The sequence below is a fragment of the Brachybacterium halotolerans subsp. kimchii genome (genome assembly GCF_020792675.1).
GTDB classification, from domain to species: Bacteria; Actinomycetota; Actinomycetes; order Actinomycetales; family Dermabacteraceae; genus Brachybacterium; species Brachybacterium halotolerans.
The window spans coordinates 3,286,629-3,515,334 of sequence record NZ_CP086254.1; the positions used below are offsets into that span (position 1 = coordinate 3,286,629).

The 228,706-nt window shown below is 72.1% G+C and carries 196 protein-coding genes, 3 tRNA genes and 2 pseudogenes (2 of these 201 only partly in view); 116 read left to right on the forward strand and 85 right to left on the reverse strand.

The genetic code is table 11. The features are described from left to right. Positions 1-709 carry the 5' portion of an FHA domain-containing protein gene (locus tag Bra3105_RS14690; protein WP_228357458.1) on the reverse strand. 8 nt of this gene lie to the left of the window's left edge, so only the first 709 of its 717 coding nucleotides appear in the window; the start codon lies at positions 707-709; its stop codon lies off the left edge, out of view. 171 nt (positions 710-880) lie between these two features. Continuing rightward, entirely contained in the window at positions 881-1,588 is a 708-nt protein-coding gene (locus Bra3105_RS14695; RefSeq protein ID WP_200502633.1) for a L,D-transpeptidase family protein, read from the reverse strand. Between the two features lie 196 nt (positions 1,589-1,784). On the opposite strand from Bra3105_RS14695, the gene Bra3105_RS14700 reads away from it, so the two are divergent. The 6 genes from Bra3105_RS14700 to Bra3105_RS14725 all read left to right on the forward strand — a co-directional run bounded on the left by Bra3105_RS14700 (position 1,785) and on the right by Bra3105_RS14725 (position 9,561). Continuing rightward, entirely contained in the window at positions 1,785-2,651 is an 867-nt protein-coding gene (locus Bra3105_RS14700; protein WP_228357460.1) for a serine hydrolase domain-containing protein, read from the forward strand. Further along, a complete protein-coding gene (locus Bra3105_RS14705; protein ID WP_228357462.1) occupies positions 2,648-3,502 on the forward strand; it encodes a serine hydrolase domain-containing protein in 855 nt (284 codons plus the stop codon). The genes Bra3105_RS14700 and Bra3105_RS14705 overlap by 4 nt, the downstream gene beginning before the upstream one ends. Positions 3,503-3,583: 81 nt before the next feature. Continuing rightward, positions 3,584-6,799 (forward strand): alpha-mannosidase, encoded by a 3,216-nt coding sequence (locus Bra3105_RS14710; RefSeq protein WP_228357464.1) that lies wholly within the window; start codon positions 3,584-3,586, stop codon positions 6,797-6,799. After that, positions 6,796-7,257, forward strand: a complete 462-nt coding sequence (locus tag Bra3105_RS14715; RefSeq protein WP_228357465.1) for a DUF3817 domain-containing protein — start codon at positions 6,796-6,798, stop codon at positions 7,255-7,257. The genes Bra3105_RS14710 and Bra3105_RS14715 overlap by 4 nt, the downstream gene beginning before the upstream one ends. A 17-nt stretch (positions 7,258-7,274) precedes the next feature. Then, positions 7,275-8,423 carry an NAD-dependent epimerase/dehydratase family protein gene (locus Bra3105_RS14720; RefSeq protein WP_228357467.1) on the forward strand — a complete coding sequence of 383 codons (1,149 nt, stop codon included), beginning with the start codon at positions 7,275-7,277 and terminating at the stop codon, positions 8,421-8,423. 10 nt (positions 8,424-8,433) lie between these two features. Next, positions 8,434-9,561, forward strand: coding sequence for a glycosyltransferase (locus Bra3105_RS14725; RefSeq protein WP_228357469.1), 1,128 nt, complete (start codon positions 8,434-8,436; stop codon positions 9,559-9,561). Positions 9,562-9,646: 85 nt separating this feature from the next. Here Bra3105_RS14725 and Bra3105_RS14730 read toward each other — a convergent pair whose 3' ends face one another. Beyond that, positions 9,647-10,264, reverse strand: a complete 618-nt coding sequence (locus Bra3105_RS14730) for a C40 family peptidase (protein ID WP_228357471.1) — start codon at positions 10,262-10,264, stop codon at positions 9,647-9,649. A 370-nt stretch (positions 10,265-10,634) separates the two neighbouring features. Between Bra3105_RS14730 and Bra3105_RS14735 the strand changes: the two genes are divergently transcribed. From Bra3105_RS14735 to Bra3105_RS14775, 9 genes are all read left to right on the forward strand, one after another. After that, entirely contained in the window at positions 10,635-11,537 is a 903-nt protein-coding gene (locus Bra3105_RS14735; RefSeq protein ID WP_228357472.1) for an ABC transporter ATP-binding protein, read from the forward strand. Then, positions 11,534-12,574 carry an aliphatic sulfonate ABC transporter substrate-binding protein gene (locus Bra3105_RS14740; RefSeq protein ID WP_228357474.1) on the forward strand — a complete coding sequence of 347 codons (1,041 nt, stop codon included), beginning with the start codon at positions 11,534-11,536 and terminating at the stop codon, positions 12,572-12,574. The genes Bra3105_RS14735 and Bra3105_RS14740 overlap by 4 nt, the downstream gene beginning before the upstream one ends. Further along, on the forward strand, positions 12,571-13,392 hold the full coding sequence (locus Bra3105_RS14745) for an ABC transporter permease (RefSeq protein ID WP_407650883.1): 822 nt from the start codon (positions 12,571-12,573) through the stop codon (positions 13,390-13,392). The genes Bra3105_RS14740 and Bra3105_RS14745 overlap by 4 nt, the downstream gene beginning before the upstream one ends. Further along, the gene (gene acs / locus Bra3105_RS14750; RefSeq protein ID WP_228357476.1) at positions 13,389-15,530 is read left to right on the forward strand and encodes an acetate--CoA ligase; all 2,142 of its coding nucleotides are present in this window, start codon (positions 13,389-13,391) and stop codon (positions 15,528-15,530) included. The genes Bra3105_RS14745 and acs overlap by 4 nt, the downstream gene beginning before the upstream one ends. 91 nt (positions 15,531-15,621) lie before the next feature. After that, a complete protein-coding gene (gene sfnG / locus Bra3105_RS14755; protein ID WP_228357477.1) occupies positions 15,622-16,869 on the forward strand; it encodes a dimethylsulfone monooxygenase SfnG in 1,248 nt (415 codons plus the stop codon). Continuing rightward, entirely contained in the window at positions 16,866-18,203 is a 1,338-nt protein-coding gene (locus Bra3105_RS14760; protein WP_228357479.1) for an O-acetylhomoserine aminocarboxypropyltransferase/cysteine synthase family protein, read from the forward strand. Before sfnG ends, Bra3105_RS14760 begins: the two co-directional genes overlap by 4 nt. Then, the gene (locus Bra3105_RS14765) at positions 18,200-18,721 is read left to right on the forward strand and encodes a CoA-binding protein (protein WP_228357481.1); all 522 of its coding nucleotides are present in this window, start codon (positions 18,200-18,202) and stop codon (positions 18,719-18,721) included. Before Bra3105_RS14760 ends, Bra3105_RS14765 begins: the two co-directional genes overlap by 4 nt. 511 nt (positions 18,722-19,232) lie before the next feature. Beyond that, entirely contained in the window at positions 19,233-20,528 is a 1,296-nt protein-coding gene (locus Bra3105_RS18510) for an HNH endonuclease signature motif containing protein (protein ID WP_267061811.1), read from the forward strand. 35 nt (positions 20,529-20,563) lie between these two features. Next, a protein-coding gene (locus Bra3105_RS14775; RefSeq protein ID WP_407650884.1) for an IS3 family transposase occupies positions 20,564-21,828 on the forward strand; the annotation gives its coding sequence in 2 pieces (ribosomal slippage) (positions 20,564-20,906 and positions 20,906-21,828; 1,266 coding nt in all). 36 nt (positions 21,829-21,864) lie between these two features. Here Bra3105_RS14775 and Bra3105_RS14780 read toward each other — a convergent pair. Together Bra3105_RS14780 and Bra3105_RS14785 are read right to left on the reverse strand one after the other, a co-directional pair. After that, positions 21,865-23,058, reverse strand: a pseudogene (locus Bra3105_RS14780) (IS256 family transposase); the annotation flags it as partial. Between the two features lie 218 nt (positions 23,059-23,276). After that, positions 23,277-24,541 (reverse strand): IS3 family transposase gene (locus Bra3105_RS14785; RefSeq protein WP_407650884.1). Its coding sequence is split into 2 segments (ribosomal slippage): positions 23,277-24,199 and positions 24,199-24,541, totalling 1,266 coding nucleotides; the frame shifts between segments, so codons are not numbered across the junction. Between the two features lie 65 nt (positions 24,542-24,606). On the opposite strand from Bra3105_RS14785, the pseudogene Bra3105_RS14790 reads away from it, so the two are divergent. The 5 genes and pseudogenes from Bra3105_RS14790 to Bra3105_RS14810 form a co-directional block, all read left to right on the forward strand. Then, positions 24,607-24,768: pseudogene (locus Bra3105_RS14790) on the forward strand (IS256 family transposase); the annotation flags it as partial. Positions 24,769-24,791: 23 nt separating this feature from the next. Further along, entirely contained in the window at positions 24,792-24,956 is a 165-nt protein-coding gene (locus Bra3105_RS14795) for a hypothetical protein (RefSeq protein WP_228357485.1), read from the forward strand. A 152-nt stretch (positions 24,957-25,108) separates the two neighbouring features. After that, the gene (locus Bra3105_RS14800; RefSeq protein WP_228357487.1) at positions 25,109-27,256 is read left to right on the forward strand and encodes a serine/threonine-protein kinase; all 2,148 of its coding nucleotides are present in this window, start codon (positions 25,109-25,111) and stop codon (positions 27,254-27,256) included. Positions 27,257-27,416: 160 nt separating this feature from the next. Then, positions 27,417-28,190 carry a DsbA family protein gene (locus Bra3105_RS14805; RefSeq protein ID WP_228357492.1) on the forward strand — a complete coding sequence of 258 codons (774 nt, stop codon included), beginning with the start codon at positions 27,417-27,419 and terminating at the stop codon, positions 28,188-28,190. Between the two features lie 84 nt (positions 28,191-28,274). Next, positions 28,275-28,346: transfer RNA gene (locus Bra3105_RS14810), tRNA-Thr, on the forward strand. Between the two features lie 87 nt (positions 28,347-28,433). On the opposite strand, the gene Bra3105_RS14815 is transcribed toward Bra3105_RS14810, so the two are convergent. Then, complete coding sequence (locus Bra3105_RS14815) at positions 28,434-29,972, reverse strand: glyceraldehyde-3-phosphate dehydrogenase (RefSeq protein WP_228357494.1); 1,539 nt, start codon at positions 29,970-29,972, stop codon at positions 28,434-28,436. Positions 29,973-30,113: 141 nt separating this feature from the next. Then, complete coding sequence (locus tag Bra3105_RS14820; RefSeq protein WP_228357497.1) at positions 30,114-31,559, reverse strand: XRE family transcriptional regulator; 1,446 nt, start codon at positions 31,557-31,559, stop codon at positions 30,114-30,116. 147 nt (positions 31,560-31,706) lie between these two features. Here Bra3105_RS14820 and ppsA point away from each other — a divergent pair, with 147 nt between their 5' ends. Next, a complete protein-coding gene (gene ppsA / locus Bra3105_RS14825; protein WP_228357500.1) occupies positions 31,707-34,154 on the forward strand; it encodes a phosphoenolpyruvate synthase in 2,448 nt (815 codons plus the stop codon). Here ppsA and Bra3105_RS14830 read toward each other — a convergent pair. Further along, positions 34,139-35,572, reverse strand: coding sequence for a variant leucine-rich repeat-containing protein (locus Bra3105_RS14830; RefSeq protein ID WP_228357505.1), 1,434 nt, complete (start codon positions 35,570-35,572; stop codon positions 34,139-34,141). The genes ppsA and Bra3105_RS14830 overlap by 16 nt on opposite strands. A 241-nt stretch (positions 35,573-35,813) precedes the next feature. Between Bra3105_RS14830 and Bra3105_RS14835 the strand changes: the two genes are divergently transcribed. Beyond that, positions 35,814-36,800, forward strand: a complete 987-nt coding sequence (locus tag Bra3105_RS14835; RefSeq protein WP_228357506.1) for a siderophore-interacting protein — start codon at positions 35,814-35,816, stop codon at positions 36,798-36,800. Between the two features lie 22 nt (positions 36,801-36,822). On the opposite strand, the gene treS is transcribed toward Bra3105_RS14835, so the two are convergent. Together treS and Bra3105_RS14845 are read right to left on the reverse strand one after the other, a co-directional pair. Beyond that, positions 36,823-38,601 (reverse strand): maltose alpha-D-glucosyltransferase, encoded by a 1,779-nt coding sequence (gene treS / locus Bra3105_RS14840; protein WP_200503421.1) that lies wholly within the window; start codon positions 38,599-38,601, stop codon positions 36,823-36,825. 81 nt (positions 38,602-38,682) lie between these two features. Further along, positions 38,683-39,363 carry a uracil-DNA glycosylase gene (locus Bra3105_RS14845; protein ID WP_228357507.1) on the reverse strand — a complete coding sequence of 227 codons (681 nt, stop codon included), beginning with the start codon at positions 39,361-39,363 and terminating at the stop codon, positions 38,683-38,685. Between the two features lie 99 nt (positions 39,364-39,462). Between Bra3105_RS14845 and Bra3105_RS14850 the strand changes: the two genes are divergently transcribed. The 3 genes from Bra3105_RS14850 (at position 39,463) to groL (Bra3105_RS14860) (ending at position 42,402) form a co-directional block, all read left to right on the forward strand. After that, the gene (locus tag Bra3105_RS14850) at positions 39,463-39,777 is read left to right on the forward strand and encodes a DUF3263 domain-containing protein (RefSeq protein WP_228357508.1); all 315 of its coding nucleotides are present in this window, start codon (positions 39,463-39,465) and stop codon (positions 39,775-39,777) included. 80 nt (positions 39,778-39,857) lie between these two features. After that, on the forward strand, positions 39,858-40,424 hold the full coding sequence (locus tag Bra3105_RS14855; protein ID WP_228357509.1) for a LytR C-terminal domain-containing protein: 567 nt from the start codon (positions 39,858-39,860) through the stop codon (positions 40,422-40,424). Positions 40,425-40,764: 340 nt separating this feature from the next. Further along, positions 40,765-42,402, forward strand: a complete 1,638-nt coding sequence (gene groL / locus Bra3105_RS14860) for a chaperonin GroEL (RefSeq protein ID WP_228357510.1) — start codon at positions 40,765-40,767, stop codon at positions 42,400-42,402. Between the two features lie 153 nt (positions 42,403-42,555). On the opposite strand, the gene Bra3105_RS14865 is transcribed toward groL (Bra3105_RS14860), so the two are convergent. Beyond that, entirely contained in the window at positions 42,556-43,074 is a 519-nt protein-coding gene (locus tag Bra3105_RS14865; protein WP_228357511.1) for a GNAT family N-acetyltransferase, read from the reverse strand. 180 nt (positions 43,075-43,254) lie between these two features. Between Bra3105_RS14865 and Bra3105_RS14870 the strand changes: the two genes are divergently transcribed. Then, complete coding sequence (locus Bra3105_RS14870) at positions 43,255-44,070, forward strand: hypothetical protein (protein ID WP_228357512.1); 816 nt, start codon at positions 43,255-43,257, stop codon at positions 44,068-44,070. 16 nt (positions 44,071-44,086) lie between these two features. On the opposite strand, the gene Bra3105_RS14875 is transcribed toward Bra3105_RS14870, so the two are convergent. From Bra3105_RS14875 to Bra3105_RS14890, 4 genes are read right to left on the reverse strand one after another with little or no spacing between them, the layout of a single operon-like run. Beyond that, the gene (locus tag Bra3105_RS14875; protein ID WP_228357513.1) at positions 44,087-44,920 is read right to left on the reverse strand and encodes an energy-coupling factor transporter transmembrane component T family protein; all 834 of its coding nucleotides are present in this window, start codon (positions 44,918-44,920) and stop codon (positions 44,087-44,089) included. Then, the gene (locus tag Bra3105_RS14880; protein WP_228357514.1) at positions 44,917-46,749 is read right to left on the reverse strand and encodes an ABC transporter ATP-binding protein; all 1,833 of its coding nucleotides are present in this window, start codon (positions 46,747-46,749) and stop codon (positions 44,917-44,919) included. The genes Bra3105_RS14875 and Bra3105_RS14880 overlap by 4 nt, the downstream gene beginning before the upstream one ends. Then, positions 46,746-47,300, reverse strand: coding sequence for an ECF-type riboflavin transporter substrate-binding protein (locus Bra3105_RS14885; RefSeq protein WP_228357515.1), 555 nt, complete (start codon positions 47,298-47,300; stop codon positions 46,746-46,748). The genes Bra3105_RS14880 and Bra3105_RS14885 overlap by 4 nt, the downstream gene beginning before the upstream one ends. Further along, a complete protein-coding gene (locus tag Bra3105_RS14890) occupies positions 47,297-48,166 on the reverse strand; it encodes an SAM hydrolase/SAM-dependent halogenase family protein (protein ID WP_228357516.1) in 870 nt (289 codons plus the stop codon). Before Bra3105_RS14890 ends, Bra3105_RS14885 begins: the two co-directional genes overlap by 4 nt. Before the next feature lie 179 nt (positions 48,167-48,345). On the opposite strand from Bra3105_RS14890, the gene Bra3105_RS14895 reads away from it, so the two are divergent. Then, a complete protein-coding gene (locus tag Bra3105_RS14895) occupies positions 48,346-49,314 on the forward strand; it encodes an MsnO8 family LLM class oxidoreductase (protein WP_228357517.1) in 969 nt (322 codons plus the stop codon). A 58-nt stretch (positions 49,315-49,372) separates the two neighbouring features. Here Bra3105_RS14895 and Bra3105_RS14900 read toward each other — a convergent pair whose 3' ends face one another. From Bra3105_RS14900 to Bra3105_RS14930, 7 genes are read right to left on the reverse strand one after another with little or no spacing between them, the layout of a single operon-like run. Continuing rightward, the gene (locus Bra3105_RS14900) at positions 49,373-49,876 is read right to left on the reverse strand and encodes a GNAT family N-acetyltransferase (protein WP_228357518.1); all 504 of its coding nucleotides are present in this window, start codon (positions 49,874-49,876) and stop codon (positions 49,373-49,375) included. Further along, a complete protein-coding gene (locus Bra3105_RS14905; protein ID WP_228357519.1) occupies positions 49,873-51,663 on the reverse strand; it encodes a dipeptide ABC transporter ATP-binding protein in 1,791 nt (596 codons plus the stop codon). The genes Bra3105_RS14900 and Bra3105_RS14905 overlap by 4 nt, the downstream gene beginning before the upstream one ends. Continuing rightward, on the reverse strand, positions 51,660-52,556 hold the full coding sequence (locus Bra3105_RS14910) for an ABC transporter permease (protein ID WP_228357520.1): 897 nt from the start codon (positions 52,554-52,556) through the stop codon (positions 51,660-51,662). The genes Bra3105_RS14905 and Bra3105_RS14910 overlap by 4 nt, the downstream gene beginning before the upstream one ends. Next, a complete protein-coding gene (locus Bra3105_RS14915; RefSeq protein ID WP_200503436.1) occupies positions 52,553-53,488 on the reverse strand; it encodes an ABC transporter permease in 936 nt (311 codons plus the stop codon). The genes Bra3105_RS14910 and Bra3105_RS14915 overlap by 4 nt, the downstream gene beginning before the upstream one ends. Then, positions 53,485-55,263 carry an ABC transporter substrate-binding protein gene (locus Bra3105_RS14920; protein WP_228357521.1) on the reverse strand — a complete coding sequence of 593 codons (1,779 nt, stop codon included), beginning with the start codon at positions 55,261-55,263 and terminating at the stop codon, positions 53,485-53,487. Before Bra3105_RS14920 ends, Bra3105_RS14915 begins: the two co-directional genes overlap by 4 nt. After that, a complete protein-coding gene (locus Bra3105_RS14925) occupies positions 55,260-56,591 on the reverse strand; it encodes an aminotransferase-like domain-containing protein (RefSeq protein ID WP_228357522.1) in 1,332 nt (443 codons plus the stop codon). Before Bra3105_RS14925 ends, Bra3105_RS14920 begins: the two co-directional genes overlap by 4 nt. Before the next feature lie 5 nt (positions 56,592-56,596). Further along, the gene (locus tag Bra3105_RS14930) at positions 56,597-58,120 is read right to left on the reverse strand and encodes an FAD-binding oxidoreductase (RefSeq protein WP_228357523.1); all 1,524 of its coding nucleotides are present in this window, start codon (positions 58,118-58,120) and stop codon (positions 56,597-56,599) included. Positions 58,121-58,451: 331 nt separating this feature from the next. On the opposite strand from Bra3105_RS14930, the gene Bra3105_RS14935 reads away from it, so the two are divergent. Further along, positions 58,452-59,606: a hypothetical protein gene (locus Bra3105_RS14935; RefSeq protein ID WP_228357524.1), complete on the forward strand. Its 1,155-nt coding sequence runs from the start codon at positions 58,452-58,454 to the stop codon at positions 59,604-59,606. Positions 59,607-59,916: 310 nt separating this feature from the next. Here the strand turns inward: Bra3105_RS14935 and Bra3105_RS14940 are convergent, their stop codons facing one another. From Bra3105_RS14940 to Bra3105_RS14955, 4 genes are all read right to left on the reverse strand, one after another. Further along, positions 59,917-60,975 carry an LLM class flavin-dependent oxidoreductase gene (locus tag Bra3105_RS14940; RefSeq protein ID WP_228357525.1) on the reverse strand — a complete coding sequence of 353 codons (1,059 nt, stop codon included), beginning with the start codon at positions 60,973-60,975 and terminating at the stop codon, positions 59,917-59,919. 102 nt (positions 60,976-61,077) lie between these two features. Next, positions 61,078-61,650 carry a hypothetical protein gene (locus Bra3105_RS14945; protein ID WP_228357526.1) on the reverse strand — a complete coding sequence of 191 codons (573 nt, stop codon included), beginning with the start codon at positions 61,648-61,650 and terminating at the stop codon, positions 61,078-61,080. Positions 61,651-61,711: 61 nt separating this feature from the next. After that, positions 61,712-62,113 (reverse strand): rhodanese-like domain-containing protein, encoded by a 402-nt coding sequence (locus Bra3105_RS14950; RefSeq protein ID WP_228357527.1) that lies wholly within the window; start codon positions 62,111-62,113, stop codon positions 61,712-61,714. Positions 62,114-62,162: 49 nt separating this feature from the next. Then, positions 62,163-63,749 (reverse strand): DEAD/DEAH box helicase, encoded by a 1,587-nt coding sequence (locus tag Bra3105_RS14955; RefSeq protein ID WP_228357528.1) that lies wholly within the window; start codon positions 63,747-63,749, stop codon positions 62,163-62,165. Positions 63,750-64,105: 356 nt separating this feature from the next. Between Bra3105_RS14955 and Bra3105_RS14960 the strand changes: the two genes are divergently transcribed. The 6 genes from Bra3105_RS14960 to Bra3105_RS14985 all read left to right on the forward strand — a co-directional run bounded on the left by Bra3105_RS14960 (position 64,106) and on the right by Bra3105_RS14985 (position 70,719). Beyond that, positions 64,106-65,146, forward strand: coding sequence for a LacI family DNA-binding transcriptional regulator (locus Bra3105_RS14960; RefSeq protein ID WP_193636160.1), 1,041 nt, complete (start codon positions 64,106-64,108; stop codon positions 65,144-65,146). A gap of 99 nt (positions 65,147-65,245) precedes the next feature. After that, entirely contained in the window at positions 65,246-67,234 is a 1,989-nt protein-coding gene (locus Bra3105_RS14965; protein ID WP_407650885.1) for a glycoside hydrolase family 2 protein, read from the forward strand. Positions 67,235-67,322: 88 nt separating this feature from the next. Beyond that, positions 67,323-68,372 carry an alcohol dehydrogenase catalytic domain-containing protein gene (locus Bra3105_RS14970; protein WP_228357529.1) on the forward strand — a complete coding sequence of 350 codons (1,050 nt, stop codon included), beginning with the start codon at positions 67,323-67,325 and terminating at the stop codon, positions 68,370-68,372. Between the two features lie 96 nt (positions 68,373-68,468). Beyond that, positions 68,469-68,846, forward strand: coding sequence for a GntR family transcriptional regulator (locus Bra3105_RS14975; protein WP_228357530.1), 378 nt, complete (start codon positions 68,469-68,471; stop codon positions 68,844-68,846). 155 nt (positions 68,847-69,001) lie between these two features. Then, on the forward strand, positions 69,002-69,892 hold the full coding sequence (locus Bra3105_RS14980) for an AAA family ATPase (protein ID WP_228357531.1): 891 nt from the start codon (positions 69,002-69,004) through the stop codon (positions 69,890-69,892). Further along, positions 69,889-70,719, forward strand: coding sequence for a hypothetical protein (locus tag Bra3105_RS14985; protein WP_228357532.1), 831 nt, complete (start codon positions 69,889-69,891; stop codon positions 70,717-70,719). Before Bra3105_RS14980 ends, Bra3105_RS14985 begins: the two co-directional genes overlap by 4 nt. Before the next feature lie 44 nt (positions 70,720-70,763). Here Bra3105_RS14985 and Bra3105_RS14990 read toward each other — a convergent pair whose 3' ends face one another. After that, positions 70,764-72,749 (reverse strand): OPT family oligopeptide transporter, encoded by a 1,986-nt coding sequence (locus Bra3105_RS14990; protein WP_228357533.1) that lies wholly within the window; start codon positions 72,747-72,749, stop codon positions 70,764-70,766. Positions 72,750-72,904: 155 nt separating this feature from the next. Between Bra3105_RS14990 and Bra3105_RS14995 the strand changes: the two genes are divergently transcribed. Together Bra3105_RS14995 and Bra3105_RS15000 are read left to right on the forward strand one after the other, a co-directional pair. After that, entirely contained in the window at positions 72,905-74,047 is a 1,143-nt protein-coding gene (locus tag Bra3105_RS14995; RefSeq protein ID WP_228357534.1) for a ribonuclease HI family protein, read from the forward strand. Positions 74,048-74,054: 7 nt separating this feature from the next. Next, positions 74,055-74,630: a DUF4031 domain-containing protein gene (locus tag Bra3105_RS15000; RefSeq protein ID WP_228357535.1), complete on the forward strand. Its 576-nt coding sequence runs from the start codon at positions 74,055-74,057 to the stop codon at positions 74,628-74,630. Positions 74,631-74,639: 9 nt separating this feature from the next. Here the strand turns inward: Bra3105_RS15000 and Bra3105_RS15005 are convergent, their stop codons facing one another. The 6 genes from Bra3105_RS15005 to Bra3105_RS15030 all read right to left on the reverse strand — a co-directional run bounded on the left by Bra3105_RS15005 (position 74,640) and on the right by Bra3105_RS15030 (position 81,338). Then, entirely contained in the window at positions 74,640-76,250 is a 1,611-nt protein-coding gene (locus tag Bra3105_RS15005; RefSeq protein ID WP_228357536.1) for a sensor histidine kinase, read from the reverse strand. Between the two features lie 10 nt (positions 76,251-76,260). Further along, positions 76,261-76,980, reverse strand: a complete 720-nt coding sequence (locus Bra3105_RS15010; protein WP_200503455.1) for a response regulator transcription factor — start codon at positions 76,978-76,980, stop codon at positions 76,261-76,263. Between the two features lie 199 nt (positions 76,981-77,179). Further along, positions 77,180-77,686 (reverse strand): LapA family protein, encoded by a 507-nt coding sequence (locus Bra3105_RS15015; RefSeq protein WP_228357537.1) that lies wholly within the window; start codon positions 77,684-77,686, stop codon positions 77,180-77,182. A gap of 139 nt (positions 77,687-77,825) precedes the next feature. Then, complete coding sequence (locus tag Bra3105_RS15020; RefSeq protein ID WP_228357538.1) at positions 77,826-79,469, reverse strand: DNA repair helicase XPB; 1,644 nt, start codon at positions 79,467-79,469, stop codon at positions 77,826-77,828. A gap of 145 nt (positions 79,470-79,614) precedes the next feature. Beyond that, entirely contained in the window at positions 79,615-80,385 is a 771-nt protein-coding gene (locus Bra3105_RS15025; protein WP_200503458.1) for a hypothetical protein, read from the reverse strand. Then, a complete protein-coding gene (locus Bra3105_RS15030; RefSeq protein ID WP_228357539.1) occupies positions 80,382-81,338 on the reverse strand; it encodes a hypothetical protein in 957 nt (318 codons plus the stop codon). Before Bra3105_RS15030 ends, Bra3105_RS15025 begins: the two co-directional genes overlap by 4 nt. A gap of 374 nt (positions 81,339-81,712) precedes the next feature. Here Bra3105_RS15030 and gndA point away from each other — a divergent pair, with 374 nt between their 5' ends. Further along, a complete protein-coding gene (gndA, locus tag Bra3105_RS15035; protein ID WP_228357540.1) occupies positions 81,713-83,176 on the forward strand; it encodes an NADP-dependent phosphogluconate dehydrogenase in 1,464 nt (487 codons plus the stop codon). Between the two features lie 94 nt (positions 83,177-83,270). Here the strand turns inward: gndA and Bra3105_RS15040 are convergent, their stop codons facing one another. Beyond that, positions 83,271-83,603 carry a hypothetical protein gene (locus tag Bra3105_RS15040; protein ID WP_200503461.1) on the reverse strand — a complete coding sequence of 111 codons (333 nt, stop codon included), beginning with the start codon at positions 83,601-83,603 and terminating at the stop codon, positions 83,271-83,273. Positions 83,604-83,801: 198 nt separating this feature from the next. Continuing rightward, a complete protein-coding gene (locus tag Bra3105_RS15045; protein WP_228357541.1) occupies positions 83,802-86,000 on the reverse strand; it encodes a helicase-associated domain-containing protein in 2,199 nt (732 codons plus the stop codon). A gap of 31 nt (positions 86,001-86,031) precedes the next feature. Here Bra3105_RS15045 and Bra3105_RS15050 point away from each other — a divergent pair. Both Bra3105_RS15050 and Bra3105_RS15055 read left to right on the forward strand, forming a co-directional pair. Continuing rightward, positions 86,032-86,105: transfer RNA gene (locus Bra3105_RS15050), tRNA-Leu, on the forward strand. Positions 86,106-86,331: 226 nt separating this feature from the next. After that, positions 86,332-87,027 (forward strand): hypothetical protein, encoded by a 696-nt coding sequence (locus Bra3105_RS15055; RefSeq protein ID WP_228357542.1) that lies wholly within the window; start codon positions 86,332-86,334, stop codon positions 87,025-87,027. Positions 87,028-87,669: 642 nt separating this feature from the next. Here Bra3105_RS15055 and Bra3105_RS15060 read toward each other — a convergent pair. Then, on the reverse strand, positions 87,670-89,136 hold the full coding sequence (locus Bra3105_RS15060) for an MFS transporter (RefSeq protein ID WP_228357543.1): 1,467 nt from the start codon (positions 89,134-89,136) through the stop codon (positions 87,670-87,672). Between the two features lie 96 nt (positions 89,137-89,232). On the opposite strand from Bra3105_RS15060, the gene Bra3105_RS15065 reads away from it, so the two are divergent. Next, positions 89,233-90,237: a helix-turn-helix transcriptional regulator gene (locus Bra3105_RS15065; RefSeq protein ID WP_228357544.1), complete on the forward strand. Its 1,005-nt coding sequence runs from the start codon at positions 89,233-89,235 to the stop codon at positions 90,235-90,237. Continuing rightward, complete coding sequence (locus Bra3105_RS15070) at positions 90,234-90,998, forward strand: YggS family pyridoxal phosphate-dependent enzyme (protein ID WP_228357545.1); 765 nt, start codon at positions 90,234-90,236, stop codon at positions 90,996-90,998. The genes Bra3105_RS15065 and Bra3105_RS15070 overlap by 4 nt, the downstream gene beginning before the upstream one ends. A gap of 60 nt (positions 90,999-91,058) precedes the next feature. Here Bra3105_RS15070 and Bra3105_RS15075 read toward each other — a convergent pair whose 3' ends face one another. After that, on the reverse strand, positions 91,059-92,150 hold the full coding sequence (locus tag Bra3105_RS15075; RefSeq protein WP_200503466.1) for an ROK family transcriptional regulator: 1,092 nt from the start codon (positions 92,148-92,150) through the stop codon (positions 91,059-91,061). Between the two features lie 209 nt (positions 92,151-92,359). Here Bra3105_RS15075 and Bra3105_RS15080 point away from each other — a divergent pair, with 209 nt between their 5' ends. From Bra3105_RS15080 to Bra3105_RS15100, 5 genes are all read left to right on the forward strand, one after another. Beyond that, entirely contained in the window at positions 92,360-93,760 is a 1,401-nt protein-coding gene (locus Bra3105_RS15080) for an MFS transporter (RefSeq protein WP_228357546.1), read from the forward strand. A 406-nt stretch (positions 93,761-94,166) separates the two neighbouring features. Continuing rightward, on the forward strand, positions 94,167-95,306 hold the full coding sequence (locus Bra3105_RS15085) for a trans-sulfuration enzyme family protein (RefSeq protein ID WP_228359673.1): 1,140 nt from the start codon (positions 94,167-94,169) through the stop codon (positions 95,304-95,306). Between the two features lie 70 nt (positions 95,307-95,376). Next, complete coding sequence (locus tag Bra3105_RS15090; protein WP_228357547.1) at positions 95,377-96,261, forward strand: transporter substrate-binding domain-containing protein; 885 nt, start codon at positions 95,377-95,379, stop codon at positions 96,259-96,261. Between the two features lie 10 nt (positions 96,262-96,271). After that, positions 96,272-96,937, forward strand: coding sequence for an amino acid ABC transporter permease (locus Bra3105_RS15095; protein ID WP_228357548.1), 666 nt, complete (start codon positions 96,272-96,274; stop codon positions 96,935-96,937). Then, positions 96,921-97,718, forward strand: coding sequence for an amino acid ABC transporter ATP-binding protein (locus Bra3105_RS15100; RefSeq protein ID WP_228357549.1), 798 nt, complete (start codon positions 96,921-96,923; stop codon positions 97,716-97,718). The genes Bra3105_RS15095 and Bra3105_RS15100 overlap by 17 nt, the downstream gene beginning before the upstream one ends. A 44-nt stretch (positions 97,719-97,762) precedes the next feature. On the opposite strand, the gene Bra3105_RS15105 is transcribed toward Bra3105_RS15100, so the two are convergent. Beyond that, a complete protein-coding gene (locus Bra3105_RS15105) occupies positions 97,763-98,236 on the reverse strand; it encodes a GNAT family N-acetyltransferase (RefSeq protein WP_228357550.1) in 474 nt (157 codons plus the stop codon). 40 nt (positions 98,237-98,276) lie between these two features. Then, positions 98,277-98,831, reverse strand: coding sequence for a hypothetical protein (locus tag Bra3105_RS15110; RefSeq protein ID WP_228357551.1), 555 nt, complete (start codon positions 98,829-98,831; stop codon positions 98,277-98,279). A gap of 235 nt (positions 98,832-99,066) precedes the next feature. Between Bra3105_RS15110 and Bra3105_RS15115 the strand changes: the two genes are divergently transcribed. From Bra3105_RS15115 to Bra3105_RS15160, 10 genes are all read left to right on the forward strand, one after another. Further along, on the forward strand, positions 99,067-99,960 hold the full coding sequence (locus Bra3105_RS15115) for a Bax inhibitor-1/YccA family protein (protein WP_228357552.1): 894 nt from the start codon (positions 99,067-99,069) through the stop codon (positions 99,958-99,960). Positions 99,961-100,040: 80 nt separating this feature from the next. Continuing rightward, on the forward strand, positions 100,041-101,525 hold the full coding sequence (cls, locus tag Bra3105_RS15120) for a cardiolipin synthase (RefSeq protein ID WP_228357553.1): 1,485 nt from the start codon (positions 100,041-100,043) through the stop codon (positions 101,523-101,525). A gap of 240 nt (positions 101,526-101,765) precedes the next feature. Next, entirely contained in the window at positions 101,766-104,417 is a 2,652-nt protein-coding gene (locus Bra3105_RS15125; RefSeq protein WP_228357554.1) for a hypothetical protein, read from the forward strand. Between the two features lie 112 nt (positions 104,418-104,529). Beyond that, positions 104,530-104,826, forward strand: a complete 297-nt coding sequence (locus Bra3105_RS15130; RefSeq protein WP_152351646.1) for a WXG100 family type VII secretion target — start codon at positions 104,530-104,532, stop codon at positions 104,824-104,826. 237 nt (positions 104,827-105,063) lie between these two features. Next, entirely contained in the window at positions 105,064-106,665 is a 1,602-nt protein-coding gene (locus tag Bra3105_RS15135) for a hypothetical protein (protein WP_228357555.1), read from the forward strand. Next, positions 106,665-108,464 (forward strand): AAA family ATPase, encoded by a 1,800-nt coding sequence (locus Bra3105_RS15140; protein ID WP_228357556.1) that lies wholly within the window; start codon positions 106,665-106,667, stop codon positions 108,462-108,464. Before Bra3105_RS15135 ends, Bra3105_RS15140 begins: the two co-directional genes overlap by 1 nt. A gap of 65 nt (positions 108,465-108,529) precedes the next feature. Then, complete coding sequence (locus Bra3105_RS15145; RefSeq protein WP_228357557.1) at positions 108,530-109,039, forward strand: hypothetical protein; 510 nt, start codon at positions 108,530-108,532, stop codon at positions 109,037-109,039. Positions 109,040-109,047: 8 nt separating this feature from the next. Then, positions 109,048-109,776: a hypothetical protein gene (locus Bra3105_RS15150; RefSeq protein ID WP_228357558.1), complete on the forward strand. Its 729-nt coding sequence runs from the start codon at positions 109,048-109,050 to the stop codon at positions 109,774-109,776. A gap of 2 nt (positions 109,777-109,778) precedes the next feature. Continuing rightward, entirely contained in the window at positions 109,779-110,675 is an 897-nt protein-coding gene (locus Bra3105_RS15155) for a hypothetical protein (protein WP_228357559.1), read from the forward strand. After that, positions 110,672-115,111, forward strand: a complete 4,440-nt coding sequence (locus Bra3105_RS15160; protein WP_228357560.1) for an FtsK/SpoIIIE domain-containing protein — start codon at positions 110,672-110,674, stop codon at positions 115,109-115,111. Before Bra3105_RS15155 ends, Bra3105_RS15160 begins: the two co-directional genes overlap by 4 nt. A 16-nt stretch (positions 115,112-115,127) precedes the next feature. On the opposite strand, the gene Bra3105_RS15165 is transcribed toward Bra3105_RS15160, so the two are convergent. The 4 genes from Bra3105_RS15165 to Bra3105_RS15180 form a co-directional block, all read right to left on the reverse strand. After that, a complete protein-coding gene (locus Bra3105_RS15165; RefSeq protein ID WP_228357561.1) occupies positions 115,128-115,979 on the reverse strand; it encodes a hypothetical protein in 852 nt (283 codons plus the stop codon). Positions 115,980-116,052: 73 nt separating this feature from the next. Further along, on the reverse strand, positions 116,053-116,811 hold the full coding sequence (locus tag Bra3105_RS15170) for a hypothetical protein (RefSeq protein ID WP_228357562.1): 759 nt from the start codon (positions 116,809-116,811) through the stop codon (positions 116,053-116,055). Positions 116,812-116,827: 16 nt separating this feature from the next. Beyond that, a complete protein-coding gene (locus Bra3105_RS15175; protein WP_228357563.1) occupies positions 116,828-117,757 on the reverse strand; it encodes a hypothetical protein in 930 nt (309 codons plus the stop codon). Between the two features lie 83 nt (positions 117,758-117,840). Next, positions 117,841-119,091: a glycoside hydrolase family 3 N-terminal domain-containing protein gene (locus Bra3105_RS15180; protein ID WP_228357564.1), complete on the reverse strand. Its 1,251-nt coding sequence runs from the start codon at positions 119,089-119,091 to the stop codon at positions 117,841-117,843. 57 nt (positions 119,092-119,148) lie between these two features. Here Bra3105_RS15180 and Bra3105_RS15185 point away from each other — a divergent pair, with 57 nt between their 5' ends. From Bra3105_RS15185 to Bra3105_RS15200, 4 genes are all read left to right on the forward strand, one after another. After that, positions 119,149-119,736, forward strand: a complete 588-nt coding sequence (locus tag Bra3105_RS15185; RefSeq protein ID WP_228357565.1) for a hypothetical protein — start codon at positions 119,149-119,151, stop codon at positions 119,734-119,736. After that, on the forward strand, positions 119,733-122,018 hold the full coding sequence (locus tag Bra3105_RS15190; RefSeq protein ID WP_228357566.1) for a prolyl oligopeptidase family serine peptidase: 2,286 nt from the start codon (positions 119,733-119,735) through the stop codon (positions 122,016-122,018). The genes Bra3105_RS15185 and Bra3105_RS15190 overlap by 4 nt, the downstream gene beginning before the upstream one ends. Then, on the forward strand, positions 122,018-123,385 hold the full coding sequence (locus tag Bra3105_RS15195) for an alpha/beta fold hydrolase (RefSeq protein WP_228357567.1): 1,368 nt from the start codon (positions 122,018-122,020) through the stop codon (positions 123,383-123,385). The genes Bra3105_RS15190 and Bra3105_RS15195 overlap by 1 nt, the downstream gene beginning before the upstream one ends. Before the next feature lie 738 nt (positions 123,386-124,123). After that, positions 124,124-125,623, forward strand: a complete 1,500-nt coding sequence (locus Bra3105_RS15200; protein WP_228357568.1) for an HNH endonuclease signature motif containing protein — start codon at positions 124,124-124,126, stop codon at positions 125,621-125,623. An 87-nt stretch (positions 125,624-125,710) separates the two neighbouring features. Here Bra3105_RS15200 and Bra3105_RS15205 read toward each other — a convergent pair whose 3' ends face one another. After that, positions 125,711-127,183 carry a DUF2079 domain-containing protein gene (locus tag Bra3105_RS15205; protein WP_228357569.1) on the reverse strand — a complete coding sequence of 491 codons (1,473 nt, stop codon included), beginning with the start codon at positions 127,181-127,183 and terminating at the stop codon, positions 125,711-125,713. Positions 127,184-127,337: 154 nt separating this feature from the next. Here Bra3105_RS15205 and Bra3105_RS15210 point away from each other — a divergent pair, with 154 nt between their 5' ends. Beyond that, on the forward strand, positions 127,338-128,189 hold the full coding sequence (locus tag Bra3105_RS15210) for an ABC transporter ATP-binding protein (RefSeq protein ID WP_228357570.1): 852 nt from the start codon (positions 127,338-127,340) through the stop codon (positions 128,187-128,189). Positions 128,190-128,237: 48 nt separating this feature from the next. On the opposite strand, the gene Bra3105_RS15215 is transcribed toward Bra3105_RS15210, so the two are convergent. Beyond that, positions 128,238-128,816, reverse strand: coding sequence for an LURP-one-related/scramblase family protein (locus tag Bra3105_RS15215; protein ID WP_228357571.1), 579 nt, complete (start codon positions 128,814-128,816; stop codon positions 128,238-128,240). Between the two features lie 41 nt (positions 128,817-128,857). Between Bra3105_RS15215 and Bra3105_RS15220 the strand changes: the two genes are divergently transcribed. Next, positions 128,858-129,367, forward strand: coding sequence for an arsenic metallochaperone ArsD family protein (locus tag Bra3105_RS15220; RefSeq protein ID WP_228357572.1), 510 nt, complete (start codon positions 128,858-128,860; stop codon positions 129,365-129,367). Here the strand turns inward: Bra3105_RS15220 and msrA are convergent, their stop codons facing one another. The 9 genes from msrA to Bra3105_RS15265 are packed head-to-tail and all read right to left on the reverse strand — an operon-like array spanning position 129,368 to position 136,815. Beyond that, positions 129,368-130,051: a peptide-methionine (S)-S-oxide reductase MsrA gene (gene msrA / locus Bra3105_RS15225; protein WP_228357573.1), complete on the reverse strand. Its 684-nt coding sequence runs from the start codon at positions 130,049-130,051 to the stop codon at positions 129,368-129,370. A 20-nt stretch (positions 130,052-130,071) separates the two neighbouring features. Then, positions 130,072-130,632, reverse strand: coding sequence for a hypothetical protein (locus Bra3105_RS15230; protein WP_228357574.1), 561 nt, complete (start codon positions 130,630-130,632; stop codon positions 130,072-130,074). Continuing rightward, a complete protein-coding gene (locus tag Bra3105_RS15235; RefSeq protein WP_228357575.1) occupies positions 130,632-131,978 on the reverse strand; it encodes a DUF58 domain-containing protein in 1,347 nt (448 codons plus the stop codon). Before Bra3105_RS15235 ends, Bra3105_RS15230 begins: the two co-directional genes overlap by 1 nt. Next, positions 131,975-133,006 (reverse strand): AAA family ATPase, encoded by a 1,032-nt coding sequence (locus Bra3105_RS15240; protein WP_228357576.1) that lies wholly within the window; start codon positions 133,004-133,006, stop codon positions 131,975-131,977. The genes Bra3105_RS15235 and Bra3105_RS15240 overlap by 4 nt, the downstream gene beginning before the upstream one ends. Then, positions 133,003-133,515 carry a hypothetical protein gene (locus tag Bra3105_RS15245; protein ID WP_228357577.1) on the reverse strand — a complete coding sequence of 171 codons (513 nt, stop codon included), beginning with the start codon at positions 133,513-133,515 and terminating at the stop codon, positions 133,003-133,005. Before Bra3105_RS15245 ends, Bra3105_RS15240 begins: the two co-directional genes overlap by 4 nt. Next, positions 133,512-134,228 (reverse strand): DUF4129 domain-containing protein, encoded by a 717-nt coding sequence (locus tag Bra3105_RS15250; RefSeq protein ID WP_200503684.1) that lies wholly within the window; start codon positions 134,226-134,228, stop codon positions 133,512-133,514. Before Bra3105_RS15250 ends, Bra3105_RS15245 begins: the two co-directional genes overlap by 4 nt. A gap of 5 nt (positions 134,229-134,233) precedes the next feature. After that, complete coding sequence (locus tag Bra3105_RS15255; RefSeq protein ID WP_228357578.1) at positions 134,234-135,508, reverse strand: THUMP-like domain-containing protein; 1,275 nt, start codon at positions 135,506-135,508, stop codon at positions 134,234-134,236. Next, positions 135,505-136,485 (reverse strand): quinone oxidoreductase family protein, encoded by a 981-nt coding sequence (locus Bra3105_RS15260; RefSeq protein ID WP_228357579.1) that lies wholly within the window; start codon positions 136,483-136,485, stop codon positions 135,505-135,507. Before Bra3105_RS15260 ends, Bra3105_RS15255 begins: the two co-directional genes overlap by 4 nt. A 15-nt stretch (positions 136,486-136,500) precedes the next feature. Beyond that, the gene (locus Bra3105_RS15265) at positions 136,501-136,815 is read right to left on the reverse strand and encodes a hypothetical protein (protein ID WP_228357580.1); all 315 of its coding nucleotides are present in this window, start codon (positions 136,813-136,815) and stop codon (positions 136,501-136,503) included. A 247-nt stretch (positions 136,816-137,062) separates the two neighbouring features. Here Bra3105_RS15265 and Bra3105_RS15270 point away from each other — a divergent pair, with 247 nt between their 5' ends. The 12 genes from Bra3105_RS15270 (at position 137,063) to guaB (ending at position 150,980) form a co-directional block, all read left to right on the forward strand. Further along, the gene (locus Bra3105_RS15270) at positions 137,063-138,049 is read left to right on the forward strand and encodes an ABC transporter permease (RefSeq protein WP_228357581.1); all 987 of its coding nucleotides are present in this window, start codon (positions 137,063-137,065) and stop codon (positions 138,047-138,049) included. Between the two features lie 7 nt (positions 138,050-138,056). Then, complete coding sequence (locus tag Bra3105_RS15275; RefSeq protein WP_228357582.1) at positions 138,057-139,061, forward strand: ABC transporter permease; 1,005 nt, start codon at positions 138,057-138,059, stop codon at positions 139,059-139,061. Positions 139,062-139,075: 14 nt separating this feature from the next. Beyond that, positions 139,076-140,842 (forward strand): ABC transporter ATP-binding protein, encoded by a 1,767-nt coding sequence (locus tag Bra3105_RS15280; protein ID WP_228357583.1) that lies wholly within the window; start codon positions 139,076-139,078, stop codon positions 140,840-140,842. A gap of 211 nt (positions 140,843-141,053) precedes the next feature. Continuing rightward, the gene (locus Bra3105_RS15285) at positions 141,054-142,772 is read left to right on the forward strand and encodes an ABC transporter family substrate-binding protein (RefSeq protein WP_228357584.1); all 1,719 of its coding nucleotides are present in this window, start codon (positions 141,054-141,056) and stop codon (positions 142,770-142,772) included. A 105-nt stretch (positions 142,773-142,877) separates the two neighbouring features. Then, positions 142,878-143,561: a GAP family protein gene (locus tag Bra3105_RS15290; RefSeq protein ID WP_228357585.1), complete on the forward strand. Its 684-nt coding sequence runs from the start codon at positions 142,878-142,880 to the stop codon at positions 143,559-143,561. Positions 143,562-143,607: 46 nt separating this feature from the next. Next, a complete protein-coding gene (locus Bra3105_RS15295) occupies positions 143,608-144,501 on the forward strand; it encodes a metallophosphoesterase family protein (RefSeq protein WP_228357586.1) in 894 nt (297 codons plus the stop codon). A gap of 250 nt (positions 144,502-144,751) precedes the next feature. Next, complete coding sequence (gene groES / locus Bra3105_RS15300; protein ID WP_152351674.1) at positions 144,752-145,048, forward strand: co-chaperone GroES; 297 nt, start codon at positions 144,752-144,754, stop codon at positions 145,046-145,048. Positions 145,049-145,051: 3 nt separating this feature from the next. Beyond that, the gene (gene groL / locus Bra3105_RS15305) at positions 145,052-146,641 is read left to right on the forward strand and encodes a chaperonin GroEL (protein ID WP_228357587.1); all 1,590 of its coding nucleotides are present in this window, start codon (positions 145,052-145,054) and stop codon (positions 146,639-146,641) included. Between the two features lie 258 nt (positions 146,642-146,899). Further along, positions 146,900-147,586, forward strand: coding sequence for a hypothetical protein (locus tag Bra3105_RS15310; RefSeq protein WP_228357588.1), 687 nt, complete (start codon positions 146,900-146,902; stop codon positions 147,584-147,586). After that, the gene (locus Bra3105_RS15315; protein WP_267061842.1) at positions 147,586-148,584 is read left to right on the forward strand and encodes a pseudouridine synthase; all 999 of its coding nucleotides are present in this window, start codon (positions 147,586-147,588) and stop codon (positions 148,582-148,584) included. Before Bra3105_RS15310 ends, Bra3105_RS15315 begins: the two co-directional genes overlap by 1 nt. Then, positions 148,581-149,378 carry a hypothetical protein gene (locus Bra3105_RS15320; protein WP_267061843.1) on the forward strand — a complete coding sequence of 266 codons (798 nt, stop codon included), beginning with the start codon at positions 148,581-148,583 and terminating at the stop codon, positions 149,376-149,378. The genes Bra3105_RS15315 and Bra3105_RS15320 overlap by 4 nt, the downstream gene beginning before the upstream one ends. Positions 149,379-149,480: 102 nt before the next feature. After that, positions 149,481-150,980 carry an IMP dehydrogenase gene (gene guaB, locus Bra3105_RS15325; RefSeq protein ID WP_228357589.1) on the forward strand — a complete coding sequence of 500 codons (1,500 nt, stop codon included), beginning with the start codon at positions 149,481-149,483 and terminating at the stop codon, positions 150,978-150,980. Positions 150,981-150,996: 16 nt separating this feature from the next. On the opposite strand, the gene Bra3105_RS15330 is transcribed toward guaB, so the two are convergent. Continuing rightward, on the reverse strand, positions 150,997-151,422 hold the full coding sequence (locus Bra3105_RS15330; protein ID WP_200503667.1) for a VOC family protein: 426 nt from the start codon (positions 151,420-151,422) through the stop codon (positions 150,997-150,999). Positions 151,423-151,572: 150 nt separating this feature from the next. On the opposite strand from Bra3105_RS15330, the gene Bra3105_RS15335 reads away from it, so the two are divergent. From Bra3105_RS15335 to Bra3105_RS15345, 3 genes are all read left to right on the forward strand, one after another. After that, on the forward strand, positions 151,573-152,280 hold the full coding sequence (locus tag Bra3105_RS15335) for an exonuclease domain-containing protein (RefSeq protein WP_200503666.1): 708 nt from the start codon (positions 151,573-151,575) through the stop codon (positions 152,278-152,280). A 25-nt stretch (positions 152,281-152,305) separates the two neighbouring features. Next, positions 152,306-153,415 carry a GuaB3 family IMP dehydrogenase-related protein gene (locus Bra3105_RS15340; protein WP_228357590.1) on the forward strand — a complete coding sequence of 370 codons (1,110 nt, stop codon included), beginning with the start codon at positions 152,306-152,308 and terminating at the stop codon, positions 153,413-153,415. Positions 153,416-153,597: 182 nt separating this feature from the next. After that, entirely contained in the window at positions 153,598-154,251 is a 654-nt protein-coding gene (locus tag Bra3105_RS15345) for a biliverdin-producing heme oxygenase (protein ID WP_228357591.1), read from the forward strand. A 36-nt stretch (positions 154,252-154,287) separates the two neighbouring features. Here Bra3105_RS15345 and Bra3105_RS15350 read toward each other — a convergent pair whose 3' ends face one another. The 3 genes from Bra3105_RS15350 to pta form a co-directional block, all read right to left on the reverse strand. Further along, positions 154,288-154,932: a hypothetical protein gene (locus tag Bra3105_RS15350; RefSeq protein WP_228357592.1), complete on the reverse strand. Its 645-nt coding sequence runs from the start codon at positions 154,930-154,932 to the stop codon at positions 154,288-154,290. 69 nt (positions 154,933-155,001) lie between these two features. Further along, entirely contained in the window at positions 155,002-156,279 is a 1,278-nt protein-coding gene (locus Bra3105_RS15355) for an acetate kinase (RefSeq protein WP_228357593.1), read from the reverse strand. Next, entirely contained in the window at positions 156,276-158,435 is a 2,160-nt protein-coding gene (pta, locus tag Bra3105_RS15360) for a phosphate acetyltransferase (RefSeq protein ID WP_228357594.1), read from the reverse strand. Before pta ends, Bra3105_RS15355 begins: the two co-directional genes overlap by 4 nt. A gap of 118 nt (positions 158,436-158,553) precedes the next feature. On the opposite strand from pta, the gene Bra3105_RS15365 reads away from it, so the two are divergent. Genes Bra3105_RS15365 through guaA form a run of 3 tightly spaced genes read left to right on the forward strand, consistent with a single transcriptional unit; the run spans position 158,554 to position 161,533 of the window. Then, entirely contained in the window at positions 158,554-159,480 is a 927-nt protein-coding gene (locus Bra3105_RS15365; RefSeq protein WP_228357595.1) for an SURF1 family protein, read from the forward strand. A 1-nt stretch (position 159,481) separates the two neighbouring features. Further along, positions 159,482-159,931 carry a DUF3817 domain-containing protein gene (locus Bra3105_RS15370; RefSeq protein ID WP_228357596.1) on the forward strand — a complete coding sequence of 150 codons (450 nt, stop codon included), beginning with the start codon at positions 159,482-159,484 and terminating at the stop codon, positions 159,929-159,931. A gap of 9 nt (positions 159,932-159,940) precedes the next feature. After that, positions 159,941-161,533 carry a glutamine-hydrolyzing GMP synthase gene (guaA, locus tag Bra3105_RS15375; protein WP_228357597.1) on the forward strand — a complete coding sequence of 531 codons (1,593 nt, stop codon included), beginning with the start codon at positions 159,941-159,943 and terminating at the stop codon, positions 161,531-161,533. Between the two features lie 297 nt (positions 161,534-161,830). On the opposite strand, the gene Bra3105_RS15380 is transcribed toward guaA, so the two are convergent. Together Bra3105_RS15380 and Bra3105_RS15385 are read right to left on the reverse strand one after the other, a co-directional pair. Next, complete coding sequence (locus Bra3105_RS15380; protein ID WP_228357598.1) at positions 161,831-162,958, reverse strand: GNAT family N-acetyltransferase; 1,128 nt, start codon at positions 162,956-162,958, stop codon at positions 161,831-161,833. A gap of 134 nt (positions 162,959-163,092) precedes the next feature. Beyond that, positions 163,093-164,958 (reverse strand): MDR family MFS transporter, encoded by a 1,866-nt coding sequence (locus tag Bra3105_RS15385; protein WP_267061848.1) that lies wholly within the window; start codon positions 164,956-164,958, stop codon positions 163,093-163,095. A gap of 172 nt (positions 164,959-165,130) precedes the next feature. Between Bra3105_RS15385 and Bra3105_RS15390 the strand changes: the two genes are divergently transcribed. Then, entirely contained in the window at positions 165,131-165,877 is a 747-nt protein-coding gene (locus Bra3105_RS15390; RefSeq protein ID WP_228357599.1) for a TetR/AcrR family transcriptional regulator, read from the forward strand. Between the two features lie 12 nt (positions 165,878-165,889). On the opposite strand, the gene Bra3105_RS15395 is transcribed toward Bra3105_RS15390, so the two are convergent. Next, entirely contained in the window at positions 165,890-166,927 is a 1,038-nt protein-coding gene (locus Bra3105_RS15395; RefSeq protein WP_228357600.1) for an acyltransferase domain-containing protein, read from the reverse strand. 62 nt (positions 166,928-166,989) lie between these two features. Between Bra3105_RS15395 and Bra3105_RS15400 the strand changes: the two genes are divergently transcribed. Next, the gene (locus Bra3105_RS15400) at positions 166,990-168,660 is read left to right on the forward strand and encodes a helicase HerA-like domain-containing protein (protein WP_228357601.1); all 1,671 of its coding nucleotides are present in this window, start codon (positions 166,990-166,992) and stop codon (positions 168,658-168,660) included. 33 nt (positions 168,661-168,693) lie between these two features. Here Bra3105_RS15400 and Bra3105_RS15405 read toward each other — a convergent pair whose 3' ends face one another. Together Bra3105_RS15405 and Bra3105_RS15410 are read right to left on the reverse strand one after the other, a co-directional pair. After that, a complete protein-coding gene (locus Bra3105_RS15405) occupies positions 168,694-169,308 on the reverse strand; it encodes a C39 family peptidase (RefSeq protein WP_228357602.1) in 615 nt (204 codons plus the stop codon). Positions 169,309-169,472: 164 nt separating this feature from the next. Next, positions 169,473-170,219 (reverse strand): phosphoglyceromutase, encoded by a 747-nt coding sequence (locus tag Bra3105_RS15410; protein WP_228357603.1) that lies wholly within the window; start codon positions 170,217-170,219, stop codon positions 169,473-169,475. A gap of 411 nt (positions 170,220-170,630) precedes the next feature. Between Bra3105_RS15410 and betT the strand changes: the two genes are divergently transcribed. Further along, entirely contained in the window at positions 170,631-172,868 is a 2,238-nt protein-coding gene (betT, locus tag Bra3105_RS15415) for a choline BCCT transporter BetT (protein ID WP_228357604.1), read from the forward strand. Positions 172,869-172,892: 24 nt separating this feature from the next. On the opposite strand, the gene dtd is transcribed toward betT, so the two are convergent. Both dtd and Bra3105_RS15425 read right to left on the reverse strand, forming a co-directional pair. After that, on the reverse strand, positions 172,893-173,330 hold the full coding sequence (gene dtd, locus Bra3105_RS15420) for a D-aminoacyl-tRNA deacylase (protein WP_228357605.1): 438 nt from the start codon (positions 173,328-173,330) through the stop codon (positions 172,893-172,895). A gap of 29 nt (positions 173,331-173,359) precedes the next feature. Next, on the reverse strand, positions 173,360-174,925 hold the full coding sequence (locus Bra3105_RS15425; RefSeq protein ID WP_228357606.1) for a phosphotransferase: 1,566 nt from the start codon (positions 174,923-174,925) through the stop codon (positions 173,360-173,362). A gap of 146 nt (positions 174,926-175,071) precedes the next feature. Between Bra3105_RS15425 and Bra3105_RS15430 the strand changes: the two genes are divergently transcribed. The 7 genes from Bra3105_RS15430 to purM all read left to right on the forward strand — a co-directional run bounded on the left by Bra3105_RS15430 (position 175,072) and on the right by purM (position 181,408). Beyond that, a complete protein-coding gene (locus Bra3105_RS15430; RefSeq protein ID WP_228357607.1) occupies positions 175,072-175,500 on the forward strand; it encodes a DUF3151 domain-containing protein in 429 nt (142 codons plus the stop codon). A 164-nt stretch (positions 175,501-175,664) separates the two neighbouring features. Next, positions 175,665-176,957: an adenylosuccinate synthase gene (locus Bra3105_RS15435; protein ID WP_228357608.1), complete on the forward strand. Its 1,293-nt coding sequence runs from the start codon at positions 175,665-175,667 to the stop codon at positions 176,955-176,957. 25 nt (positions 176,958-176,982) lie between these two features. Further along, entirely contained in the window at positions 176,983-177,453 is a 471-nt protein-coding gene (locus tag Bra3105_RS15440) for a sterol carrier family protein (protein WP_228357609.1), read from the forward strand. Then, a complete protein-coding gene (locus Bra3105_RS15445) occupies positions 177,450-178,229 on the forward strand; it encodes a copper homeostasis protein CutC (protein ID WP_228357610.1) in 780 nt (259 codons plus the stop codon). Before Bra3105_RS15440 ends, Bra3105_RS15445 begins: the two co-directional genes overlap by 4 nt. Next, a complete protein-coding gene (locus Bra3105_RS15450) occupies positions 178,226-178,588 on the forward strand; it encodes a hypothetical protein (protein WP_228357611.1) in 363 nt (120 codons plus the stop codon). The genes Bra3105_RS15445 and Bra3105_RS15450 overlap by 4 nt, the downstream gene beginning before the upstream one ends. Positions 178,589-178,664: 76 nt before the next feature. Next, on the forward strand, positions 178,665-180,272 hold the full coding sequence (purF, locus tag Bra3105_RS15455) for an amidophosphoribosyltransferase (protein ID WP_228357612.1): 1,608 nt from the start codon (positions 178,665-178,667) through the stop codon (positions 180,270-180,272). Then, positions 180,269-181,408, forward strand: a complete 1,140-nt coding sequence (purM, locus tag Bra3105_RS15460) for a phosphoribosylformylglycinamidine cyclo-ligase (RefSeq protein ID WP_200503640.1) — start codon at positions 180,269-180,271, stop codon at positions 181,406-181,408. The genes purF and purM overlap by 4 nt, the downstream gene beginning before the upstream one ends. A 113-nt stretch (positions 181,409-181,521) precedes the next feature. On the opposite strand, the gene Bra3105_RS15465 is transcribed toward purM, so the two are convergent. Next, entirely contained in the window at positions 181,522-181,728 is a 207-nt protein-coding gene (locus tag Bra3105_RS15465) for a DUF3073 domain-containing protein (RefSeq protein WP_152351705.1), read from the reverse strand. 532 nt (positions 181,729-182,260) lie between these two features. Here Bra3105_RS15465 and Bra3105_RS15470 point away from each other — a divergent pair. After that, positions 182,261-182,461, forward strand: a complete 201-nt coding sequence (locus tag Bra3105_RS15470; protein WP_152352009.1) for a BldC family transcriptional regulator — start codon at positions 182,261-182,263, stop codon at positions 182,459-182,461. 84 nt (positions 182,462-182,545) lie between these two features. Here the strand turns inward: Bra3105_RS15470 and Bra3105_RS15475 are convergent, their stop codons facing one another. Beyond that, positions 182,546-183,733: a lysylphosphatidylglycerol synthase domain-containing protein gene (locus Bra3105_RS15475; RefSeq protein ID WP_228357613.1), complete on the reverse strand. Its 1,188-nt coding sequence runs from the start codon at positions 183,731-183,733 to the stop codon at positions 182,546-182,548. Positions 183,734-183,830: 97 nt separating this feature from the next. On the opposite strand from Bra3105_RS15475, the gene Bra3105_RS15480 reads away from it, so the two are divergent. Beyond that, the gene (locus Bra3105_RS15480) at positions 183,831-186,557 is read left to right on the forward strand and encodes a UvrD-helicase domain-containing protein (protein WP_228357614.1); all 2,727 of its coding nucleotides are present in this window, start codon (positions 183,831-183,833) and stop codon (positions 186,555-186,557) included. On the opposite strand, the gene Bra3105_RS15485 is transcribed toward Bra3105_RS15480, so the two are convergent. Next, positions 186,544-187,098: a hypothetical protein gene (locus tag Bra3105_RS15485; RefSeq protein ID WP_228357615.1), complete on the reverse strand. Its 555-nt coding sequence runs from the start codon at positions 187,096-187,098 to the stop codon at positions 186,544-186,546. The two genes, Bra3105_RS15480 and Bra3105_RS15485, sit on opposite strands and share 14 nt — an antisense overlap. A gap of 40 nt (positions 187,099-187,138) precedes the next feature. Between Bra3105_RS15485 and Bra3105_RS15490 the strand changes: the two genes are divergently transcribed. Further along, positions 187,139-187,735 (forward strand): TetR/AcrR family transcriptional regulator, encoded by a 597-nt coding sequence (locus Bra3105_RS15490; protein WP_228357616.1) that lies wholly within the window; start codon positions 187,139-187,141, stop codon positions 187,733-187,735. A gap of 75 nt (positions 187,736-187,810) precedes the next feature. Here the strand turns inward: Bra3105_RS15490 and Bra3105_RS15495 are convergent, their stop codons facing one another. From Bra3105_RS15495 to Bra3105_RS15505, 3 genes are all read right to left on the reverse strand, one after another. Next, positions 187,811-189,076, reverse strand: coding sequence for a YncE family protein (locus tag Bra3105_RS15495; protein WP_228357617.1), 1,266 nt, complete (start codon positions 189,074-189,076; stop codon positions 187,811-187,813). Beyond that, on the reverse strand, positions 189,073-189,696 hold the full coding sequence (locus Bra3105_RS15500; RefSeq protein WP_228357618.1) for a hypothetical protein: 624 nt from the start codon (positions 189,694-189,696) through the stop codon (positions 189,073-189,075). The genes Bra3105_RS15495 and Bra3105_RS15500 overlap by 4 nt, the downstream gene beginning before the upstream one ends. 100 nt (positions 189,697-189,796) lie before the next feature. Next, a complete protein-coding gene (locus Bra3105_RS15505) occupies positions 189,797-190,144 on the reverse strand; it encodes a hypothetical protein (protein WP_228357619.1) in 348 nt (115 codons plus the stop codon). A gap of 126 nt (positions 190,145-190,270) precedes the next feature. On the opposite strand from Bra3105_RS15505, the gene sucC reads away from it, so the two are divergent. The 5 genes from sucC (at position 190,271) to Bra3105_RS15530 (ending at position 195,466) form a co-directional block, all read left to right on the forward strand. Then, on the forward strand, positions 190,271-191,437 hold the full coding sequence (gene sucC / locus Bra3105_RS15510; RefSeq protein ID WP_228357620.1) for an ADP-forming succinate--CoA ligase subunit beta: 1,167 nt from the start codon (positions 190,271-190,273) through the stop codon (positions 191,435-191,437). A gap of 9 nt (positions 191,438-191,446) precedes the next feature. Further along, positions 191,447-192,337 (forward strand): succinate--CoA ligase subunit alpha, encoded by an 891-nt coding sequence (gene sucD / locus Bra3105_RS15515; protein ID WP_228357621.1) that lies wholly within the window; start codon positions 191,447-191,449, stop codon positions 192,335-192,337. A 243-nt stretch (positions 192,338-192,580) separates the two neighbouring features. Then, positions 192,581-193,309 carry a metal-dependent transcriptional regulator gene (locus Bra3105_RS15520; RefSeq protein ID WP_228357622.1) on the forward strand — a complete coding sequence of 243 codons (729 nt, stop codon included), beginning with the start codon at positions 192,581-192,583 and terminating at the stop codon, positions 193,307-193,309. A gap of 193 nt (positions 193,310-193,502) precedes the next feature. Beyond that, complete coding sequence (locus Bra3105_RS15525) at positions 193,503-194,459, forward strand: C40 family peptidase (RefSeq protein ID WP_228357623.1); 957 nt, start codon at positions 193,503-193,505, stop codon at positions 194,457-194,459. A gap of 167 nt (positions 194,460-194,626) precedes the next feature. Next, positions 194,627-195,466, forward strand: coding sequence for a hypothetical protein (locus Bra3105_RS15530; RefSeq protein WP_228357624.1), 840 nt, complete (start codon positions 194,627-194,629; stop codon positions 195,464-195,466). 65 nt (positions 195,467-195,531) lie between these two features. Here the strand turns inward: Bra3105_RS15530 and Bra3105_RS15535 are convergent, their stop codons facing one another. Beyond that, complete coding sequence (locus Bra3105_RS15535; protein ID WP_228357625.1) at positions 195,532-195,795, reverse strand: hypothetical protein; 264 nt, start codon at positions 195,793-195,795, stop codon at positions 195,532-195,534. A 186-nt stretch (positions 195,796-195,981) separates the two neighbouring features. Continuing rightward, a tRNA-Arg gene (locus tag Bra3105_RS15540) sits at positions 195,982-196,057 on the reverse strand. A gap of 69 nt (positions 196,058-196,126) precedes the next feature. Here Bra3105_RS15540 and Bra3105_RS15545 point away from each other — a divergent pair. Then, on the forward strand, positions 196,127-196,933 hold the full coding sequence (locus Bra3105_RS15545) for a nitrilase-related carbon-nitrogen hydrolase (protein ID WP_228357626.1): 807 nt from the start codon (positions 196,127-196,129) through the stop codon (positions 196,931-196,933). Between the two features lie 146 nt (positions 196,934-197,079). Here Bra3105_RS15545 and Bra3105_RS15550 read toward each other — a convergent pair whose 3' ends face one another. Continuing rightward, entirely contained in the window at positions 197,080-197,256 is a 177-nt protein-coding gene (locus tag Bra3105_RS15550) for an Rv0909 family putative TA system antitoxin (RefSeq protein WP_228357627.1), read from the reverse strand. Between the two features lie 162 nt (positions 197,257-197,418). Here Bra3105_RS15550 and Bra3105_RS15555 point away from each other — a divergent pair, with 162 nt between their 5' ends. The 3 genes from Bra3105_RS15555 (at position 197,419) to Bra3105_RS15565 (ending at position 203,442) form a co-directional block, all read left to right on the forward strand. Beyond that, positions 197,419-198,255, forward strand: a complete 837-nt coding sequence (locus tag Bra3105_RS15555; RefSeq protein WP_228357628.1) for a DeoR/GlpR family DNA-binding transcription regulator — start codon at positions 197,419-197,421, stop codon at positions 198,253-198,255. A gap of 142 nt (positions 198,256-198,397) precedes the next feature. Continuing rightward, positions 198,398-203,185, forward strand: a complete 4,788-nt coding sequence (locus Bra3105_RS15560) for a hypothetical protein (RefSeq protein ID WP_228357629.1) — start codon at positions 198,398-198,400, stop codon at positions 203,183-203,185. Beyond that, entirely contained in the window at positions 203,182-203,442 is a 261-nt protein-coding gene (locus tag Bra3105_RS15565) for a hypothetical protein (protein ID WP_200501920.1), read from the forward strand. The genes Bra3105_RS15560 and Bra3105_RS15565 overlap by 4 nt, the downstream gene beginning before the upstream one ends. Positions 203,443-203,478: 36 nt before the next feature. Here Bra3105_RS15565 and Bra3105_RS15570 read toward each other — a convergent pair whose 3' ends face one another. Then, complete coding sequence (locus Bra3105_RS15570; RefSeq protein WP_200501919.1) at positions 203,479-204,003, reverse strand: NUDIX hydrolase; 525 nt, start codon at positions 204,001-204,003, stop codon at positions 203,479-203,481. Positions 204,004-204,104: 101 nt separating this feature from the next. Here Bra3105_RS15570 and proC point away from each other — a divergent pair, with 101 nt between their 5' ends. After that, positions 204,105-204,977, forward strand: a complete 873-nt coding sequence (proC, locus tag Bra3105_RS15575; protein ID WP_228357630.1) for a pyrroline-5-carboxylate reductase — start codon at positions 204,105-204,107, stop codon at positions 204,975-204,977. Positions 204,978-205,058: 81 nt separating this feature from the next. Here proC and Bra3105_RS15580 read toward each other — a convergent pair whose 3' ends face one another. Then, complete coding sequence (locus tag Bra3105_RS15580) at positions 205,059-205,724, reverse strand: potassium channel family protein (protein WP_152351722.1); 666 nt, start codon at positions 205,722-205,724, stop codon at positions 205,059-205,061. Positions 205,725-205,875: 151 nt separating this feature from the next. Further along, positions 205,876-207,294, reverse strand: a complete 1,419-nt coding sequence (locus Bra3105_RS15585) for a TrkH family potassium uptake protein (RefSeq protein WP_200501917.1) — start codon at positions 207,292-207,294, stop codon at positions 205,876-205,878. A gap of 182 nt (positions 207,295-207,476) precedes the next feature. On the opposite strand from Bra3105_RS15585, the gene Bra3105_RS15590 reads away from it, so the two are divergent. The 4 genes from Bra3105_RS15590 (at position 207,477) to Bra3105_RS15605 (ending at position 212,670) form a co-directional block, all read left to right on the forward strand. Further along, positions 207,477-208,721 carry an acetoin utilization protein AcuC gene (locus tag Bra3105_RS15590; RefSeq protein ID WP_228357631.1) on the forward strand — a complete coding sequence of 415 codons (1,245 nt, stop codon included), beginning with the start codon at positions 207,477-207,479 and terminating at the stop codon, positions 208,719-208,721. 36 nt (positions 208,722-208,757) lie between these two features. After that, positions 208,758-210,647, forward strand: a complete 1,890-nt coding sequence (locus Bra3105_RS15595; RefSeq protein ID WP_228357632.1) for a dynamin family protein — start codon at positions 208,758-208,760, stop codon at positions 210,645-210,647. Then, on the forward strand, positions 210,644-212,410 hold the full coding sequence (locus Bra3105_RS15600) for a GTPase (RefSeq protein WP_228357633.1): 1,767 nt from the start codon (positions 210,644-210,646) through the stop codon (positions 212,408-212,410). Before Bra3105_RS15595 ends, Bra3105_RS15600 begins: the two co-directional genes overlap by 4 nt. Before the next feature lie 161 nt (positions 212,411-212,571). Further along, positions 212,572-212,670: a 30S ribosomal protein bS22 gene (locus Bra3105_RS15605; protein ID WP_109274628.1), complete on the forward strand. Its 99-nt coding sequence runs from the start codon at positions 212,572-212,574 to the stop codon at positions 212,668-212,670. A 156-nt stretch (positions 212,671-212,826) separates the two neighbouring features. Here the strand turns inward: Bra3105_RS15605 and Bra3105_RS15610 are convergent, their stop codons facing one another. Together Bra3105_RS15610 and Bra3105_RS15615 are read right to left on the reverse strand one after the other, a co-directional pair. Further along, complete coding sequence (locus tag Bra3105_RS15610) at positions 212,827-213,141, reverse strand: glutaredoxin family protein (RefSeq protein ID WP_228359676.1); 315 nt, start codon at positions 213,139-213,141, stop codon at positions 212,827-212,829. A gap of 240 nt (positions 213,142-213,381) precedes the next feature. Continuing rightward, positions 213,382-213,924 (reverse strand): YceI family protein, encoded by a 543-nt coding sequence (locus Bra3105_RS15615; RefSeq protein WP_228357634.1) that lies wholly within the window; start codon positions 213,922-213,924, stop codon positions 213,382-213,384. 106 nt (positions 213,925-214,030) lie between these two features. Here Bra3105_RS15615 and Bra3105_RS15620 point away from each other — a divergent pair, with 106 nt between their 5' ends. From Bra3105_RS15620 to ccsB, 6 genes are all read left to right on the forward strand, one after another. Then, a complete protein-coding gene (locus tag Bra3105_RS15620; RefSeq protein ID WP_228357635.1) occupies positions 214,031-214,672 on the forward strand; it encodes a MarR family winged helix-turn-helix transcriptional regulator in 642 nt (213 codons plus the stop codon). 118 nt (positions 214,673-214,790) lie between these two features. Further along, positions 214,791-215,438: a histidine phosphatase family protein gene (locus Bra3105_RS15625; protein ID WP_228357636.1), complete on the forward strand. Its 648-nt coding sequence runs from the start codon at positions 214,791-214,793 to the stop codon at positions 215,436-215,438. After that, entirely contained in the window at positions 215,435-216,052 is a 618-nt protein-coding gene (locus Bra3105_RS15630; protein WP_228357637.1) for a TlpA family protein disulfide reductase, read from the forward strand. The genes Bra3105_RS15625 and Bra3105_RS15630 overlap by 4 nt, the downstream gene beginning before the upstream one ends. After that, positions 216,049-216,858 carry a cytochrome c biogenesis CcdA family protein gene (locus Bra3105_RS15635; RefSeq protein WP_228357638.1) on the forward strand — a complete coding sequence of 270 codons (810 nt, stop codon included), beginning with the start codon at positions 216,049-216,051 and terminating at the stop codon, positions 216,856-216,858. Before Bra3105_RS15630 ends, Bra3105_RS15635 begins: the two co-directional genes overlap by 4 nt. Then, positions 216,858-218,747 (forward strand): cytochrome c biogenesis protein ResB, encoded by a 1,890-nt coding sequence (gene resB, locus Bra3105_RS15640; protein WP_228357639.1) that lies wholly within the window; start codon positions 216,858-216,860, stop codon positions 218,745-218,747. Before Bra3105_RS15635 ends, resB begins: the two co-directional genes overlap by 1 nt. Next, positions 218,744-219,865 carry a c-type cytochrome biogenesis protein CcsB gene (gene ccsB, locus Bra3105_RS15645; protein ID WP_228357640.1) on the forward strand — a complete coding sequence of 374 codons (1,122 nt, stop codon included), beginning with the start codon at positions 218,744-218,746 and terminating at the stop codon, positions 219,863-219,865. The genes resB and ccsB overlap by 4 nt, the downstream gene beginning before the upstream one ends. A gap of 163 nt (positions 219,866-220,028) precedes the next feature. Here ccsB and Bra3105_RS15650 read toward each other — a convergent pair whose 3' ends face one another. Next, entirely contained in the window at positions 220,029-220,526 is a 498-nt protein-coding gene (locus Bra3105_RS15650) for a PLD nuclease N-terminal domain-containing protein (RefSeq protein ID WP_228357641.1), read from the reverse strand. Between the two features lie 57 nt (positions 220,527-220,583). Beyond that, positions 220,584-221,315 (reverse strand): GTP pyrophosphokinase, encoded by a 732-nt coding sequence (locus Bra3105_RS15655; protein WP_228357642.1) that lies wholly within the window; start codon positions 221,313-221,315, stop codon positions 220,584-220,586. Positions 221,316-221,441: 126 nt separating this feature from the next. Here Bra3105_RS15655 and Bra3105_RS15660 point away from each other — a divergent pair, with 126 nt between their 5' ends. Beyond that, positions 221,442-221,720 (forward strand): DUF4229 domain-containing protein, encoded by a 279-nt coding sequence (locus Bra3105_RS15660; RefSeq protein WP_200501905.1) that lies wholly within the window; start codon positions 221,442-221,444, stop codon positions 221,718-221,720. A gap of 32 nt (positions 221,721-221,752) precedes the next feature. Here Bra3105_RS15660 and Bra3105_RS15665 read toward each other — a convergent pair whose 3' ends face one another. The 4 genes from Bra3105_RS15665 to Bra3105_RS15680 form a co-directional block, all read right to left on the reverse strand. Continuing rightward, positions 221,753-222,634 (reverse strand): 1,4-dihydroxy-2-naphthoate polyprenyltransferase, encoded by an 882-nt coding sequence (locus tag Bra3105_RS15665; protein WP_228357643.1) that lies wholly within the window; start codon positions 222,632-222,634, stop codon positions 221,753-221,755. Positions 222,635-222,788: 154 nt separating this feature from the next. Beyond that, positions 222,789-224,141, reverse strand: a complete 1,353-nt coding sequence (locus Bra3105_RS15670; RefSeq protein WP_228357644.1) for an AMP-binding protein — start codon at positions 224,139-224,141, stop codon at positions 222,789-222,791. A 5-nt stretch (positions 224,142-224,146) separates the two neighbouring features. Then, on the reverse strand, positions 224,147-225,115 hold the full coding sequence (locus Bra3105_RS15675) for a 1,4-dihydroxy-2-naphthoyl-CoA synthase (protein ID WP_228357645.1): 969 nt from the start codon (positions 225,113-225,115) through the stop codon (positions 224,147-224,149). Positions 225,116-225,205: 90 nt separating this feature from the next. Beyond that, on the reverse strand, positions 225,206-225,832 hold the full coding sequence (locus Bra3105_RS15680; RefSeq protein WP_228357646.1) for a GNAT family N-acetyltransferase: 627 nt from the start codon (positions 225,830-225,832) through the stop codon (positions 225,206-225,208). A gap of 564 nt (positions 225,833-226,396) precedes the next feature. Between Bra3105_RS15680 and Bra3105_RS15685 the strand changes: the two genes are divergently transcribed. Together Bra3105_RS15685 and Bra3105_RS15690 are read left to right on the forward strand one after the other, a co-directional pair. Next, on the forward strand, positions 226,397-227,269 hold the full coding sequence (locus tag Bra3105_RS15685) for a DUF4352 domain-containing protein (protein ID WP_228357647.1): 873 nt from the start codon (positions 226,397-226,399) through the stop codon (positions 227,267-227,269). A gap of 147 nt (positions 227,270-227,416) precedes the next feature. Further along, positions 227,417-228,706, forward strand: partial view of an amino acid permease gene (locus Bra3105_RS15690; RefSeq protein ID WP_228357648.1) — the 5' portion only. 234 nt of this gene lie beyond the right edge of the window; 1,290 of the gene's 1,524 nt are visible here — the first part of the coding sequence; the start codon lies at positions 227,417-227,419; its stop codon lies off the right edge, out of view.

Genomic DNA, 228,706 nt, shown 5'->3' on the forward strand with positions numbered 1-228,706 from the left:
TCGCCGACGTCGGCGCGGGCGAGGGCAGGATCACGGTGAGCCGGGTGCGGCCGATCCGGATCGACGAGCGGTCCTGCAGGGTCACGGGCGTGCGGATGCGCTCGCCGTCGACGAAGGTGCCGTTGGTCGACCCCAGGTCGGTGGCCATGAGGGAGGCGCCGTCGGCCCGCAGCTCGAGGTGGTGGCGGGAGACGCCGGTGTCGTCGAGGATGATGTCCGCGTCGCCGCCGCGACCGATCACGGTGACGGGGCCGGTCAGCAGGTACTGCTGGTCGTCGATCTCCACGATCGGGTGGCCGGGGCCGGCGGCCTGCTCGGCGCCCGTGGCGGGCGCGACCGTGCCGCGCTCGGTGCGCGACTCGGTCTCGAAGCGGCCGGGGCGCACCTCGTCGTCCTCCTCGAGGGAGACGCTCACGCCGCCCACGAACACGTAGCGGTTCTTCTCCGCGTGCTCGAGGATCACGCGCTCCATCTCCTCGAGCAGCGTCTCCTCCCACGAGGAGAAGCGCTCATGATCCGCCGAGTTCAGGTAGATCGTGAAGACGTTCGGGGCGATGGTGCGCGTGCGGTCGAGGACCTGGATCTGGTCGTCGCACTCGCGCTTGAGCCCCTGGGCGAGGTCGAGCGGCTTGAGCTGCCCGCGGCCGGACGTGAAGACGCTCGTGACGCCGCGGTCCAGTCCGCGCTCGATCCGATCCAAGATCCCCACGGTCGATCCTCCGCTGTCGAGACGGTGTGGTGCTGGTCGATCGTATCGTGCCATCACCGTGCGACTGCGGTCAGGCGGAGGGGAGGTCGGGGACGAGGTGTGCAGGTCGTGTGGAGGCGCACCTCGTCCCCGCCCTCCGCCCCCGTTCTCCGAGGGGCGGCCGGGGGCGTCTCAGTGCACGAGCACCCGGCGCCCCTTCTTCATCCAGCCGCCCTTCCAGAGCATGTCGGTCGCGGCCACCGAGAGGCGGCTGCAGCCGTGGGAGGCGGGGTAGGGCGGGATCGAGGTGGCGCCGTGGATGGCCCAGCCGCGGTCGTAGTAGCCCGGCCGGTACAGCCTGCCCAGCGGGGCCGTCTGCCAGCCGCTCGTGGGGAAGCTGTACATCGTGAAGTCCCCGCTCGGCGTGGTCGCGGTCTTCCAGCGCCCGCCCGAGTAGTACTTCTTCCCCGAGGCGGTCGAGGTGTTGAGGATGTACTTCAGCCTGCCGCCGCTGATGCAGTAGAGCAGCTGCTTCTTCTTGTCGACCTCGAAGGCGGTGCCCGAGGTGATGCGCGGCGTCGGGCGGGTGCCCTTCTTCAGCGCGGCGCGGGACTTCGCCCCGAAGACGCCGTCCTTGGCGAGGCCCGCGGCCTTCTGCAGCGCGTACACCGCCTGGGTGGTGGTGGCGCCGAAGCTGCCGTCGGCGCTGCCGCACCAGTAGCCGCGTGCGGCGAGGTCCTTCTGCATGGTCTTCACGGCGCTCCCGCGATCGCCCGGATGCAGCACCGGGTCCTTCGCAGAGGCGGGGGACGTGCCCAGGGCCAGGGAGCCGGCGAGCACGGGCGCGCCGACGAGCAGGGCCCGTCGGGTGGGCGCGGGAGGGGTGGCGAGGCGGGTCATCTGTCTCTCTCCTTGTAAGAGACGGCGCGGGGGGGCACCGTGGGTGCGATGTCGCGATTTGCGCGACATGTCCGATGGGCGGACGCGCCACAGCCTGCCATAGGTCAAGAGAAAGTAAAAGAGGCGTCAAGAAAGTGGTGTCCGACGTGGGAGGGAGTGCATGGGGGAGCGGGTACGCGTGTGGGAACCTGGGGCCGTGGACGACCTCCTCGCACCTTTCTCCTTCCCCTGCGCCCTGGGCGTCGCGGGCACCGGCGGCACTCTCCTGACCGCGGGCGACGCCGCGAGCGTGCACCCGCTCGCGAGCGTCTCGAAGCCGATCGCCGCGCTCGGCGCGCTGATCGCCGTCGACCGCTCCCTGCTCGACCTCGAGGCCCCCGTCGGCCCCGAGGAGACGCGGGGAGCGCTGGCGGGCGGAGCGGACGCCGAGGTCCCCGAGGGCGCCACGGTCCGCCACCTGCTCGCCCACACCGCCGGCTTCGCCTTCGACACCGGCGCCCTGCTCGCCGCGCCCGGCTCCCGCCGCATCTACTCCAACACCGGCTTCGAGGTGCTCGGCCGGGCCCTCGAGCAGGCGACCGGCACGGACCTCGAGACCTGGCTCGAGGACGAGGTCTGCGGACCGCTCGGCCTGCGCGACCTCGAGGCCTCGGGATCGCCGGCCGCGGGCTTCCGCGCGAGCGTCCAGGACCTCCTGCTCATCGGACGCGAGATGCTCGCCCCCACCCTCGTCGACCCCGCGCTCTGGCGCGAGGCGACGAGCGTGCAGTTCCCCGGCCTGCCCGGGGTGCTGCCCGGGTACGGGCGCCAGAAGCACAACGACTGGGGGCTCGGCCTCGAGATCCGCGACGGCAAGAGCCCGCACTGGACGGGGGAGCGCAGCGGGCCCGCGAGCTTCGGCCACTTCGGCCAGTCCGGCTCCTTCCTGCTCCTGGACCCCGACCGCGGCCTCGCCCTCGCCTTCCTCGGCGACGAGCCCTTCGGCCCCTCCCACGTCGAGCACTGGCCCGGCCTGATCGACGCCGTGCTCGCGCGGCACGACGCAGGGGAGCCTGGCGCGTGAGCGCAGGGCCCGCGTCCGGGCGGCCCCCGGGGGCCGACGGCCTTGGCGCGCTCGACGCGTTCGGCTTCGAGGCCGCCGCGATCGTGCTCGGCCCCGAGGGTGTGCGCGCGAGCGCGGGCGACCTCGAGAAGGTGCGCCCCCTGCGTTCGGTGAGCAAGACGCTCACCGGGTTCGCGTGCGCGATCGCCCTCGAGCGCGGCGCGGTCGCGCTGACGGACCCCGTCGGCCCCGAGGGGGCGACCCTGCGGCATCTGCTCTGCCACGCCTCCGGCCTCTTCTACGAGTCCGATCGCGTGCTGCAGGAGCCGGGGAAGCGGCGCCACTACTCCAATCGCGGGATCGACGTGGCCGCGCTGCACGTCGCGCGCGCCGTCGGCCGGGACTTCGAGGACTGGGTCGCGGGCGAGGTCGCCGAGCCGCTCGGCATGGAGCGCCTGAGCTGGGACGGTCCGCCGTCCGTGGGCGCCTTCGCCCCGCTCGTCGACCTCTCCCTCCTCGCCCTCGAGCTGCTGCGGCCGACGCTCCTGGGCCCCGAGGTGTTCGCGCAGATGACCACGCCGCAGCTTCCCGAGCTGGTCGGCATCATGCCCGGCTTCGGCAAGCAGGACCCCAACCCCTTCGGGCTGGGGTTCGAGGTGCGCGGCACGAAGAGCCCCCACTGGACCGGGACGACGAGCAGCCCCGAGACCTTCGGGCACTTCGGCATGCTCGGCACCGCCGTGTGGGTCGACCCGGTCGCCGATCTCGCCGCCGTCATCGGCACCGACCACGAGTTCTGCGACAGCCATCGCGAGCTGCTCCCGCGCCTGAGCGACGACATCCTCGCGCGCTGGTCCCCGCCCGCCCGCTGACACCGCCTTCCGGATAGTCTCGGAGGGACCCTCGTCCTCCGACCGCCGCGACGTCCGCGCCCCGTGAAGGAGTCCTCGCACATGCACGACGACACCCGCCTCACCGAGGAGCGGATCCGCCGCTTCGTCCGCGACCACCTCGAGGGCGGAGGCCGACGCGAGCAGGTGCCGGTCAGCATCCGCGCCCACGCGCTGCCGGGGGAGCCGGTCCCTCCCGCCGAGGCGATCGCGGCGCTGCCCGAGTACGTCCCGATCGAGGTGGGCCAGAGCTGGGGGCGCGCCTGGTCGACCCTCTGGCTGCACGTCACCGGCTCCGTGCCCGGGGAGTGGGACCGGCCCGAGGACGTGTGCGAGCTCGTCGTCGACCTCGACTTCACCGGCGGCCCCGGCTTCCAGTCCGAGGCGCTCGTCTTCACCCCGCAGGCCGAGCCCGTCAAGGCCATCAACCCGCTGAACGCGTTCATGACCCTCGCGACCGGCCAGCGCCTCGACCACTACCTCGAGTGCGCGGCGAATCCCGACGTCGCGGGCGGCTGGACCTTCGCGCCCACCGACCTCGGCGATCCCGCGACCCTCCCCGAGCGCGACCTCTACACGATCCGCGCCCTCCACGTGCAGCGCAGCGACCGGCGCATCCGCGCGCTCGCCGAGGACGTGCGCGCGCTCGACGGCCTCATGCACGAGCTGCCGGCGACCAGCCCCCGTCGGGCCGAGATCCTGCGCGCCCTCGAAGCGGCGCTCGACGCCGCCGACCCCGACGACCTGCCGGGCACGGCCGACGCCGCGCGCGAGGCGCTGCGCCCCGCCCTCGAGCGGCCCGCGCACTCCTCGGCGCTCACCGTGATGGCCACCGGCCACGCCCACATCGACTCGGCCTGGCTGTGGCCCGTGCGCGAGACCATCCGCAAGTGCGCCCGCACCTTCTCCAACGCGATCGCGCTCATGGACGCCGAGCCGGACTTCACCTTCTCCGTCTCCTCCGCCCAGCAGTACCTGTGGATGAAGGAGCACTACCCGAGCCTGTTCGAGCGGATCCGCGAGAAGGTCGCCGAGGGCCGCTTCGTGCCCGTGGGCGGCATGTGGGTCGAGTCCGACACCAATATGCCCGGGAGCGAGGCGATGGCCCGGCAGTTCGTGGCCGGCAAGCGATTCTTCCTCGAGGAGTTCGGCGTCGAGACGACGCAGACCTGGCTGCCCGACTCCTTCGGCTACTCGGCGGCGCTCCCGCAGATCGCCGCGCTCGCCGGGCAGCGGGACTTCCTCACCCAGAAGGTCTCCTGGAACCAGACGAACACCTTCCCGCACCACACCTTCCTGTGGGAGGCCCTGGACGGGACGAGCGTCTTCACGCACTTCCCCCCGGCCGACACCTACAACGGGACCCTCGAGCCCTCCGAGCTCGCGTTCGTCGAGCGCAACTTCAAGGAGAAGGGCCGCTCCGACGTCGCGATCGACCTCTTCGGCTTCGGCGACGGGGGCGGCGGGCCCTCGCGGGAGATGATCGAGGCCGGGCGCCGTGCGGCCGACCTCGAGGGCTCCCCGAAGGTCGAGTTCGCGAGCCCCGAGGAGTTCTTCTCCCGTGCCCGCGAGAGCTACCCGAGCCCGCCGGTCTGGGCCGGGGAGCTCTACCTCGAGCTGCATCGCGGGACGTACAGCGCGCAGCTGGCCACCAAGCAGGGCAACCGGCGCACCGAGGCGGCCCTGCACCAGGCCGAGCACCTCGCGACACTCGCCGCCGTGCGCGCGGGAGCCCCCTATCCGCACGACGCGCTCGAGGGCATGTGGCACAACGCCCTGCTGCTGCAGTTCCATGACATCCTGCCCGGCTCCGCGATCGCCTGGGTGCACCGCGACGCCGAGCGCAATCACGCCTCGATCCAAGCCCGCGCCGAGCAGGTGGTCCTCGATGCGCTCGCGGCGCTCGCCGGGGCCGACGGGACGATCGGCACCGACAGCACCGCCGGCACCGACGGCGCCGACGGGACGGGCGAGGGGCGCGCAGGGGACGAGATCCTGCTGAACACGGCTCCCGTCACCTCCCGCCGCGGCATCGCGCCCTACTCCGCGGGCCGCCCGGTGCAGGAGACCGAGGGCGTGGCCCTCGTGCGCCGTGGCGAGCGGATCGCCCTGGACAACGGCCTGGTCCGGGCCATCCTCGACGAGCGCGGGGAGATCGTCTCCCTCATCGACAGCGCGAGCGGCCGCGAGGCCATCGCCCCGGGCGACTCCGGCGCCCGCCTGCAGCTGCACCGCGACACCCCCAACGCGTGGGACGCCTGGGACATCGACGCCTTCTACCGGCACGTGGTGCGGGACCTCGACCGGCCCCTGGCCGTCGAGGTCGACGAGATCGCCGGGGGCGCCCGCGTCACCTACCGGTACACGACCACCGCGCCCGAGGGCGCGTCGGGAGGCGTGACCGGCGAGGGCAGCGAGATCGTCAAGATCTTCGAGCTGCGCCCCGGCGACCGCGCCCTGCACCTCACGATCGACCTGGACTGGCGCGAGCACCGCAAGGCGCTCAAGCTCGGCTTCGGCCTGGACCTGCGCGCCCCGGTGATGAGCAGCGAGATCCAGTTCGGGCACGTGGACCGCCCGATCCCCGTGAACACCTCCTGGGACTCCGCGCGCTTCGAGACCTGCGCCCACCGCTTCGTGCACGTCGCCGAGGGCGCGCGCGGCGTCGCGCTGGCCAACGACTCGACCTACGGGCACGACGTGCTGCGCACCGTCCGCGAGGCCGACGGCGGCACCACCACGACCGTGCGGGCCACCCTGGTGCGCTCCCCGCAGTTCCCCGATCCCGGCGCCGACCACGGCGCCTACTCCCTGCGCTTCGCCCTGCGCCCCGGCGCCGACATGGTCGACGCGATCACGGAGGGCTACCGCGCGAACCTCCCCGAGCGCTGGGTCCCCGCGGCGGTCGCCCGGGCCGCCGCGCCGCTCGCCCGCATCGAGGGCGCGCCCGGCGTGCTCATCGAGACCGTGAAGCTCGCCGAGGACCGCTCCGGCGACCTCGTGCTGCGCGTCTACGAATCCCTCGGCGAGCGGGCACGGGCCGCTCTCGTGCTCGATGTCCCCGGAGCAGGCGGAACAGCGGGGTCGAGCGCAGCAGGGACGAGGAGGGCGGACGTCACCGCCGTCGACCTCCTCGAACGGCCCTTCGGGGCCGACGCCCCCGCGCACCTCGCCCCGCTCGTCCGCGACTCCTCGGACGAGGATCCCGAGCCCGGCGCGGGCATCCCCCTCGACCTGCGCCCCTTCGAGATCCGCACCCTCCGGGTGGCCCGCGCATGACCGGCACCCCAGCTCCCGCCGCGCTCGCCCGCCCCGCCGCGCCCGCCCGCCCCGCCGCGCCCGCGCGCCCCGCCGTCGCGCCCGTCGGCCGGATCTTCGCGATCGTCGCGTTCGCCGAGGCCGTCAGCTGGGCGGGGCTGCTGCTGGGCATGGCCCTGAAGTACGGGCCCGTGGGCACCGAGGCAGGGGTCTGGCTCTTCGGCCGGCTGCACGGCGGCGTGTTCGTCGCCTACGTGGTGATGGTCGTCGTCGCCGCGGTGGTGCTGCGCTGGAGGTGGTGGGCCGCCCTGCTGGCCCTGGCCTGCTCGATTCCGCCGCTGGTGACGGTGCCGCTGGAGATCTGGCTGCGCCGCACCGGACGCCTCGCCGGACGCGGCATGTTCACCTCCGCGTCACCGGAAGAGCCCCTCTCCCAGGATGACACCGATACGCTGGTAGACGTCGATCACGCACCCTGACCAGGAGGTTCCCTGCCATGAAGATCGTCGTCGCCGGCGGAGACGGATTCTGCGGCTGGCCCACGGCCCTGTACCTCTCGCAGAAGGGCCATGAGGTCACGATCCTGGACTCCCTGGTGCGCCGCGAGATCGACACCGAGCTGGGGTCGAACTCGATGACGCCGATCCTCCCGCTCACCGAGCGCGTCGCCGCCTGGAAGGAGGTCTCCGGGAAGGACATCGACGTGGTGATCGGGGACCTCACCGACTACGACGACGTCACCCGGGTCGTCACCGAGAAGCAGCCCGAGGCGTTCGTGCACTTCGCCGAGCACCGCAGCGCGCCCTACTCGATGATCGACCGCGAGCACGCGATCGAGAACCACCGCAACAACGTCACCGGCACGCTCAACGTGCTGTGGGCGATCAAGGACCTCGCGCCCGACTGCCACCTCGTCAAGCTCGGCACCATGGGCGAGTACGGCCAGCCCAACATCGACATCGAGGAGGGCTGGATCGAGATCGAGCACAAGGGCCGCAAGGACCGCCTGCCGTTCCCCAAGGCCCCGGGCTCCTTCTACCACCTCACCAAGGTGCACGACAGCGACAACATCATGTTCGCCTGCCGCATCTGGGGCGTGCGCGCGACCGACCTCAACCAGGGCGTCGTCTACGGCCTCGACACCGACGAGACCCGCCTCGACCCGCGCCTGGCCAATCGCTTCGACTACGACGCGGTGTTCGGCACGGCCCTGAACCGCTTCCTCATCCAGGCCGCGATCGGCCACGACCTCACGGTCTACGGCGGCGGCTCGCAGACCCGCGGCTACCTCAACATCGCCGACACCGTGCGCTGCATCGAGATCGCGTGCGAGAACCCCGCCGAGCGCGGCGAGTTCCGCGTCTTCAACCAGTTCACCGAGTCCTTCAGCGTCCAGGACCTCGCCGAGAAGGTGCAGCGCGTGGCCCGCGAGCAGGGCATCGAGGTGGGCATCGACCACCTCGAGAACCCGCGCGTGGAGAAGTACGACCACTACTACAACGCGGTCAACACGAATCTGCTCTCCCTGGGCCTGGAGCCCCACCTGCTGACCGACGAGGTCCTCGCCGAGATCCTCTCCGTCGCCCGCGCGAACACCGACCGGGTGAAGGACGAGCTGGTCCTGCCCACCGTCACCTGGAAGTGACCACGACGGCGTGAGGATCGCGATCGTCACCGAGACGTTCCTGCCCTCGGTCGACGGCGTGGTGACCCGGCTGCGCCACGCCGTCGAGCGCTTCGTCGACCTCGGCCACGAGGTGCTCGTCATCGCCCCCGACCTGGGGGTCACCGAGCACCACGGGGCCCGCGTCGTCGGCATGAGGCCGGTGACGCTGCCGTTCTACAAGCACCGCCGCTTCACCCTGCCCAACCCCACCGTCGACGGCGTGATCCGCGGGTTCCACCCGGACGTCGTCCACGCGGCCCAGCCGCTGCTGCTGGCCTCCTCGGGCGCCTACGCCGCCCACCGCCAGCGGATCCCGCTGGTCGCGAGCTACCACACGCACATCCCCCGCTACCTGGACCTCTACAGGGCCTGGAAGTGGTCGAAGCCGCTGATCTGGTGGCAGATCCGGCGCAACCACGCGCTCGCCGACATCAACATCGCGACCTCGCAGACCATGCGCGACGAGCTCGCCGGGCAGGGCCTGGCGAACCTCCACGTGCTGCGCCGCGGCGTGGACACCGCGCAGTTCCATCCCCGCTTCGCCTCGCAGGAGGTGCGCGAGCGCCTCACGGACGGGCACCCGGAGAAGAAGCTGCTGGTGTTCGTCGGCCGCCTCGCCGCGGAGAAGGAGATCCACCGTCTGCGGGCGATGATGGACCGGCGGGACGACGTGGCCCTCGCGATCGTGGGCGACGGACCGTTCCGCGGCGAGCTCGAGCAGATCTTCGCGGGCACCCCCACCCTGTTCCCCGGCTTCCTCGAGGGGGAGGACCTGGCCGCGGCCTTCGCGAGCGCCGACGCCTTCGTCTTCCCCTCGGTCACCGAGACCCTGGGGCTCGTGATCCTCGAGGGCATGGCCTCGGGTCTGCCCGTGGTCGCCGCCCGTTCGGGGCCGACGATGGAGCAGGTCACCGACGGGGTCGACGGGCTGCTCTTCGACGCGGGGGACGAGGCGAGCCTCGATCGCGCGCTCGACCGCCTCGCCGATCCGGAGCAGGCGGCCTCGATCCGACGGGCCGCGCGCGCCGAGGCCGAGGAGTACTCGTGGGAGAACGCCTCGGACGACCTGCTGCGCCTCTACGAGCTCGCGATCGCGGAGCACGGCTCGCGTCCCTGAGCATGCGAACGGCCCGGCCCCGCAGCTGCGGGACCGGGCCGATCGGTGACCGGGCGCCGTCGGCCGAGGGCCGACGGACGCGGGATCAGCGGAAGGTGACGAACCCGGTGGGGTTGCCCCAGATCGCGCGCTCGACGACCTTCTGCTGGGAGCCGGAGGCGTCGATGATCTGGCCGTTGCCGGCGTAGATCGCGACGTGGCCCGGGTAGGTGACGATGTCGCCGGGCTGGGCCTCCGACTGCGAGATCGACTTCCCCTGGGCGGCGATCTCGCCGCTCGTGCGGGGGATGTCGATGCCGGCCTTGTTGTACGCGTAGTTCACGAGGCCCGAGCAGTCCATGCCGCTGAGCGAGGAGCCGCCCCAGGAGTACGGGGTGCCGAGCGCGGAGCGGGCGGCGCTGACGATCTCGTTGTCGCTGCTCGAGCTCGCGCTCGCCGGGACCGACGTGGAGCCCGCGGAGGAGCCGTAGGACGGCAGCTCGCCGGACTGGCTCGAGGTGGTCGAGGACTGGCTGGTGGTGCCGACCTCGTCGCTGCCGGCCAGGTCCAGGTCGTTCGCGTTGGCGGCGCCGCCGGTGAAGGCGGTGCCGGCCAGGACGGTGCCCAGCAGGGCGGCCCCGCCGAGGGTGCGCGCGGCGCGGCTGGTGCTGGTCAGGGGGGTGACGGCGCGGCCGGTGGCGCGGTGCGTGTTCTTCAGTGCCATGGTCTCGGTGCGTTCCTTCCGACCTCGGGTGCGAGGATCGTGATGCTGTGCGGGGGTCGTGCGAGGAGGACCGGGAGCGGGGCTCCGATCGCTGCCTGCGATGTGCCACCACCGTAGGAACGGGCCGAGGGCGATCTGAAGGCGTTTGGACGAGGCACCGACGAGGGTTGACGGGGCTTTGACGCGCGCCCGGGCGGAGGTGACCGGGAGGTGACGCGCATTGACGCTCTCGCGGGGTCTGCGCCACATCGCCGGGAGCCGCCTGCACGGATGCAGGGGATGCGCCGGAAGGCGTCGCAGGGGCCCCGAATGTGTCCGCTTATGACATCGAGGTGGCATGCGCAGGTCGCGGATGCCCATGATGCCGGACATGACCACCACTGTGTCCGCCGACGCCCGTGCGCGCCGCGCCGCGAGCCCGCACGGCGGGAGCCCGACGAACGCGGACCCGATCGCCGAGCGGGGCGCGCTGCGCCTGGCGGGCGTCGGCCGCGCCTTCGGCCCCGCCGAGGTCCTGCGCGCCCTCGACCTCGAGGTCCGCGCCGGGGAGATCCTCGCCGTCATCGGCCCCTCCGGCTGTGGCAAGTCGACCCTGCTGCGCCTGGTCGCGGGCCTGGATGCGCCGAGCGCCGGGGGGATCCGCCTGGGCGGGAGCGTGATCCGCGGCGTCGACGAGTCCACGGCCGTCGCCTTCCAGGAGCCGCGCCTGCTGCCCTGGCGCACCCTCGAGGCGAACGTCGCCCTGGGCCTCCCGCGCGGCACCGCGCGGGCCGAGGGGCGCGAGCGCGTGCGCCACCTGCTGCAGCTCGTCGGCCTCGAGCACGCTGCGGGCCAGCGCCCGCGCGAGATCTCCGGCGGCATGGCCCAGCGCGCCTCCCTCGCCCGGGCCCTCGCCCGCGGACCCGAGGTGCTCCTGCTCGACGAGCCCTTCGGGGCGCTCGACGCCCTCACCCGCCTGCGCATGCAGGACCTCCTGCTCGAGATCCACGCCGCCGAGCCCACCACCGTCCTCGTCGTCACCCACGACGTCGAGGAGGCACTGTTCCTCGCCGACCGCGTCGTCCAGCTGCGCACCCTGCGCCGCGCCGCGCCCGAGGAGGGCTCGATCGCCCGCGTGATCGATGTGCCCAGCCCGCGACCGCGCGACCGCGCCGACGCCGCCCTCGCCGCCCTGCGCAGCGAGCTGCTCGACGGGCTCGGCGTCCCCAGCCACCACGGCACGCCCGCCCACGGCACGACCACCCGCCCCACGACCCCCGAGGACCACGCATGACCCGCACCGCACGCACCCTCAGCCGCCGCGGCGCCCTCGCGCTCGGCGCCGCCGCCCCGCTCGCCCTCGCCGGCTGCGTGGCGGGGGAGAACGCCCAGAAGGACAGCGCGGGAGGGGGCGGCTCGGGCGACTGGTCGCTCTCCGAGCTCACCATCGACTTCGCGACCTACAACCCCCTCAGCCTCGTCATCAAGGACCAGGGCATCCTCGAGGACGCCCTCGGCGACGGCGTGAAGGTCACCTGGGTGCAGTCGGCCGGCTCCAACAAGGCCAACGAGTTCCTGCGCTCGGGCTCCGCCCACGTCGCCTCGACGGCCGGATCCGCCGCGCTGCTCGCCCGCGCGAACGGCTCGCCCATCAAGGTCATCGACATCTTCTCCCAGCCCGAGTGGTCGGCCCTCGTCGGCCCGAAGGGCACCGACCTGAAGGACCCCGCGGACCTCGAGGGACGATCGGTCGCCGCCACCAAGGGCACCGACCCCTACTTCTTCCTCGTCCAGGCGCTCGAGACCGCGGGCCTCACGGTCAAGGACGTCGAGATCCAGGCCCTCCAGCATGCCGACGGCCGCTCCGCCCTCGACGGCGGCTCCGTGGACGCCTGGTCCGGGCTCGACCCGATCATGGCCGCCGCCGAGGCCGAGAGCGGCGACGTCCTCTTCTACCGCAACGTCGACTTCAACACCTATGGGTTCCTCAACGCCACCGAGGACTTCATCGACGACCACGCCGATGTCGCCCAGGCCGTCGTCGACGCCTACGAGAAGGCCCGCAGCTGGGCGCTCGAGAACCTCGAGGGCACCGCGAAGCTGCTGGCCGAGGTCGCCGGCATCGACGAGAAGATCGCGAGCACCGTCATCACCGAGCGCTCGAACCTCGACGTCAGCGGCGTGCCCGGCAAGGACCAGACCGCCGTCCTCGAGAAGATCGCCCCCGTGCTCGGCGCCTCGGGCGACGTGCAGGGCGGGGAGGACGCCGTGACGAAGGCGCTGGAGAGCATCGTCCACGACGCCTTCGCGACGAAGGCCACGAGCAAGTGAGCAGCGCGACCGCCGTCAGCGAGCTCGGCATCTCGCACGTCGAGAGCACCGCAGGGCCCCGCCGCGGCGGGTGGCCGCGCCGCCTCGCCCTCGGCGCCCTGGTGCCGCTGCTGATCCTCGTCGTCTGGGAGGTCGTCACCGCGACCGGCCTCGTGCCCGCCTACCGCCTGCCCGGGCCCCTCGCCGTGCTGCGCGCCGCCGGGGAGCTGCAGGCCGCCGGCGAGCTCTGGCTGCACGTCGCGATCTCGGTGCAGCGCGTGCTCATCGGCTTCGCGATCGGCTCCGCCGCGGGGCTCGCCGTCGCGGCCCTCGTCGGCCTCAGCCGCACGGCCGACGCCCTGCTGGGCCCGCTGCTCGCCGCGCTGCGCGCCGTCCCCTCGCTCGCCTGGGTGCCGCTGCTCATCCTCTGGATGCAGATCGGCGAGACCTCGAAGATCACGCTGATCGCGATCGGCGCCTTCTTCCCCGTCCTCACCACGGTCTCCTCCGCGCTGCGGCACACGGATCCGCAGCTCGTGGAGGCGGGGCGCGCCTTCGGCCTGCGCGGCCTCTCCCTGCTGCGCACCGTGCAGCTGCCCGCCGCCGTGCCCGCCGTGATCTCCGGCCTCCGCCTCGCCCTCGCGCAGTCCTGGCTGTTCCTCGTCGCAGCCGAGCTCATCGCCTCCTCGATGGGGCTGGGCTTCCTGCTGAACGACTCCCAGCAGAACGGCCGCGTGGACCGGATCCTGCTGACCATCGTGCTGCTCGCCCTGCTGGGCACCGCGACCAACGCCCTGCTCGGGCTCGTCGAGAAGAAGCTCCTGAGGAGGTGGGCATGACGACCGCCCCGACCACCACCACGACCGCCCCGACCAGGACCGCCCCGACCGGGCCCGAGGCCCGACTGGTCGAGAACCGCAGCTTCCCCCCGCCCGCCGCCTTCGCGGCCCGGGCGAACGTCGGCCCCGAGGAGTACGCGCGCGCCGAGGCCGACCCCATCGGCTTCTGGGAGGAGGCCGCGCGCGGCCTCGAGTGGCGCACCCCCTGGCACACCGCTCTCCGCTGGGAGCCGCCGACGCCCGATCCCGCGACCGGCGAGCTCAGTGTGCCCTCCGCCCGCTGGTTCGAGGGCGGCACCCTCAACGTCGCTGAGAACTGCGTGGACCGCCACGTGCGCGCCGGACGCGGCGAGAAGGTCGCGCTGCACGTCGAGGGGGAGCGCGGCGACCGCCTGGCCGTCACCTACGCGGACCTCCAGGAGCGCGTCTCCCGCGCCGCCAACGCCCTCGAGTCACTCGGCGTCGGCCCCGGCGACCGCGTCGTCGTCTACCTTCCCGTGATCCTCGAGACCGTCGTCGTCACCCTCGCCTGCGCCCGCATCGGCGCCGTGCACTCCCTGGTCTTCGGAGGCTTCAGCGCCGAGGCCGTGCGCTTCCGCCTCCAGGACACCGGTGCGAAGCTGCTGGTCACCTCCGACGGCCAGTTCCGTCGCGGGAAGGCCGTCGAGGTCAAGTCCGCGGCCGACGAGGCCGCCGCCGACCTCCCCGATCTCGAGCACGTGCTCGTGGTGCGCCGCACCGGCCAGGAGATCGCCTGGACCAGCGGCCGCGACCACTGGTGGGACGAGATCGTGGACCCCGCGAGCCCCGTCCACGAGCCCCGCGCCTTCGACGCCGAGCACCCGCTGTTCATCATCTACACGTCCGGCACGACGGGGAAGCCCAAGGGCCTCGTCCACACCGGCGGCGGCTACCTCGCCCACGCCGCATGGGCCCACTGGGCGCACTTCGACGCCAAGGAGGACGACGTCCACTGGTGCACCGCGGACCTCGCCTGGGTCACGGCCCACACCTACGAGATCTACGGTCCGCTCGCCAACGGCCTCACCCAGGTCATCTACGAGGGCACCCCGGACACCCCGCACCGCGAGCGCCACCTCGAGATCATCGAGCGCTACGGCGTCACCGTCTACTACACGGCCCCGACCCTCATCCGCACCTTCATGTCCTGGTTCGGCGAGCAGCTGCCCGCCGGCCACGACCTGAGCTCGCTGCGTCTGCTGGGCACCGTGGGGGAGTCCATCAACCCCGAGGCCTGGGTGTGGCTGCGCCGCACCTTCGGCCGCGACGAGCTGCCCATCGTGGACACCTGGTGGCAGTCCGAGACGGGAGCCGCCATGGTCGCCCCGCTGCCCGGAGCGACCACGCTGAAGCCCGGCTCGGCGACCCGCGCCCTGCCCGGCATCGACGTCGCCGTCGTCGACGAGGCGGGCGAGGAGGTCGAGCCCGGCCGCGCCGGCGCGCTCGTCGTCCGTCGGCCCTGGCCCGGCATGGCCCGCACGGTCTGGGGCGACCCCGAGCGCTACCGCGACTCCTACTGGCGCGCCCACGCGGGCCGCGGCGAGCACGGCGGCTTCTACCTCGCCGGGGACAGCGCGAGCATCGACGCCGACGGCTGCCTGTGGGTGCTGGGCCGGCTCGACGACGTCGTCAACGTCTCCGGGCACCGCCTCTCCACGATCGAGATCGAGTCCGCGCTGGTCGCCGACCCCGCCGTCGCCGAGGCCGGAGTCGCGGGTGTCGCCGACCCCGTCACCGGCCAGGCCGTCGCCGCCTTCGTGACGGCGAGCGAGGGCGGATCGACGGCCGACGGGGCAGGGGCCGACACGTCAGCGGCCGAGGGGACGGGGGCCGACGGGATCGACGCCGCCCGGCTGCGCGCCCTCGCCGCCCGCGAGATCGGCCCCATCGCCAAGCCCCGCCACGTGCTCGAGGTCGCCGACCTGCCCAAGACCCGCTCCGGCAAGATCATGCGGCGCCTGCTCGCGGACCTCGTGCACGCCGAGCGGGACCGACGGGCGGGCCGGACGGCCGCGCCCCTGGGCGACGTCACCTCGCTCCAGAACCCCGGTGCGGTCGACGCCGTCGGCCGCACCCTGGAAGGCCTGCCTGCGGATCATCCGCTCCTGGCAGGCTGACCCGGGCCGCCCGACCCGCGCCGCCCGACCCGACCCACCCGGCCTGACCGCCCGACACGACCGCCCGCACCGATCACCACAGGAGGTCACCATGACCACGACCGTCCCCGCGTCCACCTTCGAGACGCCGCTGAAGTTCGCCTACTGGGTGCCCAACGTCTCCGGCGGCCTCGTCGTCTCCACGATCGAGCAGCGCACCGACTGGCAGCTGCCCTACAACTCCGCCCTCGCGAAGACCGCCGAGGACTCGGGCTTCGAGTACGCCCTCACCCAGACCCGCTACGCGGCGAGCTACGGCGCCGCGCAGCAGCACGAGGCCTCCGCCTTCAGCCTCGCCCTGCTCGGCGCGACCGAGCGCCTGCGCGTCATCGCCGCCTTCCACCCCGGCATGTGGCACCCGGGCGTGCTCGCCAAGTGGCTCATCACCGCCGACCACCTCTCGGGCGGCCGCGCCGCCGTCAACATCGTCTCCGGCTGGCTGAAGGACGAGTTCACCGGCTTCGGCCTGCCCTGGCTCGACCACGACGAGCGCTACGTGCGCACCGAGGAGTTCATCAGCGCCCTGCGCGGCCTGCTCACCGAGGAGGGCTACTCGCAGGACGGGAAGTACTACTCGATCGACGACTTCACCCTCTCCCCGAAGCCCGTCGACGTGCCCGGCCGCCCCCACCCCGAGATCTTCTTCGGCGGCAACTCGACGGCCGCGCAGAAGGCCGCCGGCCACGTCGCCGACTGGTACTTCTCCAACGGTCGCGACCTCGAGGGCTACCAGGGCAACGTCGAGGGCGTGCTCGCCTCCGCGGCCGAGGTGGGCCGCAGCCCCCGCTTCGGCCTCAACGGCTTCGTGATCGCCCGCGACTCCCGGAAGGAGGCCGAGGAGACCCTCCGCGAGATCGTCGCCAAGGCCCACCGCCCGGCCGTCGAGGGCTTCGCCCAGTCCGTCAAGGAGGCCGGGCAGTCCACGGCCGACGGCAAGGGCATGTGGGCCGACTCCTCCTTCGAGGACCTCGTGCAGTACAACGACGGCTTCAAGACCCGCCTCATCGGCACCCCCGAGGAGATCGCCGAGCGCATCGTCTCCTACAAGGAGATCGGGGTGAACCTGCTGCTGACCTGCTACCTCCACTTCACCGAGGAGGTCGCCGCCTTCGGCCGCGACGTGATGCCGATCGTCCGCGAGCTCGAGAAGGACCTCGCCCGCAGGCACGGCACCGAGCTCGACGCCTCGCAGATCCCCGACGTCCCCGGCGTGAGCGCCGAGGCCGCCACCGCCGCGGCCGACGCGACCCTCCTGTCGGCCCCGTCGGCCCCCTCGACGGATGAGGAGCAGGCCGCGTGAGCGACGAGCGCACCTTCGGGTTCCGCACCCGCGCCCTGCACGCCGGCGGCACGCCGGACGCCGTGCACGGCGCTCGCGCGGTTCCGATCTACCAGAGCACCTCGTTCGTCTTCGACGACGCGACCGACGCCGCGACCCTGTTCGCCCTGCAGAAGTACGGCAACATCTACTCCCGCATCGGCAATCCCACGGTCGCGGCCTTCGAGGAGCGCGTCGCCTCGCTCGAGGGCGGCATCGGCGCGGTCGCCACCGCGTCCGGGATGAGCGCCGAGTTCATCACCTTCGCGGCGCTCGCCGGCGCGGGCGACCACATCGTCGCCTCCGCCCAGCTCTACGGCGGCACCGTCACCCAGCTCGACGTCACCCTGCGCCGCTTCGGCGTGGAGACCACATTCGTCGCCTCCTCCGACGCCGCGGACTACGCGGCGGCGATCCGGCCGGAGACCAGGGCCGTGTACGTCGAGATCATCGGCAACCCGTCCGGGGAGATCGCCGACCTCGAGGCACTCGCCGAGGTCGCCCACGCCGCGGACGTGCCGCTCGTGGTCGACGCGACGCTCGCGACCCCGTACCTCGTGCGGCCCCTCGAGCACGGCGCCGACATCGTCATCCACTCCGCCACGAAGTTCTTGGGCGGACACGGCACGACGCTGGGCGGCGTGGTCGTCGAGTCCGGCCGCTTCGAATGGGGCAACGGCAAGTTCCCCGCGATGACCGAGCCCGTCGCGAGCTACGGCGGCCTCAGCTGGTGGGGCAACTTCGGCGAGTACGGATTCCTCACCAAGCTGCGCTCCGAGCAGCTGCGCGACATCGGCCCCTCGCTCAGCGCGCAGTCCGCCTTCCAGCTGCTCCAGGGCGTCGAGACGCTCCCGCAGCGCATCGACGCCCACCTCGCGAACGCCCGTGCGGTCGCGACCTGGCTGGACGAGGACCCGCGCGTCGCGTACGTGACCTGGGCTGGGCTCCCGGATCACCCGCACCACGAGCGCGCGGAGAAGTACCTGCCGCTCGGTCCCGGCTCGGTCTTCGCCTTCGGCGTGAAGCCGACGGGCGACTTCGCGAGCGACGAGGAGCGCGCCGCCGCGGCCCGCGCCACCGGCGAGGCGGTGATCGGGAACCTGCAGCTCGCCTCGCACCTCGCGAACATCGGCGACGCCCGCACGCTCGTGATCCACCCGGCCTCGACCACCCACCAGCAGCTCAGCCCCGAGCAGCTGCTCGCGGGAGGCGTGGCACCGGACCTGATCCGGATCTCGGTCGGGCTCGAGGACCCCGAGGACATCCTCTGGGACCTCGACCAGGCCATCACGACGGCGACGGGGGTGGAGCGATGAGCGCGGAGAAGAACGGCGCGGAGCAGCAGGCGGGACGGACCTGGGCCGGACCCTCGGCCCCGCAGCGACTCGGGATCCTGCGGCGCACACGGTCGGTCGCGATCGTCGGCGCCTCGACGAACCCATCCCGGGCCAGCTACTTCGTGGCGATCTACCTGCTCTCGAGCTCGCCGTACGACGTGTATTTCGTGAACCCCCGTGCGACGGAGATCCTCGGGCAGCCGGCCTACGCCTCGCTCGCCGACCTCCCCGTGGTGCCCGACGTGGTCGACGTGTTCCGCCGCCACGACGACCTCCCCGACGTGGCCCGGGAGGCCGTCGAGGTGGGCGCGAAGACACTCTGGCTGCAGCTGGGCTCCTGGAACGAGGAGGCCGCCGCGATCGCCGAGCAGGCAGGGCTCGACGTGGTCATGGACCGCTGCCTGAAGATCGAGCACGCCCGCTTCCACGGCGGTCTGCACCTCGCCGGCTTCGACACAGGGGAGATCACCTCGAAGAAGCAGCGCCTCGCGCGGTAGGCGCGGGCGCGGCGCCGGAAGGCGCCCCGAAGCGCGGTGCCGGAAGGCGCGGTCCCGGAGGGCGCCCGCGTCGCGCCGGACGCAATGGACGACGGCCGGTTCCCCGGATGGGGGACCGGCCGTCGTCGTGCGTCGGGGGAGTGGTCGAAGGAGCCAGACGGTGCGGCGGCCCGCGGAACGGGCGCGTGGCATGGCGAACAGTTGGAGAGGCGAGGGCCCCGGGAGGCTCTGGCATGGGGGTGGGGCATTCGGGGTTTGGGGTGTGGGTGAGTGTGTTGTGTGGTGGGTAGGTTTGTGGGTAAGTGGGGGTTGTGGAGGAACGGATAAAGTTGTCCACAGATTCTTTGCGGCCTGTTGTGGTGTCCGTTTCGTCAGGTATTCTTGGGGGTATAGAACGTCAGGTCCGGTGGAGGGGAGGGGAATCGTGCTCGCGAATGGTGATGCGTTCAGTTGTGGCGATGATTCCCTCGCGCCCGGACGTGGAGATTGCGAATCGGATTCGTCTGACGCCGTGAATTCCTCGCCTGCTCAGGGTGTGTCGTCGGGGTCGGGTCGTCTTCCGCGGGTGGCGCGGGGTCCGCGTCCGCGTCGGCCGTTGTCGCGGGAGACTCTGGCCGAGCGGGCGTTCGCGGTGGAGGGCCCGGATCTCTCGGAGGAGTTGCAGGGGATTTGGGATCTTGCGGTCCGGGAGTCGCAGCTGGCGGCGGAGTTGATGCGGCGTCTGGCGCCGTTGTGGGTGGGACGGGACGCCGAGGGGGCGGGGGCGCATGAGGGGGATGTGGAGGATGCGCAGGCGGCGGTGGCGCTGCGCACCACCACGACGGTGTCTTATGGGCAGATCCGTGACGCCCACGAGGCGCTGACGCTGTTCCCTCTGTTGTTCGCGCGGGTGGAAGCGGGTGAGTTGCCGGTCGAGTGGTTGCGGCGGGTGATCCACCGGTCCCGGGACCTGCCGGAGGAGGACCGGCAGGGTTTGGATCGGGTGATGGGTGGCTGGGAGTTCGGGGTGACTCCGGAGACGTTCCGCAGCCTGCTGGGCGAGCTGATCACCTGGTTCACCTCACTCCTGGACCTCTCACCGGTGGAGCGCGCCCAGCGCCGTCGTCATATCGGTGTTCCGGTGGTGGGTGTGGATGGGACGGCGTCGTTGACGGTGACGGGTCCGGTCCCGGAGATCCTAGCGTTCGCCCAGTCCCTCGATGCCGCGGCGGAGACGCTGCAGGCCGCCCAGCGCCACGCCCTCGACGAAGGGCCCGATGGCGAGGTGCCGTTCGATGAGGACGGTGCCGTGCGCGGGTCGGGGAAGACGATGACCCGCGGGCGCCTGCGGTATGAGGCGCTACTGCGCGGGGAGGTGAACACGGACGGGCACGAGGTGCCCTCGGCCCGGTTCGCGATCCTGGTGACCATCCCGTTTTTGACCCTGCTCGGTCGGAGTGAGGCGCCGGCCCTGCTCGAGGGGAAGTATCCGATCCCCGCGGACATGGCGCGCGAGCTCGCGGGGGAGTGCCCGGAGTGGATGCGGATCCTGACCGATCCCGTCACGGGTGCGTTTTTGCCGTTGCCGCCGGAGCGGTATCGACCGAGTGCGCAGATGGTGACGCATGTGCGGTTGCGGGGTCCGGAGTGTGCTGTTCCGGGGTGTGGGCGGGCGAGTTGTCGTGGTGTGGAGGTGGATCATATTGAGGAATTCGATCATGACCATCCCGGGGAAGGTGGGGTGACGGAGATCGAGAATCTTCATGTGTTGTGCTGGTCGCATCATCAGGTGAAAACGGGGCCTGACCCTTGTTCGTGGACACGCTGATTCCAGCATTTGCTGGGGAAGCGAGATCATGAACTATGGCTAGGAAGCACTACTCCGAGGAGTTCCGCCAGCAGGCGGTTGACCTGTATGAGTCGACCCCGGGAGCGACGGTCCGCGGTATCGCGGAGGATCTCGGGATCGTCCGGGGCACGCTGCGGCAGTGGCTGGAGACCCACGGGTCCGGGAAGAAGACCGCGGCTGACGGCACGCTGACCGACAGTCCGTTGCGATCCGCGCCGATCGCTGCAACGCCGGATCCCGATGAGCCGCTCGAGCAGCGCGTGGCCCGGTTGGAAGCGGAGAACGCCCAGCTCAGAGCGGAGACGACAAAGCTCACCACGGAGCGGGAGATCCTCCAGAAGGCGGCTAAGTATTTCGCCGGGGAGACGCGCTGGTGAGTCGCTTCCAGTTCGTCGCCGAGAACTCCACCACCTACCCGGTGAAGCGACTGTGCGAGCTCGTCGAGATCGAGCGCTCCTCCTACTACGCCTGGCAGACAGGTGCCGCGGGAAGAGCCGCGAGAGCGGAGTCCGATGCTGGTCTGCTGGAGCGGATCCGCGTCATCCACGCCAAGGACGATGCTCAAGGCGTCCCGCGGATCACGGTCGAGCTCAACGACGCGGTCTCGCCCGAGGACCGGGTCAACCACAAGCGAGTCGCCCGCGTGATGCGCGAGGCCGGACTCAGTGGCTTCGTCAAGAAGCGCAAGCACCGCACGACGGTGCCGGAGCCAGCCGACCAGGTCGTCCCCGACCTGCTGGGTCGGGACTTCACCGCCGAGGCGCCGAACCAGCGCTACGTCGGAGACATCACCTACCTGCCGCTGTCCGAGGCTGGCGGGGGCGGGAACCTCTATCTCGCCACCGTGATCGACTGCTACAGCCGCCGCCTGGTGGGCTGGGCTCTGGCCGATCACATGCGCACCGACCTTGTCGCCGACGCGCTCAAGGCCGCCGCCGCGACCCGCGGATCATTGGCCGGGGCGATCTTCCACAGCGACCACGGGTCGGTCTATACCTCCAAGGCATACGCCGAGCTCTGCCAGCGGCTCGGCGTGGTCCAGTCGATGGGGGCTGTCGGTTCCAGCGCCGACAACGCGATGGCCGAATCGTTCAACGCGACCGCGAAGCGCGAGGTCCTCCGCGACGCCGCGTGCTTCACCGACGAGCTCACCGCCCACCGCAAGATGTTCCGGTGGCTGACCCGCTACAACACCAAGCGCCGCCATTCCTGGTGCCGCTACCTGTCCCCCAACGCCTACGAGAGCGCCTACACCGCTAAGCTAGCGCTCGCAGCGTAAACGACCCCCGCGTCCACGAACCGGGGGTAGGCCCCCCTCGATGTTGCAGATCGCCAGCCAGAGCAGCTTGACCGCGGCCTCGGTCGAGGGGAAGTGACCGCGGTTCTTGGTGACCTTGCGCAGCTGGAAGTTCAGCGACTCGATGCTGTTGGTGGTGTAGATGACTCGGCGCAGCATCGGAGGGAACGCGAGGAACGGGACGAACCGGTCCCACGCGTTGTTCCAGGTCATCACCGCGGACGGGTACTTCTGGCCCCACCCAGAGGCCGTGAAGTCGTCCAGGGCCTTGCGGGCAGCGTCCTCGCTCGGGGCGGTATAGATCGGCTTCAGCGCGGCGGCGACCTTCTTGCGGTCGGTGTAGCTGACGAACCGCATCGCGGCGCGGATCAGGTGGACCACGCAGGTCTGGACCATCGAGTCCGGCCAGGTCGCCTCGATCGCCTCGGGCAGGCCCTTGAGCCCGTCGCAGCAGACGATCAGCACGTCCTTCACGCCGCGATTGGCGAGGTCCGCGCACACGTGCGCCCAGAACGCGGAGCCCTCGGTGTCCTGGACCCAGATGCCCAGCACGTGCTTGACGCCCTCGAGGTCCACGCCCACGGCGAGATACGCGCAGCGGCCGATGACCTGGTGATCCTCGCGGACCTTGATCCGGATCGCATCGAGGTAGATCACCGGGTAGAACTCTTCCAGCGGCCGCTGCTGCCACTCGAGGACCTCCTCGGCGACCGCGTCCGTGATGTTCGAGATCGTCTCGTGGGAGAGGTCCGTGCCGATCGTGGAGGCCAGGTGGTGCTGGATCTCCCGGATCGTCATCCCGCCCGCATACAGGCTGATGATGATCTCGTCCAGGCCACCCAGGCGGCGCTGGCCCTTCGGGAGCAGGCGCGGGGCGAACGTGCCGATCCGGTCACGAGGAACGTCGAGATCGATCGCTCCGACCTCGGACTGGACCGTTTTCGGCGTGGTCCCGTTGCGGGAGTTGCCCGTCCCTCGCCCTTTCGCGTCGTGCTTGTCGTATCCCAGATGGTCGGTCAGCTCGGCCTGCAGGCCGCGTTCGAGAGCGGCTTTGACCAGCGCGGGAATGAACCCGCCGTCGCCGGTCAGCTCGATCTTTCCCGCGTCGATCTGCGCGAACAGGCCATCGAGCTCGCCAGCAGCCTGAAGCTGCTTGACGAGGTCCGCACCCGTGGGAGCATCGCCCTCGTTCTCATCGGTCATGGTCGTCATTGTCTCGGTCCCTTCAGTCAGGACTTACACAGACCATCTGACACGCCCCTTCAGTCAGGACTTACACAGACCATCTGACACGCCCGACTCCCGCCATGCCGGTCCCGCATTCCTCGTTCCACTCCCCCGCCAAAATCACTGCCGTCGTCGCGGAGTCTGACGGGGTCGATATCGCGGGCGGTTGGGGCCTACCCCCGGTTCGTGGACGCGGGGGTCGTTTACGCTGCGAGCGCTAGCTTAGCGGTGTAGGCGCTCTCGTAGGCGTTGGGGGACAGGTAGCGGCACCAGGAATGGCGGCGCTTGGTGTTGTAGCGGGTCAGCCACCGGAACATCTTGCGGTGGGCGGTGAGCTCGTCGGTGAAGCACGCGGCGTCGCGGAGGACCTCGCGCTTCGCGGTCGCGTTGAACGATTCGGCCATCGCGTTGTCGGCGCTGGAGCCGACAGCCCCCATCGACTGGACCACGCCGAGCCGCTGGCAGAGCTCGGCGTATGCCTTGGAGGTATAGACCGACCCGTGGTCGCTGTGGAAGATCGCCCCGGCCAATGATCCGCGGGTCGCGGCGGCGGCCTTGAGCGCGTCGGCGACAAGGTCGGTGCGCATGTGATCGGCCAGAGCCCAGCCCACCAGGCGGCGGCTGTAGCAGTCGATCACGGTGGCGAGATAGAGGTTCCCGCCCCCGCCAGCCTCGGACAGCGGCAGGTAGGTGATGTCTCCGACGTAGCGCTGGTTCGGCGCCTCGGCGGTGAAGTCCCGACCCAGCAGGTCGGGGACGACCTGGTCGGCTGGCTCCGGCACCGTCGTGCGGTGCTTGCGCTTCTTGACGAAGCCACTGAGTCCGGCCTCGCGCATCACGCGGGCGACTCGCTTGTGGTTGACCCGGTCCTCGGGCGAGACCGCGTCGTTGAGCTCGACCGTGATCCGCGGGACGCCTTGAGCATCGTCCTTGGCGTGGATGACGCGGATCCGCTCCAGCAGACCAGCATCGGACTCCGCTCTCGCGGCTCTTCCCGCGGCACCTGTCTGCCAGGCGTAGTAGGAGGAGCGCTCGATCTCGACGAGCTCGCACAGTCGCTTCACCGGGTAGGTGGTGGAGTTCTCGGCGACGAACTGGAAGCGACTCACCAGCGCGTCTCCCCGGCGAAATACTTAGCCGCCTTCTGGAGGATCTCCCGCTCCGTGGTGAGCTTTGTCGTCTCCGCTCTGAGCTGGGCGTTCTCCGCTTCCAACCGGGCCACGCGCTGCTCGAGCGGCTCATCGGGATCCGGCGTTGCAGCGATCGGCGCGGATCGCAACGGACTGTCGGTCAGCGTGCCGTCAGCCGCGGTCTTCTTCCCGGACCCGTGGGTCTCCAGCCACTGCCGCAGCGTGCCCCGGACGATCCCGAGATCCTCCGCGATACCGCGGACCGTCGCTCCCGGGGTCGACTCATACAGGTCAACCGCCTGCTGGCGGAACTCCTCGGAGTAGTGCTTCCTAGCCATAGTTCATGATCTCGCTTCCCCAGCAAATGCTGGAATCAGCGTGTCCACGAACAAGGGTCAGGCCCCAGGACAAACGCGCCCTCGACCGAGCACGGGAGAAGGGAAAGCCCGCCAGCGAGCGCAAGGCCTCCGGTCGCCTCGTCGAGGGCCAGGTCACCACGAACTGGAAACAAGCCCTCGCCCAACTCGCCGCCGCCTACCCCGACCGCATCAACCCCTACCTCTGAACACCACCACTTACACAGACAGATTGACAGGCTCCGGGAGTCCGTCGAGCCCCGTGGGCCCGGGCATCCCTGTGTCCCGCACCCTGGGTCGCACGCACTGGTCGCTGGGAGACGCGGCCGAACTGACCGTGCAGGACCAGGGTGACCTGATGACCCCGCTGATCGTCCGCGAGCTCGAGACCGCCTGACACCAACACCTCGCCACCACCGCACCCACGCCCGATCTCCCGGTCGATGCAGACCCGCCCCGACGGTCGGCCCCGACCCCGAGGGCGACCTGCGACCCGCCCTTCTGACGAGGTCGACGGGCTGGCAGGTCCGCATGACTAGCATGGCGACCATGTCGGACGAGCAGCACACCGCCCCTTACGCGCGGCGCGACCCTCGCCTGGTGACGCTGGAGGAGGACTCCGGATACCAGGTGCACGAACGCATCGGCGCAGGTGGCATGGGCATCGTCTACCGCGCGCACGATGCCGACGGCAACGAGGTCGCCATCAAGCTCCTGCGCCACGACATTGCCGATGACCCGCGCGCCCGCGAGCGCCTCGCCCGCGAGGTCAGTGCCCAGCGCCTGGTCCACAACGACAACATCGTGCGCATCCTCGATGCCGAGCTCGAGTCGCCCGACGCGTTCGTCGTCACCGAGTTCGTCCCCGGCCCGACCCTCGAGGACGCCGTGCGGAGCAACGGCGGTCTGCACCCCGAGCTCGTCCGCGAGCTGGGCATCGTCCTGTCCGAATCCCTCGACGACATCCACGCCGCCGGCGTTGTCCACCGGGATCTCAAGCCCTCCAACGTGCTGCTGCGCGGTGCCCGGACGGAGGACCTCCTCGGCTACGACCCCGACGGCTACGGCCTCGACCCCGTCATCATCGACTTCGGCATCGCCGTCGCCGCCGAGGAATCCCGCCTCACCTCGACGGGCCTGGTCATGGGCACCGCCGCGTACCTCGACCCCGAGGTCATGCGCAGCAACCGCACGGGCGAGTCCGGCGACTGGTGGGCCCTCGCCGCGATGCTCGCCTTCGCCGCCACCGGCCGCGAGCCCTATGGCAGCGGACGCGCCGACCTCGTGCTCCTGCGCGCCGAGCGCGGCGACATCGACGTCGACGGCGTCCCCGTCGAGCTCGCCCAGTGGTTCCGCGACGCCCTCCGCTCCGACCCCGCCGACCGCCCCAGCCCCCGCGAGTTGCGCGAACGCCTCGACGCCCTCGACCTCGACCGCTACGAGGACGCCGGTGCCACCGAGGCGATCACTGCCGGGGGAGCGACAGGTGCTGTGGCCGCGGGCACGTCGGCGCACGGCGCGGAGGACGACGTCGAGGGCGCATCCGGAGAACCGTCCGACGAACGGGCCGACGGAGCGGGAGAGCCGGCGACCGAGATGCTGTCCGCAGCCTCCCCGTCGGACCCCGATGCCACCGAGGCCTTCGCCGCCGGACCCGCCGGCTCCTCATCGGCCGGCGACCCGGACCGCACCGAGGCGCTCTCCGCGGCATCGACCCCGGCCGGAGCGGACCCCGCGACCGAGGTCATCCCCGTCGTCCAGAACCCCACCCGTGCATTCCCCGTCGTGCCCGAGGAAGAGCCGACGAGTCACGACTCGGCCCAGCCCACCGAGGCCATCCCGGCTGGAAGCGATGCAGGGTACGAGAGCGTCCGCGGGCCCGTGCGCCGCGAGCCGCCGACGGAGCGCATGGCACCCGTGGCCGATTCGCCGCCGCGTCCCGTTCCGCAGCAGCAGGTGCAGCAGCAGCCCTCGATGCAGCCCTGGGAACCGGCCGCCCAGCAGCCGCAGCACCCGCAGCAGGCCCAGCAGTTCCCCCCGCAGCAGATGCCGCAGCAGCCCGGCGACGCCCTCGCCGACCCGTACGGCGCGTGGCAGCAGCCGCCGCCCCCGCGGCGCCGCATCATCGTGTGGGTCGGGAACCTGATCCTCGTGGCCCTCGCCGCGATCGCGCCCTACGTCTCCCTCGCGCTCCTGCTGCTGTTCGGTGCGCTCGCCCGCACCTGGGAGCAGTCGCACCGCACCGTCCTCTCCCGGCGCTCGCGGGGATCGGCGAACGGGGCGGCGCGGACCGCCGCCGGATTCGCCGCGCCCTTCCGCTTCGTCCTCGGGATCGTCGTCACCGCCCTGCAGGCCGTGTTTCCACTGATCCTGGGGCTCCTCGTCGGTATGGCGGTCGACGCGGGGTTCGTGCTCCTGCGCGGGGTCCAGCCGCCCGACGCCGTCGCCTTCGCCGTCGCCATGGCGATCACGGTGCTGCTGGTCTGGGTCGGGATCGGTGCGCGCACCACCCGCGACGGCGCCCACCGCGTCGTCGAGGCCGCGACGCCGGACACCGTGTGGAGCCTCGTCGTGGGCGTGCTGCTCGTGCTTCTGCTCGGCGCGATCGTCTCCGTGGCCGTCGCCCGCGGAGGGTCCATCGACTACCTGCCCTTCTACAACCTGCCGACGCTGGATCGGATCGCCTTCTGGCGCTGAGCGCAGCGGCCGGCCGACGGGGCGACGGTGATCGCCGCCACGACCCTCCAGGCACGGTCAGGACCCGTCGGTAGACTGCGCGGCGCGTCCGGGATGAGACCCGGTGCACCCGACCGACACCCGTCGCCCGTGCGGCGGCGAGAAGGATCCGAGGAGGATCATGGCCGCATCGAACGCCCAGGATCGCCGCGAGGCCCAGCGCGAGGCGATCCGCCAGCAGCGCCAGGCGGAGCTCAAGCGTCAGCGCAACGTCCGCACCGCCGTGATCGCCGCGGTCGTCGTGGTCGTGCTCCTCATCGCCGGCGGCGTCGGCTACCTGGTCTGGAACGCGACCCGCCCCGAGGGCCCCGTCGCGACGCCTCAGGGGATCCCGGAGGGGCAGCCGTACTACTCGCTCGGCGCGCCCGAGGACTCGGGCAAGCCCGTCGTCGAGCTCCACGTGGACTTCATGTGCCCGATCTGCGGCCAGTTCGAGGAGACCAACGGCAAGGACCTGCGCACCATCATCGACAAGAAGGAGGCGACGGTGCACCTCTACACCCGTCGCTTCCTCGACGGGAACTCGACCACGGGTGACTACTCGACGCGCGCCGCGAATGCCGCGGCCTGCGTCTACAACGACGATCCCGACAACTTCATGGACTTCCAGACCGCGCTGTTCGACAACCAGCCCGCCGAGGGCAGCGCCGGCCTGAGCGACGACCAGCTCGCGGAGTACGCGAAGAAGGCCGGGGCGAGCGACTCGGTCTCCAGCTGCATCGACAAGAGCACGTACAAGTCGTGGGTGCGGAACGTGGTCGAGCCGGCGGCGAAGAAGGATGCCGACGGCGGCGGCACGCCGTACGTGAAGGTCGACGACACGGTCCTCGACTCCACCCAGTGGAGCCAGGAGGGCGTGTTCCTCAAGACTGTCGAGGACGCGGCCAAGGGCTGACCGCCCTCGGGCCTCCTCGATCGCGCTCGACGCCTGCGGTCCGGTACCCTTTCGGGGTGCCGGACCGCAGTCGTCCGCGCACCCGCTGGAGTGGCGCAACGGTAGCGCACCTGTCTTGTAAACAGGCGGTTGCGAGTTCGAATCTCGTCTCCAGCTCAGCGAAACAGCCCCTCGCCCGAACGGGCACCGCGCGCGGTGGCCAGGGGTGAGGGGCTGTTCTGGTGCGGGCCCGCCGCCGTCGTCTCAGATCCCCGCGACCTGCTCCGCGGGCCGGCGTGCCTCGCGCACGCGGTCCCGGGCGCGGTCGACGGCACCGCGGGGGACGCTCGGGAGACGCACGCCGCCCATCGACTCGAGCACCCGCACCACCTGGCGGCAGTAGCCGTGCTCGTTGTCGTACCAGACGTAGAGCACGGCGTCGCCCGAGCCGTCGGCGATGGTCGCGAGGCCGTCGACGATCCCCGCCTTGCGGGAGCCGAGCGCGTCGCTCGAGGCGAACTCGGGGGACTCGATGAAGTCCACCTGCCGGCGCAGCGGCGAGGCGAGCGAGGTCTCGCGCAGGAAGGCGTTGAGCTCCTCGCGCCCCATGCCCGCGGCGCCCTCTCCGAGGCGCAGGTTCAGCACGGCCAGCGACACGTTCGGGACGGGGACCCGGATCGCGCTGCCGGTGAGCCGGCCCTCGAGCGCCGGGTAGGCGGCGCCGACGGCGCGGGCTGCCCCGGTCTCGGCGATGACCATGTTGAGCGTCGCCGCCCTGCCGCGCCGGTCGGCGCGGTGGAAGTTGTCGGTGAGGTTCTGGTCGTTGGTGAAGGAGTGCACGGTCTCCACGTGCCCCTTCTCGACGCCGCAGCGCTCGTGGAGCGCCTTCAGCACCGGGGCGACCGCGTTCGTGGTGCAGGAGGCCGCGGCGAGGATGCGGTGATCCCCGATCTGGTCCTCGTTCACGCCGTGCACGATATTGGGCACGTCGCCCTTGCCCGGGGCGGTGAGGAGCACGCGCTCCGCGCCGGGGGAGCGCAGGTGCTGGGCGAGGCCCTCGCGGTCGCGCCAGCGCCCGGTGGTGTCCACGACGATCGCCTCGTCGATCCCGTGGGCGCGGTAGTCGACCCGGTCCGGGGCGTCCGATTCGATCACCTGGATCTCGACCTCGTTCGCGATCAGCATCCGCCGCTCCTCGTCGACCACGATGGTGCCGTCGAAGGGCCCGTGCACGCTGTCGCGGCGCAGCAGGCTCGCGCGCTTCTGGAGGTCGCCGGGGGCGCCGGGCCGCACCACGACCGCGCGCAGGCGCAGCCCGCCCGCACCCGCGGAGCGCGCGAGCAGGATGCGGGCCAGCAGGCGGCCGATGCGCCCGAAGCCGTAGAGGACGACGTCCCGCTGCGGGAGCACCTCGCCCGGGCCGACCTGTGCGATCTCCTCGCGCAGGAGGTCCTCGAGGACCGGCCGCGATCCGGGGCCGTCCGCGTCGTCCCCGTCGTCCGCGACGTCGATCTGCTCGCGCGCGAGGCTGAGGAGGGAGGCGAGGTCGACCGCACAGGGCGGGGGAGCCGTCGCGGCGAGCATCTGCAGCAGGGGGAAGGTCTGCGCGGGATCGAGCTCGCGGCCGTCGATGTGGCGGGCGAAGCGGTGGGCCTTGAGGATCTGGCGGGCGGAGAGGTCCACGAGCCGCCGCCCGTGGATCGTCACCACCACGTGGCGGCTGCGGTGCAGGGAGCCGATGATCGGGATCATCGACTCCGCGAGGGACAGGCGATCCTCGGGGTCGGCGGGGGCGTGAAGCACGGATGTCCTCCTCGGGACGAGCGGGCGTGGTCCCTCAAGACTCGCCCGCGACCAGGCCCGATGGAGGCTACTCGGGGCATGAAGATCGGGTCTTCTTGCGCCGCGGGAAAAACGGCGGGGCCCGGCGGGGGACGGCGCGTCTCAGTCCATCGCCGCGTGGCGCTCGAGGAACTCGAAGACCTCCGTGTCGTCGACGCCGGGGAAGCGGCCCGAGGGCAGGGCGGCGAGCACCTGCGTGTGCATGCGCGCGCTCGGCCAGGCGGCCTCGGCCCAGCGATCCGCGAGGCCGGCAGGGGGACGGGTGCAGCACGACTCGTCGGGGCAGGTGGACACCTGGCGCTGGCGCGTCGCGCGCCCGCGGAACCACTTGGCGTCGTCGAAGCCCACGCCGAAGGTGATCGAGAAGGCGCCGTGGGGGCCGGAGCCGGTCTGGGTGGACGACCAGAACGTGCCGCCCACGGTGTCGGTGTACTGGTGGTTCTCGGTGGTGCGGTTGCCGCGGTGCCCCGCGCGGCGCGCGACCCACTTGCGGCACACGATCTGGCCCTCGACCGCGCCGGTGACGTCGGTGGGGATCGGCAGGTCATCGTTCTCGTAGGCCTTGTGGATCTCGCCGTCGGCCCCGACCCGCAGGAAGTGGACCCGCACGCCGTGATGGGCGGTCAGCAGGTTCGTCATCCGCAGGGCGGCCTGCTCGTGGGTGACGCCGAAGGCGTCGCGGAAGTCCTCGACGGCGAGGTCGCGCCGCTGCTTGGCGTCGGTGAGGAAGTCCGTCGCCTGCCGCTCGGGCATCAGGCAGCAGGCCGCGAAGTAGGCGATCTCGAGCCGCTGGCGCAGGAACTCCTCGTAGGAGGAGGGCGGGGTGTGGTCGAGCACGCGGTGCGCCATGGCCTGCAGCGCCATCGAGCGCAGGCCGTTGCCGCCGGGGATCGAGGACGGCGGCAGGTAGATGCGACCCTGCTCGAGGTCGGTGATGGTGCGGGTGGAGCGCGGCAGATCGTCCACGTGCAGCAGGCGGAAGCCCAGGTGCTCGGCCATCAGCGCGACCTCGCGGTGCGTGAGCGCCCCGACCTCGTGGCCCGCGACGGCGACGATCTCCTCGGCCGCCGCCTCAATCACCGGGAGGTGGTTGTCCTGCTCCCGCATCCAGCGCCGCAGCTCGGTGTTCGCGCGGCGCGCCTCCTCGGGCGTGGCCGTCGCCTCGAGGGCCTTGCGGTCCAGCTCCTGCAGGGTCCGCACGAGCGCCGCGAGGGCGTCGTGGGGGAGCGTGCGCGAGATCCTCACCGCCGGCACGCCGAGCGCGCCGAACTGCGGGCCGGACTGCAGACGGGCGAGCTCGAGCTCGAGGGCGGAGCGCGCGTCGGGCGGCTCCTCGGAGAGCAGGTCGACGACGTCGACGCCGAGGGCCGCGGCGATCCCGGGCATCTCCGGCGCGCGCACCGCGCGCTTGCCGTTCTCGACGAGGGACAGGGTGCTCGCGGTGGTGCCCAGCTGCGCGGCGAGATCCGCAAGCGTCAGTCCCGCCCGGGAGCGGAAGTGCCGGATCCGGGCGCCCATCACCCGCGTGCGGTCGTCGTCGACTCTCATGTTTTGAGCATACGTGAAGAATCACGGATCTTCGATCGAATCTCCGGTGTTCTGCGCTCGACGGGGACCTCAGAGTGGTTCCACGGCCGACGGATGCCCCGTCGGCCCGATCGGGAGATCCTCCCGGTCCGCCCCACGAAAGGCACGATGATGACGCAGCTGACGACGCGCCCCGCCACCGCCACCGCTCCCGCCCTCGGGAGCGACGCCCCGGGAGACCTGGTGCTCCCGCTCGAATCGGTGGGCCTGGACGACCTCGCCCGCGTGGGCGGCAAGAACGCCTCGCTCGGCGAGATGCTCGGCGCGCTCGCGGACCTGGACGTGCGGGTGCCCGGCGGCATCGCGACGACGGCCGACGCCTTCCGTCTGCACATGGCCGCGACCGGTCTCACCGACGAGATCAGCGCGCAGCTGGCGCAGCTCGACGTCGAGGACACCACCGCCCTCGCCCGCGTCGGCGCCCGCATCCGCGAGCGCGTCGAGAGCGCGCCGCTCGCGCCCGAGCTCGAGGACGCCGTGCGCACGGCCTTCGCGCGCCTCGAGCTGGACGGACCCGCGGGGGCGGACGCCGCCTCCTTCGCGGTCCGCTCGAGCGCGACCGCCGAGGACCTGCCCGACGCCTCCTTCGCCGGGCAGCAGGACACCTACCTCAACGTGCGCGGGATCGACGCCGTGCTCGACGCGGTGCGGAAGGTCTTCGCCTCGCTGTTCACCGACCGCGCGATCGCCTACCGCGTCCACCACGGCTTCCTCCACGACGAGGTCGCGATCTCCGTGGGCATCCAGCGCATGGTGCGCTCCGACCTCGCCTCCGCCGGCGTCATGTTCACCCTGGACACCGAGTCCGGCTTCGAGGACGCCGTGTTCATCACGAGCGCCCACGGCCTGGGGGAGGGCGTGGTCCAGGGTGCCGTCGACCCCGACGAGTTCACCGTCCACAAGCCCGGCCTGCGCGCGGGACGCCCCGCGATCCTGCGCCGCCACCTGGGCGGCAAGGACCGGAAGATGGTGTTCACGGACGATGCGCGCGTCGGCCGCACCACGGCCTTCGAGCCCACCGAGCCCGAGGAGCGCGGGCGCTTCTCGCTGAGCGACCGGGAGGTCGCCGAGCTCGCCCGGATCGCCCTGGTCATCGAGGAGCACTACGGGCGCCCGATGGACATCGAGTGGGGCAAGGACGGCGCCGACGGCACCCTGCACATCCTCCAGGCGCGCCCCGAGACCGTGGTCTCGCGCCGCGCCGCCGGCACCATCGAGCGCCACCGCCGGGTGGGCGAGGCGCCCGTGCTCGTCGAGGGCCGCGCGATCGGCCAGAGGATCGGCAAGGGCGCCGTGCGCCGCCTCGAGGATCCCAGCCAGATGCACGACTTCCGCCCCGGCGACGTGCTCGTGGCCTCGATGACCGACCCCGACTGGGAGCCGATCATGAAGCGCGCGGCCGCGATCGTCACCGACCGCGGCGGCCGCACCTGCCACGCCGCGATCATCGCCCGCGAGCTCGGCATCCCCGCCGTGGTCGGGACGAGCGACGCGACGCGTCTGCTGGAGGACGGCCAGGAGGTCACCGTCTCCTGCGCCGACGGCGAGACCGGACTCGTGCTCGAGGGGCTGCTGGAGACGGACGTCGAGACGATCGAGGTGGGGGACCTGCCCGAGATCGACGTCGACCTCATGCTGAACCTCGCCAACCCCGATCTCGCGCTCTCCGTGGCCGCCCTGCCCAGCGCCGGCGTGGGCCTCGCTCGGATGGAGTTCGTCATCAACCGCCAGATCGGGATCCACCCGCTCGCCCTCCTGGACCCCGAGCACCAGAGCACCGGGGTGCAGGAGCAGATCGAGCGCGCGACCAGCGCCGACGCCTCCCCGCGGGAGTTCTTCGTACGGCGCCTCGCCGAGGGCGTCGCGACCATCGCCGCCGCCTTCGCGCCGCGCCCGGTGATCGTGCGGCTGAGCGACTTCAAGTCCAACGAGTACGCCGGACTCGTGGGCGGCGAGGTCTTCGAGCCCGACGAGGAGAACCCGATGATCGGGTTCCGCGGGGCCTCCCGCTACCTCTCCGAGCAGTTCGCCGAGGCCTTCGCCCTCGAGTGCGAGGCGCTGCGCCGGGTGCGCGAGGACATGGGACTGGAGAACCTGCGGATCATGATCCCGTTCGTGCGCACGCCCGACGAGGCTCGGGGCGTCGTCGAGGCACTGGCCTCCCACGGCCTAGAGCGCGGCAAGGACGGGCTCCAGGTCGTGATGATGTGCGAGATCCCCGCCAACGCGCTGAACGCCCCGGCGTTCCTCGAGCACGTGGACGGCTTCTCGATCGGCTCGAACGACCTCACCCAGCTGACCCTGGGCATCGACCGCGATTCAGCGCTCGTCGCGGACTCCTTCGACGAGCGCGATCCCGCGGTGCTGCAGCTCATCGACGTCGCGATCAGCGCGTGCCGTGAGCGCGGGAAGTACGTCGGGATCTGCGGTCAGGCCCCGAGCGACCATCCCGAGCTCGCCGAGCACCTGCGGAGCGCCGGCATCGGATCGATCTCTCTGAACCCCGACACCGTCGTGGACACCTGGATGCGGATCGCGGGTCAGAAGGTCTCGTAAGCCGACTTCGCGACGGTGAATCCGTGGCCCGTCTTCACGTTCCAGCAGGTCATGCCGTCCGACTCGCTCCGGCAGGCGGTGTCGCCCTGGGTGGCGCTCTCGTCGTAGGCGAGCGTCGTCGGGGAGTCCCCGCCGAAGGTCGTGCCGCACTTCAGGTCCGCCTTCCCGTCGGCGATGCCGATCGAGAACGGACCCGAGGAGCAGTCCTCGCTGTCGCCGCCGAAGGAGCGGTCGTCCAGCGAGCAGCCCACCGAGTCGTCGTCCAGGCTGCAGGTGATGTTGCCGGTGGGGGAGACGACGCGGCTGAGGTCCTTCGCGCCGTCGGGCGCCGGGGACTTGTCCTCGGCCTCGGTCGACTTCTCGGACGTGGACTCGCTGGGCTTCTCCGAGGGCTCCTTCGAGGCCGACGAGCTCGCGCCGGTCTGCTGCGCGGACTCGTCGTCCCCGCCGGAGAAGAAGGAGCGCAGGCCGAAGATCGCGACCAGGGCGACGATCAGGGCGAGCAGCAGACAGCCACCGCACGCCCACCAGGTGGCGCGGCTGCGGCCCGAGTCCTCGTCGCCGCCGTCGTCGTGGCCGTCCTGCTCGTCGTACTCGGCGGGCCCGGCGTAGGCGGCGCCGGCCTGCACGGGCTCCTCGAAGTTCGCGGTCGGGGCCGGAGCCGGGTAGCCGTAGCCCTGGTCCGGCGCGGACGCCGACTGCGCGGGCGAGGGCATCGACGGGGCCGAGGCGGCGGGCCCGAGCGGGACGACCCCGCCGTCGGGCTTCACGTGGCGCACCGTGCCGCTCGAGGTCGAGATCGAGGCTGCGGGGGCGGCTGCCGGATGCTCCTGAGGCGCCTTGATCGGGGGCAGGGCAGGGGCGGTCGCGGGGGCGTCCGCGACCGGCGGCAGCCCCCATGCGGACTGCGCGTCGGGATCGCCTCCGGGGGCGGTCGGCGGCTCCTGGCCCTGCTGGTCGGCCGCGGCGGGATGCGGCGGCTCGCTGCGCAGCGGGGCGGGGGCGTCGGAGGGCGCCATGGCCTGGGTGGGCGGGCCGTCATCGCCCTCGGGGGCCGAGGAGGCGGGGGCGGGGTCCGTGGAGTCGGTGCGCTGGAGCTGCCGGGTCGCGAGCACGTCCCCGGTGTCCTCGAGGTCGCCGTCCGCGGCGGGAGCGGGCTGCTGGCGCTCCTCCTGCTGCTGGTCGGGCCGCTGCTCCTGATCGGGCTGCTGTGCAGGGCCGGGCTGCTGCGCTACCTGCTTCGCGCGCACGCGCGGGTTGGTCGCGAGGATCCACTGCCGCGCCACGTCCGGGCAGGAGGGGTTCTCGACCAGGAGTCCGTGCAGCTGGGGGTGCCGCTCGGTGAGCTCCATCAGCCTCTCGGGCGAGGTGCTCGGATCCTGGGCCTCCTCGGCGGGTGACCGGGGGGTCTCGTTCACATCGTTCTCCTGTCGGTGGGCGCCCTGCGCGCGGCCCGTCTCCGGGCGCGCGGCGAGGGCGGCGCTGTGCGCAGTCACCGAGGATGCCACACGCCCCGGTCGGCGGGTCGAGCCGGATGTGATCTGGCGGACCCTCCGCCGCCCTTCAGTGAGGACAGCCTTGCCTGGCACAATGGTCGAGCGCCCCGCTGTTCCGCCCCGCAGCCCCGCGCTGCCCGCCCGCACATCCGAAGGAGCTGCTGTGACGCGTCCGTCCACCACCGCCCATCTCGCCGAGGTCCTCCGCGTCGAGGACATGACCCCCGCCTTCCGCCGCGTGGTGCTGGGCGGTGAGGGCATGGCGGAGTTCGGCATCGACCACCACCCGCTCGACCAGCGCTTCAAGCTCATCATCCCGCCGGGCGGGGGAGATCCGGCCTTCGATCTCGTGGACTTCCTCGAGAGCCACCAGAGCGATGACCTCTCCTGGTACCAGGCCTGGTTGCAGGTCGACGAGGACGTGCGCGGCGCCATGCGCACGTACACGATCCGCGACTGGGACGAGGCCGCCCGCGAGCTCGTCGTCGACATGGTCCTGCACACGGACGAGCACGGCGTTGGCGGGCCCGCCGGCAGCTGGGCGCAGGCCGTGCGCCCCGGAGGGCGCCTGCACCTCATCGGCCCCCGCCGCGGAGGGGAGCAGTCCCGCAGCGGCATCGAGTTCGAGCCCGGCGGTGCGAAGGACCTGCTGCTCGTCGGCGATGAGACCGCGGTGCCCGCGATCGCCTCGATCCTCGAGTCCCTGCGCGGGTCCGACGTGCGCGGCCGGGCCCTCCTCGAGGTGCCGACGGCCGCCGACCGCCTGGATCTCGAGGGGCCGGCCGGCGTCGAGGTCGTGTGGCTGGCCCGCGACGGCGCCGAGCACGGCTCCCTGCTCGAGCCCGCGGTCCGCGAGGCCGTCGCGGCCGACGCGGATCTGCCCGCCGACCCGTCGGCCGGCGAGCGGGTCGAGCTCGAGGACGTCGACATCGACTCCACGATTCTCTGGGAGGTGCCCCAGCAGCTCACCCACGCCGCCCACGGCAGCACCTCCGAGGTCCACCCCGACGAGCGCCCCTTCTACGCGTGGATCGCGGGCGAGGCGGGCGTGGTCAAGCGCCTGCGCCGCTACCTCGTGCGCGAGATCGGCGTGGACCGCAAGCAGGTCGCCTTCATGGGGTACTGGCGGATCGGCAAGGCCGAGGGCTGACTGCGGGGCCGGTCGCTCCGGGTCACTCCGGGTCGATCACCGGGATCGCCGTGGTCCGGGTGATCGGCTCGCCCTGCTCGCCGAGGGGGCGCACCTTCAGCCAGTAGAAGCCGTGGCCGGGGAGCATGACGTCCAGGGTTCCGTCCTCGCCGAGCGAGGGGAACTCGGCGCCGCCGAAGAGGTCGCGCACGGTGCGTCGGCCCGGCCCCTCGAGCGCGACGCGCGCGGTCACCGGCTGCGGGGCGAGGTTGAAGACGCACAGCAGGGTCTCGGCGTGCTGGGCGGCCTCCTCCCCGTGGTCCGCGCCGTCGTAGGTCCGGGTGAAGGCGAGGACGCGCTCGTTGTCCGCCTCGACGTGCCGGTAGGCGCCCATGCCGAAGGCGTCGTGCTCGCGGCGCACCGCGAGCATCCAGCGCACGAAGTGCAGCAGCGATCCCGAGTGCGCCATCTGCGCCTCGACGTTCGTGGTCGCGTAGTGGTAGACGAGCGACTGGATCACCGGCAGGTAGAGCTTGCCGGGATCGGTGATGTCGCTGAAGCCCGCATTGCGGTCCGGCGTCCACTGCATCGGGGTGCGCACGGCATCGCGGTCGGTCAGCCAGATGTTGTCGCCCATGCCGATCTCGTCCCCGTAGTAGAGGAACGGGGAGCCGGGCAGCGAGAGCAGCAGGGCGTGGATCAGCTCGATCTCCGAGCGGGAGTTGTCCAGCAGCGGGGCCAGGCGCCGGCGGATGCCGACGTTCGCGCGCATGCGCGCGTCGGGCGCGTACCACCCGAGCATCGCCGAGCGGTCCTGGCCCGAGACCATCTCGAGGGTGAGCTCGTCGTGGTTGCGCAGGAACGTGCCCCACTGGGCGCCCTGCGGGATCTCCGGGGTCTGCGCCATGATCTCGACGATCTGACGTGCGCTGCCCTCCCGCAGCGCGTAGAACAGGCGCGGCATCACCGGGAAGTGGAAGCACATGTGGCACTCGGGGTCCTCGGGGGTGCCGAAGTACTCCACGACGTCCTCGGGCCACTGGTTGGCCTCGGCGATGATCACGCGGCCCGGCCAGCTCTCGTCCACGAAGCGGCGCAGGTCGGCGAGGAAGGCGTGGGTCGCCGGGAGGTTCTCGCCGTCGGTCCCCTCCTCCTCGAAGAGGTAGGGGATGGCGTCGGCCCGGAAGCCGTCCACGCCCTTGTCCAGCCAGAAGCGCACCACGTCGAACATCGCCTCGCGCACCGCGGGGTTCTCGAAGTTCAGGTCCGGCTGGTGGGAGAAGAAGCGGTGCCAGAAGAACTGGCGGCGCACCGGGTCGAAGGTCCAGTTCGACTCCTCCGTGTCCACGAAGATGATGCGCGCCTCGCGGTACTTCTCATCCGTGTCCGACCAGACGTAGAAGTCGCCGTACGGGCCCTCCGGGTCCGCGCGGGACTCGAGGAACCACGGGTGCTTGTCCGAGGTGTGGTTCATCGGCAGGTCGATGATCACGCGGATCCCCCGGCGGTGGGCCTCGGAGACCAGGCGCTCGAAGTCCGTGATGGAGCCGAAGTCCGGCAGCACCGCGCCGTAGTCGGAGATGTCGTACCCGCCGTCGCGCAGGGGGGAGGCGAAGAAGGGAGGCAGCCACAGGCAGTCGATGCCCAGCCACTGCAGGTAGTCCAGGCGCTCGATGAGCCCCGTGAAGTCGCCGGTGCCGTCGCCGTTGCCGTCGGCGAAGCCGCGCACGAGCACCTCGTAGAACACGGCCTTGCGGTACCAGTGGGGGTCGTAGTCGACCCCGGGGCCCTGTGGTGTGAACTGGGCGGGGTTCAGTGCCATCGCGCGATCCTCCGGAGTGACGCCGAGCGGGTCGTCCCACAGTAGGCGGGCCGGTGCCCCGGCGCCATGCCTCCGGGCGCGTCAGTCCCGCACGACCCGCCAGTCGATCGGCTGCGCCCCCTGCTGCTCCAGCAGGGCGTTCGCGCGGGAGAAGGGGCGGGACCCGAAGAACCCGCGCGAGGCCGAGAGCGGGCTCGGGTGCGGGGAGGTGATGCAGGGCGTCGGCGACAGCATCGGCTGCAGGCTCTGCGCGTCACGGCCCCACAGGATCGCCACCAGCGGTCCGCCGCGCGCGGCCAGGGCGCGGATCGCCGCCTCCGTGACCGCCTCCCAGCCCTTCCCGCGATGCGAGGCGGGGGAGCCCGGCTGCACCGTGAGCACCCTGTTCAGAAGGAGAACGCCCTGGTCCTGCCAGGCGCTGAGGTCGCCGTGGGGCGCAGGGGCGATCTCCAGGTCCTCCTGCATCTCCTTGAAGATGTTCTGCAGGCTGCGGGGGATCGGGCGCACGTGCTCCTCGACCGCGAAGGACAGCCCGATCGGGTGGCCGGGCGTCGGATACGGGTCCTGGCCCACGATGAGCACGCGCACGTCGGCGAGCGGCCGGGTGAAGGCGCGCAGCACGTTCTGTCCCGTCGGCAGGTATCCGCGGCCGGACTCCGCCTCGGTGCGCAGGAAGTCGCCCATCTGATGGATCGCCGGTTCGACGGGGGAGAGGGCCTCGGCCCAGTCGGGGGCGATGGTCTCGGCGAGGGGGCGCGGCATGGGGCAAGTCTGGCATGCGGCGCGACGGGGCCGGGGCGGTCCGACAGGCCCTCGGCGCGCCGGGACGGACGGCCCGGCCCACGGCCGTAGGGTGGATCCATGCCCGCCTCCGCCGACCTCCCCGCCCAGGATCCCGACGACCTCTCCGGGGTCGCCGAGCGCTCTGGGGACGACGGGAGCACGGGGCTCACGGCGCAGGAGCGCGCGATCCTCGCCATGGAGGAGCGGACGTTCCGGTACGTCGGGGCGAAGGAGCGGCGGATCCGCGAGGAGCTCGCTCTCACCCCGACCGCCTATTACGTGCGGCTGAACGCGCTGCTCGACCGCCCCGAGGCGCTGCGCGCCGCGCCCGCCCTGGTGCACCGACTGCGCGCCCGGCGCGTGAGCGCGAGCGACGCCGGCCACGCCGCCTGAGCCGGGACACAGCGCAGACGTCGCCCGCGCATCGCGTGTGGCTCCCCGCTCCGTCGGCTCGGAGCTGGTTCAATGGGTCCGTGGCAGATTCCGAGTACCCCTACCCTCCGGACCAGTTCGACGAGGAGGCGACCGAGGTCGCCTACCACGGCGCGCATCGCGCCGAGGAGTCGTTCTGGCGCCAGAACCTCGTCTACCTGATCATCATCGCCGTCGCGGTGGTGGTCCTGCTCGTGCTGCTGTTCACCATCGGCGGGCTCGGGAAGTCGGGGGACGACCGCGCCGAGGCGCCCACCACGGCCGCGAGCTCGCAGGACGACTCGTCGAAGAGCGATGACGCCTCCGACGGCGGCGGCGAGGACCAGTCCGAGCCGGACAAGTCCACCCCCGTGCTCGTGATGAACGCCGGCGGGATCTCCGGCATGGCCGGCGCCTGGGAGAAGTCGCTGACCGACGCCGGGTGGACGAAGGTCGGCATCGGCACCGCGGACAACGTCCAGCAGGAGAGCGTCGTCTTCTACCGCGACGACAAGGACAAGGCCTCCGCGCAGGCCCTGGCCGACGAGGTCGGCGCGGGCGACGCCCGCCAGAGCGACGAGTACGACAACCGCATCACCTTCGTCGCCGTCGAGCAGCCCGAGGGCTGAGAAGCTCGGCGCAGTCACGCGCGCAGGCGCCGCGCAGGGGCCGGTCACCGGGGACGGTGGCCGGCCCCTCGTGCGTGCCGGGGGCCGCACATGCGAGGGATGCGCCGACGGCGGAATCCGTGGGAGGGGTTAGCACTCCGAGGGGGAGAGTGCTTATGATGATCTGGCACTCGACGCCGACGAGTGACAGCGTCCGGAAGGGCGCGATCGTCGGCGGAGAGCCAGGAGCATTCCGGCCCCGTGAGGGACCCGGCGCCGCGTGACGTGAACACGGCGCCTGGTGCCGTCCGTCGCGGGCACAGGGTCGGGTGGACACCACGGATACGGGAGAGATTCCACAATGGCCAAGCTCATCGCATACGACGAGGAGGCCCGGCGCGGTCTCGAGCGCGGGATGAACCAGCTCGCCGACGCCGTCAAGGTCACCCTCGGCCCCAAGGGTCGCAACGTCGTCCTCGAGAAGTCGTGGGGCGCGCCGACCATCACCAACGACGGCGTCTCCATCGCCAAGGAGATCGAGCTCGACGACCCGTACGAGAAGATCGGCGCGGAGCTCGTCAAGGAGGTCGCCAAGAAGACCGACGACATCGCGGGCGACGGCACCACCACCGCCACCGTCCTCGCCCAGGCCCTCGTCAAGGAGGGCCTGCGCAACGTCGCCGCGGGCGCCAACCCCATCGCTCTCAAGCGCGGCATCGACAAGGCCGTCGCCGCGGTCTCCGAGACCCTGCTCTCGCAGGCCAAGGAGATCGAGACCAAGGAGCAGATCGCCCACACCGCCGGCATCTCGGCGGCCGACCCGGCCATCGGCGAGCTCATCGCCGAGGCCCTCGACAAGGTCGGCAAGGAGGGCGTGATCACGGTCGAGGAGTCCAACACCATGGGCCTCGAGCTGGAGCTCACCGAGGGCATGCGCTTCGACAAGGGCTACCTCTCGCCCTACTTCGTCACCGACGCAGAGCGCCAGGAGGCGGTCCTCGAGGACCCGTACATCCTCCTGATGAACTCGAAGATCTCGAACGTCAAGGACCTGCTGCCGCTGCTGGAGAAGGTCATCCAGGCCGGCAAGCCGCTCGCGATCCTCTCCGAGGACGTCGAGGGCGAGGCCCTCGCGGTCCTCGTCGTCAACAAGCTCAAGGGCTCCTTCAAGTCCGTCGCGGTCAAGGCCCCCGGCTTCGGCGACCGCCGCAAGGCGATGCTCGAGGACATGGCGATCCTCACCGGCGGCCAGGTCATCTCCGAGGAGGTCGGCCTCAAGCTCGAGACCGCGGGCCTCGAGCTGCTCGGCCAGGCGCGCAAGGTCGTCGTGACCAAGGACGAGACCACCATCGTCGAGGGCGCGGGCGAGGCCGACCGGATCGCCGGTCGCGTCAAGCAGATCCGCACCGAGATCGAGAACTCCGACTCGGACTACGACCGCGAGAAGCTCCAGGAGCGCCTCGCGAAGCTGGCCGGCGGCGTGGCCGTCATCAAGGCCGGCGCCGCGACCGAGGTCGAGCTCAAGGAGCGCAAGCACCGCATCGAGGACGCCGTGCGCAACGCGAAGGCGGCCGTCGAGGAGGGCGTCGTCGCCGGTGGCGGCGTCGCGCTGCTGCAGGCGGGCAAGGACACCTTCGCCAACCTCTCGCTCGAGGGCGACGAATCGACCGGCGCGGGCATCGTGTCCGTCGGCATCGAGGCCCCGCTCAAGCAGATCGCCGTGAACGCCGGCCTCGAGGGCGGCGTCGTCGCGGAGAAGGTCAAGAACCTGCCGATCGGCCAGGGCCTGAACGCCGCGACCGGCCAGTACGAGGACCTGCTCTCCGCGGGCATCATCGACCCGGTCAAGGTCACCCGTTCGGCGCTGCAGAACGCGGCCTCGATCGCCGGCCTGTTCCTCACCACCGAGGCCGTCGTGGCCGACAAGCCGGAGCCCGAGGCCCCGGCCGCCGGCGGCGGCGACATGGGCGGCATGGGAGGCATGGGCGGCATGATGTGATCCGCCACCGGGCATCTGCCCGGCGGTGATCGCACCAGCGATCGCGAACGCTTCACCACACGGCGCGGCCGCGTGACCTGCATGGTCACGCGGCCGCGTTGCTGCGTGCGCGGGTGCCGTCTGCTCGTGCGCACGAGACTGCCGCGCCTTTCGTCAGAACGAGCCGCGAGGCCCATGGGCACGCACCATCACGCTTCCGTTCGGCGTGGTGCGGACTGTCTCGAAGCCTCGAGACCTGTAGAGCGCAGTCGCAACCGAATTCTCGGCGTCGACGTGGAGGCTGAGTGCGAGGAAGCCCATGTCATGCGCGAGTTCCAGCAGCCGGTCGAGGAGTCTGCCACCGACCCCGACGCCCCGGAAGCGCTCGTCGACGGCCAGCACCAGTTCAGGAATCGTGTCCTTCACGAATCCTGCCCGTGCGCTCTGGTGCGTGAAGAGTCGGAACCATGCCGCCCCGCACATCTCCTCGTCGGTCGAGTCGGGGACGGCCACCACTCCTGCGTCGCCTGCGCGGGTCCCGAAGCCATCCACGTAGGAGTCGGGTGCCCCAGCGGCAGCGTGGATCCGGTACGCGGAGTCGTCCCACGGTTCGCGCCAGCGCCACGCTGCGTAGACCGCGCGCCGCATCGCCTCCTCGTCGTCGGGCACTGCGCGCCGCATCGTGAAGCCCATGTAGTGGACCGTAGCAGCAGGAGATCTCGACCCGGCTCCGCGGCGATGGCGCACCTTCCTGCTGTGGTCTTGTGGAAGCATGGCCGGTCCACAACGGCACAGCCGCCTGGATGGGGTGAGAGGATCGTGGCGTCCGGAGTCGGGAGAGCCGTCGCGCCGAGAGTCCGAAGGGCCATGCTCATGAGCACCGCATCCACCTGCGCACGTCCCACGATCATGCTCACGCCATGGTGCCGCCGCCTGATGCTGAGCGATGAGGATGTGCCGCGAGCGGCGGCGGACGGGTCGACTGCTCCGACTCCGATCCTCGACCATCGCTCCGCGGCGGTGACGACGCTCGTCGGCCGGTCCCGCGACGCGGCCGTGTCGACCGATCCGAGAACGGTCCTGCAGGCCGCCCACCGGATCATCGCGACCGAGATCTCCCCGGTCTACGCGCTCGACGAGACCGTGCCGGCCTCTCGGATCATCGCGCGCGGCACGGGATCGTGCAGCCAGCGGCTCGCGGTGCTCGAGAGCGTCGCGCGGGCGATCGGCGTGCGCACACGGGTGCGGGCGCTGCTCATCGACGCCTCCTTCTGGTACGACCGCTTCGGTCCCGCGCGGTGGGTGCTGCCCGACGCGATGCTGCTGGTCTGGCCCGAGCTGGAGCTCGCATCGCAGCGGTATGCGGACACGACCGCTGGCAACGGGGCCGACGCCGGCGGGTCCGGTGCCGGTTGGACGAGCGCCGCGGAGCTGTTCGGGCCGATCGGCTGCCGCGGAGGCGCAGCGTTCACGAACACCGGCTCGGAGACGCTCTTCGAAGCCGCCGGACGCTGCGCGATCGACTGGGACGGGCGGACCGACGAACCCGACTTCGACCTCTCCGACTTCGTGCGCCACGACTACGGTCGCTTCACGGATCGCGACGAGGCGTTCGCCCTGCTGGGGCAGACGCTGTGCGCGCCGAGCCGCCGCATCGCCGACCCGGTGATGCGGCGGGTCTCGGCCTGATCGCGGTCGGGAGCTCTCAGGCCCCGAACGGGTTCCAGTAGCGGCCGCCGTCGACGACGACCAGGACGATCGCGGCGGCGACCACCGCGGCCGCGCCCAGGATCGTGGCCCAGTCCCTCGTGCGCATCGGCTTCACGTCGTACCAGGTGCGCCCGCGGCCGCGGCCGAAGCCGCGCAGCTCCATGGCGCTGGAGACCGTCTCGATGCGGTCCAGGGAGCCCAGCAGCAGGGGCATGAGGGTCGACACCACGTTGCGCACGCGCGTGACCAGCCCGACCTTCCGTGAGATGTCGAGACCCCGGGCCTGCTGCGCCTGGGAGATCGTGCGCATCTCGCGCTGGATGTCCGGGATGAAGCGCAGGGCGAGGGAGACGGCGAAGGCCACCTTGTACGGGACGCCGATGCGGTGCAGGGACGAGGCGAACTCGGGCGGGCGCGTGGTCGCGACGAACAGCAGCACCGCCGGCAGCATCGCGAAGTACTTGAGGGTGACCGCGAGCTGATAGAACAGCTGCTCCTGCGTGAGGTCCCAGCGCCCGGGGCCGTCGACGATCACGTGCCGGGCGCCCAGCAGCTCGCTGCCGTAGCCCGGCGCGAACACGAAGATCAGCAGGTTGTTCAGCACCATGAAGGTGAGGATGATCCACAGCACCGTCGCCAGATCGCGCAGCCGGACCCTCGAGAGCGCCCAGCCGATCATCGACAGCACCCCGAGCGTCGCCAGGAAGCGCACGTCGAAGCTGATCATCGCCGCGAGCACCATCGCGATCGTGAGCACGAGCTTCGCGGTGCCCGTGAGGGTGTGCAGCAGTCCGGGCCGCTCGACGTACCCGAGGAGGGGAGCGGTCATCGCGCATCCTCCCCGGGGTCCGCGTGGAGGGCCCGCTCGGCGCGGTCCGCGGCCACGAAGCGATGGACGAGCGCGATCGGGTCGCTGATCCCGCAGCGCCGGGCGAGGGTGAACAGGCCCGTGACCACGAGGTCCGCGCGCTCGGCGAGGGCCTCGTCGGTGAGCACGGCGGCGGGGTCCGTGTCGGCGAGGAGCTCTCCATCGGAGATCACGAGCACCCGGTCGGTGTACTCGAGCGCGAGGTGCATGTCGTGCGTGACCAGCAGGATCGTGGTGCCCTCCGCGTTGATCCGCGCGAGGAAGTCCATGAACTCGCTGTAGTGGGCGAAGTCCTGACCGGCCGTCGGCTCGTCGAGGATCAGGATCTCCGGCTCGAGCGCGAGCACGCAGGCGATGCTCAGCCGCTTCCTCTGCCCGTGGCTGAGGGCCGAGATCGGCCAGGAGCGCATCGGCCGCAGGTCCGTCACCTCGAGCACCCGCGCCGTGCGTCGCTCGATCTCCTCAGCGTCGAGGCCGCGTGCCCGGAGGCCGAGGCGGATCTCCTCCTCGAGCAGGGGCTGGGAGAGCATCTGACCGGGCTCCTGGAGGACGAAGCCCACGTGCGCGCCGTGCTCGGCCAGCGGCCAGGAGGCGGCGTCGGCCCCTGCGATCCGCACGACTCCCTCGGTGGCCTTCTCGAAGCCGCTGATCACGCGCGCGAGCGTCGACTTCCCCGCACCGTTGGAGCCGATCACGCCGAGCATCTCGCCGCGGCGGATCCGGGCCGTGATGCCCCGGAGCGCGCGGACGTCGGCCGAGGCGCCGGGGCGGCGCAGGATCGCGCCGACGCGCTCGAGGTCCAGGGCTGGGACCTCGACGTCGGACGGGGGCCGGGCAGCGGTCGCGGACTTCCGGGACGGATCGGCCGGCGCGTGCTCGACCCAGGTGCGCACGGCCTCTCTCTGCGCGGACGAGAGCTCCATGCGGGGAAGGTCCGCCGGATGTTGGCCGGCGGTGACCGGGGCGCCCGCGAAACGCAGCGCCTCGACATGCAGGGGAGGGCGGATGCCGTGCTCGCGCAGGAGCGGTGAGGCGAGGAGCGCGTCGGGCGGGAGGTCGGCGATGATGCGGCCCTCGTCCATGAGGACGATCCGGTCCAGCGGTCGGTGCAGGAGGTCCTCGAGCCGGTGCTCGACGACGATGATCGTGCGCCCCTGCTCGCGGTGCAGGTCGTCGATGAGCTCGACGGCCGCGCGGCCGGCCGCGGGGTCGAGCATCGCGAGCGGCTCGTCGAACAGGAGCATCTCGACGTCGTCCACGAGCACGCCGGCGATCGCGACCCGCTGCTTCTGCCCGCCGGAGAGCTGCTGCGGGGAGGCGTCGAGGTGGTCGGCGATGCCGGCGGCGCGCGCGGCCTCGGCCACGCGGCCGGGCATCTGCGCGTGCGGGACCTGCTGGTTCTCGAGGCTGAAGGCCACGTCCTCGGCGACGGTCAGCCCCACGAACTGGCCGGAGGAGTCCTGCAGCACCGTGCCCACGCGCCGCGAGGTCTCGATGATCGGCGCGGCGCCGGGATCGGTCCCGAAGACCTCGATGCTCCCGCTCGCCTCGCCCGCGTGCACATGGGGGACGAGGCCGTTGAGCGCCGCGAGGAGCGTCGACTTGCCGCATCCCGAGGGGCCGACGACGGCGATCTTCTCCCCGCGGCGCACCGTGAGGTCGATGCCGCGCAGCGTGGGCTCCGACTGGGCGCGATAGCGGAAGGAGAAGTCGCGGAGGCGGACGGGCACCTCTGCGTCGGGCCTGTCGGAGGTGGCGGACCCGCCCGACCTGGGGTTCTCGACGCTCACCTGTCGAGCGTCAGGGAGCCGGTCCGGGTGCGCGAGCGGGCGTAGATCCCGAGGATGATCCCGCCCAGGACGGCAGCGGTCACCGAGTTCGCGACGAAGGCGAGGACCCCCTGCGTGAAGACCTTCGAGGCCGGCTCGCCCATGATCAGCACGTCGCCGATCGGCGCCCACAGCACCCAGGTGACGGCGTTCGCGATCGCGACGGCCAGGACGAACCGCACCAGGGTGCGGCGCGGGAACTCTCCCTCGCGCACATGGTTGTGGAGCATCACCAGGCCCACGATCAGGGCGAACACGGCGCTCCCGGTCTCCCAGGTGGGCCAGATGCCATATCCCGTCGCGTCGACGAGCACGTGACCGATGAGCCCTGCGAGCACGCCCACGAGCGGTCCGTAGAGCACTGCGAACACGGCCAGCACGGCGTACTGGAGGTTGATCGTGGTGTTCGGGATGGGCGTGGGGATCGCGAGGAAGCGACCGAGCACGAAGAACAGCGCCGCGCCGATGCCGATCGCGACGACGCGGGTGACGGGGGAGATGCGCGGGCTCATGGACGGCTCCGATCCTCGGACGGTGCGGGGCGGACGGGCTCGAGGTCGACCTCCCACGAGGAGCCCGTGCCCAGGTCGAACGCGCGGGCGTAGGAGCCGCGATTGATCGCGACCGCCATCCGGTCCAGCGAGTTCACGTAGATGAGGGACTCGCCGAGCTCGACCGCGGCGAAGCTCGGGGCGAAGGTCATCTGCGCGGAGTGGACCACGCGCCCCTGGTGCCGCACGCGCAGCTGGACCCGTTCGCCGTGGCGGACGCCGAGCCGTGCGAACAGCGTGCGCGGGATCGAGGTCCACAGGGACCCGTAGCGCACGTCGAGGACGTCGATGGATCCGTGGACGGCGCCCTCGCGCAGCTCGGGCTCGAGCAGGGGGAGGGCGACCATGCGCTCGAGCGGGACCTCGGGGCCGACGTTCTCGAAGGCGATCGCCCCGGAGGCCAGACGGGCGCCCGTGAACGCGTAGATGTCCCTGCCGTGGAACGTGTACGACTCCTCGGAGCCGGCCCGACGGTTCACGGTCTCGTCGATCTGGCGCAGGTCGGTGACGCCGAAGATCGCGTGGAGGTGCGTGAGGGTGCCGTTGTCCGGCGTGACGACGAGGTGGCCCGTGGCGGTGCGCGCGACGACCGAGAGCCGGTCCGAGCCGACGCCGGGGTCGACGACGGAGACGAACACCGTCCCCTCCGGCCAGTACGAGACCACCTGGGCGAGACGGTACGAGCCCTCCCAGATGTCGTAGGGCGGGATGTTGTGGGTCAGGTCGTGGATGCGCAGCTGAGGATCGACGCCGACCGCGACGCCCTGCATCGCGCTGACGGCGCCGTCGTCGAGACCGAAATCGGATTGCAGGACGAGTGGATTCACACGGGAAGTATCGCAGGCGGAAGGCCGGCGGGCACGGCCGTCCCGACGTCCGGTTCATCCGGGTTCATCCTGCTGTGGACGCGGGTCTCCGAGCTGTGTGGGGGACGGGGGTCCGCACCGGTCCGGACCAGCCCGCACAGACCGGGAAGGTCTCGGGAGGTCCGCGCGTTGGGAGGGGCGTGAGGTACTCCCTGCTGGACCGCTCCCGCACGCGCGAGGGGCGCCCCGAGGCCGCCGCCCTGCGCGACAGCGTGGAGCGGGCCGTCGCGGCCGAGCCCCTGGGCTACCACCGCTTCTGGGTGGCCGAGCACCATGGCGTGCCGGGCATCGCGAGCGGCTCCCCGCCGGTGCTGCTCGCGGCGATCGGGCAGCGCACGGAGCGGATCCGGCTCGGCTCCGGCGGGGTGATGCTCCCCAACCACCGCCCGCTCGTCGTCGCCGAGCAGTTCCTCATGCTCGAGGCGCTGGCGCCCGGTCGCGTGGACCTCGGCATCGGTCGCTCGCTCGGCTTCACGGCGCCTGTGCGCGAGGCGCTCGGCCGCGCCCGGATCACCGCCGACGAGTTCGCCGAGGAGGTCGCCCGCGTGCGCGCGCACCTCGAGGGCGAGGCGCCGGTCACCGCCCGACCGGCGGGAGGGCCCCCGCCGCCGATCCATCTGCTCGCCACCGGCTCCGGGCTGCGCACCGCGGCCGGCCTGGGGCTCGCCGTGGTGATCGGAGGGCCCGTGCTGCTCGGCGAGGACATCGGGGAGCGGATCGCCGCCTACCGGCGGGAGTTCCGCCCGCATGCGGGCAGCGTCCCGCACGTGATGCTCTCGATGGACCTGCTGGTCGCCGACACCGACGCCGAGGCCCGCGAGCTCGCTCTGCCCGAGGTCTGGGCGATGGTCCGCTCCCGCGAGACCGGTGCCTTCCCGCCGCTGGAGAGCCCCGCGAGGATCCGGGAGCGCGCGCTCGGATCACGCGAGCGCGACCGGCTCGAGGCAGGGCTCGACGCCTCGTGGGCGGGCAGCGCGTCGACACTGCGCCCCCGCCTCGAGCGCCTCGTGGAGACCACGGGGGCCGACGAGATCCTCGCCTCCGGGGCGACCTTCGACCGGTCGGCGCTCGCCGACTCCGACGCCCGCGTCGCCGCGCTGCTGGGGTGAGGATCCGGCCCGGAGTGCGGGACCGGCCCGATGGCCGCGGTGGACGCGAGCCGGCCGCTCAGCCCTCGGCCGGCGGCGCCAGGTCCTTGCGGAAGCAGACGCTGATGCCGTCGCTCGGCTCGTAGGGCGCGAACACCTCCACGTGCTCCCAGCCCTCCCGCTCGTACAGGGCGATCGCGTCGGGCTGGCGGTTCCCCGTCTGCAGGAACAGCTCGACGGCGCCCCGCGCACGGGCGGCGTTCTCGAGGTGGGCGAGGATCGCCCGCGCGAGGCCCAAGCGGCGGAACGCGGGGCCGACGAACAGCCGCTTGACCTCGAGCCGCTCGGGGAGGCGGCGCAGCGTGCCGGTGGCCGCGGCCTCGCCGTCGACGAGCGCGAGCACGACCGTCTCCACGTCGTCGCCCGTCGGCCGTCCCGGAGGGGTCGAGGCGCCGCGGATCGGCATGTAGCGCGGGCCGACCTCGGCGTCCATCGCGTCGCGCAGCGCGGCCGCGCGCGAATCCTCCCAGGACACCTCCTCCCAGGTGATGGAGGGGGCGGGCGTGGTGCGGGTGTCGGTCATGCGGTGGCCTCCAGGATCTCGTCGCCGGGCGTGCTCCCCGTGCTCACTGTGCTCTGTGTGCGAGTCGTCCTCTCCGCGCCCGCGACGTGCGCGGGGATCGAGGCGAGCAGACGCTGCGTGTACTCGTGCTGCGGGTCGGCGAAGACGCGCCCGGCCTCGCCCTCCTCGACGACCTCGCCGCGACGCAGCACGGTGAGGGTATCGGCGACCTGCCGGACCACGCCCAGGTCGTGGGAGATGAACAGGTAGGTCAGGCCCAGGTCCTTCTGCAGACGCACGAGCACCTCGAGGATCCCGGCCTGCACCGTGACGTCCAGGGCGCTCGTCGGCTCGTCGAGGACCAGCACCTCGGGGCGCAGCACCAGGGCGCGGGCGATCGCGACGCGCTGGCGCTGCCCGCCCGAGAGGGCCGTCGGCCGCCTGCCCAGGATCTCCTCGTCGAGGCGCACCGCGGTGAGCGCCCAGCGCACGCGCTCCTCGCGCGCGGCGGCATCGCCCACGCGGTACATGTCGAGGGGCTCGCGGACGATCCGGCCCACGGTGAAGCGCGGGTCGAGCGAGGTGAAGGGGTTCTGGTGGACCAGCTGCAGGTCGCGCCGCAGGGCGCGCAGCGCGCGGGGGTCGGACGGGTCGACCGTCCGGCCGTCGACCTCGAGGGCCCCGGCGTCCAGGCGCTCGAGCCCGAGCAGGGCCCGGGCCGCCGTGGTCTTCCCCGAGCCGGACTCGCCGACGAGCGCGTGGGTGGTCCCGCGCGCGATCGAGAAGGACACCCCGTGAAGCGCCCGGACCTCGTGGCCGCCGGTGCTGCGGAACGTCCGGGTGATGTCGCGGGCGGTGACACGGGGCGCCGTGGCGGGCGAGGCTCCGCCGCCCTCCCCGAGGTCCCGGGCGGCGCGCAGGTCGGCGAATCGATCGGGGTGCAGGCCGGGGACGTCGGCCTGCAGACGCCGGGTGTACTCCGAGCGCGGGCGGGCGAAGACCTCGGCGGTGGGGCCCGCCTCCTGGATGGTGCCGCCCGAGAGGACGACGACCTGCTGGGAGCGCTCGGCCGCGAGGGCGAGGTCATGGGTGATCAGCAGCAGGCCGATGCCGAGCTCGTCCTGGAGGGACGTCAGCAGGTCCAGGATCTGCTTCTGGACGGTGACGTCGAGGGCGCTCGTGGGCTCGTCGGCCACGAGCAGGGCGGGGCCCGGGATGATCGCCAGCGCGATGAGCACGCGCTGCAGCTGTCCGCCGGAGAGCTGGTGCGGGTAGGAGGCGGCGATCCGCTCCGGGTCCGTGAGGCCCGCCCGTTCGAGCCCCTCGCGCACGAGCGCCTCGCGTGCGGCCCGGCTGCGGGCCTCCGGGACCAGCGCCGCAGCCTCGAGGGCCTGGGAGCCGATGGTGCGCACGGGGTTCAGGGCGCTGCCGGGGTCCTGCGGGACGAAGCCCAGCACCCGTCCGCGCAGGGGACGCAGGGCGTGCTCGCGCAGGCGGGAGATCTCCCGGCCGCGCAGGCGGACGCTGCCCTCGACGCGGGCGCCGCGGCGCTCGAGCAGGCGGAGGACGGCCCGGGCGATCGTCGACTTGCCCGAGCCGGACTCGCCGATCAGGGCGAGGGTCGAGCCCGCGGGGACGGAGAAGGACACGTCGCGGACGACCTCGCGGGCCGCGGCGCGCTCGCCGTAGGTGACGCGCAGGTGCTCGACGGTCAGCAGGGGAGCGGTGCCGTGCTCGGTGTCGCCCGCGGTGGTGCTCCCTGCGTCGGGGCGGGTGTCGGTGTCGGCGGAGGTGTCGGCGGAGGTCATCGGTTCCTCTCGGTGTCGATGAAGCGGCTGAGACGGCTCACGGAGAGCACGACGATCGCGATCACGAGGCCGGGAGCGATCACCAGCCAGGGCGCGTGCAGGAGATGCTCGCGTCCGTCGGCCACCAGCAGCCCCCAGTCGGAGGCCGGCGGCGGATCGCCGTAGCCCAGGAACGCGAGGCCCGCGATGGTGAGGATCGCGAGGCCGAACTGGAGGACGGCGAGGGACAGCACGGGACGCACGGCGTTCGGCAGCACGTGGCGGATCAGGATGTACGCGTCCGAGCCGCCGTTCAGGCGGGCGGCCTCTATGAACACGCTCGTGCGCACGCGCAGGACCTCCGCGCGCATGAGCCGGGCGAACACCGCCACCGCGGAGACGCCGGTCGCGATCGCGGCGTTGCGGGTGTCGTACCCGAGCGCCGTGACCACGACCACGGCGAGCAGGAAGCTCGGGATCGCCAGCAGCACGTCGACCAGGCGCCCCAGGACCGCGTCGGCCCAGCCGCCCGCGTACCCGGCGACGAGGCCGATCGCCCCTCCCACGAGCACGCCGATCGCGACCGCGATCAGGGCGCTGGTCATCGAGGAGGCCGAGCCGTGGATGATGCGCGAGAGCAGGTCCCGGCCCAGGTGGTCGGTGCCCAGCAGGTACTGCCACCCGGGCGGCGTGAACTTCCGGTCGGGCACGCCGACGGCCGGGTCCGCGCTCGTGAACAGTCCCGGTGCGAGCGAGAACGCGAGCACGAGGAGGAGCACGGCGAGGGACAGCCACACGGTCAGCGGCAGGCGCCGCAGACCGCGCAGCCGTGACCCTGCCTGCGCGGGGGCGCCGGCAGGCGCGTGCTCGGGCGAGCCCGAGGGGTCGCCGGTGGTGAGGACCGCTGCGGTCATGACGCCTCCCGGGGTGCGCGCAGCCGCGGGTCCAGCAGCGGCAGCACGAGGTCGATGACGAGGTTGACGCCCACGAACACGGCCGCGGAGAGCACCACGGCGGCCTGCAGCACGGGCACGTCCTGGCTGGTCACGGCCTTCTGGACGACGGTGCCGATGCCGGCGCGCCCGAAGATCGTCTCGGTGATGAGCGAGCCGCCCAGCAGCTCGCCGACCACGAGCCCGCATACGGTGACCGTGGGCAGCAGGGAGGGCCGCAGCAGGTGGCGCGCGAACACCCGCACCGGGGCGAGCCCGCGGGAGAGCGCGACCTCCGTGTGGTCGAGCGCAGTGGTCGTGTCCAGGGCGGTGATGAACACCTGGGCGATCTGCGCGGACACGGGGATCGCGAGGGTCAGGGCCGCGAAGGCCGTGGATCCGGCGGTCTCGGGGTCGATGATGGAGAAGGCGCCCAGCTGCACCGCGAACACCTGGATCAGCACCAGGCCGATGAGGAAGTTCGGGGTGGACAGGAACACCGTGGGCAGTGAGCGCACCAGGCCGCCCAGCCGGCCCTCGCCGAGGCTCTGCGAGGCAAAGCCCAGGATCAGGGCGATCAGCAGCGCGAACACCAGGGCGGTCGCGGCGAGGGCGAGGGTCGAGGGGATCGCCTCACCGATCGTCGAGGAGACCGGCGCCGAGGTCGAGAGCGAGATCCCGAGGTCGCCGCGCAGGGCGTTGCCGATCGAGATCAGCAGCTGCACGAGCACGGGCTTGTCGAGGCCGTAGAACGAGCGGATCTGCGCCTTCTCGGCCTCGGAGTAGCCGGCCTGCGGGTTCTCGAGCTGCGCGCTCACCGGGTCGCCGGGGATCGCGGCGAGCACCAGGAACACGAGCACGTAGGCGAGGGCGATGACGAGGACGGCCTGGCCGACGCGCTTCAGGGCGATCATGCGTCCGCCCCGTTCCCGTCGGACGTCCTTCCGTCGGCGCCCTTCCCGTCGGCCCCTGATCCCGTCTTCGTCGCCGCGTGGTACGAGGGGATGGCGACGGCGTTCACCGTGATCCCGGAGAGCTCGGGGGTCTGGACGTAGATGCGCTGGACGTTCTGCTCGAGCGGGATGAAGTAGGCCTGCTCGAGGACATGCTGCGAGAGCTCGTCGATCACCCCGGCGCGCTCCGTGCGGTCGGCGGTGCCGGCCACCCGGCCCGCGAGATCCGCGAGGCGCTCGTCGGAGTCCCCGAGGGCGAACCAGTCCTCGCCGTCGGCGGTGATCACTCCCGCCACGGTGCCGGCGTCCACGAAGCTGCGGGTGACCTCGGCGAGCCCCTGGTCGGGGTTGTCCTCGACCTTCCCGGAGTAGGCCGCGACGTCGATCTTCTGGGTCGCGACGCGGATGCCCAGGCGGCCCAGCTGCTGGGAGATCAGCTCGGCCTCGGGCACGGAGCCGGTGAGGTACGGGGTGGGGTAGAGGGTGAACGCGAGCTCCGTGCCGCCCTTCGTGCGGTAGCCGTCGTCGGAGCGCCCGGTCCATCCGGCGTCGTCGAGCAGCCGCGCGGCCGAGTCCGGGTCATAGGGGAAGAGGTCCGAGTGGTCCTCGGCCTCGGGGACGCTCGACTGCAGCCAGCTCGTCGCGCTCTCCCAGTCCTTCGTGAACACGGTGCGCAGGATCTCGTCGCGGTCGATGCCGCGGGTGATCGCGCGGCGCACGCGCACGTCGTCGAAGGGCGCCACGTTCGTGCGCACCCGGAAGCCGTGGGTGAAGCCGATATAGCGCGGCACCTCGATCGTGAACCCGGCCTCCGTGAACGAGTCCAGGACCTGCGGGTTCACGTTGTAGGACACGTCGCTCTGGTGGGCGCGGGCGGCGGAGGCGCGCAGGGTGTCGTCGGGCAGCACCTTGAAGGTGAGCTTTCGCAGCGCGGCGGCGCCGCTGCGCCCGAGCACGGGCGGAGCCCAGTCGTAGTCCTCGCGGCGCACCAGGGTGACGTGGTCGCTCGCGGCCCAGGAGTCCAGCACGAAGGGCCCGCTGCCGATCTGGTGGGCGAGGTCCGACTGCTCGCCCAGGGAGCGGGTCACGGACTCGGGGCTCAGCAGCAGGCAGCCGTGGTAGCCGAGGGTCGGCAGGAAGGAGAGGGACGGGGCGGTGAAGCGCACGCGCACGGTGCGCTCGTCGAGCGCCTCGGCCCCGTCGTAGGTCGAGCCGGGGAACAGGCCCACCTTCGCGATGCCCGCGTCGGGCCGGCCCTTCGCCCAGACGTCGAGGTTCGCGACCACCGCGTCGGCGTCCAGCGCAGTGCCGTCGGAGAAGGTGACGCCGTCCTTCAGGTGCAGCGTGAACTCGGTCGAGTCGCTCGCGACGTCCCAGCTCTCGGCGATCCAGGGGGTGATGGTCCCCTTCTCGTCCGTGTGCACGAGCTTGTCGGTGAGCTGCTGCCAGACGTTCGCCTCGTAGCTCGAGATCGCGCTCTTGGAGGGCACCCATCCGCCGTCGAGGTTCGAGATGAGGAAGGTCAGCTCGTCCTCGGGCGTCTCGGAGCTGCCCGCCGCGTGGGCGGCCTCGAGCGCGCAGCCCGCCAGGGGCAGCGCGGCGAGCCCCAGCGCGCCCGCGCCGAGACCGCGCAGGAGGCGTCGGCGGGTGACATCGGGGCCGACGGGGGTCGGGTCGGCCGGGGGCGGATCGACGGGGGATGGGCCGACGGGAGCGGGGCCGACGGGCCGGGTCACCCTCGGGCCTCCGTATCGGACAGGGCCGCGGCGAGGCGCTCGGCCCCCTCGCGCAGGCGCTCCGGCGGCAGATGGCTGATCCCCACGCGCAGCGCGCCGCGATCGTCGGCCGGGTTCGCGCCGGAGCCCCCGTCCGCGCCCTCCCAGAAGAAGTACCGGCCCAGCACGGCGTCGGTCCCGGTGCGCTCGCGGGCCACGCGCTGGGCCGCGGCGAGATCGATGCGCTCGTCGCGCACCCGCACCCAGGCGAAGATGCCGCCCGTGCGGTGGACGACCTCGATGCCGCCGGGCACCTGCTCCTCCAGGATCGAGGTCACGAGGTCGAAGCGCTCGGCGTAGGCGGTGCGGGCGCGAGCGGCGATGGCGTCGAAGCCGCGCGGGGCGAGCGGACCGTCGCCCGGCGCGGGGTGCGCGGCCGATCCGGCCCCCAGCACCCGCTCGACGATCGCCTGCACGAGCACCGAGGAGTGCTGGTCCTGGTTCGCGCGCAGCCGCGTCACGGGGCCGACGAGCCACGTCGGCAGTGCGAGCCAGCCCAGCCGCAGGCCGGGCCCGAGCACCTTGGAGAAGGTGCGCACGTGGACCACGCGGTCCGAGCCCAGCGGGTAGTCCGGCAGTGAGGGGCCGTCGAAGCCCAGCGAGTGGTACGCGTTGTCGGAGACGATCACGAAGCCGAAGCGCTCGGCGAGCTCGACCAGCCGCGCGCGTTCGGCCGGCGTGGTGACGTACCCGGTGGGGTTGTGGTGATCGGGCACCGTGTACAGCAGCTTCGGGCGCTCGCCCGCGACCAGCCGCGCCTCGAGCGCGTCGATGTCGAAGCCGCTCTCCGTGAGGCGCAGCGGGACGAGCCGGGGGCGCTTGTGCTGCAGGTCGCGGAAGATCAGCGGGTAGGTGGGATCCTCGACGATCACCGCGTCGCCCTCGTCGAGCAGGGCGTCGAACAGCAGCGAGAGCCCGTGGAAGGCGCCGTTGGTGACGACGATCCGCGCGGGCTCCGCGCCCTCGCGTCGGCCGATCCAGTCGCGCAGGCCCGCCAGGCCCGGGCTCTGGGAGTACTGGAGCGCCGCGGCGAGGGCCGACGGATCGGCGGTGAGGTCCTCGGCGGCGTGGCGGATCTGCGCGAGCGGCAGCAGGTCCTCGCTCGGGGCGCCGCCGAGCAGCGGGATCGAGTCGGCGGGCAGCGAGGAGGCCTTCCCGAAGCCCCGCGCGCGGTCCTCGCGCGAGCCCAGATCCGAGAGCAGCGCGGAGGGGGAGAGCGCAGGGGCGGGATCGGCGCCGGCCGCTGTCGTCGTTGTGGTCGCTGTGTCCGAAGTGGTCGCAGTGTTCATCGGGGTCAGAGGGCCTTCCCGGGATTGAGCAGGTGCTGGGGGTCGAAGGCGTCCTTCAGTCGGCGCTGGAGCGCGCGGGACGCGTCGGAGAGCTCGAGGTCGAGCCAGGAGTGCTTGGCGGTGCCGATGCCGTGCTCGCCGCTGATGGTGCCGCCGAGGGCCAGGGCCTCGCGGACCAGGTCGTCGGCCGCTTCGTGCAGGACGGGCGGAAGCGGCGCCGAGGGATCGGGGTTGTCCTCGGGGCGGGGGAGCGAGAGCGAGGGGTGGAGGTTGCCGTCGCCCGCATGGGCGACCGCCGAGGTGCGGATGCCGTGCTCGCGGCCGTTCCGCTCGATGACCGCGAAGGCATCGGCGAGGCGCGACTTCGGGATCGCGACGTCCTCGCCGAGGCGGAAGTGCCCGGCGCCGGAGCCGCGGCCCGAACGGCGCAGCTCCCACCAGTGCTCCGCCTCCGCCTCGTCCTCGAGGACGCGGATCTCGACGTCCGACGGGCCGGCGTCCCCGCCGTCCCCGCCGTCGTCCGCCGGGCCGCCCGCGCCACCGAGCGCGGCGATCAGGTCGCGGGTCTGCTCCGCGATGCCGTAGCCGTCGAGCTCGACGAGCAGCACCGCGCTCTCGCCCTCGGCGACGCCCGCTCCCGTGTTCTCGTCGATGTCCTCGAGGGAGCGCGCGTCCAGCAGCTCGCAGGCCGCCGGCCGCACGGGGCTGCGCGAGATCGCGTTCACTCCCGCCGCGGCACCCGCGACGGTGGGGAAGCGTGCGAGCACGGTGCGTCGGGCGACGGGCAGTGGGCGGATCCGCACGGTCGCCGCGACGACGATCGCGAGCGTGCCCTCGGAGCCGATGAGCAGCTGCGTGAGGTCGAGCCCGGTGACGCCCTTGATCGAGCGGTGGCCGGTGCGCAGCAGGGTGCCGTCGGCAAGGACCACCTCGAGTCCGAGGACGGATTCCCTGGTCACGCCGTACTTCGCGCAGTGCAGCCCTCCCGCGTTGGTCGCGATGTTCCCGCCGATGCTGGAGAGCCGCGCGCTCGCCGGGTCCGGCGCATAGAAGAAGCCGTGCGGCGCGAGCGCCTCGGAGAGGTCCGCGGTGATCACGCCCGCCTCCACCACGGCGACCTCGTCGAGCACGTCGATCTCGCGGATGCGCGTGAGGCGCTCGAGGCCCAGCACGATCGACCCGTCGACCGGGGTGGCGCCCCCGGACAGCCCCGAGCCCGCACCGCGCGGGACGACGGGCGTGCCGGTCTCGTGGGCCAGGCGGAGGGTGGTCTGCACGCCCTCGACGTCGCGGGGGAGGACCAGCAGGAAGCTCGTGCCGGGAGCGGAGGGAACCGCGTGGTCGCCCGCGTACACCGGATCGGGATCGGTGTGCACGACGCCCTCCCCGAGGAGGCCGCGCAGGTGCTCGGCGAGGCCGCGCAGACGCGGCGAGAGGGTCGATGCGTCGGCAGAAGAGGGCGCAGAAGGCGCAGGCGGAGGGGCGGCCGACGCGCCGGCTGAGGTCGAGGCAGAGATCGAGGTCGTCACGCGGGCTCCACGGGTCGGTGGCAGGACCATCCCATCGTGGAGGTCGACGAGTATTAGCGCAACTGATGCTTCACATAAGGAGACACACAGAGGTGCACTCGCCTCACGAGTGGGGCGCAGGTCACATGAGGGTTCACCTCCGGGCGGCACGTCACCATCGGTCGGCCTCTCTGCCGCCCAGTGCTCTCGGGGGACCCGCCCTCCCCGTGCGGGTGTCTCTTCCCTGTGGGCGTCGCTTCCCCGCGATCACTTCTCGTGTCGCGTCGAATCCTCTGACCTGCGGATTGGGGACAGAGCCCGGACACCTGGCGAAGACGGGACACTTCACGACATGCCCCATGCCCCGGCAGACCTCCCGGACGCCCTGCCCCGTCCCGTTTTCACGACGCATGACGCCCGCGTCGCAGGCGTGGAGCCGCAGCGCCTCCGCCGCCGGGACGTCATCCGGCTCCGGCGGGGCCTCTACGCGCGCACCGACGCGCTCCGCGCCGGCAGGGTCACGCGCTGGGACGTCGCCGATGCGATGCTGCGCCTGCACCCCGAGGCCGCCCTGGTCGGTCTGACCGCGGCCCGGGCCTGGGGGCTTCCCTGTCCGGGCGACGCCGACATGACCGGGCGCGAACCGGTGGACGCGCGCTGGGGGATCCCCACGGTGCACCTCGGCACCCCGAACGCTGCGCATCGCGCGTCCGACGACGTCGTGCAGTGGAGCCGGGTGCCACTTCAGCCCTGGCAGATCGAGACGGTCGACGAGGTGCGCATCGCGACATTGGTGCGCACATGGACGGATCTCGCCTCGGTGCTCGACGACGTCTCGCTGGTCGTCGTGACCGACCGGCTGCGCGCGCGGATCACCCAGGACAGGTTCATGGAACCGACCGAACCGATGGTCCCCGACGGTGCCCTAATCTGGGCCTCCGGCAGCGGTGTGCACGGTGCACCGAAGGCCGCGACCGCCCTGATGAGCTCGGGCACCGACAGGCCGAGCGTGCTGCATTCCCGCCTGATGCGCTCGGGCCCCGCGTGGGGACGGGTGCGGCTGAACATCCCGCTGACGGGCGGGGATCCAGACCCGTCGTCCCCTCACTACGTCCGGGTGCTGCTGCGACGTGCGCATGCGATCTGGTGGGCGGACCGGGTCTATGCGGTGTTCCGCAAGGAGCCCGTGTGCGCGCCGCGCTGTGGGGACTGCGCTCGCTGCACTCTGCCCTTCGTGCCGCGTCTGCTGCCCGTGCGCATCGCCCACGCCCCGGGTCTGCCCGGATGGCTGGAGGTGCGCATTCCCGAGCAGGTGCTCGTCCATGACCTCGGTCAGGTGCGGTTCGCCGTGCGCAATGCCGTGTTGGACCAGCGGCGCGCGCACCGGGCGCGGATGGAGCAGGCCGAATCGCACATCCGGTCGCACACCCGGCGCAGGATTCTCGGATCTCCTGGGGCCGCAGAGGAGCTCGGGTGGCAGCCGGAGAGCGAAGGCGGTAAGGCCTGACCCGGGTGACCCCGGAGGCTGAGGGCCCGGGTGACGTCGGGGGCTCCCACCTCACCACCTCACGCCGTGCCCTGCCTCGGCGCCGGTGTGCCTGCTGGCGCGTTACGAATTGCGGTGGATTTTCGACGCTTCGCACGTCCGTCCAAAACCCACCGCAACTCGTAACGCTCGCGCACACGGGGGCGCCGCGACGACCCGCCCTCGGCCTCGCGCCGCGTAACCCCTGCGAAGGAGCATGTGGTGGAGAGCGTGCTCCGGTAGCGATATGCCTGGGCGCCTCGTCGACTCAGCGCCGCGTCGACCCAGCGCCTCAGAGCCCCCATGCCTGTGCGAGCAGCTCGTGGGAGCGGTCGCGATGCGCGGGGTCGAAGACCTGGCCGGTGACGATGAGCTCGTCGGCCCCGGTCGCGCGGACGATGGATTCGAGCTGCGCGACGACGGTCTCGGGAGAGCCCACGGCCCGGACCGAGAGCGTCTGGTCGACCTTGTCCAGCAGCACAGGATCGGCGAGGCCCTCGAGATCGCGAGGAGGGCGCACCTTGGTGCGCTCTCCTCGCAGGATCCCCAGGAAGCCCTGCTGGGCTGAGGTGAAGAGGTGCTGCGCCTCCTCGTCGGTGGGTGCCACCAGCACGTTCACGCCGACCATCGCGTGCGGGGCGGTGATCTGCGCGGAGTCTGCGTCGGCGTCGAAGGTGCGCCGGTAGGTGTCCAGCGCCTGCTCGAACCCGAAGGGCGAGAAGTGCGAGGCGACCGAGAAGGGCATTCCGAGGCGGCCCGCCAGATGGGCGCCGTTCGCGGTCGAGCCGAGGATCCACATCGGCACCTCGGTGCCCTCGGCGACGGGCGCCGCGATCCGCAGTCCCGTGGGCTGCTGGGTCCGGGACCAGTCGCGCATCTGCTCGACGGCGGCGATGAACGCCTCGGGATCGGCAGACGTTCGGGCCAGCAGCTGCGCGGTCAGCGGGTCCGTCCCCGGTGCGCGCCCGAGCCCCAGGTCGATGCGGTCGCCGTGCATCTGCACGAGCGTGCCGAACTGCTCGATCACCGAGAGCGGGGAGTGGTTCGGGAGCATGATCCCGCCCGACCCCACGCGGATCCGTTCGGTGAGCTGCGCCGCCTGGCCGATGAGCAGGGACGTCGCGTTCGAGGCGAGGGAGATCGTGTTGTGGTGCTCGGCGAACCAGTAGCGGGTGAAGCCCAGACGGTCGGCGAGCTGCGCGGAGCTCATCGCGTGGCCGATGGCCTCGCGGGCGTCCATCCCCTCGGAGATCGGGACGAGGTCGAGGATCGAGAGCGGGACGTGCGGGGTGCGCGACGCGGAGGATGCGGACGGGCCGCTGGGCCCAGGGCCGGGGGCGGGAGTGCTCATGGAGCCGAGGCTACGCCGCGCCCGGCGCGGGGTGCTGGGCGCTGTGAGCACTTGAGCTTCGCCCCGGGGAATAGCGAGGTCAGCACCGCTTTCCTGCAGCGGTCACCAGGTCGGATGCTGGTGGCGCGCCGCCATCTGCGCGTACTGAGCCTGCACCCGCTGGTTGTGGTTCGAGGCCGCCGTGCAGCCCCAGATGATGCTCGCGATCCACGCGCCCACGCCGATCAGCGGGACCAGTCCGAACAGCACGGCCCCGATCCCCATCGTCAGCACCGAGAGGATGCCGAACACGATCGTCGAGAGCACCAGCAGGCCCACGGTGATGCCGATCAGGACGAGTGCCCCGGTCACGCTCGAGTAGAACACCCCGAAGACGCCGAAGAAGAAGGTGAGGACGAAGGCCACGCCCACGCTCTTGAGCGGCATCACGGCCACCGGCACGGGCATCACGCCGGGCATCGGAGCAGCACCGGCACCGGGGTTCCCCGTCGGCGCGCCGTAGGGCTGGAGGGCGGATCCGGGCGGCGGTCCGCCGGGGACATGCTGTCCGTCCGCCGCGTACGGGTCGAAGCTCCGCTGCGCCGCGTCAGGGGCGTGATGGTGCACGACCTCGCCCGGGATCACGGGATGGGGTCCGCGGTGCGGATCCGGTCGGTCCCAGGGTGACTGGCTCATGAGTGCCCCTCGCTCGTCGTGCGCATGTGCTTGCGTCGCACCCTACGCGGATGCGCGGGGTTCAGGTCACGTATCGCGTCGGCTCGGCCTGCACGGGCAGGCCCGCCGCGGCCCAGGCGCGGAAGCCGCCCTCGAGGTCCGTGGCTCGGGAGAAGCCGAGCTCGCGCAGGTCGCGCGCGGCGAGCGAGGAGGAGAAGCCCTCGTTGCACACGACGATGACGTCGTCGTCGTAGCTCGGCCCGTCGGCCATGCGGCTCGGGCTGAGAGGGTCCAGCCGCCACAGCATGACGGTGCGCTCGACCACGATCGCTCCGGGGATGTGGCCTTCGGCGTCGCGCGTCCAGGGCGTGCGCACGTCGATCACCCGGGCCCCGTCGCGCAGTCGCCCGGGCAGGTCGCTCGGCGCCACGCGCGCCGTGCCGCGCCGGGCCTCGACGAGGATCTCCGCGATGCTGCGAGCCATGATGCGCCCCGGGGCGCCCGGACCCGAGACGGGCCGGGCGCGTCCGGCGTCAGCCGCGACGGCCCGAGGAGAAGGCCGCGAGCCCGCCGGAGCGGCGCGACGAGCCCTCGCCGGAGCTCGAGGTCGAGTAGGAGGTCACCGAGCCGGAGCCCGAGCGGCCGCCGCGGCCGCGACCGCGCGAGCCCTGGCCCGAGCGCGATCCCTGCCCCGAACGCGACCCCTGACCCGAGCGACCGTCCTGGCCGGAGCGCGAGCCGTCGCCGGAGCGGCCGTCCTGGGAGCCCTGTCCGCGGCCGCCCTGGCCGCCGCGACCGCGGCCCCCGGAGGAGCGGCCGCCGCCGCTGCCGCGACCGCCCTGACCACGACCGCCGCCCTGACCGCGTCCGCCGCCCTGACCACGACCGCCCTGGCCGCGTCCGCCGCCCTGCTGGGGCTGCTGCGCCGGGGCCGGTGCGGGTTCGGTGAAGACGCGCTCACCGGGGGCGAGCTCGCTCAGCACGGGGCTCGTGACGACCACGCCCTCGTGCTGGGCCGGCGTGATGCGGGCCTTGCGCATGAGGTCGTGCACGTCCTTCTTCTGATCGGGCGTGCGCACGGTGATCACGGTGCCGGAGCCGCCGGCGCGCGCGGTGCGGCCCGAGCGGTGCAGGTACGCCTTGTGCTCGACCGGCGGGTCCGCGTGCACGACCAGGGCGACGTCGTCCACGTGGATGCCGCGGGCGGCGATGTCGGTGGAGACCAGCGTGCTCGCGGTCCCCGAGCCGAAGGCCTCGAGGTTGCGGGTGCGGGCGCCCTGGGAGAGGTTGCCGTGCAGCTCCACGGCGGCCACGCCCGAGCGGCTCAGCTTCTGGGCGAGCTTCTTCGCACCGTGCTTGGTGCGGGTGAAGAGGATGGTGCGTCCGGGCGCCGCGGCGAGGTCGCGCAGGACGTCGAACTTCGCATCCGCGCCGACCTCGAGCACGTGGTGCTCCATGGTCGAGACCGGGCTGGTCTCCGGATCGGCCGAGTGGGTGACGGGGGAGTGCAGGAACTCCTTGACGAGCTTCTGGACGCCCTGGTCCAGGGTCGCGGAGAACAGCATGCGCTGGCCCTTCGCGGGGGTCTTGGCGAGGATCCGGCGGACCATCGGCAGGAAGCCCATGTCGGCCATGTGGTCGGCCTCGTCGAGCACGGTGATCTCGACGGCGCCGAGGTCCACGTGGCCCTGGCCCATGAGGTCCAGCAGACGGCCGGGGCAGGCGACGAGCACGTCGACGCCGCGGGCGATCGCATCGACCTGGGGCTTCTGGCCGACGCCGCCGAAGACGACGGTGCTGCGCAGGTTCGCTGCGCGCAGCAGCGGTGTCAGGGACTGGTCGATCTGGGCGGCGAGCTCGCGGGTCGGGGCCAGCACAAGGGCGCGCGGGAAGCGGGCGCGGCGCTTGCGCGCGTCCTGCTCGAGGCGGGCGACGAGCGGCAGGCCGAAGGCATAGGTCTTGCCGGAGCCGGTGCGGCCGCGGCCCAGCACGTCGCGGCCGGCGAGGGAGTCGCCGAGGGTCGCGGACTGGATGGGGGTGGGGGTGGTGATGCCCTGCGGGGCGAGGGCGTCGATGAGGTGCGAGGGCACGCCGAGGCGCGCGAAGTCAGTGGAGGTCACGGATTTCCGTTCTAGAGGACGCGGTCCCGCCCTGCGCGCTGCGGTCCGCTGGTCCGACGGGGGAGACCCGGTCGGCGTCCGACGGGCAGGGCCCGGGGACGTGCCCGACGGGGAGGCTCCCCGGGGCTGCGCGCGGACGGCGCGCCGCCGTCGTCGCGCAGTGCACGGCGAGGCGCGGTGCCATGGCAGGTGGGACGGCACACGAAGCCACCAGCCTACGGCCGTCCGCGCCGTTCACCCCCATCTGCGGGTCCCGATGTGAGCAACGCACCTGGAGGGAGCGCGCGGCCGGTATCCTCGGCGGATCACCGGGGCCGGGGCGGACGGCCTCCGGAACAGCAGGAAGGCGGTGCGCGATGGCCAGGCGCGTGAGCATCAAGGACGTGGCGAAGGCCGCCGGGGTCTCGTGGAAGACGGTCTCCAACGTCGTCAACGACCGGCCCGTCGTGCGGCCCGAGACCCGTGAGCGGGTCGAACGGGCCATCAGCGAGCTCGGCTACGTGCCGAACACGATCGGCCGGGAGCTGCGCGGCGGCCCGACGCACACCATCGCCCTCGTGCTGCCCGAGCTCTCCAACCCCTACTTCGCCCAGCTCGCACAGATGCTGCACGTCGCGGCCAAGGAGCGCGGGTACACCGTGAGCGTCGAGCTGTCGCTGGGCCGGGGCGAGGTCGAGCGCGCCCACGTGCGCGGACGCATCAGCCGTCCGGTCGACGCGGTCGTGATCTCCCCGGAGGCGCTGGACCCCGTCGAGATCCGGGACCGCGGGGACGGCCCGCCGCTCGTGCTGCTCGGCGAGCACCTGCTGAGCGCCGAGGGCGTCACCCACGTCGCCGTCGACAACGTCGAGGCCTCGGCCGACGTGGTCCGCCACCTGGTCGAGCGCGGCTATCGCCGACCCGTCTTCCTGGGCGGGGAGTCCGAGCAGCGCTCCGCCGGCACCGACCGCCTCGCGGGCTTCCGCGCCGCCTGCCGGGCGAGCGGCATCGCGAGCGACCCGGAGCGGATCGCGCACGTGGGCGCCTGGGACATGGCCGAGGGGCGGCGCGCAGTGCTCGACCTCGTCCAGCGCGGCGTCGCGTTCGACGCGATCTCCGCGGCCAACGACCAGCTCGCGATCGGTGCCCTCGCGGGCCTGCGAGAGTCCGGCCTCGACGTCCCCGGGGACGTCGGGGTGGTGGGCTGGGACGACACCCCCGGAGCGCGGCACGCCCACCCCGCGCTGAGCTCGATCGCCCCGGACCTCGACGACCTCATCGCCGCGACCCTCGACGCCGCGATCGGCCCGGGAGGATCGGACCCCGGTGGGCCAGGAGAAGGGGAGCCCGACGGGGGAGAGCACGTCGTCCCCTATCGCCTGGTGGCGCGCGAGAGCTCCGCAGGGCCGCGTCGCTGACCATCCGTGTTTCCCACGTTGCAATCCGGAGCGCGGCGGTGTTGACTTGAGGTGCCGGCGCCGTCCGGCCCGCCGATCAGCGCCGATGGAAGGACCACCGTGACCGCACCCGAGCAGAGCCCCGCGAGCGACCAGCACGCCGTGCCCGAGCTGCCCTCGCACCTGACCGACCTCTTCGCCCGCGCCGACGAGCTCGCCGCCGCGCTGGACGCCCCGTCGTCGGACGGATCCGGCGACGTCCCGACCGGCGACGTCCCGCGCCCTGAGCACCCGCGCCCGCAGCTGCAGCGCGAGGCCTGGCTGAACCTCAACGGCACCTGGCAGTTCGAGATCGACCGCGGCGACACAGGCCGCGAGCGCGGACTGCTCGAGCGCGAGCTCGCCACCGAGATCCTCGTGCCCTTCCCGCCGGAGTCGCCGGCCTCCGGCATCGGCGACCGCGACTTCATGGAGGCCGTCTGGTACCGCCGCACGGTCAGCGTGCCCGCGAGCTGGGAGGGGCTGCGGCCGGTGCTGCACTTCGGCGCCGTCGACCACGACGCGACCGTCTGGGCCGACGGGGTCGAGGTCGCCCGCCACCGCGGCGGCTTCACGCCCTTCGACGCGGACCTCTCGGGCGTCGTGTCCGCCGGGGGCAGCGTCGAGATCGTCGTGCGCGCTCGCGACTCCCGCCACGACCTGCAGGCGCGCGGCAAGCAGTCGGTCTTCTACGAGGCGAGCCACGCGACCTACCACCGGGTCACCGGCATCTGGCAGACGGTCTGGCTCGAGGGCGTCCCCGAGGACGCGATCCGCTCGCTGCGCGTGGTGCCCTCGCTCGCCTCCCACTCCTTCGCGATCGACGTCCCGCTCTCGCGCAGCACCCCCGGCACCCGTCTGGAGGCCGTGCTCGGCGAGGTCGGCGGCGGCGCCGTCGCGAGCGCGGAGGTCCGCGCGGACCTCGACCTCGCCCCGCACCTCGAGATCACGGTCCCCGAGGACCAGGTGCGCGTCTGGGGCCCGGGCGACCCGCAGCTCTACTCCCTCGAGCTGCGCCTCGTGGCCGACGGCGGCGCCGTCCTGGACACGGTCCGCTCCTACACCGGCCTGCGCTCGACCTCGCTGCGCGACCACGAGTTCCGCATCAACGGCGAGAAGGTCTTCCAGCGCCTGGTCCTGGACCAGGGCTGGTGGGAGGACACCTTCATGACCGCCCCGTCGGAGGAGGCGATCAAGGGCGATGTGCGCCTCTCCCTCGAGGCCGGCTTCAACGGCGCGCGCCTGCACCAGAAGGTCTTCGAGGAGCGCATGCTCTTCTGGGCCGACGTCCACGGCTACCTGGTCTGGGGCGAGTTCGGCGACTGGGGCGTCTCCGGGCGCGGGCCGACGGGCGACAACCAGCAGCCCACTGCGGCGTTCATCGGCCAGTGGGTCGAGGCGGTGCGCCGGGACATCAACCACCCCGCGATCGTGGGCTGGTGCCCCCTGAACGAGACCCACCAGGTGCGCCACGATCGCATCACCCAGCTCGACGACGTCACCCAGGCGATGTACGACGCGACGAAGCTCGCCGACCCCACCCGCCCGGTGCTCGACACCTCCGGCTACTCGCACCGCGTGCGCGGGGCCGACGTCTTCGACTCCCACTCCTACGAGCAGGATCCCGAGCGCTTCCGCACGGAGCAGTCCGGCCTCGCCGAGGGGCGTCCCTTCGCCAACCGCCGCGATCTCGGCGACGGCGAGCTGCCCTTCGCGGACGGCTCCTTCTCCCTGGACTACGAGGGGCAGCCCTACTTCGTCTCCGAGTACGGCGGCATCTGGTGGAACGCCGAGGAGGCGGCGCGCGCCGCCCGCGAGGCCGGCAACAACGCCTCCCAGTCGTGGGGCTACGGGCAGCGGATCTCGAGCGAGGAGGAGCTCTACGAGCGCTTCGAGGGCCTCACGGACGTGCTGCTGGGCGACCCGCTCATGTTCGCCTACTGCTACACGCAGCTCACCGACGTGTTCCAGGAGAAGAACGGCGTCGTGGACTTCCAGCGCGGCCGCAAGCTCGACCTCGCCCGCCTGCGCGCGGTGCAGGAGAAGAGGGCCGCGTACGAGGAGGAGTGACGGGCGCGCGTCTCGTCGGGCGTCGGCCCCGCCCGGCCCCGGCGAGACGGCGGAATGTGCCGCGGCCCCTGTGCGGCACGATGGCTCCATGAGAGCCGTGCGCTACGACGCCTTCCGCACCCCGCCCCGCGTCGAGCAGGTGGAGGACCCCGCGTGCCCGCCGCGCGGGGCGGTGATCGAGGTCCGCGCGACGGGCGTGTGCCGCAGCGACTGGCACGCCTGGCAGGGGCACGACGACTCCGTCTCGCTTCCGCACACCCCCGGGCACGAGTTCGCCGGCGTGGTCCGCGAGGTCGCCCCCGAGGTCACCCGGTTCCAGGTGGGCGACCGTGTGACCGCGCCGTTCATCCTGTCCTGCGGCCGCTGTGCGCAGTGCCGCGCGGGAGCCACCCAGGTGTGCCCCGACCAGCACCAGCCCGGCTTCGACCTGCCCGGCTCGTACGCCGAGCAGGTCGTCGTGATCGAGGCGGACCACAACCTCGTCGCCCTGCCCGACGGCATCGACATGCTCGCCGCCGCGGGGCTCGGCTGCCGCTTCGGCACCGCGTTCCACGCCGTGCGCACCCAGGCCCGCGTGCGCGACGGGGAGAGCGTGGTGGTGCTCGGGTGCGGCGGCGTCGGGCTCTCCGTCATCCAGATCGCGGTGGCGGTGGGTGCGCGCGTGCTCGCCGTGGACGTCTCGCCCGGAGCCCTCGAGGCGGCCCGGGCGCTCGGCGCCGAGCCCGTGCCGACCGCTCCCGACGAGGAGGTCGATGACCTCGTCGAGCGGCTGCTCGCGGCGAGCGGCGGCGGCGCCGATGTCGCGATCGACGCGCTCGGATCCGCGCGCACCGCGGCCGCGGGCATCCGCTCCCTGCGCCCCCGCGGACGTCACGTGCAGGTGGGGCTGCTGCTGGGCGAGGACGCGGACCCCGCGCTGCCGATGGGTCGCGTGCTCGGCCTCGAGCTGCAGGTGATGGGCAGCCACGGCCTGGCGGCGGGGGAGTACCGGGCGCTGCTCGAGGAGATCGCCGGCGGCCGCCTGGATCCCGCCGCGCACCTGGGGTCGATCATCGGTCTGGAGGACCTGCCGGAGGCCCTCGTCGGGCTCGGCGGAGCGCCGACGTCGACCGGGATGACCGTCGCCCGGATCCCCTGACCCCTTGACGCGACCGAAGACCGTGCTTACTGTCTATAGCGCATATAGACAGTAAGCACACGCGGCACCGCCGGAGCAGGGGAGGGGGCGAGCAGGATGCAGCTGCACATCGATCCGGGATCCTCCGATCCGATCTACGAGCAGATCCGCGCCGCGCTCGCCGCCGCGATCCTCAGCGGCGAGCTCGCGAGCGGCGAGGCCCTGCCCTCGATCCGCACGCTCGCTCGCGACCTGCGGGTCAGCGTCATCACCACCACCCGCGCCTACAACGAGCTCGTGGCCGACGGCCTCGCCGACTCGGTCCGCGGCAAGGGCGTGTTCGTACGCGCCCAGGACCCCGACGAGCTGCGCGCACGCGCACTGGACCGCATCGAGCGGTCGCTCGGCGAGGCGGTCGACGCGGCGCGCTCGGGCGGGATCGACGACGCGATGCTGCGCACGATGCTCGGCCGACGTATCGAGGAGGAACGATGAGCCCGAGGCGCCCAGGACCGAGCCGCACAGGATCGGGCCTCACAGGACCGGGCCGCACGCCGTCCGTGCCCGCTGATTCGGACCGCACGGAGACGCAGGTCGGCGCGGAAGACGAGGGGGCATCGGCCCCCGCCGTCGCCGTCCGCGGTCTCGGCGTGAGCATCCCCAGCCCGGAGAAGTCGTACGGCGATCCCATCCGCGCGCTGCGCGGGCTGACGTTCACGGCTCCCGCCGGCCAGGTCACGGGCCTGGTCGGGGCGAACGGAGCGGGCAAGACCACGGCACTTCGGGCGATCGAGGGCGCCATCCGTGCGACCTCCGGTCGGATCGAGGTGCTCGGGATCGAGCAGGGCGCGGCGCGGACGGCCCCGCCCGAGGGGCTCGCGTCGGTGCCTGATCCGCACGGCTACCCGGAGCACTGGACCGCCCACCACGTGGCGCGCCTGCGCCGGGCGGCGATCCCCGGCTTCTCGGTGCGGGACTTCGGCCGCCGGCTGCGGTCCTTCGGCGTCCCGATGGACCGCCGTCTGCAGGACCTGTCCGACGGGCAGGCGGCGCTCTTCGGCGTGAGCGCGGCCCTCGCGCAGGATCCTCGGCTGCTGATCCTCGACGAGCCGCTCGCGCGTCTGGATCCCCTCGCGAGGGAGCGCCTGGTGGACATCCTGCGCGACCTCCTGGCGCGGGAGCGGCGCTCCCTGCTGCTGAGCACGCACGACCTGGACGGCATGGACCGCTTCATCGACCACCTCGTGGTCATGGCCGACGGCGTCGCAGTGCTCGAAGGATCCGTCGAGGACCTGAAGGACGACTTCCTGGTGCTGGGAGCTCCCGCGCCCACGACCCAGGGGAGCGACATGCCCGGGCTCATCGGCCCGGAGGAGATCAGCGGGACCACCTGGGCGCTGATCGCCGCCGAGGAGGCCGTCGGGCTCGACACCGAGACCCAGCTGCATCGGCCCGAGCTGAGCGACCTGGTCACGTATCCGCTGCGGGCGGCGGCGTCGAGAGCACGCACGCACCGCACGACGAAGGAGGGGACGGCATGACCGCACACGAGGCAGCACCCGCACACGGTGCGCGACCTTCTCGACCCGTGCAGGGCGACGGTCCGGCCCGCACCTCCGCATGGCGCCGCGCCCTGGCGGCGGACATGCGACTGAACTCCGAGACCTTCGCCGGCACGGTGATCCTGTCCGTGATCGCGCTCGTCCTGGCGGTGACCGTCACCGATGCAATGGCGAGCATCGCGCCCGTGTGGGGAGTGCTGGCCTGGTACCGCTACGGCCGCCAGGACACGGCTTCCCGCACCGAGCTGTGGGCGAGCCTGGGGATGTCCCGCGCCGACCGCGTCCACGGCCGCGTCGCGCTCGTCGCCCTCGAATCCGCCCTGATGGTGTTCGTCTCCGCCGCGGGGACCGCGCTCACGGTCCTGAGCGGGCACACGCCGATGATGGATGACGCCGTCCCGACGGGCTGGAGCCTCGTGGGCTCACTGGTCGCGAGCATCGCTGGATCCTGCGCGATACTCGTGCTCGCGGCGATCGTTCTGGGACGGGAGTGCACGACGCGCAGGCCGGGCATCTCGATGTTCGTGCTCAGCATCCTCACCTACATCGGAGCGGCCATGATCATCTCGCTCATCTCGATGGTCGTCGTGCTCCCGCTGAGCCTCGCCGTCGCATCGGCGCCCGTCGCCGCAGCCGCGGCGACCTGGATCGGAGTGATCGTCTCCTGCGTGATCGCACTGATCGGGGCGTTCGTGCTCCGCCGCGGCGTGCGCCAGTGGATCCGTGAACCGGATTCGCAGGACGGGGGCTCAGCGCCCTCGCGCCCGCGGAAGCGCCGCGTCGACGCTGGAGAACGCACCGCCTGATCCCGTCGGCCCAACCCATGCGGCCGGCCCGACCGGGCCCGCCCTCACTTCTCGACGATCTCCCGTCCGGCGCTGCGGCCCACGGTGCGGTAGAGCGCCGCGGTGGCGATCACGAACACGATGACGCCGAGGATCATCGCCGGGGTCGCGAAGCCGTCGCCGACGATCGCGAGCGGGGCATCCTTCCCCGTCGCGGCGACGATGCCCGCGAAGACCACGCCGAACAGGCTCTCGCCCACGATCATGCCGGTCGCGAGCAGGGTGCCCAGACGCCCGGCGAGCTCGGGACGCTTCGAGCGCTTGGCCCAGCGCCCGTAGAACAGGCCGATCACGGCGCCGACCACGATGAGCAGGGTCGTGCTCATCGGCAGGTACATCCCCATGCCGACGCCCAGCGGCGGCAGCGCGAGGCGCGAGCTGCGGGCCCTGAGGATCTCGTCGATGATGATCGCGACCAGGCCTATGAGAGCGCCCATGCCGATCAGACCCCAGTCGAGGTCCCCGCCGAAGATGCCCTTGACCAGCGACGCGATGAGCGTGGCCTGCGGAGCGGCCAGGGCGTCGGGGCCCGCGCCGGGCGCGCCCTGGAAGCCGAAGGCCGTGGACATGAGCCCCAGCACCGGCGGGATGATCAGCGAGCCGAAGCCCACGCCGATCACGAGCGCGACCTGCTGCTTCCAGGGGGTGGAGCCGACGAGCTGGCCGGTCTTGAGGTCCTGGAGGTTGTCGTTCGAGATCGTCGCGATGCCGAACACGATCGCGGTCGTGAACAGGGTGAAGGCGACCAGTGCCGCGGTCTGCGAGGGGTCGGAGCCGTGCACGAGCTTGATGACGAGCGCCGCGGTGATCGCGACCAGGATGCCCACGCCGGAGATCGGCGAGTTCGAGGATCCGATGAGTCCGGCCATGTATCCGCACACGGAGGCGACGAGCAGGCCGGCGATCAGCACGTAGAGGATGCAGACGGCGATCAGGCCGCCGGCGCTGTGCACGAGCGCGGTGTCCTTCACGAACAGCCACAGCATGATCCCGATCGGGATCATCGAGACCACCGTGATCACGGCGACCAGGGTGAAGGGCAGGTCGCGCTCTGTCTTCTCGACGCTGCCGCCGCCGCGGCGGGTGATCGTCGAGGCGAGCGAGCCGCGGATCCCGCCCATGATGGGGCGCGCGATCCGCACGAGCGTCCAGATTGCGGCGATCGCGATCGCGCCGGCGCCCACGAAGCGCACGTCGCCCGAGAAGACGGTGTCCACGGCGTCGGCGATCGCGCCGGTGGCGGGCAGCTGGCCGCTCGACATGATGGGCAGCAGCACGCCGTAGGAGACGACGAGGCCCACGAGCATGGCGATGCCGACGGTAATGCCGACGAGGTGGCCGACGCCGACGAGCGCGAAGGACAGGCTCGTGCCGATCATGGTGCCGCCCGCACCGATGCGGAAGGCCGCCGTGACCGAGTTGCTGATCGCCTGGAGCGCAGCGACCAGGGCGAATGCGGCCGACGTGATGCCGCCCAGCAGGATCGCGCGCAGGCCGCGCCGGTTCTCCTCGGCGCCGCCCTCGGCATCGCCGACCTTGAGCACCTCGGCGCCGGCGACGCCCTCGGGGTAGGGGAGGTCGGACCCGGTCACCAGGGCGCGGCGCAGCGGGATCGAGTACATGACGCCCAGCAGGCCGCCCACGGCGCACAGCGCGACGGTGGTCCAGTACGGGAAGCCGCTCCACCAGCCGATGACCACGAGGCCCGGCAGCACGAAGATGATCGCCGAGAGCGTGCCCGCGGAGGACGCGATGGTCTGCACGATGTTGTTCTCGACGACGCTGTGGCGTCGGAAGAACCGCAGCACGGCCATGGAGATCACCGCGGCGGGGATCGAGGTCGCGAACGTCAGTCCGGACTTCAGGCCCAGGTAGACGTTCGCCGCGGTGAAGACGAGGGTGATGATCCCGCCGAGGATCACGCCGCGCAGCGTGAGCTCGCGGACCGAGGGCGCGGCCGTCGCGCGCGTCGACTCAGAGGTCGAGGACATGGATGCTCCTTGTTCGCGGAGCATGGACGCGCCCCGACGACCGGTCACCGTACTCTTCCCGGGCGCCCGCGGGGTAACCGAGAACACCCCCGCGTGACCAACTCTCCGCGTCGATCGGGGATCGGCCCTGCTCCGGGCTGTGGAACGATTGGGCCATGACGATCACCGCTGCGGCCGACGGGTCTGCGCTCGGAAACCCAGGCCCGGCGGGCTGGGCCTGGTACATCGACGATCAGACCTGGCGGGCCGGCGGGTGGCCGCACGGGACGAACAACATGGGGGAGCTCAAGGCCGTCCTCGATCTGCTCGAGGCGACCGCGGTGGACGCCGACCAGCACCTTCACGTGCTGTGCGACAGCCAGTACGTCATCAACTCTGTGACGAAGTGGATGCCCGGCTGGAAGCGCAAGGGCTGGCGCAAGAAGGACGGCAAGCCCGTCATGAACGTGGATCTCCTCAAGGCGATCGACCGGGCGCTCGCCGGCCGCAGCGTCGAGTTCGAGTGGGTCAAGGGCCATGCCGGCCACCGCATGAACGAGGCCGCGGACCGCCGCGCGAACGGCGCCGCGGTCGCCTTCTCCAAGAAGCAGGACCCCGAGGTCGGCCCCGGCTACCGCGCCTCCGGGGGATCCGGCGATGGAGGACGTGCGACGGGGTCTTCAGGGGCCACAGGATCCACGGGATCTGCGCCCGCTCCGCGACTGTGCCTGACCCCGGACAGCTCGGCACCTGCGGATCCCGGTGCCGACTCCGCGTCGGCCGCCTCTGCGGGCGCCGCTCCGGCCGCCTCTCCGGCCGACGATCTGTTCAGTCTCTTCGACGCCGACAGCGCCGGCCCCGAGCGCTCCGCTGCGGGGGCCGACGACGCACAGGGCAGTGATGGCCCGTCGGCCCGGTCCTCCGCCGATCCGGATTCGGCCCCCTTCGAGGAGATCGTCGCCCGCGAGCAGGTGCTGCTCAGCGATCTCCTGCGCAAGAACCCCGAGCGCGCGGCCGAGCTGCTGCACCCCGATTTCACGGAGATCGGCACCTCGGGCCGCGCCTACGATCGCGAGCAGGTGCTGGCCGTCCTCGCCCCGGTGCCGGGTCTGCGCGCGCGCGAGTTCATCGCCGAGGTGGTCTCCGACGGCGTCGTGCTGCTGCGCTTCGTCACCTCCGACGCCCGCGGCACCCAGCGGCGCTCCTCGCTGTGGGTGCGGGTCGACGGGACCTGGCTGCTGCGCCACCACCAGAGCACGCCGACGCGGCCCGAACCCGTGACGGACGCACCCGCCCAGGGCATGTCCTCCTCGCGGTGATGTCGCGATGACCGTCCTCGCCGACACCCCGCGCTGGGAGCGCCACGGCACGCTCTGGGGCCACCTGGTCTCCGACGCCTCGCTCACCGAGCTGCACGAGACGGCGGCCCGCTCCGGCCTGCACCCGCGGTCCTTCGACCTCGACCACTACGACTGGCCCGAGCAGGCCCGGCCCGGGCTCGAGGCCGCGGGGGTCGAGTTCGTGGGCAACAAGGAGCTCACGCGCCGTCTGCTCGCGAGCGGTCTGCGGGTGCCCGGTGCCCGGCGCGCGCAGGCGCGGCGAGAGCGCACGGCCCGCGCCGCCGCGGCGCTGGGGCTCGGGCCCGACGAGGTCCCGCACGATCTGGTGCTGGGCCTCGAGGGGCACGTGGACCCGCTGCCTCCTGTCGGCGAGGCGCCCGAGGGCGCCTTCCGGCTCGGCAGCGACGACGCCTGCGGTCAGGTGCGCGTCGAGGCGCACGACGAGCTCGGACGCGTCGCGGCCCGCGAGTTCCTCGCCCGCGCGAACGTGCTCTCGCAGCAGCTGACCGGGCACACCTTCGTGGGGCAGGTGCTCGATGCACCCGAATGGCCGGGCGCCTGAGAGGGCCGGTCAGCCCCGCCCGTCGGCCCCCGCGGGCCCGTCACCGGTGATCGTGCTGGTCTGATCGGGCTCGACCACCTGGTCGGCCGTGAGGTCCGCGGCCTGCAGCTCGACCCGGAAGGTGGCGCCGCCGCCGGGGGTCTCGAGCACGCGGATCGAGCCGTGGTGCTGCTGGACGATCGTCGCGGCGATCGATAGGCCCAGCCCCGCGCCGCCGCCCTGCGCCGCCGAGCGCTGGCGGGAGACGTCCGTGCGGTAGAAGCGCTCGAAGACCTTCTCGCGCTGGTCCTCGGAGATGCCCTCGCCGTGGTCGCGCACCTCGATCGCGACGGTGCCACCGTCCTCGCGGCCCACGGCGATCTCCACGGGAGACCCCTTGGGCGTGTGGCGGTTGGTGTTGCCCACGAGGTTCAGCAGCACCTGGCGCAGCGAGGGCTCGTCGCCCTGCACGCCCACGGGGATGTGCGGGCTCACCGACAGCGGTGTGCCGGAGAGCGAGACCACCATGACCTGGCGGGTCGGGTCCAGGGCCCGCAGGTCCTGGGCGACGTCGAAGACCGCGTCGGTGACGTCCAGCGGCTCGAGGTCCATCTCGGGGTTCTCGTCCAGCCGGGCCAGGCGCAGCAGGTTCTCCACGAGGGAGCCCATGCGGCGGGCCTCGTCCTCGATGCGGCGCATCGCCGAGGCCACGTTCTCCTCGCCGCTGAGCGCCCCCATCCGGTAGAGCTCGCCGAAGCCGCGGATCGCGGCCAGCGGCGTGCGCAGCTCATGGGAGGCGTCGCCCACGAAGCGCCGCATGCGGGCCTCGGACGCCGTCGCCTTCTCCTCGCTGTCGGCCTGCGCGATGAACGACTGCTCGAGGCGCACGAGCATCTCGTTGAGGGAGACCGCGAGGGCGTTGACCTCCTGGCTGGTGTCCGTCACCGGCACGCGGCGCGAGAGGTCGCCGGCGACGATCTGGGAGGCGACCTCCTCGACATCGCGCAGCGGCTCGAGCGCGCGGTGTGCCATGTACCCGCCGGCGCCCATGCCCACGAGCACCACGAACGTTCCCACCAGCACGATGACCAGCGCCATCTCCCGCATCGTGCGGTCCACGCTGTCCAGGGGCAGGGCCACGAAGACGCTGCCGCCGCCCGTGTCGCCGTCGACCATCGCCCGGACCCGCCAGCGGTTGCCGTCGGTGTCGATCATGGTGAACGGCTGCCCGCCCTGCTGCTTCACCTGCGCGACGGTCCAGGCGGGGAAGGTGAGGTCCACGGAGCTGTCGTCGTGGTAGTTGTCGTTGCGGTAGATCTGCTTGCCGTCGTCGTCGTGGACGGCGACCACGAAGTCCACCGGGGCGTACGAGGCGTGGTGGTCCTCGGTGTCGGAGCCGTCGGAGTCCCCGGTCCCGTCGGACTCGCTGGAGTCGTCGAGACCCGCAGCGGCGACGCTCACGATGCCCTGCATGCCCGTGCGCAGCTCGCTGTCCTTGGACTGCATGAGGGTGCGGTGCAGCAGCGTGAGCGACAGCGCGCCCGTCAGCAGCGTGCCCAGCACCAGCACGAGCGAGATCAGCGTGACCAGCCGTGTCCACAGGGACACGGGCCGCTGGGCGTTCAGGGTCGGGAAGGACACGGGGAGCGGATCAGCGGCCCTCGGCAGAGCGCAGCACGTAGCCGATGCCGCGCTTGGTGTGGATCATCGGCTCGCCGATCACGTCGATCTTGCGGCGCAGGTAGGAGATGTAGGACTCGACGATGCCGACCTCGCCGGACCAGTCGTAGTCCCACACGTGGTCGAGGATCTGCGTCTTGGAGACGACTCGGCCGGCGTTGAGCATGAGGTAGCGCAGCAGCTTGAACTCGGTGGGGGAGAGGTCGATGGCGATGTCGCCGCGGTAGACCTCGTGCGAGTCCTCGTCGAGGCTCAGATCGCCCACGACCAGCGCGCTCTCGACGGTGTCCTCGGCGCCGCCGTGCGTGCGGCGCAGCACGGCGCGGATCCGCGCGACGACCTCCTCGAGGCTGAAGGGCTTGGTGACGTAGTCGTCGCCGCCCACCGTGAGGCCCTGCACCTTGTCCTTGGTGTCGTCCTTCGCGGTGAGGAAGAGGATCGGGTACTGCTCCCCGCGGTCGCGCAGGCGCCGGGTGACGGTGAAGCCGTCCATGTCGGGGAGCATGACGTCCAGCACCACCAGGTCCGGCTGGTGCTCGGTGGCCTCGCGGATGGCCTCGTTGCCGGTCGAGGCGGTGAAGACCTCGAAGCCCGCGAAGCGCAGCGAGGTGGCGAGCAGGTCGCGGATGTTCGGCTCGTCGTCCACGACGAGGAGACGGGCCTCGAAGTTCTGATCCTGGTCTGTGGTCATGGCACCACCGTGAACCGCACGGGTGGGAGTTCCCTGGACGTGCGCTGTGCACAGCGCACGTCCAGGTCGGTTTCCCAGGAGATCCCGGACACGATCCCGGCTGCGTTCCCGGTATCCGGGCCGACGGTCGGGTCGACGGCCGGGCTGACTCCCGGGCTGACTGCCGGGCCGACTCCAGGGCCGACGACGTGCGGTCGGCTCAGCGGTCCAGCATGCTCTGGATCTTGCCCTGCTGCTTGCGGAGCTTCTTGATGGTGCGGCTCTGCTGGAACATGCGCACGGAGCCGACCAGCGCCATCACCAGGGCGCCGGCGATCGCCGCGAGCAGCATGGCGACGCCCAGCGGCAACGAGAAGTCGGCGGTGAAGTAGTGGAAGTTCGCCGGGTGGTTGTTCTGCAGGATGAACACGAGCAGCAGGATCAGCACGATGGCGCCCAGCACGAGGGCGATCCAGACGCCCGCCGTGCGCTTGCCGGACGCCGGGACGTCCGCGACCTGCTCGCGGGGCGTCGTGCCGGTGCGTCCGGAGGCGGCGCCCTTCCCGCCCGGGGCCTTCCCGTCGGCCTCGCGAGTGGTCTCCGGCGTGGTGGGGGCGTCGAGGCCGCCGGTCGTGCGGCCGGTCGTGCCGCCGACGGGGCTCTCGGGGGCCTCGCTGGGGCGCGGGTCGCGCGGGGTGGTGGGGGTGGAGTCGTCGGGGGAGGTCATCGCGGGCTCCTCGGGGAAGACGGGGACGAGCGCGGCACGGGGCCGCACGGGACAGCTTCCACTGTAGTCACCGCGTCCCTTCCGGCCTCGGACCCGCGTGGCGCAGCGCGAGGTGTCACGCGGAGTGTCCCGCGCGGTGTCAGCCGACGGGAAGGTCCTCGGCGTCCAGGATCGAGTACGCGTAGCCCTGTTCGGCGAGGAAGCGCTGGCGGTGCGCGGCGAACTCCTGGTCCTGGGTGTCGCGCGTGACCACGGTGTAGAAGTGCGCCTCCCGCCCGTCGGCCTTGGGGCGCAGCAGACGCCCGAGCCGCTGGGCCTCCTCCTGGCGGGAGCCGAAGGCGCCGGAGACCTGGACCGCGACGCTCGCCTCGGGGAGGTCGATGGAGAAGTTCGCGACCTTAGAGACCACGAGCCGGTCGATCCGGCCCTCGCGGAAGGCGTCGAAGAGCTCCTGGCGCTTGCTCACGGGCGTCTTCCCGGTGATGAGATCGCAGTCCAGGCGCTCGGCGATCTCCTCGAGCTGGTCGAGGTACTGGCCGATCACGAGCAGCCCCTCGCCGGCGTGGCGGGCGGCGAGGCGCTCGACGACGTCGAGCTTGCCGGGATGGGCGGCGGCGAGGCGGTGGCGGTCGTCGGCCTCGGCCCCCGCATGCAGCATGCGCTCCTCGCGGGTCATGCTCACACGCACCTCGGTGCACACGGCCGGGGCGATGTAGCCCTGGGCCTCGATGTCCTTCCAGGGGGCGTCGTAGCGCTTGGGGCCGATGAGGGAGAACACCTCGCCCTCGCGGCCGTCCTCCCGCACCAGCGTCGCCGTCAGGCCCAGACGCCGACGGGCCTGGAGATCGGCGGTCATCCGGAACACGGGCGCGGGCAGCAGGTGCACCTCGTCGTACACGATGAGGCCCCAGTCGCGGGCGCTCACCAGCTCGAGGTGCGGGTGCACCCCCTTCCGCTTCATCGTGAGCACCTGGTATGTGGCGATGGTGACGGGGCGGATCTCCTTGGAGGCGCCCGAGTACTCGCCGATCTCCTCCTCGGTGAGCGAGGTGCGCCGCAGCAGCTCGGCCTTCCACTGACGGGCGGAGACGGTCGAGGTCACCAGGATCAGGGTGGTGCGGCCCATCGCGGCCATCGCCCCGGCGCCGACGAGGGTCTTGCCGGCGCCGCAGGGGAGCACCGCGACCCCGCTGCCGCCCTCGACGAAGGCGTCGACGGCCTCGCGCTGGTAGGGGCGCAGGGTCCAGCCGTCCTCGACCAGCGAGATCGGATGGGACTCGCCGTCGACGTACCCGGCGAGGTCCTCGGCGGGCCAGCCCAGTCGCAGCAGCGCCTGCTTGAGCGCGCCGCGCTCGGACGGGTGGACGGCGATCGTGTCCTCGTCGATGCGGGCGCCGAGCATCCCCGCGACCCGCTTCGAGCGGGAGACCTCGGTGAGCACGGCGCGGTCCAGGGCGCGCAGCACCAGGCCGTGCGCGGGATCGACCTGCAGCTGCAGCCGGCCGTAGCGGTCCATGGTGTCCGCGACGTCCACGAGCAGCGCATGCGGGACGGGGTAGCGGGAATGGTCCACGAGCGCGGCGACCACGGTCTCCGCGTCGTACCCGGCGGCGCGCGCGTTCCACAGGCCCAGGTCGGTGATCCGGTAGGTGTGGATGTGCTCGGGTGCGCGCTCGAGCTCCGCGAAGGGCGCGATCGCCGCGCGGGCGAGCGCCGCGGAGGGATGGTCGACCTCCAGCAGGAGGGACTTGTCGCTCTGGACGATGAGAGGGCCGTCGGTCACCCGAGCGAGGGTACGCCGGGTGCGCGGTCGCCGAGCGGGTGCCGTCGGACGTCTCACGTGCTCGAGCGGCGGGCCGAGCAGCCGGGATCTCGCCCTTCGCCCCTGGCCCTTCGCCCCTCGCCGCCGGGCCGACGGCTCGGATGTCTCAGCGCGGGAGCGCGCGTCCCTGGATCCGCTCGAACAGGCCCAGCAGGAACAGCGAGGTGAACGGCGTGATCACGATGTCCAGCACGTTCAGCCAGGTGCCGAGCGAGGACGCGACAATGACCAGGAGGCACGCGAGGATCGTGGTGCCCAGGCGTGCGCTCGCGGCGCGGGAGCCGTCGCCGATCGCGACCTCGGTGCCCCGCGCAGTGGCGGCCGGCGCGAACAGGAGCAGGACCATGGCGACCAGCCCCGGGATCACGCACAGCACGAAGCCGACGGCGGTGAGCACGCCGCAGATGATGATCGTGAGGATGACGCGGCCGTCGCCCGCGAAGTAGCGCGCGGGCTCCTGGCGATCCCCGCGCAGCACGTCGACGCCGAAGCGCAGGGTCCCCGCGGTCCACAGGAGCTGGATCACGAGATATGCGACGGCCAGCAGCAGCTGTGCGGGAGCGAGCGCGATCGGGATCCAGTCGGGGACCACGTCGGCGACGCCCTGGAGCCCGAGCAGCCCCGTGGAGTCGTCGTCGCCCGCGAGGGCGGAGAGGATGTCCAACGCCAGCGCGATCGCTCCGTAGATCACGGCGGGGAGCACCAGCGAGCGCCAGTTCCGCACGACGCCGGTGCCCATGAACGTCAGCGCCGCGCCGAGGTCGGCGCCGAGGTCGCCGCGCGGCGCCGACCCGCCCGGTGTCTGCGGGTGCTGCGGGAACTGCGGGTCCGGACCCTGCGGGCTCGGATCCTGCGGGGGAGGGGGCTGGGCCGTCATGCCCGCACCGGCTCCGTGAGCCGACGGCCGTTCACGCGCTCGTAGAGGCCGAACTGGAAGAGCACGAGCAGCGGGAGCAGGAGGATTGAGCCGATGACGATCGAGCCGGCGATGCTCGAGGCCGCCATCGTGATCACGTAGGCGAGCACGGTCAGCCCGAAGTTGTTCTTCACCAGCGAGAAGCTCTCCTTGATCGCCTGCACGGGGCTCGCGCCGCGCGCGGCCGCCGGGAGCGCGTAGAAGCTGAACACGCCGAGGACCAGGCCGGGGATCACCAGGATGAGCGTGCCGATCCCGACCATGATCCCGACCAGCAGTGCAGTGAGGATGACGCGGCCGGGGCCGACGAAGGACCTGCCGAGGACGGGCCTGCCTCCGGTGCGGACGGTCTCCGCCGCCCGGACGGCGCCCGACTGCCAGAGCAGCGCGATGATCCACGCGAAGGGAACGGACGCGAGGGTGATGCCGTACAGGGCGACCATCGCCCCCACCGGCACCTCGTCGGAGGAGGTCGGGGCGTCCTGCATCATCCCGAACATCACGATGATCGCGATCGTCACCGCAACGCCGACGATGACAAACACCGCCACGGACCAGATGATCGCCGGCACGAGGAAAGCGGCGACGTTGCGCGCGAACGCCGACCACATCCAGCTGACCGAGGATCCGAGATCAGACCCCAGGTCGGTGCCCGGGGCGGGGTCGGACGCGGCGGCGGGCTGCGTCTGCGGGCCCGCCGGGAACTGCTGACCGGGCTGGTCCTGCGTGCCGGGCTGACCCGGCTGACCCTGCGGGTCCTGCTGACCGGGCTGGCCGTAGGGCGAGGCCTGGCCGTACTGCGCGGGGGAGCCCTGCGCCTGCTGCGGGGCGCTCCAGGCGCTCGGGTTCGCGCTGCTGCCGTCCTCGGGGCGGCCGGCGCTGTCGCTGCCGGGGTACGGGGGGATGCTGCTCATGGCGGTGCTTCTCCTCGGTGCTGCGGGGCCGACCGGTGGCCGATCGCTCTCCGCGACATGGGGGTCGGGGGTCGTCGTCCAGGGTCGTCCGGGGTCGTCCGGTCTCGTCGTGCAGGCACGACGCTACCGGGTAGCCGCGTGATCGTCGCCCCTCGTTCGTCGGTCGGAGGGGCAGACGGAGGTCGGCACGGCGCGTGCCGCCGGTCACGGCAAGCCCTGGCACGGCACCGCAGCGGACGCGAGGCGTCCTTACAATGGGCGCGACGGCAGGCGCAGGTGCCCTCGGGTCATGCCCGGGGACCGTTTCGCGCCGCCCCCGGACGCGCGGTCCTGCCGCACGCCGGCAGCCCGCACTCGATGCAAGGAGCACATCCATGGCCAGCTTCGAACCTTCGCCCGCGAACGTCGCCGACATCGGCGTGACCGGCATGGCGGTGATGGGGTCCAACCTCGCCCGCAACCTCGCGCGCAACGGCTTCAAGGTCGCGATCCACAACCGCTCGGTCGCCAAGACCGAGACCGTGTACGACAACTACAAGGACGAGGGCGAGTTCTTCCCCTCCGAGTCCACCGAGGACTTCGTCAACTCCCTGCAGAAGCCGCGCGTGGCGATCATCATGGTGAAGGCCGGCGGCCCCACCGACGCCGTCATCGACGAGCTCTCCCAGTACATGGACGAGGGCGACATCATCGTGGACTGCGGCAACGCGCTGTTCACCGACACCCGTCGTCGGGAGCACGCGCTGCGCGAGAAGGGTCTGCACTTCGTGGGCGCGGGCGTCTCCGGCGGCGAGGAGGGCGCGCTCAACGGCCCGTCGATCATGCCCGGCGGCACCGTCGAGTCCTACGACCGACTCGGCCCGATGTTCGAGAAGATCTCCGCGCACGTCGACGGCGTCCCGTGCTGCACGCACGTCGGCGCGGACGGCGCCGGCCACTTCGTGAAGATGGTCCACAACGGCATCGAGTACGCCGACATGCAGGTCATCTCCGAGGCCTACGACCTCATGAAGCGCGCGCTGGGCATGGACGCCGACGCCATCGGCGACGTCTTCGCCGAGTGGAACAAGGGCGACCTCGAGTCCTTCCTCATCGAGATCACCGCGATCGTCCTCAAGCACAAGGACTCGCGCACCGGCCAGGCTTTCGTGGACGTCATCCTCGACCAGGCCGCCCAGAAGGGCACGGGCGCCTGGACCGTGCAGACCGCCCTCGACCTGGGCGTCCCGGTCACCGGCATCGCCGAGGCCACCTTCGCGCGCTCCATCTCCGGCGACGCCGCCGAGCGCGAGGCCGCCCGCGCGACCCTCAAGGGCGAGACCCTCGACGAGGAGATCGCCGACAAGGCCCAGTTCATCGACGACCTGCAGAAGGCGCTCTACGCCTCCAAGCTCGTCGCCTACTCGCAGGGCTTCGAGGAGATCGCCAAGGGCGCCGAGACCTACGACTGGGACATCAAGCTCGGCGACATGGCGAAGATCTGGCGCGGCGGCTGCATCATCCGCGCCAAGTTCCTCAACCGCATCACCGAGGCGTACGACCGCGAGCGCAGCCTGAAGCTGCTGCTGGCGGACCCGTACTTCACCGAGGAGATCACCAAGTGCGTGCCCGCGTGGCGCCGCGTGGTCGCCTATGCCGCCGCCAACGGCTTCCCGGCCCCGGTGTTCGCCTCCTCGCTCGCGTACTACGACGCGGTGCGCGCCGAGCGCCTGCCCGCCGCCCTGGTGCAGGCGCAGCGCGACTACTTCGGCGCCCACACCTACAAGCGCGTGGACGACGAGGGCACCTACCACGTCGAGTGGTCGGGCGACCTCACGGAGACCCGCCAGGACGGCTGACACCGTCACCGCATGAAGGAGGCCCGGACCGTACGGTCCGGGCCTCCTTCATGCGGTGCCCGTGAGCCGACGCTCACGGGGCGCGACGAGAACTTCAGTACGACGTGGACGAGCTGTCCAGGATGGCGCCCAGCGCGCCCGTCGCGATGAGGATGACCCAGACGATGATCGCGATGACCCAGATGATCGCGTAGACGATCCAGGTCACCTTGTAGAGCTTGTTCGCGCTCTCGACGTCCGACCCCGCCTTCACGAGGCCGACGATCGCGATGATCGTGGAGACGAGCTGCAGCGGACTGCACAGCACGGTGGTGACGGCGCAGACGACCAGCTGGACGATCCACTTGGTCTTGCTCACCGGCGCCCCGGGAACGAATCCCTGCCCACCGGGGACGGGAGCACTGAAGTTGGGGTTCGGGCTGGTCATGGTCGGGTCCCTTCGTCGGTCCGGCGAGGAGGTGCCGGGTCGTCGTTGCTGTCGCGGCGATCCACGATCTGCGGCGCCGTAGGGAAGCATAGGCAATCGAAGACGTGTTCGACCATGGGGATAAGTCCCCATGAACCGGCGTGACGTGCGTGCGCAGGGCAGCGGAGCGGCCCGCCGACCCATGCCGCGCGTGCCGTCTCAGTCCAGCGTCACCCTCTGCACCAGCACCGTGAACTCCTCGCCGTCGGACGCCGCGCGCGCTCGGAGCCGGCCGTCCTCCACGCCCAGCGGCACGGCGTCGACGCGCTCGATGCCGCCGCGTCCGTCCACGATCCCCAGGCTCATGATCCTTCCGGCGGCCGATGCCTCCAGCAGCAGGTCCACCGTGCTCGGCGCGCCCTCCCCGGACTCCGCGCGCCGCAGCCGCGCGACGGCCTCCGCCGGCTCGAGGAGGGCCGACGGGCCGGGCGTCGCGGGCGCGCGCACCAGCTGCTCGACGGCCTCGCCGCCGCTCCGGCGCGCAGCCGCCCCGTCGGCCGGGCCCCGCGCGCCCAGTCGCAGAGCCTGCGCGCCCGCGTCCCCGTCGGCCAGAGGGGAGAGGCCCGCGGCCGCCGCCAGGCGCAGCAGCATGCGCGGCTCGCACGCCGCGATCGCGACCCTCGGCGCGAGGCGCTGCAGTCCCGCGCTCGCGGCGCCGGGCTGGGCGAGCAGCAGGGCGATCGCGTCCTCCTCGCCGGTCACGTAGGCGCGGGCGGGGCCGACGTGCACCTGTCCCAGCCGTCGCTGCTCGTCGTGCACCAGGTACTCGAGGGCCTGCGGGATCGGCGTGCGCGAGGCCTCGCGCAGGAACCCCAGCAGCTCTTCGGCGTCCCGTCCCTCCTGGAGGGCGCCGCGCACGGACGCGGGCGTCGCGCGCAGGGTCAGCGCACCGCCGCGGGAGACAACCTCGGTCCACGTCTCGAGGGCGGCGAGCCGTGGGCTCGGTCGTCCGGGCACGACGATCGTGAGGTCCGCGCCCAGCAGCACCTCGTCGACCGGTGCGGGGGCGAAGCCCACGAGCGCCTCGGTGAGTCGGGCGTCGGCCGTGGGCAGATCGGCCCCGAGCACCTCGACGAGCGTCTCGCCGAGCACGGTGAGCGCGCCGCCGTCCAGGAGCCCGAGGGCTGCTCCCTCGTCCAGCACGGCCCTCACGTCCCGCGCGAGCGTGCGCGCGGGCACCAGCGGATGCCACCAGGCGAGCGCCGCGTGCAGACCCTGCTCGGGAAGGTCGCGGCCGGGGTGCGCGGCGAGGATCCGCAGCAGGCGCGCACGGCGCGCGGCGCCCTGGTCGATGCGCGTGGCCTCGGAGAGCAGCGCGCGCGGGGTGCCGGTCGCATCGGCCTCGCCGGCCGCGACCGCGAGGTGGTCGCCGTGCGCCCAGGCCAGAGCCAGCTCCGCCCAGCGGTGCTCAGGGCCGTGCTGCCACAGCTCGGCCCAGTCGGCCGTGGGCGCCCAGGTCTCGCCGTCGTGCCCGAGGAGCCCGGCGAGCCAGCCCGACTGCAGGATCGTCGCCGCTGTGACCTCCTGGATGCCCGCGTCCGCGGCGAGTCGTCGCAGGTCGCGCTGGGGGAGGCCGCCGCGGCGCAGCACTCCGGGCGCGGTCTCGTCGTCCCAGCCGAGCACGCTGTCCAGGACGCGCACGGCGTCCAGGGCGCGCTCGACCGCGCCCGCTGTGCGCGTCCCCGGGATGCGCTCGCGGATCTCGGCCCCGCCGGGGTCCGGGGGATCCTGCGGGAAGGATGCGAGGAGGCGTCCGCCGCGCAGCGCGAGGTGCACGCTGCGCGGGATGCGCAGGGCGGAGCCGTCCGCGACGGCGATGCCCGCCGCGAGCAGCCGGTCCGCCAGGTCCCCGGTGCCGACCTCGAGGCGTCCGGGGGCCCAGCGCAGACGGTCCAGCGCTGGCCCGAGCTCTGCAGGGGCGCGATCGAGGAGGGCGCGGGCCTCGTCGGCCGACGGGTCCTCGGCGTGCACGGGCGCGAGCCCTGCGGGGGACCGCAGACCTTCGCGCACGGCCCGCACCAGGCGCAGCTCGTCCTCGCCCCACAGCAGGGCGATGGTGCGCAGGTGCTCCAGGTGCGCCGCCAGCGGTGTGTTCGGCGCGTCGAGCAGCGCAGCGATCTGCGGCGGGGAGGCGCCGTCGCCCAGGACCGCGAGGGCATCGACGACGGCGAGCTCGGCGGCGGTGAGGGTGCCGAGGGCCCGACGGGCCGACAGCGAGCCGGTGGCGCGCGCCGCGAGGGCGCCGAGACCGTGGGGGAGCGGATGCAGCAGATCCGGGCGGGCGCTCAGCAGGCGCTCGAGGCGCTGGTCGTCGAAGCGGCGCAGGGAGTCCGCGAGGGAACGGAGGGAGTCGGCCATGGCACGTCCAGCATAGGCTTGTCACCAGCACGCCCCCATAGCCCAATCGGCAGAGGCAGCCGCCTTAAAAGCGGCTCAGTGCGGGTTCGAGTCCCGCTGGGGGCACGTGGACGGCTCCCGCCCAGGTGCGGTGGCTCCCGGGTGACTGGGGAAGACTGCTGTGGCCGCGTTGAGTTCGTACGAGAGAAGAGGATCGATGGAAAGGGTCCTCGGTGTCTTATTGACTCTTGGGATTGTCGCAGTGCGTCTATGGGTTCGTGCTGGGCACCGATGCAGGGCCTTCCTGAGCCCGCGCAAGCCGGCGGTCGTCGATTCGGAGACACTCACCTGGGTGGTCCGTCTTCGCGGTTGGCTCTCCTGGGTGCTTGCGCTGTGGGCGGGAAGTCGTTGGTTCGATGACTACGACGACTGGTCCGGCTGGTTCGAGGGCATGCTGGCCTCAGCTGTCGAGACTGCCGTCGTGATACCGGTCCTCCTGCTGCTTGGATTCGTCGTACTTCCTTTGATCGCAGTTCGAGGTGAGCGGCGCGCGATCTACCGCGCAATGTTGGAGCCCGGGCGCACCCTCGTGATCTCGGCGATATTGGTCGTAGGAATTATCTTCGCCGCAGACCTGTCTCCGCGCCTCGCTGTCGCGCCCTCTTCTTCTGTGCAGTCGACAGGAGACGCAGTAGGTCTACTCCTCGGAATTGTGATGTTGACGCTGCTGCTTGCGGTCATGTGGTTCATGAGCGCCTGGACTGTCTGGGGTATTCCGGCGGTCCTTCGTCACATGTTTCGAGTTCACGACGCCCACCCTGCATATCCGGCCGTTCTGACACTCGCTCTTTGCATCTACTCGCTCGGCATCGGCTTGGTCCGCGACATCAGTGGCGGCTGGGAGTCGCCCTTTCCCTTCTGGGCGCAGATTCTTTTTCTCATCGGAGGACCGTGCGGCATCGCAGCGACCAGCGTGGCGGAACTGATCGTCCTGCGGAAAAGGCACGATGTGAGCTTGCGTCGCGCGTACTGGAGCCAGGAAAAATGAGGGCGTTCACCGCGTTGTGCGTGAGACGCCTCGTCTGAATGATGTCATCTTCCGCGAAGCGTCGGGGGTCGACCCGCAGGATCCTCTGATGGGTATTCTCTGAGTCCTCTGGGGTGGTCTCGTGGCTTGTCCTGGACGCGGTTTCTCCGCGGACGGCGCGGTCGCCGACGGGTGATCTCCTGCGGATCGCTTCAGCCTCACGTGTTCCGCGAATGCGGTCTCGATCGCGAACGGGGCATGCTTCACGGGTCTTCTGCTGCCTCGAGGGAGTCTCATGCAATGGCGTCTTGGTTCCGAGGTGACGGCCACACGTATCTGTCTGCGCCATCCTTGACGCGGTTCTTTCTTGATCTCGCTCAATATGAGACAGGCATCGAGCGGGTCGGGCTTCGAGACCGGATGGGTAACGTCACTCTTGTGTACGCGACAGCGGACAGCTCTGATGCGGGGGCCAATTCTCTCTTCGTCCGGAAGTGCACATAGTGCCGCCGGCAGGCAGTCGTCTTCCGTCAACGCCTTGATGGTCGTACACGCTCTGGACTCGCTATCGGGTCGCTCGAGAACAGCAGCGGCCGTCGTCGATCAAGGCCACCTGACCGCGCCGTGCCCGAGGCTTGCCCTGGGGGGGGGGGAACGCGACGCTCATCGCTCGATCCGCTGCGTCGACGCCGTCAGCGAGGAGCCCCGATTCGTCGCCCGCCCGAGCGCGGTGACGAGGACCGCGAACACGGCGGCGAAGAGGATCTGCACCCCGATGCAGGCGGCGACGGCGAGCGCCGGGTAGGTCGGCAGCGTGCCCAGCACCAGGCCGAAGACGGGTACGCCGAGGGCGATGCCCACCTGCTGGAGCGTCGAGAACAGGCCGCTCGCGAGGCCCGCGAGGTCGTGGCTGACCGCGCCCATGACGCTGCCGATCAGCGGCCCGTACATCGCGGCCTGCGCGACGCCGAGCACCACGAGCACGAGGCACAGCAGCACGAGCGGCGGGTGCCCGTCGCTTCCCACGACGATCGCCGCGGTCGCCGCGAGCATGACGGCCTGGCCCGCGACGCCCGCGAGCATCACGTGCCGGGGCGTCCAGCGGGCGACGAACGCGGGCAGCATCGCGCTGGTGACGACGAACCCGGCGGCGAAGACGGTGAGCACGATCGCCGTGGTCAGCGCGCCCAGGTGCAGTCCCGTCTGCAGCGTGGTGGAGAAGTAGTAGACGAAGCCGCCGTAGCTCGCGAAGAACACGAGCGTCAGGGCCAGTCCGAGCTGCAGGGGGCGCACCCGCAGTGCCGAGAGCGGCACCAGGGCGTGGGCGTCCGTGCGGTGACGCTGCCACAGGGCGAAGGCGGCGAGCAGCACGGCCGAGAGCACCAGGAGCGAGACCACGGCCGACGTCGCCAGCAGCGAGCCCGCGCCGAGCGGCAGCACGATCGCCGCGATGGCGGCGCCCAGCAGCAGCGCGCCGAGCGGGTCGAGCCGGCTCACTCGGCTCGAGGAGGTCTCGGGGATCGCACGCGCGGCGAACAGGGCCAGAGCAGCGACGAAGGCCACGAAGCCGAAGGCGAGGCGCCACCCCGCGCCCCACGGGTCCGCGGCGACGAGGGCACCGGCGCCGATCTGGCCGATCGCGGTGCCGCCGCCGATCACGGAGGCGTACGCGCCCGTCCAGCGCGCCCGGGAGCGGCCGACGGTCGTGTGCTGGATCGTCGAGAGCACCTGCGGGAGCGCGAGGCCGCTCGCGACGCCCTGCAGCACCCGGCCCACGAGCAGCACGCCCGCGCCAGGCGCGAGCGCGACCAGCAGGGACGCGGGGACCAGTGCCGCCAGGGCGATCTGCAGCATCCGGCGCCTGCCCCAGGCATCGCCAAGGCGCCCGCCGAGGACGAGCGAGGAGGCGAAGCCCACGGAGAACAGGGCGACCACGAGCGTGCCGGTCGAGGCGGTCAGCCCCAGACCGTCCTCGAGGGCGGGGAGGGCCAGGGTCGACGAGCCGAAGATCAGATTGCCGGTGATGGCGGCGGCGAGCAGCACGACGCCGCCCGCGCCGAGCGGCGGGCTCGTCGGCTCCGTCGGCTCCGGCGGTACCGGAACATCCGGGGCGGCGGGGGAGTCCGCCACGGCGGCGGCGTGCGATGCGGAAGCGGTGCTGCATGACATGGGTCCATCTGACACCCCCTCTATCCAGGTATCCAGATGCCCTTTATCCTGGTATTCATGGTGCTCGCCTCCCGTTCAGCCTCCGCCCCGTCGACCGCCCGATCGACCGTCGCGTCGTCCGGCTCCGGTGCCTCCGCCTCCGCGTCCGCGCGCGCCGAGCTCGCGGGCTTCCTGCGCAGTCGCCGTGAGCGCCTGACACCGGACCGAGTGGGCCTGCCTCCGGGCGGGCGCCGCCGCACGCCCGGACTGCGCCGCGAAGAGGTCGCCATGCTCTCGGGCATCGGCGTGACCTGGTACACCTGGCTCGAGCAGGGGCGCGACATCACCCCGTCCACCCAGGTCCTCGACGCCCTCGCCCGGGCCCTGCTGCTGGATCCCGACGAGCGCGCGCACCTGCACCTGCTCGCCACCGGCTCCCGGCCGGACGACGCCGGCGACCCCGCCGGATGCAGCGTCGTCACCGCCGACCACGTGGAGCTGCTCGCTCGCTTCGAGGGCGTCCCCGCCTGCATCCAGACCGCGAAGTTCGACATCCTCGCCGCGAACGCGACCTACCGGTTCCTCATCACCGACATCGACGAGGGGCCGCTGGAGGACCGCAGCTGCATGGTCCGCGCGTTCCTCGACCCCGTCTGGCGCTCCGCCTACGACGACTGGGAGGCGACCACCGCGCGCATGGTCGCGCGCCTGCGTGCGGCCATGCCCTCCCACCTCGACGACCCGAGCTGGACGGGCCTCGTGGAGCGCATGCGCACGAGCTCCGAGCGCTTCGACGAGCTCTGGCAGCGTCACGACCTCACCCGGGACGGCGTCCGCGACCAGGTCTTCCACCTCCCGCGCGCGGGCGACGTGACGGTCCGCTTCACGCGGCTGTACCTCGACGAGGCGGCGAGCGTGCACCTCAACGTCCTGCAGCCCGTGGGCGAGGAGGACGCCCGGCGGCTCGCCGCCCTCGCCCCGGCCTCCGTCCCCCGGGTGACCATGCGTCCCACTCTCGCCGAGCGCCTGGGGGATGAGCTCAGCGCGAGAGACGGCGGGAGGCTGGGAGAATACGCGGCATGACCTCCCCGCACTCCCCGTCCGCGGCTCATCCCGACCAGCGCCTCGATCAGCAGCTCGACGCACGCCTCGACGCCGTCCTCGCACGCCTGGACGCCGCCGCCGAGCGCGCGGGCCGCGACCCCCGCGAGATCCTCGTGCTGCTGGCCACCAAGACCCGCTCCGCCCCCGAGATCGCGGGTGCCGTCCGTGCCCTCCACGGCCGCGGTCGCCGCGTCGCGGTGGGGGAGAACCGCGCCCAGGAGATCGCCACCCACGAGGATCCCGCGCTCGCCGCCCTCGAGTCCGAGCTCGCGGTGCCGCATCACTTCATCGGCCGCCTGCAGCGCAACAAGGCCCGCGACGTCGTCGCCTTCGCCTCCCTGATCCACAGCGTCGACCGGCCCGAGATCATCGACGCCCTCGCCCGCCGCGCCGAGCTCGCCGATGTCGAGCGCGATGTGCTCGTCCAGGTCAACACCTCGGGGGAGGAGTCGAAGGGCGGCTTCGCCCCGGATGCCGACACCATCGCCGGGGCCGTCGGCCGGATCCGCGCCACGGGCGCCCTGCGCCCCGTCGGCCTGATGACGATCGGCGCGCACACGCGCGAGGAGACCGCAGTGCGCTCCTCCCTCCGCCGGCTGCGCACCCTGCGCGAGGAGCTCGCCGACCCCGCCCTCGTCGAGCTCTCGATGGGCATGAGCGCGGACCTCGAGATCGCCGTCGAGGAGGGCTCTACCATCGTGCGCCTCGGCTCGGCCGTGTTCGGCCCGCGTGAGGTCTGAGAGCAGGCGGTCCGACGGTCTGGCGGTCCGACGGGGGTCGGACAGGCGGTCCCGCTCGGCTCACTCGGGGCCGACGAGCGCCGTCGGCAGGCCGTACTCGTGCTCGAGCACCTCGCAGGCCGCGCCCACGGCGATGAGGTCCGTGCCGCGCGTGGAGAGCATGACCTCCACGTGCACCCACGGCTCCTCGCGCAGACCCTCCTCGAGGGCGCCGCGGATCGCCTCCATCATCGGCTCGTGGTGCGTGTACACGGTGCGGCCGCCGAGCACGACCCGGTCCACGTCCACCAGGCGCACCAGGTCCAGCACGATCGTGGCGAGAACGCGTGCCGCGTCGGCGACGTCGCCCCGCTCGAGGGACGCCATGAACTCGGCCTGCGCACAGCCCCGCCTCCCGCACTCGCAGGCCACGCCGTCCATCCGCACCACCGTGTGCCCCACCTCGCCCGAGTGCGAGTGGGCGCCGCGCACGATCGTCCCGTCGAGGCTCAGGCTCGCCCCGAGCCCGTCCTCGACGAGCACCAGGGCGGCGTTGCGTAGCAGCCCGGGCTGGGACCAGGTCTCGCCCACGATCGCCGCGCGCGAGTCGTGGTCCAGCAGCACGGGCATGCCGAGCGCCTCGACGAGCATCCGGCGGATCTCCGCGCCGCGCCACGGATCGGGGGCCGACGTCCCCCGGTAGACGCCGCTCGCGACGTCGACGGGCCCGGGCATGCCGACGCCCACGCCCAGCAGCAGGCCCTCCCCGAGGCCGGACAGCTCCCGGGCCTGCGCGGCGAGGGTCTCGATGAGCTCGGGGACGGGCTGGCGGTGCCCGATCTCGATCTCGCGGTGGGCGACGACCTCGCCGGTGAGGTCCGCGACCACGCCCCGCACGCGCGTGCGGGTGAGGTGCAGGCCGATCGCCCGGCGGGACGAGGGCACGATCCGGTAGAGGGTGGTCGGCTTGCCCGGGCCGGAGATGATCGAGCCGGCGCCCGCCATCAGCCCGCGCTCCATGAGTCGACCCAGGATCTTGGAGATGGCCTGCGGCGTGACCCCGAGGGCCTCGGCGAGATCGGCGCGGGAGACCGGCTCGCCGCGGCGGGCGACCGCGAGCACCGCGGCGTCGTGCGCGCCCGCGACGCGGTCCAGAGGGGTGCTCGGTCTCACCCTTCCATCCTCCCACGCGGGGTGTGATGCGGATCAGGGCACCGGATCCGGCCCGACCCCTTGACGTAACGCAACAGCGTTTGCTTATTCTTGTGCACCGGGTGATGGAGCCCGTCCGCAACCGCCCCATCGACCAGCGGCCACAGCCCTCACCGGCCCCCGCTGCCAGCGATCACCGCTCCACCCGCACGCACTTCGAGGTACTCCCCATGACCACTGTCACCACCGCCCCCACGGCGTCCGACCAGATCAGCCCGGCTCGCCGTCGGCTCGCCCTGTTCGCCCTGGCGCTGGGCGGCTTCGGGATCGGCGGCTCCGAGTTCGTCTCCATGGGCCTGCTCCCCGGGATCGCCCACGGCCTGCTGCCCGACCTCATGGCCTCCGACCCCGAGACCGGCATCGCCCGGGCCGGGATCGCGATCTCCGCCTACGCGCTCGGCGTCGTCGTCGGCGCCCCGATCCTCGCGCTGCTCTCGGTGCGCTGGAGCCGCTCGTCGATGATCGTCGCGCTCGCCGGCGCGCTCGCCCTGGGCACCCTGCTCTCTGCGGCCATGCCCACCTTCGAGCTGACCGTCGCCGCCCGCTTCCTCGCGGGTATCCCGCACGGCGCCTACTTCGGCGTCGCCTCGCTGCTCGCCGCCTCCCTGATGGGCCCCGGCAGCCAGGGCAAGGGCGTCGCGCTCGCGCTCTCCGGCCTGACGGTCGCGAACCTGCTGGGCGTCCCCGTGCTCACCGCCATCGGCCAGGCCGCCGGCTGGCGCGCCGTCTACCTTGTGCTGACCGGCGTCTTCATCGCCACCGTGCTCGCGCTGCGGGCCACCATCCCCGCCCACGAGAAGCCCATCGGCCGCCGCATGGTCGACGAGCTCGTCGCGCTGCGCCGGGTGCAGCTGTGGATCGTCATGGGCATCGCCGCGGTCGGCTTCGCCGGCTCCTTCGCCGTGTTCAGCTACGTCTCCGACATCACCACCCAGGTGACCGGCGCCCCCGAGAGCGCCGTGCCGTGGGTCCTCGTGGCCGCGGGCCTCGGCATGACGATCGGCAACGTCGTGGGCGGCGCGGGCGCCGACCGCTCCCTGCAGCGCACGCTCATGGTCGGCTTCCCCGGCTTCATCCTCGCGCTCGTGCTGCTGTTCGCCGTCGCCCACACCAACCTGGTCGCCCTGATGGTCGCGTTCTTCCTGGTGAACCTCGCCAACGCGTCCCTGAACCCGGCCATGCAGACCTGGCTCATCGGCATCGCGCGGCGCTCCGAGGTGCTCGGCGCCTCGCTCAACCACGCCGCCTTCAACGTCGCCAACGCGCTCGGCGCGGGCCTGGGCGGCGCCGTGATCGCCGCGGGCTTCGGCTACCGCTCCACCATGGTCGTCGCGCTCGCGCTCGCGATCACGGGCTTCGCGATGGTCACCGCGACCCTCGTGGCCCTGCGGGTGCGCGCCCGTCGCCGCCTGGAGATGCTGCGCGGCACCGAGTTCACCACCACCGGCGCCATCGAGGCGATCGACGAGGAGGCCGGGCTCGAGGCCGAGGCTGATGTCGCGGCCGGGGCCGAGACGGAGGACGGGGTCCCGGCGCGGTCGCGCGCTGCGCGACCCGTCGCCGTCGGCTGATCCTCGCGGGTCGATCGCCGGAGGCCGACGGAGGGGTTCCGCCCGGCCGACGGTGTCACCGAGCGGCATATAGCGGCGCTCTCTGCCATATATGGCAGAGAGCGCCGCTATATGCCGGTGCGTGACATCGGTCCGCCGACTCGTCCCTCGCCCCGCCCCCGCCCCCGCCCCCGCCCCCGAATCCGGTGCCTTGCGGCGGTGCCTTGCGGCGGTGCTGCGCGGCGATGTCGTGCGGCGATGCCGCGCGGCGATGCCGCGCGGGCGACTTCCTGACCTGGGCCCGGGCCGGGCGACGTAATCCCCCTAACTCCCGTTATGACGGTCAAAACCCACGGCTCTAGGATGGGCAGTGCGTCGCCCCGCCGCCCCGGCGGAGCGCCCTCGCCCGACCCAGGAGGTATTCGTGGTGCACATCCAGACCGTCGCCGTCCAGGCGCTGCGCGAGAACGAGCAGGAGCACGGGGCCGTCGTCCCGCCCGTCCACTTCGCGTCGACCTTCGAGCTGGACCCGGCGACGTCCGACGGCACCTTCTCCTATCAGCGCGGCGGGAACCCCACGCGCGCCCAGCTCGAGCAGGTGCTCTCCGCGATCGAGGGCGGCGGCCGCGCCTTCGCCTTCGCGACCGGCATGGCGGCGACCTCCGCGGCCTTCTCCCTGCTCGGCGCGGGTGACGAGGTCATCCTCTCGGCGAGCGTCTACGGCGGCACGTACCGCCTGGTCACCGAGTACTTCCCGCAGCAGGGCCTCGGCCACCGCTTCGTGGACGACCTCGGAGAGCTCGATGACGACTCCTTCTCCGAGAGCACCCGCATGGTGTTCATCGAGACCCCCGCGAACCCGACCCTGCGCGTGACTGACCTGCGCCGCATCGTCGAGCTCGCCCATGCCCACGGCGCCCTCGTGGTCGTCGACAACACGTTCATGACCCCGGTCCTGCAGCGTCCCCTGGACCTGGGAGCCGATCTCGTCGTGCAGTCGGCCACGAAGTACCTCGCCGGGCACTCCGACCTCCTCGCCGGCGTGGTCACCACGCGCGACGACGCCCTGGCCGACCGGATCGGCCTGGCCCAGAAGGCCTACGGCGCCGTGCTCTCTCCCTTCGACTCCTACCGCCTCATCCAGGACGTGAAGACGCTTCCGCTGCGCCTCGAGCGCCAGCAGGCCAGCGCCGTCGCGATCGCCGAGCACCTGCGCGGCCACGACGCGATCGCCGCCGTCCTCACGCCCGGTTCCCGCAGCGAGGAGGAGGCCGCCATCCAGGCCTCGCAGGCCACGGGCCCGGGCGCGGTGCTCTCCTTCGAGCTCGATCCCGCCGTGGATCGCGTGCGATTCCTGACGGCGCTGCAGATCCCCGCCTTCGCGGTGAGCCTCGGCGGCGTCGAGTCCCTCATCTGCCACCCCGCCTCGATGACCCATGAGGCCATGACCCCGGAGGCCCGCGAGGTCGCCGGCATCAGCGACGAGCTGCTGCGTCTGTCCGTCGGCATCGAGGACGTCCGGGACCTCATCGCCGATCTCGACCAGGCCCTCGCCGCCGCCCGCTGAGCGTCGGGATCCCGCACGCCCCATCCATCCGCCCCATCGCATCTTCCCCGCGCCGACCAGGAGGTCCGCCATGAACCGTCCGCTCCCGCCCCGAGCCCTCCGCTCGTCCCTCACCACGCGCCGCACCCTGCTCACCGCAGGCGGCGGCCTGGGCCTGGCCGCTCTGCTCGCCGCCTGCGGCCCCTCGCAGACCCGCGGCGAGGACGGCTCGGTCTCCTCCGACGGCGGCGGGAAGGCGGCCGACGAGGACCTTCTCGAGCGCATCCAGTCCGGCAAGAGCATCCGCATCGGCCTCGAGGGCACCTACCGCCCCTACGCGTACCACGACGACAAGGGCGACCTGGTCGGCTTCGAGAAGGACATTGCGGACGCAATCGCGAAGGGCCTCGGGGCGACGCCGAAGTACGTCGAGACCGAGTGGGACTCGCTCATCGCCGGCCTGGACGTCGACAAGTTCGACATCGTCGTGAACAACGTGGGCATCACGCCCGAGCGCGAGAAGTCGTACCTGTTCTCCGAGCCCTACGCCCGCTCCATCGGCCGCGTCGCGGTGCCCGAGGACTCGAAGATCGAGTCCTTCGACGATCTGAAGGGCAAGCGCGCCGCGCAGTCCGCGACGAGCAACTGGGCCACCCAGATGGAGAAGCTCGGCGCCGAGATCGTGCCCGTCCAGGGCTTCGCCGAGGCCATCGAGCTGCTCACCCAGGGCCGCGTCGATGCGACCGGCAACGACCTGGTCTCCTTCCAGACGTACCAGAAGGAGAACCCCGACAAGAAGTTCCGCCTCCTGGACGACGAGCTTCCGGACGACACCGAGGTCGGGGTCATCATGCCCAAGGGCCAGGAGCCGCTGCAGAAGAAGATCGACGAGATCCTCGACGGCATGAAGTCCGACGGGTCCCTGAAGAAGATCTTCGAGAAGTGGGTGGGCCAGGACCTCACCCCGAAGGGCTGATCGGGGCACCATGGACACGCTCCAGATGTGGGCGGACAACCTCCCGCGGCTGCTGCTCGCGGCCCTCGAGGTCACCGTCCCGCTCTCGCTCATCTCCTTCGCGATCGCCATGGTGCTCGCGGTGATCACGGCGCTGGGCAGGCTGTACCTCCCCGGCCCGCTGAAGGTGATCCCGTGGCTGTACGTGTGGATCTTCCGCGGCACGCCGATGGTCGTGCAGCTGTTCATCGTCTTCTTCGGGCTGCCGAACCTCGGCATCGTGCTGCCTGCGATGACCGCCGCCGTGGTCACGCTCGCGCTCAACACGGGCGCCTACGCCTCGGAGGCCGTGCGCGCCTCGATCCTCTCGATCCCGCGCGGCCAGTTCGAGGCGGCGCAGACGCTGAACCTCTCGCGTCGCACCACGTTCTCCAAGGTGGTCGCGCCGCAGGCGTTCCGCATCGCCCTGCCGCCGCTCATGAACGACTTCATCGACCTGGTGAAGGGCACGAGCCTCGTCTTCGCGATCACGATCACCGACCTCTTCCAGGTGGGCCGCCAGATCGCCGCCGCGAACTTCCAGCCGATGGCGATGTACACCTTGGTCGCGCTCATCTACCTGGTGATCGTCTCTGTGCTGAGCCTGCTCCAGATGGCCCTCGAGAAGAAGGTGTCCGCCCATGTCCGCACCAGCTGAGAACGAGTCGGCGGGGGCGCGAGGCCCCTCGCTGCTGGAGTCGCTGCGTCTGCGCGGAGTCCGCAAGACCTTCGGCTCCCTCACCGCGCTCGACGACGTGGACCTCGACATCCCGCGCCGCGGCACCACGGTGCTGCTGGGCCCCTCGGGGTCGGGCAAGTCGACCCTGCTGCGCTGCATCAATCTGCTCGAGCGGCCCGACGCGGGTTCGATCGACTTCGGCGACGGACCGATCCGCCTGGGCGGGCGCCTGGGCGCGCGCACCGTGCGTTCGGTCCGCTCCCGCTCGACCATGGTGTTCCAGCAGTTCAACCTGTTCCCGCACCTCACGGCCCTGGGCAACGTGACCCTCGCGCCGATCCACACGGAGGGCGTGCCGAAGGCGAAGGCCGAGGCCCGGGGCCGGGAGCTGCTGGAGAAGGTGGGACTCGGCGCCAAGGCCGACGCCTACCCGGACCGTCTCTCGGGCGGACAGCAGCAGCGCGTCGCGATCGCGCGTGCGCTCGCCATGGAGCCCGACGTGCTCCTCTTCGACGAGCCCACCTCGGCGCTCGATCCGGAGCTCGCGGCGGAGGTCGTCGCGGTCCTCGCCGACCTCGCCCGCGAGGACCGCACGCTCGTGGTCGTCACCCACTCGCTCGCCTTCGCCCAGCGCGTGGCCGACAAGGTCGTGTTCCTCGAGGACGGGAAGGTGCTGCTCGACGGCCCGCCGAAGGACTTCTTCGAGAGCGAGGACGCCCGGCTGCGGCGCTTCCGGGAGATGGTCAGCTCGGCGGTGTGAGCCGCGGGCCCGTCGCCCTCATCGCCGTCGTCGTCGCGGTCCCCTCACAGCTCGAGCTTGTATCCCTCGTGGCTCGCGCGGTAGCCGAGACGGTCGTAGAACCGATGCGCGTCGACGCGGCTCTTGTCGGTGGTGAGCTGCGCGAGGGCCGCACCGTGGTGACGGCCGTACTCGTGGGCCCAGGCGAAGAGGGCCGTCCCGAGACCGCGCCCCCTGGTTGCGCCGGCCAGTCGCACGGACTCGATCAGCAGGCGGGTGGAGCCGCGTCGGGACAGGCACGGGACCAGGGTGAGCTGGAGTGTCCCGCAGACACCGCCGGAGGCGTCCTCCACCACGGCGAGGAACTGTCGCGGGTCGGCGTCGATCTCCGCGAACGCCGCGAGATACGGGGCGAGGTCCTCCTGCTCGCGTCCGGAGCCGATCATGTCGTCGGCCAGCAACGCGACGAGCGCCGGCACGTCCTCGGCGCGCGCCCGGCGCACGGTGAAGGTCTCTCCTGCGGCATCGATCGTGTCCATGCGCACAGCGTGCCAGACCCTCGACCGGCCGCGCCCCGGGTCAGCCGCGGATGCGACCCTCCCGGCTCCTCGCCCTCTCGATGCGCCGACGATGGGCGCGGCGCCGACGCGCGCCGCCCACGACCCGCACGAGCATGCGCCGCGCACCGGTGAGGGAGTCCGCGACGAGGGCGACGCCCGTCGTCGAGACCAGAGAGATGAGGAAGACGCCGCCCGCCGTGCCGAGCAGGCCCAGGTGGGCGGCGAGGGTCCACGCGCCCGCCGCCGTGCCCGCGCCGGTGACGAGCTCGCGCAGCGAGAGCGAGCGCACGGCGTGCTCGGTGCGCTCGGATCGATACGCGGCGCGCTCCGGCCGTCGGGCGACGTCCGTTCCCGGCCCGGGGGAGGGGTCCCCGCCCTGCATCTGCGGCCCCAGGTCCAGTGCCCTGGTGTCGATCGCGCGCAGGCGGGAGGTCGCCGTCGCGGTCCGACGGGGGCGGTGGCGGGCAGGCACTGCGGGCTGCGCCGTGGAAGCCGTGGAGGGAGACGCCGCGGAAGGAGCCGTGGACGCGGAGGTGCGCGCGGGCAGCGGGGTCTCGAGGGTGGCGGTCGACATGGGATCCACCCTCGCGTGCGCGCGGCGGGCGCGGGCGGAGGAGCGGTGGATCGTTCGTGAAGGAATCGCAACACCGGCGCGATCGCCTCGTGGACGCATCCCGTCGGCGCGGAGCGAACACTCATCCCGCGCCCAGACGCGCGCCCCCGCCGCCCGGTAGGCTGGGCGGAAGCGTCCCCGGGCCTCCTCGCCTGCGTCGGACGTCCCGGCCATCACGCACTATCGGAGGAGCGCCATGGCACACCACAACATCGTCTTCGGCAAGGACAAGGCCCTCGCGCAGGGCCAGGGCCAGTACGCCGCCTCGCCGGACTTCAGGAGCGACTTCCCCGCGACGGGGCAGGGGACGCAGCAGACCCAGCAGGCCCCGGGCCAGCAGGCCCCGGACCTCGAGTCCCTCTACGCGCGCCCCGCCGCGACCGGCCACGACACCGGCCGCATGACCATGCGGGACGCCCTCAACGCGATCACCGCGACGCTCGGCGTCACGATCGTGTTCGGCGTCGTCTTCTGCCTGCTGCCCGTCGCCCTCGGCGTCGTCGGCGGCACCGAGGGCGAGAAGCTCGGCTACGGGATCGCGATCGGAGCGATGGTCGTCGGCTTCCTCGGCGGCTTCGTCCTCGCGATGGTGAACTCCTTCAAGAAGCGGCCCTCGGCGGTCCTCGTGCTCGCCTATGCCGCGCTCGAGGGCGCGGCCCTGGGCGGATTCAGCGCCATGATGGAGCGGGTGTACCCGGGCATCGCCCTGCAGGCCGTGCTCGGCACCCTCGCGGTCGCCACCACGGTGCTCGTGCTGTTCCGCATCGGCGTGCTGCGCACCTCTCCGGTGCTCACCAAGATCTTCGCGGTCGCGATGGTCGCCTACCTGCTGTTCTGCCTGGTCAACATCGGCCTCATGCTGGTCACGGGCACCGACCTGCGCAGCGGCCTGCTCGGTCTCGTGATCGGCGCGCTCGCCGTCGTCATGGCGGCCTACTCCCTGGTCATGGACTTCGAGGACGTCCAGCGCGGCGTGCGCGCCGGGGTGGATCGCAGCTACGCCTGGCGCTGCGCCTTCGGCATCACCGTGACGCTCGTGTGGATGTACATCGAGATCCTGCGGATCCTCTCGATCCTGCGCAACAACTGACGATCTGAGCGGCCGACGGGTCGGGCCCTTCGGCCCGGCCCGGCCCGCCGACCCGGCCCGTCGGCCCACGAGGAGGGTGTGTGGAGACCTGGACCTGGGTCGTCGATCACGTCGTGCTCGTCGCGCCGTACGTCGCCTTCGCCCTCGACATCATCCTGCGCGTCACCGCGGTGCTCGTGGTGCCGCGCAACCGCCGCCCCGCGAGCGCCTTCGCGTGGCTGCTGGCGATCATGGTCTTCCCGCTCGTCGGCTTCCCGCTGTTCCTGCTGCTGGGCAACACGCAGCTGCCGCGCAAGCGGCGCCGGAAGCAGGTCGTGGTCAACCGCCTCATGAAGGTGCGCGCGCACGACATCCCCGACAGCGACCTCGACGAGGACAGCCCGAGCTGGCTGCAGTCCGCCGTGGCCCTGAACCGCGAGCTCGGCGCGTACCCGCTGACGGGCAACAACTCCGCGGACCTCGAGATCGAGTACGAGGCCTCGATCCGGCGCATGGCCGAGGACATCCGCACGGCGCGCGAGACCGTCCACGTGCTCTTCTACATCGCCGGGCTCGACGAGACCACGCGCCCCTTCTTCGACGCCGTCGCCGAGGCCGCCGACCGCGGCGTGAAGGTGCGCTTCCTCTACGACCACTACGGCTCCATGAAGTACTGGAGCGTCTACCGGCCGATGCGGCGCCTGCTGGACGCCCACGGCATCGAGCACTACCCGATGATGCCGATCAAGCCGCTGCGCGACGGCGCCCTGCAGCGACCCGACCTGCGCAACCATCGCAAGCTGCTGATCGTCGACGGCGAGGTCGGCTGGATGGGCAGCCAGAACCTCATCGACTCGGCCTACGCGAGCGCGAAGGGCGCGCGCGAGGGCGTGCGCTGGCAGGAGACGATGATCCGCCTGCGCGGCCCGATCGTCTCCGAGGTCAACCTGCTGTTCGCGACCGACTGGTACCTCGAGTCCGAGGAGTCGATCCCCGAGGGTGAGGTGGTCCGCCCCTCCCCGGACACCTCCGGCACCTACGAGTGCCAGATCGTGCCCAGCGGCCCCGGCTTCGTGCTCGAGAACAACCTGCTGCTGTTCAACCAGCTGTTCTACAGCGCCGAGAAGCGCATCACGGCCGTCAGCCCCTACTTCGTGCCCGACGAGTCGATGCTCTACGCCCTGGTCACGGCCGCCAAGCGCGGCGTCGAGGTCGAGCTGTTCGTCTCGGAGAAGGGCGACCAGTTCCTCGTGGACCACGCCCAGTGCTCGTACTACACGGCGCTGCTCGAGGCCGGCGTGCGCATCCAGCGCTACGAGGCGCCGAAGATCCTCCACGCCAAGCACGTCACGGTCGACGACTCGGTGACGGTGCTGGGCTCCTCGAACATGGACATCCGCTCGTTCCTGCTGGACATGGAGAGCTCGCTCATGGTGGGCGGCACGGATTTCATGGAGAAGATGCACGAGGTCGAGGACGTCTACCGCTCTCGCAGCCGCGAGCTGACCCTCGAGGAGTGGCGCACCCGCCCCTTCTGGAAGCAGATCCTGGACAACACCTGCCGCCTGGCCTCCGCGATCGTCTGACGGACCCGGGGGGCATGGTCTGCCTTCGGCAGAGCAATCGCCGACGAGTATCTCGTCATCTGTTGCTCAGGACGACACCCGGCTGTAAGGTCACGTTAGTGATCCCTGCCTAATATCGCATTCGACTTCGAAATGCGGCCTTCGAATGATCGCCCTGCTGTGCAGGACGGGCCATGGGCCCTTGCGGTTTCCCCTGACCGTTGTGTACGCGATTCTGTGCGCAAAGCGCAAAGGAGCTTCATGTCCCCCCGACGTATTCCTCGTGCCCTCCTGCCCGCGAGCGCCTGCTCGGCCCTCGTCGTACTCCTCGGAGGGTCGCCGGCGCTGGCCGACGGTGTCCAGCCGGAGCAGCAGCCCCAGGGGGTGGAGATCCGTCAGGTTTACGAGCAGGGCACGCTTGACCAGGACGTCAGCGTCCATGGGTTCGTGACTGCCGACTATTCGGACCGGGGCATCGGAGGGTTCTACGTCCAGGCCCCCAACACCGGCGGGCAGCCGGATCCCGGCGTGATGATGCCTCAGGCGGTGCATGTCACGGGTGCCGGCGATGTCCATGTCGGTGATTATGTCCAGATCACCGGGACTGTGCGACAAACGAATTCTGGGCGAATTCTTGAGACCAGTGCCGCTAAAGTCGTGGGACAGGATGCGCCAGAGGGGGACGGGGCGCCGAAGCCGATTACCTCTCTGGCGTCCATCAAGGGATCCTGGAACGATGCGGCGACCCTCGACCGCATTTCGGGCATGTTGGTCATGCCGGATTCCGGATTCCGTGTCAGCGGGCTCGACCAGTATGCGCTCCGGGGCGAGGCCGCGGTGACGGAGGGCGCTCAGTTCGATGCGGCTCGGAAGGACCCGTCGGCGAGCGGAGCGCAGGGTGAGAAGCTCATCCTGGATGACGGCGCGGCGGACGAGTACACGGCGAACGAGGAGACGCAGAATCGCGTGCTGCCCCGCTGGGCAGGCGATCGCGCACCGCGGATCGGCGACGATGCCGAGTTCACCGGCCCGAGCATCCTGGAGCACGTCGCAGCGACCCCGGGGCTCACGGACGGATGGCACGTCCAGCCCACGTCTCCGGTCACCGATCCCGGCACACCCCTGCCTGCGCGGGTGAAGGGCACGGCCCCCTCGGCGGAGATCACCGCGCCCTCGGGCGACCTGTCGGTGGCCCAGGTAGATCTGGGCAACTACTTCTCGGTGACCGCGGACGGAGCGGACACGAGCGGTGCCGACTGCTCCACGTCGCAGACGGCCGACGGCACCGCGCTGGCCGTCCTCGGCGGCGGTGGCTGCCCGATCCTGGGCGCAGCCGACGGCGAGTCCTTCGCGCGCCAGAACTCGAAGGTCGAAGCGCTTCTGTCGGGCATGAAGGGCGTCGACGTCATCTCCGTCCAGGGTCTGCAGAACGATGCGCAGATCGGGAAGGAGGGGCCCTCGACCGCGGAGGACCTGGCAGGGCTGCTGAACGAGTCCGGCGACGGCGAGTGGAAAGCCGTGGCGGCTCCGCAGGGGGCCGTCGGTCCCCGCAGCAACGGCTTCCTCTACCGGGCCGACGCCGTCGAGCCGACGGGCGAGACCCGTATCTCCACGGACAAGGACTTCTACTCCGCCTCGAGCCCCGTCGCGCAGACCTTCCGCGAGCGAGGGGGCACGAAGGCGGAGGCCACGATCGTCTCGACTCGATTCTCCGGGCAGTCCACCTCTGATTACGACGGCGATCTGGGGCAGGACCGGCTGGCGGGCCAGAACGCCGAGCAGCGCAGCGCCCAGGCCGGTGCCCTGACCTCGTGGCTGGACGGCCTCGGCGAGGAGTCGCTGGTCGTCACGGGCAATCTCGGTTCGCTCGACGGTGACGCTCCCGTGACGACGATCGCTCGCGCGGGCTTCACGGATCTGGTGGCCGGCGCCGGTGCGCCCACCAGCCAGGGGACCAGCGCGAGCGGGAACCAGACCCACGTGTTCATGTCCTCGAAGCTCGCGAAGGAGGGGAAGGCCGCTGCCAAGGTCTGGAACGTCTCGGCCCAGAGCGCTCCTGCCGCGGGCTACGCGGACTTCGGCCTGAACGGCTCCGACCTCGTGGACCTGGACTCACCTGAGCGCGCGACCGCCGAGAACCCCGTGGTGTTCTCCGTGGACCTCCCTCGGGCGACTTCCGACGACAAGGGATCCAGCCCTCGCGCGTCGGTCCGGTCAGCACCCGACTCCGAGGCCGATACCTCGACGACGAAGTCCCCTACGGACGACACGGAGCAGGTCGACGAGAAGTCGACGGAGAAGACCGAGGCGAAGCAGGCCGACGCGAAGAAGGCGACCGAGACCGAGAAGACAGAGACCGAGAAGACCGAGGCCGAGAAGCCCGAGGCGAAGAAGAGCGACGCGAAGCAGACCGCGGCGGCGGACTCCGACGCGGCCTCCGCGCCCAGTGATGCATCGACGTCGCAGACCTCGGGCGGGAGCGGCGCCGGCGGCGCCGCACCGGCATCGGGCGGATCCGGCGCGGCCTCGAAGGCACAGGTCTCCAGCAGCACGGGCAGCGGCGACAGCGCCCCGTCCTCCTCGGGAACCGGCGCGTCGTCGGCCTCCTCGGGCACGAAGGCGTCGGCGAAGAGCGACGCGAAGAAGACCTCGACGCCCCCGGCGTCCGACGGCTCGCAGGCTGGCTCGACGGCGGATGCGAAGGGATCGGGGACGCCCACCGGCAGCGAGAAGGTCGATCCGGCGCACGCGATCCAGCTGGGTCAGGGCGGCCAGCTCGACAGCGAGGGCGCCCGGGCGTCCGTCGCTCCGGCGGACAGCGCCGTCGTGCGCGCCGGGCTGGTGATCCTGGCGATCGCGCTGGCGGTCGGCGCGGCTGTCGCCATCGCAGTCCGTCGCCGGCGCAGCTCATGAGTCCCGGGGTCGCCGACCCCCTTCAGTTTTCGTGCCGCCCGGCATGGAATCCCGGCCGCTCGCGGTCGGGGCAGCGGTAAGCAGTGAACACACCACCATTGGAGGATTTGTCATGCCGAACCTCAACGTGACCTACTCGGACATGCGAGACGCATCCAGCCGTCTACGTTCGGGACAGTCCGAGCTGGAGTCGAAGCTCCAGGAGCTCAAGTCCATGATCGACAACCTGGTCTCCTCCGGGTACGTCACGGACAAGTCATCCGTCGCCTTCCAGAGCGCCTACACCGAGTTCAACGACGGCGCGAGCAAGACCATCCAGGGTCTCGAGGGCATCTCCGCATACCTCGACAAGGCCGCCGAGGCCCTCGAGAGCACCGACTCCGAGCTGGCCAGCGCGATCGGCAAGTAAGCCCGGCAGGGGGCGCGCCCGTCCAGCGTCCAGCCGGCGTGCCCGTCGGTGCAGGTCCGCAGCGATCCGCACCCTTCGCGCTGTCGCCCCTTCGGGGGCGACAGCGCGCGACGCAGAGATGCGTGAGCACCCACAGTTCGAGCGAGCGAGGTCAACATGGCGCACGGCGCAGAGCCGCAGGAGTCCGGCACCGAGGAGACGGTGCGGAGCCGTGAGAGAGCAGTCGGCCGGAGACCGGTGACGACCTCGCGAAGCGGTTCCGCGATCCCCACGTCGGCCGGTCTCATGCTGGGCGCGGCGGGCGGCATCGGCCTCGGCGTCGCGGCGAACTCCCCGGACCAGGTCCAGGGGATGAGGCACGATCAGGTCCTCCCGGCCGACCAGGGCGAGGTCATCGACACGGGTGGCGGCGGCTTCGGTGCCGAGGGTTCTCCCTCGGGCTCGTTCGGCGGGAACAGCGGCGTGCTCCTGCAGCAGAAGCATCCCGTCCAGCCCCGCGACACGCTGCTGCGCGCCGAGCAGCCCGGCGATTCCGACCAGGGCGGCGGCGAGGATGGCCAGGGCTGGGCCGATTCCTCACAGTACGAGGCCACAGGGGATGACGCGGGGGGTTGGATGCCCGCGCAGGACGCGCTGTCCGACGACGGCGGGGGCTTCACGCCCGGCGCTGAGCAGCTGCTGGACTACGACCAGTTCGCCGCGCAGTACGGGTACGGCGACGAGCGCCTCCTGCAGGACCTACAGGACGCTCCGGAGAGCGACGAGGGCGTGCAGGACGAGCCCCAGGAGACCGAGCCGGCGCACGAGGCCGAGGATGCGGGCTCCGACCCGTCGGATCAGTCGGACGACAGCGAGCTCGACGAGGTCTCCCAGCACAAGGACGAGCTGGACCAGGAGATCCTCTCCCACGAAGGCCAGGTCGACGAGGGCAAGCAGATCGCCGACGACTCCCTGGCCGAGCGCGACGCCGACGACAGCGGCGGCGACGGCGGGCAGAGCTCGGCGAGCGGCTCCGGTCGCGACGTGCTGCGCATTGACGGCTCCACGTTGGAGACGCTGCGCACCACGGCGCGGAAGGTCGCGGACAACTTCGACAGCGAGGGGATCAGCGCCGCGAAGAACCGGGACCGTGAGGCCGTGCGCGGCTACCCCGATCTCGCGGGCGCCATCAAGTCCTTCTACGACAACTGGTCCGCGAAGCGCAAGGGCATCGTCAAGAGCGTGCAGACGTATGCCGACTGGATGGACAACATCTCGGAGGGGTTCGAGGACAGCGATCGCGACCTCGCAGCCAGCCTCGCCGAGGCGGGGGCCTTCGAGCAGGATCTCTACGGCAAGATCCGAGAGGGCAGGGACTCGACGGGCGGGGACGGCGAGAAGCCCGACGACGCACCCGAGCAGCAGCCCGGCGGGGACAGCGAACAGCTGGTGGCCAGCCGGCAGTCCTCACCAGCGGCGCAGTACACCGCGCCGGCGCATTCGACCACGGACGTGCTGCGGACGATCGAGCGGATCGACGGCACGGCGGCCTACGCGGGATACGTCGCGGACTTCCTGCTCAACTCCTCCGGGTTCGCCACAGCGGGCGGCTACATCGGGGGGAACCTCGGCGAGGACGCGGTCCTGGCCGAGGGGATCACCGCGCTGACCGAGCTCATCATGTACGCGGAACGGACAGGCCAGCTGCCTCAGGAGCTGGGCTTCCTGAGCTTCTCCGGGGTCATGGGCGACGGCGGGGCATCTGACGCCGACCAGAGCGACCAGAGCGACCAGAGCGACCAGAGCGACCAGGATGGAGCGACGTCGGAGACGGCGCAGAACGACGTGGAGGTGGCCTGATGAGTGCACCGGCAGAAGGATGGACCCGGCTCGAGCACCCTGAGGGCAACCCGATCGACGCCGATCCCGACGGCGTCAAGGCCATGGGCGACGACTGGCGTGCGATCTCCGAGGCCATCGGGCGGCTGCACGACACCGCACAGCGCACCCAGGACTCCCAGGACATGCAGTCCGACGCCTTCGACGAGACGAAGAAGAAGGGCGCCGAGCTCGCGGAGAAGCTCGCGGACTACGAGACCCGGTACGACCTGGCATCCCAGGCCGCGCGCACCTTCTCCACGCAGCTGGATACGGAGATCGACAAGGCGGAGGCGGCTGCGCGCAAGGCGGCGCAGCTCGACAAGCTCGACGAGACGAAGACCGAGAAGGGCTCGGACGAGGCCGTCCCGACGTCGGACGCAGAGGACCAGAAGGCCCAGCTCGAGCAGTACAAGCGCGAACTCGAGGAGGCGGTCGAGGACGCGCAGTCCGCGGCCGACTCCATGGAGAGCTCCATCAACGAGGCCAAGAAGAGCGGCAAGGACTCGTGCATGGACAAGTTCAAAGCCTTCCTCAAGAAGCTGCTGAAGGTCCTCATGATCATCGGCATGATCCTGAGCGTGATCGGCCTGCTGATCCCGGGTCTGAACGTCATCATGATCATGGGGCTTATCGTCGACGTCGTGACGATGGTGTTCACGACCATCAGCTTCGCCCTCGGCCAGTCCACCGTGCTGGACCTGGTGCTCGGCATCGTGGGCGTCGGACTCGGCGCGTTCAGCGCCTTCCGCTCGCTCAAGGGCCTGAAGGTCGACGCGGAGCGCGAGGGATACGTGAAGGGGCTCAACGTCCGCAACGGGTCCAAGCCGGGGACCGGGGGCCACCTGCGGCGCCCCATCGAGATGCCGTCGTGGAGCAGGGACCCCAAGGCGGCCCGGCGTGATGCCGCGGACTCGGCATGGGGCCAGCGCTCGAGGAGCCACGACGACCTGACCCGTCTCCGGGCCACCCGCGACCGTCTGAACCGCAGGATGGATGAGCTGCGGAATGAGCCGCTTCCCAGCGTCTCCGACCCGAGGGCCGTGGACAGGATGGCCCGGAACGAGCGGGCGAAGGGACACGTGGACGCACAGCGCGATCGCGTCTACGACGAGATCGGCACGGCCCAGTCCAAGATGCGAGGCGCGGACGAGTTCTTGGACAGCCTGCGCAGCAGTTCCTCGAGCAGCAACGCGGCGAAGTACTTCTTCACCAAGGACTGGATGAGGCTCGACCATTTCGCCGGCAGGACCGGCTGGGTCCTGGGCGTCGGGCGCAAGCCGGGTGAGGAGATCATGTCCCAGGTGGGAGGCGTCGCGAAGAAGTACCCGACGAGTTTCAAGGACACGCTCTGGCATGGCTTCCTCGACCGCATGTCCTTCCGCGAGTCCCGCGGCTTCCTCAGGGACTCGGAGAAGTTCAGGGATCCGATCGGCAATGCGCCCCTGCGGATCTCGGACGATATCGGCGACCTGAACTTCAAGAGCGACGGGCGCATCCTGCGAGAGCCCCTGAGCACCGTGGACGGCGGGAGCAAGGGCACGCTCCTGGGCGGCCACACGGACAGGGTGGGGTGGTCGTTCGGCAATCACGACTACCTGATGGGCCTCAACGGGCTGGACTCCATCCGCAAGACCTGGGGCTACATCGACAAGTTCGGTCAGATGTGGGAGTACGGCGACGCGAGCAACTACTTCGATCCCGCGGGTGAGAAGACGCGTCTGACGCCGTGGAGCGACTGGAAGGGCCAGCACCCCGGCAATCCGAACTATTCCGCATGATCACTTCCCGTACACAGCACCCGACCGCCGAGCGGGGAGCTCCGCCGTTCGTGATGGCGCCGCCCATGGTTCTGCGCACCCCGAGCACGCGCTCGCCGCTGCCCGCAGCAGGGGAGTGGGACGAGCTGATGGCCGATCTCGCTCAGATGCACGACGTGCGGGTGCCGAGCTCGGCAGAGCTCGCGGACATCGACGAGGGGGCGCCGGACTGGGGCGTCCTCGCGGTGCTGATCCCCGGCGCCGTCGTGCTGCTGTGCCTCTTCTCGAGCACCACGGCCCCGGACGGAGGCCCCGCCGAGGGCGCCGAGGTCGTGCACGGGCTGCTGACGGCCGACATCGACGCGCCCTCCGTGGTGCACACCCTCAGCGGCTCGGGCGAGAGGATCACCCTGGGCTCCGCGCTCCAGCTCGATCCCCGCGGCACCGTGCTCACCTCGTGCGCGATGGCGCTCGAGCGCTCGCACGACACACTCGTCCTGATCAGCACGACCGACGTGCCGGGGATCGGGGACCTGCTGCCGCGGATCCTGCTGACCCTCGCCGAATCCCCTGACCCAGCTACCCGGAACGACTGAGACCGCGCATGGCATTTCTGCACACGACGACCGCGCCCCACACGCTGATGGTGCCCGAGGGCTGGCACCGACTGGGGCTCGAACAGGGCAATCAGACGCTGGTGCAGGAGGCGAAGCGGCTCGCCGCCGCCTCGGTCTCGCAGGAGATACCGCGGGACAGGCGTCCGCTGGCGATCGAGCAGGTGCGTCGCTATGTCGGCGACGCCCTGCTGGATGCCAAGGCGCAGGGGATGCTCGGGGTGACCCTCCCGGTGGGCGCCTATGCGCAGGGCAGGACGATGCCGCTGTCCGTGACCGACTTCGAGTACGACGCGAGCGACGACCGCGAGGGCGGGCTGACCCTGTCGATGCTGCGCGCGGGGATGCTCCGTGGAGGCAGGGACTCCCAGGTCATCCAGGTGACCGAGGGGCTGAGGGCTGTGCGCACCCTGGCCGTGGACCATGCACCGGAGATCGAGGGCGACGTCCTGCAGGCGAGGTCGACGACCCTCCTGTTCGCGTTCCCGCTCCCCTCCCACCCCGAGCGATGGAAGGGCATCATGTTCTCGTTCACCGTCCCCGCCCACGCGGAGGAGAGCGTGGACCGGGCGTACATCGCGATCGCGGACGTGATGATCCGGTCGTTCCGGTTCGTCGACGACGGCGGAGAGGGGCCGTCGCGACTTGAGGAGCGCATCGCCGAGCTCCTCGAACAGGGACGCGCGGCGGGGCCCCGGTCGCGGACGGAGGTTCCCTGAGCATGGACGACTCGCTGTCCGGAATCGTGTTCCTGGCCGTCATCGTGTGCGCGGTCCTGCTGGCCGTGACCGTCGCCGTCGGCGTGATGGAGTTCTTCCGCCGTCGGACCTGGTCCCGACGCTTCTGGCTCGAAGCCCAGCCGTCCTCGCGGCTGGGGCTGCGCACCGGCCATCGGGTCCTCCAGAGCCTCACCCTCGCCTGCCGGGCCGAGCAGCTGACGATGCCCGCCGTCACGGCCGTGGCGGTGGACGAGCAGCGCGCGCAGGTCTTCCTCGCCGTGCCGAGTGAGCGCGCCCCCGCGCCCTGGCGTGCCAGCGACGACGGTGTGCGCTGGACGGCACTGCTCGAGGGCGCCGAGGCGCTCCCCGCCGGCGACGGCGGGCCCGCAGCGGATCCCGACACGGCGCCGACCCCCGAGCTCCTCGTCACGGCCGGTCAGACGGTCGGCGCCACCCTCTTCCTCAACCTCGCGGCCGCCCCGGGGCCGATCTCGCTCAGCGGCCCTCATCGGGTGCGGCGCCAGATCGTGCGGCGCTGGGTCGCTGAGCTCACCGAGCCCGCGTGGCGACTGGACGTGAACGCACTGGTGGTCGGCGACCCCACGCTGCTGTCCGGCCGGGCCACCGATGCCTCCGGGACGCTCAGGGTCGATTCCGCCCGGGACTTCCCGGGCGGGCTGCTGCTCGTGGGCCGGGCCGCGGAGGCGGAGCGTCTGGCGTCCGTGCACGAGCGCAGCGTCGTCGACGGCATGAAGAAGGTCGCGGTGGTCGTCGACGGCCCGTGGAGCCGCGCGGTGTGGAACCTGCGGGCGTCCGACAACGGCACGCTGACCTCGTCGATCTTCCCCGAGGTGGATTGGCGGGAGACTCCCGAGCTCGCGATCAGGGGGATGGCGTGAAAGCGATCGTCACCGTCCGCAGCGGCCAGTGGCGGCCCCGCGACGTCTTCGTCGACGCGGACCCCGAGGTCCCTGCGAGGGAGATCGTCGACGAGCTGTCCCATCTGGTCGCCGCGGAGCCCGGGAGCGTGGCGACCATCGACTCGGTCCGCGGCCGTTTCGCCCTGGGCGGGGCCGCCGACGTCGAGGACGACCCCGCTTCCCGCGCGCCCTTCGACGCCGGGATCGCCGACGGATCCACACTGGTCTTCGGAGCGCCCCCGGCGGGCAGCGCCCCCGAGACGGGCGCGGTGGAACTGGTGACCGTGAGCGGCCCCAGCACGGGCGCGGTGCAGGTCCTGAAGGTGGGCGAGACCACGCTCGGCGTCGGCCCGGACGGCAGGATCGTCACGGGCGGCGCCGTGCACTCGCCCCTGGCCGCGCTCACCGTCGCCTATGACGGGACCACGGCCGTGCGCCTCTCCGAGTCGGTGGACGGGTCGCGCTACCTCGTGGTCGCGATCGAGGAGGACGCCGTCACCCACGAGTCGACCACGTGGGACTTCGGCAGCTATCTGCACGTGGGCTCGACGATCCTGCGGCTGCGGCGCAGCCCCGTCGGAGCGGGGCAGCTGCGGCCCGACAACGGCACGGCCACCCTCATGTTCAACCGGCCGCCCCGGCTGACGCCGCCGCCGGTGCAGAAGCGGTTCACGATCCCCGCCCCGCCGAAGCCGCCCAACCGGGGCGTGATGCCGTGGATCATGGCCCTCGGCCCGCTCGTGATCAGCGTGATCCTGGCGCTCGCGCTGCGCCATCCCTTCTACCTGGTGTTCGGTCTGGTCTCCCCGGTGATGATGCTGGGCTCGTGGTTCTCCAACCGCAAGAACGGCATCCGCACGCACCGCCAGATGCTCGCCGATCACAAGGCCGACGTCGAGGAGATCCGGGAGGCCATCGCCGCGTCGGTGCGTGCGGAGACGGCGATGCGTCGCGAGGCCTATCCCGATCCCTCCGACCTCTGGCGCGCGGCGACGATGCCCACCCGGCGTCTCTGGGAGCGCCGACGCAGCGCCGAGGACTTCCTGCGCGTGCGCGTGGGCGTCGGCAGCCTCGCGAGCGGGATCGAGGTGACCGACAACAGCGAGCTGGAGTACAAGCGGCGGGCGTTCGACACCCTGCACCACGTGCCTGTCACCGTCGACCTCGACGCCGCGGGCGTGGTGGGCGTCGCGGGGCCCGGCGACTTCTCGGCGTTGCTGGGCCGCTGGATGGTGGGGCAGGTGGCGGCGCTGCACCTGCCCCGCGACGTGCGGCTGTTCGTCCTCAGCCCGGGGCCTCGGTTCCTGCGCTGGGAATGGACGCGGTGGCTCCCGCACGTGCTCACGGGCTCCGACGGCGATCAGCCGGTGGCGACGGTGGGCCATTCGGCCGAGTCGGTCATGGCCCGGATCGGGGAGCTCACGCAGATCCTGGCCGAGCGCGTGCGCACGGCCGGCGAAGACGATCGGGAGTTCACCGCCCCCGACGTGATCATCACGGTCCTCGACGGTGCGCGGAACCTGCGGTCGCTGCCCGGGGTGCTGGGCCTGCTGCGCGACGGACCCCGCATGGGCATGTACACGATCTGCCTCGACGAAACCTCGGCGCAGCTCCCGGAGGAGTGCGCGGTGGAGGTCGTCTCGAGCGCCGAGGGGCGGCTACGCGTCTCCCAGCACCATGCGGATGCGGTCGAGGACGTCGCCGTGGACACTGTCGACCCCGCGTGGTTCGAGCGGGTCTCCCGCGCCATGAGCCCCCTGCGCGAGGTGGGCGACGACGGCCAGGAAGGGCAGATCCCCGAGCGCAGCAGACTGCTCCCGCTGCTGGGGATGGAGACCCCGACCGCGCAGCAGATCGCCGACACCTGGAGGCTCGCGCCCCGCTCCACCTCCGCCATCGTTGGGGAGACCTTTGACGGCCCCTTCCCGCTGGACATCAGCCGGGACGGCCCCCACGCCCTCGTCGCGGGCACGACGGGCTCGGGGAAGTCGGAGTTCCTGCAGACCCTGGTCTCGTCGCTCGCGGCCGCGAACCGGCCGGACGAGATGAACTTCGTGCTCGTGGACTACAAGGGCGGAGCCGCGTTCGCCGCATGCTCGAACCTTCCGCACGCGGTCGGCTTCGTCACCGACCTGGACCATCACCTCGTGCAGCGGGCGCTGGTCTCGCTGTCCGCCGAGCTGGTGCGTCGCGAGCAGCTGCTGGCCCTCGTCGGCGCCAAGGACATCGAGGACTACCAGGCGGCAACGGAGGGCACCCGCACCGAGCGGCTCGCACGGCTCGTCATCGTGATCGACGAGTTCGCGGCCCTGGCCAAGGAGCTGCCGGACTTCGTGACCGGCCTGGTAGGGATCGCGCAGCGCGGGCGCTCCCTGGGCGTCCACCTGGTGCTGGCGACGCAGCGACCCACGGGCGTCGTCTCCACGGAGATCCGTGCGAACGTGAACCTGCGCGTGGCCCTGCGCGTGACGGACAAGACGGAGTCCTCCGACGTGATCGACGCCGGCGATGCCGCGAGGATCTCCCAGTCCACACCGGGCAGGGCCTTCGCGCGCCTCGGGCACGCCAGTCTGATCCCGTTCCAGTCGGCCCGGATCGGCGGCAGGCGCGAGCACATCGATGCCTCAGCCCTGCGCCCCGAGGCCTTCGTCTCGCCGCTCTCGCTCGACGGCTTCGCGAGCGCCCCGCCCCGCCGACCCGAGTCGGGCACCACCGTCTCGGAGCGGACCGACCTCGAGGTGCTCGTCGAGGCGATCGGCGGGGCGGATCGGGACCTGGGGATCCCGCGCCCGCCCGCACCCTGGCTGCCGCCCCTGCCCGAGCAGGTGGGCATGGGCATGCTGCTGCCGCAGTACGCGGACCTGGAGCCGCGCACCGGATCGCTCACCCCCATCGCGTGGGCGCTGCGCGACCTCCCCTCGAACCAGAGCCAGGAGCCCCTGCGCTTCGACCTCGACCTCGAGTCCCATCTGTTCGTCGCGGGGTCTCCCGGCAGCGGCCGCACGCAGGCCCTGCGCACCATCGCAGGATCGGCCGCGATGCTCCACTCGCCCGCGGACGTGCACATGTACGGCATCGACTGCGGAAGCGGCGGTCTCAGCGCGCTGGAATCCCTCCCGCACTGCGGAGGCGTCTCCCGCGTGGGCCAGACCGAGCGGACCCGCCGGATCCTCGCACGGCTGCGCAGCATCGTGAGCCGGCGCTCCGAGATCCTCGCCGAGGGCAGCTTCTCGAACCTGCAGGAGCAGCGCGCCGCCGCGCGGGGGGACGACCGGCTTCCGCACATCCTGCTGTTCATCGACCGTTGGGAGTCCTTCGTCCAGACCCTGGGCGAGATCGACGCCGGCGCGCTCACCGACCAGGTGCACATGCTGCTGGCCGAGGGCGTGAGCACCGGCGTCCACCTGATGATGGCGGGCGATCGCTCCCTGCTCGCGACCCGCATCTCCCACCTCGCCGCCAACAAGGTGATGCTCCGCGTCGACGATCGGATCGACCTGAGCCTCGGCAACCTCAAGCCCAAGGACGTCCCCGAGTCCCTCGGGCCCGGCCGGGCCTTCCAGGCGGATTCGGGCATCGAATGCCAGGTCGCGGTGCTGCAGCAGGTGGCGAACGGCGCCGACACGGACCTCGACGTCTCCGGCGGCGGCCAGGCCGCCGCGCTGCGCTCGATCGGCGCGCGCTCGCGGGAGCTGTTCCCTGATGCCCGCCCGGCCCCGCGCACCATCGTCGAGATGCCCAAGAGCCTGTCGATCGACCGGATGTTCACCTTCCCCGAGCCGAACGGTCGCTCCTCCCTGTTCGCGGCGCTGGGCGTCGGCGGGGACGACGTCAGTCAGCGGGGGCCCGACCTCGGGGCCGACGCCCCGACCTTCGTGGTGGCGGGACCGGCCCGTTCGGGCCGAAGCACCGTGCTGCGCGCGATGTCGGAGTCCCTCCTGCGCCGGGGAGCGTCCATCGTGGTGCTCGCGCCCATGGCCTCTCCCCTGCGGGACCTCGAGGGACGCGACGGCGTGCTGGGCGTCTTCACCGAGCTGGACGTGCCCGCGCAGGAGCTCGCCGATCTCGTGGAGGGGCGGCCGGGCACCGTGATCGTGATGGACGACGGCGAGATGCTCAAGGAGATGCCCGCCAGAACCTGGTTGCGCACATTCATCCGCGACGCGAAGGCCGAGGAGCAGGGTCTGATCGTCGGCGGTGACCTGGACGAGCTCGGCACCGGCTTCGGGACGGCGTGGAACGTGGACGTCAAGCGCGCCCGCCGGGGGATCGTCCTGTCGCCCTCGAGCGCGATCGATGGTGATCTGATCGGCGTGAAGATCTCCCGCTCGGTGTGCTCCTCGCGTGTCGTCCTGGGCATGGGGTACGCGCACTTCGGCTCCGGCGTCGCCGAGCCCGTCCGTCTCGCGGGCTGACCGCGGGCGACGCTCCTCAGAGCAGGAGGGTGCGGATCAGGAAGGCGATGATGACGAGCGCCCAGGCCACGAGTCCGGAGACCATGAGGGGCATCAGCGCCCGCTGGGGCTTGTGGAAGAAGGCGCGCACGATCTCGATCAACGCCGCCGCTGTCGTCCCGCCGGCGACCGCCACCAGCGGGACCGGTGCCACCAGCACGGCGGAGGCGCCGATCATGAGCGCCGCCGCCAGCAGCGGCACCAGGTGGGCGAGGCGGTGCAGCGTCATCGCCGCGCCCGCGCCGGCCACGATCAGACCCGCGATCGCCGCATCGGGCCCGACGACCCCCGAGTACCACGCGGAGCTCTCCGATCCCGTCACCAGATAGACGGATGCGGATCCCGCGATGCCTGAGGTGAGCGCGGTGGTCAGGAAGCCCGGGAGCCCGCGCAGCGACTCCACGACCGCCCCGCAGAGGACGAGGGCGATCACGGCGATGATCATGGTGGGCACGAGCGAGGCGCCTGCGAAGGACAGCAGTCCGGTGAGGATGCGCCACGGCTCGACGAGCGTGGCGAAGGGCGCATAGGCGAGGTGCCGGTTCAGATCGGGGCTCAGCATCTGGGCGACGCCGCCCAGGAGCAGCACGAGCGCTGCGACGATGGTGCCGATCGGCAGCGGAGGCGCCACGAGAGTGCTGTCGGCGTCGCGCAGCTCGGTCACACAGCGCGGGCAGACGTGGCCCAGTCGGGAGCTCGTGCGGCAGTCGGCGCAGATGGGGGCGTCGCATCGCCGACACAGCACGTAGCTCACCCTCCCGTCACGCCCGCAGCAGGTGGGGACGGGGGCATCCAGCGAGACGAGATCGCCGTGCTGCGTCAGAGCCATGACCTCAGGTTATCGTGCCGGGGACACCGCTCCGAGCTGTGTCCTCGTCCCGCTCCCGGCCAGCCTCGTATGCCTACACGAGCTCGAGGCTCCTGATGATCCGGTCGAGGCCATCGGCATGCTCGGGGATGTCCGCGGCGACGTCGGCGGCAAGGGCTTGGGGGCCGTCGTCGGTGGACACCACGATCGAGGTCACGATCGAGGCGCTGGTGGCCTTCAGGGGTGAGGAGTCCTCGAAGTGGTAGGTGGCCTGGACGATCCACGCGTCGTGGCCGTCGACAGTCGTCCGCTCGCTGCGGCGGTCGGTCGTGCTCGGGTTCTCGCCGAAGTCCTCGACGAGCCCGGTGGTGTTCACGTAGCACTGGAAGATCGTCACGGCCGCATCCTCATCGCCGGGGTACTTCCCTTCCGACGCCGGCCATTCGACGCTGCCTACGTTCACGGTGCTGTACCAGGTGTCCTCGACCTGGCGCGCGTACCCGTTCACGCTCGTCATGTACGGCAGGGTCCTGGTCTCCCACGGATAGTCCCACCCGTCGGGCCGCGTGAACCGGAGATGCCCCCCGCGCACCGTCGAGCCCGAGCTGTCGCTGTCGTCGCCGGAGCCCGAAGGGGTCGTGCAGTCGGCGGTGGGCTTCTGCGTGAAGAGGGCAGGGTCTGCATCCCGGGTCCCTCCGCCGATCGCCGCCCGCACCCCGAGCGTCCCGCCCACGATGAGCACGAGCACTGCGAGGAAGGAGATCGCCCCCGCGGTGACCGCGCGGCGCGACGAGGACGGGCCGGGCGGGGCCGAGGAGGACGGGGTCGAGGAGGGAGGGGACGACGGGTGCACGGGGCGGCTCCGGGGGTCAGACGACCTTGAGGCTCTTGATGATCTGGTCGAGGGCTTCGGCGTGCTCGGGGACGTCGGCGGCGACGTCGGAGGCGACGGCCTGCGGGCCGTCGTCGGAGTCGACCACGATCGCGGTGACGATCGAGGCGCTCGTGTCCTGGAGCTGCGAGGGGTCCTCGAAATGATAGGTGGCCTGCACGATCCACGCGTCGTGGCCGTCGACCGTGGTCTTCTCGCTGCGGTAGTCGGTGACGGTCGGGTTCTCGCCGAACTCGACGAGCACGCCGGCGGTGGTCGCGTAGCACTGGAAGATCGCGATCGCGGCCTTCTCGTCGCCCGGGTACTTCCCCTCCGACTCCGGCCACTCGACGCTGCCCACGTTCACAACGCTGTACCAGTTGTTCTCGACCTGACGGCCGTACCCGTTCACGTTCGTCATGTACGGCAGGGCCTGATCCGTCCACGGATACGTCCACCCGTCGGGCCGCGTGTACTCGAGGTGGCCGCCGCGGACCGTGCGCCCCGAGGTGCTGACGTCGCCGCTGGAGCCGTCGGGGATCGAGCAGTCGGTGGTCGGCTTCTGCGTGAAGATCGGCGGGGGAGGGGCGAGATCGGGATCCTTCGGATCGGGGACGTACTCGCCCTCGCCCGAGCTGCTGCGGGAGGCCGCGGCGGTCGGCGTGTGCGAGTCGTCCCCGGTCATCTGCTTGAAGACGGTCTGCGAGAGGATCAGCGCGATCACCGCGATGAGCACCACGGCGCAGACGATGACGGTGATGACGATGACGCGCGCGCGGGAGCGGCCGGTCTCGTCGGGCTTCGCGTAGGGAGCGGTGACGTCCCGGGCCTGCGCGGAGTAGTCGGGCAGGGCCTCGCGCTGCGAGGAGTCGGAGAGGTCGGGCAGGGAGGGGGCGTCGTCCTCCTCCGGTCCCGGGCTCCCCGCCATGTGTGCTCCTCACGCTGCTGTGGTCCGCCGCAGGGATTCTCCCACAGCGGCCCGTGCCCGCACCGTGTCCGCCCAGGGACGGCTCAGACCCCGTCGACGCCCCGGGACCGCTTGACGCGCAGCATGCGCGCCGCGGACTCGCGCACCCGGCGCTCGGCCTTCTCGGAGTCCTGTGCCCAGGCCGCGATCGCGTCCACGAGGTCGCCGGCGAGCGACGGGTCCGCGGTGAGCACCACGTCGCCGCCCGCCTCGAGCAGGCGGGTCGCGCGCTCGCCGAGCGGCACGTCCTGCACGGCCGCCGCGCTGCCCACGTCGTCGGAGACCACGAGCCCGTCGAAGCCCAGCCTGCCGCGCAGCACGTCCGTCACGATCGCCGAGGAGAACATGGCGGGACTGCCCGGATCCATCCGCGGGTACAGGGCGCTCGAGAGCATGACCATGTCGGCGCTGGCCTCGATGCCCGCGCGGAACGGCTCGAGGAAGGGATCCTCCGCATCCGTCGTCTCGTCGGTGATGCCCGTCGCCGAGAAGTCGGTGTTCCCGCGCACCCGGCCCAGGCCCGGGAAGTGCTTGAGCGCGGAGGCGGTGTGCTGGCCGTCCAGGGCCTCGACGGCCGCGACGACGCAGTCGGCCACCGTGTCCGGATCGGTCCCGAAGCCGCGGTCGATCTTCCCGACGGGGGCGTTCGCCCGTCCCAGCTCGGGGTCGACGGTGTCCGCGACCGGCGCGAGGGCCGCGTGCAGGCCGAGGGCGTGCAGGTCCTCGCCGATGCTCCGGTACGCCGCGGTGACGGCGTCGGTGCCCTCGGCGCCGAGGTCGGCGGCCGACGGGGTCCGCCGTGCGGCGTCCCCGCGCAGCATGCGGATCTGCCCGCCCTCCTGGTCCACGCACAGCAGCGGGGCGATGCCGTCCTCGGCCACCTCGTCGTCGACGCCCTCGACCACGGAGCGCACGGCGGCGGCGCTGTCCCAGGTCCCCAGCAGGAAGAAGCCGCCGATGCCGAGCTCGGCGGTCAGCGAGCGCTTCGGGGTCGTCCCGGCGGGGATGCCGGCGAGCACGAGCTGCGCGGCCGCCTGCTCGATCGTGAGGTCCTGGGCGTGCTGCTCCGCGGGATCGGCGGTGGGCGTCGGCGAGGCGGGGGAGGACGAGGCGGAGCCGCCGTCGGACGACGCGCCGCCGTCGGACCCGGAGCCGCCGTCGGACGCGCCCGACCCCTTCGCGCCGCCGCCGGACGAACCCCCGCCGGAGCCCCCTCCGCCGGTGCACGCGGAGAGCGCGGCGACCGGGGGGAGCAGCACGAGCGGGGGAAGCAGCAGAGCGGTGCGTCGACGCATGGCATCGAGTCTGCCACGGCCGCCCGACGCACCCCGCCCGGCCGCTACTGTGGGGCCATGACCGACGAGGACGCCCGCCCCGCGCCCCCGCGGGCGCGCGCGATCGAGAACGCCACCGGCGTGCCCTTCGACGTCTGGACCGCGCGTCTCGAGGACGCCGGCGGTCGCGGCATGGACCACGCCGCTCTGGCCCGCACGATCCACGAGCGCTGGAACATCGAGGACTGGTGGGCCCAGGGCATCGCGATCGCCTTCGAGCAGTCGATCGGCCGCCGCGACGTCGGTCAGACCAGCGCCGGCGACTTCGCCGTGAGCGCCTCGCGCACCGTGCCGAGCGCGCCCGACGCGGTGCTCGAGGCCTGGGACGCCTTCCAGGACGCCGCTCGCCGGGCGCAGCTCGGCCTCGGCGAGGCGCGGACGAGCAGCACGGAGGCCTGGCGCTACTGGCGCGTCGATGGGCCGGACGGCAGCCGCGTCAGCATGAACCTGCGCGCCAAGGACGACGGCGCCGCGGGCGGCGCGCCCCGCAGCATCCTCGCGATCGAGCACAAGGGACTCGCCGACGCCGACGCCCGCGAGGCATGGAAGACCACCTGGAAGCACGTCCTGGACGCATTCGTCGCCACTCTCGAGGAGACCCAATGACCGCATCACTGCCCAGCCCCGAGACCGGCGAGGATCCCTGGCTCTGGCTCGAGGACGTCACCGGCGAGGAGGCGCTCGCCCACGTGCGCGAACGCAACGCCCGCGCCGAGGCGGAGATCGATGCGATCGCCGACCCCCGCTCCGGAGGAGCCGCTGAAGCCGTCGACGCTGCGGCCGACGGCTCGCTCAGCGAGCACCTGCGCTCCGACATCCTCACGATCCTCGACGCGAGCGACCGCATCCCGATGGTCGTCAAGCGCGGGGAGTTCCTGTACAACGTGTGGACCGACGCCGAGCACGAGCGCGGCCTCTGGCGCCGCACCACGCTCGAGAGCTACCGCACCGACGACCCCTCATGGGACGTGCTGCTGGACGTCGACGCCCTGGGTCGCGACGAGGGCGAGAACTGGGTCTGGCACGGCGCGCAGCTGCTCCGGCCCGCGGAGGGCGAGCCGTACCGGCGGGCCCTCGTCTCCCTGTCGCGCGGCGGCTCGGACGCCGACGTCACCCGCGAGTTCGACCTCGAGGAGCGCCGCTTCGTCCCCGAGTCCGAGGGGGGATTCGTGCGGCCCGAGGCCAAGGGGGACGTGCACTGGATCGACGCGGACACCGTCTGGGTGACGACCGACTTCGGCGAGGGCACGCTCACCACCTCCGGCTACGCACGCCAGGCGCGGATCTGGTCCCGCGGCACCGCGCTCGCCGACGCCCAGCTGGTCTTCGAGGCCGACGAGCGGGACATGTCGGTCTTCGCCTCCCACGACCAGACCCCCGGCTGGGAGCGCGACTGGATCGTGCAGATGCACGCCTTCTACGACACGACGCTCAGGGTCGTCGACCGGACGGGCGGGGCCGACGGGGCTGACGCGACCGACGGCGCCGACGGGGCTGACGGGTCGGGGCCCTCGCTCACCGTCGTCCCCGTCCCGCGGGACATGGAGGCCAGCGCCCACCGCGACCTCGCGATCCTCCTCCCGCGCAGCGACTGGCAGGTTGGCGAGGACACCTTCGCGGCCGGCTCGCTCCTCGTCGCCGACGCCGACACCCTGCTCGCGAGCGCCCCGGAGGGGCCTTCGGCCTCGGACCTCCACGTGCTTTTCGAGCCCACGCCCAGCACCTCGCTCGCCGATCTCACGATCACCCGCAGCACCCTGGTGCTCACCATCCTCGAGGACGTCGTGCACCGCCTCGAGGTCCACCACCGCGCGGAGGACGGCGCCTGGGTGCGCAGCGACCTCTACCCCGAGCTCACCGGGGCGATCGACGTGCGCGCGGTCGACGCCGACGAGTCCGACGAGATCTGGGTGACCGTCACCGACTTCCTCACCCCCACGACCCTGCTGCTGGGCGACCTCGGCGAGGTCCCCGAGGGAGGCGAGCCGAGCGAGCTCGAGACCGTGAAGGCCTCGCCCGCGCGCTTCGACGCGCGCGGCCTCGAGGTCACCCAGCACTTCGCGACCAGCGAGGACGGCACCCGCGTGCCGTACTTCCAGATCGGGAGGACCGAGGCGGGCGGAGCGGAGGAGGCCGCGAACGGAGCCCCCGTCGGCCCCGCCCCGACCCTGCTCTACGGATACGGCGGCTTCGAGATCTCCATGACCCCCGCCTACCTCGGCACGATCGGCAAGGCCTGGCTGGAGCGGGGCGGCACCTACGTGGTCGCGAACATCCGCGGCGGCGGCGAGTACGGACCGGCCTGGCACCAGTCCGCCCTCAAGGAGCATCGCCACCGCGCCTACGAGGACTTCGCGGCCGTCGCGCGCGATCTCGTCGAGCGCGGCGTCACCGACCGCGACCATCTCGCCGTGCGCGGCGGCTCCAACGGCGGACTGCTCACGGGCAACATGCTCACCCGGTACCCCGAGCTGTTCGGGGCCGTCATCATCCAGGTGCCGCTGCTGGACATGAAGCGCTATTCGCACCTGCTCGCGGGAGCCTCCTGGATGGCCGAATACGGCGACCCCGACACCTCCGACTGGGAGTTCATCCGCACCTTCAGTCCCTACCACCTGCTCGTCGAGGGCACCGAGTACCCGCCCGTCTTCCTGCTCACCTCCACGCGCGACGACCGCGTGCACCCGGGCCACGCGCGCAAGATGACCGCCGCGCTCGAATCGCTCGGGGCCGACGTCCGCTCGTGGGAGAACATCGAGGGCGGCCACGGCGGCGCCGCCACGAACGAGCAGGCCGCGCGGATGAACGCGCTCATGTATGCCTTCCTGTGGGCGCGGATCGGGGCCGACGGGGGCCGGGCAGGCGCCGACGGGGGCGCTGGAGCCTGATGCGCTCGGTCCCCGAGCTCCTCCGCCGCACCGGTCAGGACGAGCTGCTCACGGTCCGCAACGACCTGATGACCGTGCAGCGGGAGATCTCGGCCGACGACCGCCGGCTGTTCCCCCTGCGCTACGCGAGGGTGAACCCGCCGCGCACCGGCCGACGCGCCGCCGCGGTGCACCGCGACCTCGCCACGCCCGTCGTGACCGTGGTGCCCGACGGGCCGGGCGGCGCCTCCGTCGTCCCCTACGACCTGCTGCGACGCTCACTCGCCTCCCGCGGGCTCGACGTGATCATGCCGGAGCACCGCGGCGTCGGCCTCTCCCGCCTCGACGCCGAGGGGCACGACCTGCCGCCCCACGCGATGGACGTCGACGAGGCCGTCGAGGACCTGCGCGCGGCTCTCGACCACGCGCTCGTGGGCCGCACCGTGCTCTACGGCTGCGGGTACGGCGCATACCTCGCGCTCGCCTTCGCCGCCCGCCACCCGGAGCGCGTGGGCGCCCTGGTGCTCGACTCCCCGCTGCTCGCGCCCGACGACGAGCTCATCTCCCAGCGCGCCTTCCGCGCGCGCTACTGGGAGGGGACGGACCTGCGCACCGACACCATCGCCAGCACTCTGCGCCGCCTCGACGACCAGGCCGTGATCGATGCCCGCCGCGCGGGTCCCGTCATCCTCGCCGTGCACGAGCACGGGGGCACCGGGGACGTCCGCGAGCTCGTGGACCAGCTCGCGGTGGGCCGCGGGCAGCTGACCTGGACGAGCGTCTGGCAGGCCCTCACCCAGGAATGGCTGCAGTCCACGCGCTACGTGAGCGAGCCCGATCTGGTCGCCCGCATCGCCCACACCCAGCTCGGCATCGGCGCCCATGCCGACGGCGGGCCCCTGGATCCTCTCCTGATCTCCGGCGAGCAGGCGCGTCAGGTGCCCTCGCCGACCGCGCGCTCCCTCGCCCCCGACCTGCGCACCCTCGCCTCCGGCGTCACCGCGCCCACGCTCGTGCTGAGCGGCGAGGACGACCTCGTGACCCCGCCGCAGATCGCCCGCGACGCCGCCGACCTCATCCCCGGCGCGCATCTGCTGAGCGTGCCCGGCACCGGCCACGGGATCCTCGACTCCCACTCGCAGCTCGCCCAGATCGCCATGTGGTGGAGCGCCGCCGGGATGGGCGGCGAGCTCCTGGAGCATCGCGAGCGCCTCGCCGCCCTCAAACCCACGCCCACCAGTCAGGTCCTCGCCCATGGCCTGCGCCTGGCTCTCGCCGCCGAGCGCTACTCGCCCTGGCGCATGCGCCTCGAGAGCGCCCGTGCGCGGCGTGCCGAGGCGCAGTTCGATCCGTCCTCGGGGAAGGCCGCGCGGGGGCCGCGGCTGTAGCCGTGGGGGAGTGACGGTCGATGGGCCGGTCGCTGGGGGTGGGGCGGCCGTGGGGAGTACGTCTGGGGTTGCCGGGGCGGTGCCAGACGCAAGACGGAACGTGGGTCCGTTGAGCCCGGAGCTCTCGATCCGGATGTCACGTGCGGCGTGCGCGCCCGTGGCCTGTGCACCGTGGCCGTCCCGTGCATGACCATGTGATTCGAGCAATCCGGGTGGTGTTGCCGTGGCGCTGGCCGGCGATCGCCGGTACCGGAGTGCGGTGATCAAGTGCCGTGGTGCCGTGGTGCCGTGCCTCCCTCCCTGCTGCCTGGCTGCTCGTCGCGCGGTGACTTCGCTCAGCATGGGGGTGGGACATTCGGGGTTTGGGGTGTGGGTGAGTGTGTTGTGTGGTGGGTAGGTTTGTGGGTAAGTGGGGGTTGTGGAGGAACGGATAAAGTTGTCCACAGATTCTCTTCGGCCTCTTGTGGTGTCCGTTTCGTCAGGTATTCTTGGGGGTATAGAACGGCAGGGCCCGCTGAGAGGAGGGGAATCGTGCTCGCGAATGGTGATGCGTTCAGTGATGGCGATGATTCCCTCGCGCCTGAACGTGGTGAGTTTGTCCCGGAATCCTCGGCCGCTGAGAGCGCTTCTGATTCTTCGGGGTCGGGGCCTGGTGCGGGTCGTCTTCCGCGGGTGGCGCGGGGTCCGCGTCCGCGGGCGCCCTTGTCGCGGGAGACTCTCGGTGAGCGGACGTTCGCGGTGGAGGGGCCGGATCTCTCGGAGGAGTTGCGGGGGATTTGGGATCTCGCGGTCCGGGAGTCGCAGCTCGCGGCCGCGTTGATGCGGCGCCTGGCGCCGTTGTGGGTGGGCCGGGACGCCGAGGGGGCGCTGGCGCATGAGGGGGATGTGGAGGATGCGCAGGCGGCGGTGGCGCTGCGCACCACGACCACTGTCGCCTATGGGCAGATCCGTGACGCCCACGAGGCACTGACGCTGTTCCCGTTGTTGTTCGCGCGGGTGGAAGCGGGGGAGTTGCCGGTCGAGTGGCTGCGCCGGGTGATCCACCGGTCCCGTGACCTGCCCGAGGATGACCGGAAGGGTCTGGATCGGGTGATGGGGGATTGGGAGTTCGGGGTGACCCCGGAGACGTTCCGCCGCCTGCTGGGCGAGTTGATCACCTGGTTCACCTCACTTCTGGACCTCTCACCGGTGGAGCGCGCCCAGCGCCGTCGTCATATCGGTGTTCCGGTGGTGGGTGCGGATGGGACGGCGTCGTTGACGGTGACGGGCCCGGTCCCGGAGATCCTCGCGTTCGCCCAGTCCCTGGATGCCGCGGCGGAGACGCTGCAATCCGCTCAGCGTCACGCCCTCGACGAGGGGCCCGAGAGTGAGGTGCCGTTCGATGAGGACGGGTCCGTGCGGGCGTCGGGGAAGACGATGACTCGCGGCCGCCTCCGCTATGAGGCGCTGCTGCGGGGTGAGGTGAACACGGACGGGCATGAGGTGCCCTCGGCGCGGTTCGCGATCCTGGTGACGATCCCGTTCCTGTCCCTGCTCGGTCGGAGTGAGGCGCCGGCCCTGTTGGAGGGGAAGCATCCGATCCCCGCGGACATGGCGCGCGAGCTCGCGGGTGGGTGTCCGGAGTGGATGCGGGTCCTGACGGATCCGGTGTCGGGTGCGTTTTTGCCGTTGCCGCCGGAGCGGTATCGACCCAGTCCGCAGATGGTGACGCATGTGCGGTTGCGGGGTCCGGAGTGTGCTGTTCCGGGGTGTGGGCGGGCGAGTTGTCGTGGTGTGGAGGTGGATCATATTGAGGAATTCGATCATGACCATCCCGGGGAAGGTGGGGTGACGGAGATCGAGAATCTTCATGTGTTGTGCTGGTCGCATCATCAGGTGAAAACCGCCCACGATATCGACCCGGTCAGACTCCGCGACGACGGGAAATCATCGGGTGGCGGAACAGATCGCGGGAATGATGGGTCGGTGAAACATGGCGGGAGTATGTCGAGTCCCGTGGACCCGGGCATTCCTGTGTCCCGCACGCTGGGTCGCACGCACTGGTCCCTGGGAGACGCGGCCGAACTGACCGTGCAGGACCAGGGTGACCTGATGACCCCGCTGATCGTCCGCGAGCTCGAGACCGCCTGGCACCAACACCTTGCCACCACCGCACACGCACCCGAGCTCCCGGTCGACGCAGACCCGTCCCGACCGTCGGCCCCGACCTCGAGAGCGACCTGCGACCCGCCCTTCTGAGGGGCTCAGCGCGAGAGGGCCCCAGGCCCAGCGCGGACCCGATACCTCGCTGGCAGCACGCCCGTGACGTCACCGGCCACGTCCCGTCTACGCCACTCCTGGCTGGCACGCGACCTCGAAGCCGTCCTGCGCATACCTGCTCTCGAACGTCGTGCCGTAGTTGCCGCTCGCCCAGCCCGCGGCGTCGCCCGGGTCCTGCCCGCCCCACGAGAACGCCTCCCGATCCACGAGCACGCAATCCGGCACGCGCGTGTTCGTGCCATGCACCCACTGCACGTCGTCCGACGGCACCACGCGAGCCATCAGCGTGATGTCCGAAGCGACCACCACATCACGGGGCACCGCAGCCAGTGCCCCTTCGGCCGCAGCCGTCCGCGGACTCGGCTCCCACGCGCTGTCCCGCGCGAGGTTCACGAGCGGCAGGGCCGAGCCGAGCATCAGCGTCACCGCCGCGCTCGCCCCGACCGCAGTCCACCGCACCAGCCCACGCGCCGGACGGGAGCCCCGGCGACGAGACGCCCGCGGCTGCGACCCGACCAGATCCCGCCGATCCCGCCCATCCCGCCGATCCCCGAGCGCGTCCAGCATCGCCGCCAGCGCGATCGGCATCAGCACCGCGTTGTAGTGCCAGTACCAGCCCCAGTAGAACTCGACGTTGCCCGCGAAGCGCCAGGCCAGCGTGGGCAGCATCGCCAGGATGAGCGGAGAGCGCGCGCCGATCACCCCCGCGGCGAGCAGCAGCATGAGCACCGTCAACCACTTCTCCGCCGGCCCCAGCACATCCAGCGGCGACCCCAGGTTCCCGCCGTAGTCGTAGTGCCCGGCAGGATTCAGCAGCGGCAGGATCACGAACGTCGACAGCACGAACCAGAGTGCGCCCCAGGCCGCGAGCGCCAGTCCTGCCCGTCGGACCCGCGGATCCCGCAGCGCGATCACCAGCCCCAGCACGACGAGGGTGAGTCCCAGGTCCTCCTTGACCAGGACCAGCGGCGCCGCCCAGGCGATCGCCGCCGGCATCCGCCCCCGCACCAGCGCGCTCAGCGAGAACGCGAGCAGCGGCACCGCGAAGGCGATCTCGTGGAACTGGACGTCGGCCGCGGCCTGCAGACCGAAGCCGAACAGGTACGCGGCCCCCGCGAGCAGTCCCGCGCCCCAGCCCAGGCGGTCGATCGCGAGGCGCGTGAGCGGCACCGCCGAGATCCCGAACAGCACGGCCTGCGTCCACAGCAGCGCGAGCGGCGAGGGCCACGCGGCCCAGATAGGACCCAGCAGCACCAGGATCGGATGGAAGTGATCGCCCAGCAGGTTGAAACCATCGCCCTTGATCGGCACGATCGGCGCGCGCAGCTCGGAGTACGCCCGTGCGAGCTGGGAGAAGATCGCCAGATCCCAGGAGCTCGCCTCGAGCCCGCGCCACTGCTGCACCCCGCGCAGCCCGTAGGCCGCGGCGCCGAGGGCGCCCAGCAGCAACGCTGCGACGAGACGCGCGGGGCGGCGCGCCGGGCGGTCACTCGGGGCGTGGGCCAGGTCGCTCGGGGCCGGGTCGGTGCTGCGGGTCACCGTGCGAGCGTAGCGGCCGACGTCGGACGCCCGCCGTGTGATCCGCGCCCGTCCGTCGGGCCCGTACAGACCATCGACTGCCCGCCCGGTTAGGCTGTCCTTCGCGCCCGTCCTCACCCGTCCGAGACCGTGCGCACGAGAGGAGGGCGACGCCATGACCGCCGCACCCGCGTCCGCCGCCGCATCCGCCGCCACGTCCGTTGCCGCACCCGTCGACGCCGACGCATCCGGTGCCGCGCCGCTGCGTGCCGTCGACGTCACCCTCGGGTACGGCGACCACACCGTGAGCAGCGGTCTGGACGTCGGGATCCCCGAGGGCTCCTTCACGGTGATCATCGGCCCGAACGCCTGCGGCAAGTCGACCCTGCTGCGCTCCCTCTCGCGCCTGCTGCACCCCACGAGCGGCTCCGTCGTGCTCGACGGCAAGGACATCCACGACTTCTCCTCGAAGCAGGTCGCCCGGCGCCTGGGGCTGCTCCCGCAGAGCTCCGTGAGCCCGCCCGGGATCACCGTCCGCGACCTCGTCGCGCGCGGCCGCTACCCGCATCGCGGTCTGCTCTCGCAGTGGTCATCGGCCGACGACGAGGCCGTCCAGCGCGCCCTCGCCGCGACCGGCACCACCGACCTCGCCCACCGACTGGTCGACGAGCTCTCCGGCGGACAGCGCCAGCGCGTGTGGATCTCGCTCGTGCTCGCCCAGGAGACCCCGCTGCTGCTGCTCGACGAGCCCACCACGTTCCTGGACATCACCCACCAGCTCGAGGTGCTGAACCTGTGCCGGGAGCTCCACGCGACGGGGGAGTACACGCTGGCCGCCGTGCTGCACGACCTCAACCTCGCCTTCCGCTTCGCGACGCACCTCATCGTCATGAAGGACGGCGAGGTCGTCGCGCAGGGCGCCCCGCAGGACGTGGTCACCGCCGACCTCATCGAGGAGGTCTACGGCATCGGCAACCTGTGCGTCGAGGACCCGGTCACCGGCCGGCCGATGATCGTCCCGACCTGAGCGGGTCCGCCGGTCGCGGACAGCCTGCGCCGGCCCCGAGGGACCGGCTCAGCCGTTGTTCGCTTGCTTCCTGCGGATCAGGTCCAGCGTGATGGTGCCGCCGATGATCGCGAGCCGCAGGTCCGCCGGCACCGACGGCTCGATGGCGAGCACGTAGCGGCTGTGCCCCAGGATGCCGCGGCCGATGCCGGCCCAGCTGCGGGAGACCGTCGCGGCGACGGCGCCCTGCATCGCGAACTGGAAGTCGAAGCCGAGCACGTTGCCCGAGAGCTCGAGCACGCGGCCGTCGGCGAGGGTGAGATCGACCTTCGTGCGCAGCATCGAGAAGCGCTTGCGCACCGCGGCGAGCGCCGCGCCGTCGGGGCTGCTCAGCTCGAAGCGGTCGAAGCCGATGCCCACCGGGTCCTGGACGTGCAGCAGCGGGCTGCCGTCGGCGTCGGACACGTCCAGCGACCTGCTGCCCGCGACCAGCCGCGAGAGCCCGCCGCCGGTCGTCGTGACATGGCCGATGGCCTGCTGTCCGGAGGCGTCGAGGATGTCGAAGTCGTTGGACATGAACCCGGTGATCTGCTGCATCACCAGGGCGTCGTGGGAGAGGAGCGTGGGGTTCGCGGCAGAGGCGTCCATGCCAGGAGTCTGCCAGGCTCGGGCCGACTACGGTGGTGGGCATGACTGACGCGGATGCCGCCGCCGAGCAGGCGCCCCTGGACATCTTCCTGCCGTCCCCGCCGCCCGACGTCGAGGCGCAGGAGGCGTTCCTCGACGAGGCCGCGGCGCTCGCGCTGGACGGTCAGCCGATCACCGTCTACCTGCAGGACGAGGACGCCTGGGCGTTCGAGGAGTGCGAGCCGGTGCGCGCGCTGCTCGATTCCGCCGGGGACGGCGTGCTGCCGGTGACGCTGCTGGGCCTGGACATCGTGGTCAGCTCCGTCTACCCGACATCGGCCCAGATGCAGCGCTTCGCCGCGGAGGGCGGGGCTCCCCGCGAGAGGCGCAGCGCCGCGGCGTCGGCCTGCGGCCCCGTCGGCGAGGGCGCCGCCCCCATGCCGCGGAAGGCCGGGGGATTCGCGGCGCAGCTGATGGGCGCCGCCCCTGCCCCGAACCTGCCGGCGGGCGGGCCGGACATCGGCCGACGCCGGAACCTCATGGGCGGGGACACCGGCGAGGGTCTGCCCTGATCAGCCCAGCGAGCAGGCCACCCCGTTGAAGCCGTGGTTGCAGTACCCGCCGGGATTCTTCGCGAGGTACTGCTGGTGCTCGGGCTCGGCCGGGTAGTACCGGCCGTTCCCGGCATCGGCGAGCGGCAGCAGCTCGGTGGTGATCGTCCCGCGCCCGGCGGCGTCCAGCGCCTGCTGGTAGCTGCGGGCGGAGTCCTGCACGATCTCGCCCTGGTGGGGCGTGGTCCAGTAGACGGCCGAGCGGTACTCGGTGCCCACGTCGTTGCCCTGGCGCATGGCCGTGGTCGGGTCGTGCTGCTGCCAGAACTCCTCGAGCAGGCGGCGCAGCACGGCGTCGCGCTCCTCCTGCGTCGCGCCCTCGTAGACGACGCGCACGGCCTCGGTGTGACCGGTCTTCGCGGAGAAGACCTCCTCGTAGGTGGGGTGCGGCGTGTACCCGCCGGCGTAGCCGGACGAGGTCGTCCAGACCCCGGGGATCTGCCAGGCGATGCGCTCGATGCCCCAGAAGCAGCCGCCCGCGAGGATGATCTCCTCGGCATCGGGCGGGGTGTCGAGCATGTCGGTGCCGAGCACGGCGTGCTCGCGGGCGAGCGGGTAGGGGGAGCGATCGCGGCCGGGCAGGGCGTCCTCGGGGGCGACCATGTCCTTCTTGTGGGCGTTCAGCATGTCCATGATCTGCCACATGCGCGCCACGCTACGCCCGCTCAGCGGCCCCGGCGCGGGGATGTGCCGTGGGGCACGAGCAGCACGGCGACCAGGGCGATCAGCGCGAGGATCCCGAGCACCATCGTCCAGGCGGGGGTGCTCGCCCCGGCGAGGGGGAGGACGACGCCGAGGCCCGCGGCGAGGGCGAGGAGCACGGCCGCCGCGGCCCATCGCACGGTGGTGGTGAGGGCCCGACGGCCGATCGTCCCGTGGGCGGGGACCATGGCGGCGAGCGACCAGCACACGTGGGTGACCAGCACCAGCACGGCGACGCCGGCGAGCACCGGGACGTCGGCGGAGGCGCATGCCGCGACGATCGCACCGGCCAGGGCGAGGGTCCCGATCGAGGCGTCCGGCCGGAGGGTCTGGACCAGCCCGCCGACGAGCACCGCCGCCGAGGTGAGCGCCGGGAGCACCCCGTCCAGGGGGTGCCCGGCGCAGGCGAGGAGCTGGGCGGCGACGAGCGAGAGCGCGGCGAGCAGCCGCAGCGCCCACTGCGCGCGCGAGATGTGGCCGAGGTCGGCGAGGAGCTGAGCGATCGACTCGAGGGTGCTGCGCATCAGGCCCTCCTCATCCGCGGGGCGCTCGCGGCGCGGGAGAGCGAGAGCAGGACCGGGGCGAGGGACCCGGGGCCCTCCCACAGGGTGACGGGGACCCCCTGCTCGCGCAGCGCCCGCACGGTGGACTCCCGCAGCAGGCGCCGCAGCGCCCACGCCTCCGACCAGAAGCGCTGCGGATCGCGACCCGCTCCCGCGCCGGGCGGGGAGGAGAGGTCGCCGACGCTCGGGGGCAGGGTGTCCACCACGATGACGTCCGCGCCGCGGGCGCGCAGCTCGCCGATCTGGGCCACCACGCGATCGTCCAGCAGCGGCGAGCACACCACCACGAGCGTCGAGCCGCGCAGCGCGCCGACCTTCTGCACCCGCGTGACGGGCCCGGAGGTGCGGTGGGCGCGGGCGAGCGTGTCCACGATGATCCGCAGCTGCCGGGGCCCGGTGCCCGCGCGGAGGGTGCCGATCCTGCTGCCCAGGTCGTGCAGGCCCACGCGGTCGCCGATCCCCAGGTAGTGCCGGGAGACGGCCGCGATCGCGCGCACCGTGAGGTCCAGGCTGGTCTCCGCGGTGGCCTCGAGGCCCGGTGCGACCACGTCCTGGAGGGTGTCGGCGACCACGAGCACGTCGGTGTCGCGCTCGGCGAACGTCGCATTGGTGTGGAGGGTCCCGGTCCGGGAGGTGACGCGCCAGTTGATGCGGTGCAGGCGGTCCCCGCGCTGGAAGGGGCGCACGTCGGCGAGGGCCGTGCCCTGGCCGCGTCGGGCCGAGAGGTGCACCCCCGCCACGCCGATCGGGGCCGGCAGGTTCGGCGGCGCCTCGAGCAGCGAGGAGTCGGGCGTGACCCGCAGCATCACGGGGTCCAGCCGGGTCTGGGTGCGATAGGCGCCGAGGGGATCGGCGAGCGCGACGTGGATCGGGCCGATCTCGTACCGGCCCCAGCGGCGGGCGGTGACGGTGAGCGGGACGCTGCCGGCGTCGACCCGCGAGCCCAGGGGCGGGGTGAGGGCGGCGTGCGCGGGCAGCGGCACGGTGACGCCGAGCAGGGATCCGCTCGACCCGGACGTCGAGGCCTGCGAGGCGTCCGGTGCGTCCACGACGATCCGCACGGTCCCTCCCTCGGCGATCGAGCGCTCGGTGCTGCGCACGCGCACGGAGGCGAGGTCCGTGCCGTCGGCCCCGCCGCGCGCGAGGCGCCGCACGACCGCGAGCACCGCCCAGGCCAGCAGCGGGAGGCCCAGCACGAGCAGCTCGGGCCGGCCCGCCATCACGGCGAGCACCGCGGTCAGCACGCCCACCGCGACCGCGCGCAGCAGCGCGGGCGTGGGGGAGGAGGGCGGGGGAGAGGTGGTCATGCCCGCGGGGGCTCCTGCCGGCCGTGCTGGTCCTGCCGTCCGTCCTGCTCCTGGTGCGCGGCGGGGACGGGCGTCTCGGCGAGCACGGCGTCGACGATCGAGGCCGCGGTCACCGACTGCAGCCAGAGCTCGGGCCGCACGATCACGCGGTGGTCGAGGGCGGCGTGGGCGAGGTCCTTGACGTCCTCGGGGAGCACGAAGGCGCGGCCGCGGATGACCGCGAGGGCGCGGGCGCAGATGACGAGGGCGAGCGTGCCGCGGGGCGAGGAGCCGACGAGCGCGTGGGCGTGGCGTCGGGTCGCGCCCACGAGCGCGACGGCGTAGCGGCCGACGTCGTCGCTCACGTGCACGGACTCGACGGCGGCCTGCACGCCGAGCAGCTGCTCGGCGTCGATGACGCGCGGGACGCTCTGGTCCTCGGTGCGGCGCTCGAGGCGGCGGGCGAGCACGTCCCACTCCTCGTCGGCGCTCGGGTAGCCGAAGGACAGCCGCAGCAGGAAGCGGTCCAGCTGGGCCTCGGGCAGCGGGTAGGTGCCCTCGTGCTCGACGGGGTTCGCGGTGGCGAGCACGTGGAAGGGGCGGGGCAGCGGCCGGGTCGTGCCCTCGACGGTCACCTGCCTCTCCTGCATGGCCTCGAGCAGGGCGGACTGGGTCTTGGGCGGGGTGCGGTTGATCTCGTCGGCCAGCAGCAGGCCCGTGAACACCGGGCCGGGCCGGAACACGAAATCGCCCGTGCGCTGGTCGAACACCTCGGCGCCCGTGAGATCCGCCGGCAGCAGGTCCGGGGTGAACTGGGCGCGTGTGAACGGCAGGCCGAGGGCCTGGGCGAGGGAGCGGGCGGCGAGGGTCTTGCCGAGGCCCGGCAGGTCCTCGAGCAGCACGTGGCCGCCGGCGAGGACTCCGGCGAGCACGGACTCGAGCACCTCGCGCTTGCCGACGACGGCGGTCTCGACCGCGTCGAGCACGCGTGCGGCGATCGCGGAGGCCTCGCGAGGGTCCACGGGGAGTGTCTGATCGGCCTGTGTCAACGGTCCTCCTGGGGTGAGAGTGCGCGCAGCCAGCGCTGCAGGGCGGGGCGGGTGACGGCCGGGACGGAGCCGGCGTCGGGGTCCTCGCAGGCCCGCAGGAACGCCCGCAGGTCCTCGGGCAGCGGCGGCGCCTGCCCGCTGCGATCAGCGTGATCGCGGTGGTCGCGCTCGGCGGCGGCCAGTGCGAGCATCCGGCCGAGCGAGCGCCCGGTCATGCGCCGACGCGGCCCGGCGCCGTGCATCATCTCCTCGAGCCGGCGCACGGTGACGTCGGCCCCGTAGGGGCTGACGACCTCCGGCTCGTCGTCCAGCAGAGGCGTCTCGAGGGCATCGGCGCCCGCGAGCTCGGGGGTGAGCAGCCAGGAGACGAGCGCGATCACGAGGGCCACGGCGAGCGGGAGCCACGGGTGCAGGTAGTGCCCGAAGATCCCGAGCACGCCCATGAGCACGGTGGTCGCGCACACGGCGAGGGCGAGGCGCACCAGCAGGGAGCGCAGGACGCGGCTCATCGGGCGGTCACCTCCTGCAGCCGGTCCGCGAGGCGCTCGAGCGCGCGGCGCGCGCTGGACCGGGTGCCCTCGTCGAACGCCTCGGCGTCGGCCGCGCGGTCGTCGAAGAGGGCGCGTCCGTAGAGGCCGGCGAGGATCCGCAGGTCCGAGTCCGGGAGGTCGATGTCCCGCAGCACGGTGACCACGTACTCGGTGGTGGTCTGTTCGGGCCGACGGACGATCCCGGCCTCGGCGATCCCGCGTTCGAGGGCGAGCCAGGCGTCGATGATCGCGTCGCGCGGGGTGGCCGCGTACTCGAGGGACTCCCGGGCGCGGGCCAGGGCGCGGTGGGCGTCGTCGATCTCGAGGAGCTCGGCCTGCGCGTCGCCGTCCTCCGCCTCGGGCCGACGGGCGCCGCGCAGTATCCGGGCCCGTCGCAGCACCCAGATCACGAGCACGAGCACGGCGATGCCGGCGAGGATCGCGAGCACGAGGAGGACGGTGGCGGCGACATGCCCGCCGCCGGCGGCAGGGGGCACCGGCGGTGTCTGCGAGGCCTGCGTGGGCGGGGGCGGGGTCTCGGCCTCGCGGTCCACGTCGATGTCGAAGAACCAGCCCCTGCCCTCGAGCACCGGTCCCAGCACCCGGCCCGCCCCGAGCACGACGCACACGAGCGCCACGAGGGCGATCAGGGAGGTCGCGGCCGCGGCGCTGCGGGGCGGGAGTGGGTGCATGCGGATCAGTCCCCCGGCGGCCGGGGATGCGGGGAGGCGACGATGACGTGCTGCTCGCCGCCGATCCGGGTGAGGACAAGCGTGGCCCGCTCCTCGCCGAAGCGGCGCGGGCGCAGCTTCCTGCGCAGCTCGTCGGGCTCGACGGCGGTGCCGCGCTTCTTGATCTCGAGGATCCCCAGATGGTGCTCGCGCAGGTACGAGGTGAGGCGCTTGAGGGAGAAGGGCATCACGTCGCGCACGCTGTACCCGGAGGCGAAGGGCGTCGAGATCCGCTGGTCGCTCGTGAGGTAGGCGATCGTGGGGTCGAGCGTGCGGGCGTCGAGGTCGCGGGCGATCTCTCCCAGCAGGCCCGCGCGGATGACGGCGCCGTCGGGCTCGTAGAGGTGCGCGCCCAGCTCTCCGGTGTGCGGATCGGCCCCCGGGGTGCCGCGGGGCGCGAGGCGGTGCGCGCCGGCGCGGTCGATGACGAGCGCGCTGCGCTGCGTCCCCGCGGACGCGAGCGGGCCGAACCAGCAGGTCGCCTCGAGGACCTGGCCGTGCCAGGACAGCCACTGGGTCTCGGTGCCCGCGGGCAGGGCGTCGTGGTCGATGCCCGGGCCGAGCTTCGCCCCGAGCGCGCCGTCCGCGTCGGCCCCGCCCGGGCCGGACCCGGCCTGCCCGAGGCGACGCGCGAGGTCCACCACGGTCGAGAGCGGCGGCGAGTACTCCTCGGGGTCGCGCAGGCGCACGCTCCCGGCGGCGCGGCCCGCCGCCGGCCTGCGACGGGCGGGGTCCAGCCAGATGCCCTCGGTGCGGGCCGGGTCGTGGTCCTGCGCCCGGCCGAGCTCGGCGCGGGCGCCGTCGAAGGGCATGAGGTTCACGGTGGCCACGGCGACCGTGGTCGGGTCGCGATCGACGGCGAGCACCTCGAGGTCCAGGGCCGCGGCGGCCATCGCGTCCCCGCCGATCCCGCAGCCGAGGTCCGCGAGCGAGGAGATCCCGGCGTCGCGGAAGCGCCGGGCGTGCAGCGCGGCGATGGGCAGGCGCGTGGCCTGCTCGAGGCCGTCGGCCGTGAAGAGCATGCGATCCGCGAACTCGCCGAACTTGTCGCGGCCCTTCGCGCGCAGCTTCGCCTGGGTGAGCACCGCGGCGACGAGCTCCGGGGCGTGCCCGGCCTCGCGCAGGCGCGCGCCGAGCGGGAGCGCCTCGCGCTCGTCGTAGGGCGGAAGGGACTGCAGGAGCTTCCAGCCGGCGGGGTCGAGGACCTGCTCGAGCCCCTGGGTCGCGGGGCTCTGGGTCACGCGGTCTCCCGCAGGTCCAGGACGATCTTGCCTCGGGTGTGGCCGTCCTCGAGCATGCGGTGCCCCTCGGCGATCTGCGCGGGGGACAGCACGGTGCTGACCTCGACGTCCAGGGCGCCGTCCGCGACGGCGGCGGCGAGCGCGGCCAGGCGCTGCGGGCTCGGGGCCATCTTCGTGACGCGGGCGTCGATGCCGCGCTCGCGGGCCGGGGCGACGTCCGCGAGGCTCGGCAGGGCGACGATCCTGCCGCCGGGCGCGAGATGGTCGAGGCTCGGCACGAAGGTGTCGAAGTAGTGCGCGTCGATGATGCGGTCGACGCCGCGGCCGTCCGTGGCCGCGTCGATCGCGCTCTCCCAGTCCTCGCTGTCATAGGCGATGGGCCGGGCGCCGAGGTCGCGCAGGCGCTGCGCGTTCGCGGAGCGGCCCGTCGCCCAGACCGTCGTGGCGCCGGCGCGCAGGGCGAGCGGGACGAGCATCTGGCCGACGCCGCCGCTGCCGCCGTGGACCAGCAGGGTCATGCCCGGGGTGAGCTCGGCGTCGTCCTCGAGGGCGGTGAGCGCGGTCGAGCCCGCGAGCGCGAGACCGGCGAAGACGGGCAGCTGCTCCTCGGGGACGCCGACTGGGACGGGAGCGAGATCGACGGCGGGGATCGCGACCTGCTCGGCGTAGGTGCCGCGCATGTCGCCGAGGTCGCGGACGCCGAACACCCGGGTCCCGACCGGCATGCCCAGGGCATCCAGGTCCACGCCCTCGCCGGCGCCGATCACCTCGCCCACCATCTCGCGGCCCAGCACGGCGGGCAGGGCGAGCGCGGAGGCACGGCCCGAGGAGCCGTCGCGCAGCTTGTAGTCGAGGGGATTGAGGCCGGCGAAGGCGACGCGGACGAGGACCTCGCCGGGGGCGGGCTGCGGGGCGGGTGCGTCCTCGAGGCGGAGCGCATCGGGAGGGCCGAACGCGGGAAGGGTGATCTGGCGCATGGGATCCATTGTGGATCAGCGGGCCCCGTCGTTGCGGCGAAGAATCGACTCGGTCGCGGATTTCCGTGCTTCGCGGGCTTCCCGCACGATGTGGCGTTCGCGCATCAGGCTGCGGATGCGCGTCCCCAGCAGCATGATCCCCGCACCGAAGGCGAGACCCAGGGAGAGTGCGGCGATCCACGGGCTGAAGAAGTACCCGGCGACCGGGACGAGCGCGAGGGCGAGGAGGCCGACGGGCCAGGCCCCGATGCCTCTGTGTCCCAGCAGGTCGGAGAGGACGATCGCGGCGACGATGCCGGCCACGAGCACGAGGACGTGGACAGCTGTCATGCCAGGAGCATAACGATTCGGGTACGTCGGCCGCGTACTGTGCACGGGATCACCGATCCACGCCACTATGGTGGGGCCGTGCGCCGCTGAGGCGCTGAGAAGCGGTCGCCCGGGAGGGGTCGGTGACCCGCACGGCACAGGTGCCGTGTCCGTTCTCGAGCACGGAGTCCGTGCTGCGCGGCGGCAGGCCCTACGGGCAGTGAAAGGAATTGCTGGCAGATGACGACGCACGTCCCGAGGAGCATCCGTGGTTAGGTTCATCTCGATACGGGTGCTCACGTACGTGATCCTCGTGTTCCTGGCGACGAGCTTCGCCTACCTGCTGGCGGCGTCGCTCATGCATCCCGAAGAGGTGCTGTACCCGCCGATTGCCACGAAACCGGTCCCCGAGGGGACGGCGCAGGCCTATCTGAACGCGCGCAACATCAATCCGGACGTGCCGGTGTTCCAGCGATACGCGAACTGGCTTGGCGGCCTCGTGCGCGGTGACCTGGGCGTCACCACGGGCACGAACAAGGAACTGAGTCCTGTGCTCGAGGTCCTCAAGCAGAGGATCCCGATCAGCCTTCGCCTCGTGGTGATCGGCACCGTGATCGGCACCGTCCTGGGCGTCGCCGTCGGGATGCTCACTGCAGTCCGTCGCCACTCGCTCGGCGACCGCGGCGCGACGCTGCTGTCCTTCGTGATCGTCTCCCTCCCGACGCCGGTCGTCATCCTGGTGGTCCAGCAGATCAACCAGGCGATCCAGAACCGGACGGGATTCGGGCTGCCGGCGATCAATCCGGTCAACCCGCTGCTGCACGGCTGGGACGCGTTCCTCTACGAATCCAAGGCGATCGTGATGCCCACGATCGTGCTGGCGATCTTCGCCGCCGCGAGCTATTCGCGGTACATGAAGGTGACCACGCTCGACGTGCTGGGCAGCGACTACCTGCGCACGGCCCGCGCCAAGGGCCTGACCCGCGGCAGGGCGATGAACCGCCACGGACTGCGGATGGCACTGATCCCCATGGGCCAGTACTTCGCCTTCGCGGTGGGCAGCGCCTTCACCGGCTCGCTCTTCGTGGAGCTGATGTTCAACTGGCAGGGCGTGGGGCGCTATGCGGTCTCCGCCGTCGGCATCGCGGACATCAACGGCACGGCCGGCGTCGTGCTCTACACCGGCATTCTGACTCTGCTCTCCGCGACGTTCGCGGACTTCCTGCAGGGCATTCTCGACCCGAGGATCAGGTGATCGCACGATGACGAATCCTTCGGACATGCGCGGCACGGACGACGCCGCCGCTCTGCAGGTCGAGACCGACCATCGGGCGAACTCGGTGCTCGAGGGGATGCCGCCCAGCGAGGCCGAGCCGCCCGAGGGCGATGCGCGGTCGCTCGAGTCCATCGGCCGTGGCGAACTCCTGCGCCGACGATTCCTGCGCAACCCCGGTGCCCTGATCGGCATGGTGGTGGTGCTCCTGCTGATCCTCGGTGCGATCTTCGCCCCGATGGCCTACCAGTACGAGCCTTTCGAGCGGGACCTCCGCAATGCGCTCACGGGCCCTTCCCAGTACCACTGGTTCGGTGTCGACGAGAACGGCTACGACATCTTCGCGCGCACGATGGTGGGCCTGCGGATCTCGCTCGTCATCGGCGCGGGCACCGCGCTCCTGACCACGGTGCTCGCCCTGATCGTGGGCACGGTCGCCGGGTATGTGAGCTACAAGGGCCGCTGGGGCGCCTTCGTCGACGGCGCGCTGGTGAACCTCATCAACCTGTTCCTGGTGATCCCGTCACTGCTGCTGCTGATGCTGTTCAGCCCGGTGCTCCAGCAGGCGAGCTGGCTCTGGCTGATCCCGCTGCTCGCGGTCTTCTCGTGGATGCTGACCGCCCGTGTGCTGCGGGCGATGACCCAGCAGCTGGTGCGCACCGAGTACGTCGAGGCCTCGCGCTTCATGGGCGTGAGCCCGGTGACGACCATCGTGCGGCACATCATCCCGAACATCGCCAGTTGGATCATCATCGACACCACGCTGGGCGTGAGCGCCGCGATCCTCGGAGAGACGGGCCTGTCGTTCATCGGCTTCGGGATCCAGTACCCCAACGTCTCCCTGGGCACGGTGCTGCAGGCCTACAACATCGCCGCCCCCTGGACCTGGATCCCGCCGGCCATGGTGCTGGCGGCCCTCGTCATCTCCGTCAATCTGATGGGCGAAGCCCTGCGCGACGCCCTCGACCCGACCAGCGGCTCCAGCCGGGTCTGAGAGGAACAGCAGGCATGAGCGATCCCATCCTGACCGTCACGGACCTCAGCGTCGGCTTCGAGACCGAGGCGGGCCATGTCCAGGCCGTCCAGAACCTCAGCTACCAGGTCCGTCCCGGCGAGGCCCTGGCCATCGTCGGGGAGTCCGGTTCCGGCAAGTCCGTGAGCTCGCTGGCCGTCATGGGCCTGCTGCCCGGCTCCGCCCAGATCACCGGCGACATCGAGCTGATGGGCAAGAAGATCTTCACGATGAACGATCGGGAGCTCTCCCCGCTTCGCGGCGACACCATCTCGATGGTCTTCCAGGACCCGCTCTCGGCGCTGACACCCGTCTTCACCGTGGGCGACCAGATCTCCGAGGTGGTGCGCATCCACCACCCGGACGTCAGCAAGCAGAAGGCGGCCGATCGCGCGATCGAGCTGTTGGAGGCCGTGGGCATCCCGGAGCCCCGGCGCCGTGCACAGCAGTATCCGCACGAGTTCTCCGGCGGCATGCGCCAGAGGGTCATGATCGCGATGGCGATCGCCAATGAGCCCGAGCTGATCATCGCCGACGAGCCGACCACCGCCCTGGACGTCACCATCCAGGCCCAGGTGATGGAGCTGCTGAAGTCCGCGCAGGAGATGCTGGGCGCGGCCACCATCCTCATCACCCATGACATGGGCGTGGTCGCGGGCTTCGCCGATCGCGTGCTCGTGATGAAGGACGCGCAGATGGTCGAGACCGGCGACGTCGAGCAGATCTTCTACGAGCCCCGCGAGCAGTACACGCGGAACCTCCTCTCAGCCGTCCCGCGGATCGATCAGGGCGCCGAGGGCGGCAGCGTCGCTGGGGCGGCGATGCGCAAGGTCGCAGAGGTCGCCACATCGGAGGACTCCCGTCCGCGCGAGGCCCGGCCCGCCGTGCTCGAAGTCGACGACCTCCACCGCATCTACCCGATCACCAAGGGTGCCGTGGTGCGCCGCAAGGTGGGCGAGCAGCGCGCGGTCGACGGCATCTCCTTCGACATCCGCGAGGGCGAGTGCATGGCCCTGGTGGGGGAGTCGGGCTGCGGCAAGACCACCACGCTGATGGAGATCATGCAGCTGCGCACCCCGCAGCAGGGCGAGATCCGCATCGACGGACGGCCCACGGGTTCGCTCAGCAGAAAGGAGCGGGCGAAGCTGCGCTCCGAGGTCACCCTGGTCTTCCAGGATCCGATGGCCTCGTTGGACCCCCGCATGCCCATCGGCGACATCCTCAAGGAGCCGATGCGGGTCCAGGGGTACAGCGCGAAGAAGATGAACGAACGTGTGGACTGGCTGCTCAAGACGGTCGAACTGAAGCCCGAGCATGCATCGCGCTATCCCACGGAGTTCTCCGGCGGTCAGCGCCAGCGCGTGGGCGTCGCTCGCGCCCTCGCCTGCGATCCGAAGCTCATCATCCTCGACGAGCCGACGTCGGCCCTGGACGTGACCGTGCAGGCGGGCGTGCTCGCCCTGCTCGCAGACCTCAAGACCCGCCTGGGCGTGTCCTACCTCTTCGTCTCTCACGATCTCTCGGTGGTCCGCCACATCTCCGACCGCATCTCCGTGATGCGCAAGGGGCAGATCGTCGAGTCCGGGCCGACGGAGCGCGTCTTCGACGATCCGCAGCACGAGTACACCAAGGAGCTGCTGGCAGCCGTGCCGATCCCGGATCCCCGGATCGCTCGCACGCGCGGCCGGAACGTGATCGACGCACAGGCGTTCCATGGGGAGGGCCACGGTGGCGTCGGGACCGGGAGCCTGTCCACCTCGTGAGGTCCGTCCGCGCCTGGGTGGCGCCCTGCGTGTAGAACGTTGCGAATGGATAACACCCTGTTCAGATGCACGACGTTGTGACCTACCGTTCGTATGCTGGTCACACCTTGTGCACCACGTCACGTCGGCCATCGGAGGTCGGAGCGGACGCCGAGGGGGATTTGACGAGCCGCCCCGAAAGGATCGGGGTGCGCGCATGAAGGAGAGACATATGCGATTCACGCGGCGTTCCATGCTCGGCGCAACTGCGCTGTCCGTGACCGGTGTGGCCCTCGTGGGCTGCAGCCAGGACAACGGCCAGGGCGGCGGGTCCGGTGGTAGCGGTGATGGCGAGGCCATCGCGGCGGACTCCAATGACATGAACCCGAAGGATCGCAGCGAGCTGGGCGAGGGCGGCGCGCTGCGTCTGTCCAACAACGCGTTCCCCGCGAACTGGAACTCCTTCCACGTCGACGGAGCGGAGGCGAACACCTCGGAGATGATGGCGCTCGTGTACCCCTCCCTCATCAAGGCCGATGCCAAGGGCGAGGTCTCCGCCAATCCGCAGTACACCAAGCGCATCGAGCTCACTTCTGAGGACCCGCAGGTCGTCGAGGTGGAGCTGAACCCCGACATGAAGTGGTCGGACGGCACCCCGATCGACTTCAAGTCGATCGAGAACGTGATCACGATCCAGAGCGGCAAGGACGAGGACTACCAGGTCGCGTCGACCGAGGGGTACACGCTCATCGACAAGGTCGAGCAGGGAGACAGCGAGCTGATCGCCAAGATCACCTTCAAGGAGAAGTACGCGGACTGGATGGGGCTGATCTCCGTCATGCCGGACTCCCTCGCGGAATCCGCGAAGGCGTACAACGAGGGATGGCTCAAGGAGCCGAAGGTCACCGCCGGTCCCTTCAAGGTGGGCAAGATCGACGCGGCGAACAAGACGGTCCTCCTGGAGCCGGATGACAACTGGTGGGGAGACAAGCCGCTTCTCGACCAGGTCCTCTTCACGACCATCGAAGACCCCTCCGCCTCGGCGACCTCCTTCCAGAACGGTCAGCTGGACGCGCTCAACACCACGGTCCCTGCCCAGTACTCCGTCGTGAAGCCGATGATCGGCAACGGTGCGACCCTGCGAAAGTCCGCCGGACCGGACTGGAGCCACCTGACTCTGAACGGATCGAAGGGCCGCCCGCTCGCGGACCAGAAGGTGCGCCAGGCCTTCTTCCGGGCTATCGATCGCGAGGAGGTCTTCCTCTCGGTGAATTCCACGATGCCGTACCCGAAGAACCCCGAGCAGCTCAATAACCGCCTCCTGATGACCAACCAGGAGGGCTACAAGGACAACTCGGGCGACTTCGGCAAGTACGATCCCGATGCGGCCAAGAAGCTCCTCGAGGAGGCGGGATACAAGCTCGAGGGCGACAAGGCGATGAAGGACGGCAAGCAGCTCGAGCTGACCTACGTCTACAACGACGGTTCGAAGACCAACGAGGCCGTCGTGCCCGTGGTCCAGGAGCAGCTCAAGACCGTCGGCATCAACATGAAGGTGCAGAAGGTTCCGCCGACAGACCTCTTCTCGAAGTACATCGGCGCCCAGGAATTCGACATCACCCTGTTCGGCTGGATCGGCAACCCGTTCCTCTCCAGCGGCGACTCCATCTGGAAGACCAAGGGCGGACAGAACTTCGGCAAGATCGGAAACGACGCGACCGACAAGCTCATCGATCAGGCTGCCGTCGAGACCGACCACGCCAAGCGCCTCGACCTGATCAACCAGGTCGATGCGGGGCTGTGGGAGCTGGCCGGCACTCTCCCGCTCTGGCAGTCGTACGACTTCTACGTCCAGGACGACGACCTGGCGAACTTCGGCGCCAAGGGCTTCGCCGACATTGACTGGACCCTCGTCGGTTATGTGAAGGACTCCGACAAGCTCAAGGGCTGATCGCCCTCCCCGCGCAGGGCCGTCCCGCATCCGTGCGGGGCGGCCCTGCGTCGTGCGCGGCGCCGAGGCATGCGAAGGTGTCCACGACAGGGGGAGGGGGAGGGCATGCACGCGCTGATCGCGGCGGCCGTGAGCCTCGTGGGCCTCGGGCTCGTCTTCGGCTTCAGCCCGTCGACCGCGGGGATCACGCTGCACCTCCTCACCACCTCATCCCGTGCCGCGCGCTCGATCACCTGGATGTGCGCGGGCCTCGCCCTCGGCGCGACGATCTATCTGCTGCTCTTCCGGGTGGTCGACCCCGAGACGCTCACGGCGCTCGCGAAGACCGACGCCCAGCGCCTGCTCGTGCGGCGCGGCGTCGATCTGGTCGCCGGTGTGCTGCTGCTCCTCGCCGCTCTCGTCCTCGCGCGCAGCGCGAGGCGCCGTCGGCCGAGGACTCATCGACCCCCGCGCCGCGAGACCCCGGCCCGGCTGGTCGCGATCGGCACGGGCGAGGCCATGTCCAGCCTCAGCGGGATGGCGACCATGTACATCACCGGCCGCGTCATCACCGCCGCGACCCCCGTGATCGCCCTGCAGGTCCTCGAGTACGCCGTGTTCCTCGCCGCCCTGACCGGCCCCTACCTGCTCGCCGCCCGTGCCTGGCAGGCTTTCCCCCGTCTCGCCCGACGGATCACCCGCCTCAGCGACCGTCTCGCGCGCGCCGATCCGCGCCCGTGGATCGCTGCCGGCCTCGCCGTCGCGGGGCTCGTGTTCCTCGCGCTCGGCCTGCTCGGGCACCACGGCTGAGCCGGGACGGGTCCGCGCCGTCGGCCTCCCCTCGTAAGGTGGCGCCATGCGCATCCTGCAGCTGACGGACACCCACCTCTACGGAGACCCGGCCTCCCGCCACTACGACCGCATCGACACCGCCGCCGCCCTGCGCGCCCTCCTCGCGCGCGTGCGCGGGATGGAGGGAGTCGACGTCGTGGTCCACACGGGCGACGCCTCGGACGACGGCAGCGTCGCGAGCTACCGCCTGCTGCACGAGATCCTCGACCCCTTCGCCGCGTCGCTCGACGCGCCGCTCGTGGTCACGATGGGAAACCACGACGTCCCCTCCGCCTACGCCGAGGTCGCGGGCCCCGGTGACCACGGCGGACCCTGGCAGGACAGGGTCCACGCGCTGCCCCGCGGAGGGCGCGCGATCGTCCTGGACTCGAGCGTCCCGGGCGCCGGATACGGGCACCTCGACCCCGAGCAGCTCGAATGGCTGCGCGAGGTTCTCGCCGCGCCGGCCGCCGAGGGAGCGGCCGACGGGGGAGAGGCGGCCGGGCCGACGGTCCTCGCGATCCACCACCCGCCGCTCGTCGGCGCGACGCCCCTGCTGCGGGGCCTGGACCTCGACGGCCTCGACGCGCTCGCCGACGTCCTCGCGGGCAGCGACGTGCGCGCGATCCTGTCCGGGCACTACCACCATCCGATGACGGGCAGCATCGCCGGCATCCCGGTGCTCGTCGGCCCCGGGATCACCAACGTGGTGGACCCGCTCGCCCCCGGCGGCGTCGAACGGGCCGGCGCGCGCTCGGGCGCGCAGCTCGTGGAGATCGACGTCCCCGGCGCCCCCGGGGTCCGCGCCACGAGCGCCGAGTGGGCCAGCGGCGGCGACACCCTCGAGGACCCCGAGCGCCCCGTCTACGAGTTCGGGCCCGAGGTCGTCGCGCAGATCCTCGACGCCGCGGGGCGCTGAGCCCGCTCCGTGCCGGCCCGCCTGCCGGGCACCGCCGTCGGCCCAGGGCGAACAGCCGTCCCGAGGGTTAGCACTCGTGTTGCGCGAGTGCCAGAGCGGGTTCTAGAGTGGGCGCGTTGGCAGTCATCGGCCGAGAGTGCCAGATGGCCGCCGCGACCGGGCTCCCCCGGGTCGGCACCGCGACGACGACCAGGACCGGGAACCCGTCCAGAACTCACGTCGAGTCTTAGAACACGAAGGAGTGAGCCGCATGTCGGTCTCCATCAAGCCCCTCGAGGATCGCGTCGTCGTCCAGCCCACCGAGGCGGAGCAGACCACCGCGTCCGGTCTGGTCATCCCCGACACCGCCCAGGAGAAGCCCCAGGAGGGCACCGTCGTCGCCGTCGGCGAGGGCCGTTTCGACGACAAGGGCCAGCGCATCCCGCTGGACGTCAAGGTCGGCGACAAGGTCGTCTACTCGAAGTACGGCGGCACCGAGCTGAAGTACTCCGGCGAGGAGTACCTGATCCTGGGCTCCCGCGACATCCTCGCGATCGTCGAGGCCTGATCCATGGCCAAGGAGATCATCTACGACGAGGAAGCACGCCGCGCCCTCGAGCGCGGGGTCGACAAGCTCGCCGACACCGTCAAGGTGACGCTCGGCCCCAAGGGCCGCAACGTCGTCCTCGACAAGAAGTGGGGCGCGCCCACCATCACGAACGATGGCGTGACCATCGCCCGTGAGGTCGAGCTCGAGGATCCCTACGAGAACCTCGGCGCGCAGCTCGCGAAGGAGGTGTCCACCAAGACGAACGACGTCGCCGGTGACGGCACCACCACCGCGACCGTGCTCGCCCAGGCGCTCGTGCACGAGGGCCTGCGCAACGTCGCCTCCGGCGCCGCTCCCTCCGCGCTCAAGCGCGGCATGGAGTCCGCGGTCGAGACCGTCTCGGCCAGGCTCGGCGAGGTCGCCATCGAGATCGAGGGCAAGGACCAGATCGCCGACGTCGCCGCCATCTCGAGCCAGGACCGCGAGATCGGCGAGCTGCTCGCCGAGGCCTTCGACAAGGTCGGCAAGGACGGCGTCATCACCGTGGAGGAGTCCTCCACCACGGCGATGGAGCTGGACTTCACCGAGGGCATGCAGTTCGACAAGGGCTACATCTCCCCGCACTTCGTGACCGACGCGGACCGCCAGGAGGTCGTCCTCGAGGACGCCTACGTCCTGCTCAACCAGGGGAAGATCTCGGCCGTGGCCGACATCCTCCCGCTGCTCGAGAAGGTCGTCGAGTCCGGCAAGCCGCTGTTCATCATCTCGGAGGACGTCGACGGCGAGGCGCTGTCCACGCTCGTCGTGAACAAGCTGCGCGGCGCCTTCAAGGGCGCGGCCGTGAAGGCCCCGGCCTTCGGCGACCGCCGCAAGGCCATGCTCCAGGACATCGCGGTGCTCACCGGCGCCCAGGTCGTCACCCCCGATCTCGGCCTGGACCTCAAGTCCGTGGGCACCGAGGTCCTGGGCCACGCCGGCCGTGTCGTCGTCACCAAGGACACCACCACCATCGTGGGCGGCGCCGGTGACGACCAGGCGGTCGCGGACCGGGTCGCGCAGATCCGCTCCGAGATCGAGGCCACCGACTCCGACTGGGACCGCGAGAAGCTCCAGGAGCGCCTCGCCAAGCTCGCCGGCGGCGTGTCCGTCATCAAGGTGGGCGCCCACACGGAGGTCGAGCTCAAGGAGAAGAAGATGCGCATCGAGGACGCGGTCTCCGCGACTCGTGCGGCCATCGAGGAGGGCATCGTGGCGGGCGGCGGCAGCGCGCTCGTGCAGGCGTCCTCCGTCCTCTCCGAGGAGCAGGGCCTGTCGGGCGACGAGGCCGTCGGCGCGCGCGCCGTCGCCAAGGCGCTCGTCGAGCCGCTGCGCTGGATCGCCGAGAACGCGGGCCTCGAGGGCTACGTCGTCGTCGAGAAGGTCAAGGAGTCCGAGGTCGGCCACGGCCTCGACGCCGCGACCGGCGAGTACGTCGACCTCGTGAAGGCCGGCATCATCGACCCGGTGAAGGTCACCCGCAGCGCCCTGCGCAACGCGGCCTCCATCGCCGCGCTGGTGCTGACCACCGAGACCCTCGTGGTCGAGAAGAAGGACGAGGACGAGGACGACTGAGTCCCCTTCCGCCCCTCGAGCGCGGCGCCCCGTCGGAACCTTTCCGGCGGGGCGCCGCGCTGTCCGGGGCCGGGCGATCATCGGTCCGCGAGCGCCCGTTCCGCGCGGTGCGCGACGCGATGCGGAGTGCTCCCAGGGACGGGGGAGCGGGACCCTAGAATCAGTACCCGTCGGCGAGTCGGCAGAGCATCCCAGCACGCCGCCGCCACCCACGCAGCATGCACGCCGCAGGCACGGAGCAGGGACGAAGGGAGCGCCGTGGACCCCATCAGCTCGGATGCCCCCGAGGCGATGCCCGAGCGCGTCTACGGGCCCGCCGCGAGCGGCGTCGTCGGCACCCTCATCACCGCCGCGCTCTGCGCGGGCGTGCTCGAGTTCCTGGTGCTCACGAGCTTCCTGGGCCAGCACCTCTGGCACGACGCGCGCCTCGGCCACGACGCCGTCTTCACCCTCCCCCTGCTGATCTGGATCATCGTGCTGGTGGTGACGATCGCGTGGGCCCTGCGCACCCTCACCATCTGGCTGCAGGTCGACGAGCACGGCTTCCGCCTGCGCGGCCTGTGCCGCCGCACCCGCACCGCGGACTGGGAGGAGGTGGGCAGCGTGGTCGCGATCCGCGACATCCGGCGCCCCGGCCGGGCCGCCGAGCTGCTCGACTCCGGATCCATGTTCGACGCGCTCGAGCTGCTGCGGCCCGACGGCACGCGCCTTGCCGTCGTCTCCGGCCGCGTGTTCGGCCCCCGCGCCCAGCTCGAGACGCTGCGGCGCGCCCGCGGGGCCGGGGTCCCCATCGAGCAGATCGAGTCCATCGGCGTCGAGGAGCTGCGCCGCACCCATCGCGACTGGATCTCGCTCGCCGAGGCCCACCCGAACCTTCTGCTCGCGCTGCTGGTGCTCTTCTACATCGCCCACAATGCGGTGACCTTCGCGATCTGGGGCCTGTGATGGGCCGCGCCGCCCGGCGCCGGGCGCGTCGCGCAGCACCGCCCCTGTCCCAGCGGCACGGCCTGGACCCCGTGCGCTGGAAGGTCGGGCCGACGGACGCTGCGGACACTGCGGACACTGCGGATGCTGCGGATGCGCCGCGCGCCCTCGACGCCCTGGCGGCCCGCTTCCCCGCGCTGCTCGATCCGGAGGCCACGTCCCTCGCCTCCCGCTTCGAGGCGGGCGAGGTGGTGGGGGCCGACGGCCGTGCCTGGTCGGCGTCCGATCCCGTCGCGCCCGGCGACGAGCTCTGGTTCCACCGCGAGCTGCGGGACGAGGACGTCGCCGGCCCGGACCCGCGGATCCTGCTGCACGACGCGCACCTGCTGGTCGTCGACAAGCCGCACGACATGGCGACCATGCCGCGCGGGGCCCACGTGCTCGCGAGCGCACTGGTCCGTCTGCGCCGCACTACGGGCATCGAGACCCTCGCGCCGCTGCACCGCCTGGACCGACGCACCGCCGGCGTGCTCGCCTTCGGCACCGTCCCGGCCGAGCGCGCCGCCTACCAGGGGCTCTTCGCTCGCGGCGCGGTGCGCAAGACGTACCTCGCGCGGGTCGAGGCGAGCGGGGTCGTGCAGATCCCGCAGCGCGCGGGGGAGCGGTTCACGATGCACGACCGGCTCGAGAAGACCCACGGGCAGCTGCAGACGCGCGTCGTCCCCGGAGAGCCGAACGCTTTCACCGAGGGAGAGGTGCTGCAGGCGGCCGACGCCGACGTGAGCGCCGCCGGGGCGGGCGGCGCGAGCATCGTGCTGCGACTGCACCCCTGCACCGGCCGCACCCATCAGCTGCGCGCCCAGCTCGCTCATCGGGGCACACCGATCGCGGGCGACGACCTCTACCCGCGCACCGTCCCTGCGACAGCGCCCCTCGCGCTGCTCTCCCAGGAGCTCGCCTTCACCGATCCCGTCACGGGCCGGGACCGCGCGTTCCGCAGCATGCAGGAGCTTCCATGAGCGCGGCCCCCGACCCCGCCGCATCCGGCCCGGCCGCATCCGGCCCCGCCGCCGAGCCCCGGCCCCGCCGCACGCGCCGCGGCCGGCTCGTCGTCGGCCCGACCCTGGGTGCCCGGTACCTGCCCGGCGCGCTCATCGGGCTGCCGCTGCTCGCCCTGCTGCTGGGCGCGTTCCCCGCCGCGGGCATCCAGGCGTGGAGGTTCGGGCGTTTGCGGGCGGGGGAGGACGACCTGCTGGTGCGCCTGCTCGCGCCGGGCATCGTGCAGTACCTCGTGGGTGCGCTCGCGGTGTGGGCGCTCGTCGCGGTGTGGGCGCTGGTGCCGCTGATCATCGTGCACCGCGCCGTCCTCCTCGACCCCGCGAGCGGGACGCTGCGCCGAATCCGCGGGCTGCGCACGGCAGAGGTGCGGGCGAGCACGGACGTGGTGCGCATCGAGGCCGACGCGGTGCGCGGCGGGATCGGCGTGATCGCCTTCGCCGACGGCGAGGAGTGGGTGGTGCCCGAGTCCGGCTGGGACGCGGCCTCTTTCGACGGCTTCCGCGCCCTTCAGGCGCACGCGGGGCTGCCCGTGCAGCCGCCCCGCGCGGTGCTCGTGACCGCTCACCGCCGCGCGCACCGCATCGCGCTGGACCAGGAGTCCGCCGCCCGGATCGGCATGCCCTGGGAGCAGGCCTACGAGGACGACCCGTCAGCCTTCCTCGCCGAGTTCGACCGCCGCCGGCGGGTCCTCGGCGGCAAGGAGCCCGCGCGGCCCGGGGATCTCACGGGAGAGGAGCTGCGGCACCAGGACTGATCCGCCGTCGGCCCGACCGGTCCCCTGCGGGCTCCGGGGCGTGGCCCGTCCCACGTCCCAGCGCCCTGCCGGTGCCCCCGGAACCCCGAGTAGCATCGGTGCATGACGAGTGCGGACCCCTTCGGTTTTGTCGGCCTGACCTATGACGACGTCCTGCTGCTGCCGGGCGAGACGGATGTGATCCCCTCCGAGGTGGACACCTCGAGCCGTCTCACCCGCGAGATCACCCTGCGCGTGCCGCTCGCGAGCGCGGCCATGGACACCGTCACGGAGTCGCGGATGGCGATCGCGATGGCCCGCCACGGCGGCATCGGCATCCTCCACCGCAACCTCTCCATCGAGGACCAGGCCCACCAGGTCGACCTCGTCAAGCGCACCCAGACCGGCCGCATCTCCAACCCGGTCACCATCGGCCCCGACGCGACGCTCGAGCAGTTCGACGAGATCTGCGGCCAGTACCGCGTCTCCGGCCTCCCCGTGGTCGACGCCGACGAGCGCCTGCTGGGCATCTGCACCAACCGCGATCTGCGCTTCATCCCCGTCGCCGACTGGGCGAGCACCCGGGTGCGCGACGTGATGACCACCGAGCTGTTCACCGCTCCCAGCGACGTCTCCCAGGAGGAGGCGACCGCGCGGCTGCGCCGCAACAAGCGCGAGCGCCTCCCGCTCGTCGACGCCGACGGCCGCCTGACCGGCCTCATCACCGTCAAGGACTTCGTGAAGTCCGAGCAGTTCCCCGACGCCTCGAAGGACGCCCAGGGCCGCCTGCTGGTCGGTGCGGGCGTCGGCTTCTTCGGCGACTCCCTGGAGCGCGCGGGCGCGCTGACCGAGGCGGGGGTCGACGTGCTCGTCGTCGACACCGCGAACGGCCACGCGCGCCTCGCCCTCGAGATGATCCGTCGCATCAAGAGCGACAAGGCCTTCGCCGGCGTGCAGGTCATCGGCGGCAACGTCGCCACCCGCCCGGGCGCGCAGGCGCTCGTCGACGCGGGGGCCGACGCGGTCAAGGTCGGCGTCGGGCCCGGCTCCATCTGCACCACGCGCGTGGTCGCGGGCGTCGGCGTCCCGCAGGTGACCGCCATCCACGAGGCCTCCAAGGCCACGAAGCCCGCGGGCGTCCCGCTGATCGGCGACGGCGGCCTCCAGTACTCGGGCGACATCGCCAAGGCGCTCGTCGCGGGCGCGGACACCGTCATGCTGGGCTCGCTGCTCGCGGGCACCGAGGAGTCCCCGGGCGAGATCGTGCTGGTGGGCGGGAAGCAGTTCAAGTCCTACCGCGGTATGGGGTCGCTCGGCGCGATGGCCTCGCGCGGCAAGAAGTCCTTCTCGAAGGACCGCTACTTCCAGGCCGACGTCGAGAGCGACGACAAGATCGTCCCCGAGGGCATCGAGGGGCGCGTCTCCTACCGCGGCAAGCTCGGCACCGTGCTGCACCAGCTCGCGGGCGGCCTGCACCAGTCCATGTTCTACGTGGGCGCGAACACCGTGGGCGAGCTCAAGGAGAACGGCCAGTTCGTGCGCATCACCCCGGCGGGACTCAAGGAGTCCCACCCCCACGACATGGCCGCGATCATGGAGGCGCCGAACTACTCGGCGCACTGAGCGCTCGCCGCGAGCGCTACTCCGCCCGGGCGGCGGGGTCGGTGTCGCCGCTGTGCTCGTAGCCGATCAGCCAGAGCACGCCGAAACGATCCCGGACCTGCCCGTCGGACGCTCCCCAGGGGCGACGCTGCAGGTCCTCGACGACCTCCCCGTCGGCCGCGAGATGGGCGAACCACGTGCGCAGGGTCGTGGGGTCCGCGGCGCCCAGCAGGGCGAGCATGAGGCCCTCGAGCCGCAGCGGGGCGTCGCCCACGGAGTCCGAGGCGTACAGCGTGACCGGGCCGCGCAGCTGCGCGTGGGCGACGGCGTCGCCCGGCAGGTCCTCGCGGCCCATCTCGGCGGCCGTGTGCGCGCTGAGCTCGCCGCCGAAGACCCCCTGGTAGAACTCCAGGGCCTCGCGGGCGGTGCCGGGGAAGTGCAGGTACGGCGCAGGAGCGTTCATGCGCACCGACCCTACGCCCCGAGGCCGTCCTCCCACACCGGTCCTCCCCACGCCGGTCCTCCCCACACGCGCGTCCTCCCCACACCCCCGTCGTCCACAGTGCCCACGGCGCGGTCTCGGACGTCGGGGACCGCGCATAGGGTTGACGCCATGAGCACCTCCTGGACGCAGGCCCCGCTGCTGGGCTTCGACACCGAGACCACCGGGACCGACGTCGCGCAGGACCGCATTGTCACCGCGGCCCTCGTCCATTCCGCCGGTCCGGGGCGCGAGAACGAGACGATCGCGACCTGGCTGATCGACCCGGGCGTCGAGATCCCCGAGCCCGCCCGGAAGGTGCACGGCATCTCCACCGAGCACGCCCGCGAGCACGGCATGCAGCCCGCGCCCGCGCTCGACGAGGTCGCGAGCATGCTGGCCGAGGCGCTCGCGAAGGACGTCCCGCTCGTCGCCTTCAACGGCAGCTTCGACCTCCAGATCCTCGAGAACGAGCTGCGCCGTCTGGGGCTGCCCACCCTGGCTGAGCGCCTCGGGCACGACGTCGCCCCGATGCTCGACCCGCTGGTCATCGACCGCGGCGTGGACCGCTTCCGCAAGGGCAAGCGCACCCTGAGCGCCCTCATGGAGCACTACGGCGTGGTCACCGACGGGAGGCTGCACACCGCCGACGTCGACGTCTCCGGCACGCTCGACGTGCTGCGCGCCCAGGTCTCCGCCTTCCCGCAGCTGGAGGGGACGAGTCTCGCCGAGCTGCACCAGCAGCAGATCGCCTGGCACCTGGACTGGGCGAAGAACTTCAACGAGTTCCTGCAGAAGAAGGGCAAGACGCCCGACGTGCCGCTGAGCTGGCCGCTGTGAGGAGCCCCGGTAGACTGTCATGGTGATGAGCGAGATCGAGATCGGCCGGAACAAGCGGGGACGCCGCGGATACAGCTTCGACGACGTCGCGGTGGTGCCCTCCCGGCGCACCCGGGACCCCGAGGACGTCTCCACCGCCTGGCAGGTGGACGCCTACCACTTCGACATCCCGATCTTCTCGGCCCCCATGGACTCGGTCGTCTCTCCAGAGGTCGCGATCGCCCTGGGACGCGCCGGGGGTCTGGGCGTGCTCGACCTCGAGGGCCTGTGGACCCGCTACGAGGACCCGACGCCCCAGCTGGACCGCATCACCTCGGCGACCGAGGATGAGGTCGTCGGCGTGCTCCGCGAGGCGTACGAGGAGCCGATCAAACCCGAGCTGATCACCGAGCGCATCCGCCAGCTGCGCGAGGCCGGGGTGACCGCCGCTGGCTCCCTCTCGCCGCAGCGCACGCAGGAGCACTGGCGCACCGTCGTCGACGCGGGCGTGGACCTGTTCTTCATCCGTGGCACGACCGTCTCGGCGGAGCACGTCTCCTCGGGGCGGGAGCCGCTGAACCTCAAGCGATTCATCTACGAGCTCGACGTCCCCGTGATCGTGGGCGGCTGCGCGACCTACACCGCGGCCCTGCACCTCATGCGCACGGGCGCCGCGGGCGTGCTGGTCGGCTTCGGCGGCGGCGCCTCCCACACCACCCGCGAGACCCTGGGCATCCAGGTCCCGCTCGCGACCGCCGTGGCCGACGTGGCCGCCGCGCGACGCGACTACATGGACGAGTCCGGCGGCCGCTACGTGCACGTCATCGCCGACGGCGGTCTGGGCCGCAGCGGCGACCTCGTCAAGGCGATCGCCTGCGGGGCCGACGGCCTGATGGTCGGCGCGGCCCTCGCGCGCGCCGAGGAGGCTCCCGGCCGCGGCTACCACTGGGGGAGCGAGGCCCATCACCCGACGCTGCCGCGCGGTCACCGCGTGGAGGTCAGCACCGTCGCCCCGCTGGACCAGATCCTCTTCGGCCCCGGCCTGAGCGCCGAGGGCATGACGAACCTCGTGGGCGCTCTGCGCCACGCGATGGCGACCACCGGCTACACGGAGCTCAAGGAGTTCCAGCGCATCGAGGTCGTCACGACCCGCTGATCGCGATCCCGCGGTGCCGAGCGTCGACGCGTGCAGCGTGCCCGGTCGTGGAGCCGGTGTGCCCCGTACGCCGTCGAACCTGTCCACTGGGTAAGGGTGCCCTTGCGTCGTCTCGTCGCTCGTGGTCCACTTGTCCTGACGCCCCGTCAGAACGAAGTGGCCCTACTCCCGGGAGACGCACGATGACAGCTCTGGACACCCCCGCCGCACCCTTCGCCCAGCGCCTGCGCGAGGCCACGCGCACGGAGCACTCGGACGCCGAGAGCAAGGGCTTCATCACCGCGCTCATGGGCGGTGAGCTGGGGGAGCTCGACTACTGGCGCCTGCTGGGCCAGTACCTGCCGCTCTATGCCGCGCTCGAGGATGCGATCGAGGCGGCCGCCGCACGCTCCGCGCTCGCCGCGTCGTTCCACGACCCGCGGCTCGCCCGCGCCGAGGCGATCCGCGGGGATCTCGCCGCGCGCTTCGGCACCGCCGATCCCGTGGTCGACGGCGTCTCCCTCACCGCGCCGCTGCCCGCGACACTCGCATACGCGGAGCGCATCCGCACCGCCTCGGTGCCGGCGCTGCTCGCGCACCACTACCTGCGCTACCTCGGCGACCTCTCGGGCGGGCAGGCCATCGGCGCGCTCGTCGCGCGGCACTACGCCGTGCCGCGCGAGCAGCTGACCATGTGGGACTTCTCGGAGATCGACGCGCCCAAGCGCGTCAAGGACGCCTACCGCGCGCGCCTGGACGACATCACGGATCCCGCCGTGCAGGAGGAGTTCCTCGCCGAGGCGCGCGCGGGCTACGGGCTCGCCGGCGCCCTGTTCGCGGCGCTCGACGCGCGCTGAGCCCCGTCGGCCGACGGAACGGCCCCGTCGGTCGGATCAGTACTGCGGGTAGCCCTGGAACTGCTGGTGCTGCTGCATGTGCTCGCGGATCTGCCGGGAGGAGCGCACGCGCGCGACGATGCCCCAGATGAGCAGGATCAGCGCGATGATGCCGAGCAGGATCGGGATGCCGAAGCCGACGCCCAACCCCACGAGGACGCCCGTCAGACCGACGTCGGCCACGGCCACGTCGCTCGCGCCGTCGCACGTGATCGTGATGGTCTCGGCGCTCTGGGACGTGAAGAGCCCGACCGACGTATAGGACGTGCCGTCGACCGTGGCCTCCATCCCCTCGGAGCTCGACTGCTCCTCGAGGGAAGACCCGCCCGGGCTGGAGACGCTGCAGCGCGCGTCCGAGGCCTCCTCCGTCGGGACGAACACGTAGTACATCGACACCCCGCCGGAGCTCTCCATGCTCGCGCTCGAGGAGCCCAATGACGTCGCCTCGACGTTCGAGACCATCGCGACCGCCACGATGCCCAGCGCGATGATCGGCATCACGACCAGCCCGATGAGGTTCGCGACGATGCCGAGCGCGCCGAAGATGATGCGCTTCAGCCCGCGCTTCTTCGGGGGCGCCTGGTAGGCGGGCTCGGAGGGGTACGAACTCGAGGGGCCGTAGGCAGGGGGCGGGACGGTCATGGTGACCCTTTCAGGAGGTGAGGAGGGGAGGGAGGGACGGGAGGGGAGAAGGAGCGGACGCGGGAGGCGTCAGCCCCGCGCGACGGCGATGGCCTGCTGGGCGATCTCGAGCTCCTCGTCGGTGGGGACGATGAGGACCCGCACGGGGGAGTCGTCGGTCGAGATCGTGCGGATGCCCGGTGCTCGTTCGGCGTTGCGCTCGCGGTCCAGCACGATGCCGAAGCTCTCGAGGCCCGCGAGGGCTCGCTCGCGGACCTCGGGCACGTTCTCGCCGATGCCGGCGGTGAACGCGATGACGTCCAGCCCGCCGAGCGCGAAGGCGTAGGAGCCCAGGTACTTGCGCAGACGGTGCACGTAGACCTGCATGGCGAGCTCCGCGGTCTCGTCGCCGTTGCGGATCGCCTGGGTGATGTCGCGGAAGTCGCTCATGCCGCACAGGCCCTGCATGCCCGAGCGCTTGTTGAGCAGGGTGTCGATGTCCTCGACGCTCATGCCCGCGCTGCGGTGCAGGTGCACGAAGACCGCCGGGTCGATGTCGCCCGTGCGGGTGCCCATGACCAGGCCCTCGAGCGGGGTGAGACCCATCGAGGTGTCGACGGGCGCGCCGCCGGCGATCGCGGAGGCGGAGGCGCCGTTGCCCAGGTGGAGCACGATCTGGCGCAGACGCGATGCGTCCTTCCCCTCGGAGGCCAGCAGCTCGGAGACCTTCTTCGAGACGTACTGATGGCTCGTGCCGTGGGCGCCGTAGCGGCGGATCCGGTACTCGTCCGCGACGCCCTTGTTCAGCGCGTAGGTGCGGGAGGCCGCGGGCAGGTCCGCGAAGAAGGCGGTGTCGAACACGGCCACGTGCGGGATGTCCGGGAGCATCCGGCGTGCCGCGTCGATGCCGTCGACGGCCGGCGGATTGTGCAGGGGCGCGAGCGAGCTGAGGTCGGCGATCTGGTCGCGCACCCAGGAGTCGATCGGCGTGGGCGCGGAGAAGCGCGCCCCGCCCTGGACGACCCGGTGGCCGACGGCGACCACGTGCGCGTCCTCGAGGGCCAGGCCCACCTGGTCGAACAGCTCCATGACGATCTGCATGGCGACGACGTGGTCCGGGACCTCGCCCTGGTGTGCGCCGTACGCCTCACCGGCGGTGATGCGGCCCATGCCCTGGTCCAGGCCGATGCGCTCGATGATGCCCGAGGCGAAGACCTCGCCCGCGAGCGGGTCGAGCAGCTGGAACTTCAGGGACGAGGAGCCCGAGTTCACCACGAGCACGGTCGAGGTGCCCGCGGACGGGGCGCCCGGGCCGAGCTCGGCGGCGTCGGAGGATCCGGGAGCGTCGGGGGTGCTGGGGGTGCTCATGCGTCCTCCTGGGTGGGGGTCGTGCCGGCCTGGTCCGCGGCCTGCGCCTGGATCGCGGTGATCACGACCGTGTTGATGATGTCGTCCACGAGCGCTCCGCGGGAGAGGTCGTTGACGGGCTTGTTCAGGCCCTGCAGGACGGGTCCGATGGCGATCGCGCCCGCCGAGCGCTGCACCGCCTTGTAGGTGTTGTTGCCCGTGTTCAGGTCGGGGAAGACGAACACCGTCGCCCGGCCCGCGACCGCCGAGTCCGGCAGCTTCGTCTTCGCGACCGAGGCGTCCACGGCCGCGTCGTACTGGATGGGCCCCTCCACGTCCAGGTCCGGGTGCTGCGAGCGGACCGCGGCGGTCGCCTCGCGGACCTTGTCGACGTCGGCCCCGGAGCCCGAGCTGCCCGTGGAGTAGGAGAGCATCGCGACGCGGGGGTCGATGCCGAACTGACGGGCGGTCTCCGCGGACTGCACGGCGATGTCCGCGAGCTGCTCGGCAGTCGGATCGGGGTTCACCGCGCAGTCGCCGTAGACGAGCACACGGTCCTGCAGGGCCATGAGGAACACCGAGGAGACGATCTTCGCGCCCGGCTTCGTCTTGATGATCTCGAAGCTCGGGCGGATGGTGTGGGCCGTGGAGTGGACGGCGCCGGAGACCATGCCGTCCGCCGTGCCGAGCTGCACCATCATGGTGCCGAAGTAGGAGACGTCCTGGACCTTCTCCCGGGCCTGCTCGAGCGTCACGCCCTTCTTCGCGCGCAGGCGCGCGTACTCGGCGGCGAACCGCTCCACGAGCTCCGGGTCGTGCGGGGAGATCACGGAGGCCTCGGAGATGTCGTGGCCCAGCTGCGCGGCGCGCGAGCGGATCGTGGTCTCCTCGCCCAGCAGCACGAGGTCCGCGACGCCCCGGGCCAGGATGGCCGCGGCCGCCGCGAGGATCCGCGGCTCGTCGCCCTCGGGCAGCACGATCGTCTTCTTCTCGCCACGGGCGCGCGCGAGCAGCTCGAACTCGAACATCATCGGCGTGACCACGTCGCTGCGGGTCACGTCCAGGGTCTCGAGGAGCTCGTCCATGGGCAGGTGCTCGGCGACCGCGCGGCGCGCCGCGTCGAGCTTCTGCGGGCTGTCGGCGGTGAGACGGCCGTGGGTGCCGGCGATCGCGACCGCAGCCTCGTAGGTCGAGTCCTCGGTGGCGATGATCGGCAGGTCCTGCTGCACGCCCTCGATGAGGCGGGTGACCTCGCCCGGGATCTCGTAGCCGCCGGTCAGCACGATCGAGCTGAGCGCGGGGAAGGTGCCCGACTGCTGGGCGAGGAACAGCCCCGGCAGCAGGTCGTAGCGGTCGCCGGGGGCGATCACCGTGCAGTTCTCCGTGAGGCGCCGCAGCACGTTGGGCAGGCTCATCGCGGCGACAAGGTTGCCCAGGGCCACGCGTCCCAGCCACTCGGGATTGCCCTGGACCAGGGTGCCGCCCACCGCGTCCTTCAGCGCCTGCACGGTGGGCGCCATGATCACCGGGTTCTCCGGGATCGCGGCGACGACCACGCCCGCGGGCAGCCGCGCGGAGACGGCCTCGCGGGTCGCCTCGAGCTGCTCGGGATCGCTGCGGTTCGCGACCAGCGCGATCGGCATCGCGTGGTGGGAGGCGAACTCCTGCACGCTGACCTGCGCGAGCGCCGCGACCTGATCGGGCGTGCGGTCCAGTCCCGAGACCACGATGACGACGGGCGCCGAGAGGTTCGCGGCGACCTCCGCGTTGAAGGCGAGCTCGGTGGGGTTCGCCATGTCATCGTAGTCGGAGCCGAGCACGACGAGCGCCGAGTAGCGCTGCGCGAGCTCGTGGTACTTCGCGAGGATCTCCTCCTGCGCGGCGTCCGGGTCCGCGAGGGCCCGGCGGGAGTCGACGCCCAGGGCCTCCTCGTAGCTCTGGTCGACGGCCGGATGGGAGGTCAGCAGGTCGACCGAGTAGTCCCTGTGGTCACGGGAGCCCGCCGGCCTCGGGCCGTCGGGCCGGGACCCCTCCGGCCCCGCGCTCTCGGCCTTGAAGACGGGTCGGAACACCCCCACGCGATCGGAGCGGGCGGCGAGGGCCTCGAGGAGGCCGAGCGCGACGCTCGACTTCCCGGTCATGCCCTCCGGACTGGCGACATACACGCTGTGCGACACCCGACCAGGATAGGTGCACCTTCCCTCGGATCCCAGGGACCGGCGATCCTGGGGACGCGCGTCACGTCCGGGCCCGCGCTCCCGGCTCGCGCACGGGGGCGCCGCCTACCATGGTCGCGTGCTCCGCGTCGCCCTCCGTCCCCGCTTCCTGGGGCTGCTCGCCCTCATGGTGGTGGCGACGCTCGTCTGCGGCCTGCTGGCCACCTGGCAGTGGGACCGCGCGCACCGCGCGCTCACCCAGCAGACCGGCGAGGACCGCACACTGGGCCAGATCACCGACGTGATCGAGCCCGGCAAGGCCGTCACCAACGAGATCGCCGGCGGCATCGTCGACGCGAGCGGCACCTACGACGCCGACCAGCAGGTGCTCGTGCCCGGCCGCCGCATCGACGGCGAGGACGCCGTGATCGTGGTGACCGCCCTGCACGTGAAGCCCGGTTCGGGGGCCGGCACCACGGCCGGCTCCGACGACGCCCTGCTGCCCGTCGCGCGCGGCTGGATCCCCGAGAAGCAGGTGACCGGGGACGACGGGAAGATCGACCCGGCGCTCGCTCCTGCGCCGCCGACGGGCGAGGTGAGCGTGAACGGTCGGCTCGAGGCGAGCGAGGCCGCGAGCCACGGCCTCGAGGGCGGCGTCGCCCAGGAGATCGCGACCCCGCTGCTGATCAACGAATGGGGCTCGCCGATGTACGCCGGGTACGTCGCCGTCGGGTCCCCGCAGGACGGACTGCACGCCCTGCCCAAGGCCGAGTCCCAGTTCTCCTCCGGGCTGAACTGGCAGAACCTCGGCTACGCCCTGCAGTGGGTGCTGTTCGGCGGCTTCTTCCTCTACCTGTGGTGGCGGTCCGTGCGCACCGCCCATCTCGACGAGCTCGCCGAGAAGCGCGAGCAGATGCAGTCCCGGCTCGCGGGGGAGCAGCAGAGCCCGCCCGCAGAGCCCGCCAGCCCCGTCGACCGCACCCCGGCCGACCAGACCGTCGGCCCCTCGCAGGCCGACCCGACAACCGAGGGAGAGACAGGTGCCGACTCCGCGCCCGCTCGATGAGGTGACCGCCCGCGCATCCTTCGCCCGCTTCCGCTGGGCCGCGATCGCGGAGGGCATCGCCCTGCTGATCCTCGTGGGGATCATGATCATGCGCTACGGCGTCTACGGCGGCGACCCGTGGTGGAACTCCACCTCGGACCTGTGGTCCACGATCAGCAGCCGCTGGTCGCCGATCCACGGCGTCATCTACATGATCTACGTGATCCTCGGCTTCGACATGTGGAACAAGATGCGCTGGAAGCTGCCGCGCATGGTGCTCATCATGTTCTTCGGGGTCATCCCCGTGCTCTCCTTCTTCGGGGAGCGGTTCCTGCACTCCTCGATGGAGGAGGACCTGCGGCGCCGGCCCACCCTCCAGGACACCGACGGCCAGGACGGCGCCGGCGCGGCCGGCCCGGCGGCACCCGATGGCACGGACACCCCGGGGCAGAGCCCCGCCGACGGAAAGTAGACTGATCCGGTGACTGATACCGACGCCCGACCCGTCCTCGTCGTCGACTTCGGCGCCCAGTACGCGCAGCTGATCGCGCGCCGCGTCCGCGAGGCCCAGGTCTACTCCGAGATCGTCCCGCACACGGCATCCACCGCGGACATCCTCGCCAAGGACCCGCGCGCGATCATCCTCTCCGGCGGGCCCTCCTCGGTCTACGCCGAGGGGGCCCCGAGCCTGGACCCCGCCCTGCTCGAGGCGGGCGTGCCCGTGCTCGGCCTGTGCTACGGATTCCAGTCGATGGCCGCCACGCTCGACGGGACCGTCGCCCCGACGGGCGTGCGCGAGTACGGCGCCACCCGCCTGGAGGCCGTCGACTCCGCGAGCGAGCTCCTGCGCGAGCAGGACACCGAGCAGAACGTCTGGATGAGCCACGGCGACTCCGTGACCGCGGCGCCCACCGGGTTCCGCGTCGTCGCGACGTCCTCGGCCTCCCCGGTCGCCGCTTTCGAGCACCCCGAGAAGCACCTCTACGGCGTGCAGTGGCACCCCGAGGTCGGGCATTCCGACCGCGGCCAGGAGGTCCTCGAGAACTTCCTCTACCGCGGCGCCGGGATCTCCCCCGAGTGGACCACCGGCAGCGTCATCGAGGAGCAGGTCGAGCGGATCCGCGCCCAGATCGGCGAGGGCACCGCGATCTGCGCGCTTTCGGGCGGCGTGGACTCCGCGGTCGCCGCGGCCCTCGTCCAGAAGGCCATCGGGGATCGCCTCACCTGCGTGTACGTGGACCACGGGCTCATGCGCCTGAACGAGTCCGAGCAGATCGAGAAGGCCTTCGGGGAGTCCACCGGCGGCGCGAAGCTCATCGTGGTCGACGCCGAGGAGCAGTTCCTCTCCGCGCTCGCCGGGGTCACCGATCCCGAGCAGAAGCGCAAGATCATCGGCCGAGAGTTCATCCGCACCTTCGAGCGCGCCCAGGCGGACATCCTGCGCGAGCGCGGCGTCATCGACGAGGCGGGCCACGCCGAGGCGAAGGCGTTCCTGGTCCAGGGCACGCTCTACCCCGACGTCGTCGAGTCCGGCGGCGGCGAGGGCGCGGCGAACATCAAGAGCCACCACAACGTGGGCGGCCTGCCCGAGGATCTCTCCTTCGAGCTCGTCGAGCCCCTGCGCGCCCTGTTCAAGGACGAGGTGCGGGCCGTCGGCTCCGAGCTGGGCCTGCCCGACGCGATCGTCTGGCGCCACCCCTTCCCCGGCCCCGGCCTGGGCATCCGCATCATCGGCGAGGTCACCAAGGAGCGGCTCGACGTGCTGCGCCGGGCCGACGCCATCGCCCGCGAGGAGATGACCGCGGCCGGCCTCGACCGCGAGATCTGGCAGTGCCCCGTGGTGCTCCTGGCCGACGTCCGCTCCGTGGGAGTCCAGGGCGACGGCCGCACCTACGGCCACCCGATCGTGCTGCGTCCCGTGACCAGCGACGACGCCATGACCGCGGACTGGGCCAAGCTGCCCTACGAGGTGCTCGGCCGCATCTCCACCCGCATCACCAACGAGGTCGCGGAGATCAACCGCGTCACCCTCGACGTCACCAGCAAGCCGCCGGGCACGATCGAGTGGGAGTGACGGACCTGCCGGGCTGACCTGCAGGATCTTCCGCCGGGTCGCCATGGCTCCCGAGGGCTGCACGCCGCTCGGGAGGCGGTGCCGTTGGCGGGACGACGCGGCGATCGTGTCGCGGACGGGCTCCTGGTGAGGAGCCATGGCATATGTGCCGTGGCTCCTCACCAGGAGCCCGTTGCCGTCATCCGCCCGAGGTCAGGATCCCTCGCCCTCGCGGCGCGCACCCCTGCGCACCCGGCGCGCCCCGGCGCACCCGCGGCGCGCGCCGCCAGGTCCCGGGTGAGCGTCGTCGGGCAGGTGTCAGGCGTTCTCGTCCTCGGTCTCGGGTTCCAGGAGCCGCGAGGGGTGGGGCGGCACGTCCAGGTGCCAGGACTGCGTGCGCTCGAATGTCTCCCAGCCCATGGACCTGTAGAGGCCGTCGGCGCTGGTGGGGGAGTCCGCGTCGACCTCGAGGTCCACGTGGTCGCGGCCGCGGCGCGCCCCATCGGCGATCGCCGCCCGCAGTAGCGCCTTGGCGACGCCGTGCCCGCGGGCGGATCGGTGCACCCCCAGGTAGTCGAGGTAGGTGCCCTCGCCGACGCGGCCGTGGTCGGTCTCGTGCGCGCGGCGCATCGAGGCGACGAGCCCGCCGGCGGGCAGCCAGGTGCCGTCCCCGTCGTGGTCGATCTCCGCGATCCACCAGAGGTCCCAGTCGGCCTCCTCGGGGGACTCGACGAGCCGCTGCGAGAACTCGGCGAAGGACTCGCGGTACGAGCTGAAGTGGTCGGCGAAGGACTCCTCGAGCATGCGATGCACGCTGCGCACGTCCTGGGCGACGGGCAGTCCCGAGGGGTGCAGGTGCACGGGGCGCACGCGGACGCCCGGGCGCGGACCCGGCAGGGAGTCGGCCTCCTCGGCGAGCACGCCGCGGCGCATGTGCAGCCAGGTGCGGACCTTCTCGAGGCCCCCGGCGGCGAGCTGGACGGCGCGATCGGCGTCGCGCTCGTCGATGTCGATGCTCAGCTGCGTGGAGTCGACGCCGCGATGGCGGGCGAAGGAGCCGCTGACCTCGACGGCCCACGCGATCAGGGCGGCGCTGAGCTCCTCCCGGGCGGGAGCGAACGGAGCGATCACGCTCTGCAGGTCGGTGCGGCCGCGTGCCCGGTCCTCGAGGGCGATCCATGCGATCGGCGCGGCATCGGCGCGCGCCGTGCCGTCGGCGTCCGCCGGCACGATCACCACCTGCCGCCGGGACCAGGAGCGCAGGCCCACCATCCGCGAGCGCAGGTCGTCGAGGTCGATCGGCGCGGCATCGGCGTCCACGGCCTCCTGGGCCGCGCCGAGCAGGGCCGCGACGGGTTCGACGTCGGGCTCCATGGGCACGCGCGAGGCGAGGGGATGGGCGGGGATCTCCGGGAGACGGGGCGGGACGTGGTCGCTCAGCTGCACCCGCCCATGGTCCCACGTGCTGTGTCGGATCGAGCCCGGGGGAGATCGCAGGCAGCGGACAGCGAGGAGGCCCCGCACCATTTCGTGGTGCGGGGCCTCCTCGGATGCGCGGCGCGCCGGCGCCTGCGGCGGGATCAGCGCTCGGCGTGACGACCGTGCTGCGGGGGACCGTCGGCGCGGTGCGTCTGGTGATGCGCGGGAGTGGACCCCGCGGCCGAGGACGCCCCCTCGGCGGTGTGCTCGGATCCGGCCTGCGCGGGCTCGCTGCCCGGTGCCGACGAGGCGTCGGACGCGAGCGCCGGCTCCTCCTCGTCGTGGATCGAGGACTCCGCGAGAGGACCCGAGCCGCCCACCGCGGCGAACTGGCCGGTCGTGGTGCCGGGCTCGTCGGCCACGTGGAGGGTGTCGCGCAGCGGCAGCTGCTTGATGAACAGCGAGAGCAGCAGTGCGGCGATCACGAAGGGCACCGCGGTGAGGAACACGTCGTGCATCGCATCGCCCATGCCGCTGCGGATCGCGTCGGCGAGGAAGTCGGGCAGCTTCTCGAGCTTCGAGGGGTCCAGCACGGAGCTCTCGAGGTCCGAGGACTCGACGCCGCCGCCGCTGGACTGCATCTGCGCGAGCTTGGCGAGATCCTCCTTCGGCAGCGCGGAGATCTTGTCCTGGATGGCGGTGGCCATCTGCGCGCTCATCACGGTGCCCAGCACCGCCGTGCCGATGGTGGAGCCCATGTTGCGGAAGAACTGCACGGCCGAGGTGGCGACGCCCAGCTCGTGCTGCGGCACGGCGTTCTGGACCACGAGCGTGTAGACCTGCATGCACAGGCCCAGACCCAGGCCGATCACGACCATGGCGAGCGTGAGGTGCCACTGCGAGTCGCCGTACTGCATGTTCTGCAGCAGGTAGTAGCCGACCACCAGCACGATCCCGCCGGCGACCAGGAAGATCTTGTAGTTGCCGAGCTTGGAGATCAGGATGCCGACGACGATCGAGGTGAGGATCATCGCGACGGACAGCGGGATGAGGATCGCGCCGGAGTTCGTGGCCGAGACGCCCAGCACGCCCTGCGCGTAGACGGGGATGTAGATGATCGCGCCGAACATGGCCACGGCGATCGCGAAGGACGCGGCGACCGAGAGCGCGATGATCGGGCGGGACAGCATGTGCATCGGCAGCAGCGGCTCGGCGACCTTGTTCTCGATGATCACGAAGGCCACGAGCAGTGCGGCCGCGACCGCGTACATCCCGATGATCACCGGCGAGGACCACTCGTAGGTGGTGCCGCCCCAGGTGGTCGCGAGCAGACCCACCACGAGCGCCGGGGTCAGCGTGATCATGCCCAGCATGTCGACCTTGCCGCTCTTGGCGGTGTGGTCCAGGTGCAGGAACTTGAAGATGAAGACGAAGGCGAGGATGCCGATGGGCAGGGTGAGGTAGAACAGCCAGCGCCAGCCGAAGCTGTCGGTGATCGAGCCGCCGACGAGCGGGCCGACCACCGAGGAGACGCCGAACACGGCGCCCATCAGGCCCTGGTACTTGCCGCGCTGTCGGGGCGGGATGATGTCGCCGATGATGGTCTGCGACAGCGGCATCAGCGTGCCCATGCCCAGGCCCTGCACGGCGCGGGCGAAGACCAGGAACCAGAAGTTCGTGGACATGCCCGCGAGGATCGACCCGATCATGAAGACCGCGAGGCCCGCGAGGTAGAACCAGCGGCGCCCGTAGAGATCGGAGAGCTTGCCGACGATGGGGACCGCGACGGCGGAGACCAGCATCGCGGCGGTCGCGATCCAGTTGTAGTGGTCGAGCCCGCCGAGCTCGGCGACGATGCGGGGCATCGCCGGGCCGACGATGGTCTGGGAGAGCGAGGCGACGAGCATGCCGAGCATGAGACCGGCGAAGACGAGCTTGCCGGCCCGGTCGAGCCCGGTGAAGGCCTGCTCGGTTCCGCCGCGGGGCGCGCTGCGCGTGCTGGGCGCGGATGACGTGGTGGAGGTCAAGAATTCTCCTGAGTCCAGAAGGGGCGATCGGTGACGGCGGGTGCGCAGAACCGCGCACGCGGAGTGGCCGGAGCGCTCCATCGAGCTTCGACCGGTCAACACTACTGCGATTGCAGTCACTGCACAATTGCAGTCACTGCACTTTTCTCGTGAGGTGGGCTACGGTCGCTCCGTGAGCAGCGCGCCAGACACCGAGCCGGACACCACCGCCGGCTCCACACCCTCCGGAGACCCGCAGCGCGGCCCGGAGCTCGTCCCCGAATGCGGGTTGCGTGAGCGCAAGAAGCGCCAGGCGCGCGCGGACATGCACCGCGCCGCGCTCGAGCTCGTCGCCGAGCACGGGCTGGACAGCGTCACCGTCGAGATGATCGCCGAGCGCGCGGGGGTCTCGCCCCGCACCTTCTTCAACCACTGGGCCTCGAAGGAGTCCGCAGTGCTGGGGCTGCCGGTGCTCGGCCCCGACGAGTCGTGGCGCGCCCTGCTGACGGCCAGTCCCGAGGCGACGCCGGAGCAGGCGCTGCGCGAGGTGCTGCGCCAGATCATCCGCACGGCCGACGCGGACCTCGGCCTGCGCGAGCTGAAGAAGCGCGTGCTGCACCGCGAGCCGAGCCTGCATGCGGTGAGCGCTGGGCGCACCATGCACATGCAGTCGGCGCTGATCGCCGCCTTCGAGCGCCGCGTGCGCCTCGGCCCGCTCACCCCGGAGCAGGCCGAGGAGCTCATCGGCCAGGACGCGGAGACCCTCGCGGACGTCGCCGCCGACGACCCGCAGCTCTACGAGCGCGCGGTGATCGCGGTCCAGCTGGGATTCGCCGTCTCCCGCAGCGCGTTCTCGCTGTCGATGGCCCGCGGCACCACGGTCCTCGAGGAGTTCGACCACGTCTCGCAGGTGGTGGGGACGCGCCGCATCGCGAACTGAGCGGGCCGCCGCTCAGCGCACCAGGTGCCCGCGTCCCGACTCCCAGCCCCGCCCGTCGGCCAGCCGCCCGCCGACCTCGCGCTCGAGCCGGCTGCGTCGCGGCAGCGCCGCGGGATCGTACGGAGGGCGCGCGCTGAACACGAAGAACGCGGCGCCGTCGTCGTCGCGGCTGTTCTCGAGGATCTCGAAGCGGTCCACGAAGGCGCCGATGTTGGAGTCCGCGCCCAGGGAGTCCACGAGCACCCGGTTCATGAGCCACGAATGGCACTCGAACTCGCGGCCGAAGGCGGCGGCGCCCGCGGGGGTGGCGGCGACGAGATCGGGATAGGCCTCCGGGAAGTAGGCGCTCGCGGCCTCGAAGCTCGCCTCGACCGCGGCGGGGTCCAGAGGTCCGGTCGCCGGGATGTGCACGCCGATGATCCACCGGCCGTCGGCCGCCGAGCGGTGGAGGTCGAACTGCAGTCGTCCGAGGTGGACGAGCCGGCCTCGCCAGTTCATCGCGGTCCAGGGGACCTGATGCAGGCCCAGTCGGCCGTGGCTGCTGGCGCGGTGCACGCGCATCTGCTGGCCGAGGTCGGAGAGCACGTGCCAGGACTGCGCCTCCGAGAGACGGCGCTGGGCGTGCCAGGTGCGCACCGTGTCCGTGGAGACCACGAGGGCGAGGATCGCGATGAGCCCTTCCCCGGGGGCGATCTGCTGCTGGAGGGCGTTGTGCTCCGCGGCGAGGTCCGCGAGCGGTGCGGCGGGCGCGTCGAGTCCGGCCGATGCGCGCAGCAGGTGCGCGGTCCGGGTGATCGCGGCGCGGACCTCCGGCGCGGCGAGCGCGCGGGGGATCAGCGCCGTGAGCTCCTCGTGGTCCTGGTCGGTGATGCCCAGGCGCTCGAGCAGGGCGTCACGGCCGTCGTCGGTGAGTGCGCGGGCGACGTCGTCCTCGGTGAGTGCGCCGGCCGCGGCGACTCCCGTCGGCAGGTATCCATCGGGCAGGGCTCCGGGCACGGGAGGGGTCTCGGAGCGGCCGGGGACGGAGGCAAGCGCATCGGTGCGGGTCACGCAGGAAGCCTACGTGCCCTCCGGCTACGATCGTGGCGATCATGACGCTTCGAGGAGGATCCATGACCGACGAGTCCGCGACCACCCCCGCCCCCGATCCCGCAGCCGCGTCGGCCCCGACGCCTCCCGCTCTCGACGAGAGGGCCACCGCTGTGCGCGACGCCTACGGCTTCGAGGGCACGCAGATCCATCTGGGCGTCCTCGTGCGCGACGGCGAGCCCGATCCCCAGGTGCCCGTGAACCTCGCGCTGGGCATGCTCAACCGCCACGGCCTCATCGCCGGCGCGACGGGCACCGGCAAGACCAAGACGCTGCAGGTCATCGCGGAGCAGATCGCCGCCGCGGGCACCCCGGTGTTCGTGGCGGACATGAAGGGCGACCTCTCGGGCATCGCGGTGCCGGGCACGCCGAGCGAGAAGCTCACCGCGCGCGCCGCGGCCCGCGGCCAGGAGTGGACCTCCCGCGCCGGCACCTCCGAGATCCTCACCCTCGGCGGGCAGGGCACGGGCATCCCCATCCGCACCACAGTGAGCGACTTCGGCCCCGTGCTGATGGCCAAGACCCTGGGCCTGAACGACACCCAGGAGTCCTCGCTCGGGCTCATCTTCCACTACGCGGACACCAAGGGCCTGGGGCTTCTCGACCTCAAGGACCTGCGCGCGCTCATCCGGTTCCTCACGGCCGACGACGAGGGCAAGCAGGAGCTCAAGGGCATCGGCGGCGTCTCCGCCGCGACCGCCGGGGTGATCCTGCGCGAGCTCACCGAGTTCGAGAACTCCGGGGCCGACGTCTTCTTCGGCGAGCCCGCCTTCGACACCCAGGACCTGCTGCGCACCGCCTCCGACGGCACCGGCATCATCTCCTGCCTCGAGCTCCCCGACGTGGCCACCCGCCCCACCCTGTTCTCGACGTTCATGATGTGGCTGCTCGCGGACCTCTACCAGGACCTTCCCGAGGTCGGGGACGCGGACAAGCCCAAGCTCGTGTTCTTCTTCGACGAGGCGCATCTGCTGTTCAAGGACGCCTCGAAGGCCTTCCTCGAGCAGGTCGTGCAGACCGTCCGCCTCATCCGCTCCAAGGGTGTGGGCATCTTCTTCATCACCCAGACCCCGAAGGACGTCCCCGGGGACGTCCTCGCGCAGCTCGGCAACCGCGTCCAGCACGCCCTGCGCGCGTACACGCCGGACGATGCGAAGGCCCTCAAGGCGACGGCATCCACGTTCCCCACGAGCGGCTACGACCTCGTCGAGGTGATCCCCTCGCTCAAGACCGGTGAGGCCGTGGTGACCGTGATGAGCGAGGAGGGCGCGCCGACCCCGGTGGCCGTCACCGCGGTGCGCGCCCCCGAGTCCTCGATGGAGCCGGCGCCGAACGAGGAGCTCGAGAAGATCGTCGCCGCCTCCCCGCTCGCCCCCTACACCGAGGTCGTCGACCGCGAATCGGCCTACGAGATCCTCGGCAGGCGGGACGAGCAGGCCGCCCAGGCCGGGGCGCAGGGCGCCGGGGCCGACGGCGAGGACGCGAGCACCGCGCCCGCACCGACCACTCCCACGGGACAGGGGGCGTCGGCGGAGACGTCCCCGAAGGCGGGGAAGCACGACGGGAAGCAGGGCGGGTCGAAGGACGAGGGCTTCATGGGCAACCCTGCGGTGAAGTCCTTCATCCGTTCGGCCGGGACGGTGCTCGGCCGTGAGATCACGCGGTCGCTGTTCGGCACCCGCCGTCGTCGCTGAGCCGGGGCGGGCGAGCCGACCCCCGGCCGTCCATCACCAGAAGTAGCCCCTGCCCGCGCAATAGGTCGCGACCTGCTGCACGGGCAGCTGGTGATGCTGCGGGAGGTCGGCGGAGAGAGTGGCGCCAGCGGGGTCGGCGATCCGCAGGGTCCGCTCGTCCGGGTCGTAGCCGTCGACGGCGACGAAGTGGAAGATCTCGCCGGTGTTCCCGCCCCAGTCGGGGTACTCGCCGGGCATCACCCACCAGTTGAGCACGGTCGCGAAGCCGTCGTCGACGTTCGCCGTCGCGCGCTCCCACAGCAGATCGGCGTCGGCCTCGCTGGCCGTGGTGGACTCCATCCACTGGTCGCGGTAGGCGGCGCCGGGGGAGTGCGCGGTCAGGACCGGGGAGACGGCACCGAAGTTCGTGCCGTCCTGCGTGGTGCCGAGCTCGTCGGCGAGGGAGGCGGGGGACGGCGCGTCCCCGAGGGCGCTCAGGGCGATGGCCACGGCCGTCGGCCCGCACCAGTAGACCGTCTCCTGCTGCTGCCACGTCGTGGGCAGGTTCTTCGAGGTCGCGGCGGAGGCGACGGGCGTCGCGCCGGCGATGGCGGAGAGGGTGAGGGCGCCGAGTCCGGCGCGGCGCAGAAGGGTTCGTCGATCGAGCATCGGAGTCTCCTTCGAGGGGTGGGATGGGCGCCCCGGTATGACGCGGCGCACACCCACGCTAGGCCCCACGCGACGCGGCGCCCATGGGGAGAACTCCCCATGGGCGCCGCGTGCGACTCGGCCGCGCTCCGCGCGTGCTCAGTGCGAGCCGTCGATCGGACTGCTCACTTCTTGCCCTGGTTGGCGACGGCCTCGGCGGCGGCCTTCGCGGCGACCGGGTCGAGGTAGCGTCCGCCCTTCTCGACGGGCCGGAAGTCCTCGTCGAGCTCGTAGACCAGCGGCTGACCGGTGGGGATGTTCAGCCCCGCGATCTCCTCGTCGCTGATGCCGTCGAGGTGCTTGACGAGGGCGCGCAGCGAGTTGCCGTGGGCGGCGACGAGGACCGTCTTCCCCTCGCGCAGATCGGGCTTGATGCCCTCCTCCCAGTACGGCAGGAAGCGCTCGACGACGTCCTTGAGGCACTCGGTGTGGGGGAGCTGGTCGCCCAGGTCCGCGTAGCGGGGATCCTGGTCCTGGCTGAACTCGGTGCCGAACTCGATCTCGGGCGGCGGCACGTCGTAGGAGCGGCGCCAGGCCATGAACTGCTCCTCGCCGTACTTCTCGCGGATCTCCGTCTTGTCCAGGCCCTGCAGCGCGCCGTAGTGGCGCTCGTTCAGGCGCCAGTCGCGGCGCACCGGGATCCAGTGGCGGTCGGCCGCGTCCAGCGACAGGTTCGCGGTCATGATCGCGCGGCGCAGCAGCGAGGTGTGGACGACGTCGGGCAGGACGCCCTCGCGGGCCAGCAGCTCGCCGCCGGCGGTCGCCTCGGCCTTCCCGGACTCCGACAGCGGCACGTCGACCCAGCCGGTGAACAGGTTCTTCGCGTTCCATTCGCTCTCGCCGTGGCGGAGCAGCACGAGTGTGTAGGTCATGCGACCAGACTAATCCACGGCCCCGATGGTGGTCGGGCACGGCTCGGGCATGGACGTCGTGCACTCGGTCGTCGTGCACCCGGACGCCGCGCACCCGGACGCCGTGCCCCCAGAGGGAGCCGACGGGCGCCGTGTCTGCTTGCTCTCCGGGATTTTGCAGGAGCATCCCAGGTCCCTAGCATGGAAGGACCGGGCGCCCGGACGATGCCGACCGCAGCGCCGCACGGGCCGCGAGCACCATCCGCCGCCCTGCCTGCTCCGCGCGATGCCACGGCGAGACCCGCCGTGCCGCGCTCCGACGGTGCCGACCGCGTCGGCCGCGTCGCGCACGTCCGCCGTGCCCGACCGGCCCCACCGCGCCGACCGCACACCGGGTGCCCGACCAGGACACCCGACGAAGCGGAGGACCGCGTGCAGGAAGCCGACGACCAGCATCTCGAAGCCAGCGCCCCGACGCGGGCCGCCGCCGAGCGACGGGCGGCCGAGCGCCGGGCCGCGGAGGCCGCGCGTCAGGAGAAGCGCCCGCCCTCGACGAGCGAGGAGATGCACCGCGGTCAGTCGGACCTGGAGCCCAGCGGCGGCATCCGCGTGAACCGGATCGTCCTGGGCGTCTCCTCCGCCGTGATCCTCGCCTTCTCCCTGTGGGCGATCCTGCGGCCCGGCGGCGCCCAGAGCACGCTCGAGGGGGCCGTCGGCTGGATCTCGACGAACCTGGGCTGGTTCTACGTGCTCACCGTGACGGTCGTGATCGGCTTCGTGATCTGGGTGGCGCTGTCGAAGCAGGGCACCGTGCGGCTCGGCCCCGACCACTCGCGCCCGCAGTACAGCCTGTTCACGTGGGTCGCGATGCTGTTCGCCGCGGGCGTCGGCATCGACATGCTGTTCTTCTCGGTGACCGGCCCGGTCACCCAGTACTACGCCCCGCCGACCCTCGAGGCGGAGAGCGCCGAGGCCGCCCGCGACGCGGTGGTCTGGACGATCTTCCACTACGGCGTCGCCGGCTGGTCCATGTACTCCCTCCTGGGCATGGCCATGGGCTACTTCGCCTACCGGTGGGGGATGCCGCTGAGCATCCGCGCGGTCCTCTACCCGCTCTTCGGCAAGCGCGTGCGCGGCGCGACGGGCCACGTGATCGACATCGTCACCCTCGTGGGCACCGTCTTCGGGGTCGCCACCTCGATGGGCATCGGCGTGGTCCTGCTGAACATCGGCCTCGAGCACCTGCTGGGCCTGCCCTCCGGGCTCGCCGTCCAGATCGCGCTGGTCGCGATCGCCGTGGTGATGACGATCGCCGCCTGCACCTCGGGCGTGGACAAGGGCATCCGCCTGATCTCCGAGCTGAACATCTGGATCGCCGGCGCGATGCTGCTCTACATCATCGTCACCGGGCGCACGGCGTTCCTGCTCTCCGCGATCGTCGAGAACATCGGCCGCTTCGTCACCAGCCTGCCGGGCCGCACGATGGAGACCATGGCCTACGAGCCCGGCGGCTCGGAGTGGATGGCCGGATGGACCCTGTTCTTCTGGGCGTTCTGGCTCGCGTGGGGACCGTTCGTGGGCCTGTTCCTCGCCCGCATATCCCGCGGGCGGACGCTGCGCGAGTTCGTCATCGCCGCCATCACCGCACCGGTGCTGTGCGATCTCCTCATCGTCTCGGTGTTCGGCAACTCCGCGATGGCCGAGGTCCTGGACGGGAACGACGCCTTCGGAAAGCTCGCGATGTCGAGCCCCGAGGAGGGCTGGTACGCCCTGCTCGAGATGTTCCCCGGCGCAGCCTTCCTCATCGGGCTCGCGACCCTCTCCGGCCTGCTGTTCTACTTGACCAGCGCGAACTCGGGGGCGATGGTCATGTCGAACTTCTCCTCGAGCATCCGCGACCCCAGCGAGGACGGCCCCAAGTGGCTGCGCATCTACTGGGCGGTGCTCACGGCCGTTCTCACGGTCGCGATGCTCATCGCCGGCGGCGTCACCACGATGGAGTACGCGACGCTGATCTTCGCGCTCCCCGTCACGATCATCGCCTACCTGGTGATGTTCTCCTTCACCAAGGTGCTGCGCATGGAGGCCGCCGAGCGCGCGGGCTGGGCGCGACTGCGCTCGGCCGGTCAGCGCCGTTCGGGCTCGGGCCGCTCGTGGCGGCAGCGGATGGCCTCGATCCGTGCCTATCCCGGCAGGGACCAGGTCGCGGCCTTCGCGGACACGGTCGTCGGCCCCGCTCTCGAGGAGGTCGCCGCCGAGTTCCGCGCCTCCGGCACCGAGGCAGAGGTCTCGCGCACCGAGGAGCCCCTCACCGGGGTCGACGAGTTCGTGCTCACGGTCCCGATGGGCGAGGAGCGCGACTTCCTCTACCGCGCCGCCTCGGTGCAGGCCCCGGTCCCGCAGATCGGGTCGAAGGCCTCCCGCGGCGAGCAGCGCTACTGGCGGCTCGAGGTGTTCTCGCAGACCGGCTCCGCGGGCTACGACCTCATGGGCATGAGCGAGCAGCAGGTGATCGGCGACGTCCTCGACTGCTACGAGGCGCACCTGGCGTTCCTGCAGCTCAGCCACGAGAACGACGGGCTCTCGGCGATCGCTCCGCTCGGGGTCGGCGAGGGAGGCGAGACGCAGGAGTCCGTGGCCGGGGAGCCGGCGCCGCCGATGGTGCGCTGAGCGCGCCCGGCCGACGGGCCGGGCTCAGGCCTCGAGGAGGATCGTGAAGGGGCCGTCGTTCGTGAGAGAGACCCGCATGTGCGCGCCGAAGCGCCCGGTCGAGACCTCGACGCCGCGCGCGCGGATCTCCGCTGCCAGATCGTCGACGAGAGGCTCGGCGATCTCGCCGGGCGCGGCCTTCGACCAGGACGGCCGGCGCCCCTTGCGTGCGTCGCCGTAGAGCGTGAACTGGGAGACCACGAGCACCTGTGCGCCCGCGTCGAGCACCGAGCGCTCGCCGGCGAGGATCCGCAGCTCGCAGATCTTCCGGGCGAGCACGGCGACCTGCTCGGGCCCGTCCCCGTGGGTGACGCCCACCAGGGCGAGCAGTCCCTCGCCCGCGACGTCGCCCGTCATCTCGCGTCCCTCGGGACCGTCCGCCTCGACGCTCGCTCCGTCGACCCTCTGCAGCACTGCTCGCATGGGGCGAGGGTATCGGGCCCGTCGCCTTCTCAGCCGTCCAGACCCGGGGGGATGCGCCTCTCCAGGGTGGGGGAGTCATCGCCTGGATACGGGGCCTGGGGCGCGGCCCCTCCTTGCGGCGCCGGAGGCGGGCCGGCGGGGGCACCCGGCGACGGCGGGGCCTGCGGCGGAGGCGTCTGCGCGGGCGGGGTCTGCTGCGGAGGAGTGTGCGAAGAGGGCTGTCCACCCTGCGGCTGAGTCGGCGCTCCGGCCGCGCCGGTCCCCGTCGTCCCCGCCGACCCCGTGGGCCCCGCCTGCTGCGCGGCGATGCGCTCGGTCTCGGCGGTGCGGGCGGCATCGACCCAGCGCTCCGCGATCCGCACGATCGCCTCGGTCGCGGCCTGCCAGGCGGCCTCCTGCTGTCGGTGCGGGCCGGTGGCGAGCGAGAGCACGACACCCGCGCTGCGCAGGGCGAGCTCGGTGGGGTCCACGCGGCGCGTGAACACCTGCTGCCAGGCGTCGATGGCCTCGAGGACGCGCTGCTGCACGGCGGGATCGATGCGCCGGGTGCTGCCCTCGTCGGCGAGGACGCTGAGGTGGGCGAGCAGGCAGGCGAGGTCATCGGCTCTGCGTCCCGGGCCCACCGTGTCGATGTCCAGGACGCCCACCACCTCGCCGCCGTCGACGAACACCTGCGCCTCGTAGAAGTCGCCGTGGACGACGTCGTGGGCGGAGAGGTCCTGGCGTCGGCCGACGGCCGCGAGCCCCTCGCGGATCTCGCGCACGAGGGCGTCGACGCGCGGGCCCAGCGGCGGCAGCGAGGAGCTCACGATCCCGGCGTAGAACTCGATCGAATCCGTCCACGGCGGCCGCATGGGGAGGGGGAAGAGCGAGGCGGGGAGGCGGTCGAGCATCGCCACGAGGTCCTCGGCGCGGCAGGCGTCGACGCCCTGGTCGAGGATCGCCCGCGAGAGCGGCACGCCCGGCAGCTCCTCGAGCACGACCAGACCGTCGCGATGGGCGATCACGCGCGGCACGGGCACGCCTGCGGCGAGGAGATGACGATGGCGCTCGACGATCTCGCCGGACCGTCGCGGCTGCATGACCTTGAGGTACAGGCCGCGGTCGGGCAGCTGCGCGCGCAGCACGGCGCGTCGGCCCGGGCGGTAGGAGATGACCTCGATCGGGACGTGCTCGGCGGTGCCCGGCATCAGCGGCACGCCCATGTCCACGAGAGTGCGGCCCACGACGTCGGGGTAGCAGACCTTCGGGAGCATCGGCAGCCACGGGTCGTGGGGGTAGCGCCAGACGCGCACGTTGATGTCGCCGTCGGTCATCACCATGGAGTTCTCGGCGTCCAGGAGGTCCTTCTCCTGCTCGCCGACGTGTGCGCTCGCGCCGAACAGCTCCTCGCGCGCGGGCGCCTGCGCGCCGTCGATCTCCGGCCAGGAGACCGTGGTGCGGTAGAGGGCCTTCGTCGAGCGGCCGGGCCGATGGTCGACGTGATCGAGCTCCCACGTGCGCAGCACGCCGCCGGCATTGCCCACTGCCGAGCGCAGCAGGCCTCCGGCGCCGGGTCCCGTGAGCAGCTCGGACCCGTCGGATGTTCGATCCATGACCCTGTTTCTACCAGGTGCCGTGCGCGAGCACACACTCCTGTGAGAGGTTCGCGGCCGTCCAGGGCCCGTCCGGGCCCGTCCGGCCCCCTGTGCTGCGCCCCGCCGCTCCCCGTCGGCCGCTCCCACCCGCATACGATGGATCCATGAACGAGACCTCCCGCCCGATCGGGGCCGAGAACCTGCTGGGCATCCCGCCGACCTACCTGCCCGAGGACCATCCGGACACGGCCGTCGCCGCCGCGCTCGCCGACGGGGCCGACGCCCGCGAGCTCGCCGCCCGCTATCCCGCCTCCTCGCTCGCCTGGGCCGAGCTCGCCCAGGAGGCCCTCGAGTCCGAGGACCCGGTCGCCGCCTACGCCTATGCCCGCACCGGCTACCACCGCGGACTGGACGCCCTGCGCCGCGCGGGCTGGAAGGGCCAGGGGCCGATCCCCGCCTCCCACGCCCCGAACCGCGGCTTCCTCAAGGCGCTCGCGCTGCTCGGCGAGTCCGCCGGGCGCATCGGCGAGCGCGACGAGGCCGAGCGCATCCGCGACTTCGTCCAGGACGCCGATCCGAGCCTGCTGGGCTGAGCCCCCGCCGCGTCCCACCGCGGCGTCCCCGCCGCCTCGTCGCCTCTGCGTCCGGGGAGCATCCGCGCCTCGTCACACCCGCGTCGGCGCGGCCCGGGGATCCAGGCGCCGATTGCTAGACTCTTCGAGGTCCATCCACCGTCCCACCCGCTGCAGGAGCTGCCATGCCGGCCGTCGTGATCGTCGGAGCCCAATGGGGGGACGAGGGGAAGGGGAAGGCCACCGACCTGCTCGGTGAGCGCGTCGACTACGTGGTCAAGCCCAACGGCGGCAACAACGCCGGGCACACCGTGGTCGTCCACGGCGAGAAGTTCGAGCTCAAGCTCCTTCCCGCCGGCATCCTGTCCCCGCAGGTCACGCCCGTGATCGGCAACGGCGTGGTGGTGAACCTCGAGGCGCTCTTCGAGGAGATCGCCACGCTCGACAGCCGTGGCGTGGACACGACCCGCCTGCGGATCAGCGCGAACGCGCACGTCGTCGCCCCGTACCACCAGACGCTCGACAAGGTCACCGAGCGCTTCCTGGGCAAGCGCGCGATCGGCACCACGGGCCGCGGGATCGGCCCGGCCTACATGGACAAGGTGGGGCGCCTGGGCATCCGCGTCCAGGACCTCTTCGACGAGTCCATCCTGCGCCAGAAGGTCGAGGGCGCCCTGCGGCAGAAGAACGAGCTGCTCGTGAAGCTCTACAACCGCCGCGCCGTCGAGGTCGACGAGATCGTCGAGGGCCTGCTCTCCTACGCGGAGCGCCTGCGTCCGATGGTCGTGGACACCGTCGAGCTGCTGAACACCGCCCTGGATCGCGACGAGGTCGTGCTCATGGAGGGCGGCCAGGCCACCTACCTGGACGTCGACCACGGCACCTACCCGTTCGTCACCAGCTCGAACCCGACCGCGGGCGGCGCCTGCATCGGTGCGGGCATCGGCCCCACCCGCATCGACCGCGTGATCGGGATCGTGAAGGCCTACACGACGCGCGTGGGCGCGGGCCCCTTCCCGACGGAGCTCGAGGACAAGTGGGGCGAGTACCTCCAGACCACCGGCGGCGAGGTGGGCGTGAACACCGGTCGCCCGCGGCGCTGCGGCTGGTACGACGCGCTCATGATCCGTCACGCCCAGCGCATCAACGGCTTCACCGACATCGTGCTCACCAAGCTCGACGTGCTCACCGGCATCGAGGAGGTGCCGATCTGCACCGCCTACGACGTGGACGGCGTGATCCACCGCGAGATGCCCATGACCCAGACCGACTTCCACCACGCGGTGCCCGTCTACGAGACGCTGCCCGGGTGGACCGAGGACATCTCGGGATGCCGCACCCTCGAGGAGTTGCCGGATAACGCGCGCGCCTACGTCGCCCGCCTCGAGGAGCTCGCCGGCTGCCGGATCAGCGCCATCGGCGTGGGCCCTGACCGCGAGGACACCATCACCGTGCACGACCTGCTGCCGAGCAGTTGAGGCGTCCGAGCATGACCGCACGCCCATGACGATCCGCCGACGCACCGACCCCGCGGCCGGCGACCGCGCGCTGGCCGCGTGGGCGCTCGACCCCGACGCCGCGACCCGGACGATCCTCGCGCCCGCCGTGCGCCACACCCTCGAGCTCGTCGCCGAGGAGCAGCCCGGCAACTCCGTGGAGCTGCGCGTCCCGCCCTTCGGCGCCGTGCAGGCGATCGCCGGGGTGCGCCACACGCGCGGCACCCCTCCGGCGATCGTCGAGACCGACGCCGCGACCTGGCTGTCGCTCGCCGTCGGCGACCTGGCCTGGGGCGATGCACTGGCCAGCGGCAGCGTGAGCGCGAGCGGCGAGCGCTCGGACCTCACCGACCTGCTGCCGCTGCCCGGACCGCGGCGCGTCGCGCGCCGCGCACGGGAGGCGCATGCCGCGGCCGGGTCCTCGGAGCCGACGGACAGCGGCCCGTCGGCCGATGGGTCGACGGAGGGCGCACGATGAGCCTCGCCGTCGAGATCGCCGTCCAGGACCTGGAGGGCCTGCGCACCGCCGCCCTGGCCGGCGCGGACCGCGTGGAGCTCTGCGAGGACCTCTCGCGCGGAGGCCTCACCCCCGCCCCCGCCCTCGTGGAGGCCTGCGTCGCCGAGGCCGCACGGATGCGCGAGGCGCGCGACGCCAAGCCCCACTTCGGCGTGCACGTGCTGGTGCGCTGCCGGGCCGGCGAGGGCGACCTGCGCACGGCGCCCGACGAGTTCGTCTTCGACGAGGACGAGATCGCGCGGATGGCTCAGCAGGCCGCGGACGCCGTCACCGCCGGCGCGGACGGCGTCGTCCTCGGCGCCCTCACCCCGCAGCGCACGCTCGACCTGCCCGCCCTCGAGGCCCTGCGGGACGGTGCCCTGCGCGCTGGATCCGAGGCGCTGCGCGGCGTGGTCCTCACGTGCCATCGCGCCGTCGACGCCCTGGTGGACGACGACGCGCGCGAGGAGGGCGTCCTCACGCTGCTGGGGCTCGGCTTCCACCGCGTGCTCAGCTCCGGAGGGGCCGCGAGCGCCCCCGAGGGCGCGGCATGCCTGGCCCGGATGGTCCGAGCGGCCGACGGGCTCCTGGACGTGTGCGCCGGCGCGGGCATCCGCCCGATCGACATCCCGGAGCTCGCGTCCCGGACCGCCGTCCCTGACATCCACCTCTCCGCCCGCCGCCCTGCGGACGACGGACGCACCATCACCGATCCCGCGGTCGTCCAGGCCGCGGTCGACGCCGCAGGAGAACTGTGACCTCCCAGTCCACGCCCGATCCCGCCCCCGAGCGCCCCGGGGCCCCCGCGCCCGTGCCCGCTCCCGCGCAGCCCGACGAGCAGGCGCCCGAGCCCGCGTCGCCCGCGCGCGAGCCCGAGACGACGGCCGTCTACGTGCGCCGGCGCCGCGTGCCGACGCTGGCCTTCTGGGTGACCCTCGCGATCCTCGTGGGCCTCGTGGCCGGCGCGATCACCGCGTTCGTCACCGGCGTGGGAGACGTCGGCGGCATCCTCTACTTCGCCGTCACCGGCGGCGTGTTCGTGGGCCTCCCGCTCGCGCTCATCGCCGCGATCGTGGACGCCGTGGCGCACCGCTCGGAGCGTCGTCGGCCCCGCTGAGCCCGCGGGGGAGCGGCCCGCTGCGCGCCCCCGGACGGCCGGCGGTCGGCCGCATCGCATATGCGATGATGGGCACGTGGCACGCGGCGACGGAATGCTCTCGCACGATCTGCTCCCCGGTGAGAAGGGGCCCCAGGACTCCTGCGGCGTCTTCGGCGTCTTCGCCCCCGGTGAGGAGGTCGCCAAACTGACCTACTACGGTCTCTATGCCCTGCAGCACCGCGGGCAGGAGTCCGCGGGCATCGCCGCGAGCGACGGGGAGCAGATCCTCGTCTACAAGGACATGGGCCTGGTCTCCCAGGTCTTCGACGAGTCCGCGCTGAGCTCGCTGACCGGGCACATCGCCATCGGCCATGCCCGCTACTCGACGACCGGCGGCTCGATCTGGTCCAACGCCCAGCCCACCCTCGGCCCGCGGCCCGACGGCACCGTCGCCCTCGCCCACAACGGCAACCTCGTGAACACCGGTGAGCTCGTCGAGCTCCTGCGCGATCGCCATGGGGACTCCGGTCCCGGCAAGGGCGAGATCTCGCGGGGCAACACCACCGACACGGCCCTGGTCACGGCCCTCCTGGACACCGGCGCCCCGCTCGGCGAGGCGCTGCGGGACCTGATGCCGCACCTGCGCGGCGCCTACTGCTTCACCCTCATGGACGAGACCACGCTGTACGCGGCGCGCGACCCGCAGGGCATCCGCCCGCTGGTGCTGGGCCGCCTCGAGCGCGGCTGGGTCGTCGCCTCCGAGACCGCCGCCCTCGACATCTGCGGGGCGAGCTTCGTGCGCGAGATCGCCCCCGGCGAGATGATCACCATCGACGCCCAGGGCCTGCGCAGCGAGCAGGTGCTCGAGCCCCACCCCAAGGGCTGCGTCTTCGAGTACGTCTACCTCGCGCGCCCGGACACCGAGATCGCGGGCCGCAGCGTCAACGCCTCGCGCGTGGAGATGGGGCGCCAGCTCGCCCGCGAGCACCCCGTCGAGGCCGACCTCGTGATCCCCACGCCCGAATCGGGCACACCGGCCGCGATCGGCTACGCCCAGGAGTCCGGCATCCCCTACGGGCAGGGGATGGTGAAGAACTCGTACGTCGGCCGCACCTTCATCGAGCCCAGCCAGACCATCCGCCAGCTCGGCATCCGCCTCAAGCTCAATCCGCTGAAGGAGGTCATCGCCGGCAAGCGCCTGGTGGTGATCGACGACTCGATCGTGCGCGGCAACACCCAGCGCCAGGTCGTGCGGATGCTGCGGGAGGCCGGAGCGGCCGAGGTGCACGTGCGCATCTCCTCGCCGCCCGTGCAGTGGCCCTGCTACTACGGCATCGACTTCGCGACCCGCGCCGAGCTCATCGCCAACGGGCTCGACGTCCCCGAGATCGCCCGCTCGCTCGGCGCCGACTCCCTCGGCTTCATCTCCGAGGACGGCATGATCGCCGCGACCGAGCAGCCCCGATCGGCCCTGTGCACCGCGTGCTTCAGCGGCCAGTACCCGGTGCCGCTGCCCGACCCCTCGGCCCTCGGCAAGAGCGTGCTCGAGGCGCGCCGCAGCGAGCAGCGCGGCACGCGCGCGGGCTCGTCGGCCGCTCCCGCCCCGACGCCCGTCACCGCCTCCACCGCCACCGCCACCGACCCCGCCCCCGACGATCGGCCCGTCCCGGCCGCCACCTCCCAGGAGACCGCATCCGCATGACGACCACTCCCGAAACCCCTGCGCTCACCTACGCCGAGGCGGGCGTCGACACCGCCGCGGGGGACAAGGCCGTCGAGCTCATGAAGGCCGCCGTCTCCGCGACCCACGGCCCCGAGGTGCTCGGAGGCGTGGGCGCCTTCGCCGGCCTCGTCGACGTCAGCGCCCTCAAGGACTTCGAGCGCCCGCTGCTCGCCTCGTCCACCGACGGCGTGGGCACGAAGATCGCGATCGCCCGGGCCCTCGACGTGCACGACACCATCGGCCAGGACCTCGTGGGCATGGTCGTCGACGACATCGTGGTGGTCGGAGCGAGGCCGCTGGCCATGACCGACTACATCGCCTGCGGGAAGGTCGTGCCCGAGCGGATCGCCGACATCGTCCGCGGCATCGCCGAGGGCTGCCGCCTGGCCGGCTGCGCGCTCGTGGGCGGGGAGACCGCCGAGCACCCCGGCCTGATGGCCCCCGAGGACTACGACGTGGCCGGCGCCGCCGTGGGCGTCGTCGAGGCGTCCGCCATGCTCGGCGCGCACCGTGTGCGACCCGGCGACCGGATCATCGGCATGGACTCCTCGGGCCTGCACTCCAACGGCTACTCGCTCGTGCGCGCCGTGATCGAGGCCGCAGGGCTGGGGCTCGACGCCGAGATCCCCGAGCTCGGCCGCACGCTGGGCGCGGAGCTGCTCGAGCCCACGCGCATCTACACCGGGGACCTGCTGGCCCTCCTCGACGACCCGGCCGGCGAGGGCGTGCACGCCCTCAGCCATGTCACCGGCGGCGGGCTCGCCGCGAACCTCGCGCGCGTGCTGCCGGAGGGCACGACCGCCGTCGTGGACCGCGGAGCCTGGCGGCCCGCAGCGATCTTCGAGCGCGTGAGCACCTGGGGCGGAGTGCCCCTGCACGATCTCGAGGCCACGCTGAACATGGGCATCGGCATGGTCGCGGCCGTCGCGCCCGAGCAGGCCGACGCGGCCGTCGGCCTCCTCGGGTCGCGGGGTCTGCCGTCCCGCGTGATCGGGGAGGTCGTCGCGGGCGACGACGCTCCGCGGCCGACGGGCCAGGACGTCCTCGTCTCCGGCGCGAAGGGCGTCGACGGGGGAGGCGTGCTGCTGACCGGCATGCACGAGGGCTGGTCCTGAGCGGCCGATCCGCCTGAGCGATCGACGCCGCGGCCAGGAATGCTCCTGCACGTGAAGAGGGCGACCCCATCGGGGTCGCCCTCTTCACAGGGAATGCATCTGCCGAGCGGGTCTCAGCGGCGGCGGGAGGCCGTGGAGGCCGGTCCGTCCTCCGCCCAATCGGCGTCGTCGGTGTCGCTCTCGGGCGCCTCGTACTCGGTGTCGGCCGAACGATGGGACTGGAGCTCGCGCTGGAGGGCGGAGAGGTCCGTCGGCGGGCTGTAGTACTTGAGGTCCCGTGCCACCTTGGTCTGCTTGGCTTTCTGTCGGCCACGACCCATGGATCTGACCCCCTGTGCGTCGGCTGGCGGGCGCGCGAGCCCGGACGATGGCAATGTTTCGGAACCTGATCCTACATCGGAACCATGTGCACCAGCCAGCCGGCGGGGCAGGTGTGAGCAACGCCGAACCCGGCGCGCGAGCGTGCGGCGAGCCCCGATCGGGACGCTGATGGGGGAGGGGACGGGCGGCCGACGGGACGATGTCGACGCGGCCCTCCGGGTCGAGGACGTGTCCGGATCCTCACGGCGGGCCGCGATCGTCCCGCTGGCCTGCTCCCGCGCGCGCTGTCGTGGGCGCGGGAGGCGCATAGCGGATGGCACGTGAGAAAGCCGGATGAATGTCCGAATTTCGTCCTTTGGTGCCGGTCGCGACCCCGTCCCGTGCTGGAGCGCGAAAGTTTCCAGTCGGTATTGGAACTTTCGTCCGTGTCGTCGGCTCTGTCCGAGTCGCTAAGATGGAAGCGCAACCTTGGCCCCACACACCCAGAGAAAGGGGACCCCCCCAATGGCTGCAACGATTGAACAGCACTCGATGGAGAGCTCGTCGTCCTACACGGCACTTCTCACCCCCGCTGAGGTCGCCCGGCTCTTCCGGGTCGATCCGAAGACGGTGACGCGTTGGGCGCAGTCGGGCAAGCTCTCGCCTCTGCGCACGCTCGGCGGCCACCGCCGCTACCGGCGGGAAGAGGTCGAGAGGCTCCTGACCGAGAGCACGGGTGAAGAGGCCCGCTGACCTCTGAGCTGACGCCCCCACCAGTGGCGTGCCAGTCACGACGGCCCGCGATCCGCATGGATCGCGGGCCGTCGTGCTGTGCGCTCAGGCGCGTCGGCGCAGCAGCTCCCGGGTCCCGAGCGCACCGCCGAGGACGAGGGGGACCGCCCAGGTCGCACCCCCGAGCACGAGCGCGATCGCACCGGCCGCAGCCGGCGCGGCGCCGAGCGACGTGAGCAGCAGGGCGACGGCCGTCTCGGTGACACCGCCCCCGCCGGGCGTGACGGGCACGAGCGAGAGCGCCCGGCCGATGAGGAAGACCCCGAGCAGGGCGAGGGGCCCGGTCCCGCTCGCGAGGGCGTCGGCCGCGATCCACAGCACGGCGCCCTGCGCCGCGCGCGCCGCGAGCATCGGGACGAGGATGCCCGCCCAGCGCCTCCGCAGGATCCGCGCGACGCGGTCCCGCGCCTCCAGCACGAGCGCCGCAGGGTCCTCGCCGGTGCTCGCCCGGTCCTCCTCCCGCGCTTCGCCCTGCGTGTCCCCGCCGCCCCCCACGAGCGCGAGCACGGTGCGGATCGTCGGGGCGAGGGCGTCGAGGATCCGCACGGTCGTCGGCCGATGCGCGAGGACCATGAGCACGGCCATGGTGAGCACGACGCCCACAGCGGCGACGATCGTCGCTCCGAGGGTCCCCGGCAGGTCGTGGCGGCTGCCGAGCGCGGCGTAGGACGCGAGCGCCGCGAGGGGGATGGCGACGCCGCCCAGCAGCAGGTCCACCGCGGAGAACGCGGCGATGCCGGTGACGATGGTGCGCATCGGCGTGCCGCGCCGGCGCAGCACCGCGCCCGTGATCGCGATCCCCAGCAGGGATCCGCCGGGCACCGCGAGCGCCGTGGCCCCGGCCGCCGCCTGCGCGCTCACGACCGCGCCGACCGGAGCGCCGGGGAGCGCCGCGCGCGCCCCGAGGGCCTCGAGGAGCACGGCCAGCACGCCGAGCACGAGCGCAGCAAGGAGTACGGGCGTCGGCACGCCGGCGAGCGCATCGAGGAGCTGCGCCGGGTCGAGGCGGAGGGCGCGCGGCAGCAGCCAGACGAGCAGCACCACCAGCAGCGCGAGCGAGCACGCGGCGAGCACCAGACGGCTCGGTGAGGGGCGATCCGCGCGGGTGAGGCCCAGCAGGCTCGCGAGCAGGCCGTCGGCCCCGGCGGGCGGCGTCGCGGGGGACGCGCCGGAGGGCCGGGAGGGCGGGGTCGACGGGTCCCCGGGGTGGTCAGCGGGGTCATCGGGCGCCATGCCCGGGATTCTCCCATGCGGCGGCGGCGCGAGGTCGTCCACAGCAGCGGCCCGCGGTGCGCGGGATGTCGGCCGGCCCGCCTATCCTGGTCGGGCCATGAGCTCTCTGTTCGACGACATGTCCCTGCCCGAGTCCTTCCGCCGCCTGAGCGGGGTGCGGGTGGACCCCGACGCGCCCGACGCGCCCCAGGCGCCCGATGCCCCGCCGTCGGACGAGGAGCTGCCCCCGCCCCCGGAGGACGACGCCCCTCCGCCCGAGGACGAGGGCGAACCCGACGGGGCCTGGGCCCCCGCCGCGGTCGAGCCCGCAGCGCCGTCGGCGGCTCCGCGCGGCCCCCTGCCCGATGTCTCCGATCTCGTCGAGGGTCTCAACCCTCCCCAGCGCGAGGCCGTCGAGCACCGCGGCAGCCCGCTGCTGATCGTCGCGGGCGCCGGCTCGGGCAAGACCCGAGTGCTCACGCGACGGATCGCCCATCTGCTGCGCACGGGGGAGGCGCTGCCCGGCGAGATCCTCGCGATCACCTTCACGAACAAGGCCGCCGCCGAGATGCGGGAGAGGGTCGAGGAGCTCGTCGGCCCGGCGGGGCGCGGCATGTGGGTCTCGACCTTCCACTCCGCGTGCGTGAGGATCCTGCGCCGCGAGCATGCGGCCGCCGGGCTCAAGAGCTCCTTCACGATCTACGACTCGGCGGATTCGCTGCGGCTGATCACGAACATCGCCAAGGACTTCGGGCTGGACACGAAGAAGAATCCGCCCCGCGGGATCGCCTCGAAGATCAGTTCGCTCAAGAACGAGCTCGTCGACCCCATCGACTACGCCGATCAGGCGGAGAGCGCGAAGAACCCGTTCGAGAAATCCATCGCCCAGGTGTTCACCGCCTACACCGAGCGCCTGCGCCAGGCGAACGCGGTGGACTTCGACGACCTCATCGGGCTGACCGTCGAGGTGCTGCGCGAGAACCCCGCCGTGCGCGAGACCTACCGCCGGCGCTTCCGCCACGTGCTCGTGGACGAGTACCAGGACACCAACCATGCCCAGTACTCCCTGGTGCGCGAGCTCGTAGGCGACGACCCGCGCGCCGACCTCACCGTGGTGGGCGACTCCGACCAGTCGATCTACGCCTTCCGCGGGGCGACCATCCGCAACATCGTCGAGTTCGAGCAGGACTTCCCCTCGGCTCGCACGATCGTGCTCGAGCAGAACTACCGCTCCACCCAGAACGTGCTCAGCGCCGCGAACGCGGTGATCGAGGAGAACCAGGGGCGGCGCAAGAAGAACCTGTGGACCGACCAGGGCGAGGGCGAGAAGATCACCCTCTACGTCGCCGACGACGAGCAGGCCGAGGCCCGCTACATCGGCCGGCAGATCGACGCCCTCGTGGACGCGGGCCGCCGCGCCAGCGACATCGCGATCTTCTACCGCGCCAACGCGCAGTCCCGCGCCCTCGAGGACCAGCTGATCCGCGTGGGCCTGCCCTACAAGGTGGTCGGCGGCACCCGCTTCTACGAGCGGCGCGAGATCAAGGACGCGATCGCCTATCTGCAGGTGCTCGCCAACCCCGACGACGAGATCAACCTTCGCCGCATCCTCAACGTCCCCAAGCGCGGCATCGGCGACCGGGCCGAGGCCGCGATCGCCCTGCTCGCCGAGCAGGACCGCATCAGCTTCGGCGACGCCCTGCGCCGGGCCGACGAGGCCCCCGGCATCGCCACCCGCTCCCTAAACTCGGTGCGCACCTTCGTCTCGATGCTCGACGACCTGCGGGAGCTCTATGCGAGCGGGACCGGTCCGGCGGAGCTCGTCGAGCAGGTCCTCCAGCGCTCGGGCTACTACGCCGAGCTGCAGAACAGCGACGACCCGCAGGACGAGTCGCGCCTGGAGAACCTCGCCGAGCTCGTGGGCGTGGCCAGCGAGTTCGAGGCCCAGACGGAGGCCGCCGCGGCCGCCGCGAGCGAGTTCGAGGACGACGATGACGACGGGGGCTCCGGGTCGGCCGGGGGCGCCGGGACGGCCGACGGCGGCACCGCCTCCGCCTCGCCCGGCGACGACTCCGACGGCTCGGCCCTGCCCGCGACCGACGACCCCGAGGCGCCGCTGCTGGACCAGTTCCTCGAGAAGGTCTCCCTCGTGGCCGATGCGGACCAGATCCCCGGGCAGGAGGACCAGTTCGTCACCCTGATGACGCTGCACACCGCCAAGGGCCTCGAGTTCCCGGTCGTCTTCCTCACCGGCCTCGAGGACGGCACCTTCCCTCACCAGCGCACGCTCGCCGACCCCGACCAGCTCGAGGAGGAGCGGCGCCTGGCGTACGTGGGCATCACCCGTGCCCGCGAGAAGCTCTACCTCACGCGCGCCCAGATGCGTGCGACCTGGGGCGCCCCGCGATTCTTCCCCGGCAGCCGCTTCCTCGACGAGATCCCCGAGCCGGTGCTCGACGTCGCGCGGGCGGGCTCCTCCCTCTCGGGCATGGGGTACGCGGGATCCGGTGGCTTCGGGAGCGGCGGCTACGGGGGAGGCGGCTACGGCGGCGGGCACGAAGGCGGCCGCGGCGGCTCCTCCCGCGGGCCGTCCTTCAGCGGCGGCGCCGGAGGCGGCCGGCGCGACGTCACGCGCCCGTCCTTCGGCTCCGGCCGCGGCGCGCGGTCCGCGGCGGACATGCCCTCGCTCAGCGTCGGCGACCGCGTCACCCACGACACCTTCGGCATGGGCACCGTCACCGAGGTCACCGGCCAGGACGAGAAGACCCAGGTCGAGGTCCAGTTCAAGGCACCCCACGGCACCAAGCGCCTGCTGCTGCGCTACGCCCCGCTCACGAAGCTCTGAGCACGGGGCGCCGCCTGCGCCAATAGCCGGCGAGCGCCGCGATGATCGCGAGCGGCCATGCGAAGAACGGCACGTAGCAGGCGAGGAGGAACGCCCGCTCGATGCCACTCATCCCGTGGTCGGGGACCCAGCCCTCGCCGAGGCCGAGCCACACCCTGCCGAGTGAGTACAGGAGCGCGCCCCAGATCAGGAGCATCGCCACGACGCCGAGCGAGCCGATGGCGGTCGGCAGCCAGCGTGGGATGACCCGACCCCCGACGCCGGGCACCGCTCTCGGCACGCGCTCGCCCCAGCGCATTCCCAATCCCAGGCACGCGAGACCCACCAGCACCTCCACGCCGTCGAGGGCGAGCACGTAGCCCACTCCCTCGCCCGAGGACGTGTACACGCCCGCGTCGGCGAACCCCACGTCGACCCCGCTCAGCATCAGCACGCGCCAGACCACGGAGGGCAGCGGCAGCAGCAGGCACAGCACTGTCGCGACGAGGGCCCAGTTCTGCACGGGCGCACCGACGGAGCCGCGAGCAAAAAGAGAGGACATTCCAGAACGCATGCTCTGATACTGGACTACGATCGCCGGTATGGCAAGACCCGCGCGCTTCACCACCGACGACGTCCTCGACGGGGCCGCCCGCGCGCTGGCCGCCGTCGGCCCGTCCGTGACCATCGCCGACATCGCGCGTGAGATCGAGGGGCCGAGCGGCTCGATCTACCATCGCTTCGCCTCGCGCGACGAACTGCTGGGCAGGCTCTGGATCCGTTCGATCCGACGCTTCCACGAGGTCCTGCTCGAGGCGATGTCGCTGCCCGACCCCTGGGAGGCGATCGCCGCGAGCGCCCGCTGCGTGCCCGTCTTCTGCCGTCGCCATCCCGCGCAGGCCCGGTCGATGCTCCTGTTCAGCCGTGCACGACTGATCGAGTCCGGCCCGGCATCACTGCACGCGGACGCCGACGGCATCAACGACGCCATCGACGCCGCCCTCGTCGACCTCTCCGAGCGCGCGTTCGGAGACCAGGGCGCTCAGCGGCGTGCACTGCTCGCTCTCGCCACGCGGCAGACCCCTTACGGGATCACACGCCCGTTCATCGGCCAGGAGATGCCGCCCTGGCTCGACGAGGCGGTCGTCGCCGCAGCTCTCGCGATCGCGCGTCTTGATCCGACCGGGCACGAGAGCTGAACGATTCCTGTCGCGGGACGATCCTCGCGACTCTGAGGGAGCGGGCCCCGCACGCCGCAGCTCTGTCGGGCGCGCTCACCCCTGCCCGGAGTCGTCGAAGACGTCGATGCTTCCCGCGTAGTTCGCGACCCAGACGCTCGCGGTCGTCGGCTCATAGGCGACGCCCACCGGATTGCGGCCCACGCTCTCGCGCTGGACCTCGGTGAAGGTGTCGACGTCGAACTTCGAGACGGAGTCCTCGTAGTAGTTCACGACGTAGAGCGCGGTGCCGTCCGGGGAGATGTCCATCGAGCGCGGCTCGCGTCCCGTCGGCGCCTCGCGCAGCACCTCGCCGCTCGCGGCGTCGAGCTCGAGGAGGCGGTCCGAGCCCGCCTCCGTGAGGTACATGCGGGTGGAGTCGGGAGAGAGGACCAGGTGGCGGGGCTTGCGCCCGGTCTCGCGCACGAGCTCGCTCGTGCCGGTGGGGATGTCCAGAAGGAACAGCTCGTCGGCGTACATCGCGGTGACGTAGGCAGTCTCGTTGTCCGGGAGCACGACGATGCCGCGCGGTGCGGAGTCCACGGGGATCTCCGCGGTGACCTCGGCGGCCTCGAGGTCGACGACGGACACGGTGCGGTCGCACCAGTTGGAGACCAGGGCGAGGGACCCGTCGGGGGAGAGGGCCACGAACTTCGGCACCCGCCCCACCTCGATCGCCTGGTCCCAGCTCATGGTCGCCACGTCCAGGCGCAGCAGCGCGCTCCGTCCGGTCGCGTCCCCGTTGCGGCAGTCGTCGTTGCCCGAGGCGCCGTGTCCCTCGCCCGTCATCTGGTACTGCGAGACGTAGGCATAGCGGCCGTCGGCGGTCCAGGCGGCCTCGACCGGCGCGCCCCTGCTGGTCCCCGGGTACTGGGGGAATCCGAGCGCGGACATGTCCACCGTGTCCGGGACGGTCGCGGCGAGGCTGCGATCGGCCGCGTCGTAGAGCGTGACGGAGTGGCTGTACAGCATGTTGTTCGCGAGCACGTGCCCGTGGCCGCTGGCCACCACGGACTTCGGGGTGATGTCCCCGGTGATCCGCTGCCCGTCGCTCATCCGGGTCCCGGAGGACGGCCCGTCGAGGACGCGGGCGGTCGCGGTCGGCACGCCCTCGGCGGGACCGGACGGCGTGCCCGACGGCTCTCCCAGCAGACCGCCGTCGCCCCCGGTCGCACCCCGCCGGTGCTCCACGAGGCCGACGATCGCGACCACCAGCGCGAGGCACAGCAGCGCAGTGAGCAGGGGGAGCACGGCGGGCCGACGGGGATCGGTCTCCGCGTGCAGGCCGGCGAGCCGCGTCGATCGCCGGTTCCGCGGGCTCATCGCCGCCGGGTGCGCTCGTGCTCGCGCAGGGGCTCGCGGTGCCGACGCTCCGGGTGCTCCGGGCGGCGCGCGTCGAAGCTGCGCTCGTCGGCCCGAGCCGGCCCGCCCGCGTCCGACTCCTCGTCGGCCCGCCCGTCCTCGTCCATCTCGTCCTCGTTCTCGTCGAGCTCGTCCTCGTCGTCCGCGAGTCCGAAGCCGACCCACAGCGCCCAGCCGAAGCGGATCACCATGAGCACGAGCACGATCGCGAGCACGGCGGTGAAGGGGATCTGCACGCCGGTGCGGGTGACCACGAACCAGATCACGCCCAGCGAGGCGCCCATGATCACCGCGTCGCGCAGGGCCGAGAGCAGGCGCTGCCCGATCCGCGCGCGCTTGAGGTGGCGCCGTGTGGCCTCGGTGTAGACGGCGGCGTCCCGGCGGTAGCGACGGCCGCGCTCGCGCACGTGCTCGCGGGACTCGCGCGTGCCCTCGTCGGCCGCCTTCGTCGCCGCTCGCGCGTAGGCACCCGCGCGCTCGGTGCTGCGGCGGGTGGAGTCGCGGGCCTGGCGGGCGAGGTCGGGCGCCTGCCGACGGGCGGTCTTGCGCGCCGCCTTCGCGTAGGTCCTCCAGCTGCTCATGGATCCTCCCTCGCTCGTCCTGCGGGCCGCCCCGTCCCGTGCTCGGTCTGCGTCATCGTCACCCTGCGTGCTCGCCGTCCCCGTCGGCCGTCAGCGGCCGTCAGCGGCCGTCGTCCCGCCAGCGGATGTCGCCGCCGCCCTGCCGCCGTCGTCCCTCGCGGGTCCCGCCGCGCCGCTCGGGGGCGTCGAGATCGTCGCGGGGGTCGTACCGGCGGGGATCGCGGGAGCCGTCCTGCGCGCGGCGCCGGGCGCTGCGCGCACGCGCCTCGCCGATGTAGGAGAGGCCCACGTTCAGCGCGAGGGTCAGCGCGATCGAGAGCACGAGGCCCGCGACGCTCGAGCGGACGCCGAACACGCGCAGCAGCATGAACAGCACCAGGACCGCGACGAGGCTGAAGCCGATCTGGTCGCGGATCCGGCCGGTGAGACTGCGGGATCGTGGGGCCACGGTCACAGCGTAGTCGTGCGGTGCTGGGACGGGGGTCCGCGGCGATATGGTGGAGGCGTTCGAGGGGCGGTTCGAGGGCCGACGAGGGCCCGCCGCCCGCCTACGACAACGGAAGGACGAACATCCGTGGACCTGTTCGAGTACCAGGCCCGCGATCTCTTCGAGAAGCACGGCGTCCCCGTGCTCCCCGGAATCGTCGCGGAGGACCCACAGGCCGCCAAGGCCGCCGCTGAGACCATCGGCACCCCGGTCGTGGTCGTCAAGGCCCAGGTGAAGGTCGGAGGCCGCGGCAAGGCCGGCGGCGTGAAGATCGCGAAGTCCCCCGAGGAGGCGGAGCAGAAGGCCTCCGAGATCCTCGGCATGGACATCAAGGGCCACACCGTGCACCGCGTGATGATCGCGGGCGGCGCGGACATCGCCTCCGAGTACTACTTCTCCCTGCTGCTGGACCGCGCGAACCGCAACTACCTGGCCATGTGCTCGGTCGAGGGCGGCATGGAGATCGAGCAGCTGGCCGTCGAGCGCCCGGACGCGCTCGCGCGGGTGGCCGTGGACCCCAACACCGGGATCGACGAGGCGAAGGCGAAGGAGATCGTCGAGGCCGCCGGCTTCGACGCCGAGACCGGTGCCAAGGTCGTCCCCGTGCTGCAGAAGCTCTGGGACGTCTACAGCGCCGAGGACGCGACCCTCGTCGAGGTGAACCCGCTCGTGCAGACGGGCTCCGGCGAGATCGTCGCCCTGGACGGCAAGGTCACCCTCGACGACAACGCCGAGTTCCGCCACCCCGACCACGGCGACCTCGTGGACACCGCCTCCGAGGACCCGCTCGAGGCGAAGGCCAAGGCCCTGGACCTCAACTACGTCAAGCTCGACGGCGAGGTCGGCATCATCGGCAACGGTGCGGGCCTGGTCATGTCGACGCTGGACGTCGTCGCGTACGCGGGCGAGTCGCACGGCGTGAAGCCCGCGAACTTCCTGGACATCGGCGGCGGCGCGAGCGCCGAGGTCATGGCCAACGGTCTGGACGTCATCCTCGGCGACGAGCAGGTCTCCGCGGTCTTCGTCAACGTGTTCGGCGGCATCACCGCATGCGACGCGGTGGCCAACGGCATCGTCGGCGCCCTGCAGAAGCTGGGCGACGCCGCGACGAAGCCGCTCGTGGTCCGCCTCGACGGCAACAACGTCGAGGAGGGGCGGAAGATCCTCGCGGACTTCGCGCACCCGCTCGTCACCCAGGCCGACACCATGGACGGCGGAGCGGCCAAGGTCGCCGAGCTCGCCGCAGGAAAGTGAGGGACCGTCATGTCGATCTTCCTCGATGAGAACAGCAAGGTCATCGTCCAGGGCATGACGGGCTCGGAGGGCATGAAGCACTCCCAGCGCATGCTCGACTCCGGCACGAACGTGGTCGGCGGCGTGAACCCCCGCAAGGCCGGTCAGACCGTGTCCTTCGAGGGCGGCCACGAGGTCCCCGTCTTCGGATCCGTCGCGGAGGCCATGGAGGCCACCGGCGCGAACGTCTCCGTGGTCTTCGTGCCGCCGAAGTTCGCCAAGTCCGCCGCGATCGAGGCCATCGACGCCGCGATGCCGCTGCTCGTGGTCATCACCGAGGGCATCCCGGTGAAGGACTCCGCAGAGTTCTTCAACTACGCGAAGGACAAGGGCACCACCCGGATCATCGGGCCGAACTGCCCGGGTCTGATCAGCCCCGGGAAGTCCAACGCGGGCATCACCCCGGCGAACATCACCGGCCCCGGCAAGCTGGGCCTGGTCTCGAAGTCCGGCACGCTGACCTACCAGATGATGTACGAGCTGGCCGACCTCGGCTTCACCACGTGCATCGGCATCGGCGGCGACCCGGTCATCGGCACCACCCATATCGACGCCCTCGAGGCGTTCGAGAACGACCCCGACACCGTGGGCGTCGTGATGATCGGCGAGATCGGCGGCGACGCCGAGGAGCGCGCGGCCGCGTACATCAAGGACAACATGTCCAAGCCGGTGGTCGGCTACGTCGCGGGCTTCACCGCCCCCGAGGGCAAGACCATGGGCCACGCGGGCGCGATCGTCTCCGGCTCCGCCGGCACCGCGCAGGCGAAGAAGGAGGCCCTCGAGGCCGCGGGCGTGAAGGTCGGCAAGACCCCGACCGAGACGGCCGACCTCATGCGCGAGATCATCTCGGCCCAGGCCTGAGAGCGGCTCCGGCCGCTCGGGCCCGACCGGGTCATGCGGCCGACGGACGGGCGGGCACCCCAGCGGGTGCCCGCCCGTCCGTGCGTCTGGGGCGTGACGGGACGGGTCAGGACGGGACCCAAGGTCCCGGCCGGCGGACGCACGCCGGCGTGCGCGTCGGCCGACAGCGCAATCGCTGGGGGAGTGTCGGTCTGAACAGGTACGGTAGAGCCCGTCGGAGGAACCAGGAACGGAGCAGCATCCATGAGCAGCGATCTTGTCGACACCACCGAGATGTATCTCAAGACGGTGTTCGAGCTTCATGAGGCGGGCATCCCCCCGATGCGCGCCCGGATCGCGGATCGGCTCGGGCACTCGGGGCCGACGGTCTCGCAGACCGTCGCCCGCATGGAGCGCGACGGCCTCCTGCACCTCGACGACGAGCGCCGCATCATGCTCACGGACAAGGGCCAGGCCATCGCGACCGACGTGATGCGCAAGCACCGTCTCGCGGAGCGCCACCTCATCGAGCAGGTCGGGCTGCCCTTCGAGCTGGTCCACGAGGAGGCCTGCCGCTGGGAGCACGTCATGAGCCGCGAGGTCGAGACGCGCATCGCCCAGCAGATCGCCGCGCCCTTCATCGACCCCTACGGCAACCCCATCCCGGGTCTCGCCGAGCTCGGGATCGACACGTCCGGCGAGACGGGCGTCACCCCCGAAGGTCAAGATTCGGCAAGCTGGCACGGCACCCTGGACCGCGCGCTGGGCGGCTCGGGTTCGCTCGAGCTCCGTCTTCGTCGGATCGGCGAGACGGCCCAGACCGACGTCGACCTCCTGCGCGATCTCGCTGGTCACGGCATCCTCCCGGGCGAGACCTTCCGGGCGGAGCGGACGCAGTCCGGCTTCCGGCTGCAGGGCGACGGTGCCGAGCCGATCATCATCGACGAGGACACCGCCGGTCAGCTCGTGGTGACCCCCGCGGCGACCGAGTAAAGAGTCGGCAAGGTCTTCCCCAGACCTTCTCAGGACACTGGGTGCGGGCGTTCAGGAGTCCTTAGGGTCGAGGGCGTGCCGATCGCGGAACGATCGGCCGACGCCCACCGAGTTCGGCGCGCAGCGCTTCGGATCGGGCAACTGAAGACGAAGCCGAATCTCCGCTCCGGCGGAGGCCCAGGGGAGCCCTCACGTGTCGAAGACCGCGATGAACACGCACCGCCGAGCCATGCGCCCGGTGACGCCGGCCGTCCGCGCCGGCCGCACCGCCGCCGGCGCTGCGATCGCCGCCACCATGCTGTTCGGCGGGTCCGCCGCCGCCACGGCCGACGGCTCGACCCAGGCCGACGGCGCCGCGCAGGCCCAGGGGAACGCCGCCCCGGCCGTGCTGCCCGCGCCCAAGGCCGAGTCGGTCCAGCTGAAGTCTGTGAAGAGCAGCAAGGACACGCAGAATTCCGACTCGGTCCTCGACACCTCCAAGGTCAAGGGCTCGATGCAGACGCAGTCCGCTGCCGAGCTCCAGGAGAAGGCCCGCAAGGCCGAGGAGAAGGCCGCCGCCGAGCGCGCCGAGCAGGAGGCCAAGGAGAAGGCCGCCGCCGACCGGGCCGCCCAGAACGATCAGGCCCAGGACGACCAGTCCCAGGACCAGCAGGACGACCAGTCGCAGGAGAGCACCTCCTCGCAGTCGACCTCGAGCAGCTCCTCGCACTCGAGCTCCTCCAGCTCGAGCTCGTCCTCCTCGAGCAGCTCCTCCTCCAAGAAGTCGTCGAGCTCCTCGGAGAAGACGTCCAGCGCCCCCGCCGCCTCGAGCGCCTCGGGCAACGGCATCCTCTCCACGGCCCGGAGCGGCATCGGCACCCCCTACGTGTTCGGCGGGACCAGCACGAGCGGCTGGGACTGCTCGGGCTTCACCCAGTGGGTCTACGCGCAGAACGGCATCAGCATCCCCCGCACCGACTCGGCCCAGGCCGCCGGCGGTCGCGTGATCTCCAAGTCCGAGGCGCGCCCCGGCGACCTCATGCGCAAGCCCGGCCACGTGGCCATCTACGCGGGCGGCGACATGCTGATCGACGCCGGCAACAAGCGCGTCGGCACGACCGAGCGACACATCTACTCGGGCTCCTGGACGTACGTCACGTACACCCACTGATCATCCCTGACATCCCCCGCGTCGCACGTCGGCCCCGCACCCCTGGGTGCGGGGCCGACGTGCGTCCGGGGAGAACCCGTGCGGACCGGGCGCGGATCCAGGTCGACGTGCGACCCTTGCGCGATGCCTGACCGGACGCGTGAACGTTCCCCAGAGGAGGCCAAGAGATGAGCGCACTGCGACAGACGGCGAGCGTCCTGCTGCTCGTCCTCGCCGCCGTGGTCGGCGCGAGCTGGCTGCCGGGCACCTGGCTGCAGGACCACGTGGTCGACCGCGACGGCTTCCTCGAGATCGCCGAGCCGATGGGGGAGGACGCCTCGACCCAGCACGCACTCACCGATGCCGCGGTCGACGAGCTGCTCTCGAGCGACGTGATCCCCTCCTCGGTGCGCGGCGCGGTCGCGCCCTACGCCAAGGAGCAGGCGGCCTCCTTCACGACCACGTCGGCCTACCAGGAGATGTGGGACGACTCGATGGGCTCGGTGCACGACGGGCTCTTCGCCTCGGGCGACACTCCCATCGAGGTCGACCTCTCGCCCGCCGTCGACTCCCTGATGGATCCGATCGAGGAGAAGCTGCCCTTCGGGATCACCCTGCCCCGTCCCGACCATCCCACGGCCACCCTCACCACGATCCCCGACCTCCCCGCTCTGCGCGCGGCCGCTCAGGTGCTCCCGCACGCGTCCTGGGCGCTGCCGGTGATGATCGTGCTCATGGTGCTCGCACTGATCGTCGCCGATCGCAGGCGGGCTGCTCTGCTGGGCGCCGGCATCGCGACCCTCGTGGCGGGCGCGATCGGTCTGCTGCTCGCCGCCGGCATCGGAGCCCTCGTCCCTGCGTCGATCGACGGCGCGGGGTTCCTGGGGCCGATCGTCCAGGGCTTCGAGGCACGCTTAAGCGCCGACATCGCGCCGCGCGCGACCGTGATGACCGGCGTCGGCGCGGGGATCATCGTGGTGGGTGCGGTGCTGCTCGCCGTGGTGCGCAGGCCGGTGCGGCGCCGGTGACACCCGCCCCGGGATCGTCGTGATGCGGTGGGCGGGCGGCACCGCTCAGCCGGAGGGCGGAGGTCTCAGTCGTCCGCCGCAGGCGATTCCGCGCCGCGCGGGTCGGCTGTGCCGTCCCGTTGCGTGTACGCGCTGACGAGCGCTCGGAGGTCTGCGACGAAGAGTCGCAGCCAGAAGATCGAGGCCACGATGACGAGCACGAGGGCGAGCTGACTCATCCACGAGTGCAGGAGCCGTTCACCGGGCCACCACAGCCACAGGAGCACGACCAGCACCACTGGTCGGGCGATCACTTTCAGCCACAGCAGGCGCAGACCGTCCTTGCTCATGTCTGCCACCGTGGCAAGCTGCCTGGTCAGTCCTCGGCGCGGCCGTTCCGCTTCTTCGCGCGGCCGCGCGCGAATATGAAGTCTCCGAGCAGACTCAGCACGAACTCGATCACGATGCCCACCCGGACACAATAGCGACGACGAGAACGTGCTGCGCCGCAACGACTGATTGACCTGCTGTTTCTCTGGTGCCCCCGGCGCGATTCGAACGCGCGACACCCGCTTTAGGAGAGCGGTGCTCTATCCCCTGAGCTACGGGGGCGGAACCGCCGACCATCCTACGGTACGGAGGGCCCGGGACCTCCGCCCGGGCGCATGGCAGGATCGAAGCGTGAGCACCTCCACCCTGACCGTCGCCCTCGCCCAGTACGCCGTCGACGAGGACCCCTCGCGCGCGACCGAGCGCGCCGTGCGCGCCCTCGACGAGGCGGCTGCGGCGGATGCGCGGCTCGTGGTGCTGCCTGAGGCCGCTCTCGCCCCCTTCGGCACGGATCTCGGCGCCGCTGCGCGCGATCACGCCGGTGCCTTCGACGAGGCGATCACCGCGACCGCGCAGAGGCATGATCTGGTGGCCGTCGCCGGATCCTTCACGCTGGCCGCCGACGGCCGGGTGCACAACACGGTGATCGTCCGCGGCCGCGACCTGCGCGCGGACTACCGCAAGATCCACCTCTACGACGCCTTCGGCGCCCGCGAGTCGGAGACCATCGCACCCGGCGACACGCTCGTCTCGGTCGACGTCGACGGGGTGCGTGTGGGCCTCGCCACCTGCTACGACATCCGCTTCCCCGAGCAGTTCGTGGCGCTCGCGGGGGCGGGCGCGCAGGTGATCGTGGTCCCCATGGCGTGGGGAGCGGGGGAGGGGAAGGCCGATCAGCTGCGGGTGCTGCAGCGCGCACGGGCGCTGGACTCGACCAGTCTGCTGCTGGCCGCGGACCAGGTGCCGGCTCGCGGTTGGAGCGGGAAGGCGGCGCGCGGAGTCGGCGGCAGCGTCGCCATCTCACCGCTCGGCGCGGTGATCGCCGCCGCTGGCGAGGCGGAGGAGCTGCTCCTCGTCGAGGTCGACGCCGAGGTCGTGGCCGAGGCGCGATCCACGCTGCCCGTGCTCACCGATCGACCGGAGCTCCAGGCCCCCTGAGGCGTCGGCGCCTCTTAGGGTTCATCGGCACCGCTCACATCGGCGCCTCCTCGTCACGGCGTCCCTGCCCCCGCACATGCGAACGGCGCCGGACCCGAAGGTCCGGCGCCGTGCCGACGGCTCATCAGCCGTGGGAAGAACTCGGATCAGAGATTGCCGAGGCCGTCCTTCGCCTTGTCGGCCGCATCGCCGATGGCGCCGTCGAACTGATCGGGAGCGGCATCCTGCGCCTTCTCCGAGGCACCGTCGATGCCCTCGCCGATCTTGTCCTTGTTGTCGGATGCGGCGTCCTTGGCCTTGTCGAAAGCGTCGTTGAGACCCATGGGGAAACTCCTCTCGTTCGGCGTCGCGCTCCGGACGGAGCGACGGGATCAGGCTAGGAGCCGGAGCGGCCGACGTGCCAGGTATCGACCGAACACACCGCCCATCTGACGGTCCGTGAGCATTTGGCGCGCATTCCTGCCAATCACAGGCATGATTGGTGCATGGAAACGATCGACCCGGGTGCGTCGCCGGCCGCTGTGACACCCCCCAAGGACAAGAGCGGGCGCTGGGACCGTGTGCTCGCGATGCTCGCGACCCACCGCAGCCTGAGCGTGACCGAAGTGGCTCGCGAGCTGGGGATCAGCGAGTCCACGGTCCGCCGCGACTTCGTCGAGATGGAGCGCGCCCAGCTCGCGCGCCGCACCCACGGCGGCATCGTCGCGATCGACGTGGCCTACTCGCTCGCGACTACCCCGCGGGAGAAGGACGGCGCCTCCGCCGACCGCGAGCGCGTGGCGGCCGTCGCCGCGGAGATGATCCGCCCCGGCCAGATCGTCGGCTTCAACGGCGGGCGCTCGACCACGAGCACGGCCCGTCGGGCCGTCTCCCGCCCCGATCTCGACGCGAAGGACGGCACGCCCGGGCTCACCGTCGTCTGCGCGGCCCTGAACATCGCGACCGAGGCCGTGCTGCGCCCCGCCGTGCGCACCGTCGTGCTCGGCGGCGTCGCCGAGCCGTACTCCTTCGAGCTCACCGGGCCGCTCGCGACCGCCACCATGCGCGACCTGTGGCTGGACACCATGTTCGTGGGCATGATCGGCCTCGACATCGATGCCGGGCTCACCTGCAACGCCGATGCCGAAGCGGGGGTGACCCGCACGATGATCGGGCATTCGCGGCGGGTCGTCGGCCTCGCCACGGCCGACAAGTTCGGGCTGCGGGCCCTCGCGGGCATCTGCCCGGTCGCCGCGCTCACCGACCTCGTGATCGCCGGCGACGTCCCGGGGGAGCTGCGCGAGCATCTCGCCGAGCACGAGGTGCGCCTGCACGAGGCGTGAGGACCGCCCGGAGTCCGATAGGGTCCGCCGGAGCCGACCGGGGCCCGGGTGAACTGCGTGTGATGCGCCCGGCCCGACCTGCGTCGCCGCGCACGGCACGCCTCCGCGTCACCGTCGTGTCCGGCCGGTAGCGTGGGGTTCCATGTGGAGACTGCTGCGTGGGAAGAAGCGCACCGAGGAGCAGGAGAGCGCACCGGGCGCCCCGGACGAGGCGACCTCGTCCGGCGAGGACGCCGGTCCCGCCGCCTCGACCGCCCGTACCGGGGCCGCGAACAGGCGCGGCCGCTCCGCGGCGAGCGGTGCGAGCGCCGCCAGCGCCGCGAGCGCGAACGCCTCCGACGGCGCCGAGGGCTTCGCCTATTCCGTCGACCACCGCCTCGACCCCGCGGGCGCCGACATCGCCCCCCTCCAGGACGAGGACGCCCTGCCTCGCCGCCGCGTGGACGACCGCCCGCTGAGCCGTGCCGACCGCGTCGGCAGCGCCCTGGACCGCTGGATCCTGCAGATCGCCGGCACCCGCGCCGAGCCCTCCTTCCTCACCCGCATGCGCGCGGGCGAGCACGTGCTGGACCTGACCCACTCCCACCCCTCGGGACTCGCCCAGCTCCTCGCCGGCCGCGGCCCCACACGCCTGTCGTCCCTGGTCCGCGAGGTCGGTGCGCTCGCCGACGCCCGCGCCGAGGCGCGGGCGATCCGCGAGATCGCCGAGCGCCAGGCCGAGGAGGTCGGGCTGTCCACCTGTCACCTCGGCATCGGCGAGGCGACCTGGATCCCCGAGGAGGGCGGAGAACCCTACCACGCCCCGGTGCTGGTGCGGCCCATCACCCTGCGCCTGCGCGGCAGCGCGCGCGAGGACGTCGATCTGGATCTCGACGCGACCGTGGACGTGAACCCCATCCTGCTGCGCGCCCTGCGCGAGGCAGGCATCGCCGTGGACGCGCGCGCCCTGCTCGCGACCACGGAGGGCCCCTACGGCTTCGATCCGACGCCGGTGATCGACGCCTTCAAGTCGCTCGGCCAGCCTCTGCCCGGCTTCCGCGTCGCCCAGGCGCTCGTGGTCGGCAACCTCATGGACGCCGCCGGCCAGCTCGTCGACGACCTGCGCACCGATGCCCCCGACTGGGCCGACAGCGACCTCGTCGCCGCCCTCGCCGGCGACACCGAGGCCCGCACCGCCCTCGCCCCCTCGGCCGACGGGTCTGCGTCCCCGGGTTCGCCGTCCGCCGATCGTCCGGCCCCCGGCGGGACGCGCGGCACCGAGGGGGAGAGCGCCCACGAGCCCTCCGCCCCCGCCGAGTCCGAGATGGTCACCTCCCTGCCCCCGGACCGCATGCGCGTCCTCGCGCAGGTTCTGGCCGGCGGCCACCTCGCGGTGAGCACCCCTCCCGGCACCGACCCCATCGACCTCGTCGTCGACCTCGCTGCGGAGGCGAATGCGCGCGGCCGCAGCGTGCTCGTGGTCTCCCAGCGCCGGGCGAACCTCGCGCACATCGCCGCCCTCGCCCGCGAGCGCGGCCTCGAGGACCTCGTGTTCGACCTCTCGCCGGACCCGTCCCTCCAGCGCAACGCCTCGGCCGCGCTGCTGCAGAGCCTGCGGCGCGCCGGCTCCTTCTCCTCCCCGGTCTCCACCGCCGAGCCCGAGGAGCTCGCCGAGGCTCGCAGCATCCTCACCGGGCACGTCGAGGCCATGCACCGCGTCCAGCAGCCCTGGAACGCCTCCGCGCACGACGCTCTCTCGGCGCTCGCCGCGCTCACTCGCATGCGTCCCGCGCCCCGCACGGAGGTGCGACTGGGTGCCGATGTCGCCGCGACCATGGTCGGCGAGGACCGGGAGCGCGGGGCGGAGTCGCTGCGCGAGGCCGCCCGCCTGGGCGTGCTGTCCATCGGCCCCGAGGACACCGCCTGGTACGGCGCCCCCATCACCACCGACACGCAGGCGGAGCGCGCCCTCGCCCTCGTCGAGCGCCTGCGCGAGAAGCAGCTCCCGCAGCTGCGGCGCGCGATCGAGCGCACCGGCGGCGAGATCGGTCTCGCCCCCGCACGCACCCTCGAGGCGCTGATCGCCCGGCTGCAGCTGCTCTCGAAGGTCCGCGGGGCTCTCTCCGTGTTCCAGGGGGCGGTGTTCGCGGCCCCGCTGGACGACCTCATCGCCGCGACCGCCACCAAGGACTGGCGGCGCGAGCACGGCGTGGTCATGTCCTTCACGACCCGTCGGCGACTGCGCAAGGAGGCCGCCGCGCTCCAGCGCCCGGCCTCGCTCGCCCCCGACCTCCACGAGGCGTTGCGCACCGTGCGCTCCGTGCGCGAGGAGTGGAGGGCGGCCGACGGCGGCAGCGGCTCCGCCCCGTCGGTCCCCGAGAAGCTCGAGAACTGCGCGCAGACCGCGGAGTCCATGCAGTCCCTGTGCGACGAGCTCGCCGTGCTGCTGGAGGGCACGCCCGCCGGCGGGGCGCTCGCCCGCACGGACGTCGACGATCTCGCCGAGCGGGCCGACGCCCTGTTCGCGGACCGCGACGACCTGGCCGAGCTGCCGCGCCGCACCACCCTGCTGCGCTCGCTCGCGGCCGACGGCCTGGGCGACCTCGTCGAGGACCTGCGTGCGCGCGGCGTCCGCGAGAAGCATGTCGCCGCCGAGCTCGACCTCGCCTGGTGGCAGAGCGTCCTCGAGCTCATCGCCCGCGCCGAGCCCACCATCTCCCAGTACGACGGGACGGGGCTGTCGCAGGTCGCCGAGCGCTTCCGGCGCCTGGACGCCCAGCACATGGAGCGCGCCTCCTACCGGGTGCGCGGCGCCTCCGACGACCGCCTCGTCTCCACGATGATGTCCTTCCCCGACACCTCGCGCGCGGCGATCGCCGAGCTCGCCCGCTCATCGACCGTCTCCGTGCGCGACCTCGCCGCGAAGTACGAGGACATCCTGTTCGCCGCGCGCCCCACCTGGCTCGCCTCCCCGTACCTGGTGCCGCAGGTGGTCCCGCGCGGGCGCCACTTCGACATGGTCATCGTCGCCGACGGCGGGCGCCTCCCGACCGCGGCCGCGCTGCCCGCGATCGCCCGGGCCGACCAGGTCGTCGTCCTCGGCGACGTGCTCGACCACGCCGAGGTCGAGGGGCCCGTCCTGCTCGACGACATGCTGCAGGTCGCCCCGCACATCGCCCTCCACCGCGATCCGCGGCCCGCCGGCTCCGTGCTGCGCGCCTTCGCCCAGCGCCGGTCGCTCGTGGGCGAGGTCGTCTCCACGCCCAGCCCGTCGGCCCCCGACCCCGACCGTCTCGTCGTCGTCGAGAACGGCCGCGGCGCCGTGCCCACAGGCACCGAGCTCGTCGAGAGCACGGAGGCCGAGCTGCGCCGCGTGACCGACCTGGTCATCGAGCACGCCCGCCACCGGCCCGAGCTCTCGCTCGCGGTCTTCACCCTGACCGCGGAGCACGCCCGCAAGGTCATGGAGCGCATCATGCACACCGTCTCCGTGGTGCCCGGCCTGCGCGAGTTCTTCGACGCTGCCAGCCGCGAGTACTTCACGGTGCTGCCCGCCTCCCGCGCCTCCGGCGTGGTGCGCGACGAGGTGATCGTCTCGCTCGGCTTCGGCAAGACCCCGCACGGGCGGCTGCTGCACCGCTTCGGTCCGCTCTCCGCGCCCGACGGGCGCAAGGCGCTCGCCACCGTGCTCACCCGTTCCCGCGGACGCACGACGGTGGTCTCCGCCTTCGACGTCGAGGACCTCGATCCCTCGCGTCTGAAGTCCGAGGGCGCGCGTGACCTGCGCGCCATGCTCACCGTGCTCCACGGCGGCGCCGACGCCGACCTCGAGGCGTCGGATGCCGCCGGGCCACCGGCGGCCGAGACCCCGGCCTCGACCTCGGCGGCCTCCGCGTCGTCGGCCGCGTCGGCGAGCTCGCCCGCGTCGGCCGCGGAGGAGACCGAGAGCTCCGTCGACGCCCAGATCGAGGCGGCGCTCGCCGCCGCCGACGCCCAGGACGAGTCGGTCGCCCCGGACGACGGTGCGACCGACGCCGACGCCGACGTCGACGATGCCGATGCCGATGCCGCAGCAGCGACGCCGTCGGAGACCGATGGCGCATCTGACGAGGAGTCCGCGCAGGGCTCGGAGGTGCAGGCGGCGGTGGCATCCGCAGACGCGGACAGCACCGCTGCGGCCACTTCCGGCGACGAGTCCGGCGTCACCGACGAGAAGGCCGATGGGAAGGTCGCCGACGTCCGGGACGCCGCTTCTCAGGATGCCGCGCGGGACGAGTCCACGAAGGAAGACACTGCGCAGGACGGGTCCGGGCAGGACGAGCCGTCGCAGGACGAGCCCGTCGCCCACGTCCTCGAGACCAACGCCCTGGTCAATGACCTGGCGGATCGTCTCTGGCGGCTCGGTCTCGTGGTCGACACCGACTTCGGGGTGACCTCGGACCGGATCGACCTCGCGCTCGGGCATCCGGATCTTCCCGGCCGCTACCTGCTCGCGGTCGACACCGACGGCGAGAGGTACGTCGCGACCGCGAGCCAACGCGAGCGCGACCGGCTGCGGGCCGAGCGCCTCGAGGCCTCGGGCTGGGCGACCGAGCGCGTGTGGTCGTGGGCGCTGTTCATCGACCCCGACGGCGAGGCGGAGCGCATCCGCCGCGGCGTCGAGCGCGCGCTCATGCTCTACCGCGAGGAGGCCGAGCAGGCCGCGCTCGAGGGAGCCGGCGGCGCCCGCCACCGTCTGCCCCGGCCGCAGATCCCCGCAGGCCATCCGCTCGAGTTCTACGCGAGCGAGGACTTCGACTCGGTCGTCGAGTACATCGCCTCCGACGGCCGCGCCCGCCTCGAGGACCACCTGGCCGCCGAGGTCCGCAGCTTCCTCGGCTTCACCCAGCGCTCCGTGCTCCTGGACGTCTCCGTCAGCAGCGCGATCCGCCGCTTCCAGGAGCGGCAGTGACCCAGGGTGCGCACGGCGCGGACCGCAGGTCGGGCCGCGTCGTGATCTCCTCCCTCACCGGGAAGCCCATCCCGTGGGACGACGACGAACGGTCGGGCGACGCCCGCAGCGACGGCGCCCGTGCCCCGCGCCGCGGTGACGAGCGACCGCTGATCCCGGATCGCGCCTCAGAGGACGCGCCCGAGGCGGAGGAGCGCTCCGGCCACGACGCCGAGATCCTCCGCGACGTGCCGCCGCACTGGGGCACCGGGGCCTGAACCGGGGCTCCCGAGCCGTGACTCCTCGGCGGCGTCTCAGCCCGGGGTGCACGGGCGAGGACTGCCGCCGTCCTCCTCGCGCGCGAGGATCGCGCGCAGCACGCGCGCCTGACCGGGCCGGGCCACGCGCACGGCCTGCTCGGGAGGGAGCAGGGCGGCGCGGCAGATCTCCCGCGCCTGCAGGACGTCCTGACCCGGGGCCTCGTCGATGTCGATCGACCCGCGCAGCCAGATCTCCACGCGATGGCGCTGCCCGCCGACCACGTCGATCACGCGCAGATCCGTGGACCGCAGCCCCGACTCCTCGCGCAGCTCCCGTGCCGCGGCGGCCTGCGGCGTCTCGCCGGGGAGCATGTGCCCCGAGGGCACGCCCCAGCGGCCGTCCTCCCAGAAGCGGTGCTCGAACAGCAGCACCCGTCCGTCGGCCGTCCGCAGCACCGCGCACACGCTGACCAGGAAGCGCGGCTGGCTGAGGCGCACGGCGCACCAGACGATCTTGCGGCGCACGGGCCCCGGGAGGGCATCGAGCACGGCGGAGAGCTGTCGCACGGGCAGGGGCATGCTGGGCAGTGTACGGGCGCTGATCGAGGACGGGCAGGACGGGCGGGGCGGGGGATGGTCGCCGATCGGGCATGTCGGATCCGGCCCCTAGAGTGGGAGGCATGACGGATCAGACGAGCCCCGAGACCACCCCTGCCACCTCGCACGCCGCATCCGACGGGACGCCCGATCTCTCCGCCGTGACGGTGAGCGTGCTGGGCGCCGGCAACATGGGCGGAGCGTTCGTGCGGGCGATGCTCGCCGCGGGCGTCGCGCCGCAGAACCTGCGCGTCGTGAACTCCTCGGACGCCTCCTCCCGGCGCGCGGCCGACGAGCTCGGCGCCACCGCCGGATCGCTGTCGGACCTGAGCGGGTCGGACGTCGTCGTGCTCGGCGTGAAGCCCTACCAGCTCGACGCGGTGATGCCCGAGGTGCGCTCCGCGCTGGCCGAGGACACCCTGGTCATCTGCCTCGCGGCCGGCACCAGCCTCGCGGCGCTCACCAAGGCGCTCGGCGGGCACACGCAGGTCGTGCGCGCGATGCCCAACACCCCGATGTCCGTGGGGGAGGGCGTCACCCACCTCATGGCGTCCGACGACGCGACCGGGTCCTCGGTCGAGCTGGCCCGCGCGCTGCTCTCGGCCGCCGGGATCGTCGTGGACCTGCCCGAGGAGAAGGGCCACGCGATGATCGGCGCCGCGGGCAGCGCGAGCGCGTTCGTGTTCACCGTCGTCGACGCGATGATCGACGAGGCCGTGCGCCAGGGGATCCCGCGCCCGGAGGCCACGCGCGTGATCCTCCAGACCGTGCGCGGCGCCGCGACCCTTCTGCAGGAGACCGGCCAGCACCCGGCCGTCGCGCGCAGCGCGGTGATGAGCCCCGGCGGCACCACCGCGGAGGGCATCGCGGCGCTCGAGCGCGGCGGCATCCGCCCGGCGCTCGCCGGCGCCATGGACGCCGCGGCGCGCAAGTCCCGGGCCATGTCGGGGGAGTGACCCGGCCGGGCGGCCCGCCTGCTCCGAGTCGGCGGGCTGACCCGTCTCGGATCGGCCGGCCCTCTCGCCGGCCGGTCCGCCTCAGGGGCGGTTGGAGAAGCGCTCGATGAGCTCGGTGTGCCCGGACACGATCAGCAGATCGTGCTGGGAGACCTTGGTGTCCGGGCCGGCGTAGGTGAAGTCGCGGCCGGGCGACTTCACGCCGACCACGGTCACGCCGTACTTCGCGCGGATATCGGACTCCTGCAGGGTGAAGCCCATGATCTCCTGCGGCGGGCGCATCTTCACGATCGCGAAACCGTCGTCGAACTCGATGAAGTCGATGAGGCGCCCGTTGACCAGGTGCGCGACGCGCTGACCGGCATCCTTCTCCGGGAAGACCACGTGATGGGCGCCGATGCGCTCGAGGATCTTGCCGTGCGGCACGCTGATGGCCTTCGCCCAGATCACGGGCTTGCCCAGGTCCACGAGGTTCGCGGTGATCAGCACGCTCGCCTCGAGGGACGTGCCCACGCCCACCACCGCGACGGAGAAGTCGGCCGCGCCCACCTGGGCGAGGGCCTCCATCTGCGTGCCGTCGGCCTCGACCACATGGGTGAGACGCCCCGAGTACTCCTGCACGAGATCCTCGCGCGTGTCCATCGCGAGCACGTTCGTGCCGAGCTCCTCGAGGGTCAGGGCCAGGGAGGCTCCGAAGCGGCCCAGGCCCACGACCAGGGCTCCGCTGCTGCCACGGGGACGGGCCACGATGTCTCCTCACATGCGGACGGTGGGACGGCGCCGGAGCGCCGCGAACAGTCTAGAGCGCTGCGCAGTGGTCGTTATGGACGTTCAGAACGACCGCTTCGCAGCACTCAACGCATTGCGGGACGGGGGACCTGGACGCTGCGTGGCTGCATCAGCCGACGATGGGGCGCTCGCTGGGCAGGCGCACCACGCGCGAGCGCGACCGCAGCGCAAGGGCGGCGCCGAGCGTCATCGGCCCGATCCTGCCCAGGTACATGCACACGATGAGGACGTAGCTCGCGGCGTCGCCGAGATGCGGGGTGATGCCCGTGGACAGCCCCACGGTGCCGAAGGCGGAGAGCACCTCGAAGAGCACCTGGTCCAGGCTGAACGGCGTGAGCTGCAGGGTCAGGAACGTCGCGATGAACACGACCGAGGCGCTCATGACGAGCACGCCGATCGCCTGGCGGATGGTCTCCTGCGGGATCCGACGCCCGAACACCTCGACGTCGCGGTCGCCCCGCGCCTCGGCGACGATCGAGAGCGCGAGCAGCGCGAACGTCGTCACCTTGATGCCGCCGCCCGTCGACCCCGAGCCGCCGCCGATGAACATGAGCAGGTCCGTGAACAGGCGCGTCTCGGGTTCGAGGGAGGCGATGTCGAGCGTGGAGAAGCCGCCCGAGCGCGGCATCACCGAGGCGAACAGGGAGGCCAACATCTTTGCGCCGAAGTCCTCACGGCCCAGCGTGTGCGGGTTCGACCACTCCATCGCGAGGTAGCCGAGCATGCCGGCGACCAGCAGGATCCCCGAGGTCGCGAGGGTGAGCTTCGCATGCAGCGTCCAGTGATGAGGGGTGCGCCACCTCTTGACCAGCACGAGCACCACGGGGAATCCGAGCGACCCCATGAACACGGCCGTCGAGATCGGGATCGAGAAGAACGGGTCGCCCAGGTACTGGGAGATGCCGCCGGGATCGGGCACGAAGCCCGCGTTGTTGAACGCGCTGATCGCGTAGAAGGCGCCGTAGAAGACGGAGGTGCCGGTGCCGTGCTCGGTCGCGATCATGTACGGCACGAGCGCGAGGAAGGTGAGGACCTCGAAGGCCGTCGAGGTGATGACGATCGTGCGCAGCACGCTGCCCACCTCGGCGAGCTGCTCGGCGCGGGTCTCGCGCGCCGTGATGATCCTCTGGGCGAGCCCCATCGAGCGCATCACCGACAGCCCCAGCAGCGAGGCGAGGGTGAGCACGCCCAGCCCCCCGATCTTCATCGCGACCATGAGGACCACGAGCCCGAAGGTCGACCAGTGCGTGGCCGTGTCGACCGTGGTCAGCCCGGTCACGCAGATGGCGGAGACGGCCGTGAACACGGCGTCGCGGAAGTCGGTGGCCTGGCCGTCGGACGCCGCGAGCGGGGACATCAGCAGCAGCGTGACCAGGCCGATCATCGCGGTGAACACGGTCAGTGCGAGGCGGGCGGGGGAGGTCCTCGCGGCCGTCGCGAGCGCGGTGCTCGAGAACTCGCGGATGCGCTGCCAGAGGGAGACCGCGGACAGGTCTGTGCGCCCGTCCTCGTCCCGGCCCTCGCTCATCCGGCTGCTCCTCGTCCTGCGTCTCGGTCCTGCGTCTCGTGCCCGTCGCGTATGCGCTGTCCGACCAGCGGCGCCGGGGGCCCGCGGGCCCCCGTAACCGCCCGCCGCGCAGGCGCTGATCCGTCGCGCAGTCTACGTCGGCGATGCGCTCGTCCGGCCCTGCACTGGGTACGCTCGCACGCATGGTCTCCGCCCCCCATGGCTCCTCCGCTGCCGGTGTCGTCTGGGACGACTCCCTCCTCGCCTACGACTTCGGCCCCTACCACCCGATGTCGCCCGTCCGCCTCGAGCTGACCAGGCTGCTCGCCGAGACCAGCGGACTGCTCGCGCGCCCCGGGGTGCGGATCCTGCCCGCGCCCGTCGCGGACGACGCGGAGCTGCTGCGCGTGCACACCCCGGAGTTCCTGGCCGCCGTGCGCCGCGCCTCGGAGCCCGGGGCGGGGAAGGACGGCGGGGACGACGCGCTCATCGCCTTCGGCATCGGGGGCGACGACGTCCCCGCCTTCGAGGGCATGCACACCGCGAGCGCCCGCATCGTCGGCGGATCGATCGCCGCGGTCGACGCGATCCGCGCCGGCGAGGTGGACCGTGCCGTGAACTTCGCCGGCGGCATGCACCATGCGCGCGCCTCGCAGGCCGCCGGGTTCTGCGTGTACAACGACGCGGCGATCGCGATCGCCCACGCCCTGGACGCGGGGGAGGAGCGCATCCTCTACGTCGACCTCGACGTCCACCACGGCGACGGCGTCGAGCGCGCGCTCTGGGACGAGCCGCGCGCCGTCACCCTCTCGATCCACGAGAGCGGCGAGCACCTCTACCCGGGCACCGGCTTCGTCCAGGACACCGGCGGCGCGGGCGCCCTGGGCAGCGCGATCAACGTCCCGCTCCCGCCGCGCACCGACGCGGACGGCTGGGTGCGCGCGATCGGCGCGACCGTGCCCGCCCTCGCCCGCGCTGTCCGCCCGACGCTCCTGGTCACCCAGCACGGCGCCGACAGCCACCGCAAGGACCCGCTCGCCGACGTCCGCGCGACCCTCGAGGCCCAGCGGGCGGCGATGATGCTCATGCGCGAGGTGGCGGAGGAGTCCGCGGGCGGGCGCTGGCTCGCCCTCGGCGGCGGCGGGTACGCGGTCACCGACGTGGTCCCGCGCTCCTGGGCGCACCTGGTGGCCGTGGTCACCGGGGAGCCGCTCCCGGAGGAGGGCGACGTCCCCGAGGCGTACCGCCGCGCCGCCCCCGAGGTGCTGCGGGCCCACGGCCTGCTTGACCCCGATGCCCCGCCCGAGATGGGGTACGGGGAGCAGCGCCCCCTGGACGTGTGCGACTGGTCGCTGGGCTTCGATCCGGCCGACGACCTCGACCGCGCCGTCCAGGCCGCCCGTCGCTCCGCCTTCCCCGAGTGGGGCCTGGACCCGTTCCTCGACTGAGGGACCCCGCGGCGCGGCGACTGCCAGAATGGCCGCATGACCACTCGACCCCCGTCGGACGACCCGGCGGACGAGCCGGTGGAGCCACGGCCGGACGCCACGCGGGTGCTCGACGACCTCGCCGCCGATCTCGACGGGGTCCGCCTCGGCTTCGAGGCGCCCGGCGCCGCGCAGACCCGCAGCGCGGTGACCGCCGCCTCCCGCCAGCTCGCCGACCACCTCGTCCCGCGCCTGCAATCCGTCGACGCCCCGCTGCTCGTGGTCGTCGGCGGCTCGACGGGCGCCGGCAAGTCGACACTGCTGAACGCCCTGGTCGGTCGGCCCGTCACCCGTGCCGGCGCGATCCGCCCCACGACCCGGCGGCCCGTGCTGCTGCACCATCCGGAGGACGCCCCCTGGTTCGAGGGCACGCGGATCCTGCCCGGCCTCGCCCGCGTCCGCGGGGGAGCGGGCGCCGGCGCCCCATCGGCCGGATCCGAGGACGAGCCCTCGCGCGAGCTCGAGCTGCGCCCCCTCGCCGAGATCCCTCGCGGCCTCGCCCTGCTGGATGCACCGGACATCGACTCGATCGCCGCTGGCAACCGCGAGCTCGCCCGGCAGCTGCTGCGCGCCGCCGATCTCTGGCTGTTCGTCACCACCGCCAACCGCTACGCCGACGCGGTCCCGTGGGAGGTGCTGCGCACGGCGGTCGAGGCCGACGCCACGGTCGCCGTGGTCATGAACCGCATCCCCGAGCGGCCCGGCATCGCCGAGGAGCTCGAGACCGACCTGCGCGCGATGCTGGAGGACCGCGGGCTCGAGCCCGCCCGGCTCTTCCTCGTCCCGGAGTCGTCGCTCTCGGCCGAGGGGATGCTCGACCACGCCCGCGTCGGCGAGATCGACGCCTGGCTGCACGCGCTCGCCGCGGACCAGGGCGCACGCGGCGCGATCGCCCGGCGCACCCTCGCCGGCGCCCTCGACTCCCTGGACGGGACCCTGCAGGACGTCGCCGCCGGCGTCGAGGAGCAGGGCGCGATCCGCGAGGAGCTGGCGGCGGCGGTCGACGACGCCTTCGCCGACGTCGTCGAGCGCATCGAGGCGGCCGTGGGCGACGGGTCCCTGCTGCGCGGCGAGGTCCTCGCGCGCTGGCAGGAGGTCGTGGGGACCGGCGAGATCGTCCGCTCGCTCGAGAGCCTCGTCGGGCGGGTGCGCGACCGCCTCGGACGGGCGCTGCGCGGCGAGGGCAGACCCGCCGTCGCGGCCCAGGACGCCCTCGAGACGGGGCTCGTCCACGTGGTGGTCGACGAGACCGCGCGCGGCGCCGAGCACGTCGAGCAGGCATGGCGCTCGCACCCCGCTGGACGCCCCCTCGTGGAGGGTGCGGACCTCTCCCGCATGGAGCCCGGCTACGAGCAGCAGGTGGCCCGGGCCGTGCGCGACTGGCAGGGGGACGTGCTCGAGCTCGTGCGCAGCGAGGGCGCGGATCGTCGCACGAAGGCCCGCATCCTGTCCCTCGGCGTGAACGCCGTGGGGGTCGCGCTCATGGTCGTCGTCTTCGCCTCCACGGCCTTCATCCCCACCGGCCTGGAGGTCGGCACGGGCGCCGCGACCGCGATCGTCGGCCAGAAGCTGCTCGAGACGATCTTCGGCGAGGACGCCGTGCGGAGACTGGCCCGTGTGGCCCGCGAGAGCCTCGCCGCGCGGCTCGAGGGACTCGTCGCCGAGCGCGCCGAGCCCTTCCGTGAGCGCCTGGACGCCGTGCCCGAGGGCACGGAGCCCGCAGCCCTGCGGGCCGACGCGCGCGGGGCGGCAGCGCTCGCCGCCGACATCCGGACCCGCGCCGAGCAGGCGACGGGCGGCCGGACGGTGCCTGAGACCACGACCCAGGAGCACCCGACCCAGGAGCACCCGAGTCACGAACCCACGACCGGGGAGGAACCCGCATGAGCCGGCGCACCTCCCGCACCCCGCGCGGCGCCCGCGCCGGATCCGAGGAGGCCCTCGCGACCGTGGCCGAGCGCCGGGACGCCCTCGTGCGGGCCCGCGAGGATCTCGAGGGCATCGCCCCGGCGGACGCCCTCGATGCGGCCGGGAAGATGCTCGAGCGGCTCGATGCGCGCACCGCGCTCTCGGCCGAGCACACCGTGATCGGCTTCTTCGGCGCGACCGGATCCGGCAAGTCCTCGCTCATGAACACCCTGGTGGGGGAGGAGATCTCGCCGGCGGCGGTGCGTCGGCCGACGACGCGCGACCCGCACGCCGCGGTGCTCGACCCCGCCGGGGCGGACGCCCTCCTGGACTGGCTCGAGGTCGCCGATCGCCACGGGGTGCAGGGTGGTCCGCTGCACGACGCGCTCGCGCGGGCGGCCGCGGACGGCGCCGGGCGCGCCGCCCGAGCCGGCCGTGCCGGCAGTGCCTCCGGAGCGGGACCTGCCGCGGGCATGGTGCTGCTGGACCTGCCCGACCTCGACTCCATCCAGGAGGCCCACCGCGACATCGCCGAGCGCATGACCGGCATGGTCGACGTGCTCGTGTGGGTCACGGACCCGCAGAAGTACGCCGACCGGGTGCTGCACCGCGACTTCGTCGAGCCCTTCGCCGGCCACGACGCCGTCACGCTCGTGCTGCTCAACCAGATCGACACCGTGCGCGAGGACGAGCGCGAGAGCGTGCGCGCCTCCCTCGAGCAGATCGTGCGACGGGACGGCCTCGAGCACGCGCCCGTCCTCGCGGTCTCCGCGCAGACCGGCGCAGGCCTCGCGGACGTCCGCTCCCGCTTCGCGGCCGTCGCCCAGGCGCGTGAGGCGATCGCCATGCGCCGGCGCGCCGACCTGCGGGAAGCCGCCCTGGAGCTGCGCGGGGCCGCGGATCCCTCGGGTCTGCCGGACCGCGTGTCTCCGGCCGCCGAGCGCTCGCTCGAGGACGCCCTCGGGGCCGCCGCCCGCATCGAGCCCGTGGCCGAGGCCGTGGGGAAGGCCTACCGGCATCGCGCCGACGCGCGCAGCGGCTGGCCCGTCGTGCGATGGCTCCGGCGCGTGCGCCCGGACCCGCTGGGTCGCCTCCACCTCGGGGCCGACGCATCAGGCGGCGGCCGGGGCGCAGAGGCGCGGTCCTCGCTGCCCGTGCCCGACGCGGCGACCTCGGCCCGCGCCTCCGAGGGCCTGCGCGGATTCGCCGACACCGTCAGCCACGAGGGCTCCGACCCGTGGCGCGCGGCGGTGCGCCGCTCCGCCCGCTCGCGCGAGGACGAGCTCCCGGACGCTCTTGACCAGGCCGTCGTCGGCGCGGACCTCTCGCGCCGCACCCGTGGCTGGTGGTGGCCCGTCCTCGACGTGCTGCAGTGGCTCGCGATGGCGGCCTGGGTGGTGGGTCTGGGCTGGCTCGTGCTCAATGCTGTCCTCGCGTTCTTCCAGGTCCCGGCGCCGCCGATGCCGATGATCCGCGAGCTGTGGGTGCCGATCCCCCTGCCCACGGCGCTCGTCGTGCTGGGCGTGGGGGCGGGGATCCTGCTGGCCGTGCTCGGCGGGGCGCTCGCCGCCCTCGTCTCGCGCCTCCACGCGGCTCGTGCCCGACGGCTGCTGCGCGCCCGCGTGCACGAGGTCGCGGCCGATCTCGTCGTCGGCCCCGTGCAGGACAGACTGGACGCGGCCCGCAGATCTGCGACGGATCTCGCAGAGGCGAGCGGGGACGCACCCCCTCGGCGCGTGTAGAGTGGGGCGTCGACTGTGGCACGGGCCCTGGACTCGTGGTGCTCATGCGTGGGCGCCGCATCCCGCCCCCGGGAGCGGGGAGCACCGCCTGTGGGCCGGGCCGCGTGCAGTCCGCTCTCCGTCCGAGACCGCAGGCATCCGCCTGCAGAACAGGGGTCCCCATGGGTTCCGTGATCAAGAAGCGTCGCAAGCGCATGTCGAAGAAGAAGCACCGCAAGCTGCTTCGTCGCACGCGCCACCAGCGCCGCAACAAGAAGTGATCTGCGCGCCCCCAGGGCGCGACCGCATGCGGGCCCCGCGGCCCGCGCGGTGATCACTGCACGAGGACCCCGCCGGATCTCCGGCGGGGTCCTCGTGCGTTGCGATGCGGGGCCTCTCGGTCCGCCCGGTTCGAGGGGCCTCTCGGCCCGTCGGGCTCAGCGGCCCAGGATCCTCTTCCACCAGGGCCGACGGCTGAGCGCCGAGCGCAGGGACGACGCGTCGACGCGGTAGCGGGCCCGCACGGCGCCGTCGACCACGATCACCGGCACGTGCTCGTTCCAGTCGCGCTGCAGACCGGGGTCCTCGTCGATGTCGCGCACCTCCACGACCGTCCCCGCGCGGTCGGCCTCTGCACGGACGACGGGCAGCGCCTCGTCGCACAGATGGCAGCCGGGGCGGGTGAGGTACAGCACGCGCGCATCCGGATCCGTGGTGCGCGGCGGGCGGGGGAGGTCGGCGGGGAGGCTCATCACCCGTTCAGCGTAGAGCGTCCCGCGCTGCATCGGCTCCGCGCTGCATCGGCCCGGCGCCGGCCCCGCACAGGCCGTGCGTCGGTCCCGCGCACGACGAAGGGCCGCCCACCCGGTGGTGGACGGCCCTTCAGCAGCTGTGGGCGGAGGCCCGGCGAGCCGATCACGCGATCAGTCGATCACGCGCGCGATCAGGCGATCAGGCGATCATCCGGTCAGGATGTCTCCGCGCACACGGGATCACGCAGCGGCGGGAGCGGTGAACTCGGCCTCGATGGTGATCTTGACCTCGTCGGCCACGAGCACGCCGCCGGCCTCGAGGGCGGCGTTCCAGGTGAGCCCGAAGTCCTTGCGGGAGATCTTGGTGGAGGCGGTGAAGCCCGCGCGGTACTGGCCGAAGGGGTCGGTCGCAGCGCCCTCGTAGTCGTAGTCGAGGGTGATGGACTTGGTGACGCCGCTGATGGTCAGATCGCCCACGATCTCGTCGTCGGAGACGGACGTCGAGGAGAAGGTGATCTCCGGGTTCGTCTCGGCGTCGAAGAAGTCACCGGAGCGCAGGTGGTTGTCGCGGTCCGGGTTGCCGGTCGAGATCGACGCGGTCTTCAGGGAGGCCTCGAAGCGGCTGGACTCGAGGTCGGCGCCCGCGACGAAGGAGCCCGTGACGTCCGCGAAGTGGCCGCGCACCTTGGAGATGCCCGCGTGGCGGATGGTGAAGCCGGCGTTGGTGTGGGAGGCGTCCAGCGTCCAGGTGCCCTGGGAGACGCCATCGGGGAGAGCAGTCATCGTGTGCCGTCCTTCTTTCCTTGAATGTTGCACGAACTCTGTGCTTGAAAGGTAAACTATGATGGACGTCGGGCGCAAGGCCCCAGGGGTCCGGAAGGAGCATGTGATGTCGACCACCGAGGATACGCGGGAACCGCGCGGTGCGGACGGCGAGTCGGTGAACGGCCGCGGTGCGGGCGGAGCGTCGCCCGCGAGCGGCGCACCCGTCGCCGACGGCACGAGCGCTGATCGCGAGGGCACGGAGGGCGCGGGCGGCGAGGTGGAGTGGCTGAGCCACGACGAGCAGCAGGCCTGGCGCACGTTCCTCTACGGCGTGAACCTGCTGATGGAGAACATCTCGACGGCGCTCGAGCAGGATCCGCGCTTCGATCTCTCCCTCGACGAGTACGAGATCCTCGTGCGGCTCTCCGAGGCGCCCGAGGGGCGGATCCGGATGTCGGGGCTGGCCGATCAGGTCGTGCACTCGCGCTCGCGGCTGACCCACACCGTCGCCCGCCTCGAGAAGCGCGGCATCCTCGAGCGCGTCCGCTGCTCGGGAGACGGCCGGGGCCGCGAGGCGGTGCTCACCGAGGCCGGCGCGGAGCTGCTGCGCCAGGCGGCGCCCGTGCACGTGGCCTCCGTGCGGGAGCGGCTGCTGGACGCCGTGGGCACCGAGGACCTGCTGGAACTGGGTCGGATCATGGCCCGCACCATCCCCGAGGGCGCCCCCGTGACCCTGGGCACCGTCCCATCCGACGTCAAGGATTGATTGGTACCTTGAGGCGGTTCGCCACTCGTCGCGGGCACGGCCCCGTTCTGCGCATCGTCGGCCGCCCCGAGTGTCGATCCGGCCCACACCCTCGGTTCCCGCGGAGGTCCCCGCGCCCATGAGCACGACCGTCATCCACCTGGTCCGTCACGGAGAGGTGCACAACCCCGAGAAGATCCTCTACGGGAGGCTGCCGGGGTACCGCCTGTCCGAGCGCGGCCAGAAGATGGCGCAGCTCGCCGCCGATCACCTCGCCCCGCGCGACGTGCGCGCCGTCTGGGCCTCGCCGCTGCTGCGGGCCCAGCAGACCGCCGCGCCGATCGCCGCCGTGCACGGCCTCCCCGTCGCGCAGGACGTGCGGCTCATCGAGTCCGGCAACCACTTCGAGGGCCAGCGCATGGGCCACGGCGAGGCCCGTTTCTCCGATCCGCGCAACTGGCGCTGGTTCGCCAACCCCTTCCGCCCGTCCTGGGGCGAGCCCTACCGGGACCAGGCCGCGCGCGTGATCAGCGCTGTGCAGTCGACCCGCGCCGAGGTCGAGGGCCACGAGGCCGTCCTCGTGCTGCACCAGCTGCCGATCTGGGTCACCCGGCTCTCGGCCGAGGGCAAGCCGCTCTTCCACGACCCGCGGCGCCGGCAGTGCCGTCTGTGCTCGGTGACGAGCCTGCGGTTCGTCGGCCCGCATCTCGCCGGCATCGACTACGCCGAGCCGGCCGCCGAGCTCTACATGGGCTCGGTCGACGCGACCGGGGGCAAGCTCGCATGAACGACCTCCCCAGCGCCCGCCCCGTCGGCCGGCGCGCCCTGTTCGGAGCGGCCGGGCTCGGCGCCGGCGCCCTCCTGCTCGCGGCCTGCGGCTCGGACACCTCCTCGCGCTACGGCGACAGCGGAGGCGACGGCGAGAACGGCTTCGTCTCCGGCGACGGCGTGACCACCGAGATCGACCCCGAGGACCGCACCGATCCCGTCGACTTCAGCGGCACCACCTACGAGGGCAAGGCCTTCGCGAGCGCCGACGACCTCGGTTCCGTGCTCGTCCTGAACATCTGGTACGCCTCGTGCGCGCCGTGCCGCAAGGAGGCACCGGACCTCGTCGAGATCGCCGGCGACTACGCCTCCAAGGGCGTGGAGTTCGTCGGCATCAACGTGCGTGACGAGAAGGGCCCGGCCGTCGCCTTCCAGAAGAAGTACAAGATCCCCTACCCGTCGCTGCCGGACCTGGACTCCAAGATCCTCTACGCGCTGCGCGGCCAGGTCTCGCCCAACGCCGTCCCCTCGACGCTCGTGCTCGATGCGAAGGGCAGGGTCGCGGCGCGCATCTCCGGCGCCGCGGATCCCTCGATCCTGCGGTCGATGATCGACACCGTCGTGGACGAATGAGCGCGATGGGCATCGGACAGGTCTTCTCCACGACGATCCTCTCGGGCTCCCTCTGGGTGGCGCTCGCGGTGGCCGCGGCCGCCGGGATCGTCGCCTTCGTCTCCCCGTGCGTGCTGCCCGTGGTCCCCGGCTACCTCGGGTACGTCTCGGGCCTCGCGGGCCAGGGGGCCGACGGCACCGGCCGCGGCGCGTCCGGCGGCGGGCGCGGCCGGGGACGCTCCCGGGGCGGCTCCTCCCGGATGGCGCTCGGAGCGGTGCTGTTCGTGCTCGGCTTCGCCGCCGTGTTCGTGGTGCTCGGCGGCTTCGTCGGGGCGCTCGGGCACGTCCTGCAGTCCCACGTCGTGTGGGTCAACCGGATCTCCGGCATCCTCGTGATCGCCATGGGTCTGCTGTTCCTGGGCCTGTTCCCCTCGCTGTCGGGGGAGAAGCGCCTGCACAGCCGGCCCGACGCGGGTCTCCTCGGGGCCCCGCTCATGGGGATCGTCTTCGGGTTCTCGTGGACCCCCTGCATCGGCCCGACCTACGCGGCCGTGGTCGCCCTCTCCCTGGACGGAGCGTCCCCGCTGCGCGGGGCCCTGCTCGCTCTCGCCTATTCCCTGGGTCTCGGCATTCCCTTCGTGCTGTTCGCGCTGCTCTTCCAGCGCGCGCTCGGCGCGAGCCGCGCCCTCGCCCGCCACCGTCGGACCATCTCCGTGGTCAGCGGCGCCCTGCTGATCGCGATCGGCGTGCTGCTGCTGACGGGGACCTGGACGCAGTGGATGGCGCAGCTGCAGACCCTCATCGGCGGATACGAGACGGTGGTGTGATGACCCAGGAGGACCGCAGGGCGCGCAAGGCGCAGCGCCGGGCGCAGAGCCGGGAGGCGAAGGGCGAGGACGCGAAGCCCCCGCGCTCCGAGCGGGCCCGTCGGGCGCGCGACGAGCAGAAGGACCAGATGGGCACGGCGAGCACCCGTGACCGCCGGGTCGCTCCCGAGGCCCGCGATCTGCGCCAGGCCGGGAAGTCGGGCAAGGCCGGGGCCTCGCTGCCCAAGCTCGGCGTGCGCGGGACGCTGCTGTTCCTGTGGCGCCAGCTCACGAGCATGCAGACCGCCCTCTTCCTGCTCCTGCTGCTCGCGATCGCCGCCGTGCCGGGGTCCCTGTACCCGCAGCGCAACGTGGACGCCTCGAAGACGGAGCAGTACATCTCCGAGCACGGCTCGTGGGCGAAGTTCCTGGACACCCTGGGCTTCTTCGACGTGTTCTCCTCGGTGTGGTTCTCGGCGATCTACCTGCTGCTGTTCGTCTCCCTCGTGGGCTGCGTGATCCCGCGCCTGGGCGTGCACCTGCGCCAGATCCGCTCGCGCCCCCCGCGCACGCCCTCGCGCCTGCGCCGCTTCGCCGGGTTCACGCGCGTCGAGCTCCCGGGGGCCGACGTCGAGGCCGTCACCGCCCGCGCGGCGAAGACCCTCAAGCGCTCCCGCTACCGCACCGACGTGCTCGAGGAGAAGGGCGGGGCGCGCTCGGTGACCTCCGAGCGCGGATACCTGCGCGAGACCGGCAACCTCCTCTTCCATGTGGCCCTGCTGGGCGTGCTCGTCGGCGTGGCCGCCGGCGGGCTCTTCCAGTACCGCGGCCAGATCACCGTGGTCGAGGGGGAGGGGTTCTCGAACTCCCTGGCCGAGTACGACTCCTTCGAGCAGGGCGCCTGGTACGACTCCTCGAAGCTGCCGTCGTTCCGCTTCACCCTCGACGATTTCCGCGCCGAGTACGACACCAGCTCCAATGCGCACCGCTTCGGACAGCCCAAGAAGTTCGAGGCCGACGTCACGGTCGACGACCCGGACAAGAGCGGCGAGTACTCCAAGACGCTGCGCGTGAACCAGCCGCTGCACGTCCAGGGCACCACGATGTACCTCCTGGGCAACGGCTACGCCCCCGAGGTCACCGTGAAGGACCCCGACGGGAACGTCGTCGCCGAGGGGCCGATCATCACCATCCCCTCGGGCGATACCGGGTACACCTCGCAGCTGGTCATCAAGGCGCCCGACGCCCAGCCCAAGCAGATGGCCGTCGTCGGCTTCTTCCTGCCCACGGGCGTCATCGACGAGAAGGGGCCGCACTCCGAGTTCCCGGGCCTGGTGAACCCGCAGCTCGCCCTCACCGTCTACAACGGCGACCTGGGCCTGGACGACGGCGTCCCGAAGAACGCCTACCAGGTCGACGTCAGCAGTCTCACGCCGGTGGCCGACTCGGACGGCAACCAGTCCCTGGTGAGCCTCACCCCGGGGGAGTCGCAGACGCTCGCCGACGGCTCCTCGATCTCCTTCGACGGCGTCAAGCGCTATGCCGCCTTCGACATCAAGCGCGACCCGTTCCAGGTGTTCACGCTGGTCATGGCGCTGAGCGCGGTGCTGGGCCTGGTGCTCTCGCTGTTCGTGCCGCGCCGCCGCGTGTGGGTGCGGGCAGTGCCGTCGGCCCACGGGGTGGTCCTGGAGGTGGCGGGACTGGCCCGCAGCGACGATGATCGACTCGTGGAGGACGTGCGCGCGCTCGCCGAGCGCCTCGCGGACTCCGCCTCCTCGGCGGCGGATCCGTCGCCATCCGATGACACGTCCGCTGATCCCCCGTCCTCTGATTCCCCGAGGCCCGCGCCCCAGTCCCCGGAGACCGATTCCTCGCAGTCCAAGCCCTCGCACGAAGGACCCCTCCAGTGATCGACCAGCAGCTCGCGGAGCTCTCGAACCTCCTGATCATCGTCACGATCGTCCTGTACGTCCTGGCCCTCATCGGCTTCGGCGCGGACCTCTCGGGCGTCACCCAGCGGCGCAGCGACGAGAAGCTCGAGAAGCAGAAGCGCGAGAGCGAGGGCGCCCGCGCCGAGCTCGCGACCGTCGGCGCGAGCGCCGGGGCGGCTGCGGCGGCCGGCGGGGGACCCGGCGGGTCGACCGACGCCGGGACGATTCCCGCCGGGACGGCCACGGCAGGGAAGGCCTCGGCCGCACGGGGCTCCGCCGGTGCCGCGACCTCGGGCAACGCGCTGGGCGCGCGCGGCTTCGGATACGTCATGGCCTCGATCGGCGCCGTCCTGCACATCACCGCGATGGTGCTGCGGGGCGTGGCGACCTGGCGCGTGCCGTGGGGCAACATGTACGAGTTCTCGATGACCTCGAGCGCGCTGATCGTCGCGCTGTTCGTGATCATCTCGATCCGCCGCAAGGACCTGCGTCTGCTCGGCACCCTCGTGATGCTCCCGGTGCTCGTGCTCATGCTGATCGCCCAGACGGCCTGGATCCTGCCCGCCTCCGACCTCACCCCGAGCCTGCAGAACTCCCACTGGCTGATCGTGCACATCGGCGTCGCCATCATCGCGACCGCGCTCTCGGGCCTCGGCGCGATCGTCGCCGCCCTCCAGCTGCTCTCGACCCGCACCCAGAAGGTGCGCGCCGCCCGCGAGGCGGCCGACCGCCCGCTGGGGCGCTTCTGGGGGCCGGTCTCGGCGCTCACCGAGCGCATCCCCGGCCCGGAGGCCCTCGAGGCGCTCTGCTTCCGCCTGCACTCCCTCGCCTTCGTGTGCTGGACCTTCACCCTGATCTTCGGGGCGGTCTGGGCCAACGAGGCCTGGGGCCGCTACTGGAACTGGGACCCCAAGGAGGTGTGGACCTTCGTGATCTGGGTGGTCTACGCCTGCTACCTGCACGCCCGCGCCACCCGCGGCTTCCGCGGCAACAAGGCGGCCTGGTTCGCCCTCGCCGGCTTCGCCTGCGTCATCATCAACTACACGGTCGTGAACCTCGTGATCAACGGCCTGCACTCCTACTCCGGACTCGGCTGAGCCGCCGGCGGGACCGCGACGCCGTGATCAGACGCCGCGATTCCGACGCCGCGATCCCGCCGCCCCGGCGCAGAGATGAGGCCGGCGCACCGAGAACCCTGATTCCCGGTGCGCCGGCCTCATGTCTGCGTGCCGCGCGGGCGGCTGTCCGGCCCCTTCGGGGTCAGCCGCGCCCGTCGTCCGTGGTCGGGGTGGCCGGACCTGTGCCGTCGCCGCGCCCCCGGTCGTCGTCCTCGCCGCCGCTCCCGGTGCCGTCACCGCCGTCGCTCCCGCCGCGGCGCTCGCGCTCTCGGCGCTCGCGCCGGATGTCCTCGTCGAGCTTGCGCAGGAACTCGGGGTCCTCGTCGGGCGCCAGGGGCCGGGACCCGCGCGCACCCCGACCGCTTCGGGAGCCCCACGACCCCGCCGATCCCGCGGGTCCGTCCTCTCCGTCCCGGGAGGGGCCTCCGCGCAGCGGATCGAAGGCGCTCGGGGCGCCGCTCTCGCGGTCCTTGCCGACCAGCAGCCAGGTGAGCGGCCCCACCCAGGGCAGCAGCACGATGAGCACGATCCAGGCCCACTTCGGCAGACCGCGCAGCTGCGCGTTCTCGCACTGGATGCAGTCGGCGAGAGCGAAGATCGTCAGCCCGATCGAGGCGATGGCGAGGACACCCTTCAACATCCCCCGAGTCTACGGAACCTCGCGGGCCGGCGGGCCGGGCGCTCCGCACCGTCCGTCTCAGGACGCCAGGACCCGCCGCAGCTCCGCCATCTGCTCGTCGAGCTCCCGTGTGGTCTCGGCGATCTGCGACATGCGCCGGGAGTGCACCTCGGGGACGTCGCCGTCGAACTTGTAGCGCAGGGAGTGCTCGGTGCTCGCCCAGAAGTCCATCGCGATGGTGCGCAGCTGGATCTCCACGGGGATCTCGACGGTGCGGTCGGCGAGGAACACGGGCACCTGGACGATCAGGTGCAGGGAGCGGTAGCCGTTGGGCTTGGGGTCGGCGATGTAGTCCTTGACCTGCAGGACCTCGAGGTCCTCCTGGCGGCGGATCGCGTCGCTCACGAGGTACACGTCGGCCACGTACGGGCAGGTGATCCGCAGGCCGGCGATGTCGAAGATCTGAGCGCGGATCGCATCGATGTCAGCCGGGACGCCGCGGGCGACGATCTTCTGGGTGAGCGACTCGGCGGACTTCAGACGGGTCTTCACGTGCTCGATCGGGGAGTGGTCGTGCTGGGCGTCGAACTGCTCGCGCAGGATGCCGACCTTCGTGGAGATCTCGTCGAGGCCGAACTTGTACTCCATGAGGAAGCCCCGCATGCGCTGCTGCATGCGGCGCAGCATGGTCTCGGCGTCCGCATGCTCGGCGTCGGGCCCGGCCAGGCGGCGCAGGAAGTCCAGCGCCCGGGGGTCGATCCCGTGCCCGGAGAACGAGGGGACGGCGTCGGACGCTCGCTCAGCACTCATGCGCCGGATCCTCCCACCGGTCTCTGGAGGTTCGGTGCGAGATCCCGGCACGGCATCCTCACGCGCCCTGTGTTCCGCGCCTCGGCCCGCACGGTCCGTCCAGGCGGGCGCACTACCCTGGCACCCATGCGAGACGTCCTGCTCTATACGGTGATCCGGCTGGTGGTGCTGGCCGCGGCCTGGTGGCTGATGGTGCAGATCGGCGTGGGGTTCTACCTCGCCGGGATCATCGCCGTGCTGATCGCGTTCCTGGTCTCGGTGCTCTTCCTGCGCGCCCCTCGCGAGCGGCTCGCGGGGAGGCTGCAGTCGGCCGACGAGCGCCGCCGCGAGCGCCGCGGCCCCGTCCGCGACGAGGACGCCGACGAGGAGGACGCGCTGCTCGACGAGGATGACGACGAGCGCTGAGCGGGGACGCTCCGGGGCGGCCCGGTGACGGGTCAGACCGCGAGGCCCACGAGGAGCAGCAGCGCGAAGACGAGCTCGAGCCGTCCCGCCTGGGCCAGCACCGGGATCAGCGCGCGCCCCTGGGTTCCAGCGAGCACTGTGCGCAGCGGGCCGACCGCGAGGACGGTGGCGAGCAGCACGACGAGCACCGGCGGGTGGACCACCATGACCGGCACCATCAGCACGAACGGGACGACGAGGCATGCCGTCAGCAGCATGCGCGTGCCCCGGTCGTCGAGCCGCACCGCGAGGGTGTGCTTGCCGGCGACGGCATCGGTGGGCAAGTCCCGCAGGTTGTTGGTGAGCATGATGACCACGGCGAGCAGGCCGATCGCGCAGGCGGCGAGGATCGCCACCCAGCTCACGCGGAGCGTGATCGCATAGGCGGTGCCGCCCACGGCGACCAGCCCGAAGAAGATGAACACGAACAGCTCGCCGAGTCCCAGGTAGCCGTAGGGCCGCTTCCCGCCGGTGTAGAACCAGGCCGCGGCGATGGCGGCGGCTCCCACGATCACGGTCCACCAGATGCCGGCGACCGCGATGAGGACGAGTCCGAGCAGACCGCCGAGCCCGAGCGCGAGGAACGCCGCGCGCTTCACGGTGCCGGGGGCCGCTGATCGCGAGCCGGTGAGCCGGAACGGACCCACGCGGTCGTCGTCCGTGCCCCGCACGCCGTCCGAGTAGTCGTTGGCGTAGTTCACGCCGATCTGCAGGCAGAGGGCCACGCCGAGGGCGAGCAGGACCCGCGGGATGACCACGGCGGCGTCGAATCCGGCGTCCCAGAGCGCGGCCCCGGTGCCGGCGGCGACCGGGGAGATCGCGGCGGGAAGAGTGTGGGGGCGAGCGGCCTCGACCCACTGGGAGAACGTGGCCATGATGCTCCTCGAGGCGTGGTCTGCGGTGGCAGGACCGCAGTTCACGGCCCCATCAAGGATACGTCCGTTGAGGCCGCGCCCGGCGTGTGCCCGGGGGTGGCGTGGGTCGCGCCCACGCGCCCATGCGTCAGCGCGAACCGGGCCGGAGCCGGTCTCAGCCGTGCGCGGAGGCGATGCGGGCCGCCGCGGCCCGGTCGATCTTCCCGATCCCGAGGCGCGGCAGCGCCTCGACGACGTGCACGTGCCGCGGCACGGCATGGGAGGGGACGCCCGTGGTGCGCAGCGCCGAGCGCACGAGGGCGGGCAGGTCCTCCGCCTCGGTCGGGGCGTCGTCGGCGGGGACGACGAGCGCTTCGACGCGCCGACCCCACTCGGGGTCGGGCACGCCCACGACGACCCACTCGGCGAGGAGCCCGCGCAGCATGAGGGAGCGGTCGATCGCGCGCTCCACGTCCTGCGGGACGACCTTGAGCCCGCCGGTGGTGATGACGTCGTCCGCGCGGCCCAGGATCCGCAGTCGCCCGTCGTCGATCCGGGCGAGGTCGCTGGTGACGAAGGCGCGCTCGCCGTCGGGGCCGACGACGGGGAAGTCCTCGGTCGCCGCGATCCCGTCCGCGAGCACGTAGCCGTGGGCGAGGGTGGGCGAGCGCAGCCGCAGGCGGCCCTCCTCAGCGCCCTCCTCCGAGTCCTGCTCCGCCCCGTCCTCCGTCTCCACGAGCTCGAGTCGCACGCCGGGGAGCGGCACGCCGTCGTAGACGCAGCCGCCTGCGGTCTCGGAGGACCCGTACGTGGTGCGCACGGCGATGCGCGCCCCCTTCGCGCGCGCCAGCAGGTCGGGCGGCGTGGCCGCACCGCCCACGAGCACCGCGGAGAAGCGTGCGAGCAGGGCGCGGGCCCTGGCGCCGTCGCCCGACGCCTCGCCGAGCAGCCGGGTGAGCTGGGTGGGCACGAGCGAGGTGAAGGCGGGGAGGCCCGCTTCCGCGGCCTCCGCGAGGGCCGGCTCGGCGAGGGCGACGAAGCGGGCGGCGTCGAAATGGGCGGAGAGATCCGGCAGGGGATCCGGGAGCGGGACGCGCTCGAGTCCCAGCACCTGGGCCGTGCGGTGGGCCCGGGCGATGACCTGGATGCCGGCGATGTGGGTGGGCGGCAGCAGGGGCAGCCAGTGCCCGTGGCCCGCGTGCGCGGTGCGGTCGGCATCCGTGTCCTGGGCGACGTCGCCGTCCGCGAAGAGTCGCGCGGTCGCGTCCTGCGAGGCGAGCAGCGAGCGCAGGGGATGGGCGACGGCCTTCGCGCGGCCCGTCGACCCGGAGGTCGGGACCACCAGCACGGTGTCCTCGAAACCGGCGGGCATCGTCGGCGGCGGGTCGAACGGGCCCAGCCACAGCCGTCCGCGACCGGCCATGACCTCGCCGATCGCGCGGACGTGCTCGGCGAGCGAGGCCGCGGAGCCGTCGAAGGGTGCGGGACGGATCCAGGGAGCGGATGCTGCCGGAGGGAGCTCGGCCACGGTGCTCAGCCCTGCGGGTGGGGGAAGGACGACCAGTCGGGGGCGCGGTGCTCGAGGAAGGCGTCACGGCCCTCGACCGCCTCGTCCGTCATGTACGCCAGGCGCGTCGCCTCGCCCGCGAAGACCTGCTGGCCCATGAGGCCGTCGTCGGCCAGGTTGAAGGCGAACTTGAGCATGCGCACCGCCTGCGGGGACTTCGTGGCGATCGTCGCGGCCATCGCGAGCGCCGCGTCCTCGAGGTCCGCGTGGTCGACGACCCGGTTCACCGCGCCCCAGTCGTAGGCGTCCTGGGCCGAGTACTCCTCGGCGAGGAAGAAGATCTCGCGGGCCCTCTTCTGTCCCACCTGCTTGGCGAGGTACGCGGAGCCGTAGCCGCCGTCGAAGGAGCCCACGTTCGCGTCGGTCTGCATGAAGCGCGCATGCTCCCGCGAGGCGATCGTGAGGTCGGCGACCACGTGCAGGGAGTGCCCGCCGCCGGCGGCCCAGCCGTTGACCACGGCGATCACGACCTTGCCCATGGTGCGGATCAGACGCTGGACCTCGAGGATGTGCAGGCGGCCTCCCTGCCCGGGGGTGACGGTCTCGGCGGTCTCGCCGCCCGCGTACTGGTACCCGGAGCGCCCGCGGATGCGCTGGTCCCCGCCCGAGCAGAACGCGAAGCCGCCGTCCTTGGGGGACGGACCGTTCCCGGTGAGGAGGATGACGCCGACCCCGGTGTCCAGCCGCGCGTGGTCGAGCGCCCGGTAGAGCTCGTCGACCGTGTGCGGGCGGAAGGCGTTGCGCACCTCGGGCCGGTCGAAGGCGATCCGCACGCACGGCAGGTCCGTCGGCGCCTCGGGATCGGAGCGGTCCACGGCGCGGTGGTAGGTCACGTCCGTGAGTGCGGGACCGGCCAGCTCATCAGGGCCGATGTCCCGCCAGCGCTCGGGATCGAAGGTGTCGGAGACGTCGCGGGGCAGCTTGAAGCGGGGCATGCTCGCCAGGGTATCCCCGGCGCGCGCGGGGTTCGGCCCGCTACCGGGTGATCCGGCCGACGAGGAGCGGACGAGGATCGGACGGGGTTCTCAGGCGTCGTCGGCCCAGGGCAGCAGCACGGTGGGCGGAGCGGGATCGGTCACGAGCCGGCCGTAGGCGAGGACGTCCACGCGCTCGCCGCCGATGAGGAACTTCTCGCGCTCCGTGCCCTCGTGCAGGAAGCCCGCGGCGCGGGCGACGGAGCCTGAGGCGGGATTGTCGATGCGGTGTCCGAGCTCGAGGCGCTCGAGCCCCCAGCCGCCCCGGTCCACGGGCCGCAGCGCGCGCTCGGCGAGGGCGGCCGCCGCCCGCGAGGCGAGGCCGCGGCCGCGATACGCGGGATGCAGCCAGTAGAAGAACCAGCCGTTGCGATTGCCCTCGTCGACGCTCACGGCGACCAGGCCGACCATGCGGCCGTGCGCGCCGTGCGCGCCCTGCACGGCATCCGGCTCGTCGTCCACGATCGCGAAGGCGTGCCGGTCCGCCCCGCGCAGCCAGGTGCAGTACTCCTCGGCCGACGCGGCGTCGTGCACGTCGCCCTGGCGGGACATGTCGGGGGAGGACGTGAAGGCCTCGAGGATCGCGTCGGCGTCGTCCGCTCGCACCGGGCGGAGGTGCGGGCCGAAGCCGGAACCGAGAGCATGGTCGACCTCGGCGGTGTGGCGATGAGCAGGCATGGGACGAGGGTACGGCGCGATGCCACCGGCGGCTGGGTCTCGGATGCATCACGAAGTGACCGGCATGGACCGGAAGATCCAGAAATGTCCCAGGGAATGGATAGATTGCGATCAGCCGGCTCTCGGGTCCCGTGCGAACGTCAGGGGCCTGTGCCCCCGAGCCGGCGATGCCTCCGGCCGTCACGCCACAGGCATCCGTCCCGTGCGCGCACGTCGCGGCGCGCGCTCTCGCCCCCAGGAGATGAGTTGACCACTGGTCCGAATCCGCCGTATGGGTCAGATCCCCAGGATCCCTACGGCTCGCGTCCCGGCCAGGGCGCGTCCCACCCGCCTTCGGGTTCATCCGATCCGTACGGCGCTCCCAGCCCCTACGGAGCGCAGACCCCGCACGGTTCACCCGCGCAGCCCTTCGGAGCACCTGGCCCCGGATATGGGGCTCCGCACCAGCCGTACGGTCCCGGGAGCGCGAATGCGGCTCCTCCCGGATTCGCGCCGCAGCAGTGGACCGCCCTGCCCTCGGGGGCATCGGCCCATCCGGGCATTCCGATCGATCCGACGACCGGCATGCCGATCCCTCCGAAATCCTTCCTCACGACGTGGCTGCTGTCCCTCTTCCTCGGTGTCCTCGGCATCGACCGCTTCTACCTGGGACAGGTGGGCCTTGGTCTCGGCAAGCTGTTCACGTGCGGCGGATGTGGGATCTGGGCCCTCGTCGACCTCATCCTCCATCTCGCGGGGGCCTCGCATGACAAGTACGGTCGACCGCTCGCCGACCGTGAGCGCTTCAAGACCATGGCGTGGATCGTCTCCGCAGTCGTCTGCGCATTGGGCATGCTGATCAGCGCCATCAACGGCGCGATCACCGACGACCCGGAACCGTCGTCGGCACCGGCCGTGACGCAGCAGGCCGAGCAGGCGGCGGAAGGGACGGCCGGTGACGGCGAGTCCTCGAAGGCCGATGGTCCGCCGCGATCGACCGACACGAAGGACGAGACGAGCGCCGCAGCCGAAGACGGCGACGAGGAGAAGGCGGCACCCGCAGACCAGAAGGTCGGTGTGGGTGAGTCCGTGAAGGCCGACGACGTGGAGCTCACGGTGACCGACGTGAAGACCGGCGTGGGCCAGGTGGGCGATACGTACTGGAACGAGAAACCCCAGGGCGAGTTCGTCATCGTCGAGGTGCAGGTCAAGAACGCGGGGAAGGAAGAGGTCACGCTCTGGTCGAACGACTTCACCCTCGTCGGAGAAGATGGCTCTCAGTACTCGACCTCGGATGACGCGTACATGGAGGATGACGCGCTCGTGCTCGAGAGCGTCAACCCCGGCAACACCTACAAGGGCAAGCTCGTGTACGACGTGCCCAAGGGGACCGAGGTGCCGACTCTGCAGATGACACCCTCCTGGTTCGGAGAGACCGCTGAAGTCGATCTGAGCTGACAACCGATGCCGGCGCCGGCGTCGCAGGAGAGCAGCGACGCCGGCGCCGCGCTCGGGTCCGTCCTGTGTGGCCGGCTCCAGCGCGTCCGCCTGTCCCGTCCGCGCGTCGCCGCACGGATCCGCCGGCCGATGGGTAGGGTCCCGCGGGTGACTCACTCCTCGTCCTCCACGACATCGACGTCGACCGGCTCGGATGCCTCGGGCTCGAGCGCCCCCGAGGCCCCCCGCCTCGAGCGCTCCCTCGGCAACCGCCATATCCAGCTGATCGCGATCGGCGGCGCCATCGGCACGGGCCTCTTCATGGGCTCGGGCAAGACCATCTCGGTGGCAGGCCCCTCCGTGCTGCTCGTCTACGTGGTCATCGGCTTCATGCTCTACTTCGTGATGCGCGCGATGGGCGAGATCCTGCTCTCGCGCCGCGAGTACCGGAACTTCGCCGATTTCACCGGTGACCTGCTCGGCCCCTGGGCGGCGTTCTTCACGGGCTGGACCTACTGGTTCTGCTGGGTCGTGACCGCGGTGGCCGACGTCATCGTGATCGCCTCGGTCTATCTGCGCGACCTGGTCCCCATGCTCCCGAGCTGGGCCACGCCCGTCCTCGCGATCGTGGTGATCGCCCTGCTCATCGGCCTGAATCTGCCGACGGTCCGCGCCTTCGGCGAGGCCGAGTTCTGGTTCGCCATGGTCAAGATCGTCGCGATCCTCGCCCTCATCGTCCTGGGACTCGTGCTCGTCCTCACGGGCTTCGAGACCTCGGCCGGCCCCTCGAGCTTCACCCACCTGTGGGCCGACGGCGGCTTCTTCCCGCGCGGCTTCACCGGCTTCGTCGCCGCCTTCCAGATCGCCACCTTCGCCTTCGTCGGCATCGAGCTGGTGGGCACCACGGCCGCCGAGACCCGCGACCCGGAGAAGAACCTGCCGCGCGCGGTGCGCTCGATCCCCGTCCGCATCCTGCTGTTCTACGTGGGCGCCCTCGTGATCCTCATGTCGGTGATGCCGTGGACGGTGTACAGCGCCGACGACTCCCCGTTCATCCAGGTCTTCGCGACCGCCGGTCTGCCCGCGGCCGCCGCCATCGTGAACCTCGTGGTCCTGACCTCGGCCATGTCCTCGGCGAACTCCGGGATCTACTCGACCTCCCGGATGGTGTTCGGCCTCGCCACCCAGAACGACGCGCCGCGCCTGTTCGCGCGCGTCTCGCGCCGCCACGTCCCGCAGAACGCCCTGTTCCTCACGGGCGTGATGCTGCTGGCCTCGGTGGTGCTCCTCGTCTTCGGGCTGGGGGAGTCGACCGCGTTCTCCGTGGTCACCACCGTCTCCTCGCTGTGCTTCATGTTCGTGTGGACGATGATCCTGCTGAGCTACCTGGCGTACCGCCGTCGGCGCCCGCAGGACCACGCCGCGAGCCGCTTCCGCATGCCGCTGGGCACCGTGATG

Bases quoted from the DNA above. Each gene is read 5' to 3' on its own strand.
- Bra3105_RS14695 (WP_200502633.1), bottom strand. From the start codon at position 1,588: ATGACCCGCCTCGCCACCCCTCCCGCGCCCACCCGACGGGCCCTGCTC.
- Bra3105_RS14710 (WP_228357464.1), top strand. From the start codon at position 3,584: ATGCACGACGACACCCGCCTCACCGAGGAGCGGATCCGCCGCTTCGTC.
- Bra3105_RS14715 (WP_228357465.1), top strand. From the start codon at position 6,796: ATGACCGGCACCCCAGCTCCCGCCGCGCTCGCCCGCCCCGCCGCGCCC.
- Bra3105_RS14720 (WP_228357467.1), top strand. From the start codon at position 7,275: ATGAAGATCGTCGTCGCCGGCGGAGACGGATTCTGCGGCTGGCCCACG.
- Bra3105_RS14730 (WP_228357471.1), bottom strand. From the start codon at position 10,264: ATGGCACTGAAGAACACGCACCGCGCCACCGGCCGCGCCGTCACCCCC.
- Bra3105_RS14735 (WP_228357472.1), top strand. From the start codon at position 10,635: ATGACCACCACTGTGTCCGCCGACGCCCGTGCGCGCCGCGCCGCGAGC.
- Bra3105_RS14740 (WP_228357474.1), top strand. From the start codon at position 11,534: ATGACCCGCACCGCACGCACCCTCAGCCGCCGCGGCGCCCTCGCGCTC.
- acs (WP_228357476.1), top strand. From the start codon at position 13,389: ATGACGACCGCCCCGACCACCACCACGACCGCCCCGACCAGGACCGCC.
- sfnG (WP_228357477.1), top strand. From the start codon at position 15,622: ATGACCACGACCGTCCCCGCGTCCACCTTCGAGACGCCGCTGAAGTTC.
- Bra3105_RS14765 (WP_228357481.1), top strand. From the start codon at position 18,200: ATGAGCGCGGAGAAGAACGGCGCGGAGCAGCAGGCGGGACGGACCTGG.
- Bra3105_RS14800 (WP_228357487.1), top strand. From the start codon at position 25,109: ATGTCGGACGAGCAGCACACCGCCCCTTACGCGCGGCGCGACCCTCGC.
- Bra3105_RS14805 (WP_228357492.1), top strand. From the start codon at position 27,417: ATGGCCGCATCGAACGCCCAGGATCGCCGCGAGGCCCAGCGCGAGGCG.
- Bra3105_RS14820 (WP_228357497.1), bottom strand. From the start codon at position 31,559: ATGAGAGTCGACGACGACCGCACGCGGGTGATGGGCGCCCGGATCCGG.
- ppsA (WP_228357500.1), top strand. From the start codon at position 31,707: ATGATGACGCAGCTGACGACGCGCCCCGCCACCGCCACCGCTCCCGCC.
- treS (WP_200503421.1), bottom strand. From the start codon at position 38,601: ATGGCACTGAACCCCGCCCAGTTCACACCACAGGGCCCCGGGGTCGAC.
- Bra3105_RS14845 (WP_228357507.1), bottom strand. From the start codon at position 39,363: ATGCCGCGCCCCCTCGCCGAGACCATCGCCCCCGACTGGGCCGAGGCC.
- Bra3105_RS14850 (WP_228357508.1), top strand. From the start codon at position 39,463: ATGCCCGCCTCCGCCGACCTCCCCGCCCAGGATCCCGACGACCTCTCC.
- groL (WP_228357510.1), top strand. From the start codon at position 40,765: ATGGCCAAGCTCATCGCATACGACGAGGAGGCCCGGCGCGGTCTCGAG.
- Bra3105_RS14865 (WP_228357511.1), bottom strand. From the start codon at position 43,074: ATGGGCTTCACGATGCGGCGCGCAGTGCCCGACGACGAGGAGGCGATG.
- Bra3105_RS14870 (WP_228357512.1), top strand. From the start codon at position 43,255: ATGAGCACCGCATCCACCTGCGCACGTCCCACGATCATGCTCACGCCA.
- Bra3105_RS14875 (WP_228357513.1), bottom strand. From the start codon at position 44,920: ATGACCGCTCCCCTCCTCGGGTACGTCGAGCGGCCCGGACTGCTGCAC.
- Bra3105_RS14885 (WP_228357515.1), bottom strand. From the start codon at position 47,300: ATGAGCCCGCGCATCTCCCCCGTCACCCGCGTCGTCGCGATCGGCATC.
- Bra3105_RS14900 (WP_228357518.1), bottom strand. From the start codon at position 49,876: ATGACCGACACCCGCACCACGCCCGCCCCCTCCATCACCTGGGAGGAG.
- Bra3105_RS14905 (WP_228357519.1), bottom strand. From the start codon at position 51,663: ATGACCTCCGCCGACACCTCCGCCGACACCGACACCCGCCCCGACGCA.
- Bra3105_RS14910 (WP_228357520.1), bottom strand. From the start codon at position 52,556: ATGACCGCAGCGGTCCTCACCACCGGCGACCCCTCGGGCTCGCCCGAG.
- Bra3105_RS14915 (WP_200503436.1), bottom strand. From the start codon at position 53,488: ATGATCGCCCTGAAGCGCGTCGGCCAGGCCGTCCTCGTCATCGCCCTC.
- Bra3105_RS14925 (WP_228357522.1), bottom strand. From the start codon at position 56,591: ATGAACACTGCGACCACTTCGGACACAGCGACCACAACGACGACAGCG.
- Bra3105_RS14935 (WP_228357524.1), top strand. From the start codon at position 58,452: ATGCCCCATGCCCCGGCAGACCTCCCGGACGCCCTGCCCCGTCCCGTT.
- Bra3105_RS14940 (WP_228357525.1), bottom strand. From the start codon at position 60,975: ATGAGCACTCCCGCCCCCGGCCCTGGGCCCAGCGGCCCGTCCGCATCC.
- Bra3105_RS14945 (WP_228357526.1), bottom strand. From the start codon at position 61,650: ATGAGCCAGTCACCCTGGGACCGACCGGATCCGCACCGCGGACCCCAT.
- Bra3105_RS14950 (WP_228357527.1), bottom strand. From the start codon at position 62,113: ATGGCTCGCAGCATCGCGGAGATCCTCGTCGAGGCCCGGCGCGGCACG.
- Bra3105_RS14960 (WP_193636160.1), top strand. From the start codon at position 64,106: ATGGCCAGGCGCGTGAGCATCAAGGACGTGGCGAAGGCCGCCGGGGTC.
- Bra3105_RS14970 (WP_228357529.1), top strand. From the start codon at position 67,323: ATGAGAGCCGTGCGCTACGACGCCTTCCGCACCCCGCCCCGCGTCGAG.
- Bra3105_RS14975 (WP_228357530.1), top strand. From the start codon at position 68,469: ATGCAGCTGCACATCGATCCGGGATCCTCCGATCCGATCTACGAGCAG.
- Bra3105_RS14985 (WP_228357532.1), top strand. From the start codon at position 69,889: ATGACCGCACACGAGGCAGCACCCGCACACGGTGCGCGACCTTCTCGA.
- Bra3105_RS14990 (WP_228357533.1), bottom strand. From the start codon at position 72,749: ATGTCCTCGACCTCTGAGTCGACGCGCGCGACGGCCGCGCCCTCGGTC.
- Bra3105_RS14995 (WP_228357534.1), top strand. From the start codon at position 72,905: ATGACGATCACCGCTGCGGCCGACGGGTCTGCGCTCGGAAACCCAGGC.
- Bra3105_RS15000 (WP_228357535.1), top strand. From the start codon at position 74,055: ATGACCGTCCTCGCCGACACCCCGCGCTGGGAGCGCCACGGCACGCTC.
- Bra3105_RS15010 (WP_200503455.1), bottom strand. From the start codon at position 76,980: ATGACCACAGACCAGGATCAGAACTTCGAGGCCCGTCTCCTCGTCGTG.
- Bra3105_RS15015 (WP_228357537.1), bottom strand. From the start codon at position 77,686: ATGACCTCCCCCGACGACTCCACCCCCACCACCCCGCGCGACCCGCGC.
- Bra3105_RS15025 (WP_200503458.1), bottom strand. From the start codon at position 80,385: ATGACGGCCCAGCCCCCTCCCCCGCAGGATCCGAGCCCGCAGGGTCCG.
- Bra3105_RS15030 (WP_228357539.1), bottom strand. From the start codon at position 81,338: ATGAGCAGCATCCCCCCGTACCCCGGCAGCGACAGCGCCGGCCGCCCC.
- gndA (WP_228357540.1), top strand. From the start codon at position 81,713: ATGGCCAGCTTCGAACCTTCGCCCGCGAACGTCGCCGACATCGGCGTG.
- Bra3105_RS15040 (WP_200503461.1), bottom strand. From the start codon at position 83,603: ATGACCAGCCCGAACCCCAACTTCAGTGCTCCCGTCCCCGGTGGGCAG.
- Bra3105_RS15045 (WP_228357541.1), bottom strand. From the start codon at position 86,000: ATGGCCGACTCCCTCCGTTCCCTCGCGGACTCCCTGCGCCGCTTCGAC.
- Bra3105_RS15065 (WP_228357544.1), top strand. From the start codon at position 89,233: ATGGTGCTCGCCTCCCGTTCAGCCTCCGCCCCGTCGACCGCCCGATCG.
- Bra3105_RS15070 (WP_228357545.1), top strand. From the start codon at position 90,234: ATGACCTCCCCGCACTCCCCGTCCGCGGCTCATCCCGACCAGCGCCTC.
- Bra3105_RS15080 (WP_228357546.1), top strand. From the start codon at position 92,360: ATGACCACTGTCACCACCGCCCCCACGGCGTCCGACCAGATCAGCCCG.
- Bra3105_RS15090 (WP_228357547.1), top strand. From the start codon at position 95,377: ATGAACCGTCCGCTCCCGCCCCGAGCCCTCCGCTCGTCCCTCACCACG.
- Bra3105_RS15095 (WP_228357548.1), top strand. From the start codon at position 96,272: ATGGACACGCTCCAGATGTGGGCGGACAACCTCCCGCGGCTGCTGCTC.
- Bra3105_RS15100 (WP_228357549.1), top strand. From the start codon at position 96,921: ATGTCCGCACCAGCTGAGAACGAGTCGGCGGGGGCGCGAGGCCCCTCG.
- Bra3105_RS15105 (WP_228357550.1), bottom strand. From the start codon at position 98,236: ATGGACACGATCGATGCCGCAGGAGAGACCTTCACCGTGCGCCGGGCG.
- Bra3105_RS15110 (WP_228357551.1), bottom strand. From the start codon at position 98,831: ATGTCGACCGCCACCCTCGAGACCCCGCTGCCCGCGCGCACCTCCGCG.
- Bra3105_RS15115 (WP_228357552.1), top strand. From the start codon at position 99,067: ATGGCACACCACAACATCGTCTTCGGCAAGGACAAGGCCCTCGCGCAG.
- Bra3105_RS15125 (WP_228357554.1), top strand. From the start codon at position 101,766: ATGTCCCCCCGACGTATTCCTCGTGCCCTCCTGCCCGCGAGCGCCTGC.
- Bra3105_RS15130 (WP_152351646.1), top strand. From the start codon at position 104,530: ATGCCGAACCTCAACGTGACCTACTCGGACATGCGAGACGCATCCAGC.
- Bra3105_RS15140 (WP_228357556.1), top strand. From the start codon at position 106,665: ATGAGTGCACCGGCAGAAGGATGGACCCGGCTCGAGCACCCTGAGGGC.
- Bra3105_RS15145 (WP_228357557.1), top strand. From the start codon at position 108,530: ATGGTTCTGCGCACCCCGAGCACGCGCTCGCCGCTGCCCGCAGCAGGG.
- Bra3105_RS15150 (WP_228357558.1), top strand. From the start codon at position 109,048: ATGGCATTTCTGCACACGACGACCGCGCCCCACACGCTGATGGTGCCC.
- Bra3105_RS15155 (WP_228357559.1), top strand. From the start codon at position 109,779: ATGGACGACTCGCTGTCCGGAATCGTGTTCCTGGCCGTCATCGTGTGC.
- Bra3105_RS15165 (WP_228357561.1), bottom strand. From the start codon at position 115,979: ATGGCTCTGACGCAGCACGGCGATCTCGTCTCGCTGGATGCCCCCGTC.
- Bra3105_RS15175 (WP_228357563.1), bottom strand. From the start codon at position 117,757: ATGGCGGGGAGCCCGGGACCGGAGGAGGACGACGCCCCCTCCCTGCCC.
- Bra3105_RS15180 (WP_228357564.1), bottom strand. From the start codon at position 119,091: ATGCGTCGACGCACCGCTCTGCTGCTTCCCCCGCTCGTGCTGCTCCCC.
- Bra3105_RS15185 (WP_228357565.1), top strand. From the start codon at position 119,149: ATGACCGACGAGGACGCCCGCCCCGCGCCCCCGCGGGCGCGCGCGATC.
- Bra3105_RS15190 (WP_228357566.1), top strand. From the start codon at position 119,733: ATGACCGCATCACTGCCCAGCCCCGAGACCGGCGAGGATCCCTGGCTC.
- Bra3105_RS15195 (WP_228357567.1), top strand. From the start codon at position 122,018: ATGCGCTCGGTCCCCGAGCTCCTCCGCCGCACCGGTCAGGACGAGCTG.
- Bra3105_RS15210 (WP_228357570.1), top strand. From the start codon at position 127,338: ATGACCGCCGCACCCGCGTCCGCCGCCGCATCCGCCGCCACGTCCGTT.
- Bra3105_RS15215 (WP_228357571.1), bottom strand. From the start codon at position 128,816: ATGGACGCCTCTGCCGCGAACCCCACGCTCCTCTCCCACGACGCCCTG.
- Bra3105_RS15220 (WP_228357572.1), top strand. From the start codon at position 128,858: ATGACTGACGCGGATGCCGCCGCCGAGCAGGCGCCCCTGGACATCTTC.
- msrA (WP_228357573.1), bottom strand. From the start codon at position 130,051: ATGTGGCAGATCATGGACATGCTGAACGCCCACAAGAAGGACATGGTC.
- Bra3105_RS15230 (WP_228357574.1), bottom strand. From the start codon at position 130,632: ATGCGCAGCACCCTCGAGTCGATCGCTCAGCTCCTCGCCGACCTCGGC.
- Bra3105_RS15235 (WP_228357575.1), bottom strand. From the start codon at position 131,978: ATGACCACCTCTCCCCCGCCCTCCTCCCCCACGCCCGCGCTGCTGCGC.
- Bra3105_RS15245 (WP_228357577.1), bottom strand. From the start codon at position 133,515: ATGAGCCGCGTCCTGCGCTCCCTGCTGGTGCGCCTCGCCCTCGCCGTG.
- Bra3105_RS15250 (WP_200503684.1), bottom strand. From the start codon at position 134,228: ATGCACCCACTCCCGCCCCGCAGCGCCGCGGCCGCGACCTCCCTGATC.
- Bra3105_RS15260 (WP_228357579.1), bottom strand. From the start codon at position 136,485: ATGCGCCAGATCACCCTTCCCGCGTTCGGCCCTCCCGATGCGCTCCGC.
- Bra3105_RS15265 (WP_228357580.1), bottom strand. From the start codon at position 136,815: ATGACAGCTGTCCACGTCCTCGTGCTCGTGGCCGGCATCGTCGCCGCG.
- Bra3105_RS15275 (WP_228357582.1), top strand. From the start codon at position 138,057: ATGACGAATCCTTCGGACATGCGCGGCACGGACGACGCCGCCGCTCTG.
- Bra3105_RS15280 (WP_228357583.1), top strand. From the start codon at position 139,076: ATGAGCGATCCCATCCTGACCGTCACGGACCTCAGCGTCGGCTTCGAG.
- Bra3105_RS15285 (WP_228357584.1), top strand. From the start codon at position 141,054: ATGCGATTCACGCGGCGTTCCATGCTCGGCGCAACTGCGCTGTCCGTG.
- Bra3105_RS15290 (WP_228357585.1), top strand. From the start codon at position 142,878: ATGCACGCGCTGATCGCGGCGGCCGTGAGCCTCGTGGGCCTCGGGCTC.
- Bra3105_RS15295 (WP_228357586.1), top strand. From the start codon at position 143,608: ATGCGCATCCTGCAGCTGACGGACACCCACCTCTACGGAGACCCGGCC.
- groES (WP_152351674.1), top strand. From the start codon at position 144,752: ATGTCGGTCTCCATCAAGCCCCTCGAGGATCGCGTCGTCGTCCAGCCC.
- groL (WP_228357587.1), top strand. From the start codon at position 145,052: ATGGCCAAGGAGATCATCTACGACGAGGAAGCACGCCGCGCCCTCGAG.
- Bra3105_RS15315 (WP_267061842.1), top strand. From the start codon at position 147,586: ATGGGCCGCGCCGCCCGGCGCCGGGCGCGTCGCGCAGCACCGCCCCTG.
- Bra3105_RS15320 (WP_267061843.1), top strand. From the start codon at position 148,581: ATGAGCGCGGCCCCCGACCCCGCCGCATCCGGCCCGGCCGCATCCGGC.
- guaB (WP_228357589.1), top strand. From the start codon at position 149,481: ATGACGAGTGCGGACCCCTTCGGTTTTGTCGGCCTGACCTATGACGAC.
- Bra3105_RS15330 (WP_200503667.1), bottom strand. From the start codon at position 151,422: ATGAACGCTCCTGCGCCGTACCTGCACTTCCCCGGCACCGCCCGCGAG.
- Bra3105_RS15335 (WP_200503666.1), top strand. From the start codon at position 151,573: ATGAGCACCTCCTGGACGCAGGCCCCGCTGCTGGGCTTCGACACCGAG.
- Bra3105_RS15340 (WP_228357590.1), top strand. From the start codon at position 152,306: ATGAGCGAGATCGAGATCGGCCGGAACAAGCGGGGACGCCGCGGATAC.
- Bra3105_RS15345 (WP_228357591.1), top strand. From the start codon at position 153,598: ATGACAGCTCTGGACACCCCCGCCGCACCCTTCGCCCAGCGCCTGCGC.
- Bra3105_RS15350 (WP_228357592.1), bottom strand. From the start codon at position 154,932: ATGACCGTCCCGCCCCCTGCCTACGGCCCCTCGAGTTCGTACCCCTCC.
- Bra3105_RS15355 (WP_228357593.1), bottom strand. From the start codon at position 156,279: ATGAGCACCCCCAGCACCCCCGACGCTCCCGGATCCTCCGACGCCGCC.
- Bra3105_RS15400 (WP_228357601.1), top strand. From the start codon at position 166,990: ATGACCGACGAGTCCGCGACCACCCCCGCCCCCGATCCCGCAGCCGCG.
- Bra3105_RS15405 (WP_228357602.1), bottom strand. From the start codon at position 169,308: ATGCTCGATCGACGAACCCTTCTGCGCCGCGCCGGACTCGGCGCCCTC.
- Bra3105_RS15410 (WP_228357603.1), bottom strand. From the start codon at position 170,219: ATGACCTACACACTCGTGCTGCTCCGCCACGGCGAGAGCGAATGGAAC.
- dtd (WP_228357605.1), bottom strand. From the start codon at position 173,330: ATGCGAGCAGTGCTGCAGAGGGTCGACGGAGCGAGCGTCGAGGCGGAC.
- Bra3105_RS15425 (WP_228357606.1), bottom strand. From the start codon at position 174,925: ATGGATCGAACATCCGACGGGTCCGAGCTGCTCACGGGACCCGGCGCC.
- Bra3105_RS15430 (WP_228357607.1), top strand. From the start codon at position 175,072: ATGAACGAGACCTCCCGCCCGATCGGGGCCGAGAACCTGCTGGGCATC.
- Bra3105_RS15435 (WP_228357608.1), top strand. From the start codon at position 175,665: ATGCCGGCCGTCGTGATCGTCGGAGCCCAATGGGGGGACGAGGGGAAG.
- Bra3105_RS15440 (WP_228357609.1), top strand. From the start codon at position 176,983: ATGACGATCCGCCGACGCACCGACCCCGCGGCCGGCGACCGCGCGCTG.
- Bra3105_RS15445 (WP_228357610.1), top strand. From the start codon at position 177,450: ATGAGCCTCGCCGTCGAGATCGCCGTCCAGGACCTGGAGGGCCTGCGC.
- purM (WP_200503640.1), top strand. From the start codon at position 180,269: ATGACGACCACTCCCGAAACCCCTGCGCTCACCTACGCCGAGGCGGGC.
- Bra3105_RS15465 (WP_152351705.1), bottom strand. From the start codon at position 181,728: ATGGGTCGTGGCCGACAGAAAGCCAAGCAGACCAAGGTGGCACGGGAC.
- Bra3105_RS15470 (WP_152352009.1), top strand. From the start codon at position 182,261: ATGGAGAGCTCGTCGTCCTACACGGCACTTCTCACCCCCGCTGAGGTC.
- Bra3105_RS15475 (WP_228357613.1), bottom strand. From the start codon at position 183,733: ATGGCGCCCGATGACCCCGCTGACCACCCCGGGGACCCGTCGACCCCG.
- Bra3105_RS15480 (WP_228357614.1), top strand. From the start codon at position 183,831: ATGAGCTCTCTGTTCGACGACATGTCCCTGCCCGAGTCCTTCCGCCGC.
- Bra3105_RS15485 (WP_228357615.1), bottom strand. From the start codon at position 187,098: ATGTCCTCTCTTTTTGCTCGCGGCTCCGTCGGTGCGCCCGTGCAGAAC.
- Bra3105_RS15490 (WP_228357616.1), top strand. From the start codon at position 187,139: ATGGCAAGACCCGCGCGCTTCACCACCGACGACGTCCTCGACGGGGCC.
- Bra3105_RS15495 (WP_228357617.1), bottom strand. From the start codon at position 189,076: ATGAGCCCGCGGAACCGGCGATCGACGCGGCTCGCCGGCCTGCACGCG.
- Bra3105_RS15500 (WP_228357618.1), bottom strand. From the start codon at position 189,696: ATGAGCAGCTGGAGGACCTACGCGAAGGCGGCGCGCAAGACCGCCCGT.
- sucD (WP_228357621.1), top strand. From the start codon at position 191,447: ATGTCGATCTTCCTCGATGAGAACAGCAAGGTCATCGTCCAGGGCATG.
- Bra3105_RS15520 (WP_228357622.1), top strand. From the start codon at position 192,581: ATGAGCAGCGATCTTGTCGACACCACCGAGATGTATCTCAAGACGGTG.
- Bra3105_RS15530 (WP_228357624.1), top strand. From the start codon at position 194,627: ATGAGCGCACTGCGACAGACGGCGAGCGTCCTGCTGCTCGTCCTCGCC.
- Bra3105_RS15535 (WP_228357625.1), bottom strand. From the start codon at position 195,795: ATGAGCAAGGACGGTCTGCGCCTGCTGTGGCTGAAAGTGATCGCCCGA.
- Bra3105_RS15550 (WP_228357627.1), bottom strand. From the start codon at position 197,256: ATGGGTCTCAACGACGCTTTCGACAAGGCCAAGGACGCCGCATCCGAC.
- Bra3105_RS15555 (WP_228357628.1), top strand. From the start codon at position 197,419: ATGGAAACGATCGACCCGGGTGCGTCGCCGGCCGCTGTGACACCCCCC.
- Bra3105_RS15560 (WP_228357629.1), top strand. From the start codon at position 198,398: ATGTGGAGACTGCTGCGTGGGAAGAAGCGCACCGAGGAGCAGGAGAGC.
- Bra3105_RS15570 (WP_200501919.1), bottom strand. From the start codon at position 204,003: ATGCCCCTGCCCGTGCGACAGCTCTCCGCCGTGCTCGATGCCCTCCCG.
- proC (WP_228357630.1), top strand. From the start codon at position 204,105: ATGACGGATCAGACGAGCCCCGAGACCACCCCTGCCACCTCGCACGCC.
- Bra3105_RS15585 (WP_200501917.1), bottom strand. From the start codon at position 207,294: ATGAGCGAGGGCCGGGACGAGGACGGGCGCACAGACCTGTCCGCGGTC.
- Bra3105_RS15590 (WP_228357631.1), top strand. From the start codon at position 207,477: ATGGTCTCCGCCCCCCATGGCTCCTCCGCTGCCGGTGTCGTCTGGGAC.
- Bra3105_RS15595 (WP_228357632.1), top strand. From the start codon at position 208,758: ATGACCACTCGACCCCCGTCGGACGACCCGGCGGACGAGCCGGTGGAG.
- Bra3105_RS15600 (WP_228357633.1), top strand. From the start codon at position 210,644: ATGAGCCGGCGCACCTCCCGCACCCCGCGCGGCGCCCGCGCCGGATCC.
- Bra3105_RS15605 (WP_109274628.1), top strand. From the start codon at position 212,572: ATGGGTTCCGTGATCAAGAAGCGTCGCAAGCGCATGTCGAAGAAGAAG.
- Bra3105_RS15610 (WP_228359676.1), bottom strand. From the start codon at position 213,141: ATGAGCCTCCCCGCCGACCTCCCCCGCCCGCCGCGCACCACGGATCCG.
- Bra3105_RS15615 (WP_228357634.1), bottom strand. From the start codon at position 213,924: ATGACTGCTCTCCCCGATGGCGTCTCCCAGGGCACCTGGACGCTGGAC.
- Bra3105_RS15620 (WP_228357635.1), top strand. From the start codon at position 214,031: ATGTCGACCACCGAGGATACGCGGGAACCGCGCGGTGCGGACGGCGAG.
- Bra3105_RS15625 (WP_228357636.1), top strand. From the start codon at position 214,791: ATGAGCACGACCGTCATCCACCTGGTCCGTCACGGAGAGGTGCACAAC.
- Bra3105_RS15630 (WP_228357637.1), top strand. From the start codon at position 215,435: ATGAACGACCTCCCCAGCGCCCGCCCCGTCGGCCGGCGCGCCCTGTTC.
- Bra3105_RS15635 (WP_228357638.1), top strand. From the start codon at position 216,049: ATGAGCGCGATGGGCATCGGACAGGTCTTCTCCACGACGATCCTCTCG.
- resB (WP_228357639.1), top strand. From the start codon at position 216,858: ATGACCCAGGAGGACCGCAGGGCGCGCAAGGCGCAGCGCCGGGCGCAG.
- Bra3105_RS15650 (WP_228357641.1), bottom strand. From the start codon at position 220,526: ATGTTGAAGGGTGTCCTCGCCATCGCCTCGATCGGGCTGACGATCTTC.
- Bra3105_RS15655 (WP_228357642.1), bottom strand. From the start codon at position 221,315: ATGAGTGCTGAGCGAGCGTCCGACGCCGTCCCCTCGTTCTCCGGGCAC.
- Bra3105_RS15660 (WP_200501905.1), top strand. From the start codon at position 221,442: ATGCGAGACGTCCTGCTCTATACGGTGATCCGGCTGGTGGTGCTGGCC.
- Bra3105_RS15665 (WP_228357643.1), bottom strand. From the start codon at position 222,634: ATGGCCACGTTCTCCCAGTGGGTCGAGGCCGCTCGCCCCCACACTCTT.
- Bra3105_RS15675 (WP_228357645.1), bottom strand. From the start codon at position 225,115: ATGCCCCGCTTCAAGCTGCCCCGCGACGTCTCCGACACCTTCGATCCC.
- Bra3105_RS15680 (WP_228357646.1), bottom strand. From the start codon at position 225,832: ATGCCTGCTCATCGCCACACCGCCGAGGTCGACCATGCTCTCGGTTCC.
- Bra3105_RS15685 (WP_228357647.1), top strand. From the start codon at position 226,397: ATGCCGATCCCTCCGAAATCCTTCCTCACGACGTGGCTGCTGTCCCTC.